The sequence below is a fragment of the Maritimibacter fusiformis genome, from assembly GCF_008086115.1.
GTDB classification, from domain to species: Bacteria; Pseudomonadota; Alphaproteobacteria; order Rhodobacterales; family Rhodobacteraceae; genus Muriiphilus; species Muriiphilus fusiformis.
The window spans coordinates 1-227240 of record NZ_VSIY01000005.1 but is presented as its reverse complement, the minus strand read 5'-3'; the positions used below and the strand labels follow the sequence as shown (position 1 = coordinate 227240).

Sequence of the window (227240 nt, the reverse complement as noted above, 5' to 3'; positions counted from 1 at the left end):
CAATTGGCGGATTAGGCGCTAGGCTTGTCCGTTCGGCAAATTTACCGAACGGTTCTGGACCGGTGTGTCCTCCTTCCGCATATTCGCTAGCCGCGTCGTCGCGCTGGAAAGCGTCATCTTACCGGCGCGCACTTGCTCGGCCAGGTCAGGTCGCTTGTTGGTCAGCGCCTCGGCCATATCAACGGTTTTTCGGGTAACACCAGCGGCTTCGGCTTTACGCTCGGAAGCGCCAGACTTTGCCTTCGGATCGGGCTTAGGCTCCGGGCTGTCTACTATGGTCGCCCCACAATTTGTGGGGTCACCATCAACTGGCTTTCCTTCACCGGCCCACGGTTTGCTGACCTTGTGCTGTGCCTTCGCCGCTTCGGCCCTAGCCCTGTTCGCAGCATCCTGAATGCGCTTCTGTTCTGCCTGCCATGCTTCATCACCCTTGGCGCAGTCGGCCCAGATCATGTATCGCTGTGCGTCGTTCAGGTCGCGGCGCTGGCCGTTCAACGCCCATGCAACCTGCCAAGGGGCGCGGGGCGGTGGTGAGGTGACAAAATGTCGCCCGAACATTGCCACCAGCCCGTAACCCGCGCGCGCGGCGGCGCGACTGGCGAATATGCGGAGGGGCAGACCTAGCGACCAATCCGCCAATTGGCGGAATGATCAGGTCTCAACAGCGGATGCGGCGGTGGACCGGGGCGCGGGGAATGGAAGGAAGGGGCCGGGGTCCAGCAGGCCCACGGAGCGCCGCACAGGCGGCCTGCCACCCGTTTCCGCCCCCGACCACGCAGACAGCCGACACGCCCGCCAGCGGCCCGCGCAGCGCGTCCTTGGGCTTGCCGCTATCCGTGGGGGTCGGGCCGTGCGTTTTCCAGTCGGTTCACCTGCCGCCGGAGGGTCGCGTTCTCGCGCTGCATTTCCTTGAACTCTACCCCCCGCCGAATAATCCTTGCCCAATGTTGGAGCTCGATGGCACGACGGCGGAGCTCTGCACAAAGTTTCTCTTCGTCCGGCGTTCGGAACGGCAGGTTCACGATCGCGTCGACCTGCTCGTCAATCACGGCGACCAGTGCGGCCGCCCACTCTGGCTCGGTTTTGAAATCCATGCGCGTACCTCCCGCCTGATGGATACCAGCGGAAACGGTGGGCACGCAACTCTTGGAGGTCAGGCCTCGTGGCCATGCATTGTGCATAGTCCGTAGAGCCAGCCGATTTGTTTGACCGAAAGGCTCTGCCCGGCTCCGAGCATCCGGATCGCGGTGGCCACAAACGCGGCTTGGTTCGCGGTCAGATCGTCCTGGGCGTGGTCGCGCAGCCACATCGCCTTGGCAAGCAGCGAGTCGGCATCGTGATCGGGCGCGGGCTCCGGCTTGGGCTGGGCGCGGATCTGGACGGGTTCAGGCGCGCATAGGCGGGCGGCGAGATCGTGCAGGGACAGCTCGGCCCGGTCGAGCGTGCGCCGGATCGCTTCGACAGTCGCGAGCACTTCGCTTTCATAGGGCGAGGCAAGGCGCGGGATCAGCTTTGCGATCTTGATGCTGATTTCGGGGGAGAGGTTCAACATTTGCAAACCTCATGGCTCAGCGAACAGTGCGGTCCGTATCGCATCGATGCCCGTGCCGCGCACCTCGTCAGGCACGCGGCGGACATTCCGAAGCCGGATCGTCGTACCGGAGATCGAGCGGACAACCTGCTCGCCGTCGCGCTGGGTCGCGTTGTAGGGCGGGTCATCGGTTAACTGCGCCCTCCAACCGATCGGCCAGCGCTGCTCCGAATACCAGCGACCGGGATGCGATGCCGCGGCGAAGGTGCGCGCGAGCTCGAGCTGTTGCGGGGCGCGGCTGCCGGTGATCAATGGTCCATCTCCTTCGTCAGGGTGTTGGCATCTTTGGGTTAGCGGGGCGGCAGCCCGTTTTGCCCGGAGGCATACCGCCAGATGGCACCCATCAGCTTGCAGTTCGGGTGGTTCGCCTCCACGTTGACGGGTGCCAATTTTGGACCTTCCAAACTCCACAACACGTGGATCAGCGCCGCGATCCCCTCCATGCTGGTCGGGGTCATCTCGATCATCTCCCAGAACGCCGCATTTTCCTGTGCTTCGGCGGCTTTGCTTTCCGGCAGGTCTCAGTTTTCGTTGCCGGGCAAGCCAACGTAGCGGTGCCATTCATCCCGTGCGGCAACCCATTGGCGATACAGTGGGAGTATCGGGTCTTCACCTACATTGCTCAGATCTTCGGGGGTCGATTGGGTCATTGTCGTCATTTGGCGTTCTCCTTTTCTACGCTGTTTCGGTGGGCCGCTTTGCTGTTGGCAATCGCTCGATCCCAGGCGGCGCCAACCCTGTCTCCGCCCGCCGACCAGTGGTCGCTGAAATCTGCGCCGAACTCCGGCTCGCCGGCCGCGCGCTCCGCGATGGTCATGTAGCGCTCGGTCCGGGGCATCGTCGCCATGACCGCGATCGCCTGTTCAACGGTCGCAAGTGTGTCGAACGCCAGCGCCGCCGCCTGCGTGGCTCGGCCCTCGGCCTCTGAGCAGGTCAGTATCGCGACCAGCCGGCCACGCTCCTGCCGCGCCGCCTTGGGAAGGGCAGCTATGGCGCCCGGATCCACCAGCACCGCGCTGTTCACCTCGGCGCTGTCCGACTTCATGGCGGCCAACGCCGCGCAGGCATCGTCGTGGCTTAGGGTGGTGCCCAGCGCGAGCATGAGCGCCTGCTTGGGGCGCGTGACGGCATACTTGGAGCGCATGATCGCCGCGGCCCTGGCCCTAAAGGCGTGGGCGTCGGCGTCATCGCCAGACGCGGCTTGGCTGGCCGGGCGGGTCTTGGTGTTTTGGTTTGTCAAGTCATTTTCTCCTATACAAAGCGTAAGCCGGTATCGGCAAAGATACCTTGGAAGGTCTCCCGCACCTCGTCGTTCATCGCCTTGCGCACGCTGGCCTCGATCGGGACGGTAAGCTTGACCGATGCTGCGCTGCGCCAAAATCTCATTTGGGGTCATCCTCGGTGTCGGTTGCAGGAAGGTCGCCGCCCGCTTCAACAAAGCCGGATAGTTCGGCGAGCGCGTCTGCGATTTCCTTTCGACCGGCATGGACTGCCGCCTCGATTTTCCTGCGCAGCACCAAGTCCCTAGTGATCCGGGCCGGTAGGCCAGAGAGTGTTTCCGCCACCTTGCCGACCACCAGGTCCATCGCTGCGATCGCCTCTTCTTGCGGGATCAACTCGCGCCGCCGCTCGGCCGTGCGCAACTCGATTTCAGCCGCCCGAGCCTCCGAAACTCGGTTCGACGTGGCGGACTTCGAGGACTTCTGCAGAAGGTCTTCGTAATAGGCGACGGTCCCCGAGGTGATGTCCGATATCCGGTACTGGCCTCGCCCCACCTTTTCCACAAATCCAGCCGCGACGAGCTTGTGAACCCACTGCGTGCTTCGGTTCAGCAGCGATGCGGCCTCGCGAATGCCAACCGTTTTTTCGCCAACATTTTCCGATTTTGCGGCAGCGGGCTTTCCCCGCTTCTCTGTCTTCGCTGTGCTCGCCATCAGTAAACTCCACCCGGTTTTTCAAAAATAAAAAAACAGCCACATATCGGGCGGCGGCGGCCCCGCGCCGCAGCGCGGCACGATACGGTCCCTTGGGGGTGGGGGTCGCCCGCACGCCATGCGGGCCGGGCAGGTGCCACTTGCGCTCTCCACGACCCCAGCGCCCGCCAAAACCACAGGCGCTCTTGACGACCTTGCAGCGCCCGTGCGTCGATCCAGACCGAGGTGAGTGCAGGGTGTGCCATCATACCTTGAGAGCCTGTTTCAGCTTTTCGATCGCCGCTATGTGCAAGTTGGGCAGTGCTTCGTCGAATACGTCCCTGGCCTCGTCCTTGACCAACTCCTTCGGGATCGACGGTCCGTACATGACGCGGATGGGGAAGCGAGCCGATCCGGTTCGAACGAAGGCATGAGCATTGAGCCTCGGAACGATGAAGGCCGATTTGAATTTTCGTTGCTTTTTCCCCCACATATCCTTCACCCGAACACCGTAGCTGAACTGCACTGCTCCGAAGTTGCGCAAGCCGCGATGCCGTCCGGTGCCGACGATCTTGAAGGATAGGTTGTCGCGGCTGGGTCCGATGAAGCTGATGGACTTGTTGACCTCTCCCTTCTTGATGCTGGTCTGCTTAACCAACGTATTCTTGATGGCAGTATTGGTCTTTTTGCCTTCTTGATCGAGCGCCCGGCGGTAGGCCGTGATCGCAGTTTTCTCGCCGAAGCGTTTGATCATCTCCTCGTACATGATGCGGTTGCGGTCGAGTTCGCGGACTATCTTCATCCCTGCCATGTCGGTTCCCTCACGCCGCACGGTTGGGGGCGAGGCGCATAAGTATCACCCCACCCCCTCGCGTCGCACATGAAGCGTGCGTGAGGTCCGTTGCGGGCCAAACGTCCGGGAGGACCAATCCCTGAACGTTCATCACGAGGGTCAACCCACCCCCGCAATCTCTTGCGTGCGCCGCCCTATGATCAGCGGCGCAGGTCATGTGGCTTGCTCGCTGTCGGCGAGCAGCACAATTTCAGGATTAGCATCGGGGCGGCGCTGCAGCTCGAGGCCGGCGGCCTCAGCATCCCGAATGAGAAATTCTTCATCGTGTTCGAGGCTCCAAATCTCGTTGTCGATTTCAGAAATCAAATCCGCCGCGGCGCTCGGTTCGATGCCTTCACGGTTCTCGTAATAGTCGCCGAGGCGGCCGAGCAAGATCATTTTGAAGGCCTCGCGGTTGGTCGCCACCAGAAGGCCGAGAAGTATACCCACTGCCGGCCCCGCGTCGGGCGTGTTCGCTCCATGACGCAGCGGCAGAGGAAGTTCAAAATCCGGTTCACCACGCCTGCGTTCCTTTGGGGTTGCGAACCGGTTGACCGGGAGTGCCGTGACGGCGTTGGCGACGGTGGTATCCAGCCATGCATCGACCTCTCTTTCGACGCTGGCGAGGGGAAGCGGGCGGCTCTCGATGGCGTCGCGCTGATCGCGGAGTTCATCAATGCGGGACCGGATTTCGCCAAGGCCACCATGGACGTCGGCGATGGCGCTCCGAGACTTTTTGAGCGACTTGCTCAGGCGTTCCAAGATCATCGGGCATCCCCCTCAGAAGCGAGGCTCAACATTTCGGAACCCCCCGCGTCGCGGCCGCTCATCGGATCCCAGCAGCGAACGGCATTGTCGGACCGGTCGCCGCCAGGCAGCGGGAGGCCGTGCTTCGACGCGTACTTGTGGCAACTCTCGAAGAGTTGGGCGGCCGCGCTCCACGCATCGCTGGCGGCGTCTTGGTGCGTCGTCGCCTCGGCCTTCTCGGCGGCCAACGCGGCGATCATCTTCCGCTTCGCAGCGATGGTGTCCTCGTGGTGTTGCCGAACGTGCGGAGGGACGGTCACGGCCTCAAGACGGCCGATCTCGATCTGAAGTTCGGCGTGCCGCCGAAAAATGTCGCGCGTGAAGTCTGTCGCGGCGCGCAACTCCGAATATTTCGCGTCGCGCAGTCGCTTGAGGTGCGCCAAGCGGTTCTTGCTGTCGAGTTCCATGTCGTCGTCGTCTCCTTTCGATGCTGAAAACATCGGCCGCGTTGATCGCAATTAAAACGCCTAGGTGACTGCGATAGATTTTCCCAGGCTGACTGTCGTGGGCGTCCAGAATGTCGGCGAGCTGGCGCGAGCGCGGCACGGACACGCCCATCTGCAGGATTGCGTGCCAATAACGGCGCGGAGCCGCTGATGGCGGTCCCGGCCGGTCCCGGTCATGGCGCCACCCGGACGCGGCGTACCTGTCGAAGTTTTCGCACATCATCGCCGCCGCGGCATATTTTGGGGCGTCGCGCCAGGCTGGGACCGCGGCCCGCGCTTGCCGCAGATAAGCGTTGCGGCGTGACAGGTTGAGGTCGTCGGTCGCCGCGGGGCGGCCGCGCACATTAAGGCCGAGCGCGGCCGTCAGGTCACCAAGACGATCTTGCTTCACCGCCTCGGTGATCAAGAGCCCGACGGCCCGCTGGACGGGGCAAGGCGCATCCAGCGCCGCTGCGCCAACCTCCCGAAACGCCTCGAGGGTTTTCAGTTTTCCGACTTCCGACAGCCTGGTCATCGCCGCGACGTCGAAGCCGCGCGGGTGAACCCGAACGAGTGCGACCGGTGCCGGTTGCTGTTTTGAGGCTTGGGCCATTCAGCTTGCCCCCAGGCCTCGCAGCCGCGCCCGACACCTGATCGCCGTCTCGATTTCGCTTTGACAGGGCGGCTGGCGTCGCGCCTCGGCGTCGTCCTGCGGGGTGAGCGGGAAACCGGCGTGTCGGGCCTCGCGGGCGGTCACGATGCCCCGGCGGATCATCTCCGCGGTTCGTGCAGGTGTCGCAACACCGGCCAGCGGGCGGCCGTGGGCGGCGTAGAACTCAGTCAGCCCTCTCAGCGCCACCTCCTCGCGGTAACCGGCCCCGTGGGCGTGTGCGGCATCATGGGCGGCTTCGATCAGGACCTTCGCCGGCGGCCAACACAGGCCCGCCCACGACCGTCGCAGGGCGCGCCAAGTGCCTTCGAGGTAGACGTCGAGGGCATCGGCATCGAGGCCGCCGGGCAGCGTGTCGTCCAAATCCCGGACCAGATCGCCGACCTCGGCTCGGATCGCATCGTCGCCGAGGTGATCAGGCACGCGGTACCGGTGCAGCACCCCTTCCGGATTCCAGAGCCAGCCGAAAATTACTGCCTGCCGGGCGTTGGTGGTGATCACGTTCATCGGCCGCCCCCCTGCAGGTCTTCGAAGATGATTGCCGGTGCTTTGCGCGGCCCGTCGATCTCACCGCATTCGTTTGGACCCGCCAAGCCGAGGCGGTTCATGCGTTCGCTGGTTGTCTCAACGCCCCTACGTTCAGTGCGCTCCGGATCAACCCATCGCCTGTCCTTGAGCCAATTGGCTGGAGCAGCCCGAAAACCCCGATCGCGTGAATTATCGGTGCGGCGAATGTAGGCATCGAGACCTTCCATGATCTGCTCGAAGGTCGCCATGCGTCGCGCGCCCCGCCATGCCCTGCAAACGGCTCCCCAAGCTTCCGGGTTCGGGTATTCGTTCCAGAATACCTCCGCTTCGTCGTCCAGAGTGTCGCACCCGGGGCAGAGCTCGCCGGCGAGGTTGGTGGGTGGCCTGCGACTAGGCATCTTCGGAAGATCGGTCTGAGCCGTTAAGACGCTGGCCACCGGTTGCCTGCTGGGGAAAAGGACGACCTCGCTCACCTGCTCCCCCTCCTCAGCCCTTCCATCTCCCCGATCCGGCACGTCCGCGCCCCCCGCATTGCGGGGGGTAGGGGGGGTGTTCTTTACAGGGGTTCTCTCCAAGGGTTCTCTCAAGGGGTTGGTCGGAACCGTGCTTCCGGAAATCACCGGAACCGTGCTTCCGGAAATCACCGGCGCGTTATCGAAACTTTCCCGAACCGTGCTTCCGGAAACTTCGTCCTCGGAAATCCCATCTTCGGCGGGGATAGTTGCGCGATATGTCGTCGCTGGCCGGCCGCTAAATCCGCCCTTCTTGGTCTTCTTCACCGGCGGGACAAGGAGGAACCCGGCGTCCAGAAGGCGGGCAACCGAGGCGGCAGCGCTCTTCTCCGAGCAGCCCACATCCTCGGCGATTGCCACCTGTGATCGGAAGCACTTGAGGTCAGCGTCGAACCATCCAGTCAGCGACATGGCCACACAGAGGTCGAGAGGGCGCAAGGTGCGCCCATCCCCCTTGTCCAGTTTGCGGGCAAGCTCAACCCCGATAGCGGTTTGCAGGCTGCGCAGCCATTCGAAGGTTCGGGCTGCGCGATCGGTCTTTTCGCTCCTCGCCATGCATTATACCTTCCCGCCGATTTCCGCCTCGATCTCCGCGCGGAGTTCGGCAAGGTGCGGGGCGTCAAGGTCGGAGGCCAAGTCTGGCACAAGGGCCAAGAGCCGCCGGTAGGCGTCGGCCAGCGTCGTTGGTCGGGCCGCGAGTATCTGGTCCTCAATCACCAGCAGGGGGTCGACCAGCGTGTCGTCGTCCATGGGCGTCGCCGCCATCGCCTCACACAGGAATCTGCGCGCCCGGTAGAGCGTGCCTATGAGGCTGGGAGGCCGGGCCGCGATCATTCTGTCGAGTCGTTGGTCCGGGATTGTGCGGGAACAATCGTTCATGCTATCTTCCCCATGGCTGAGCTTCTTTTTCACGGGAATTGCGGCCTCTGGACCGTTTGGGGTGGCCGCCCCAGCGGTCCGGCTCGTTTCTGGGCCCATCATTTCGCGGTCTCCTTTTCCTTTTCTGCAATCCAGGCCTCGATATCCTCGGCCCGCCAGCGCGTGACGCCGGGGCTCAGTTTCAACGGCCTCGGAAAGTCGGATCGCTTGAGCATTCGCCAGACCCAGGTGCGGTGGCAGCCGAAGATTTCGCCGATTTCCACGTCCGTCACGAACCGACGCGCCGGCGGGATGTTGATCGCGGGGGGGTGGTTCATTACCGTCATGCCGATGCCCTTTCATCGGCGTCGCTGCGCTCGCCGATCCGATCCATCCGCTCCCGGATCGCGCGGATTACTTCCGAATTTGCACTGGAACAGTTGCGCGCAGCCTCTTGGTCGATGAACCGCTTTACGTCCTCGGGAAAGCGGATGCCGATTTGGATTTTCTTCATCTGGTCCTCCATAGTCACACATTGCGACTATACTCACTTAATGTGAGTATTGTGTCAACGCAAAATAGTCACAGAATGCGAGTGTCGATTCAGAGGAACCGTGATGAAAAGCGAAAAGGCCGAACTCGGGCAGATCGTAATCCGCCCGCCGGAGGGCATGAGAGAGCGGATCAAGCACTCGGCGGCCGCGCACGGGCGGTCGATGAACGCGGAAATCGTGGCCGCTCTTGAGAACCACTTTAGGCAAATGGAACGTCGACAGGCTGGGTGGCGTTGGGTTCCACCGGAGGAGCAAATTCCGGATGCCTACAGGGCTGCGATTAGGGATCAGGCGGAGCGGCGCGGTACATCGTATGGTGAAGAACTGACCGCCGCATTGGTTGGTTACTACATCGATCCGGACTTCGCACGGGACAAGGTTTCACGCGAACGGCTGATGCGCCTAGTCTCGGAGATAGTCGATATTGTCGAATACGATGCAGAGCGCCGCCGGAAAGCTGAAGCAGATGATGGCGACGGCTAGCGTGCGGTTTTGAGATCAACCACGTTCCCGCCGGCGACCTCGCGCCCATCGAGGAAGGCGGCCCACGCGTCCATCATGGCGCGCCGCTGGTCGAGCATGTCGCTTCGCCGATAGGCCCGCTCGACCTCCGAACCAACCACGTGCGCCAGGGCGATTTCCGCCATCGTGTGGTCGATCCCGCGTTCGACAGCCCAGTCACGCGCGGTCGACCGGAGACCATGCGGCACAGCGGCCCGCCCGGTGCGTGCGTCTCGATATCCGGCCTTGTCCTCCGCGATGCCGGCCTTCACATCACGCCTGACCTTGGCCTCGTGGATGCGCCTCATCGCTGCGCCGAGGGCCGCGTCCGAGAGCATGCCGCCTCGTAGGGCCGGAAAAATCAGCGGGTTGTCCGCAAGTCGGGTCAACCCCTCAATGACCGCGATGGCGGGCGCCGAGAGCGGGACGCGGTGCTCGCGGCCAGCCTTCATGCGGTCGGCCGGGATGATCCACAGGCCGCGATGGGCGTCGATCTCGTCCCAGCGCGCGCCGCGCACGTCCCCGGATCGAGCCCACGTCAGCGCAGCGAACTCCAAGGCGCGGCTGGCGTTGCCTTCCCGCTTGCGCAGATCAGCCCACCATCTCGCGGCGTCGGTCTGGGCGAGCGCTGGCCAGTTCTGCGACTTCGCGACCTTCGAGGGCGACGGGAGCAGCTCGGCGAGGGCGCCTTTCCACCGTGCAGGGTTCTCGCCTGACCGGTGGCCGGCGACGGTCGCCCAATCAAACACGCGCTCAAGGCGCTGGCGCACCCGCTTGGCGGTGTCGGTGCGGACGTGCCAGTGCGGCTCAAGGGCGGCGAGCACGTCGCGCATGTCGATGGAATCGACTTGCAGGTTGCCGAGGGTGGCACCGACCAGTCGATCGACCTCGCGGCCCCACGCGGCGCGGTGCTTGTCGCTGCTGAACTCCTTGCCCTTGATCGCCAGGAACCGCTCGACGGCTTCGCGCAGCGTCAGCGAGCGGCGCGCGGCTGCGGCCAGCTCGGCCTTGCGGGCTTCCCGTTCGGCCACCGGGTCACGGCCATCCATGATCTGGGTTTTCATCTCGCGGGCTGCGTTCCGGGCATCGGCGAGCCCAACCCCCGGATAGGGCCCGAGGCCGATCACCCGCCGCTTGCCTGCAATGACGGTGCGCAGGATCCAGCTTTTGGCCCCGCCAGGTGTGATCTGCAGAAGCAGCCCAGAGACGCCCCCGGCGGCGATCCAGACGTTGTTTTCGTGATCGCCGGGGTGTGCAGCACGCTTGACTTCGAGCGCTCCCATCTCTTTCGCTTGCTTCGGCATTGAACGCCCTTTCCCGGCCAACCATCCCGCATACCATAAGAAATGTCATTTTGCGCGACAGGCGGGAACAAGTGGAAACCACATGTTCTCATTAAGCCATTGAAAAAGCGAACAGATCGCAACGTGAGGCATAAGGTAAAGACACCCGTTCCAGCGACCTACGGGCTGCCACTTCCCCAGCTTAAGTTATTGTGTCGCATGAGGATTTTCCTTGTGCTTGCGAAGCTTTCAGAGGGGGTTAGGAGATTTCGGGTTGTTGGCGGTGTCTTGCAGCTTCTCAAACGCGCTATGAGCGCCGCCGGTGATGGCAAGAAGATCGCGCAGCGGCCGAACGGAACCGTGCGCTGCTCCGGGGCGAGACCATGGCGGGAGGCGCGCAATGACCGGCCTCGACCAGTCCCCTATGTGCGACCGAAAGGGATCAATAATCGAGGTGCCCTCTTGCGGCGGAGGGTAATCTATCCTGTCTGGGCCTGAGACCTCGCGACGGTGCGCCGCCGCACCGTGTCATGTAAATTTGTCCTATGCATAGGTGCTTTCTGACTTCCACTCGACGGTGGGAAGCCATCGAATTTGGTGGGAGTTGAAACTAATAAGTATCAGATATATAATACTTTCGTGAGAATTCAAAATCCCCCGCCGCAAGGCGTGCCGGTTCGGGTCCGGCCTCGGGTACCAGGGATTTCCCTGAGAGATGGCGTGACGGAATCCCCGCGGCGACCCTGCGCGCGCGCCTACAGCGCGCCCGCGATATCCGCACCCGCCCCGACCAGCGACGCGCCGGTGCCGATCGAAAGATCGAACAGGGTCAGGAGCTTCTGGGTCTGCACGGTCTCGGAATTCGAGACATAGATGGCATCGCCGGACTGCACGTAGAAGCTTTGCGCGAAAAAGCGCGAGCGCACCTGTTGCATGTCGATCATGTAGACGGTGGGCACGCCACGCGGATCGTTCTCGAACCGGGCCAGGTTGGGAACACCGAGGCGCTTGAGTTTCGCCACCGGCTCGAACCTGAACACGAAGACGCCCTTGGGGTCGGCGCGCATGTCCGACAGCCCGCCGGCACGTCCGAGCGCGTCGAGCAGGGTCATGCGCGCGGTCTCGAACGGGAACACGCCGCCGCGTCCGACCGCGCCGTTGATGGTGAAACTGCGCGGCTCATGCGCCAGCACCACCATGTCGCCGCGCTGCACCAGCGGGTTGTGCGACGGGCTTTCCATCACCTCCATCAGGTTGAGGCTGCCGCGTCGGCCGTCGCGCACCAGGGTGACGCGGGTGTCATAGGCCGGATAACGGCTGCCGCCGGCCGCGGCGATGACCTCGGCCAGACGGGTCGGGCGCAGGGTCAGGGGCAGCGGGCCGGGCCGCCCGGCATCGCCCGCCACGGTCACGATGTTGGAGGCCGATTCGACCACGCCCACCACCGCCTGCGGTTCGATCGCGGACCCCGCCAGCCGCTCGACGATGTCCTGTTCGATGTCGCGCGGCTTGCGCCCGAGCGCGCGAATGGTGCCGACATAGGGCAGCGAGATGGTGCCGTCGGATTCGACCAGCACCTTGGGGAAATCGGCATGTCCCAGCCCGCCGCCGCCGGCGAAGGGGCCGTTGGTGCCGGCCTCGAGGATGCGCACCCCCAGCACGTCGCCGACCGCGATCCGGTTCTGCGGCAGCCCCGCCGAGGCGGGGGCGACGACCGGGCCGAAGCCGCGCTCACCGTCGCTCATCAAGGCCTGCGAGATCGCATCGGTCATGCTGATCAGGACAAAGTCGCCGGTGGCGCTTTCCTCGATGATCTCGCGGGTCAGCGGGCCGTCCGACGGCAGCTTGTTGCAACCGGCAACGAGCGTTGCGACCGCGAGAAAAATTCCCAATACGAATCGGTTCTTGCGGGCTAGGCGCGAAGGCATACGGATATGGCCCTATATGTGGCAGACTTCGGGAAGGACGCTACCAAATATCGCAGGCCGTGTCTAACGTCTTGATGCCAATTCTGTGCGGCGGATCTGTGCGTTACGGCAGGTGTTCGCGGATGATCGCGCCGAACAGCACGGTGATCGACCAGGCCATGAACGCAACGACCCCGATCAGGACCACGTTGAGGAATCGATACGGGTAGATCGCCTTTTCCGGCAGCGACGGCAGGACGAAGGCCGCAAGGTAGCGCTGTTGCCGGTCCGCTTCGAGCCGGGCGGCCTCGAGCGAGGTCATCGACGACACGTAGGCGCGTTGCAGGAACTCGAGATCGACTGCCAGCCCCTCGTAGTTGCTGACCCGCTGGCTGAGGGTTTCGCCGCCGTCGTCGCCGGGGCCGGGAGCACCGCCGGCACCAAGGCGCGCGCGTTGCCGCGCCACCTGTTCCTCCAGCGCCGCGATCTCGCTGTCGAGGAACTTCACCCGCGGCGCCTCGGTGTTGAGAAACTCCAGCAGGGTGGCAAGCTGGGTCTGCTTTTCCGACAACTCGCCTTCCAGCCGGCCAAGAAGCTGCTGCTGCGCTTCGACCGAGCGGGTCGGGTCCACGTCCTGGCCGTCCTCGCGGAACTGGGCCATCTTGGCGCGATGGTCGCGCAGAAGCATCTCGTTGCGGCGCACCTCTTCCTCGGCGCTGCGCACGGTGTCGAGACGCGCGCGTTCCGAGACCTCGTTGATCAGCTCGCCCGACAGCGCCAGCACCTGGCTGGCCAGCAGCTTCGCGTCTTCGGGGGAAAATGCCTGAACTTCGACCGTGATGATCTGCGAGGAATTGTCGAAATACGGATTGATCCGCCATTCCAGATACTTGAGGAATTCCTCCTTGGGCCTGTCGCGGCTGAAACGCGAGAAAAAGTCGATGCCTTCGCGGTCGAACATCTGCCGCAGGTCGATGCGCTGCTCGAGCTTGTCGATCAGGTCGCGCGACGCCAGGAAATCGGTGACCATGTAGCTGTCGACGGTGGTGATCCCGCCCGATGACATCCCCCCCATCAAACCCGACAGGTCGGTCCCACTGGGATCACCCGAGGGCGAGCGCACGGCGAACTTGATCTCGACCGCGTAGCGGTCCGACGCAACAAAGGCGAAATAGAACGCCGACAGGACGATCGGCAGCAGCACCACAAGGAAAAACGACGCCCTGAGCCAATAGCGCGGCTTGGCCTTGGTGCTGGCCGGGCGCTTGGGCAGTTCGATCACCTTCTGGACGACTTGCGGCTTTTCGGCCTTGGTCTCCGTGGTTTCTGGCGTGTCTTTCATGCGGTCCCTTGGGTGCAGGTTGCTGCGATTTTAGCCGATAGGGCAATGAAACGATATGGAAATCGGAATGTTGCGGCCATGCTGCGCCTAGAACAGGTCATTGTAGGCGGCGACGGCGTCGGACACATCGTCGAAATAGGTCAGCACCCCGTTCTCCAGCATGATCCCCGCCTCGCAATATTCCTCGAGCACCTCCATCGAGTGCGACACCATGTAGAGACAGGCCGTCTTCATCCGCTCGTGAAAGGCCGCGCTGGATTTCTCCTGGAAGTTCTTGTCGCCCACCGACATGATTTCGTCGATCAGGTAGATGTCGAAATCCATCGCCAGGCTCAACCCGAAAGCCAGCCGCGCCCCCATGCCCGAGGAGTAGGTCTTGTAGGGTTCATTCAGAAAGCCGCCAAGCTCCGAGAATTCGCGCACGTAATCAACGATATACTCGGTGTTCTGACCATAGATCCGCGACACGAAACGGACGTTCTCGATGCCGCTGAGGTCGCGGTGAAAGCTGCCGCGAAAACCCAGCGGGAAGGAGATCGAGGCATTGCGCCGAATCTCGCCCTCGTCGGGCTGGATGATGCCGGCCAACAGCCTGAGAAACGTCGACTTGCCGGCGCCGTTGCGGCCGACCAGGCCGATGTTCTTCCACGGCACTGTCGTGGTCAGCCCGTTGATGATCGGCTTCACCTCGCCGGTCTTGAGCTTGTAGGACTTGGAAACATCCCTGAGTTCGACGCCACTGCGCAGGTTCGTGTCCCTCATGTTTCGTCCTTCGTCACGATGCGATCGGCGATCATCCCGATCGCCACAGCGGACAACGCGAACAGCCCGAGATAGCTCAGGTCCATGTCGTCGGCACGATACCCCGCGAAGAAGCCGGCGCGAAATGCCTCGATACCATGCACGAGCGGGTTCCAGAGCAGGAATTCCCGGTAGTAGCTCGGCACGACCGACAGCGGGTAGATCACCGCCGACAGGAAAAACGACGCCCCCATGATCACCGCATAGAATTCGGTGATCGACGGGATGACCTGGGTGATGACCGCGATGATCATCCCGATTCCGAGCGCCAGCGCCGCCAGCAGCCCGATGGCGATCAGGATCATGCCGATGTCGGCGGGCGGGCTGGCGTGAAAGAAGAAATACTGGAACGTGAAGACCAGGATCATCACCACGATATGGGTCGAAACCTCGAGCACCGCGCGGGCAAAGACGGTGTCGAGCTGACGCACCAGGGGGTAGTTGAAGAGCGGTCGGTTGGCCTCGAGCGCCGAGCTGATTCGCGTGGAAGATGTGCGAAACATCTGGAATGGAAGCACGCCCGTTGCGAAAAAGATCGCGAAACTGCCACCGGCGGCAGGTTGGGTATTGCGAAAGGCGGTGAACACCACGGTAAGAAAGGCGATCATGATCGCCGGCTCGACCACCGCCCAGAAATAGCCCAGCCGCGAACGGCCATAGCGCACCCGTGCCTCGCGCAGGACCAGCGCGACGATCACGCGCCCGAACGCAACGCTCGCAGAGTAATAGTCCCGAACGGCCTGCGTCATCAGTTCCCGTCTCGCCCGTCCATGTGTCCCGGTCAATGGCGGCGTGACCCTAGGCCGCGTTGGCGACGAATACAATGCCGCGCGTGCGGCGACCGCGGGGCAGGCGGATCGGTGCCGTCAAACGTCTGAACCCGATCTGGAATCGCAATCATTCGCGTCTGGTGCTATGGCATTTGCCCGACAGGGACGCTAAGGATTGTGGCGATTGGTCCGTCCGGCCTGATCGCGCGAAATGTTTATTCAGGCGGGGCGGAATGGTCCCGGCGCAACCAGTTCAGAGGTTGTTTGGTGGCAGAAATTCTGTTCCGTGGCCGCAGTTGCCGGCTGCCCGGTGGGCGCGACGTGGAGGCGTTCGCGCGCCTTCTCAATGATGGAGAATGCGCGGTCGGCTGGATTCCGAGCGATCGCTGGGGGACGGCGCGCTATCTCAATCCCGAACCCGGGATCGCGGGCAAGGCCTATACCTTCGCGGCCGGCGTGGTCGACGATCTGTTCGGGTTCGATCCGCAGGTGTTCGGTATTTCGCCGCGCGAGGCCGGTCAGATGGACCCGCAGCAGCGACTTCTACTCCAGGTTGTCCGGGAGGCGCTGGAGGACGCCGGCCTGCCGCCCTCGGCGGTCTCGGGCACCGATGTCGGGGTCTATGTCGGGGCCTCGGCGCTCGACTATTCGCGGCGGCTGGGCATGGATGCGCGGGTGACCGACGCCTACATGATGACCGGCAACACGCTGTCGCTGGTCTCCAACCGGATCTCGCACGTGTTCGACCTGCGCGGCCCGTCGATGACCATCGACACCGCCTGTTCGTCGTCGCTGGTGGCGCTGAACGAAGCCCTCAAGGCGCTCAATTCCGGCCGCATCGACATGGCCATCGTCGCCGGCTCCAACGTCCTGCTCGACCCGGTGCCGTTCGTCGGGTTCTCGGCGGCGCGGATGCTGTCGCCGAACGGCCTGTGCCAGCCGTTTTCGGCCAGGGCCGACGGCTATGTTCGCGCCGAGGGGGCGGTGGCCTTCGTGCTGCACCGGGTGGATACGCCGCGCGACTACCCGTCCTATGCCAGTCTGGTCGATGTCGAGACCAATGCCGACGGGCGCACCGTGAACGTCGCCCTGCCATCGTCCGAGGGGCAGCGGGTGCTGCTCGACACGCTCTATGCCCGCGCCGAGGTCGATCCAGAATCGCTGGCCTTTGTCGAGGCGCATGGCACCGGCACCTTCGTCGGCGACCCGGTCGAGGCCGAGGCGCTGGGGCGCGCCATCGGCCAGAAACGCAGCGCGCCCTTGCCGATCGGCTCGGTCAAATCGAACATCGGCCACCTGGAGCCGGCGTCCGGCGTCGCGGGCGTGCTCAAGGCGCTTTTGGCGTTTGAAACCGGTGTGTTCCCGGCCTCTCTTCATGCAGATACCCTGAACCCGAACATCCCGTTCGGCGAGCTGAACCTGCGGCTCGCGCAAGAGCCGGTGAAGCTGCCTGAAACCACGGCGCGCGCCCATGCCGGGGTCAGTTCCTTCGGCTTTGGCGGCACCAACGTGCATGCCATCCTGGCCGCACCCCAGGCGCCGGTGCTGCCCGCGCCCGACATGGAGCGCGCGCGCATCCTCGTTACCTCGGCCTTTGCGCGCGAAGCGCTTGACGATCTGGCCGCTGCGCACGAGGTGCGGCTGGCCGATCCCGCGATGGACGATGCCGGGCGGGCCGCCTATCTCGACGCGGCGCGGGGCGCGCGCGATCTCAACCCGGTGCGCCTGGCCGTGGCCGCCGACGATCCCGGGGCGATGCTGACCGCGCTCAAGGACTTCCGCGCCGGGCGCAAGAACCCGGGTTTTGCCAGCGCCGAGACCCACCTGTCCGACGCCCCGCCGGTTTTCACCTTTTCCGGCAACGGCTCGCAGTTTGCCGGGATGAGCCTGGCGGCGCTGGCCTCGGACCCGGTCTATGCCGCGACCTATGCCGAGGTCGACCGGCTGTTCGCGGCGCTGTCCGGTGTGTCGCTGCTGGAACTGGTGCAAGCGGACGATCTGGCCGCCCAGTTGTCGCGGGTCGAAGTGGCCCAGCCGCTGCTGTTCGCCGATCAGGTTGCCAGCGCGACGGCGCTCGAGGCGCGCGGGCTGGTGCCGGCGGCGGCCATCGGCCATTCCGGTGGCGAGGTTGCGGCGGCCTGGTGTGCCGGGGCGCTGGACCTCGAACAGGCGGTGCGCCTGACCTATGAACGGGCCTATTCGCAGATCGCGCTGCACGGACGCGGCACCATGGCAGCGCTTCAGGTCTCCGAGGACGAGGCGCGGGCCGCGCTGGACGAGCTTGGCGAGACCGGCATCGACATCGCGGCGGTCAACTCGCCGCGCTCGATTTCGCTGGTCGGGCCCGCCGACGCGATTGCCGAGTTCATCCCCTGGGCCAAGCGCGCCCGGCGCTGGGCGGCGGTGCGGCTCAAGGTCGAATATCCCTATCACAGCGCGGTGCAGGACGAGATCGAGGCCGATCTGCGCGACCGGCTCTCCTTCCTGTCACCGGGGCCGACGCGGATTCCGTTCATTTCCAGCGTCACCGGGCGCGAAATGCCGGGGGCCACGCTGGGCCTTGAATACTGGTGGTCGAACGTGCGCCAGCCGGTGCGTTTCCTGTCGGCCATCGAGACGGCGCAGGCCGCGGGCTTCATGGCCTTCGTCGAGATCGGGCCGCAACCGGCGCTGGCCTCCTACATCAAGGCAAGCCTTGGCGAGGCCGCCGCCGATTGCTGCATTGCCCACAGTGCTGCGAAATCCGACACCGCCGCGAGCGACCCGATGCGCGCGGCATGGCTGCGGGCCATCGTCGCAGGCTGCCGGGTGGTGGATGCGACCGACCCGGTCGCGGCCCGGCGCGCGGCGCGGGCGCTGCCCAAATACCCGTTCCAGAACACCGAGTATCGCCGCGATCAGACCGCCGACATCCTGCGCTATTTCTCGGCCAATCCCGACTATGCCGCCTCGCTCGGGTCGCAGCATATCGACGGCGACCCGATCTGGACCGTCGACCTTGAGCCGCGCGCGGTGCCGGAACTGGCCCAGCATGTGGTTGGCGATACCGCGGTGGTGCCGGGTGCGGTGTTTCTCGATGCCGCCCTGGGGGCTGCCCAGCGCAGCCTTGGGACAGAGCGGGTCGAACTGCGCGATTTCGACATCACCGCGCCGCTGCCGCTGATCGAGGGCAGCGTGACCGAGATGAAGACCGAGATCGACGTGGCCGCCCGCCGGGTGCGCGTGGCCAGCCGCGCCATGACCGAGGGTGCGGCCTGGCGCGATCACGTCAGCGGCCGGATCGGCAAGCTCGCCTCCGAAGCGCCCGAGGCGGTCGCGCCCGACACGGGCTGCGGCGCGGAAGACCAAAACGGGGCGGCGCTCTATGCCGTAGCCCGGCAGGTCGGGCTGAATTACGGCCCGGCGTTCCAGCGCGTTTCGCATCTGCGCAGCCCCGATGCCGACCATACCGAGGTGGTGCTCAGCCCCAGCCCGTTCGAGGACCGGCCCGAGCTTGGCGCCTTCGCGATCGACCCGATCGCGCTCGACGCCGTGTTTCACGGGCTGATCGCGCGGCTGGTCACGACCGACCACGCCGCCGAGCGTCTGGGGTTCGTGCCGGTGCATGTCGGGCGGATGCGGTTGTTTGCGCAAGGCGCGCGCCTGCGGGCGGGGCGGGTGACGGTGCGCCGGGTCGGCGCGCGTTCGATCCTGGCCGATTTCCAGGTGTTCGACGAGGCGGGCGCGCTGGTCGCGCATCTCGAAGGGGTGCGCTTTCGCGCGGTCCGGCTGGTCAAGCCGGTGGATTTCGGCCATCACGCCTACGTCACGCGGCTGGAACCGGCCACCATGCTGCCCGGCGCGCGCGACCCCGGCCTTGCGGTCGATCCCGAAGAGGCGGTGGCCGACATCCTGGCGCGGGCCGACACGGACGAGGCCGGCGACGAGACATTCCTGCTGGTCGAGGCCATCGCGCAGCGCATCGCCTATGACACCCTGGCTGGGCTTCGCGGCGACGATGGCCAGGTCACCCTGCCGTCCGAGACCGATGCCGAGCGCGCCACCTATGTCACCGCGCTGTGCGAAAACCTGGCGGTGATGGACCTGGCCACGCCGACCGACACCGGCTGGTATCTGGCGGAAAGCTGCGATCTGCCCGAGGCGGAGGAACTGCTCGAGGCGCTGATCACCGACCGGCCCGACCTCGGCGCCGAATACGGGCTGCTGGCGACGCTGCGCCGCCGTCTTGGCGACTGGCTGCGCGACGAAGCGGTCACCTGGGACGCGGGCGAACTTCTGGGCCGCGCCGCGCTCGACAATGTGCGCGAGGGATCGCCCTTTGCCACGCGGCGGGCGGGGCTGTTGAACGGCGCGCTCGTGGCGTTGATCAATGCTTGCGCCGCGCCGCGGGCGCTGCGGGTGGCCGAGCTGACCACCGGGCCGGTGCCGGCGCTGCGCGCGCTGGACGCGGCGCTGCCGGATCGCGCGATGGCGCTCTATCGTATCGTTCCCGCCCGCGATGACGCCGACGCGGGGCTTGGCCCCGCCGATCAGGCCATCGCACGGCCCCTGACCGAGTTGACCGCGAGTGCGGCGGACCTGGAGAAACACGCCGGTTTCGACCTGGTGATCGCCAGCGGCAGTTTCCGCGAGTTCAGCGACGATCCGGACACGCTGGCCGCGCTTGATGCGGCCCTGGCGCCGGGCGGCGCGCTGGTCGTGATGGAGCCCACGCCGTCCAGTTTCCGCGAAATGGTCTGGGGCATCGGCGGGCGCTGGTTCGACCGCTCTGCCGGGCCGGATTTTCCGGTGGGGGCCGAGCGCGGGGCCGACGAACTCGACCGGCTGTTGTCGGACGCCTGGCCGGGCGCGGCCCGGGTGGTGGCGCTGCCCGAGGGCTATGGCGGAGCCGCCGTCGCGGTGGCGTCGACCCGACCGAAAGCCGCCGGGCGACCGGCGCTGACTGAGGTGCCGGAGGGCGGATTTGCCGAGGTTCTGACCGAGGCGGGCTATGCCGCCGATCCGGCCGAGGCGGGCGATCTCGTGGTGTTCGACCCGCCCGAAACGGCGGACGAGCGCCAGCCGGTGATCTGTCATCTGCCGCTGCCGGGCGCGGGCAATGCCACGCGCGCGGTTCGCATGCGGATCGAGGCATTGCGCGACCGTCTTGACGGCTGGGCGGGCGCGGCGCGACCGGTCTGGGTTTTCCTGCCGCGCGGTGCGGCCCATGCCGACGGCGTCGCCGATCCGGTTCAGGCCGCGATCTGGGCCTTCCTGCGCACCGCGCGCAACGAGTACCCGGCACTCGATCTGCGCAGCTTCGACCGGGTTGACGGCTTTGACGAAGCCGAAGCGGCCACGCGCCTGTTGCAGCTTGCCCCGACCCCCGGGGTCGAGACCGAGGCGGTGCTGGGGTCGGACGCGCTGTCGGCCCTGAGGGTGCGCCAGGGATTGGGCACGGTGTCCGGCAACGGGGAACGGCCGGTCTCGGGCGGCACGCGGCTGGTGTCCGATGCCGCCGGCACGCTCGACGATCTGGACTGGCGGCAAGCAAGCCGCGACGCACCGGGGCCGGATGAGGTCGAGGTCGAGATCGCGGCGACGGGTCTCAACTACCGCGACGTGATGTGGGCGCAGGGGCTGCTGCCGGAGGAGGCGCTGGAAACCGGCTTTGCCGGGGCGGTGCTGGGCATCGAATGCGCCGGTCGGGTGGCGCGGGTCGGCGGCAACGTCACCGACCTTGCGCCGGGCGATCCGGTGGTGACCTTCGGTCCGGGCTGTTTTGCCTCGCACATGGTGATGCACCGCGACTGGGTCGGCCGGATGCCCGAGGGCATCGACCTTGCCGCCGCCGCCACCATTCCGGTGGCCTTCTTCACCGCCTATTACGCGATGGTCGATCTGGGCCGGATCGGTGCCGGGGATACCGTGCTGATCCACGGCGGCGCGGGCGGCGTGGGGCTGGCGGCGATCCAGATCGCGCAGGCCGCGGGCGCCCGGGTGATCGCCACCGCCGGCAGCGCCGTGAAGCAGGACACGTTGCACGCGCTGGGGGTCGAGCATGTGCTGTCGTCGCGCAGCCTGGCCTTCGGCGACGAGGTGCGCGCGATCACCGGCGGGGCCGGGGTCGACATGGTGCTGAACTCGCTGGCCGGCGAGGCGATGGAGTTGAGCCTGGGCCTGCTGAAGCCGTTCGGGCGGTTTCTGGAGCTGGGCAAGCAGGATTTCTATGCCAACACCGGCATCGGGCTGCGCCCGCTCAAGGAAAACGTCAGCTATTTCGGCATCGACGTGGACCAGCTTCTGGCGCTCAGGCCCGACCATGCGCGCGGCCTGTTCGCCGAGATGATCGCGAAATTCCGCGACGGCAGCTATCGCCCGCTGCCCTATCGCCTGTTTGGCGCTGGCGAAGTGGTCGAGGCGTTTCGGGTGATGCAGCGCTCGGCCCACCTGGGCAAAATCGTGGTCGCGCCCGAGGCACCTTCGGCCGCGCTCGCCGCCAGCGCCAACCCGGTGTTCCGGCCCGATCCCGAGGGCTGGCAGGTGGTCATCGGCGGGCTGGGCGGGCTGGGGCTGGCCCTGGCCGAATGGCTGGTCGGCGCGGGCGTGCGCCGGGTGGCACTGACCGGACGCAGCGGCAAGCCCGATACCGCCGCCGCCGCGCGCATCGCGCAGATGGTTGCGCAGGGCGCCGAGGTGAGAGCGGTGGCCTGCGACGTGGCCGATGCCACCGCGACCGGCGCGATGCTGGCGGGGCTGCGCAAGGTCGCCCCGATCAAGGGCGTGATCCATTCCGCGATGGTGCTCGATGACAGGCCGATCAAGGAGCTGACCGCCGAGGGGCTGATGCGCACGCTGCCCGCCAAGATCGCCGGGATCGACAACCTCGACGCCGCGACCCGGGCCGACCGGCTGGATCATTTCGTCGGCTTTTCGTCGATCGCCACGCTGATCGGCAACCACGGGCAGGGCGCCTATGTCGCCGCCAACGCCTATGTCGAGGCTGTGATGGCGTCGCGCCGCGCGCAGGGCCTGCCGGGGCTGGCGGTGGGCTGGGGGCCGATCACCGACGCGGGCTATCTGACCCGCGAGGACGACAAGGCGCGGATGATCCGCAAGATCACCGGCAACGCGAGCTTTACCGCCGGGCAGGCGCTGCATGCGCTGGAACGCCTGCTGGCGCGGGCCGGGGCAGGTGAGGATCTGCCGGCGGTGGTCACGATCTCGCCGATGGGCTGGTCGGGGATGCTGGCGGCGCTGCCGCTGCTCAAGGGGCCGACCTATGCCAAGCTGGCCGCCCTTGGCCGCACCTCGGGCGAGGCGGGCGATTTCGAAGACCTGCGCGCCACCCTGATGGCGCTGCCGGTCGACAAGGCCGAGGCCCGGCTGGCGGGGTTCCTGACCACCGAGATCGCGCGCATCCTGCGGGTGCCGGAAAACTCGCTGTCGGCCACCCGCGCGGTGTCCGACTTCGGGATGGATTCGCTGATGGGGGTCGAGCTTGGGCTGGCCGCGCAGCGCGTGCTGGGCGATGACGTGCCGATGATGGCGATCTCGGACGAATTGTCGATCCGCGACATCGCGCGCAAGATCGTCGGCCACCTGCATGGCGGCGACAACGGCGACATGACCCGGGTGGCCGCCAACATGGCCGCCCAGCACCTTGGCGAGAACAGGGCGGGCGAGACTGAGGACGCGCCGCAGGTGGCCGGAGCAAGCTCGTGAGCGGGCCGCACCACCATTCCGGCGAGGCCGCGCGCCAGAAGGCCATAGACCTCATGCGGCGCAAGACCGGGGCTGGGCCGGCGGCGGCACGCGCACCGACACCGGCGGCGCGGCGCAGCCAGCCCGGGTTCGAGGCGCTTGACGACCGCAAGCAGGTCAACGTGATGCGCGTGGTCAGCGAAGCGATGGGCATCGCCAACCCGTTCTTTCGCTCGCACGACGGCCCGGCCAGCGTGGAAACCCGCATCGACGGGCGGGCGGCGGTCAATTTCGCCACCTACGACTATCTCGGGCTGGGGCAGGACGCGCGGGTGCGCAAGGCCGCGCATGACGCCATCGACCGCTTTGGCGTATCGGCAGGCGCCAGCCGCCTGGTGGCCGGAGAGCGTCCGGTTCACGGCGCGCTCGAGGCCGCGCTGGCACGGCACTACGGCACCGAGGACGCCATCGTCTTCGTCAGCGGCCATGCCACCAATGTCTCGACGCTGGGCACCCTGCTGACGGCCAAGGACCTCGTGTTGACCGACAGCCTGATCCACAACTCGATCCTTGTGGGCGCGCAGTTGTCCGGGGCCAGCCGCAGGAGTTTCGCCCATAACGACCTCGACGCGCTGGAGCGGCTTCTGGTCGAGAACGCGCGGCGCTACCGCAACATCCTTGTCGCGGTCGAGGGGCTTTATTCGATGGACGGCGACCTGCCGGACCTGCCGCGCCTTCTGGAGTTGCGCGCCCGGTTCGGGTTCTGGCTGCTGGTCGACGAGGCGCATGCGCTCGGCACCGTGGGTCCGACCGGCGGCGGGCTCGCCGAGCAGTTCGGGGCGGATGCGACCGAGGTCGATATCTGGATGGGCACGCTGTCGAAAACCCTGGGCGCGACCGGCGGCTATGTCGCGGGCTCGGCGGCCCTGATCGACGTCCTCAAGGCCAGCGCGCCGGGCTTCGTCTTTTCGGTCGGGTTGCCGCCGGTTCTGGCCGCGACTGCGCTGAGCGCGCTTGAAATCATGGAGGCCGAGCCCGAGCGTTGCCAGCGCCTTCAGGCCAACGGCGCCCGGTTCCTGGAGCGCGCCCGCGCCGCCGGGCTGGACACCGGCGAAAGCATCGGGGGCGCGGTCGTCCCGGTCCTGATCGGGGATTCGATCAAGGCGGCGAAACTCAGCGAGCGGCTGTTGGCGCGCGGCTACAACGTGTTGCCGATCCTGTTCCCGGCGGTCCCGATGAATGCCGCGCGGTTGCGGTTCTTCATCACCTCCGAGCACAACGCCGCCCAGATCGACGGCGCCGTGGCAGCCACGCGCGACGAGATCGACCAGCTTGACCGCGACGGCTTCGGGATGAAGCTGACACCGGAAATGATGGCGCTGATCAAGGATGCGACCTGAGCCTGTGGCACGCGGATCCGGCATAGGGGCGCGGCGATGAGGCTGCTCGTCGCGGGCGCGGGGTTCTCGGGCGCGGTCGCGGGCCGGGCGCTGGCCGAGCTTGGCCATGACGTTACCATCGTCGATGAGCGCGACCACGTCGCAGGAAACTGCCACACCGCGCGCGATCCCGAGACCGGCGTGATGGTGCATGTCTACGGGCCGCACATCTTTCACACCGACGACAGGCGGGTCTGGGACTATGTCGCGCGGTTCGCCGAGATGATGCCCTACGTCAACCGCGTCAAGGCGGTGGTGGGCGGCGAGGTCTATACGCTGCCGATCAACCTGCACACGATCAACCAGTTCTTGCGCGCCAGCTTTTCCCCGGCCGAGGCGCGCGCCCATGTCGAGGCCCTGGCCCGCGACGACATCGGGACCGCGTCGAATTTCGAGGAGCAGGGCCTCAAGCTGGTGGGCGAAGACCTCTACCGCGCTTTCTTCGAGGGCTACACGCGAAAGCAATGGGGGGTAGAGCCGTCGCGGCTTCCGGCCTCGATCCTCAAGCGTTTGCCGCTGCGCTTCACCTATGACGACAACTATTTCTTTCACCGCCACCAGGGCATCCCGCGCGACGGCTACAGCGCCATGGTGGACGCGATCCTCGATCATCCGCGCATTGCGCTGCAGTTGGGCACACGGGCCGAGGATATGCCCGGCGATTTCGACCATGTGCTCTGGACCGGGCCGCTGGACCGCTATTTCGACCATGCCGAGGGGCGGCTGGCCTACCGGACGTTGCGGTTCGAGCCGATCCGGGCCGAGGGCGACATTCAGGGCACTGCGGTGATGAACTATTGCGACGCCGAGGTGGCGCATACCCGGATCGCGGAGCACAAGTATTTCGCGCCGTGGGAGCAGGCCGAGTTTGCCCGGTCGGTTGCGTTTCGTGAATTCAGCGATGACTGCGGGCCGGGGGACATTCCATTCTATCCGCTGCGGCTGGCCGACGACAAGGCGCTGCTGGCGCGCTATGTCGCGCGGGCGCGGGCGACGAAGGGCGTTACGTTCCTGGGACGGCTGGGCACCTACGCCTATCTCGACATGGACGTGACCATCGGGCGCGCCCTCGACACCGCCGAGGCGCTGCACGCGGCCTGGCAGCAGGGCCAACCGGCGCCGGTTTTCGCGCACGATCCGCTGAACTGATGCGTGCCGGGGCCGATTATCACGTCCTGCAGGAGGGGCTGACGCCGATGCCGGGGCGGCCCGAGGTGCTTTACCTGGCCTCGGGCGGGTTCGACCTGGCGGCGGGCGGGGTGCTGTCGACCGACAGCTATTTCAACAGCTTCTACCTAGGCCCGTGGCGTGAGCATGCCCGGGTCGGGCGGCTCGGGGTGCTGATCGAGGCCGAGGGGCAGGCCGGGGTCAGGGTGATCGGGATCGCCGCGGCGGGCGCACGGCATGTGCTGGGCGAGGGCGCGGCGGGCGGCGTGTTCTGGCTCGACGCGCTTGGAACTGCCGACCTGACCGAAAGGGCTGACATTTGCAGGCTTGTCGTCGAGGTCGAGGCCGCAACCGCCTGCCGGATCGCGCGACTTGCCTATGTCACCGACATCGCCCCGGCCAACGACATCCGCCTGTCGATCGGCATCTGCACCTTCCGGCGCGAAGCCTACCTGGCCGGGACCATGGCTGCCCTGGCCAAGGCGCGCGCCGAAACGCCGGAGATTTGCGCCGTTCGGGTGGTGAACCAGGGGCCGTCCTTCACCGACCCGGCACTTGCCACCCAGATCGAAGCGGTCGGGGCCGAGGTGATCGAACAGGCCAACCTGGGCGGCTGCGGCGGCTTTGCGCGCACGATGTTCGAGGCCGCGATGGCCGACGACCTGGCCACCCATCACCTGTTGATGGACGACGATATCGTGATCGACGCCCGCGTCATCGCCCGCGCCATCCGCTTTGCCGCCTACGCCCGCCACCCCCTGTCCATCGGCGGTCAGATGCTCGACATCTTTGATCCCGTGCGGGTCTATGAGGTGGCCGGGGTGATGGATGCAGGGTGGCGCGGAATGAGCATTGGCAAGGATGTCGACTTGTCGAAAACCGAAGGGCTTGCGCTCTTCGACGCGCCGGGAACGATCCACTACAACGGCTGGTGGTGGTGCATGGTCCCCGCCGCGACGATCCGCGGGATCGGCCTGCCCGCGCCCTATTTCATCCGTGGCGACGATGTCGAATACGGCTGCCGCGCCACTGCCCACGGGGTGCCCACGGTGCCCTTGCCGGGGGTTGCGGTCTGGCATGAAAGTTTCGGCTTCAAGCTTAGCGACTGGCTGACCTATTACGATGTGCGCAACCGGCTGGTGAACGCGGCGCTCTATCCGCAGTTCGCCGCGCCGCTGGATGCGCTCTACCTGCTGGGCGTGTTCTTCAACTACATGCTGCTGCACCGCTACGCCGCCGCGCCGGTGATCGCGATGGCGGTGCGCGACTATCTCGCCGGGCCGGAGGCGCTGGCCGCCACCGACAGCGAGACGCGCCATCATCGGCTGATGGCCGCGATCGCCCGGCTGCCCGCGCCCGAGGTCGTCGAGGACATCGACCCGGCAACCTACCAGCCCGCTGCCAGCAGCGTGTCATTCCTGAAATACGATATCGGTGACACCGTGCGCGGCTTTGCCGCCACCTATGCCCGCATCAGCCTGACCCCGGTGCGGGCGCGTCCGATCCTGTTTCGGATCGGTCCCAATCACCCGGCGCTGGTGGGCGGGCGCGGCTATGCCATGCCGCTCGACATCGGCCACAGCCGCTATGCGGTGTTCAGGCCGTCGCGCCTGCGGCTCTGGGGCAATACGCTCCGGGTGGGCTGGACCATGCTGGGCTATCTGGTGCGCCGCCGCGGCGCGGTCCGGCGTTGGCGCACCGGCTTTGCCGCGCTGACCGACGCCGGGGCATGGCAGAAACAGTTCGCGATCCCGCGCGGGCGCGACCTGGATTAAGGCTTGCGAAAGGCCGCGATGTAGTCGGCGCGCTTGCCGGAGGTGTATTCCTCATACTGCTTGGTGCCGGGCATGTCGGCCCAGCGCCGGCCATAGATCGAGAACGGCCAGGGCACCCGTTTCAGCATCTCTTCGCGGCGCGGGATATCGGCGTTGAGCGCGTCGATGCAGCCCGGCGTGACATCCTCGTAGAGCAGCATTTCAAGCCCGACCTCACCGGCGACGCGGGCCAGGCGGGCCTTGATCTCGGCATGGTCGCCCTCGCCATAGCCCGACTTGATCGAGATGATGCCGCCCGGGCGCGTCACCTTCATCGCGTCGGTCAGAAACCGCTCGGCGCCATAGACGGTGGGCGATTCCACCCCGACCACCAGGTCGAAACTGTCCGGCGCAAAGTTCAGCCCCGGCCCGGCGCTGCGGATCAGCTGCATCCCCGGCTCGCCCTCCAACAGCTTGCGCCCCCGGCGCAGGGCGGCGGCGGAGCGGTCGACCCCGACAACCTCGGCCCCCGGAAACAGCCGCGCCATGTAGAGCATGCCGCCGCCCATGCCGCAGCCCACGTCGAGGATGCGCCTGGGCGCAAGGCCGGTGCCCGCAAGCGCGGTCGCGGCCACAAGGTGATAGGCCATCACGTTGGTCTCTTCGCCCGCCAGTTCCGGCACCGCGACCATGTCATCGGCGAGCGGCATGAAGCCGCCGTTGAAAAAGGTGTTCTTGCGCACCGGCGAGACCAGGTAGACGAATTCGTAGGCGATGAAATCGACCACGCGAAAGGCGAGATCGCCGAGTGCTTTCATCGGCCCCGGGCGGGAGGGTGCGGTCATGGGGTGTTCCTGTCTCGGGGGCTTCGTTGACTCGTCGCGGATCGCGTGCAATCTAGCGCCAAGCCGGGCGGGGCGACACCCAAAACTCCCCGTTCAGAGGTCGAAAACCACAGGCGCCGACCCCGGCGCGGCAACCGAACGCGCGGGTTCAGGTGACAAGCAGCATTCTCATCCTCCAGGGGCCGCCGGGGCCGTTCTCGCGCCAGCTTGGCCGGGCCTTCGAGGCGCGCGGCTGCAAGGTCACGCGGGTCAACTTCTGCCTCGGTGACTGGCTGACATGGCCGGGGCACGGGGCGCGCAACTTTCGCCGCTCCAGGCTGGAATGGGCGGGCTACCTCGAGACGCTGATCGCGCGCGAGGGGATCACCGACATCCTCTATTTTGGCGACCGCAAGCCCTATCACAAGATCGCCGCCGAGGTGGCGGGGCGCATGGGCGTGCGCGCGATCTCGTATGAATTCGGCTATCTCAGGCCCGACTGGATCATCGTCGAGCGCGGCGGCCAGTCGAGCCAGTCGCATTTCCCCGACGATCTCGACACCATCCGCGCCGCCGCCGAAGGGCTGCTCAAGGCCGACCGGACCCTGAAATACCCCTATCCGTTCCGCAACGAGGCCTTTCACGAGGTGTTCTACAATCTCGTAAGCTATTTTCTGTGGTTCACCTTTCCGCGCTACGACGCCGACCGATATTACAACCCGATGCACGACTACCTGTCCTATATCCCGCGCCTGATCGGCGACAAGCGGGCCGAGGCGGCTGCGAAGGCCGAGGTCGAGCGTCTGGCGGGCGGCGGCAAGCGGTTCTTCGTGCTGCCGCTGCAAAAGCAGGAAGACTACCAGATCCGGGCCAATGCGCCCTATGACGGGCTGCATCCCTATATCCGCGAGGTGATCGCCTCGTTCGCCAGCCATGCGCCCGACGACACCGAACTGGTGGTCAAGCTGCATCCGCTGGACAACGGCATCGAGCCGTTCCGCCGCACCGTGCGCCGGGCGGCGCGCGAGGCCGGTGTGGCGGACCGGGTCAGCTATATCGACGGCGGCGACCTGGGCAAGCTGATGCGCGCGACGGCGGGGGTGATCACGCTGAATTCCACGGTCGGCCTGCACGCGCTGCAGGCCCATGCGCCGGTGAAATGCCTCGGGATCGCGGTCTACGACATCGCGGGGTTGACGCACCAGGGGCCGCTCGACCGGTTCTGGACCGAGGCGACGCCGCCCGATCCCAAGGATGTCGAGGCGCTGGTCCGGCTGATGGCCGATGCAATTCACGTCAAGGGCTGCTTTCACACCCGCGAGGGGCGGGTGGCCGGGGCCGCGGCGATTGCCGACAAGGTGCTGGCGGGCACGATCAACAAGGGCGCCTTCGTCGAGCCGCCGCCCCGGCTGGCGCGCGCCCGTGCGATGGGGATCGCGGTTGATTGACCGGGGCGCGCGGCCCTAGGCTGGGTCAAGCGGAGGACGAAGCCATCGCGGACAGATCATTTCAGTCGGTTGCGATCACCGGGGCAGGGGCCGGGCTGGGCCGGGCGCTGGCGCTGGAACTGGCACGCCCCGGTGTGCGGCTGTTTCTCGGCGGGCGCACCGGCGCGCGGCTGGACGAGGTGGCGAGCGCCTGCCGGATACGCGGCGCCGGGGTCGAGACCGCGTTTGTCGATGTGCGCGACGCGGCGGCGGTCAGCGACTGGCTGGCGGCGTGCGACGGGGTGCATCCGCTTGACCTGGTGATCGCCAATGCGGGCGTTCTGACCGGACGCGCGGCCGAGCGGCGTTGCGAGGATGCCTGCGCTGCCGCCGACCTGGTGGCGACCAACCTGGGCGGCGTGGTGGCGACCGCGACGGCGGCGGCCGACCTGATGGTGCCGCGCGGGCGCGGGACGATCGCGCTGGTCTCGTCGCTGGCGGCGTTCTTTCCCCATGCCGACGCGCCGGCCTATTCGGCCAGCAAGGCCGGTGTGACAGCTTTCGCCACGGCGCTGGACGAGGCGGTGGCGGCGGACGGGCTGGTCATCAGCGTCGTGCATCCGGGCCATGTCGAGACCGGCCAGACCGCGCGCCAGAACGGTGCCTTGCCGATGATGGTCTCGCCCGAGGCTGCGGCCCGGCGGATCGTGGCCGGGCTGGCGCGGGGGCGGCGGCGGATCACCTTTCCGCTGCGGCTGCGGCTTCTGATCGGGCTGCACGGCGCTTTGCCCAGGCGGCTGCGCCACGCCATCAACCGGCCATTTCGCTTTCACGTGTCGGACGGCGCCGGCGACCGGTAACAAGCGGCGAGGTGACGCCATGCGGGATCGGCGCTGTCGCGGGTGATTCGGGCCACGATGCGGCGCCTCGTTTCCGGATTGTCGGCAATCTCCCGACCACGGCTGTATTGGTCATGGTAACAATCATCACAAGCGCGTGGTGATAACCATGTTCGGAAATAGTCCCGCCCCTTCGTTGCCGTTCGCGACACAATCGGCGGTTTCCAAAAAGGAAACACCGGGCTGCCGTATGACGGTCGGAGGGGGTGTGAAGTTCGCGTGTCAGGATAGAATTGCGCGCTTTGGGATGGCTCGCGCGGCGGCGAGGACCGCCTCGGGGCGGCAACTGTCGCGGTTTGAGAAACAATAGCGGAGTCACGCCAGGTGAGGTCCGGTCCTGTTCAGGCCGCAAACAGGGTTAACAGGGCCGCGCATGGCCCGACACCGGAAAAATACCTTTGTGATGCCGGGACGGCTCTGTATTTTGAGAGTTGCCCACTGGGGGGCGATGTCTAGTGGCCACGGGGGCGGCCGCTCAAGCCTACGGGATTTCCGTGGGGACGAAGTGCGCCATGTCGTTTTGAACGAATTGGTGCAAGGGCACGTAAGGGTAAGGATCGGGGGGTCCGCACAACTGCGCTGTCTTGTTCGATTCCGTTCCGGGATCGACTTCTCCTCTCATGGACCCGTGGATCGGCTTGGCGCGGCGTTCCGTGGCTGATGTCGCTCTGCCTGGGCAGGAACGAGTGCTGGCGAGGGGAAAACATGCCTGTAACGCATGATGCAGACCGTATTTGCACCGCGACAACCGCGGGACGGTTCGGGGTATTTCACATCAACAGCAACGAGATCGACGTGACCGTGGACCGGCTGATGGCCGGCGGCGTCACCAATGATGCTCCGGTTGCCCTGAGGTTCAGGGTGCGGCGGCGCGGACACGAGCAAGGGAACCTGTGAAATGACGACTTGGACACCGACCGGAAACTACATTCTTGACTGGGATCTCACCGGCGCAGACGGGTCGGCGACCCTGAGCTCCACTGGCAGCGGCCCGGACGTGCTGGTCAGCGTTGCGACGCCGGCCAACGTCGACGGCGACGAATTCACGGTCGTGGGCGGACAGTTGTTCTCAAAGGACGTGGGCAACGAAACCAAGGGCGAAATCTCGTTCGGTCACCCGGTCACCGACGTGAATTTCCAACTGGTCGACGTCGATCAGGGCTGGGACTGGGACGACAAGGTGACGATCCGCGCCTATGATGCGCAGAACAACCTGGTCGACGTGACCTTCACCGATCTGCAAACCGGACAGGTGGTCACCGGCAACTCGATCGAGGGCAACGATGCGCTGAACGACGAGGGCGTGACCGTCTCGATTGCCGGTCCGATCGTCAAGCTGGTGATCGTGCACGACAACGGTTCCGACGAACCGCTGTCCGGCCACATCAAGGTCACCGATCTCGGCTTCAACTGCCCGGACGGGCAGGGCGAAGGCGACGGGATCGTGCAGGGCACCGCCGGCGACGACGTGATCGACATCTACTACACCGGCGATCCGCATGGCGACATGGTCGACAACAACGACGCGATCCTGCCCGGCGAAGCGCCGAACGACGACATCATCCTGGGCTTTGCCGGCGATGACCGGATCGACGCGGGCGAGGGTGACGACGAGGTCTATGCCGGTTCCGGCAACGACACCGTGTTCGGCGGCACCGGCGACGACGAGATCCACGGCGACAGCAACGGCGGCTACGGCGGCGGGACGACCACGGTTCGCGAGAGCCTGAACTGGGACGAGGCCCCCGGGTTTGCCCACAACGCCAATGCCGACGGGTTCACCCAGAACACCGGCAACGTCGAGGTGACCTTCTCGATCGTCCAGGAAACCGGCAAGGCGGCGAGCAAGTTCGAGACCGACGATCAGTATGTCGACGGGATCGAGGACGACGGCCAGCCGGTCGATCAGAATTCGTCGCTGTTCTCGACGCTCAGGGGCGAAGGCAACGAGGGCGACTATACGCTCGACTTCTCGGAGGCGGTGAGCAACGTGTCGTTCCGCGTGAACGACATCGACGGCGACGGCGTGGTGCGCATCTCGGCCTTCGACGAGAACGGCGACCCGATCGAGGTCGAGTTGGACGGCGGCTCTCGGCTGACGCTCCTGGATACCGACGGCGTGCCCGGCGCCGACACCGCCGACAGCAAAGGCGGCTACAAGTCTGACGCCGACCCGCGCTATTCGATGCTGGTCACCATTCCCGGTCCGGTGTCGCAGATCCTGATCGAGCATGACCAGGACGGCAGCAACGGTTCGGGCATCAACATCACCGACGTCTATTTCGACGTGATGGTCGACGCGGGCGCCGGCGAACCCGGCAATGACGTGCTCCACGGTGGCGAAGGCGACGACCTGATCTATGGCGAGGGTGGCAATGATACCATCATCGGCGGCGACGGCTCGGACACGGTCTATGGCGGCGATGGCGATGACGTGATCGACACCTCCGGCTCGACCCCGATGTCGGATTACGGTGCCGATCTGCCGGATCCGTGGCCGGATATCCCCGAGGATTACGACAAGTTCAACGACCGCGATTTCGTCGACGGTGGCGCGGGCAACGACACGATCTCGACCGGCGACGACCAGGACGTGATCTTCGGCGGCGACGGGGACGACACCATCGACGGCGGGCTGGACGACGACACCATCGACGGTGGCGACGGCAACGATGTAATCATCGGCGGCCACGGCTCGGACACGATCTATGGCGGCGCCGGCAATGACGAGATCTGGGGCGGCCTCGGGGCCGGGTCCGATCCGCTCAACATCCAGGACAAGGACGATCCGGTCTACGGCATCGACGATCCGCGCCCGGACAACGGCATCGACATCATCCACGGCGGTGACGGGGACGATGTCATCTATGGCCAGGACGATGCCGACATCCTCTACGGCGACGATGGCAACGACTTCATCGACGGCGGCATCGACAACGACGAGATCTATGGCGGCAAGGGCGACGACATCCTTTACGGCGGCCAGGGCGACGACCTGATCGACGGCGGCGAAGGGGCGGACCGCGCCTTTGGCGGCGACGACCAGGACACCTTCGTCAACGTCGGCCCCGGCGATTACGTCGATGGCAACGAGGGCGGGGTGGATTACGACACGCTCGACCTGCGCGGCTCGGCCCCGACCGATGGCGGGCTCAGGGTCACCTATACCTCGCCCGACAACGAGGACGGCTTTGTCACCTTCTTCGACAAGGATGACAACGAAGTCGGCACGATGGACTTCTACAACATCGAGAATGTCGTGCCCTGCTTTACCCCCGGCACGCGGATCGCGACGCCGAAGGGTGAAAAGCTGGTCGAGGAACTGAAGGCCGGCGACCGGGTGATCACCCGCGACAACGGCATCCAGGAGATCCGCTGGATCGGGGCCAAGCCGATGGACTGGAAAGCGGTCGCCACCAACCCGCACCTCAACCCGGTGCTGATCCGGGCCGGCGCGCTGGGCAACGGGCTGCCGGAACGCGACATGCTGGTCAGCCCGAACCACCGCATCCTGGTGGCCAACGACCGCACCGCGCTCTATTTCGACGAACGCGAAGTGCTGGCCGCGGCCAAGCACCTGGTGGACAACCGCGGTATCGAAGTGGTCGAGCCGGCGGGGGTGACCTACATCCACTTCATGTTCGATCACCACGAGGTGGTGCTGTCGGACGGCGCCTGGACCGAGAGCTTCCAGCCCGGTGACCACTCTCTGAAGGGCATCGGCAATGCTCAGCGGCAGGAGTTGTTCGAGCTGTTCCCGGAGCTTGAGACCCGCGAAGGCATCGAGGACTACGCCGCCGCGCGGCGTATCCTGAAAAAGCACGAAGCCCGGATGCTCGTGGGCGAGTGATGCAGCGTCCCGGCCGGGCGTGAGCGTTCGGCCGGGTCCCGATCGAAAGGGGCCGGCAACCCCTGGCCTGCGCAGGCTGTGGTCGGAGGCGTCTCCCCAGTCGCCCCGTCCATTTCGGATCAGGAGACAATCCCGCGGTTCGCCGCGGGATTGTTCGTGTTTGGTGCGGAATGATCCGCCCTGCGTTCATCTCCATCATCTCGACACCCGGGAAACCATTTGTTGTGACCCTGCGGGGTATCGTCAGGGCACCCGATTCGCGGGCCATCCCGCAACGGGGCGGCCGCGCCGCGCAGAACGCGTCCGTTCCGCCAATTGTGGCACCGGCAAGGCAGGGCGCCGGATTGCGCGGGGTTTCCGGCCTGTGCCTGACACAAATGGCCGGATTCCCGCCATATTCCGAACCTCATCCTTAACTAACGTGACTTCACCTTGCTGATGCCCTCGACATCTCGAAACAGGACCAACAGATGCTGTATTTCCGTTCTCCCGCCGACAGCGCCGATCTGAGAAAACTGCTGGGTGCCGATGTCGCGCCCGGCCCGCGGATCGCGGCCGAGTTTTCGGTGTCGGGCATTTCGCAATCGTCGCTGATCGAAACCACACGCGGGCTGGTGCTGGCGCGCGATCTGCGCATCGGGGATCGGGTGATCACCCGTGACACCGGCGCCCAGAAAGTGCGCTGGGTGGGAAGTTCGATGGTCTGCTATCCCGATGCGGAAGAGGGACAGCCGGACACGCACCGCCCGGTGCGTATCCGTGCCGGCGCGCTTGGCTCCAGCGACACGGCGGGCAACCTCGTGCTCGCGCCGGGCCAGCGGCTGCTGCTGCGGGGCGGAATGAACAGCCTGCTGTTCGCCGCCGACGAAGTGCTGGTGCGGGCCGCCGACCTGACCCACCTCGATGGCATAGACCTGCTGCCGCGCGATGTCGGGCGCTGGACCCACGTGCTGCTCGACCGGCACGAAATGATCCGGGTCAACGGAATCTGGATGGAAAGCTTCGCCCCCGATCTCTGGTCGATCCGCACCGGCCATCCCGATCATTGGGAGGCGATCACCGAAGCCCTGCCGCGTCTGCGGTTCGACGGCGGCCAGGCTGCCTATGTCGAGAACCGGGTTTCGCTGGAAGCGCGCGAGGCGCGGCTACTCGTCGCCTGACGGGCCCGACGCCCGCCAGCGCGCCCAGTCCTCGGGCGTATCCAGATCGGTCAGCGCATGGGCACCGGGCAGCGGCACCAGCCGCACCCGGTCCCGTTCGCGCCTGAGCAGGTCGCGCGCGCCCCGATCTCCATCCAACGCCCGCAACGCCGCGAAATCGCGCGCCGGGAACAACACCGGATGACCGGGCGTGCCGTCGGCGCCGGCACCGCGCAGGATGGTCGCGCCATCGGCCCCGGCGATCAGCGCCGCCAGATCGTCAGGGGTGATTTCGGGCATGTCGGCCAGCAGGATCACCACCCCGGCGGTCTGGTCGGGAAGTGCGCCGACCCCGGCGCGCAGGCTTGCGGCCATGCCGGAAGCCGCGTCACTGACTTCAAGGCAGGTCACGCCCAGCCCGTCGACCGCCCGCCACCGCTCCGGCGCCGCGTCACGCGCGGGCAGGGCGACGAAGACCGGCGCACCGGTCCTGAGTGCCGCCGCCGCGCGCTCGGCCAGCAGGGGGCGCCCGTCGACCGGCTGTAACAGCTTGTCAGCCCCGCGCATCCGGCTCGAGGCCCCGGCGGCAAGGATCAGGATCGCGACGGGATCAGCCATCGGACTTGCATCTGCACGGCGGGTGGGGATTGGGGCGAAACCTCACGCAGCCCACGGAAACGGCTTGATCGTGGCCGGCGCCGAGGTTTTCCATATCTTCAGGGGCCAGACGATCTAGCTGTCGTCGGCGCGTCTGAAGGCGCGTGTCGGATTCGACGCGGGCCGTATTCATGTCCGGCTATTCCTCGGGGATCAGCCCGCGTGGACTGAACCTGAGCACCAGGAGCAGGATCACCCCCATCGTCAAGAGCCGCATATGCGCGGTCGACTCGAGCAGGTGCGCCTTGATGGCCGAGCCATCGGCCATGCCGGAAGTCACGAGGCCCATGAGCCAGTGGCTGATCGGCTCGACCTGGACCCAGAAGAACCAGATCAGGAAGCCGCCCAGCACCGCGCCCCAGTTGTTGCCAGAGCCGCCGACGATCACCATCACCCAGACCAGGAAGGTAAAGCGCAGGGGCTGGTAGGTGCCCGGCGTCAACTGCCCGTCGAGCGTGGTCATCATCGCGCCCGCGATCCCGACCACGGCCGAGCCGAGGATGAAGACCTGCAAGTGCCGGCGGGTGACGTCCTTGCCCATGGCCTCGGCGGCGACCTCGTTGTCGCGGATCGCGCGCATCATCCGGCCCCAGGGGGAATGGAGCGCCGCCTGGCTCATCCAGATCAGGATCAGAAGCACCACGGCAAAGAGGCCGGCATAGCCCAGCTTGACCACCACCGAGGAGCTGGTGACGGGATCGAACCCCCAGGCGTCCATCCGGGCGACGAAACTGGCCGAGTTCTGCAGATCGACCTCGTAGGGCACAGGGCGGGGCAGGCCGACCACGTTCTTGACGCCGCGCGCCAGCCAGTCCTCGTTCTTCATCACCGCGATGATGATCTCGGCGATGCCCAGCGTGGCGATGGCCAGGTAGTCCGAGCGCAGGCCCAGCGCGGTCTTGCCGATCGCCCAGGCCGCGCCTGCCGCCAGCAGACCGCCGACCGGCCAGGCCAGCAGAATCGGCAGGCCCAGCCCGCCGAGATAGCCGGTGCCGGCGGGGTTCACGCTTTCAATCGCGTCGACGGCCGGGTCGAAAATGGCGCGGAAGATGAAGAAGCCCGCGACCAGCAGGACCAGCATGGCAAGACTGCGGGCCATGCCCTTGGCCATGCGCTTCCAGATCTGGACCGCGCCGATCAGCACCAGTGCGGCAAAGATCAGTGCGCCGATGGCGCGCACGCCGCCTGCCGCCCAGGCTTCGCCCACAGGCGGCATCGAGACCAGCACCGGCGCCAGCCCGCCAAGCGCGACGAAGCCCATGATGCCGACGTTGAACAGGCCCGCATAGCCCCACTGCATGTTCACGCCCAGCGACATGATCGCCGAGACTAGCCCCATGTTGAGCAGCACCAGCGCCACGTTCCAGCTTTGCAGAAAGCCCGAGCCGAGGATCAGCGCGCCGACCAGCCCGAACAGGCTGACATTTCTCCAGTTCACGCTCATACCGATTTCCCCTTGAAGAGGCCCGTGGGTTTGAACAGCAGCACAACCACCAGGATCGCGAAGGAGACCGCGAACTTGTAGTCGGTGGACATGAGCTGGACGAGGCCGGAGGGCTCCAAGCTTTCCGGCAGCAGGTATCCCAGCACCTTTTTCCAGGCATATGTGACGGTGACCTCCGAAAACGCGATCACGAAGCCGCCGGCAATGGCGCCCAGCGGGTTGCCCAGCCCGCCGACGATGGCCGAGGCGAAGATCGGCAGCAGAAGCTGGAAGTAGGTGAAGGGCTTGAAGGTCTTGTCGAGGCCGTAGAGCACGCCCGCGATGGTGGCCAATGCGGCCACGATCAGCCACGTATACATCACCACCCGCTCGGGATTGATGCCCGACAGAAGCGCCAGGTCCTCGTTGTCGGAAAAGGCCCGCATCGACTTGCCGGTGCGGGTGCGGTTGAGAAACCAGAACAGCGCGGCGACCACGATCACCGCGGTGACGATGGTGATACCCTGCGAGGTGCGGAAGGCCAGCCCTTCTTCAAGCCCGGTCCAGTCCTTGAAATCGCGGGCCGAGATGATGAAGCGTTCGCCGTCGGCAAAGAACTGTTCGCCCGGACCGACGATGAAGCGCACGACGCCGTTGAGGATGAACATCAGCCCGATCGAGACCATCACGAAGATGATCGGCTTGGCCTTGACCCGGCGGTAGAAGCGATAGACCACGCGGTCGGTCGCCAGCATCATCAGGGCGGTGATGACGATGCCGAACGGCAGCGCCAGAAGGGCGGTGGGCAGCGGCCCGAGGCTCAGCCCCATCGACTGGAACCACCAGGTGATCAGAATCGTCACCATCGCGCCGAAGGCCATGGTGTCGCCATGGGCGAAGTTGGAAAAGCGCAGGATGCCGTAGACCAGCGTGACCCCCAGCGCGCCCAGCGCCAACTGGCTGCCGTAGGCGATGGCCGGGATCAGGACGTAGTTCGACATCGCCACGATTGCGTTGAGAAGCTCCATCAGACAACGGCCTCGCGGGTCGGGAATGTGGGTCGGGCGGGAAGGTCGCGGATCATCGCCTTACCCCCCCAGGAAACTTGCGCGCACTTCGGGATCGGCCAGAAGCTCGCTGCCGGTGCCGGTGTGGGCGTTCTGGCCCTGCACGAGGACAAAGCCCTTGTCGGCGATGGCCAGCGCCTGGCGGGCGTTCTGTTCGACCATCAGCACCGGCAGGCCGGTGCGCGCCACCTCGATGATGCGGTCGAAAAGCTCGTCCATCACGATCGGCGACACGCCCGCGGTCGGCTCGTCCAGCATCAGCACCTTTGGTTTGGTCATCAGGGCACGTCCGACCGCGACCTGCTGGCGCTGGCCGCCGGACAATTCCCCCGCCGCCTGGTCGCGTTTGTCCTTGAGGATCGGGAACAGCTCGAACACCTGCTCCATGGTCCCGGAGATGTCGTCCTTGCGGATGAACGCGCCCATCTCGAGGTTTTCCTCGACCGTCATCGAGGTGAAGATGTTGTTGGTCTGGGGCACGAAGCCCATGCCCTTCTGCACCCGGTCCTGCGGGCTGAGGTCCGAGATATCCTCGCCGTCCAGCCGGACGCTGCCGGAGCGCACGTTGAGCATGCCGAACAGTGCCTTCATCGCGGTCGACTTGCCGGCGCCGTTGGGGCCGACGATCACCGCGATCTCGCCGCGGTCGACCGAAATGGTGCAATCATGCAGGATGTCGGGGCCCTTGCCATAGCCGCCGGTCATCGCTTCGCCGATCAGGAACGGGCCGCCGGGGGCAGGGCGGGCCTTGCCGTGCTGCGGGCCGGGCGTCATCTCGCCCTGGCCCTTGGGGTTCACGATCGAGGCGTCGCGGTTGTAGCCGGGCTGGTCGAAGCGGTTGCTCATGGCGTCGCCTCCAGCTTGTCCTTGTTCTTCAGCCCGGTGCCGAGATAGGCCTCGATCACCTGTTCGTTGGCCTTGATCTCGGCCAGCGTGCCCTGGGCCAAAACCTTGCCTTCGGCCATGCAGATCACCGGGTCGCACAGGCGTTCGATGAAATCCATGTCGTGCTCGATCACCACGAAGGTATAGCCACGCTCCTTGTTCAGCCGGATGATGGCATCGCCGATGGTGTTGAGCAGGGTGCGGTTCACGCCGGCGCCGACCTCGTCGAGAAACACGATCTTGGCGTCGACCATCATGGTGCGACCAAGCTCCAGAAGCTTCTTCTGGCCGCCCGAAACCTGCCCGGCCTTGTGTTCGGCCAGGTGTTCGATGGTCAGGAACTCCAGCACCTCGTCGGCCTTGGCACGCAGCGCGCGCTCTTCTTCCGCGATGCGCTTGCGCCCGAACCAGGTGTCCCACAGCCGTTCGCCCGACTGGCCGCCGGGCACCATCATCAGGTTTTCGCGGCAGGTCATCGAGGCGAATTCATGCGCGATCTGAAAGGTGCGCAGCAATCCCTTGGAAAACAATGTGTGTGGCGGCAGGCCGGTGATATCCTCGCCGTCCATCGTGACCCGGCCGGAGGTTGGTTGAAGAACCCCGGCGATCACATTGAAAAGTGTGGTTTTTCCTGCGCCATTTGGGCCGATCAAGCCGGTGATCGACCCTTTGGCGATCTCCAGCGATGCCCCGTCGACGGCATGAAAGCCGCCAAAATGCTTGTGAACGTCCTCGACGACGATCATCCGCCCCCCTCCCGCGCCCCCATGCGCGCGGCTTGAATTGAAACAGCCCGGGGGTGTTTCCCCGGGCTGCTTCTTTCTGTCAAGTGCGGATCAACGGTAGCCGATGGTGACGAGCTTGCCGTCCTGCATCTCGATCTCGCGATACGAACCGGCGCTTTCGCCCTGACCGATCAGTTCGACCGCCGAGGCGCCGACCAGGTCGACCTCGCCGCCCGAGGCGAGAATCTCGAGCGCCTTGCCCAGCTCGCCCGGGAAGATCTGTTCGCCCGGCGCGTTGGCCACGTCCATGATCTTGTCCTTGTAGACCTGCGGGTCGGTCGATCCGGCGGCCTGCATCGCCAGCATGATCAGCGCCGCCGCGTCATAGCCGTTGTCGGCATAGGTCGAGGTGGCGTCGAACGCGTCGCCGACGACTTCGGCGAACTTCTCAGCGGCCGACGAGCCCGGGGTCTGGCCGAACGAGCCGTCGATGTCGGTGCCGAACTTCTCTTCCAGCGTCGAGCTGATCATGCCATCGGGCAGTTGGAAGGTGTCGAAGGCGCCCGAGTCAAGCGCGGCCTGGATGATGCCGGAGCCGCCCTGGTCGACGTAGCCCGCAACCACGAGCAGATCGCCGCCGGCCGAGGCCAGCGCGCCGACTTCGGCGGAGTAGTCGGCCTTGCCGTCTTCATGCGCCGCGTTGATCGTCACGGTGCCGCCCTGGGCTTCCCAGGCCGCGGCGAAGCTGTCGGCCAGGCCCTTGCCGTAGTCGTTGTTGGTATAGGTCACGGCCACGTTCGAATAGCCGCGCTCCTTGAGCATGTTGGCCATCACTTCGCCCTGACGCGCATCCGACGGGGCGGTGCGGAAGAACAGGCCGTTGTCTTCGACGGTCGACAGCGCCGGCGAGGTCGCCGAGGGCGAAATCAGGACCATGCCGTTGGGCATGGCGACGTTTTGCAGGACCGCACCGGTCGCGCCCGAGCACATCGCGCCGACGATACCCTTGACGCCATCGGCGGTGATCAGACGCTCGGCGCTGGCCGTGGCCGCGCCCGCGTCGATGCAGGTCGAGTCGCCGCGCACCGGGGCGAAGGTGATGCCATCCATCATCTTGCCCGAGTCGTTGACCTCGGCCATCGCGAACTCGGCACCCGCCGCGATCGCGGGGGCGAGGCTGTCGAGCGGGCCGGTGAATCCCAGCAGCACGCCGAGCTTGATTTCTTCGGCCGTGGCCGCGCTGCCCATGAGGGCGGTGGCGGCGGTCGCAAGAAGCAGTTTCTTCATGTCTCTCTCTCCCAGAATGGACAAAATTCCGACGCTCACCCTAGCGCATGATTTGGAAAAGAAAAGGGGGCGCGCGAGGTTACGGTGGCCGGGGCCGTCGTCGGAGATGCCCGCAGGACGGCGCGCCGTTGCGGGATCGGGCGGCATAATTCAGGTCTCTGGCCGGGCGCCGGTCTGGCTGCCGCGTTCGCGGTAGGGGGTGGTTTCGTAATGCGCGCGGTAGCACTTCGAGAAATGCGACGGCGAGGTGAAACCGCAGGCCAGCGCCACGTTGATCACGCTCATGTCGGTCTGCATCAGGAGGTTGCGCGCCTTTTGCAGGCGCAGTTCCATATAGTAACGCTTGGGCGACCGGTTGAGATAGCGGCGGAACAGGCGTTCAAGCTGTCGCGTCGACAGGCCGACATCGGCGGCCAGCCGGGCCGGGCTGACGGGTTCCTCGATGTTCTTTTCCATTGCCTGGATCACTGCCGCCAGTTTCGGATGGCGCACACCGATTCGGGTCGGCACCGACAGGCGCTGGCTGTCGCGGTCGGTGCGGATGGTCGTGTAGATCTGCTGGTCGGCCACCGCGTTGGCAACTTCCGGCCCGTGGTCCTGCGCGATCAGCGCCAGCATCAGGTCGATCGACGAGGTGCCGCCGGCGGTGGTCATCCGGTTGCCGTCGATCACGTAGACCGACCGCGTCAGGTCGACATCCTCGAAGGCTTCGGCGAAACCGTCGTGGTTTTCCCAGTGGATCGTCGCGCGCCGCCCGTCGAGCAGCCCGGCCTCGGCCAGCACATAGGCGCCGGTGCACAGCGCACCCATCGCAACACCGCGCCGGCTTTCACGCCGCAGCCACGAGATCAGCTTTTTCGGCGCGTGTTCCTGCACGTCGATGCCGCCGCAGACCAGCACGATGTCGTCGTGATGCAACTCGCCCAGATCCATGTCGGGGTGAAACTCGATGCCCGCCGAAGCCGTCACCGGGCCGCCATCCTCGCTTGCCGTGGCCCAGCGATAGGCGTCGTGCCCCAACTGCCGGTTGGCCAGCCTGAGCGCGTCGACCGCCCCCGCAAAGCTCAACAGCGTGAAATCCTCGAGCAGCACGAAAACGAACCGGCGTTGCGTGCCGGTTGTCCGCGTCTTTGCCGCCGGGCTGGATGTCATGCCGTTCTCCGCACGCTCTCGGGTGTCGCGGTGACAACAGCAGCTTTGGCGTAGGCACGCAAGACATGGGGCGCGCGGAACTTTGTTTTGCACTTGCGGCGTGAGCGGCCTATACGTCCTTCGTTCAAACGAGACCGCCCCGCGACGGGGGCCGGCGCGACAGGTGCGAAGACCGATCGGAGACAGCGATGAGTGAGTGGAGCAAATCTTCCTGGCGGAACAAACCCAGGGTGCAGATGCCGGACTATACCGACCCGGCGGCGCTGGGCGAGGTCGAGACCCAGCTTGCCAAGTATCCGCCGCTGGTCTTCGCCGGCGAAGCCCGCCGGCTCAAGCGTGAACTGGCGGCGGCGTCGCGTGGCGAGGCATTCCTGCTGCAGGGCGGTGACTGCGCCGAGAGTTTTGCCGAGTTTTCCGCCGACGCGATCCGCGACACCTTCAAGGTGATGCTGCAAATGGCGATGGTGCTGACCTATGGCGCCAAGGTGCCGGTAGTGAAGGTCGGGCGCATGGCCGGCCAGTTCGCCAAGCCGCGGTCGGCCCCGACCGAGACGATCGGCGGCGTCGAACTGCCCAGCTACCGCGGCGACATCATCAACGAACTTGCCTTCACCCCCGAGGCGCGCATTCCTGATCCCAGGAAGATGCTGCAGGCCTATACCCAGGCGGCGGCTTCGCTGAACCTGCTGCGGGCGTTTTCGACCGGCGGCTATGCCGATGTGCACAAGGTGCATTCCTGGACTCTGGGCTTCACCGAACAGGACGAGGCCGAGCGCTACCGCGAGATGGCCGAGCGCATTTCCGACACGCTGTCGTTCATGCGTGCCGCCGGGATCGACGGCAATACCGCGCACACGCTGCAGACGGTGGATTTCTACACCAGCCACGAAAGCCTGCTGCTGGAATACGAAGAGGCGCTGACGCGGATCGATTCGACCACCGGGCAGGTGGTGGCCGGGTCGGGCCACATGCTGTGGATCGGCGACCGCACCCGCCAGCCGGACGGGGCGCATGTGGAATACGCGCGCGGCGTGATCAACCCGATCGGGCTGAAGACCGGGCCGACGACCACGGCGGACGACCTCAAGCGGCTGATGGCCACGCTCAACCCCGAGAACGAGCCGGGGCGGCTGACGCTGATCAACCGGTTCGGCGCGGGCAAGGTCGAGGAGCATCTGCCCAGGCTGATCAAGGCGGTGCGCGAAGAGGGCGCCAACGTGGTCTGGTGCTGCGATCCGATGCACGGCAACACCATCAAGTCGGCGACCGGCTACAAGACCCGGCCGTTCAACCAGGTGCTGACCGAGGTGCAGGAGTTCTTCGCCATCCACCGCGCCGAGGGCACGGTGCCGGGCGGGGTGCATTTCGAGATGACCGGCGCGGACGTGACCGAGTGCACTGGCGGCGTGCAGGCGGTCAGCGACGAGAACCTGTCCGACCGCTACCACACGGCCTGCGACCCGCGGCTCAATGCCTCGCAATCGCTGGAGCTGGCGTTCCTGGTGGCCGAGGAACTGGCAAGCGGGGCGGCGTCGGTTTCTCAGGCTGCTTCGGCCTGACCTCGACCAAATCTCGGACAGCAAAGCCCGGGCCAAGGCCCGGGCTTTTTTTCGGGCTCAGACCCGGTCGGCGTCATGCACGAGGCGCAAAGGCGGGGCTTTGGCGGAAGGAATGGGCGTGGTGGCTGGAAACGGCGAGGCAAAGTGGCGAACCGGACGATAGGCGCGCGCGGCCTTGATCGGGCGGGTTTCGACATCGCGGATGGTGAACCGGTTCGGGCCGCGCCCGATCCGGCCCGACGCCTGTAGGGCGCCGAAAATGCGCGTCGGCGCGTCGTGGCCGTCGCGCAGCGGCATCAGGATCATCCGCGCCATCAGGGGCGCGCGACCAAATCCGCGTTGCGAGGCCAGTGACAGGCGCACCACCGCGGGGGTGTCCATCACCTCGTGCAGGATGCGCTGGACCTCGCGGCGCGCCCCGGGTTCGAACAGGGCACTGACCGGCATGCCGCGCACCTCCATCGCCATCAGATCGTTGAGATGAGCTCCCGCAAGACGCACCCGCGCCAGGCCCGGCGCGATCTTTTCAAGGATGAAGGCCTGTTCCAGCGCATCCGCGATGCCGCGCGGATCGACCTCGGCGCGCGCAGGCATCAGCCGGCCATCGCGCAAGCCCTCCCAATAGGCCTCGACCGGCCCGATCGCGCCGTATGCGGCCCCGCCGCCGGCTTTTCGGATCGACACGATTTTGCCGCCCTTGAAATACTCCATGTTCATCGCACACCCCCCCGAGTGTTGCGCCGGTGTCCCCATTGCCCAGCATTGCCCCGTCTGCTAACGAAAAGACCGGCATCCTTACCGATGTGTTAATCTACCACGGCACGCCCGCCGGTGGGTCACAATCTTAACAAGTGGTTAATCCCGATGACCCTTTCGATGACAGGTTTCGCCTCGCTCAAGGGCCATCACGGGGCCTGGAGCTGGACCTGGGACATGCGCTCGGTCAATGCGCGCGGGCTGGATATCCGGCTGCGCCTGCCGGACTGGATCGACGGGCTGGAGCCGCTGGTGCGCAAGGCGGTCGCGGCCCGGGTGGCGCGAGGGTCGGTGTCGATCACGCTGCGGCTGAGCCGCGAGGACGACGCCGGCGCGGCGCGGCTGAACCCCGAGGCGCTGGAGCGCACGCTGGCGATCCTGTCCGAGATCACCCACGCCGCCGAGGCGCGCGGTCTGATGCTGAACCGGCCCGGCCCGGCCGAGATCGCCGCGATGCGCGGCGTGATGGACAGCGGCGGCGAAGAGACCGACCCGGCCCCGCTGGTCGCAGCTTTGGGCCGCGACCTGCCGCCGCTGCTGGACGCCTTCGACAAGATGCGCCGGCACGAGGGCGCCGCACTGGCCAAGCTGGTCGCGCGCCAGCTTGACGACACCGAAGAACTGGTCGCCGCCGCGCTGGTCGCTGTCGAGGAGCGGCGCGAGGTGCAGGCCGAGACCCTGCGCGCGGCGCTGGCGCGGGTGATGGACAACACCGACGGTGCCGACCCCGACCGGGTGGCGCAGGAACTGGCCATGATCGCGGTGAAATCGGACGTGCGCGAAGAGCTTGACCGCCTGACCTCGCATGTCGCCCAGGCCCGCGCGCTCCTGGCGGGCGATCAGCCGCGGGGCCGCAAGCTCGATTTCCTGATGCAGGAATTCAACCGCGAGGCCAACACCCTGTGCTCCAAGGCGCAATATGCGGAACTGACGCGGATAGGACTGGACCTCAAGGCCCTGATCGACCAGATGCGCGAGCAGGTGCAGAACATCGAATGAGGGCAGCATGAACCGCCGCGGACTCCTGATCATCCTGTCCTCGCCCTCGGGCGCGGGCAAGTCGACCCTGGCGCATCGGCTGATGGACTGGGACAAGACGCTGTCGTTCTCGGTCTCGGCCACCACCCGGCCCCCGCGTGAAGGCGAAGTGGACGGCAAGGATTACCATTTCATCTCGGACACCGAGTTTCGCGCGTTGGTGAACCAAGGTGCGATGCTGGAGCATGCGCATGTGTTCGGCAATTTCTACGGTTCCCCCGAGGCTCCGGTGCGCGAGGCGATCGAGGCCGGGCGCGATGTGCTGTTCGATATCGACTGGCAGGGGGCCGAGCAGATCAAGCATTCGGCGTTGCGTGACCACGTGCTGTCGATCTTCGTGCTGCCGCCCTCGATCGCCGAGTTGCGCCGCAGGCTGGTCAGCCGGGGCAAGGACGACGCCGCGACCATCGCCAAGCGGATGCAGAAAAGCTGGGACGAGATCAGCCATTGGCACGGCTACGACTACGTGCTGGTGAATGACGACCTCGACGCGACCTTCGACAAGCTGACCACAATCGTCAGCGCCGAGCGGTTGCGCCAGGCACAGCAGCCCGACCTTTTCCCATTCATCCGCAGGCTTCAGGCCGAATTCGAGGAGGGCGAGGCATGATCTACGCGCTGGACGGGGTCGCCCCGGAGCTCGATGTCGATTGCTGGGTGGCGCCGGATGCCAATCTGATCGGTCGGGTGGTGCTGGGGGCCGGGGCGTCGGTCTGGTTCGGCGCGACGCTGCGCGGCGACAACGAACCGGTGGTGGTCGGTGCGGGCACGAACCTGCAGGAAAACGTCGTCTGCCATACCGACATGGGCTTCCCCCTGACCATCGGCGAGAATGTCACCGTCGGGCACAAGGCGATGCTGCATGGCTGCACCATCGGCGACGGCAGTCTGATCGGCATGGGGGCGACGGTGCTGAACGGCGCCAAGATCGGCAAGGGCTGCCTGATCGGGGCCGGCGCCCTGGTGACGGAAGGCAAGGTGATCCCCGACGGCGCGCTGGTGATGGGCGCGCCGGGCAAGGTGGTGCGCCAGCTTGACGCCGCCGCCCGGGCCGCGCTTCTGGCCAGCGCCGAAACCTACCGCAACAACGCCCGCCGCTTCAGGGCGGGCCTGAAGCCGGTGACCTAAGCGGCTGTTTCAGAAGGAAAACTGGATCAAGGGCCGAACCGGGTCAGTCGGTGCCGCGATACGGCTCGACATATTGCAGCGCCATGTCCCAGGGGAAGAAGATCCAGGTGTCCTGGCTGACCTCGGTGATATAGGTGTCCACCATCGGTTTGCCCTTGGGCTTGGCATAGACGGTCGCGAAATGCGCCTTGGGCATCAGCGCGCGGACAACCTCGAGCGTCTTGCCTGTGTCGACCAGGTCGTCGACGATCAAGACGCCCTCGCCATCGCCGACCAATGCCATGTCGGGGGACTTGATCACCACCGGTTCGGATTGCTCCTGGTGGTTGTAGCTTTTCACGCTGATCGTATCGACGTGGCGGATATCCAGTTCGCGGCTGACGATCATCGCCGGGGCCATACCGCCGCGGGTGATCGCAACCACGGCCTTCCACGCCCCACCCTCGAGCGGGCCGTGTCCGTCCAGACGCCAGGCGAGCGCGCGCGAATCGCGGTGGATCTGGTCCCAGGAGATGTGAAAGCCCTTTTCGTGCGGAAGCTGGTCGCTCATCCCTCTTTCCTCCCGGTCAGAAGGTCGATGTCGGGCGCGTCCACCGCCTTCATGCCCACCACGTGATACCCGGCGTCGACGTGATGCGTCTCGCCGGTCACGCCGGATCCGAGGTCGGACAACAGATAAAGCGCCGATTTGCCCACGTCGTCGATGGTCACGTTGCGCCTGAGCGGCGAATTCAGCTCGTTCCAGCGCAGGATATAGCGAAAATCGCCGATGCCCGAGGCGGCAAGCGTCTTGATCGGCCCGGCCGAGATCGCGTTGACACGGATGCCCTCGCGCCCGAAATCCTCGGCCAGGTAACGCACGCTGGCCTCCAGTGCGGCCTTGGCCACGCCCATCACGTTGTAATGCGGCATCACCTGTTCGGCGCCATAATAGGTCAGCGTCAGGATCGAGCCGCCATCGGGCATCATCGCCGCCGCGCGCCGCGCCACGGCGGTGAAGGAATAGACCGAGATATCCATGGTCAGCCGGAAATTGTCGCGGCTGGTGTCGGCATAACGCCCGCGCAGTTCCGATTTGTCGGAAAAGCCGATGGCATGGACGATGAAATCGAGTTTGCCCCAGTCTTTTTCAAGCGCCGCGAACAACGCGTCGACCGACGCGTCGTCGGCCACGTCGCAGGGCAGAACGATCCTGGACCCAAGCTGTTCGGCCAGCGGTATCACCCGCTTTCTCACCGCGTCCCCCTGGTAGGAGAACGCCAGTTCCGCGCCCGCGTCGGCGCAGGCCCGCGCGATGCCCCAGGCGATGGATTTGTCGTTTGCAAGGCCCATGATCAGGCCACGCTTGCCGGTCATCAAACCGTTGGACATTCGCTGTTCCCCGTCCCCTCTGCATCGGTTAAGTCGGTTTAGGCTATCGGACACAGCGCTTCAAGCCTGCCAGATCGGCGGAGCCGGCGCGAGGAGAGGCAGATGAGCGACAGAAGCGGGATTTTCGCGGGCGACGACCCGTTCGCGATTGCACGGGGCTGGTTGACCGAGGCGGAAATCTCGGAACCCAATGACCCCAATGCAATGGCGCTGGCCACGGTGGACACAAGCGGTCTGCCCAATGTGCGCATGGTGCTGTTGAAAGAGATCGAGGCGGCGGCCTTCGTGTTCTACACCAACTACGGCTCGGTCAAGGCGGCCGAGATTGACGCGACGGGCAAGGCCGCGCTGGTTCTGCACTGGAAAAGCCTGCGCCGGCAGATCCGGGTGCGGGGGCTGGTCAGCCGCGAGGACGGGCCGCAGGCGGATGCCTATTTCGCCTCGCGTTCGCTGAAAAGCCGGCTGGGCGCCTGGGCCTCGCACCAGAGCCTGCCGCTCACGTCGCGCGGCGCGCTGATGGCCGAGGTGGCCAAGATGACGGCCGAACACGGCCACGCCCCGACGCGACCGCCGTTCTGGGGCGGCTACCGGATCGCGCCGCTGGAGATCGAGTTCTGGGCCGATGGGGCGTTTCGTTTGCACGACCGTTTCCGCTGGTCGCGGGCGGGTGTCGAGGCCGACTGGAGCGTCGCGCGGCTGAGCCCATGATCCGCCCGCATGGCGCAAAGCGTCGCGTGACCTGACCAAAAGAACAGGTCAGCCATTGCTTGCACATTTTCGATTTCTGGCGGAAAAAGATGGCGGGGATGAGACTTTGCGGGTGACCGGATGAACGAAGAACAAGAACCGCAGGAGCGGGAAGTCCTGCGTGGCCATGTCAAATGGTTCGACCCTGCCAAGGGGTTCGGCTTTGTCGTGGTTGAACAGGGCGGGCCGGATATTCTTCTTCATGCCAACGTGTTACGCAATTTCGGGCAAAGCTCGGTGGCCGATGGGTCGCTGATCGAGATCGTCACCCAATCGACCCAGCGCGGGATGCAGGCGGTCGAGGTTCTGTCGATCGAGCCGCCCAGCGGCGATGCCGGCGGCGAGGTGCTGGCCGAGGATGCGGTCGACCTCGATGAGGCCGACCCGCTGGAACCGGCCCGGGTCAAGTGGTTTGACAAGGGCAAGGGGTTCGGCTTCGCCAACGCGTTCGGCAAGGCCGAGGACATTTTCATCCACGTTGAAGTCCTGCGCCGGTCCGGGTTCTCGGATCTTCAGCCGGGCGAGGCCATCGGCGTGCGCGCCATCGACGGCACGCGCGGGCGCATGGCGGTGCTGGTCACCGCCTGGGACGCGGCGCTCGACCGCGATGACGAGGCGTGAGGGGCGCGCTGGCCGCCATCGCCGTGCTGGCCCTGTCCGGGGCGGTATCGGCCGAAACCTGCGCTGACAACCGGCTCGACATTCGTGGCGATTTCGGCGCCGCGCGTTTCACGGTCGAGATTGCTGACGATTTCGCCGAACGCGCCGAGGGGTTGATGAACCGGGCCTCGCTGCCGGCGTCGCAGGGCATGCTGTTCGTCTATGAACAGCCCGGCCAACCGTCGTTCTGGATGAAGAACACGCTGATCCCGCTCGACATGGTATTCATCGATGCCGAGGGCGTGGTCCGGCATGTGCACCCGATGGCGGTGCCCGGCGATCTGACGCCGATCTCCGGCGGCGACGGCGTGCTTGCGGTGCTCGAGGTCCGCGGCGGCGTCGCGGCCTCGATCGGCATCGCCCCGGGGGCCGAGGTGCGCCACCCCGCTTTCGACCCCACCCATGCCGCCTGGCCCTGCACGCCGTAAAGGCGGGGGCCTGTTCGGGCTTTCCATTCGGTCGCGCGCTTTGTATTGAATGCGCGGATCGGGGCGTGGCGCAGTCTGGTAGCGCGGCGGCTTTGGGTGCCGTAGGTCGTGAGTTCGAATCTCGCCGCCCCGACCACACTGACACCAGATACAGACGATGACGCGCTGCCACCCCTAGATATGGTGGGTGATCTGCGAGTTTCTTGCAGAAATCGAACATCGACACGGCCACGAATCCTTGCCTGTTGCATTGCTGCCGCAGGCCACGGGAACGGTTTCGCGCCCGCCGGATCGCGCGCCGGATCATGCGACGGGCGAGCCATTGCGGGGAAACGCCTGAAATACCGTGGCGTTTTCCGACTCGCCGTTTCCGTGTGCTGGAGCGGCCCTGCGAAAGCCCGCCGCGTCAACCCGAAAGAGCCCGAAGAATCGCCAACAATGTCGTTGACCGAGGCGGGTGGACACGTCACTTTGTGCGAGCAAGTCGGCGCGCTACCAGATGTAGTAGTGTCGGCGGGTAGGGAACAAAACGACACACACACCTCACCTTTCTCCCACCAAGGGACAGGGTCATGCGTTGGTCAATTGCTGGCCAGCGTCGGGTGGTCTGTTGCGGTTCGTGGCCCGGGTCGGCTTGCAGGACACTTTGACGGCACAAGCCCGGAACCCGCTGTCAAGACGGGGCCGAGGCACAGGACAGAGGAACGACGGGGCACATGAAAATCGACAGGAAATTCACCGAGGCAGACGCGGACGCATACGCAGGGCTGGACTTCACCACCACCTCGTCAGAGATTCGCAACCCGGACGGAACGGTTGTGTTCAAGCTCGACAATGTCGAGGTGCCCGAGGGCTGGAGCCAGGTCGCCTCGGACGTGATCGCGCAGAAGTACTTCCGCAAGGCCGGTGTTCCGGCGGCATTGAAGCCCGTCAAGGAAAAGGACGTGCCGGAATTCCTGTGGCGCCATGTGCCCGACGAGGCCGCGCTGGCCAAGATGCCGGAAGGCGACCGCACCGGCGGCGAGACCTCGGCCAAGCAGGTGTTCGACCGTCTGGCCGGGGCCTGGACCTATTGGGGCTGGAAGGGCGGCTATTTCACCACCGAGGCCGACGCGCGCGCCTATTTCGACGAAATGCGCTTCATGCTGGCCGCCCAGATGGGCGCGCCGAACTCGCCGCAATGGTTCAACACCGGGCTGCACTGGGCCTACGGCATCGACGGTCCGGGGCAGGGGCATTACTATGTCGACTACCAGTCGGGCGAGCTGACCCGCTCGACCTCGGCCTATGAGCATCCGCAGCCGCATGCCTGCTTTATCCAGTCGGTCGGCGACGACCTGGTCGGCGACGGCGGCATCATGGATCTGTGGGTGCGCGAGGCGCGGCTGTTCAAGTATGGCTCCGGCACCGGCACCAACTTCTCGTCGCTGCGCGCCGAGGGCGAGCGGCTGTCGGGCGGCGGCAAGTCGTCGGGGCTGATGGGCTTTCTCAAGATCGGCGACCGGGCGGCGGGCGCGATCAAGTCGGGCGGCACCACGCGGCGCGCGGCCAAGATGGTGATCGTCGATGCCGACCACCCGGACATCGAGGAATTCATCAACTGGAAGGTCAAGGAAGAGCAGAAGGTCGCCTCGCTCGTGGCCGGCTCGAAGATGCACGAGCGCCAGCTCAACGAGATCTTCGCGGCGATCCGCGCCTGGGACGGGGCCGAGGCGGACGCCTATGATCCGGCGGTCAACCCGACCCTGAAATCCGCGATCCGCGACGCGAAAAAATGCGCGATCCCGGAAACTTACGTCAAGCGCGTGCTGGATTACGCAAAGCAGGGCTACGGCGCGATCGAGTTTCCCACCTATGACACCGATTGGGATTCCGAGGCCTATGCGTCGGTTTCGGGCCAGAACTCCAACAACACCGTGCGCGTGACCGATGCCTTCCTTCAGGCGGTGCACGACGATGCCGACTGGGAGCTGATCCGCCGCACCGATGGCAGCGTCGCCAAGACCGTCAAGGCGCGTGACCTGTGGGAACAGATCGGCCATGCCGCCTGGTCCTGTGCCGATCCGGGCATCCAGTTTCACGACACCATCAACGCCTGGCACACCTGCCCGGAAGATGGCGCGATCCGCGGTTCGAACCCGTGCTCGGAATACATGTTCCTGGACGATACCGCCTGCAACCTGGCGTCGATGAACCTGCTGACCTTCCTCAAGGATGGCCGGTTCGACGCGGAAAGCTACATGCACGCAACGCGGATCTGGACGCTGACGCTGGAAATCTCGGTGATGATGGCGCAGTTCCCGTCGCAGGAGATCGCGCGGCGCAGTTTCGACTTCCGCACGCTGGGGCTGGGCTATGCCAACGTCGGCGGGCTTCTGATGCAGATGGGGCTGGGCTACGACTCGAAAGAGGGCCGGGCGCTGATCGGCGCGTTGACCGCGATCATGACGGGCACGTCCTATGCCACCTCGGCCGAGATGGCGGGCGAGCTGGGCGCCTTCGCGGGCTACAAGCGCAACGCGGACCACATGCTGCGGGTGATCCGCAACCACCGCACCGCGGCCTATGGCGCCACCGAGGGCTATGACGGCCTTGCGGTCAAGCCGGTGGCGCTCGATCACGCGAATTGCCCCGACAACCGCCTGGTCGACCTGGCGATGGCGGCCTGGGACGAGGCGCTGAGCCTCGGCGAGGAATACGGCTATCGCAACGCGCAGGTTTCGGTGATCGCGCCGACCGGCACCATCGGGCTGGTGATGGATTGCGACACCACCGGGATCGAACCCGATTTCGCGCTGGTCAAGTTCAAGAAGCTGGCAGGCGGCGGTTATTTCAAGATCATCAACCGCTCGGTGCCCGCCGCGCTCGACATGCTGGGCTATGGCTCGGCGCAGATCGAGGAAATGATTGCCTACGCGGTCGGTCACGGCACCCTGGGCAACGCGCCGGGGATCAACCACACCACGCTGATCGGCAAGGGCTTTGGCCAGGCCGAGATCGACAAGGTCGAAGCCGCGCTGGCCTCGGCGTTCGACATCCGCTTCGTGTTCAACCAGTGGTCGCTGGGGGCGGAATTCTGCACCGATACGCTGGGCATCCCGGATGACAAGCTGACCGACCCCGGCTTCGACCTGCTGCGGCACCTGGGCTTTTCCAAGGCCGATATCGAGGCGGCGAACCTGCACGCGATCGGCGCGATGACGCTTGAAGGTGCGCCGTATCTCAAGCCCGAGCACCAGTCGGTGTTCGACTGCGCCAACCCCTGCGGCAAGTCCGGCAAGCGGGTGCTGTCGACCGAGAGCCATATTCAGATGATGGCGGCGGCGCAAAGCTTCATCTCCGGCGCGATTTCCAAGACCATCAACATGCCCAACTCGGCCACCATCGAGGATTGCCAGCGCGCCTATGAACTGTCGTGGTCGCTGGGCACCAAGGCCAACGCGCTCTACCGCGACGGCTCCAAGCTGAGCCAGCCGCTGGCGTCCGCGCTGGTCGAGGACGACGAGGAGGCCGAGGAGATCCTGACCAACGGCTCGACCTACGAGAAGGCGGCGGTGCTGGCCGAGAAGGTGATCGAGAAGGTCTACGTCAAGGAAATCGTCCGCTCGCACCGCGAGAAGATGCCGGAACGGCGCAAGGGCTATACCCAGAAGGCGATCATCGGCGGCCACAAGGTCTATCTGCGCACCGGCGAATATGCCGACGGGCAGTTGGGCGAGATCTTCATCGACATGCACAAGGAAGGCGCGGGCTTCCGTGCGATGATGAACAACTTCGCCATCGCGGTGTCGGTCGGTCTGCAATACGGCGTGCCGCTGGAAGAGTTCGTCGACGCCTTCACCTTCACCAAGTTCGAGCCGGCGGGCATGGTTCAGGGCAACGCGGCGATCAAGAACGCGACCTCGATCCTCGACTACATCTTCCGCGAACTGGCGGTCAGCTACCTCGACCGCACCGACCTCGCGCATGTCAAACCCGAGGGTGCGAGCTTTGACAGCCTTGGCAAGGGCGTCGAGGAAGGCGTTGAAAACGTGCAGGAACTGTCGGATACGGCCGCCAACCGGTCGATCGAGGTGCTCAAGCAGATCAGCTCGACCGGCTACCTGCGCAAGCGTCTGCCGCAAGAGCTGGTGGTGCTGCAGGGCGGCGCTAACGGCGCGGCGGCCTTCCATAACGGCGCCGACCCCTCCGAGGCGTTGCAAACACTGGTTCCCGCCGCCGCGATGTCGACCACGCTGGAGGCAAGGGTGTCGGAAACCGCCATCAGCGCGGGCAGCGTCACCATGATGGACGCCCGCACCAAGGCGCGCATGCAGGGCTACGAGGGCGATCCCTGCGGCGATTGCGGCAACTACACGCTGGTGCGCAACGGCACCTGCATGAAATGCAACACCTGCGGTTCGACCTCGGGCTGTTCGTGACGGCACGTGGCGGGGCGGTAATAAGCCCCGCCCGCTCCGGCCCCGGTGTCTGACAAGGGGCCGACACAATGTTTCAGGGGCGGATGCGTTCGCCCCCGGCGCGGATCGGGATACAGGCGAAAAACCAACGGGCGGTAACGAAACGCCCCGATCCGTGAAACTGGGGGCCTTGCGCCCCCGTTTTCTTGTCCGGCGGGGCCGGGATCGTGGCCGATGGGCCGGAAGATGGTTGCATTCCCGGCGAGCGGCGGGTTTGCTGATACGAACCGAAGAAAATGCGACTTTTCTGACAAAAAATCGGCCGTTCGTGCTTGAGGTTCCGAGACAGCTGCACAAATTGGTTCGAACCCAAGAATCCTCTGACCGGGAGTCCAAGTGTCCCTCTTCATTCTTGTTGCACTGCCTTTTCTGGGCGCGTTGCTCCCGGGTCTGATGAACTCTGCCGGCCGCTCGGCGACGGCGGGGGTGACCTTCACGGTGTCGCTGACGGCCTTCGTGGGGCTGTTGACCAACTTGCCGACGATCCTCGAGGGCGAGGTGGTGATGGCGCGGGTGGACTGGATGCCGCTCATGGGGCTCAACTTCACGTTGATGCTGGACGGGCTGGGATTTTTCTTTGCGCTGCTGATCCTCGGCATCGGTCTTTTGATCATCGCCTATGCGCGTCACTACCTTGGCCGCGACGACAACATGGGCCAGTTCTTCACCTACCTGCTGCTGTTCCAGGGCGCGATGGTGGGCATCGTTCTGAGCGACAACATACTGTTATTGATCATCTTCTGGGAGCTCACGTCGCTATCGTCATTCCTGCTGATCGGCTATTGGAAGCACCTGCCCGAAGGGCGGCAGGGCGCACGGATGGCGCTGGCGGTGACGGCGATGGGCGGGCTTGCGATGATCGCGGGCATGCTGATCCTCGGCCAGATCGTGGGCAGCTACGATCTCAGCGAGATCCTGCAGCACCGCGACCTGATCCAGGCCGACCCCCTCTATGTGCCCGCGCTGGTCCTGATCCTGTTGGGATGTTTCACCAAATCCGCGCAGTTCCCGTTTCACTTCTGGCTGCCGCACGCAATGGCTGCGCCGACGCCGGTGTCCGCCTATCTGCACTCAGCTACGATGGTGAAAGCGGGCATCTTCCTGATGGCGCGCATGTGGCCGGTGCTGTCGGGCACGCCGGAGTGGTTCGTGATCGTCACCAGCGCCGGGTTGACCACGATGGTTCTGGGGGCGGTGATCGCGCTGTTCAAGCATGACCTCAAGGCGCTGCTCGCGTTCTCGACCGTCAGCCACCTGGGCCTGATCACCATGCTGCTGGGCACCGGCACGGCCTTTGGCGCGATGGCGGCGGTGTTTCACATCCTGAACCACGCGACCTTCAAGGCGGCGCTGTTCATGTCGGCGGGCATCGTCGACCACGCGGCGCATACCCGCGATATCCGGCGGCTCGGCGGGCTTTCCAGGCTGATGCCGGTGACATTCCTGATTGCCACGCTGGCGGCGCTGTCGATGGCCGGTATTCCGCTGCTCAACGGCTTTTTGTCCAAGGAAATGATGCTGGAGGAGTCGGGCCGCACGGTGCTGTTCGGCACACCCTGGCTGGTGCCTGCGCTGGCGACCTTCGGATCGCTTTTCTCGGCCGCCTACAGCTTTCGCCTGATCGGGCACGTGTTCCTTGGCCCGAAGCGCGATGACTATCCGGCCACGCCGCATGACCCGGGCGCCGGTCTGTGGTTGCCGCCGGCCATCCTCGTGGCGCTGGTGGTTCTGATCGGTGTCGCGCCCTTCGTGGTCGAGCCGTTCGTGAAGCTGGTCACGGCCTCGCTGCTGGGTGCCGCCGGCGTGGTGCCGGAGGCGCATATCAAGATCTGGCACGGGCTGGTGCCCGCGCTGTTTTTGTCGTTGATCGCGGTCTTCGGCGGCCTGATCCTGCTGTCCGTCTTCAAGCCGGCCCTGCGCCTGTGGGACAGCACCCCGCGCCCCGAAGCCAAGGCGATCTACGATGCCATCGTCGCGGCGGCGGAAGGGCTGGCGCGGGCGATCATCCTGCCGCTGCACAACGGCGCCTTCACGCGCTATGCGGCGATCGGCGCGGTCACGATCTTTGCGGCCGGCTACCATGCCTGGATCACCGGTACGCTCGATGCGCCCACGCGCACGATGCAGCCCGCGGGCGCGGTGCCCATCGCCGGTTGGCTGATGCTGCTCGGCGCGACCGCCGGGATGGTCCTGTTGCACCGCAACCGCCTGTTGTCGCTGATCCTGATCGGGATCGTCGGGTTGATGGTGTCGATCGGGTTTGTGTTCTTCAGCGCGCCGGACCTTGCGATGACCCAGTTCACCGTCGAAGTGGTCACCATCATCCTGATGCTGCTGGCGTTGAATTTCCTGCCGAACCGGACCCCGGTGGAAAGCTCGGTGCTGCGCCGGGTGCGCGACGCGGGCATTGCGGTGGCGGGCGGTGTCGCGACCTTTGGCCTGTCCTATCACTTCATGCTGCGCGACGCGGTCAGCACGCCGATTTCCGAGTTCCACCTCGCCAATTCCTACAAGGGCGGCGGCGGGACCAATGTGGTCAACGTGATCCTGGTCGATTTCCGTGGCTTTGATACCTATGGCGAGATCATCGTGCTCGGCATCGCCGCGCTGCTGATCTATGCGTTGACCGAGACGCTCCTGCGCGGGCCGGTGCGCGCACGGCTGCTGAACCGCAAGCCCGACCAGCCGCGCGCGGGCGACACCCATCCGATGATGATGGTGGTGCTGACGCGGGTTCTTCTGCCGATCGTCCTGATGGTGGGCTTTTACATCTTCCTGCGCGGCCACAACGATCCGGGCGGCGGGTTCATCGCCGGTCTGATCGTGTCGATCGCGGTGGTGATGCAATACATGGCCAGCGGCTTCGGCTGGACCTCGGCGCGGTTGCGCTATCCCTACCACGGGGTGATCGGGGCCGGGGTTCTGACCGCGGGGCTGACGGGGATCGGGTCGTGGTTCGTCGGCAAGCCGTTCCTGACCTCGGATTTCACCTATGTCCGCATTCCCCCCTTCAAGGAGTTCGAACTGGCCACCGCGATGCTGTTCGATCTGGGCGTGTTCCTGGCGGTCGTCGGAGCGGTGATGCTGTCGCTCGAGAGCTTCTCGCGCCTTGCGCGGCTGGCCAGCGAAGTGGACGACGATCATCCGATGGATATCGACCCGTCACGCGAAGAGGACGACGCCGACGGTCTGACCTCCACCGCACGGGCGGGGGTGTAGCATGGAACTGCTTGTCGCCTCCGCCATCGGCATCCTGACCGCGGGAGGGCTCTACCTCACGCTGCGCCTGCGGACGTTCCCGGTGATCCTCGGCATCTCGCTGCTGACCTACGCGGTGAATGTGTTTCTGTTCACATCCGGCCGTCTGGCGATCGGTGCCGCGCCCATCCTGCGCGACGGGGTATCGACCTATACCGACCCGCTGCCGCAGGCGCTGGTGCTGACCGCCATCGTGATCTCGTTCGGGATGTCGGCGGTGGTGGTGATGATCGCTCTCGGGGCGTTCCTTGGCGCTGACGACGATCACGTCGACGATTTGCCCGACGCCGAAACCGACAGCGACCAGAAGGGGGACGAGGCATGACCCATTGGATTGTCGCCCCGGTGATCCTGCCCGCGCTAGGCGCGCCCTTCATCGTGCTGGCCGCGCGGTATCACGTCGGCATTCAGCGCGTGCTGTCGGTTGCGGGTGTTCTGGCGCTCATCGCCATTGCGCTCGGGCTGGCGTTGCATACCTCCGATGGCACCGTCATCCTCTACCGGATGGGCGACTGGGCGGCCCCGTTCGGGATCGTGCTTGTCGCCGACCGGTTGTCCACGCTGATGGTGCTTCTGACCTCGGTGCTGTCGCTGTTCGTGCTGCTGTTTGCGATCGGGTCCGGCTGGGACAGTCGCGGACGGCATTTTCACGCGCTGTTCCAGTTCCAGCTCATGGGCCTGATGGGCGCGTTCCTGACCGGCGACCTGTTCAACCTTTTCGTGTTCTTCGAGGTGCTGCTGATCGCGTCCTACGGCCTGATGATCCACGCCGGCGGCAACACGCGTCTCAAGGCCGGTACGCAGTACGTGCTGTTCAACCTGATCGCGTCGACGCTTTTTCTGTTCGCACTCGGCTCGATCTATGCCGAGACCGGCACTCTCAACATGGCCGACCTGGCCAACCGCGCGGCGCTGGTCGATCCGCAGGAGACCGTGGGCATCCGGGTCGCCGCCGTCCTGTTGCTGCTGGTCTTCGCGATCAAGGCGGCGGTGGTGCCGCTGCATTTCTGGCTGCCCTCGAGCTATGCCGAGGCGCCCGCACCGGTGGCGGCGCTGTTCGCGATCATGACCAAGGTCGGGGCCTATGCGATCATCCGCGTCTATACCCTGGTCTTTCCCCCGAACATGGAGGCGACCGCTGGCCTGTATGACCTCTGGCTGCTTCCGGCCGCGCTGATCTCGGTCGCGATCGGAATGATCGGTGTGCTTGCGGCCAAGCGGCTGGACCGTCTGGTGGCCTATTCGATCATCGGCTCCATGGGCATCGTGATGGTGTCGATCGCCCTGTTCACGCCCTCCGGCATCGCGGCGGCGCTTTACTACATCGTGCATTCGACACTGGCGGGGGCGGCCTTGTTTCTGATCTGCGACCTGGTGCTGGTCGGCCGCGGATCCCTGGACCTGAAGCCGCGACCACCCGCCGCCGGCAATGCCGCGACCGCTGCGCTGTTTTTCGTCGGCGCGACGGCCATGGTGGGACTGCCACCGCTGTCCGGTTTCCTGGGCAAATTGCTGGTGCTCGATGCCTCGTTCAACAGCGATCTCGTGGTCTGGATCTGGGCGGTGATACTGGGCTCCGGTCTGGTGTCCATCGTGGGCTTTGCCCGGGCCGGCAGCATCCTGTTCTGGAAGGCACATGCCACGAAGGCGGAAGATGACGGGGTGTTGCTGTCACCTCCCGCAACCCTGTCCTATGTGGCGGTCGGCGGGTTGATCGCGCTCATGGCAGGGCAAACCGTGTTCGCGGGGCAGATCCACGGCTTCGCGACCTCGATGGCAGACCAGTTGTTCGCGCCGCAGCCCTACATCTCGACCGTGGTGGAAACACCCGGCAAACTGAGCGCGCCGGCGAAGGGGGACCACTGACATGGCGCGTGCGTTCAAATGGCTGTTGCCGCATCCGTATCTGTCCATCCTGCTGGCGGTTATCTGGACCGTGCTGCAAAACGAGATATCCGCGGGGATGGTCGTCTTCGGCGTTCTTCTGGGCATCGTCATTCCGCGCATGACGTCGATCTGGTGGCCGGATACGCCCGAAGGCATTCATATTCCCAGGATGATCAGCTACGGCTTCATCGTGATCTGGGACATCATGGTGGCCAACGTTCAGGTCGCGTGGATCGTCCTGACGGTGCCGAACGCAAAACTGAAACCGGCCTGGGTCGTGGTTCCGCTCGACCTGAGACAGCCGGAAGCCATCACCGTGCTGGCCGGCACGATCACCCTGACGCCCGGCACGGTCTCGTCCGACTTCTCGGAATCGGGGCACAGCCTGCTGGTGCATGTCCTGCATACCGATGACCCGGACGGGATCGTGGACGGCATCAAGAACCGCTACGAGCGCCGCCTGAAGGAGATTTTCCGATGACAGCCGCAACCGAACTGATGGATATCGCCCTGAAGATCGCCTTTGCGACACTGGCGCTGGGGCAGTTGCTGTCTATGGTCCGCCTGCTGATCGGACCCAGCCCCGGCGACCGGATTCTGGCGCTGGACACGATGGTGGTCAACGCGCTGGGTCTGGTGATCCTGCTGGGCGTCTACCAGGGCGTGCAGATTTATTTCGAGGTGTCGCTGCTGATCGCGATGCTGGGTTTCGTGTCCACCGTGGCGTTGGCGCGGTTCCTGTTGCGGGGGGACATCATCGAATGACCGGGGAAATCATCGGAACATATGCCATTGCGTTCCTGCTGCTCATCGGGTCGTTCTTCGTGGCGGTCGGGGTGATCGGCCTGTTGAAGTTCAACGATCCGATGATCCGCCTGCATGCGCCGACCAAGGTGGGCACAATGGGAATCGGTGCATTGCTGCTGGCGTCGATGATCCATTCGTTCGTGCTGTCCGAGGGGTCGTTTCACGAAACTCTCATCATGGGGTTTCTTTTCCTGACGGCCCCCATATCGGCGCATTTCATTGCCAAGGTGAATATCCACCTTCGCTCCTGCGATACTCCGCCTTCACCGCCGGGGGACGGGGAATGGGCGACGTTGAACGTGTCGGACGACGACACGCTCAGTGAGCAGCCGGACCCGCGCTAGCGACAGCGCGCGATCCGTCCCGGGGTCTCATCGGCCCGCTGCCGTGCCGGTGGGGTTTCAAGACGAGGTTGGAGCCACCACATGCGCGGTGAACCACCGCCAGACGCGGGTTTGAGGACAGGTTGCCAAATGACGGACAGGAATATGAAAACCAGGGCTTGCAAGGCATCCCGCCTGTCCGTCGCTCCCATGATGGATCGGACCTACCCTGAAAAAATCATTCAAAATCGGCGGTTTGCCGTGGCTCTGAAGCGCTCGTAGCAGTTTCGTAGCACGTTGTCACGCAAGCTGCAGATGTGCTGACCAGCCGACTGGCTGGCATCGTCTTTGGTTGCGCCGAGGGCATTTGATTTCTGTTCGTTGAATCATGGTGCAGGAAAGTCGGGTCAAGGCAAAACTGGGAAATCCGCACGCCGGTGGTGGTGCACCATTTCCCGCAAGGTCGCAGGTTCCAAGACCTCTACCCGGTTACCCCACATGTAAAGATGCCAAGCCATTTCTAAGTGCCCGGAGGCCTCAAATCGAACGATTAGAGAGCCGTCTGGCTCTTCGGTCATCGATTGGTCGGGATGGAAGACAAACTGCCGAGCCGTCGCTGTCGCATCCGGGGAGAAACGCCAAGTAACGGGGCCGTATTCGTCGTCAACGTAATAGGGCCCGAAGGCGCGGGAGGCATATGCGGCGAGATCGAAGTCGAGATCGCGACGGAAGCTCTCTGCTGCGATCTCTGCAGTCTCGATCCGATCGAGGCGGAAGCGGCGCATCGTGCCATCACCGTCCGCGGGGCGCGCCACGAGATAGCGGCGGGTGCCCAGAAGAAGTCCGTGGGGCTCGATGAGCCGTTCCCTCGGCCGGTCGTCCCGTGCACCACGGTAAGAGACCCTGAGCCTCCAAGGCGCGCGCATCGCCTCGGTCAACACGCCGAGCAGACTCGCGTCCGCTACGATGCGAGGCCCCGGGCGTGAAGCGAACCCCTGCGCTTCGAGCAATGCCTCGGCGTCGGCCTCGGTCCGGCGAGCCAGAGAAGATGGCATTGCGGCGAGCAACCGGTCCCGAAGAGCGCAGAGGTGCTTGGCCTCGTCCGGCGCGCCATCGCGCTCGGCGCGCTGGGCCGCCATGTCGAGTGCGGCGAGTTCGCTGTCGCGGAGCCCTTGCGCTTGGAGCCAGCGCGGGTCGGATCGAGGGAGGCGCCAGCGTCGGCGGCGATCCTCGTCGTCCTTCACCTCGACCTGCGGAAAGGCAGCTTCGAAGGCGCGGGCCATGCGCTGCGCCGTGCGGTGGTCGCATCCGAATTCCTCGGTGATCTCCTGCAGGGACACGCCGTCGAAACGTGCGGTGGCCATGTCGGCGAGGCGAAGCAGATCGGCGGCCTTGGTGTAGGACATCGGCAGTTCCGGGTGGGTGACAGATTTTGACATCCTTTTCTGTTTCGATGAACCTGTCAACGAATCGTTGGCTCGCCGCGGGCAGACGGCATTGAAATTCACACGGAGAGTGCCCGAATGCGTGTCGGAGCCGCGAAACGAAAGGATAAAGGCATGAAGTTCCTACACGTGGCGGACCTCCATCTCGACTCGCCACTCAGGACGCAGGCGGCGCGCGACAGCGCCATGGGCGAGGGCCTGCGTGCGGCGTCGCGGCAGGTGCTGGCGCGGCTCGTCGATGTGGCCGTGGCCGAAGGCGTGGATGCCGTGCTCTTCGCTGGGGACACCTTCGACAGCGGCGTTGGCGACGTGGCGAGCCGGGCCGCGCTGGCCGCGGAACTCGCGCGCTTGGCCCGCGCCAGCATTCCGGCCGTGCTGATCCAGGGCAACCACGACGCGCTGCTCGACCTCGACCGCTACGGTCCCGTCTCCGACGCGCTGACGGTGCTAACGCCGGATTCACCCACTTTCCGCGTCGGCGAAGCGTCAGTGCACGGCATGGGCTTCACCGCCGCGCACATGGCCGAAAGCTTGCTGCCGCGCTACCCGCGTCCCGAACCGGGGCGCTGGAATATCGGGCTGATGCACACCTCTCTCGACGGTGCGCCGGGCCACGACCCCTACGCGCCCTGCGCGCTGGTGGACTTGGTCGGCCACGGCTTCGACTACTGGGCGCTCGGCCACATTCACAAGCGCGCGGTGCACGAAGCCGAGGGTAAGCTCGTCGTCATGCCGGGCATCCCCCAGGGCCGCAGCATCCGCGAGACGGAGGGCGGGTCGGCCACGCTGGTGGAGGTCGACTTGGCCGGCGTGCGTGCGCGTGAGGTGCCGCTGGAACTGCTGCGGTTCGCCCGTGTGCCGGTGGACTTCGCGGGCGTCGCGAACCAGGCCGGGCGCGATGCGCGGCTGCGCGCGGCGCTCGAGGCGGTGGCGGAGGGCGATGTGATGATCGCGGCCCGGCTGGAGGCGGCGGGCAGCCCTGCCGAACTGGGCGATCCGCGCATGCTGGAGGCGCAGGCGCGCGAGGCGGCGGAGGCCATGGCGGGCGTCTTCGTCGACCGCGTGAGGCTCCGCCCGGTCGGCCGCGCACCGGACGCGGAGGCGGCCGAGGACATGTCCCCGCTGATGCGGGCCGACGCCGCCACGCCGGGCTTCCGCGACGAGGTGCAGGCGCAAATGGCCGAACTTCGCGCCGCCCTCCCGCCCGAAATCCGCGATGTGCTGGACGACGACCGGCTGGATGAGCTGATCGAAGCGGGCGTGGAGACGATGGAGCTGCGCCTCGGCACAGCGTTCCCAACCTGATGATACTGCATGGTCCGCGGACCGCAGAAGAAGTAGTTGTCGGGAAAGGTCTGAAGCCGAGCAGCCTCTCGCACGGTGAGAGAGCGGCATTGGCCAGGGTCAGGATGGATGAAATAGTGCCCGTCCTTGGATATATGGCTCGTCACTGTCGTCGATGGACGCGTCGCGACCTGGGTCCGGAAGCGGTCCGCGAAGTCTCCCGAGCCGCGGTTTCGATGCTCGGGCTGCAGGAATTCTGGAAACTGCGAGAGCTTCGGCGCCCGGTCATGAACGCGGGAATACGCCGCCGAGAACAGATATCGGCCCAAGTCTGCGGGGATGTGCCCCCGGGTCTCGTGGTGAAGCGTCACGGCGAGCGTGTCGTCCATTAGCCAGTCGCGAAGGTGGTTCGGAAGGAATTCGCCGTTACCTCTCGTGCGCGCTGTCCGAAGCTCGGGCCGGGAGTTTGCCTTTGCGACATCACGCGCGATGTGGCGGACATCGGGTTCTATGGCCTTGTCGCGCGCGATCCGCTCGGCTTGTTCGCGCACGGACTCATGCCAGGCCGACGCGCTGTCTTTGCGACTCAAGCCGCTGCGAAGGCGCCAGAGGTCATCGATGGCTTCGGAAACAGTGACGGGGGCCTGTGGTTCACCGAGCAGCGGAGCATCGATTGCGGGGATCGGAATGTCATTGCGGATCCCGAGCACGATCACGCGATGCCGAGCCTGCGGGACGCCGTGTTGCTCTGCCCGGATCAGGAAATCGCGGCCATCCGCTCTTTCACCGTCGGCAGGCGGCGTCGTTGCAAGAGGCAAGAGGCGATACCCATGTTCGCCGGCGGCTTCGAGGTCATCGAGCACCCGACTGAAGATGCCGCCGCCATCGACCCTTGACGACAGCATTCCCTTGACGTTCTCCATGATGAACACGCTTGGTTCGAGGCGGTTCAGGATCCGCACGTATTCCCGATAGAGATAGTGCCGGTCGTCATCCTCCGGCACGTATCCCTGCTTGCCCTTGTTTCTGGAACGCCCTGCGAGGGAATAGGCTTGGCATGGGGGGCCGCCGATCAGGATCGTATCGCCGTGATGGGTCTCGCGCGCTCTGTCCAACTCGACGGCAAGCTCCTCGAAAACGCCCTCTTGGCCGAGCACCCGTTGTCTCACCTCAGCGTTGGCTTGCTGCCAGTTTGACGGATACAGCTCTGTCCAGTCTGGCAGACCACGGCCTGCATTGAGCGCATCATGATACTCTCGAGGGAAAGTCTCAAAACTGCGAAGGAACGACCGAAGGCGCAACGTCTGAACCGCATGGGGCTCCATCTCGACCGACAAGTGGATGCGCGCTTTCGCCTCGGCTTTCTGACCAGCACGCGAAAAGCCTTCTCCCAGCCCTCCGGGCCCGGCAAAAAGATCGATGATTGCATATTTCTTCGCCAAACCACACCTCCGGACTCGAGGTGTTCTACCAGGTTTGCCGTCGGGAAACAGGTCGAAAATCTACCATCTGGAGCCATATCACTGTCATGACAGACATCGTCGACAAGAAGACGCGCTCGCGGATGATGTCTGGCATCCGCGGCAAGAACACCAAGCCCGAGATGCTTCTCAGGAAGGCGCTCCATGCCGCCGGATATCGCTATCGTGTGAACGTTCGATCATTGCCGGGGTCTCCGGACATAGTTCTTCGCAAGTGGAATGTCGCAGTTCAAGTACATGGATGCTACTGGCATAGACATGCAGGATGCCCCAACGCCACGATGCCTTCCAGCAATGTGGAGTTTTGGAGCGGGAAGTTCTCCGCGAATGTGGCTCGTGACTCTCGTACCCTGGAGGAGCTTCACCAATTGGGCTGGCGAACTGCGATTGTCTGGGAATGCGCTATCGGAAAGCAAGCGGACCAAGCATTGATCGAAGAAGTCATCGATTTCATTCAAAGTGGCAGGCGGCATCGCGAGTTCGGTTGAGAGGCATTCAACGGTGCTCGCCATGGGATGATAGCGCACGCACCTACGCATGGTTATTGCTGCTAATCGGGCTAACCTTCACCGGAAATCGCAAAATTAGCAGATTGCTTCCTGCCGTTCATCACCGGTTTTTCACCGAGCTGCCAGAAAAGTCTGCGTCCGCGTTTTGGTGCCGTCCTGCCGGGGCGTAGGTCCTCCTTGTTGCAATGAGGAGGCCGTGATGCCTGAAGTCGTAGAGAAATACCTGACAACGAAAGAAGTCGCGACGCGGCTTCGTCGTCACCCTCGGACAATCCGGGATTGGATCGTGTACGGGTGTCCGACCGAACGCGGGACCGTACATCTGGAAGCCACGAAACCTGGCAAGAGCTGGCTCGTGCACCCCGATTGGCTGGCGCTCTTCGAGCATCGGATCCGCCCCGTGCGGAGGGCGGATCTCGATCTCGAGTGAGCCCCGAGCCAGACACGGGAGTGAAGACATGACGGTTCAAGATCAAATCCGGGAGTATCTCGGGGCGTCCGGGAGCAGCAAGCGAGCGCTCGCCCTGCAGGCGGGTCTGAACCCGCGGGCTGTGCAGGATATTCTCGAGATCCCCGGAATCCGGTCGGACAGGAAAACTCTCGATGCGCTCGGCGAGGTCATGGGTATCCATTTGCCGACGCCGGCGGGTCAGATGACCTATTCGCGCCTGATGAGCGACCTGTCGTGCCCGACAGGGGATGAGAAATCCGACAGCCGCAACCGTGTGTTCATCTCCCGCCTCAAAGCATTTCTGAAGGCCGCGGGCTGGGTGGCCGAAATCGAAATCGTGGATCGCCGACGCGCGGTCGAGAAATTGTCCAGCTGGTCGGCTGCAACCCTCGACCTGACCGAAAACAGCTTCGGCACCTACAAATCCGACATCCTGGCGGCTATTCACTCTCATGGCGGTCGAAATCGGCCGTCCGGAATTCGGGACGTGACCGGCATCTATCGCGAAATCTACGATGTGCTGTCGGAGTCCGATTGCCCAGATGACCTGAAACTGATCTCGGGGACGTTCTTCCATTTCCTCTACAAGCGGGAAATTTCACCTGGAGAAATCTCCACAGAGGTCCTCCACGAATACTATCTGCACCGTCTCGCGGTTATACGGATCCGGATGTCATCGAGAACGTTCTCGATGCGCTGAGTTCCGGGAACTCCGACGACGAATTCCCGAGCAGCTATGCCGAGTCGGTCGGGAAGACACTGAAGAAGCTGGCGCGGGACTACATCGGTCGAAGCGCCGACGACGTGAACGCCATCGCCGGGCATATCAAGGAACATGCGATCGGCGAGACGGGCATCTCGCGTCGTAACAAGGCCCGGCTGCGGCAGATCATCGGTGACCGCCAGCAAAGGCTGATCGATCTGAGCGACATCCTGACCGACGAGGTCAACTCGATCATCGACAAACGGAAACGGAAATGCCGCGGCAAGACGAGAATGGACCTGCTCGGCCCTGAAGAGGCCCGGGACGTCATGTGCGCCATCGCCAGCGACATTCTCCTGGCGCGGGCACCGCGGCGGGCCAACATCACCGGTATTCGTCTGTCATGGATTTCCTGGGCGGGTGGAACGGCGCGCATCATTGTTCCGAATGTGCAGGTGAAGGGTCGCGACAGCGATGATCCGGATCTGCATATACCGCTCGATGAGCATGCTTCGGCCAGGTTGAAATCGTTCATCGAGAAGGTCCGGCCGAAGGCTCTGCGAGCAGGAGACGACGAAAATCCATTCCTTTTCCCGTCACAGGGAGAAGGGGGCGAGCCAGGGCAACCCTATGCCGGCTTGCTCGAGCGTCTCGTCCGGCACACGAAACGGATCGTGGGCGTCAAGATCAACCCGCATCTCTACCGGCATTTCCTTGGCTGGCTATGGCTCAGGGAAGATCCGGATCGGCTGCCCGATGTCCAGCGTCTGCTCGGTCACAAGCGGCTCGAGACGACGCTCGCGCACTACGCCGAGATCGACGAGGACCTCGCACTCGACAGGTGGAGCAAATACCTCGCCGACCAGAAGTCCCGGCAGCCCGAAAAAACCAAGGAGAAAAGGAAAACAGGATGAAACACCAGTACAACGAGAGCCCGAAGGCGGGTCAATTGCCCAACCATCTTCAGGCTGCCATCAAAGAACACTATTCCTGGGTCGCCAAGGACGCCATTCTGGAAGAATGGGGCAGATACCTCGAGGCTGCAGCACTGGAGCGGCCCGCTGACGGAACCCGACGGAGGGCATTCTGATGTGCACTCGGCGCCATAACGAGGCAGGCTCTGGACCGAGCTCTCCCGAGGAATTCCGCGAGGCCTTCGGCTGGGACCGACCGTGCGTCGATCCTACGCCCGTTCTCCGCTCGGTGCATGGCTTTGCGAAATGGCGCGGCCACGTGGCCTGGCCCATGCCCGCGCCCGACCACACGGAGGTATCCGGCTATCTGGAGGCGCTCTGCGCGCGTCTCGGCGAGCAATACGCGGCTGCCGAGCTCGCCTACATCCAGATCGGCGCCCCTCTCCTCTGGGGCGCTCCAATCGCCGGTATGATCGGAAAGATTCTGCGGCAGAGCCGTTGCACCCCGAAGGTGGCGGCGAAGTCTATCGACGAGCGGGCCCGGAACGCCATCTCGTCCCTACCGCAGGAATGGCAAGGGAAGCTCGTCGCGAAACTGATCAGTGAACCTGGACCGAACTCGGAGAAATGGAGCGCGAACCATGTTCAGTCTGTGGCGCATGCCCTGGCGCGATGGTGTCGCGCGTCGGCCGTTCTCGGTCAAGAGCTGCGGCCAACAGGTACCTCGTTCCACATCTACGCGACCGACCTGAGGGCTGACGGCGTCTCGGATCGGAGCGTGGCCGACTATCTGTCGCGCATCCTCTCCGGCTTCCGCGTCGTAGCGGATCCAAGCTTCCATAGCACGGGATGTGAGCATGTCATCGCGCGGCATGATGCCCTCGCCAAGGTCGCCGGCCGACCGACGAAGACCGGCGCGCAGATCGTCGGCGCATCGACGATTTTCGATCTCGGCGTCGATCTCATGGACGCTGCACGGGAGAATGGCCCTCGCGGTCTGCATGTCGCACGCGACTTCCGCAACGGCCTGCTGTTGTCCTTTGCCGCAGCCCTGCCGCAGCGGGCACGGGCCCTTTCGCACCTCGCCTTCGGCACGACCGTCGTGCTCCTCGAGAAACCCTACGTCCATGTCGTGCTGCCCGGGCGCATGCTGAAAATGCGTGAGGCGAAGAAGCGGTTCGCGGGCTATGACAAGGTCTTGATCAACCCCGTGCTGTGGTCGGCTCTCGACGACTACCAGCGGAGTTTCCGGCCGCTCTTCGATGACGGGCCGGCACTCTTTCCGAGCATGGTCGACATGGGGGCGGCCATCACCTCGCCGCAACTCGGCCGTCTGGTCGGCGATCTGACCTGCAAGCATCTCGGCGTGCGCGTGGGCATCCACCGCGTCCGGGACAACGTCGCAACCGAAGCCTCCGAGGAGATTCAGAGCGGGGGATACCTGGCGCCTGCACTGCTGGGGCACAAGAGCGCCGCCACGACCATGGACAGCTACGATCACGCGCAGGGGATGAGAGCCGCACGCGAGCATGGCGCACACATCGCCGGACTGAGGTCGGCCCCCACGACCTTGCGCCTGTAGTGGCGTGTCGCGGGAAGGTCTGGCCAGCGGGGGCCCGAAAGTGTCGCCTGCGAAGGAGAACCCGAAAGGGACATCGAAAGGACGGCGTGCGTTGCCGGTTCCGTCCGGGCGACCCTGTCACCGGGAACCAGGCATGAAAAATCAGGGATGAACTGATGCACGATTACCCTCCGAGGTCTCCCGAAACGCTTGCTGCCATGGAAAGGACCCGGGCGGCGGGGAAGCAGCTCGAAGCGGACGCGCTCGCAGTGGCCATCTGGCTCGCGGCCCGGACTCCCGGCATTCTCGTCCGCCTCGAGATTCAGCGGCATCACGGCTGCGAAGACCACGAGATCGCGTATGTCGTGCCGCATGTCACGGAGCGGCAGACACGTCGAAAACTGCGGGCGACGGCCGAGAGATCCTTGCAGGCGTTGGGGTGGACGCTGAAGCCGGAGGGGCGAGACGTCTGGTCGATTTCGTTCAGGGTGAAGGGCGCACGCTGTCCGCTCACCAGCGCCTCGCGGCAATCTCGAGGGTGGTAGACGCCATGAACACAGCCTCGGTCGAGGCTACCGAGTGGCCATCGACATGCGGACATGATGATGCTGGCCTCTGACCGGCAGTTGTAGGTTCGCCGCCGCTCACCGCCGCAAAACACCGTGATATCTGCATTTTTCCGGTTCAATTGAAGACGGGTCCTTTTCACCCGCATTCGGTGGAATGTTGCCATTCTCAACATTTTCCATCCCCTGCCGCACCGTGCCGCAACATCCGGACCAAGATTGCGAATTTCACAATTCCACGTTCGGAACCGCTTCAACACAGCGGCGAAGAGAAGGGATGGACGCCGTCATTCCGTTTGCCGCGCTCCTCGTGACGAGAGCGCGGCAGCGGAAACACGGCGCCTCGCGATCGACGAAGTCAACCACGCCGGCGGCAACTCCTCCTGCTGCTACGGAAGCGCCGGCCAATCACCCCGATACGGAAAGGAGATTTCTCGGGGTCTTGACTGCCACGAACGGCGTCGACTTCCACAGGAGCCCCTTATGTTCAACGCCCCCGCCGAATCTGTCATCCAGTGCCGTGATCTTTCCGCACTTATCGCGGCCGCTTTGTTCAACAAGCATGGGTCGGCGATGCTCAACGCCGCCGCACTGCTCGGCGGTCCAGCCGCGCACCGTCGCTGCCTTCGGCTAATGTCGCAAATATCCGAGAGCCGGTCTCTTACGAGGTCGCTCCGGCAGGAGCTGGTCTGGCTGCATCGGCTCGTCTCCCTCGATCTCGTCGGGGAGCCGGAGACCGAGGAAACCGCCCGCTTCGCTATGATCGACCCGCTCGATCCTCGTGTTGAGGAGATCTGCCTCGAGGCCGATCATCTCTACGACCTCCTCGTCGCGATCTCCGATCTGGATCCCGGGTGCGATGTCATCCTGCCCGAGATCTTCGACCTCTCGGCTGCATGAACCGGTCGGCCCGCGAGGGCCGACTGCTTGAAGGCGTGGCAATTCAGCCGCGACCGACTCTTCTGGAGGAAGACATGCAGACCTATTACCAGATGCCCCTCGATGAGCTGTGTTCCCTGCTGATCGGGACGACCCGAGGCTTCATCGAGAACTTCCCGACCAACGAGGTCTCCGTCGACGCGATCGAGCGCGGCACCCTGCGCCGCACCCTGGAGACGATGCGCGCCAGCGCAGGCCTCTCGCGCCACGACGACACGGATATCGACCTTCTGTCGGCCGTTCTGGAACGGGAGCTGTGATCGCATCGGCTACCGTATCACCCTTTTTTGAAACCGTTTGAACGCCATCGAGCTCGATTTCGGCAAGCTTCCGCTTCTTCCATTTCCTCGCCATGGCAAGCTTGGAGAAGGTCTTGGTGAAGCTGACGCTTTCCCCCTGAACGGTCTTGCGGATCTGGGCGCGATAGGAGCATCCGCCATTCGCGCCAGGAATCTCTTGAATGTTGGGTTCGACACTGCGAGATTTGGGGTTGTTCATGCGGCGACCATCTGATCGCGCCTTCGAACCCCCCCTCGGCGGGTTCTTCGTCGGTGCACTGTCATCACGCACTTTTTCATTTTGAGGAGCGGGGAGCGGTGCGGCCACTCGCTTGCCGGGGAACTGGATGATGTTTGCGGTCATGGTTGGACTTCCTTGGTCGATTGTAGACAGAAGGTTGGTCCGAGGTCAGAACCCCGGAAATCGGGACGCTCTGACGGCGCTGGAGGGCCTCTCGACCGCTTGGACGGGTGGCGTCGTGAGTTGCTACGCCGTAGCAACACGGCTCGCGAAACCCGGCAAGATAAGGCATAACCCGCCGGAATGGAGTGGTTTTGAAGCTGAGAAGTTGACGGGTGAGAGATGATTAGTGAAGCAAAATCATATACTTGCGGTTTTTCGCGGCTTTCCGTGGCACCCATGATGGATTGGACCGACCGGCACTGTCGCTATCTGCACCGGTTGATGAGCCGCGAGGCGTTGCTCTATACCGAGATGGTCACGGCGCCGGCGCTGGTGCGGGGGGGTGCCGTGCATCTGCTCGACTTCGCGCCCGAGGAGCACCCGGTGGCGGTGCAACTGGGCGGGTCCGACCCGGCGGAGCTGGCCGAGGCGACGCGGATCTGCGTGGCGCGCGGCTATGACGAGGTCAATCTCAACGTCGGCTGTCCCTCGGACCGGGTGCAATCGGGCACCTTCGGCGCGGTCCTGATGAAATCGCCTGAACTGGTCGCGGACTGCGTGCGCGCGATGATCGAGGCAGCGGGCGGCACCGAGGTCACGGTGAAATGCCGGATCGGGGTGGACGATCAGGAGCCGGAGGCGGTGTTGCCCGCGTTTCTCGACACGATCCGTGCCGCTGGGGTGCGCCGGGTGGCGATCCATGCGCGCAAGGCCTGGCTCAAGGGGCTCAGCCCCAAGGAAAACCGCGAGGTGCCGCCGCTCGACTACCCGTTGGTCTACCGGATGAAGGCGGAGTTTCCCGACCTGCACCTGTCAGTGAACGGCGGTATCGGCTCGCTTGATGAAGCCCGCGCACATCTCGCCGCCGGGATGGACGGGGTGATGGTGGGGCGCGCGGCCTATCACAAGCCCGCCGAGATCCTGATGCGGACCGACAGCGAGATTTTCGGCGTGCCCGACCCAGTGAGCGATCCGCGCGCGGTGGTGCTGGCGATGGAGCCCTATATCGCGGCGCATCTGGCCTCGGGCGGCAAGCTGGCCCAGATCACCCAGCATATGCTGGGGCTGTTCGCGGGGCAACCCGGCGCGCGGCACTGGAAGCGGGTGCTGTCCGAAGGGGCGCACCGGCCCGGCGCGGATTTCCGGCTGCTGGAGGAGGCGCTGAGGGTTCTCGCCTGACGAAGCGCTTCCGGTCAGGCGGGCGACGGCACCCGGCGCAGGGTGATCAACGCCAGGCCCAGCGCGACCCAGGCGCAGATCGCGATCATCGCGATCATCGGCTGGGCGGTCCCATCAAAGAACGGCCCGGCGATCACCACCATCACCCCGCCGACCAGCATCTGCAGCGTGCCGCCCAGAGATGAGGCCAGCCCGGCGATGTCGCCGTGATCGTCGAGCGCGATCACCATCGACGTCGGAATGACCAACCCCATGAAGGCATTGCCGAAAAAGAGACACGCGGTGATCACCGCGAGTCCCGCCAACCCGGCGAAGGCGAAAACCAGCAGCAGGCCGGTGAAGCCGGCGAAGCCGATCGTGCCCCAGAGCATGACCCTTTGCGGTCCGAACCGCGTGCTGAGAGGACCGGCGAGTTGCGAGGCGCCGAAAAACCCCAGCGCGTTCACCGCGAAATAGAGCGAAAAGCCGGTCGGGGTGAGGCCGAACTCCTCGACATAGACGAACGGGGCGAAGCTGATGAAGACAAAGAAACTGGCCATCCCGAAGGCGCCGATGAAGGTCAGGCCAAGAAAGACCGGCGCGCGAAACAGCACCCTGGCCCCGGCCATGAGCGCGCGCAGGTTGACCGGCACGCGCTTGTCGGGGTGCAGCGTCTCGGGCTGGGCCAGCGCCGCCAGCGACAGGCAAAGGAGCGCAGCGCCTGTCAGGACCGCGAACACCGCGCGCCAGCCGCCCAGCGCCACCACGCCCGCGCCGGCGAGCGGTGCCAGCATCGGCGAGACCGAGATCACCAGCATGATCAGCGCCATCAGCCGCGTCGCCTCGGGCCCGGTATACATGTCGCGGATGATCGCGCGCGGCACCACCATCACCGCCGCCCCGCCCAGCCCCTGCACGAAACGCGCGGCGATGAGCGTCTCGATGCTGCCGGCCACGCTGGCCGCGGCCGAGCCGATGGCGAAGATGATCAGCCCGACATAGATCGGCCGCTTGCGCCCGGCCATGTCGGCCCAGGGACCATAGATAAGTTGCGCCACGCCGAAGGCGAGGAAATAGAAGGTGATGGTGTTCTGCACCGCAGTCTCGGGCACCGCGAAATCCGCCGCGATCTGCGGCATCGCGGGCAGGAACATGTCGATCGCGAACGGGCCCACCATCGACAGAAGGGCAAGGATCACGGCAGTTCGCAAGAGCGACGGCGGCATCGGCATATCCGGCTGCTGGTGTTGACCTGGACGCGGCCCTGTTCGCATCGGCCACGCCCGACGCTATAAACCGGGCGCGTGTCCTTGGCTAGTCCGTCTGGTCAAGCGCCGGGGCCTGCGCTATTCGAGGCCGACACGCGCCGGGAGGGCAGGGGCTTGGACATGACGATGCTGATCTGGATGGGCCTGATGCTGGCGGGCATCGGCGCCTTCGCGGGGGTGGTCGCGGGGCTTCTGGGGGTCGGCGGCGGGATCATCCTGGTGCCGGCGTTTTTCTATGCCTTCACCGCGCTCGGGTTCGGGTCAGACCAGCTCATGCAGGTCTGCCTGGCCACGTCGCTGGCCACGATCATCGTGACCTCGGTGCGCTCGGTCCTGTCGCATCATCGCAAGGGGGCGGTCGACTGGGGCATTCTGAAAACCTGGGCGCCGGGAATCGTGATCGGCGCGGCCATCGGTGTGCTGGTGGCGGCCTCGTTGCGCTCGTCGGTGCTGCAGGCGATCTTTGGCGCGCTGGCGCTGCTGGTCGGGCTTTACCTGCTGGTCGGGCGCAGTGACTGGCGGCTGGCCGACGCGATGCCCGGCGGGATCAAGCGCGCGCTCATGTCGCCCGCGGTCGGGTTCCTGTCGGTGCTGATGGGGATCGGCGGCGGCAGTTTCGGGGTGCCGATCATGACGCTGCATTCGGTGCCGATCCACCGCGCGGTGGCCACGGCGGCGGGGTTCGGCGTGATCATCGCTGTGCCCTCGGTGATCGGGTTCCTGATGCTGCCGGTCGAGACCGCGCCGCCCTATACCATCGGCGCGGTCAACCTGCCGGCCTTCGCGGTCGTCATCGCGATGACGCTGATCACTGCGCCGCTGGGGGTAAGGCTGGCGCATGCGCTTGACCCCAAGCCGCTGAAACGGGCGTTTGGCGGGTTTCTCACGCTGGTCGCGCTCAACATGCTGCGCAAGGTGGTTCTGGGTTAGACCGCCTCGAGCGCCAGCTTGTTGATCCGCTCCACCATCGCGCGCAGGCCGTTGGAGCGTTGCGCCGACAGGTGCTCGTGCAGCCCCAGCCGCCCAAGCTCGGCTGCCGCGTCGATTTTCGGCACCTCGTCCACCGGCACGCCGTTGTAGAGCCTGGTCAGCACCGCCACGATGCCGCGCACGATCAGCGCGTCGGAATCACCGCGAAACCGGAAGGTGCCGTTCTCGATCTCGGGCATGAGCCAGACCTGGCTGGCGCAGCCGTCGACCTTGGTCGCGGGCACCTTGAGCGCGTCCTCGAGCGGTGGCATCGCCTTGCCCAGTTCGATCACATGCGCATAGCGGTCTTCCCAATCGTCGAGAAACTCGAAATCCTCGGCAAGTTCTTCAAAGGCTTCGGTGGCCATGGTCCTCTCCGTTTTCGTCCCTGTCACCTAGGGTGAGTGCTCCGAAAGGTCCAGACCCCCGCACGATGCGGGTTTTCAAACTCGCCGCTATGGGCTAGTCAAAGTCAGAACCTTGGGGGAAGATCATGACGGCCCGGATTCTCATCGCACTCAGCCTCGTCCTCGGCTTGTCGGCCTGTTCGGGCGGCTTCAGCCTCAATCCGCTCAACTGGTTCGGGTCGGGTGGACCCGACGAGGTCGCGCTCACGCCCGAGGGCGGGTATCCCGACAGTCGGGATTTCCGCATCCCGGTGCAGCAGGTCACCGCGCTGAGGCTCGAAAAGACCACGGCGGGCGTGATCGTCTATGCCACCGGGTTGCCGCCGCGCGTCGGGTATTGGGATGCCGAACTGGTCGCGGAGAACGATGGCGAGCCGGTCAATGGCGTGATGAGCTACGTGTTCCGTATCTCCGAGCCGCGCTGGCGCCAGCCGGACGGAACGCCCTATGCCCGCACCGTGCATGTCGCCCAGTTCATCTCGAACGCCAAGCTGCGTGACGTGACCACGATCCGCGTGACCGGCGAGACCAACAGCATGACCGGCCGGCGCTGAGGCGCCCCGGTCTCAGACCTCGATCACGCGGACTTTCTGGCCATTCGCGGCCAGGCCGATCTTGCCCTCGCACAGCCGCACCGCGTCGTTTCCGAACACCTCGGCGCGCCAACCCCTGAGCGCGGCGACATTGCGCCGCCCGCCCGCAAGCGCGTCGAGATCCGACGCCGAAGCGATCAGCTTTTGCGCCACCCCGGTCTCTTCGGACCGCGCCTTGAGAAGCACCCGAAGCAGATCGGCCAGCGCCGGGTTCACCTGCAGCTTGTCGTTGCCGTTCTTGGGCACTTCGGGCAGGGCGTCCTCGGGGGTCTCGAGCCCGGCCTTGACGGCGGAAAGGATGCCTTCGGCCACCTCGCCGCGCCGCGCCTCGCGCAGCAGCAGCCGCGAGCGGCCCAGGTCTTTCATGTCGGTGGGCTTGGTCGAGGCCAGTTCAAGCAGCGCCTCGTCCTTCATCACCCGGTTGCGCGGGATGTTGCGCGACTGGGCATAGCCTTCGCGAAACCGCGCGAGTTCCTTGACGATGGCAAGGAAGCGGCCGGAATTGCTGCGCGTCTTGATCCGTTGCCAGGCCTCGCTGGGACGGGTGCGATAGGTCTCGGGATCGGTCAGAACCGCCAGCTCCTCCTCGACCCAGGCGCCGCGCCCGGTGCGTTCCAGCTCGGCCGCCAACACCTCGTAGATCTTGCGCAGATGCGTCACATCGCCCAGCGCGTATTTCTTCTGCGCATCGGTCAGCGGCCGGCGCGACCAGTCGGTAAAGCGCGACGACTTGTCGAGGCTCGCGCGCGCCACCTTGCGCACCAGCGTCTCGTAGCCGACCTGGTCGCCGTGCCCGCAGACCATTGCCGCCACCTGGGTGTCGAACAACGGTTTCGGGATCACGCCCGCGTCGACCGCGAAAATCTCGAGATCCTGGCGCGCGGCGTGGAACACCTTGACCACGCTCTCGTCGCGAAACAGGTCATAGAGCGGGTCGAGCGACAGGGTGTCGGCCATCGGATCGACCAGCACGGCATTCTCGTCGCCGTTGCCGGGATAAGCGAGCTGGATCAGGCAAAGGATGGAGTAATAGGTGCGTTCGCGCAGGAACTCGGTGTCGACTGTGACATAGGGGTGTTCGGCAGCTTCGGCGCAGAACGCGGCCAATGCCTCGGTCGTCGTAATCGTGTTCATATGGTGATCTTCGTTCCGTTGTCCCGCGCTTCGTCCGGCCCCGGTCTACTGGCATTCGCACGGGATGAAAAGTGCCGGGGCGAAAACGGTCGGGATCGGGTCGCCGGGCGAGGTCAGGGCAGGAAAACCGGGCGGCGGTCGTCCTCGGCAAAGCGGCGCAGAACGGCGGGATAAAGCCGGTGCTCCCACGGCAGAATGCGCGCGGCCAGCGCCTCGGGCGTGTCGCCGGGCAGGACCGGCACCCGCGCCTGGCCCAGGATCGGGCCGCCGTCGAGTTCCGCCGTGACCTCGTGCACGGTGCATCCGGCCTCGGTATCGCCCGCCGCGATGGCGCGTGCGTGGGTGTCGAGGCCCGGATATTTCGGCAAGAGCGACGGATGGATGTTCAGCATCCTGCCGGCCCAGCGCGAGGTGAACGCCGGCGTCAGCACGCGCATGAACCCGGCCAGGCACAGGATATCGGGGCGATGCGCCTCGAGTTGTTCGGTCAATGCCGCCTCGAACGCGGCCCGATCCGTGCCAAACGGCCGGTGGTCCACAACGGCCGTCGCGATGCCCAGATCACGCGCCTTGGCCAGGCCGCCCGCCTCGGGGCGGTTCGACACCACCAGCACCGGTCGCGCCGGGTGGTCGCCCGCCATGCTTTCGGCCAAGGCCACCATGTTGGACCCGGACCCGGAAATCAGGATCGCGACGCGTGCGCTCACACGCCGCCCCCGGTGAAGGCGACGCCGCTTCCGGCCGTCACCCGCCCGATGGCGTGGACCGTCTCGCCCTCGGCCCTGAGCAGCCCGGCGATGATGCCCGCGCGCTCCTCGGCCACGGCGATGACCATGCCGATACCGCAGTTGAAGGTCTTGAGCATCTCCTCGGTCTCGATCCCGCCGACCTCCTGCATCCAGCGAAACACCGGCGGCATCTCCCAGCTGTCGAGATCGACCACCGCGCCGTCGACCACGCGCGGCAGGTTCTCGGTCAGACCGCCGCCGGTGATATGCGCCAGCGCATGAACGCCGCCGGCCCGGATCGCCGCCAGCGCCGGTTTCACGTAAAGCCGCGTCGGCGTCAGCAACGCCGCGCCCAGCGTGCCGTCGCCGAACGGGCAGGGGTCGTCCCAGCCCAGGCCCGAAACCTCGACCAGCTTGCGCACCAGGCTGTAGCCATTGGAATGCACCCCGTCGGAGGCCAGACCCAGCAGAATGTCGCCCGGCCCAACCTCGGCAGGCAACGCGCCGCCGCGCTCCATCGCGCCCACGGCGAACCCGGCCAGGTCGAAATCGCCCGCCTTATATATCCCCGGCATCTCGGCGGTCTCGCCGCCGATCAGGGCGCAGCCCGAGTGCAAGCAGCCCTCGGCAATGCCTTCGACGATGCGAGCGGCGCTGTCGGTGTCGAGCTTGCCGGTGGCGAAGTAGTCGAGGAAAAACAGAGGCTCCGCGCCCTGGCACACCAGGTCGTTGACACACATCGCCACCAGGTCGATGCCGATGGTGTCGACATTGCCGGTGTCGATGGCGATCCGCAGCTTGGTGCCGACGCCGTCGGTCGCGGCCACCAGGATGGGATCGTCATATCCCGCCGCCTTGAGGTCGAAAAGCGCTCCGAACCCGCCCAGCTCGGCCATCACGCCGGGCCGCTCGGTGCGCCTGGCCGCGGGCTTGATCCGCTCGACCAGCGCATTGCCCGCGTCGATGTCAACGCCCGCATCGGCGTAGGTGATTCCGGTCTCTTTCGTGCTCATCTCAGCCCCCAAAGCATGTCGGCCCCCGGATAGAGCAAGCTCCGGGCCGAGTCCACGTCTGCCGTGCGGGTGCAGGGCGTCAGAAGTCCATCAAGACCGGGCCGGTGGTGCGCCCGGTATAGGGATCGGTCTTGCCACCCTTCGACGACACCGTCGTGCTGCCATTGAATGCCATCACCGCCAGTGCCACCGCCATCGCCGTCAGGATGACCGCGGCTACAACGCTATTGTCTCCGGCGCTGCTGGAAGGCGGGTAAACCGGCGTGTAGGACTGGGCCACGCCAGGCACCGGCATCGCCAGCGCCGCGGCAAGCGACATCGCCAGAATGGTCTTTTTCGCAATCATGTCTTGTCCCCCGTGTGCCGGCGGCGTCCCCCGTGGCACCCCCGACGAGGTGATAAAACCACCCCGCGCGCATCCGATCAAGCCTGCCGAGACCGCCGGGCCGAACCGGCACCGTGGTTGCTCGCCCCATTGACCCCTCCGACGATCCTGCTAATTCACACCCAGGTGGGCCTGTAGCTCAATTGGTTAGAGCAGGGCGCTCATAACGCCTTGGTTGGGGGTTCGAGTCCCTCCGGGCCTACCAGACTGCATCGCGAGCGCTTCGGCATCACGCCCTGGCTCTATGCGCGGGGCAGAGGCGTCATGCGGGCGCCGCCGCGACGTGGTGCAAGCCTGCGATCCCACCCGCCGCCGACGCCAATCCCCTGTTGGCTTTCCCGCGTCGAATGCCTAAAACCCGGTGACGTATTCCAAAGGGGCAGGCATTTCATGGCGACCAAGGTTTCGCGCATTTTCGTCTGGATCATCATGGGCATGGTCCTTGTCGGTCTGGTCGGGTTCGGCTCGTTCAACTTCGGCGGCTCGGCCACGTCGATCGGCAAGGTCGGCGACACCGAGATCGACGCGAACCGCTATTTCCGCGAGTTGCGCGCCGAGATGCAGGCGTTCGAGGCGCAGTATGGCCAGAACCTGACCTTTGCACAGGCGAAGATGTTCGGGCTGGACCAGGCCGTGCTTGACCGGGTGATTGCCCAGGCAGCCTTCGAGAACGAGACCGGACGGTTGGGCCTGTCGGTCGGTGACGCCGAGATCGCGCGCCAGATCAAGGAGATCGAGGCGTTTCAGGGCGTCGACGGCAAGTTCGACCGCGAAATGTATGATTTCGCCCTGCAGCAATCCGGGCTGACCGTGGCGGAATTCGAGGCCAGCCTGCGTGCCGATGTCGCCCGCACCATCCTGCAGGGCGCGGTGTCCAGCGGGATCGCGGTGCCGGCGGTCTACACCGACACGCTGTTCGCCTGGGCGCGCGAGACGCGCGATTTCACCTGGGCGCGGGTCGATGCCAGCGTGCTCGACACCCCGGTCGGCCTGCCCGACGACGAGACCTTGCAGGCTTTCTACGATGAAAACCCCGAGCTTTTCACCACGCCCGAGATCCGCAAGATCACCTATGCCTGGGCCGCGCCCGAGGACATGATCGACCGCATCGAGGTCTCGGACGAGGAGTTGCGCGCGCTTTATGACCAGCGCATCGAGGAATTCGTGGTTCCCGAACGCCGTCTGGTCGAGCGTCTGGTGTTCGGCTCCGATACCGAGGCGCAGGCGGCGGCGGATCGGCTGGCGGCTGGCGACGCCAGCTTCGAAGACCTTGTGGCCGAACGTGATCTCGACCTGTCCGACATCGACCTGGGCGACGTGACCGAGGACGAACTGGGGGCGGCCGGGCCCGAGGTCTTCGCGCTGAGCGAACCCGGCATCGTCGGCCCGGTCGAAACCAGCCTTGGCCCGGCGCTCATTCGCATGAACGCGATCCTGGCGGCGCGCGAGACCAGTTTCGAAGAGGCAAGCGAAGAGTTGAAGGGCGATTATGCCGCCGACGCCGCGCGCCGGCTGGTCGACGACCTGGTGCCGACGCTGGACGATGACCTCGCCGGCGGCGCCACGATCGAGGATCTGGCCGGCAATCATGGCCTGCGTCTGCAAACGATCGACTGGACGCCCGGCAGCGACGAGGGCATCGCGGCTTATGACAGCTTCCGCGCCGCTGCCGCGGCGGTCACCGAGGACGACTATCCCGAAGTCATTGAACTGTCGGACGGCGGCGTCTTTGCGCTGCGCCTCGACGAGGTCGTGGCGCCCCGTCTGCAACCGCTCGACGAGGTGCGCGATGAGGCCATTGCGGCCTGGCAGGCCGCCGAAACCCGGCGGCAGGTGCTGGCGCGCGCCGAGGCGATGCTGGACGAGATCGAAGGCGGCGAAACCCCGGCCAGCCTCGGGCTGACCGAGGTGATCGAAACCGCGATGAGCCGCGACGCCTTCATCGACGGCACCCCGCCCGCGCTGATGCGGACGGTGTTCGAGATGGCGCCGGACGGCTGGCAGGTGGTGTCGGGCGACGAGGGCGCGTTTCTGGTGCATCTCGACGCGGTCAACGCGCCCGATCAGGAAGCGGCGGAGGCCCGTGCGATCAAGGCGAATTTCAGCCAGCAGATCTCGCAGCAAATGGCGCTCGACCTGCAATCGGCCTTCGCGGCGGAACTGGAAAACCGCGCCGGCATCACGCTGGATCAGGGCGTGATCAACGCCGTCAACGCCAACTTCCCGTGAGGTAGACCGTGGCGCTTACCCCCTCGTTCGAGGAATTCGAAACCGGCTGGGCCAAGGGCCTGAACCAGGTGGTCTATACCAGGCTGGCTGCCGACCTCGACACGCCGGTGTCGCTGATGCTGAAACTGACTGGCGCGCGCAAGGACAGCTTCATCCTGGAAAGCGTCACCGGCGGCGAGGTGCGCGGGCGCTATTCGATCGTCGGGATGAAGCCCGATCTGGTCTGGGATTGCCGCGGCACCGAGAGCCGCATCAACCGGCAGGCGCGGTTCGACCCCGACGCCTTCGAGCCGATGGACGGCGACCCCCTGACCGCCCTGCGCGCCGTTCTGGCCGAAAGCCGCATCGACCTGCCCGCCGACCTGCCACCGGCCTCGGCGGGCCTGTTTGGCTATCTCGGCTACGACATGATCCGGCTGGTCGAGCATCTGCCCAATGTGAACCCCGACCCGCTGGGCCTGCCCGACGCGCTGATGATGCGCCCCTCGGTGGTGGCGGTGCTGGACGGCGTGAAGGGCGAGGTGATCCTGGTGTCGCCCGCCTTCCAGTCCTCGGGCCTGTCGGCGCGCGCCGCCTATGCGCAGTCGGCCGAGCGGGTGATGGATGCGCTGCGCGATCTGGAACGCCAGCCCGCCACCACCCACGACCTGGGCGAGGCCGAAGCGGCCCCGCCGATGGTGTCGAACTTTTCCAAGCCCGACTATCTCGCCGCGGTCGAGAAGGCCAAGGACTATATCCGCGCCGGCGACATCTTTCAGGTGGTGCCCAGCCAGCGCTGGAGCCAGGAGTTCTCCCTGCCACCCTTCGCGCTCTACCGCTCGCTTAGGCGCACCAACCCGTCGCCCTTCATGTTCTATTTCAACTTCGGCGGCTTCCAGGTGGTCGGGGCCAGCCCGGAAATCCTGGTGCGGGTGTTTGGCCGCGAGGTGACGATTCGTCCGATCGCCGGCACCCGCCCACGCGGCGCGACGCCCGAACAGGACCGCGCGATGGAAGACGACCTTTTGTCGGACAAGAAGGAACTGGCCGAACACCTGATGCTGCTCGACCTCGGGCGCAACGATGTCGGGCGGGTGGCCAGGATCGGCACGGTGCGCCCGACCGAGGAATTCATCGTCGAGCGTTACAGCCACGTGATGCACATCGTCTCCAACGTGGTGGGCGAGTTGTCCGAGGAACACGATGCGCTGTCGGCGCTTCTGGCGGGGCTGCCGGCCGGCACGGTGTCGGGTGCGCCCAAGGTGCGGGCGATGGAGATCATCGACGAGCTCGAGCCGGAAAAACGCGGCGTCTACGGCGGCGGCGTTGGCTATTTCGCGGCCAACGGCGACATGGACATGTGCATCGCGTTGCGAACCGCAGTGGTCAAGGACCAGGTGCTCTACATCCAGGCGGGCGGCGGCGTGGTCTACGATTCAGACCCCGAGGCCGAGTTCGAGGAAACCGTCAACAAATCCCGCGCCATCCGCATGGCCGCCGAAACCGCCGGCGTGTTCGCCAAGACCTCGGGGAATTGATCGGGGACGGTTCGGGAGGCCTGGAGCGGGTGAAGGGAATCGAACCCTCGTCTTAAGCTTGGGAAGCTCCTGCTCTACCATTGAGCTACACCCGCCTTGCGAGGCATCAGATACGGATTGGCGCGGGCGGCGTCAAGCGGTTGGAAGGCCTCGGCGTGTCTTAGTCGCGCCCGATGCCCCACTTGCCTTCGTTGGCCTCGATCGCGGCGATGCGTTCGTCCTTCTTGGGGTGCGACATGAACCAGGCGGGCATCGCGCCGCGCGCCGCGGTGAGCGATTCGAGCTTGGAGAACAGCGACTTCTGCGGTCCCGTTCCGATGCCCGCCTTGACCAGCAGCGCGCTGGCATAGGCGTCGGCCTCGTATTCGTCCGAGCGGCTCAGCCGGGCGGCCAGAAGCGAGGTCAGCGCATTGGCCACGGCCACGCCAAACCCCGGCAGAAAGCGCGACAGCACCATCGCCAGCGCCGTGCGCAGCGCGTTCTGGCCGGAAAAGTCGATCATCCGCCGGCGCGAATGGCCCAACGCGACATGGCCCAATTCATGCGCGATGACGCTGGCCAGTTCCTCGGCAGTGACCGCGCCCTGGCGATACTGGTTGTAAAAGCCCCGGGTGATGAAAATGCGCCCGTCGGGTGCGGCCAGCCCGTTGACCGGCTCGACCTCGTAGATGTTCACCCGGATGCGCGCCACGTCGAGCGCCTCGGCCATGCGGTCGGTCAGGCGCTTGAGCGTGGGGTCGGCCAGCTCGGTCGATTTCGCGTCCAACTCGTGGCCCAGCCGCCAGGCGGAAAAGCGATACATCGCCAGTGCATAGAGGATCGCCAGAAGGATCGGGGTGAACTTCAACATGGGCGCAATATGGGGTGCGCAGGCGGTGGGGGGAAGGGGCGATATCCGTGATCAACGGTGGTCCTGTGCCGGGTGTCGCGCCCTTTGCGCCTTGAGGACGGCCCGAATCCACAGGGCCGCCGCCGCGGCGACCGCCAGCGCGGCCAGAAGCCCCATCAGGTCGCCCATCGCCTCGGCCACCGCCGCGACATTGGCGGCAAAGCCATACCCAAGCCCGACGTAGAGCGAGACCCAGATGACCTCGCCCAGCACGTCGGCGATGGTGAACCGCAGCCAGCCCAGCCCGGTGGCCCCGGCGGCGAAGTTCACCCACGGCCCCAGCGGCGCGATCGCCCAGGTCGAGAAGAACACGCCAAGGCCGCCATGCCGGTCGACCAGCGCGCGGGCCCGGTCGAGCACGGCGCGACGGGCGGGCGCGCGTGCCAGGCGTTCGAGCACCGGGGTGCCACCGAAGCGTCCGATCAGGAACCCCGCCTGATCGCCGATCACCGCGCCGGACAAGGCCGCCTGCACCACCGGCAAGAGGTCGAGGTCGGCCGTGGCGACGAAGGCCCCGCCGGTCAGCATCATCAGAGATGTCGGGATCGGCAGCGCCAGGCACGACAGAAACGCCGAGACGAAGATCGCGATGGGTCCGTAATCGGTGATCAGGCTGAAGATGGTTTCGCTCATCTTCCGCCCCCGTCCAGGTCGGGATGGGCGGCGCGCCATGCGGCAATGGCGGCCTCGGCCTCGGCGATCAGGTCGTCGACCGTGACCCCGCGCAGCGCGGCCAGTTCGTCGAGGTTGATCGGCCCGTCGGGCGGCGGCACCGGTGCGTCGAGCGCCTCGATCACCACGCCTCTCGGGACGCGCCAGGAATGCGCGATATAGCCCGGGGTCATCCACGGCTCGATCGCCTGTTCATGGCGGGCCGGGTCGCTCCAGTAGACCCAAAACGCCACCCCGCGCACCGCGAACAGCCCGGCGGCAGTCAGCGCCAGCCCAAGCACCAGCGTGGCGACCGGGGCTGCGGCCCAGAGGCGTTTGACAAAGGCGATCATCGGGCCGGACTTTCCTGCATCAGGGTTTATTCGTTTTGGCGCCGCGGTTCCGCCGCTACCGCCCCAGTTCGCGCATGCCGCGGTCGATCCCCTCCAGCGTCATCGGCACCATGCGGCCCTCGAACAGATCGGCGATCATGCCGATGGATTGGGTGTAGCGCCAGTGGTGTTCCGGCAGCGGGTTGATCCACAGGTTGTCGGGCCACTGGTCGCGGGCGCGGGCAAGCCAGGTGGCCCCGGACTCGGCGTTCCAGTGCTCGTTCGCGCCGCCGGGCATGGCGACCTCGTAAGGGCTCATCGCCGCATCGCCCACGAAGATCGCCTTGTAGTCGGAGCCGTATGTATGCAGCACGTCCCAGGTCGGGGTCTGCTCGCTCCAGCGCCGCCGGTTGTCGCGCCATACGCCTTCGTAGAGGCAATTGTGGAAATAGTAATATTCGAGGTGCTTGAACTCGGCCCGGGCGGCCGAAAACAGCTCTTCGACCACCTTGATATGCGGGTCCATCGAGCCGCCGACATCGAGGAACAGCAGCACTTTGACCGCGTTGCGCCGCTCGGGGCGGGTTTTCACGTCGAGATAGCCGTGCTCGGCGGTGGCGCGGATGGTGCCGTCGAGGTCAAGCTCCTCGTGCGCCCCGTCGCGCGCCCAGTTGCGCAGGCGTTTCAGGGCCACCTTTATGTTGCGGGTGCCAAGCTCGACCGAGTCGTCGAGATTGCGAAACTCGCGCTTGTCCCAGACCTTGACCGCGCGCCGGTGGCGGGATTTGTCCTGCCCGATGCGCACGCCTTCGGGGTTGTAGCCATAGGCGCCGAACGGCGAGGTGCCGGCGGTGCCGATCCATTTCGAGCCGCCCTGGTGGCGCCCTTGCTGTTCCTTCAGCCGCTCGCGCAGTGTCTCCATCAGCTTGTCGAACCCGCCCAGCGCCTCGATCTCGGCCTTTTCGGCGTCGCTCAGGTGCTTTTCGGCCATCTTTTTCAGCCAGTCGACGGGCAGGTCGACCGCCTCCAGCACCTGTTCCAGGCTGATCGCCTCAAGCCCGTCGAAGGCCTGCGCGAAGGCGCGGTCGAACTTGTCGATGTTGCGCTCGTCCTTCACCATCGCGGCGCGGGCGAGGTAGTAGAAACCCTCGACATCATAGGTCACCAGCCCCGCGCGCATCGCCTCGAGAAACGAGAGGAATTCGCGCAAGGACACCGGCACCTTGTTGGCGCGCAGGGTTTCGAAGAACGACAGGAACATGGGCGGGCCTTTGGCTTTGGCCCAGATGTTGCAGATCGGGGCCGGGCGGGCAAGGGCAGGCGGGGTGCCGGGTCAGCCGCGGGTCAGAAACACCGTGATGAACAGCCCGACGATGCCGAAGGCCAGCGCGTAGGATGCTGCGTATTGCGCGATATCCAGCCCCTTGCCGCCGCGCGAGCGTGCGGTGAAACCACCGATCAGGGCGCCGATGACGGCGAAGGCAATGATGACCATCCAGACCCCCTCGGGGGCCTTCCCCCGTCAGATGCGGCCGCCCGGTGCGATCGCCGCGATCTCGATCAGCCGCGCGCCGACCTCGGCCTCAGACCCGAAGCCATAGCGCGCCCAGCCCAGCGAGTCGAGGCGCACAAGCTGCGCCTCGTGGACGCGGCCCAGATGGTCCAGCGCCTCGGCCTTGATCATCATGAGCGTCGACAGAAGCACCGCGTTCTGGGCCTTTGAAACGGTCGCCAAGTGACTGTCGGCAATACGAATTGCGGTTTCGGCATTGCCCAGCGACAGGGCGTGCGCGGCAAGCTGGACGCCCATGTGCGCGGCCTGAAGCGCGGTGCCGGGTGCCGTGCGATAAATCGTCTCGGCCTCACGGAACGAGGCCAGCGCGATGTCGGAATTGACCCCGAGGTTCAGACGCCCCAGCGCGAACAGCGAGAACGCCAGCCGCGTGTCGTGCCAGCCCTGGGCACGGGCGATGGACACCGCGCGCCCGGCCGCCTCGCGCCGCACGGTGGTCGACTCCCGTCCGCCGAGCGCCGTTTCGATCGCCTCTTTCCAGGCCACGGGGGTCGGGGCCACCGGCTGCGGCACGCCGTAGCCGCCGGCGGGGTTGAGCCGCGACAGGATCGCGGGCAGGCGCGCGGCAACATCGGTGCGGGTCATGCCCGAACGCAGTTCCGGCGCGTAGTAGGCGCGCAGCACCAGCATGTCGAAGCCGGTCAGGACGGTGTGGAAATTGTCGTCGTTGAAGACCGAATCCGACAGCCGGTAGAGGTCGTTGACCGGGCCGAGCGCCTGGGCGACCTCTTCGTGCAGGCAATCGCGCATTTCCTGCGGGCTGACATCGCCGGGGATGAAGACGGCCATGCGGGTGCGTTCGCGCAGCCGGGTCCAGTCGGTCTGGGCGGTGCGCCGCGCGGCCTTGTATTCCGCCCAACTCGACACGTTCGGCGCGACGAAGCAGGCCGCCCCCGGCACCGCGCGTTGCAGCGCGCTCTTGGTCACGACCTCGAGCGTGATCGACGCCGGGCCGGTCTCGGTGCGGCGAATGTCGATGCCGGCCTCGATCCTCAGACGCCGGAGCAGCCGGTCGAGATCGGTGCCAAGCGCGGCGGGCGCGCGGCCGGTGACGGCGATGGTCACCGGGCCTTCGAAGCGGCTGAGCACCGGCAGGCTGCGGCCGCTTTCCAACTGGAAGGCGAGGTCGAGGAAATCGCCGGCGATTTCGCCGTTGGGCCGGGTGGGCGCTTCGATCCTGGAGCTGGCGAAGGCCTTCATCGGCGGAAGCTCCGCCGGCAAAGTGACCTGCCGTGACGTCACATCGCGTGCCGTCACTTCCCCTTGCGGCAGGTCTGCTGCACAGCCCGCCAGCCCCAGGATCGCGATCGCCCCCACGATCAACTTGTGTCCCACCATTGAGCGCCCCTTGCCGGAAATTGGTGAACCCTGCCTGCGCGCAAGCGACATCCGGCCAACCGCATTCGGACCGGCAGGGCCGCGATAGCGTGACTTGGCCGACCATTTCTGGAGCAACCGGGGCCGATCCGCACGGATCATCGCGCGGGCGGAAATGTTCGTATTGTCTCCCAAAACAACACGTCCTCGCCGTTCTTGCGCCCCCCCAGGCCAGTTCAGGGGTAGGCGTTATTTCGATTCGACGAAAGCGAATTGGGACTGAATTGCGGCAGAAAACGGGCTGTTTTCGGTTGCGAAACAGTATCGTAGCTAGATGTGGTGACGTATTGGGCGAGCGCCACTAATCGCGGTTATCGAATGTGGCGAGATTGAGGCGTGGTGAGACTATGGCCCCGAACGGTTCGTAACAGGAAGTCGGGCCGCGTTACCGCTCGCGCCGCGCCATGAATGCCAGCCGTTCGAACAGGTGAACGTCCTGTTCGTTCTTGAGCAGCGCGCCGTGCAGTTTCGGCAGCGCCGTGGCCGCGTCGCGCTTGAGGTCTTTGGCGTCCATGTCTTCGGCCAGGAGCAGTTTCAGCCAGTCGAGCACCTCGGAGGTCGAGGGCTTTTTCTTCAGCCCCGCCTGTTCGCGGATCTCGTAGAATTGCGTCAGCGCGGTGGTCAGCAACTGGTCCTTGATGCCGGGGTGGTGCACCTCGACGATGCGCTTGAGGGTCTCGATGTCGGGAAACCGGATGTAGTGGAAAAAGCACCGCCGCAAAAACGCGTCGGGCAATTCCTTTTCGTTGTTCGAGGTGATGATGACGATCGGGCGATGGCGGGCGCGGATGGTTTCGCCGGTCTCGTAGACGTGAAACTCCATCCGGTCGAGTTCCTGCAACAGGTCGTTGGGAAATTCGATATCGGCCTTGTCGACCTCGTCGATCAGCAAGACCACGCGCCGGTCGGCCTCGAACGCCTGCCAGAGCTTGCCGCGCTTGATGTAGTTGGCCACGTCATGCACGCGCTCGTCGCCCAGCTGGCTGTCGCGCAGCCGGCTGACGGCATCGTATTCATAAAGCCCCTGCTGGGCGCGGGTGGTCGACTTGATGTGCCATTCGATGATCGGCGTATTCAGCGCGGCGGCGACCTGGCGGGCCAGTTCGGTCTTGCCGGTGCCGGGTTCGCCCTTGACCAGCAGCGGACGCTCCAGCGTCACCGCGGCGTTCACCGCGACCTTCAGATCGTCGGTGGCGACGTAGCTTTCGGTGCCGTCGAAACGCGATGCCATGTCCGGCCTCCCATGTTGGTTCGCACTTGGGTAATCAGCGCGCGGGCGGAAGGCAAGGGGCAGGGGCGGCGCGCAATCGGCGGCACAGGAATGGGCGAAACCACGGTTATCGTGAGATCATTTTCCTGGCGCCGGAACGACCTGCCGCCTGCGCGCGAATGCCGCCCTTTCGCTGCGCTTTGCCTAGTGACAACCCGCTATCAGTGGTCTAAAGGAGCGCGCAGGAGGATACCGGATGGCTGAGAGCGCCACTGACATTTCGGCCGCCGGCGAGCACAAGGAGCCAGGGATGAAAGCAGAGGTCTTCCTCCCCGAGGACTACACCCCAGCCGAGGATGAACCGTTCATGAACGCGCGCCAGTTGGAATATTTTCGGCGCAAGCTTCTGAAGTGGAAGTCTGAATTGCTCGGTGACAGCAAGAACACCATCGAGGAGCTTCAGAAAGCCACCCGCAACATCCCCGACATCGCCGACCGCGCCAGCGAGGAAACCGACCGGGCGCTGGAACTGCGCACCCGTGACCGCCAGCGCAAGCTGGTGGCCAAGATCGACAGCGCGCTGCGCCGGATCGAAGTTGGCGAATACGGCTATTGCGAGGAGACCGGCGAACCGATCTCTCTCAAGCGGCTGGACGCGCGCCCGATCGCGACCCTCAGCCTCGAGGCGCAGGAGCGCCACGAGCGCCGCGAGAAGGTTCACCGCGACGACTGAGCCGCGTTTGAAACGAACGCTCACGCCGATGTGAGGCGCCGGGGTGGTGACGCCCCGGCGTTTTTCGTCTTGGATCGGGCAAAGGGGAAGGCCAATGCTGGACGGACAGAAGATCACCGTGCTCGGCGGTGGGCTGGGTGGATTTACGGCAGCCACCGCCCTGGCGCAGCGCGGCGCCGAGGTCACTGTGCTGGAGCAGGCGGGCCGGATCGCCGAGGTCGGCGCCGGCATCCAGCTCAGCCCGAATGGCGTTGCGGTGCTGGACGCGCTGGGGCTGGGCGGCGAGGCGCGCAACCGCGCGATGCGCAATCGCGCGGTGCGGCTGGTCGACGGCATCACCGGGCGCGACGTGATCCGCATGGACGTGGGCTATCTGCGTCCGGCCCAGACGTTCCTTCTGTTCCATCGCGCCGATCTGATCGACATCCTGCACCAGGCGGCCGTGGCGGCGGGGGTCAAGGTCGAAACCTGCGCCCGGGTAACTCGCGTCGACATCGGCCAGGCCGGCGCCTTTGTCGAGGTCGAAGGGCAGGGGTTGCGCGAAGCGCCGTTCCTGGTCGGGGCCGATGGATTGCATTCAAAAGTCCGCGATGCGATCGAGGGCAGCCCGACAGAGGCCCGCGCGCCGTTCTTCACCGGCATGGTGGCCTGGCGCGCGCTGGTGCCGGGCGATGGCACCGAAGCGGCCGAGGCGGTCGTGCGGATGGGACCAAAGCGGCACATGGTCAGCTATCCGCTGCGCGGGGGCAGCCTGATCAACCTGGTCGCGGTCGAAGAGCGGACCGAGTGGGCCGAGGAAGGCTGGTTCAATCGCGACGATCCCGACAACCTGCGCCGTGCCTTCGCCGGTTTCGGCTCCGAGGCGCAGAGCCTTCTGTCGCAGGCCGACAAGGTGCATGTCTGGGGCTTGTTCAGGCATCCGGTCGCGCGAACCTGGCATCGCGGTCCCGCCGCGATCCTGGGCGATGCCGCGCATCCGACGCTGCCGTTCCTGGCGCAGGGCGCGGTGATGGCGCTGGAAGATGCCTGGGTGCTGGCCGAGTGCCTCGACGACAAGGGGATGACGGATGGTCCGGCACTCTACCAGGCCCGCCGCCAGCTTCGGGTCGAACGGGTGATCGAGGCGGCCAACAACAACGCGCGCAACTATCACCTCAAGAATCCGCTGGCCAAGGCGCTGGGGTTCGGCGCGCTGCGGCTGGCCGGCGCGGTGCGGCCCGAGTTCGTGCTGGGGCAATACGACTGGATCTATGACCACGACGTGACCAAGGGCTGAGCGGCGGCGGGTCCGGTCAGGTCTTGCGGCAGGCGATCAACAGGTCGGTCGGCGGGTCGCGCACCAGTTCGGCGGCAAAACTGCCAAGCAGGTGCGGCGCCAACGAAAAGCGCGTGTTGGCGCCGATCGCCACAAGATCCGGGCGCAGGCTGGCCATTTGATCGGCCATGACCTGGTGCAGCCCGCCGGTGACCAGCGCGATCCGGTCCGCTGCCAGGCCCGGGCCGCCCTGATGAAGCCAGGCGTCGCGGGCCGCCTCGGCCTCGGCGATCAGGGCGCGCGACATCGGGCCGCCGGGTTTTTCGCCGGTCAGGCCGGCATAGGGCAGGTGGATCGCGTGAAAGGCGTGAATCTCCGCGGAGGGCGCCAGGGCGCGCGCCGCCCGGCAGGCGGCGGTGCAGGCGGGCGAAAAGCTGACCGGGGCAAGCACGGTTTCATAGTCATGCCCCGCCGGGTTGCGCACCAGCAGAACCGGCGCGCGCAGTAGGCGCACCACCCGTTCCATCGTCGTTTCGCGCAACCGGTCGAGGAAGGCGCGCGGCCGGTGCAGCCCCAGCACCACCAGGTCGGCGCCACGTTCGACGGCCGTTTCGGGAATGGCTTGCAGCGGATCGCCGATGCAGACCTCATGGCTGAGCGCGACGCCGTCGCTATCGAGTGCGGAGAGGAAGCGTGCCAGTTGCGTTCCGGCGTCTTCGCGCCAGCGCACCGCCAGTTCGCCGGGCAGGTCGTGGTCGATCACGTGCAGCACATGGCAGGTCGCACCGTGATCGCGGGCCAGCCGGATGGCGCGGCGCACCGCCCTGTCAGAGCGTTCGGAAAGATCGCTGGCGACAAGAATGGACTGCATTTCCGTCTCCGTCATGGCCAGGCATCATATGTGCGCCGAAGGTGCCAGCGGCAAGGTGACCCAATGCCGCCCTTGCCGATAGGCGCACCGGTTGCTATTGCCCATCGCACCCGATGATTTCGCTCGGGTATCGGAGGCGGCCCGGTGGTGACAGCACGGCTCGAGATTTTGTCGATCACCCGCCGCTTCGGCGGGCGGCCGGTGGTGGACGACCTGTCGCTCGAAGTGATGCCGGGCCAGGTGACCTGCCTGCTGGGGCCGTCGGGTTGCGGCAAGTCGACGGCGCTGCGCATCATCGCGGGGGTGGACCGGGCCGACGAGGGCGAGATCCGGATCGACGGCACACCCGTGGCGGGGCCGGGGCTGTTCGTGCCGCCGGAACGGCGCGGCACCGGGCTGATGTTCCAGGATTTCGCGCTGTTCCCGCATCTGAGCGTGGCCGACAACATCGCCTTCGGCCTGAGCGGCACGCGCACCGAAAAGCGGCTGCGGGTGCGCGAGCTTCTGGACAAGGTCGGTCTGGTCAGGTTTCTGGGCGCCTTTCCGCATGAATTGTCCGGCGGCGAACAACAACGCGTCGCACTGGCGCGTGCGCTGGCGCCGCGCCCCAAGATCATGCTGATGGACGAGCCGTTTTCCGGCCTCGACAACCGCCTGCGCGACGGCATCCGCGACGAAACGCTCTCGATCCTCAAGGACGAGGGCGCGGCGGTTCTGCTGGTGACACATGAGCCGGAAGAGGCGATGCGCATGGCCGACGAGATCGCGCTGATGCGGCGCGGCCGGATCGTGCAGCGCGGCGCGCCCTACAACGTCTACAACGCCCCGGTCGACCGCGAGGCGGCGGCGTTCTTTTCCGACGTGAACGTGATACGGGGCCGGGTCGAGGGGGCGCTGACCGACACGCCCTTCGGCCAGTTTCTTGCGCCGGGGCAGGCCGATGGCACCGAGGTCGACATCGTGATCCGTCCGCAGCACGTCAAGATCGACTTCGACCGGGGCGGGCAGGGGCCGGCCCCCAGCCCCGAACACGGCGTCTGGGCGCGCGGCATCGTCGAGCGGGCGCGTTTCATCGGCAAGGACAGCCTGGTCGAGTTCCGGATGGAATTTGACGGCTCGCAGATGCGCGCCAACGTGCCGTCGGTGTTTCTGCCCAAACCGGGCACGCCGCTCTGGATCGCGATCCGGCGCGACCGTTGTTTCGTCTTTCCGGTGACCGACCGATCACCCGCGCGCAGGCGCGCCGGCTGATCCGCGAGCGGACCGCGCGCCGCCCGGCGGCATTTTCTTGCGCCCCGCGACCCTTTGGGGCTTTGAACTTGGCGCCGGAATCAATACATACGGGGCACGAAACGAACGGGGCGCGGCGCGCGCCCCGGCAAGGGAGACGCTTCATGCTCAACAATATCGGCCTTCCCGGCCTTCTTCTGATCGCTGTCGTGGTGCTGGTGCTGTTCGGCCGTGGCAAGGTCTCGTCCCTGATGGGCGAGGTCGGCAAGGGCATCACCGCGTTCAAGAAAGGCGTCGACGACGGCTCGAAGGAAATCGAGGATTCCGCCGCCGACACCGCCAAGGACGTGACGCCCAAGGGTGAAAAGGACAAGGCCTGAGCGCCCTCTGACGCCACGGCAGGAGAGGCGGTCGCATGTTCGACATCGGCTTTAGTGAGCTTTTGCTCATCGGCATCGTCGCGTTGATCGTGATCGGTCCGAAAGAGTTGCCCAGCCTGTTCCATACGCTGGGCCGCCTGACCGCACGCGCGCGCCAGTTGGGGCGCGAGTTCACCCGCGCGATGAACGATGCCGCCAAGGAAAGCGGCGTCGACGACATCGCGAAAGGCTTGAAGAACGTCACCTCGCCGAAGAACATGGGGCTCGATGGCCTCAGCAAGGCCGCCGACCGGTTCGAGAACTGGGACCCCGGGATGAAGGGCAAGCCGCCCGAACGGCCCAAGCCGAAACCTGAAGAAGACCCCGAAAAGGCGGCGGAACGTGCGGCGGACGTTGCGAAAATCCGCGAGGCGACCGAAAAGGCGGGCCGCGCCCGACTGAACCGCGAGGCGGCGGCCAAGGTCGCGGCGGCGGATGTCAAACCCAAGGGCGCGGCGGGCGACCCGGTCGCCAAACCGACCGAGACCGCAAAGCCGGCGGAGAAGCCGCAAGCCGAGGCGGAACCGGCCCCGAAGCCCGCCGCAAAGAAACCTGCGGCCAAGAAGCCCGCGGCCAAGCCGAAAGCCGCCGCGAAATCCGCTGCCAAGCCGGAAACCGGCACGGCCACGGCGAAGAAACCGGCCAAGAAGCCCGCGAAGAAACCCGCCGCCCGGTCCACGAAAGCCGCCCCTGAATGACCAAATCCGACGAGATCGAAGACAGTTCCGCCCCGCTGATCGAGCATCTGGCGGAATTGCGAAACCGGCTGATCTGGTCGGTGCTGGCCTTCGTCGTGTCCATGGTGATCGTGTTCACCTTCGCGGGACACGTGCTCGATTTCCTGCTCATGCCGATCGAAAAGACCATGCGGTCTCTGGGCAACCCCAACCCGGTGATGCAATACACCGCGCCGCAGGAGTATTTCTTTACCCTGATCCGCATCTCGATGGTCGGCGGCTTTGCCCTGGCCTTCCCGATGATCGGCTACCAGATGTGGCGTTTCGTGGCGCCGGGGCTCTACAAGAACGAAAAGAACGCCTTTCTGCCGTTTCTGATCTCGTCTCCGGTGCTGTTCCTGCTCGGGGCGGCCTTCGCGCATTATGTCGTGGTGCCGCTGGCGATGATGTTTTTCCTGGGCTTCGCCGATCTGCCCTCGCTGCTGGCCGCCGTCGCCACCGGCTCCGAGACGCCGGTGAGCGATTCCGGCATCGACATCGTGTTCCAGGGCAAGGTCAACGAATCCCTCGACATCACGCTCAAGATGATCATCGCGTTCGGGCTGTGCTTCCAGCTTCCGGTGCTTCTGACCCTGATGGGCAAGGCCGGGTTGGCCTCGGCGGTCGGCCTGCGCAAGACCCGCAAATACGCCATGGTCGGCATCCTGACCGTGGCCGCGCTGGTGACGCCGCCGGATGTGACCACGCAGGTGATCCTGTTCGTGGTGGTCTACGGGCTGTATGAAATCTCGATCTTCCTGGTCGCCCGGGTCGAAAAGACCCGCGAGGCCAATCTGCGCGCCCAGGGCCTGTGGTTCGAGGACGACGAGGACGAGGACGAGGCCGCCGACGACGCGGCGATGGCCGAATTCGACGAGTCCGAGGATGAAGGCACCGGTGCCAGCGGGGCCGACGAAGACCCCGGCGCGGTGAACAAGGACTGATGGACGAAGCCACGCTCACCCGTATCGCCGAGGCGCTGGAGCGGATCAGCCCGGCCCCGACCCGGACACCGGATTTCGCCGCCGCCGAGGCCTTCGTCTGGCACGTCGACCCGGATCGCCTTGTCCCGGTGCCCGAGGTCTCGCGGGTCGATCTGTCGCTGCTCATCGGGATCAACCGGGCGCGCGACATCCTGACCGAGAACACCCGCCAGTTCGCCCGTGGCCTGCCGGCCAACAACGCCCTGCTCTGGGGCGCGCGGGGTATGGGAAAATCCTCGCTTATCAAGGCGGTGCACGCGGCGGTGAATGCGGAAGGCCATGACCTCAAGATCGTCGAGCTGCAGCGCGAAGACCTGCCTTCGGTCGGCCGCCTCCTGAACCACCTGCGCGAAGCACCGCACCGGTTCGTGCTGTTCTGCGACGACCTGTCGTTCAGCCATGACGACCAGCACTACAAGTCGCTCAAGGCTGTGCTCGATGGCGGCATCGAAGGGCGGCCCGACAACGTGGTGTTCTACGCCACCTCGAACCGCCGCCACCTGATGCCCCGCGACATGATCGAGAACGAGCGCGGCTCGGCGATCAGCCCGTCCGAGGCGACCGAGGAAAAGGTGTCGCTGTCGGACCGTTTCGGCCTCTGGCTGGGCTTTCATCCCTGTTCGCAGGACGACTACCTGGCGATGATCCGCGGCTATTGCGACGCCCACGGGGTCGAGATCGACGACGCCACCCTGCGCGCCGAGGCGATCGAATGGCAGGCAACGCGCGGGGCCCGCTCGGGCCGGGTGGCGTGGCAGTATTTCACCGATCTGGCCGGTCGCCGGGGCGTGGCGCTTGCCCGCTGAGGCGCGGGAGGCTTTCTTGCGAAACGGGCGGGATTGGCGCTAGACTGCGCGCGGGTTGCATTTCTCTTTTCCGGGGCCGACCCCGAGGGGGACGACGATGGACACGGCGCTGCGCCAGGCCCTGCGGGGCTACACCTCCAAGGACAACCGGCTGGCCTGGCTCAGCCTCGGGGCCAACCTCGCGGCCTATTTCGGGGCCACGGCGCTGGCGATCTGGGCTGTCAGCGCCGGGCAATGGCTGATCGCGGTGCCGGCGGTGGTGCTCCTGGCCTTCGCCGGTGTGCGGCTCTACGTGCTGCAACACGACCTGGGCCACCTGTCGCTGTTCGAAACCCGGCGCCAGAACGAGATCTGGGGCTACTTGGTGTCGCCCTTCACGATGGCCGCCTATCCGCAGATGCGCTACAACCACAACCAGCACCACGCCTATGTCGGCGACCTCGAGGCGCGCGAGACCACCGAGATCTGCACCATGACGCTGGCCGAATGGCAGCGTGCGGGTTTCTGGAAGCGGCTCTACTACCGGCTTTACCGAAGCCCCTGGGTGCTGATCCCGGTGGGATCGTTCTACACCTATTTCGTCGCCTACCGCTGGCCCAAGAACGCGGCCAAGGTCGGGATCTGGTCGATCCTCGCCCATAACGCGGCGATCCTAGCCTGGTTTGGCCTGATCTACGCCCTGTCGGGTTGGACGGGGGTGGCGACGCTGGCGGTCGCGATCTGGCTGGGCGGCTGCCTCGGCGTGTTCCTCGTCTACCTGCAGCACAATTTCGAAGGCACCTGGTGGGACCGGCGGCCCGACCTCGACCCGCAGCGCGCCGCGATCCAGGGGGGGTCATGCCTCGATTTCGGCTGGCTGTTCGACGAGGCCGTGGCCAACATCACCAAGCACGACATCCACCACCTGGTCGCCGCGATCCCTTCCTATCGGCTGCGCGCCGCGCACCGGGAACTGGAAAAAACCCACTACTTGCGCCGCATCGGCTTTGGCGAGGCGCTCCATGCCTTTACCCTCAAGCTCTGGGATGAAGAGGCCGAGAACCTGGTGCCGTTCCCGAAGTCACCGGTGCCCAGCCCGGCTGCGACCCCGGCCCAATAGCATCCGCCTTCATCTTGGCGAAATACTCCGGGAGGGGTCCGGGGAGGGCCGGCCCTCCCCGTTCTGTCGCCCGCGCACGCCCCGCGCGGGCGAAGCCGCTATGCCAGCACGCCATCCGCGGTGATCCGCGACATCCCGCCCAGGTAGGGGTGCAGAACCTCCGGCAGCGTCACCGATCCGTCCTCTTCCTGCCCGTTCTCGAGCACCGCGATCAGGCAGCGCCCGACCGCCACCCCGGAGCCGTTCAGCGTGTGCACGAACTCGGGCTTTGCCCCCGGCTCGGGCCGGAAGCGCGCGTTCATCCGCCGGGCCTGGAAATCGCCCGTGGTCGAGACCGACGAGATCTCGCGGTAGGTCTGCTGCCCCGGCAGCCACACCTCGATATCATGGGTGCGCCGCGCCCCGAAACCGAGGTCGCCGGTGCACAGGATCACCGTGCGGTAAGGCAGGCCGAGGCGCTCGAGGATGTCCTCGGCGCGGCGGGTCATCGCGGCGTGTTCGGCCTCTGACTCCTCGGGCCGGGTGATCGACACCATCTCGACCTTTTCGAACTGGTGCTGGCGCAGCATGCCCGCCGTGTCCTTGCCCGCGCTGCCGGCCTCCGAGCGGAAACACTGGGTGTGGGCGACGTAGCGGCGCGGCAGGCTGTCCGCTTCGACCACCTCGCCGTTGACGAAATTGGTCAGCGTCACCTCGGCGGTGGGGATCAGCCACCAGCCTTCTTCGGTCTTGTAGCTGTCGGCGGCGAACTTGGGCAACTGGTTGGTGCCATACATCATTTCCTCGCGCACCAGCACCGGGGTGATGGCCTCGCACAGCCCGTTCTCATCCACATGCACGTCAAGCATGAACTGCGCCAGCGCCCGGTGCAGCCGCGCCATCGCTCCGGTCAGAACCACGAAGCGCGAGCCCGAGAGCTTGGCAGCGGTCTCGAAATCGAGGCCGCGCGCCGCGCCGAGCTGGTAGTGCTCTTTCGGCGAAAAGGCGAAGGCCCTGGGCGTGCCCCAGCGGCGCAGCTCGACGTTGTCGTCCTCGCTGTCGCCATCGGGCACGTCATCGGCCACCAGGTTGGGCAGACCCATCAGAAGGTCGGCAAGGGCGGCGTCCCTGGCCTTGGCCTCCTCGTTCAGCCGGGCGATCTCGGCCTTTTTCTCGGCCACGAGGGCGCGCAACCGCTCAAACTCGGCCTCGTCGCCGCGTGCCTTGGCAGCCCCCACCTCCTTGGCGGCGCGGTTGGCCTCGGCCTGCTCGGTCTCGGCGGTCTGGATCGCGGCGCGACGCGCCTCGTCAAGCGCCAGAACCTCGCCCGACACCCCCGCAAGCCCCCGCCGCGCCATGTGGGCGTCAAAGGCCCCGGGGTTGTCGCGGATCGTCCTGATATCGTGCATGGCGCTGGTCCTCGGCTGGAATTCGGGCCGAGATATGCCGTAAACGGCGGCGCGGGGAAAGGCGGAAATGGCCGGGCCGGGGTCAGTCGCGGTGCTGGGGCGGGACGTAGGCGGCGGGGTCTGATTGCCAGAGGTGCCATTCGTCCTCGAAGTCGCCCCAGTCCAGTTCGGTGTCGGGCCAATGGGAGGGGCGGGGGATGGTGTCGGGCAAGATCACCGTGCCGTCACCGAACATTGAAGAGATCTGTTCGGTCGAGATCTTCACATCTGTCAGGTCGATGTCACTCAGGGCCGCCCCCGCTGTGCTCCCAAAATTCAAAACAGTCGATTGATCCAAGTGCGCCCTGCGGAGATCTGCCCCGTCCATACGCGCTCCGCTGAGATCTGCCCCATCCATCCGGGCACCGCCGAGAAATGCCCCCTCCAACCTTATGCCATTGAGCCTTGCCCCCTCCATCCGCGCGTTGCTGAGATATGCCCCATCCAACCGCGCGCCGATGAGTTCTGCCCTCTCTATCCGCGCGATGCTGAGATCTGCCCCCTCCAACCATGTGTTGCTGAGAAATGCCCCCTCCAATCGCGCTTCGTGAAGGCCCGCTCCTTGCAAATGCGCCGCGTGAAGGTTTGCCCTTTCAATCCGCGCTTCGCGGAGGTCTGCCCCCTCCATTCGGACGCCTACGAAATTTACGCCAGAAAAGTCCAGATTCGAGAGGTCGGCACCTTGCAGGCTGGTCCCGCGCAGGTCGGGCCGGTAACCCTCTTTGCGCTGGCGGGTATCGGCCTTTTCCTGCTCAATCTGACGCGCAGACCGGCGTCCGATAACGGTGAGCGCTGCCTGAATGTCGGTGCCTGTGCAGAGCTTTCGAGCCCATTGAAACGCCTTGCTTTCAAAAAAGAATCTGCCGAACCTCTCGGCACGTGCTGCCTCGCGCGCGCGGCGTTCCTCGTCGGTGGCGTCGTCGGGCAGCGGCTTCCAATCCGGCTCTGGGAAATCCTCGGCGTCTGTGGCCTTGGCGTTCTCCCGCACATAGGCGGTCAGGATTTCCATGATCTGGACGTGGTAGTCCAGATTATCCCGCGCGATACGTTCCAGCGCGTAGATGCCGCCGATGCGGACTTCGAGGTTGGGTTCGGTGACTTCCTCGAAGATCGGCTGAGAATAGTCAGGTTCACCGGCCTCGTCCGGCGCATAGGCAAGTGCACCCGTTTTCCGGCGGCGCTGTCGCTGCACTGTCCGCGTCGCCCCTAGGTTCTCCACCGCCTTGTTGATCCGGTCGGTGATCAGCCCCTGTTCTTGCGCGGTGGTCTGTCGTTCGATGGTGAAGATGCGGATATAGGCCGCGAGGGCGGCGAGGATGCCGCCCAGCACGCCGATGAAACCGACTATGGCGAGATAGTGGACGCGAAGGGCGAGCGGCTCGGTGTTGTCCGGCAGATCGGTCCACATCACCGCGATCTGGATCAGCGAGGCGATGAACAGGATTGCGAAAAGCGGGATCAGAACCCAGCCGGCGATGCCAAGCCCCCGCATCCACGGCTTTTGTTCTGGCGGTATCGGTTTTGCCTCGCCGGGTTTTATCTGCCCGAGGAAGAACAGGAGCACGAGAAGCGCCAGCGCAACTAACCCCAGCGTCTGAAACACGCCCGAGGATGTCACCTCGTTCAACCAGCCGGCAATTTCGTCCATCCCCACCCCCCGATTTCCCGCATCAAACACTCCGCCCGGTTGCTTGCCAACCCCAAGCCCCCCATATAGGGTGCGCGCCAGCCCTAGGGGGGCCGTGGCTCCGTCTGACACAAGGAATTCCATATGTTCGTTTCGCCAGCTTTCGCGCAGGCCGCAGGGGCCCCCGCGGGGAGCCTTCTGAACTCGATGCTGATCCCGATGGTTCTGGTGTTCGGGATCATGTATTTCTTCCTCATCCGCCCGCAGCAGAAAAAGGCGAAAGAGGATCAGAAGATGCGCGACTCGCTCCGGCGGGGCGATCAGGTCGTCACCCAGGGCGGCATTCTGGGCAAGGTCGCCAAGGTCAAGGACGATGGCGAGGTCGAAGTCGAGATCGCCGATGGCGTCAAGGTCCGCATGACCCGCGCCGCGATCCTTCAGGTGGTCTCCAAGACCGAACCCGCCGAGGGCTGAGGCCCGCCGACACAACCAACGGGGCCGCCCGCGATGCTCAATTTCCCTACCTGGAGGCGTCTGGTCGTGATCGGGCTGGTGGTGCTCGGTCTCGGCTATGCGCTGCCGAACCTGTTCTACCCACGGGTCGAACTGCACAACGACGCGGTCGCCGCGATCGAGGCCTCGGGCTCGACCGCCGAGCGTGAGGCGGACCGCTCCGCCTGGCCCGACTGGTTGCCGTCTAGCCTGGTCAACCTCGGGCTCGATCTGCGCGGCGGCGCGCATCTTCTGGCCGAAGTCAGGGTCGAGGATGTCTATGCCGCGCGGATGGACGCGCTCTGGCCCGACGTGCGCGACGCGCTGCGCGATGAGCGTGACACGGTCGGCGCGATCCGCCGCCAGAACGCGCCCGAGGGCGAGTTGCGGGTGTCGATCGAGAATGCCGACGGCATGGCGCGGGCACTCGAGGTGGTGCGCGAACTGGCCCAGCCGGTCGCTACCCTGACCGGGGTGGGGTCGAAGAACATCGAGGTCGCCGGGCAGGACCGCACCATCATCGTAACCCTGTCGGAGGCCGAAAGAACCGCCACCGACGACCGCACCATCCAGCAATCGCTGGAGATCATCCGCCGCCGGGTCGACGAGGTCGGCACCCGCGAGCCCACGATCCAGCGCCAGGGCGAACGCCGCATCCTGATTCAGGTGCCGGGGCTGGGGTCGGCGGAGGAGTTGAAGGCACTGATCGGCACCACCGCGCAACTGACCTTCAACCCGGTGATCAGCCGCACCTCCGACGGCAACGTCAGCCCGGGTCCGCGCAACGTGGTCTATCCGTCTCTGGACGAGGACGGCATCTTCTACGTCCTCGAACAGACCCCGGTGGTGACCGGCGAAGACTTGGTCGACGCCCAGCCCACCTTCGACCAGAACGGCCGCCCGGCGGTCAGTTTCCGGTTCGACCCGGCCGGGGCGCGCAAGTTCGGCGACTACACCGCCGAAAACGTCGGCAGCCCCTTTGCCATCGTGCTGGATGGCGAGGTGATCTCGGCCCCGCGCATCAACGAGCATATCCCGGGCGGCTCGGGCATCATCACCGGCAATTTCACGGTCGAGGAATCGACCAACCTGGCCGTTCTTCTGCGCGCCGGCGCCCTGCCGGCCGAGATGACCTTCCTCGAGGAACGCACCATCGGGCCGCAGCTTGGGCAGGATTCGATCGACGCCGGCAAGATCGCCTCGATCGTCGCCTTTATCGGCGTGCTGTTGTTCATGGGTCTTGTCTATGGCTGGTTCGGGTTGTTGGCGAATGTCGCGCTCATCCTGAACGTCGGCATGATCTTCGGGCTTCTGTCGGCCATCGGCGCGACGCTGACATTGCCGGGGATCGCGGGGATCGTGCTGACCATCGGCATGGCGGTCGACGCCAACGTGCTGGTGTTCGAGCGTATCCGCGAAGAGTTGCGCGCCGGCAGGGGGCCGGCCCGCGCCATTGACCTCGGCTATGAAAAGGCCCTGTCCGCGATCATCGACGCCAACCTGACCACCTTCATCACCGCGGTGATCCTGTTCATCATGGGCTCGGGTCCGGTCAAGGGCTTTGCCGTTACCCTGGCGCTCGGGATCATCACCTCGGTCTTCGCCGCGATCTACGTCACGCGGCTGATGATCGTGATCTGGTTCGAACGCCGCCGCCCCAAGACACTCGTAGTCTAGAAAGGCCGACCCGATGCGCCTGAAACTCGTTCCCGACAACACCTCGTGGGATTTCTTCGGCCGCCTGCCGATCACCGTGGGCCTGTCCAGCATGCTGGTCGTGGCCTCGATCATCGCGTTTTTCGCGATGGGCCTCAATTTCGGCATCGACTTTCGCGGCGGCACCACGATCCGCACCGAAAGCTCGGTCGCGGTCGACGTGGGCGAATACCGCGATGCCATCGCACCGCTCGGGCTGGGCGATGTGTCGATCACCGAGGTCTTCGACCCCAATTTCGGACCCGATCAGAACGTGGCCATGGTGCGTATCGAGGCCCAGAGCGACACCGAAAGCGTGACGCCCGAGACCATCGCCGCGGTCGAAGGGGCGCTCCAGCAGATCGACCCCGGCATCACCTTCCCCTCGGTCGAAAGCGTCGGGCCCAAGGTCTCGGGTGAACTGGTGATGACGGCCATCTACTCGGTGCTCGCCGCGCTCTTCGCCGTGCTGGTCTATATCTGGCTGCGTTTCGAATGGCAGTTCTCGGTCGGCGCGGTGGTGTCGCTGGTGCATGACGTGATGATCACCATCGGCGTCTTTGCGGTGTTCCAGATCAAGTTCGACCTCGCGATCATCGCGGCCCTTCTGACCATCGTGGGTTATTCGTTGAACGACACCGTGATCGTCTATGACCGGGTGCGCGAGAACCTGCGCCGCTACAAAGTGATGAGCCTCAAGGACGTGCTGAACCTGTCGATCAACGAAACCATGAGCCGCACGGTGATGACCTCGTCGACCACGCTGGTGGCACTGATCGCGCTGCTGGTCCTGGGCGGCGACGTGATCCGGGGCTTTGTCTTCGCGATGATCTTCGGCATCGTGATCGGCACCTATTCCTCGGTGTTCATCGCCTCGGCGCTGCTGCTGCGACTTGGCGTCAAGCGCGACTGGTCCAAGCCCGACGGCGAGGCGGGAACCCAATTCGCGGATGTCGATGCCTGACGCGCTGGCCGGGGCGCTCGCCACCCCCGGCCTTGTCTGGTTGATCGCGGCGGCCCTGATCGCGGGGCTGGTGCGCGGCTTTGCCGGGTTCGGCTCGGCGATGGTGTTCATGCCGGTGGCCGCACAGGTCTTGCCGCCGGTCTCGACGCTGGCCGTTCTGCTGGTCATGGAATTCATCGGGCCACTGCCGCACCTGCCGCGCGCGCTGAGGGTGGCGCACCGGGGCGACATCCTGCGGCTGTTGGCCGGGATGGTGGTGGCCTTGCCGCTGGGGCTGTGGCTGCTGGTCTCGTTGCCGGTCGAACTGTTTCGCTACGGCGTCTCGGCGGTTTCGCTGGTGATGCTGGTCGCGCTGGCGGCGGGCTTGCGCTATCGCGGCACGCTGCGGCGCTGGATGGTCTATGCCACGGGGGCGTTGGGCGGGTTTCTCGGCGGCACGACTGGCCTGTCGGGGCCGCCGGTGATCCTGCTCTACATGGCCAGCCCGCACCCGGCGCCGACGATCCGGGCCAACCTCCTGCTTTATCTTGGCGGTGTCGTAGGCGTGACCCTGGCAATGCTTGGCATGTCCGGGCGGCTCGAGGCGCTGGCGGTGGTTCTGGGCTTGATGCTGGCAGTTCCGTTCCTCGGCGCCAACCTGATCGGCGGATGGCTGTTCGACCCAGACCGCGAGCGCACCTATCGCACCGTCGCCTATATCGTGATCGCGGTTTCCGCCCTGTCGGGTCTGCCGCTGTTCGACTGATCCCTTCCATCGCGCGCTTTCCTTCGCCGTCGTTTGCCGCTAGCAAGGCGCCATGCAACTGACCGAGATCACATATTCGGACGCACGGCCGGTCGACGGTTACGGCCCCGGATTTTTCCGGGTCGCGGGCCAGGTGATCGAGGGCGCGATGCTGATCACCGCCAACGCGGCGCGAAGCTGGGGCGGGATCGAAGATTCCGCCACCCTGATCGCGCTGGCCGGGGAGGTCGACGTCCTGATCCTTGGCACCGGGGCCGAGACCGCGCTGCCGCCAAAACCCTTGCGCGAGGCGCTGGAAGAAGCCGGTATCGGCGTCGAGCCGATGGCGAGCCCCGCCGCCTGCCGCACCTACAACGTCCTGCTGGCCGAGGGCCGTCGCGTGGCGCTGGCCGCGCTGCCGGTCTGAACGGCATGGAACTGACGGTCGAGGGCCTGAGCGTGGCGCGCGGCGGGATGCCGGTGCTGGAGGGGCTGACCTTCACGCTCACGACCGGGAACATCCTGATCCTGCGCGGCCCCAACGGCTCGGGCAAGACCACGCTGCTGCGCACGCTGGCGGGGTTGCAGCCGCCGCTGGCGGGCAGGATCGGCCTGCCGCCCGAGGCGATCGCCTACGGCGCCCATGCCGACGGGTTGAAGGCGACGCTGAGCGTGGCGGAGAACCTGACCTTCTGGGCGCGGGTCTATGGCACCACCGACATCGAACCGGCGCTTGCGCAGTTCAACCTCAAGGGGCTTCGCAACCGCGCCGCCCACAGCCTGTCCGCGGGGCAGAAACGCCGGTTGGGGCTGGCGCGGCTATTGGTGACGGGGCGGCGGTTCTGGCTGCTGGACGAGCCCACGGTATCGCTGGATCAGGCCTCGGTCGGGCTGTTCGCGGATGCGGTGCGAAGCCATGTGGCGGGCGGCGGGGCCGCGCTGATCGCCACCCATATCGACCTGGGGCTTGCCGCCGAAACCCTCGACGTCGCCCCGTTTCGCGCCGATCCCGACCGCCCGACGCGCACGCCGACGGCTTTTGACGAGGCATTCACATGATCGCGCTTCTGGTCCGCGATCTGAGGCTGGCGGTGCGCGCCGGGGGCGGCTTCGGCCTTGGCCTTGCGTTCTTCCTGATCGTCACCGTGCTGGTGCCCTTCGCGGTCGGCCCCGAAGGCGAAACACTGGCCCGCATCGCGCCCGGCATCCTCTGGGTCGGGGCGTTACTCGCCTGCCTGTTGTCGCTCGACCGGATTTTCCAGCTCGATTTCGAAGACGGCTCGCTCGACCTTCTGGCGACCGCGCCGCTTCCGATGGAGGGCGCGGTGGTGGTCAAGGCGCTGGCGCATTGGCTGACCACGGGGCTGCCGCTGACGCTGGCCGCGCCGGTCTTTGGCATCCTGATGAACATGCAGGCGCCGGGGCATTGGTGGATCTTCGTAACCCTCCTGATCGGCACGCCCGCACTCAGCATGATCGGGGCGTTCGGCGCGGCGCTGACCGTGGGGCTGAAACGCGGCGGGCTTCTGCTGAGCCTGCTGGTCCTGCCGCTCTATGTGCCGACGTTGATTTTCGGGGCCGAGGCGGCGACGCGCGGCGGGGCCGGCATGGCGGTGACGACGCCGATCCTGATGCTGGCGGGGATCACCGCCGGGGTGGTTGCCTTTCTGCCGTTTGCGGCGGCTGCGGCAATACGCATCAACATACGCTGATTTGACCCCGGCACCCTTGCCGAAACAGGCCGGCGTGCATAGACAATCGGCATGACCAAGATGGAACGCACCAAGCAATCGCGCGACGCCTGGAACTGGCTCTGGGAATGGGCCAATCCGGTGAAGTTCATGCACCTGACCGGCAAGGCGCTGCCCTGGGTGGTGGGGCTGACGCTGGTGACGCTGATTCCCGGCCTGATCTGGGGGTTCTTCTTCACCCCCGAGGCGGACAAGTTCGGCTCGTCGGTCAAGATCATCTACGTGCATGTGCCCTCGGCGATGATGGCGATCAACGCCTGGGCGATGATGCTGGTGGCCTCGCTGATCTGGCTGGTGCGCCGTCACCACGTGGGCGCGCTGGCGGCCAAGGCGGCAGCACCGGTGGGCGTGGTTTTCACCGTGATCGCGCTCTTGACCGGCGCGATCTGGGGGCAGCCGATGTGGGGCACCTGGTGGGCCTGGGACCCGCGCCTGACCTCGTTCCTGATCCTGTTTCTGTTCTATCTCGGCTACATGGCGCTCTGGGCGGCGATCGACGATCCCGACACGGCGGCCGATCTGACCTCGGTGCTGGCGATCGTCGGGTCGGTGTTTGCCGTGCTCAGCCGCTATGCGGTGAACTTCTGGAACCAGGGGTTGCACCAGGGCGCATCGCTGTCGCTCGATGCCGAGGAGAACGTCGCAGACGTATACTGGCAGCCGTTGGTGTTGACGCTGGTCGGGATCGTGGCGCTGTTCGTGGCGCTGGTGTTCATCCGCACCCGCACCCAGTTGCGCCGCCGCCGGCTGCATGCGCTGGAGCTTCGTGAAAGGATGGCCGATGCCTGACCTGGGAAAATACGCCGAGGCGGTCCTGTCCGCCTGGGGAATTTCGATCTTTCTGGTGCTGGCACTGGTGGGGCTGAGCTGGCGCCAGTCGGTGGTGGCACGCAGGCAACTGGAGGCCGCCGAGGCGCGGGCCGCCAAGAGGGGCAAGTCTGATGACGCTTAGACCGATGGTGGTTCTGCCACCCCTGATCTTCGCAGCCCTCGCGGTGCTGTTCTATTGGGGCATGGGGCGCGACGACCCCAACGCGCTGCCCTCGACCCGCGAGGGCGGGCCGGTGCCCGGCCTGACCCTGACCGCGTTCGACGGCGCCACCCCCTTCACCCGCGACGACCTGGCCTCGGGCGAGGTGGTGCTGGTGAACTTCTGGGCCAGCTGGTGCGGGCCGTGCCGGGCCGAGCACCCGCAACTCGTCGCGATGGCCGAGGAAGGCATCCCGATCTACGGCATCAACTACAAGGACGAGCCGGCCAAGGCGCGCAATTTCCTTGACGAGCTGGGCGACCCCTATGACCGCCTGGCCGCCGATCCGAACGGCCGCACCGGGCTTGACTGGGGGCTTTACGGCGTGCCCGAGACCTTCGTGATCGCAGGCGACGGCACCGTGATCAAGCGGTTCGCCGGCCCGATCACCGAGGGCATTCTCGAGGCCATCATCCGCCCCGCCATCGCCAAGGCCGAAGCGCACCAATAAAGGGAGCGCCTGCGGCGCGCTCTATTCTTTTATTTGAGTATTTTGGCCAAGATGAAACCCGTGTCGGCGGGGACGGGGGCTATTTCAGGTATTTCCCGGCTTCCTTGCGGGCAAAGGCCTTCATCCGCGGGCCGTGTTCGCCAAGGAAGGCGCGCACCCGGTCGGGGTCATGCTTGGACAGGTCGCGCAGCCACCATGCCACCGCCTTCTGGATGAACCATTCGCGGTCGTCGACATAGTGCGCGGCCCAGCCCAGCACCCGTTCACGCACCGCGATGTCGCCAGGCTTGGGGTTGTTCAGCCGCGCCCAGGGCAGGGTGATCACCAAGGCCGCGCGCCGGGTCCAGAGGTGCGGCGAGGTGGTCCAGGGCTCGACCTCGTCCACCCGGGTCGGGTTCGCCATGAGGCGTCGGTGACCCGCCATGCAGGCGTGATCGGCGATGGCCCAGCCGTCGAAATCGGGCACCCAGGACTTGATCAGCGACCAGACGGCATCGTCCGGCCTGATCCGCGCCTGGGTGAGAAGCTTGGTCGCCGCGATCCGGGCCTCGTGGATGTCGGTTTGCCAGAGCGCGTCGGCCAGAGCCACGCGCCCCCCGATATCGAGCGTCTGGCGCCAGCCCTTCGTCAGATCGTTGACCACCGACATCGGCACGCCGAGGTAGTCGCGCTCGACCTTCATGTAGGCCGCGACGCCCGCTGCACGGGTCGGGTCGGCCTCGGCGCGCAGGGCGTTCAGCGCCGCCTCGGGGGTCATTCGACGGTCACGGATTTCGCCAGGTTGCGGGGCTGATCGACATCCGTGCCCTTGGCGATGGCGGTGTGGTAGGCGAGCAATTGCGCCGGCACCGCGTAGAGGATCGGCTGCAGGATCTCCGGCGCGTCGGGCATGGCGATCGAGGTCCAGACATCATTGCCGACCTCGGCAATGGCGCGGTTGTCGGCGATCAAGAGCACCTTGCCGCCGCGCGCCATGACCTCCTGCATGTTCGAAACGGTCTTGTCGAACAGCCGGTCATGCGGGGCCAGCACCACCACCGGCGTGTCGCGGTCGACCAGCGCGATGGGGCCGTGCTTGAGCTCTCCGGACGGGTAGCCTTCGGCGTGGATATAGCTGATTTCCTTGAGTTTCAGCGCGCCCTCGAGGGCCAGTGGGAACATCTGCCCGCGCCCCAGGAACAGCACGTCGCGGGCTTTGGCCAGTTGGGCTGCGACGGCATGGATCGCCGCATCGGCGCTGAGCGCGTGACTGACCAGGCCGGGCAGGCTGCGCAGGTCGGCGATGGTCGCGGCGATTTCCTCGCCGGACATGGTGCCACGATCCTCGGCCGCCCTCAGCGTCATGGTGAGGAAGGTGGTGAGCATGCAGGTGAACGCCTTGGTCGAGGCGACCGAGACCTCGACCCCGGCATGGATCGGCACCGCGATGTCGCTTTCGCGCGCGATCGAGCTTTCGGGAGAATTGACCAGGCTCACGACCTTGGCCGCCTTGCCCTTGGCATAGCGCAGCGCGGCCAGCGTGTCGGCGGTTTCGCCGGACTGGCTGACGAAGATCGCCAGCGTCCCGGGCGGCAGGATCGGGTCGCGGTAGCGAAACTCGCTGGCGATATCGACTTCCGCCGGCAGGCCGGCGATGCGTTCGAACCAGTATTTCGCCACCAGCGCGGCGTAATAGGCGGTGCCGCAGGCGACGATGCTGACGCGGTTGACTTGCGCAAAGTCGACGCCGGGCAGGCCCATGTCGACGCGGGCGTGATCCGGTGCGACATGGGCCTCGATCACGTTGCCGATGACCGTGGGCTGTTCGGCGATTTCCTTCATCATGAAATGGCGATGCCCGGCCTTTTCGATCCGCGCCGCGTCCAGCCGGACTTGTCGCATTTCGCGGTTGGCGTGTTTGTTGGACGCATCGTAGATGGTGGCCCCGGCGCGGGTGATGACGGCCCAATCGCCTTCCTCGAGATAGGTGATCCGGTCGGTGAGCGGTGCCAGCGCGATGGCGTCCGAGCCGACATACATCTCGCCGTCGCCATGCCCGATGGCCAGCGGGCTGCCCTTGCGCGCGGCGATCATCAGGTCGCGCTCGCCGTCGAACAGAAACAGCAGCGCGAATGCGCCTTCGAGCCGGGCGAGGGTGGCGCGCACCGCCTGTTCCGGTGTCTTGCCCTCGGCCATCTGCGACTGGACCAGCATCGCGACGGTTTCGGTGTCGGTGTCGGATTCGAATCCGAAGCCCTTTTCGGCAAGGTCCGCGCGCAGGGACTGGAAGTTCTCGATGATGCCGTTATGCACCACCGCCACCGGCCCGGCCCGGTGCGGATGGGCGTTGGCGGTGTTGGGGGCGCCGTGGGTGGCCCAGCGGGTGTGGCCGATGCCGGAATGGCCTGGCAGGGGGTCGTGCACCAGCATGTCGGACAGGTTCACCAGCTTGCCCACGGCACGACGCCGGTCGAGGTGGCCGGCGGCGTTCACCGTGGCGATGCCCGCGCTGTCGTAACCGCGGTATTCGAGCCGTTTCAGGCCCTCGACTATGGTCGGCGAAACCTCGTGGTTGCCCAGAACCCCAACGATGCCGCACATGGGTTCAAATCCTTCCTGCCTTCGGATGCGTTTCTTGCACTTTTTCAACCTATCACGTCTAAGATGTGGGTTTTGTGCTCATTCTCTTTAACTTTGCCAACATCTTGGGCCAAAGACCATCCTTGTTCGTCTGCTGTGCCCGCCCGATAGCCATCGCGCCATCGGGCACGTCGCGGGTGATCACCGTGCCGGTGGCGGTCATGGCGTCGTCGCCGATGCGCACGGGGGCGACCAGCATGGTGTCCGACCCGATGAAGCTGCGCGCGCCGATATGGGTGTGGTGCTTGGACACGCCGTCGTAGTTGCAGGTGACCGTGCCGGCACCGATATTCGCCTCTTCGCCGACATAGGCATTGCCGATATAGGTCAGGTGGTTGACCTTGGCGCCGGCGGCGATCTGGGCCTGTTTGATCTCAACGAAATTGCCGACCTTGGCACCCTCGGCCAGTTCCGCGCCGGGCCGCAGCCGGGCGAAGGGGCCGACCACCGCGTCTCGGCTGACATGGCAGCCCTCGAGATGCGAAAAGGCGCGGATGCGCGCGCCGGTTTCGACGGTCACGCCGGGGCCGAAGACCACGTTGGGCTCCACCACCGCGTCACGACCGACCCATGTGTCATGCGCGAAAAACACCGTGTCGGGGGCCACCAGCGTGACGCCGTTGTCCAGCGCCTCGGCGCGTTTGCCGGCCTGGAATCGCGCCTCGGCCCCGGCCAGTTCGGCACGGGTATTGATGCCCAGCGTCTCGGCCTCGTCGCAGGTGATCGCGACGCACGACAGGCCGCGCGCATTGGCGATCGCAACGATGTCAGTGAGGTAGTATTCGCCCGATGCGTTGTCGTTGCCGACGTTCTCGATCAGGTCGAACAAGAGCCCGGCATCGGCGGCGACGACGCCGGAATTGCACAGCGTGATGTCCCGCTCGGCCGGGTTGGCATCCTTGAACTCGACGATCCGCAGGAGCCGGTCGCCGTCGAGCACCAGCCGCCCGTAACGACCCGGATTTTCGGCCACGAAACCCAGCACGACAACATCCGCCCCCGCATCGCGCGCCGCCAGCATCCGGCCGAGCGTGTCGCCCGAGATAAATGGCGTGTCGCCATAGAGCACCACCGCGTCGCCATCGAAGCCGGTCAGACTGTCGCGCGCGGCAGCGACCGCGTCCGCGGTTCCGGCCTGGTTTTCCTGCACCGCAATGGCGATGCTGTCGTCGAGGTCGCGCGCGGCGCGTTTCACAGCCTCGGCCCCGTGCCCGACCACCAGCACGGTGCGCTCCGGCTCCAGCGCCGCGCCCGAAGCCAGCGCATGGGCAAAGAGCGGCACACCGCCCAGTTCGTGCATGACCTTGGGCAGGTCCGATTGCATCCGGGTTCCCTGACCCGCCGCGAGAACGATGAGGGCTGTTGGCATGTTTCGCCTTTTTTCGTCGTGTCGCCCCCCGTTTTACCCGTGACCGGTCAGGCTGCAAGGCAATTGGTGGCCGGGTCGGAAATGGGCGGGAAAGCCCGAAGCTCGGCAGATCGGTTGACGCCGCCCGCGCGCCGCAGCAGGCTCGCCTCATGAAAACGCGTTTCACCGGATCGTTCACCCAGCAGGAGCCGCTGCCCGAGGCGGCGATCGAGGCTGCCGTGCGGGTGATGCGGACGGGCCGCCTGCATCGCTACAACACCGTGTCGGGTGAGGTGGCCGAGGCGGCGCTGCTCGAGCGTGAATTTGCCGACTGGATCGGTGCGAAATACTGCCTTTCGGTCGCCTCGGGCGGCTATGCGCTGGCCACGGCGCTGCGTGCCCTGGGGGTGGGGCCGGGCAACAGGGTGCTGACCAACGCCTTCACGCTGGCCCCGGTCCCCGGCGCGATTGCCAGCGTCGGCGCGGTGCCGGTGTTCGTCGGCGTGACCGAGGGGCTGGTGATCGACCTCGACGACCTCGCGGCCAAGTCCGGTCAGGCCGATGTGCTGATGCTGAGCCACATGCGCGGCCATATCTGTGACATGGACCGTCTGATGGCGATCTGTGACGGGGCCGGTATCCGGGTGATCGAGGATTGCGCGCACACGATGGGCGCGCGCTGGAACGGGGTGATGTCGGGGCGGCACGGGGCGATCGGCTGTTATTCGACGCAGACCTACAAGCACCTCAACTCGGGCGAGGGCGGGCTGCTTGTCAGCGACGATGCCGAGGCGATGGCGCGCGCGGTGATGCTGTCGGGCAGCTACATGTTCCACGACCGCCACCTTGCCGCGCCGGGGCCGGAGGCGTTTGCGGCGGTGACCTATGACACCCCCAACATTTCGGGCCGTATGGACAACCTGCGCGCGGCGATCCTGCGGGTGGAACTGGCCAGTTTGCCCGACAAATGCGCGCGCTGGAACGAACGCTACCGCACGGTCGAGGCGGGGCTGGCCGGGGTGCCGGGGCTGACGCTGATCGACCGGCCCGAGGCCGAGGACTACGTGATGTCGTCCTTCCAGTTCCTGCTGCTCGACTGGCCCGGCGAGGACGTGGCCGAGGTGGTGGCGCGTTGCGCGGCGCGCGGGGTCGAGTTGAAATGGTTCGGAGCACCCGAGCCGCAGGGCTTCACCTCGCGCTATCACTTCTGGCGCTACGCCGGGCCCAAACCGATGCCGGCCACCGACAGGGTGCTGGCGGGGCTTCTGGACATGCGCCTGCCCCTGACCTTCACGCTCGAGGATTGCGCGCTGATTGCGACGATCATCCGCGACGAGGTTACGGAGGTGAGGGCGCGACAACCCGGTCAGGAAACAGTCTGGTGAACACCTGCCGGTGAAATAAGGCCAAATCGACAAAAATCCGTCGCAGTTCGCAGCGATACCCGGTCCCGTGACCAAAGCCGGGGGGCAACGGGAACGGGAAACCAATAGCGAGTGCTGCCATGACCTTGAACAATGAACGCCTGCGCCGGTGCGCTGTCCGGTCCGCGGGTGAATCCAACGTGTCCAATCGGATGCGCAGGCGATGGCGCACGTTCCGGCACGACGAATCCGGCGCGACCACGGTCGAGTTCGTCGTCGTGGCGGCGATGGTGGTCGGGCTCGCGGTCGCCGTCACCGCCGCAATCGCGACCGGGGCGCAGACCGGGGCGGATCGTATCGCCAAGTGCATGGAGATCCAGGGCAAGCTGATCCAGAAGGACATCAGCTATGAAAAGCAATTGAAACGCATGCAGAAACGCTGCGCCAAGATCTGAGGCGCGGCGCCCTCGGACGCCGCGCCCTCACCGGTCTCAGCCCTTCTCGGCCGCCGCCACGTGTTCCTTCACCGCGATGAAGCTGTCGGGCGTGACCGAGATCGTGTCGATCCCGGCCTCGACCAGAAAGCGCGCGAAGGCGGGGTTGTTGGACGGCGCCTGACCGCACAGCCCGACATGGCTGCCCGACTTGTGCGCCTTTTCGATCACCGTCGCGATCATCCATTTCACAGCGTCGTTGGATTCGTCGAACAACTCCGCCAGCGCGCCCGAATCACGGTCGACCCCCAGCGTCAACTGCGTCAGGTCGTTTGACCCGATCGAGAAACCGTCGAAGCGGTCAGCGAATTGTTCGGCCAGGATCACGTTGGCCGGAATCTCGCACATCACGTAGATTTCCAGCCCGTTCTCGCCGCGCACCAGCCCGTGTCTGGCGGAAACCTCCAGCACCCGGTCGGCCTCATCCAGCGAGCGGCAGAAGGGGATCATGATGACGACGTTTTCGAACCCCATCTCCTCGCGCAGCTTCTGGATCGCCTTGCATTCCAGCGCATAGCCCGGCTCGTAGCTCTCCGAGTAGTAGCGCGAGGCGCCGCGGAACCCGATCATCGGGTTTTCTTCCTTCGGCTCGAACTGCTTGCCGCCCACCAGGTCGGCATATTCGTTGGTCTTGAAGTCCGACATGCGCACGATGACCTTGTTGGGCCAGGCCAGGGCGGCGATCCGGCTCAGCCCGCGCGCCAGCGTGTCGATGAAGAATTGCGCCTTGTCCTCGTAGCCCTTGGTGAGGTCTTCGATGAAGGCGCGGTCTTTCTTCTTTTCGACCTGATCGAAATGGATCAGCGCCAGGGGGTGCGCGATGATCGCGTTGTTGATCACGAACTCCATCCGCGCCAGCCCCACGCCGTCGATCGGCAGCCGCCACCAGCGCGCCGCGGTGGACGGGTTCGCGAGGTTGAGCATGATCTTGGTGCGCGTCTCGGGCACTTTCGCGAGGTCCAGATCCTCGACCTCGTATTCCGCGAACCCCTCGTAGATCAGCCCCTCGTCGCCCTCGGAGCAATCGACGGTCACATCCTGCATGTCATGCAGCACATGCGTGGCGGTGCCGGTGCCGACAATCGCGGGCACGCCAAGCTCGCGGCTGACGATGGCGGCGTGCGAGGTGCGCCCGCCGGCGTCGGTGATGATCGCCTTGGCGCGTTTCATGATCGGCACCCAGTCCGGGTCGGTCTGGGTGGTGACGAGGACGGCGCCATCGACGAACTTGTCGATGTCCTTCACGTCCTCGATCAGGCAGATCGTGCCGGTCGCCACCGCAGACCCGACCGACAGGCCCTCAAGCAGCACCTTGCCGTGGCCGGTGACGGAAAAGCGGCGCATCGCGCCCACCTCGGCGCGCGACTGCACGGTTTCGGGGCGGGCCTGCACGATGTAGATGCCGCCATCCACCCCGTCGCGCGCCCATTCCATGTCCATCGGGCACTTGTAATGCTCCTCGATGGTCTTGGCATAGCGCGCCAGTTCGACGATTTCCGGGTCCGACAGCACGAGGGCCTCTTTTTCGGCCTTCGAGGTCGGCACGTTCTTGGTGTCGCCGCCCTCGAGCCCGGCGTAGATCATCTTTTTTTCTTTCGCGCCCAGCTTCTTCTCGATGATCGGGGTCAGTTTCTCGTTGTCGAGAAAGGGCTTGAACACCTGGTATTCATCCGGCGTCACCGCGCCTTGCACCACGTTCTCGCCCAGCCCCCAGGCGGCGTTGATCAGGACCGCGTTGGGAAAGCCGGTTTCGGTGTCGATCGAGAACATCACGCCGGAGCCGCCGATGTCCGAGCGCACCATCAGTTGCACGCCGATCGACAGCGCCACGTCGAGGTGATCGAACCCCTGCACGTTGCGGTAGCTGATCGCCCGGTCGGTGAACAGCGAGGCAAAGCATTTGCGGCAGGTTTCGAGCAGCGCCTTTTCGCCCACCACGTTGAGGTAGGTTTCCTGCTGGCCCGCGAAGGACGCATCCGGCAGGTCCTCGGCGGTGGCCGACGAGCGCACGGCGACCGAGGCAAGTTCATGCCCGGTGCGTTTGCCAAGCTCGTGATAGGCCGCGACGATGGCCTGTGCGGTGTCCTCGGGAAACTCGCCGGCGATGATCGCCGCGCGCACCTTCTTGCCGGCGTCAGCCAGGGTGATCTTGCCGGCATCGAGCGCGGCCATGGTGTCCTTGATCACATGGTGCAGATCGTTCGCGGTGATGAAGGCGCGAAAGGCATCCGCGGTGGTGGCGTACCCGGGCGGCACCTTGATGCCCAGCGGTTCAAGTTGCGACACCATTTCGCCAAGGGACGAGTTCTTGCCGCCGACAAGGGCGACGTCTTCGCGCCGCAGGTCCTCGAACCAGATCAGTTGGCGAATCGAGTCAGTGGTCTTGGTCATGGCAATCGTCCTTTCTCGGAGGTTGCCATACGACTAGCGGTTCGCCGCGCCGGGCGCGTTGATCAAGGTCAATGGTCGCGCTAACGGGCGGCGGTTCGTGCCAGCGCTGCCTCGGCCCGCCGCAGCGCCTGGCGAAAGCGCGGCGCGCGCTTGCGGGCCACCACGTTGCGGCACAGGGCGGCGATCAGCGCGGGGCGATCCGCCGCCTCGAGCCGGTCGAGTAGCCCGCGCAGGTAGGGCTGCAGATCGCGCCGGGCGCGCAGCGCGCGCGCCAGTGCGAGCCGGTCGAGCCTGCCGACCATCGCTGTCGTGACGATCTTTGCCAATGCACCGCTGGCCTCGAGGTTGTCGGCCAGCCGTGCGCCGTGATGGCGGGCGCGGATCACCTCGGCGCCAGCGAGATGGAACAGCGCCGCGTGCATCGCGTCCTCGGCAATCGCCGGGTCGTGGATCAAAAAGGCGCGTGCGGCAGCCTCGGTCATGTCGGGGGCGTAGCCATAGCGCGAGGTGAAATCGAGCCGTCGGCTGCCGGCAAAGCGCCGGTCCCACCCGGCAAGCGCGGGGGTCAGCGTGGCTTGCGGTGCTGTCAACACCAGAGTGGCGCCGGGGGCCGCGACCGAAAAAGCGGCGGCGGCGTAGCCGCAAGGCCCGGCGCCGTGGACCACCACGCGGTCAAACTCGTCGAAAAAGCCGTCGTCCGCCAGCCGGTCGAAATAACGATAGACCTCGGGATCGCGAAACCAGCTTTGGCGGCGCGCGACCAGGACGAGGCGTGACCAGTCCCGATCCGGGCAAAGCGTCCAGCCCAGCGGGGACTGGCCTGGGCGGGCGCGAATCGTCGCCGCCTCCTCGAAGGTGACCAGAAGCTCGGGGCCTGCATCGGTGAACAGCGCCAGGTGATCCGCCCCCAGCGGGTCGTAATAGCCGCGACGCTCGGCGATGTCCTCCAGCGCCGCGTCCCAGTCGGCGTCGGTCTCAGCCCCGGCAAGTGCGGTGACATCATCACTCACGTCGCGCATGTAACCCCCCGGTTTGCGCTGGTCGGTGTGTCGGGCAGCCGCATGCGCCGCGTGACGATGGCCAGACCGACAGACACTAGGTAGGGCAGGCGGCCCCGGTCGCGCAAGACTGCACGGGATCAACAGTCTGTCGCACGCGCTGGTCAGGCCGGCGGGCGGGTGTGGGGCATGATGAGGCGGGCTTCTTCTGGGCCGAGCATCCGGGCCGGGGGCGACATCAGCAGGCGGCCGAACAGGGCGCGGTTCGGTTCCTCCTGCATCAACTCGGCAAACCGCGCCCGGCGCCAGTCCACCGCCTCCGCGTGCAGCCGGGCCAGCGTTGCGTCGGCCATCAGCCGCGCCCGGTGCGGCGCGGTCACGGGATCGGTGGCGCGGATCGTCGTATCCTCGACCTGGCACCAGTTGCGCTCGGTCCAGTAGTCCAGCCCCAGCCGTTCGCCCCCATGCACAGCACGCCCCCGGTCGCGTTTGACGACATAGCTTTCCATCGCCCCCAGCGCGTAGTGATTGACCTGCGCCAGCCGATAGTTGGTCCGCCCGAACGGCGAAAAGATGCCCTGCCGTTGATACCGGGGCGGCAGTTCGCGGCCCTCGCCATCGAACCAGCGCATCCCCTCGACCTTGCCCGCCACCGGGCTTCGCGGGCGGTGGATGCCGAGTTTTCGGTAGGCGCCGGTGTTGCGATAGAGCGTCTTGAACATGAAGGCGCGCCACGGCCAGACCATCACCTCGGGGGCGGCACGGGTGAAGCTTTCGGTGATCGGGCGATCCTCGAAGCTGGTGCCGCCGCAATTGCCGAACAGCCGCCAGGTGAGCGTGATCGCATCCGCCTCGGGCAGGGCGGCGGTCAGCGCGGCCAGGCTGTGGTCGCCCGCGTGGATGTTCACGAACTCGTCGATGTCGAGCGTCATCAGCCAGTCGGCGCCGCTGACCAGCGGATGCCGGTCGGCCAGCTTCATCGCCGCGAACTGCACGCCGCCGTCATGCGGGCCGGGGTTCGGGACATGCACGATCTCGCCCATCGCCGCGAGGCGGTCGAGCATCGCGTCGGTGCCGTCGTCGCAATCGTTGGACAGGATCAGGAAATCGGTGAAGCCGATGCCCTTGTGATGCGCCAGCCATTCGATCACGAACGCGCCTTCGTTGCGAACCGTCAGAACGGCGGTGGCGCGCATCCTACCAATCCCGGCGGAAGGTCACGACCTTCTTGTCGGAACGGCGCGGAAAGAAGGTCAGCCCGGCGGCGGAAAACGCGTCGAACACCGCCTGAACGCCCGCCTTGCCGATCCATTGCGGGTGCAGCTCGACCACCGCAAGGCGCAGGTGCGTGAGGTCGGCGGCGGGCAGCAGATCGGCCTCGGCCCCCTCGATGTCGCACACCAGCACGCTGGGCTTGAGCTTGCGGATCACGGTGTTGACGTTCATCACCTCGACCTCGTGCTCGCGCAGAACCGGGCTGGCTTCGCCGGTCGGCTCGGCGATCAGCGACGAGGCCGAGAATTGTTTGCGCTCATAGAACGTCACCTTGCCCTTGCGCTTGCCCAGGACCGCGTTGGTCACCTCGATCCGGTCGGCCACACCATTGGCCTGATGCACCCGGCGGATATAGGGGATGAGGGTCGGGTTGGCCTCGAAGGCATGCACCCGTTTCGCCTTGCAGCTTTTCGCCATCAGCGTCGACATGAAGCCGATCCCGGCCCCCAGTTCCAACGCCACGTCGTCCTCCTTGACCAGCGCGCGCACCGCGCCCGCCTCGCGCAACTCGTAGTCGTTGGACCGCAACAGCTTGCGGGTGCGCGGTGCAAGAAAGCCCGGATCGTCGGGAAACAGCAGCCCGCGCGAACGGATATGGCCCAAAGCCTCGGGCCCGTGTTTGGGCGGATCATGGGCGGGTGTCGCGGCGGCATCGGGCATCGCGTGCCTCCTTTCGGCTCAGTTTTCCATGTCGAGCGCCAGCGCGAAGGCGACACGCTCCAGCTCGGTCAGGTCGGTGGCAAGCGCCTGTGTGTAAAGCTCTTCGAATTCGGGCACCCCGTGCAGTTCCCGCAGTTTGTCCCGGTGCCAGGAAACGCCGGCGTCGTGCAGGCGGGCGACCTCGGCATCGGCCATCAGGCGCGCCAGTTCGGCCCTGACCCGCGGGATGTTGCGCTTGATGGTGATGTCGCGGTTGCCGCTCCAATCCATCCGGACCCAGTAGTTCAGACCGATCGACCGGTCGACGTGCAGGGCGCGACCGCGCTGGCGCTTGATCAGGAAGCTTTCGGCCGAACGCAGCGCGTAGTGGTTGAGTTGCAGAAGGTCATAGCCGATGGTCTTGAGGTCCGAGCGCCAGCCTTTTTCGTGATAGGCCTCAGACATCGGCAGGCCCGAGCCGTTGACCCAGCGCACCTTGGGCGCGTGCTCATCACGCAGCTTGTTGGGGCGATGGCACGACAGCTTTTCATAGGCGCCGGTGTTCTTCGTCATCGTCTTGAAGCCCCAGGCGGTATGCGGCTTGGGGCAATACTTCGGCGCGGCCATGTCGAACTGGTCGATCACCAGGTCGTCGGCAAATCGGGTGACGCCGTTGTGGCCGAACAGCCGCCAGGTCATCGCCACGTTGGTCGCATCCGGCACGCGCTCGAAAAAATCGTCCAGCCTGCCGTTGCCGCAGCGGACGTTGATGAACTCGTCCACGTCGATGTGGATCACCCAGTCGGCGTTCTGGATCAGGGGTTCCTTGAGCGACTTGTTCAGCGCGTGCTGCTGCGGCGAGTTGCCTTTCCAGTCGTCGTTGTCGCGATGCTGGACGATCCCCAGCGCCTGCAAGCGGTCGAGCAGCGCATCGGTGCCGTCCGAGCAGCCGTTGGTGTAGATCAGGAAATTGTCGACCCCGATCATCCGGTGGTAGGCGATCCACTCGAGGATATAGGGCGCCTCGTCCTTCATGCAGCCGACGATGACATTGCCGGAGCGGCCTTCGGGCAGCGTGCGCACGGGCACCTCGGTGAAGGCGGCGGCCAGTTCCTCCTCGTTGACATGGCCAAGCCGGTTGTGGGGTGCGAAGCGTCCGCCGTGCAGGTGGTGAAAGTTCTCCTTGGCGCGGTCCGACAGGATCGCCTCGGCGCTTGGCGTCAGGACGGCATGGCCGTTGCTGCGCGCCGGTTTCGCGGTCGGGGTAGGAGCGGCCTCGTCAGGGGCCTCCTTGGCCGCGCGGGTCGCGGCCTCGATCCGGGGCAGAAAGGCGGCGGCATATTGCGTGGCGCGAAAGCCGCCGCCGGGCAGGGGTTCCTGCCAATTTTTCAGCGCCCTGTCGCGTTTCAGGGTGGCCGGCCCGAGCGACGGATGCGCCTTGGTGAGCCTCCGGTTTTCCGCCTCGAAGCGTTTGGACAGGTCCGACAGGCGGCCCGGGCGGATCGGGTCGCCCGGCACCGCGACCTCGCTCATCAGCCGTTTCCACAACGGGCGCGGGATCACCCGGCTCTTTGCCAGCAGTTTGGTGAAGATCTCGTTCAAGGCGCGCTGGCGGGCCAGGGTCTCATCCGACGGCGCGGCGGGCATGGCGGCTGGTTCGGCCTTGCCGATGGATGCGTCCAGCCCCAGCATTTCGCGCAGTTCGTCGACCACCCCGGCGCCGTGGAACACCTCGGGCCGATAGGGGCGCAGCACCACCTTGTCCGCCCCGAACACATCGCCCCAAAGTCGCGTCAGCGCGGCATAGTCCAGCCAGTGCGGCATCGCCTGGATCTCGGGCATGTCGTTCAGGGCAGGGGCGACGCGGTCCCAGTCGGCCAGTGCTGCCTTCCGCCAGTCCGGGGACGCCGCCGCCTCGATCTCGCGCGACAAGGGTGCGGTTCTGCCGTTTTCCAGCGCATCGGCATAGTGGCGCAGCATCACCCGCGCCTGTTCGTCGAGATGGGCGAGGATGGTGATGTCGTCCGAGATCGGGCTCAGCAACGTCCTGAGCCGCACCAGTTCGGCCCGGTTCGGCAGGGTCGCAAGCTGGCTGGCCGACAGCAGCAGCACCGACGGCATCTCGCGCGCCACCTCTGCCGCCAGGTCCTGCGCCACCATCCGCCTGAGCCGCTCTTGCGCCGGCGGGGCCGCGAAACCGCGCGCGGCGCGCAGCGGGTCGACATGGCCGGGGTCCGACACCGCCATGTAAAGCCGGGTGTGATTCTTGCGCCCGAGCGCGCCGGAATAGAGCACGCCTTGCTGCGACAGCCGCCCGCGCTTGTCGTTCAGTACTGCCTGCAGCGCCTCGGCCCCGCAATGGGGCAGGCCGATATGCACGACGATCCGCATCAGGCGGGCGTGCCTTCGGGGCGCTCTTCGTTTCGGTTCGCCGTTCCCCACCACGGCAGGTCGATGCCGAGATAGGTCGCGATCTTCTTCGGCGCTTCGGGGTCCTCGATGTCATACTCCAAGAAATCGGACGCTCCCGCAAAGACGTGGCGGCAAAAGGTGGTGTGTCCCTCGATCCAGCGCTCCAGCTCGCCCGGCTTGTAGCCGAAGCCCTCGGGCAGACCGGGAACGGCCTTCATCGGCAAGCGCCGTGTGCCCAGATTTGACCAGCGGCGCATCGAATCGGCGTGTTTCACCGGGTCGCGGTGCGACAGGAGGAACCTGACGCCCGGATGGCGCGCGCGGATCGCGGACAGCAGTGCCCAATCGGTCTGCGGCCACATGTTCTTGCCGTCGCGCACGATCGAGATCTCGGTGAAGGCGTTGAATTCGTCGAAATGATAGAGTGGGTCGCCGCAGTCGTAATAGCCCTGGTACATCAGCTTGCCGACAAAACCGCGCATCTTCTCGCTTTGGCTTGGGCGGATCTTCCAGTCGGCCACGCGCATCCCGGCATGTTCCAGCGCCTCGCTGAGCGTGGTGGTGCCGGACTTGGGCAGGCCCAGGTTGATCACTTTAAGATCATCAGGTATCGGCATGAAATATCACGATATAAGGTCCATCAATTCAAGCTCGGCGGGGCTTTCGCGCGGGGCGGACAGCAGGCGTTCGCGCAGCGTGGCATAGGACGGGTCGGTGATCAGCCGGTCGCGGGTCGCGCGATGCGCCGCCACCGCCTCGTCATGCAGCGCGGCCAGCGTCTTGTCGGCCAACAGCCGCTTCATCTCGGCCTTGAGCCGGGGCAGGTAACGCTGGATCGTGCGGTCCTCGAACCCGTCATCGTTGCGCTCGCGCCAATAGGTGTCGTCAAAGGCACGGTTTTCGCGGTTCACATCGCCGCGGTCGTTTTTGACCAGGTAGCTGTCGAGCGAGCGCAGCGCGTAGTGGTTCAGCGTGGCGAAGTCGCGCGCGCCCTTGGCCGGAAACTTGCGGATGCGGCGTTTGTTGGCGGCGGTGCGGAACTTCCACGGCACCGGACGCCCGCTTCCATCGGTCCAGGTCGGTCGGTCCTTCTTGGCCAGCCCGTCGCGCATGAAGGGGCGGTGGGCGCCGTAATACTTCACCGGAAAATCTTGACGGATCAGTGTCTTGACCTCCTGCGCGGTTTCGGCGCACCAGATGTCGGGATTGTGCGAGCGGGTGAATTGCTCGATCACCGGCCGGTCCTCGAACCGCTCGATCCCGGCATTGGCGAAGAACTGGAACGTGACAGAGATAGCCTGCGGATCGCCACAGGCCCCGATCAGATCGGGGATCGTGCCGCGGCCCGTATGGATGTTCAGAAACTCGTCGACATCCGCGATCCAGATCCAGTCGGCCCCGCTCACCACCGCATGCCGTTTGGCGTCTTTCAGCGCCTCCATCTGGTAGTTGCGCCCCTGGGCGGGGTTGGGCAGGTGCGTGACCGTGCCCAGGTCGGCCAGCCGGTCCAGACTCCGGTCGGTGCCATCGGTGCAATCGTTTGAATAGAATAGAAAATCGGTGACGCCGATGACGCGGTTGAAGGCGATCCACTCGACCAGGAACGGACCTTCGTTCTTCACGCAGGTGACAGCCGTTATGCGCATCGGTGCGCCCCTGCCACAAAGGATCGAAGTGAGGTCATGTCACCGCCTGCCTGGTTCCGCCCGGATATCATCGGTCTGACGCCGAATTCTGTGGATAGTATGAACCGATCCGGGGGAATCCGTCAATGTTTCCGGCGCATTCGAGGCTTATGACCGCCCCAGTGTAGCCGTCAGCGCCCCCATCGTCACCAAAACCCCGCCGCCCAACCGGTTCAGCCAGGTCAGGACGGCCGGTTTGCGGATGCGGCGGCGCAGGCGGTCGGCGAGCAGCGCATAGGCCAGCGCATTGAGCGTGCCGAGTGTGACGAAGGTCGCGATCAGCAACGTGAATTGCGGCGCCAGGGCGGCTTCGGGCCGGATGAACTGCGGCACGAAAGCCACGAAAAAGGCGATGCTTTTGGGATTGGTGGCGGTCACGATCGCGGCGTGCGTGAAGATCTGGCGCACCGGCTTGGGGTCGGGGTCGGACAGGTCGATCTGGGCCGGCCCGGCCCGGAGCAGCTTGATCCCGAGATAGATCAGGTATCCCGCGCCGATCCATTTCAGGACCGAAAACAGCGTGGCAGACGCCATCACCAGCGCCCCGAGCCCCAGAAGGCTCGCCGTGATCGCCACCAGGTCACCCAGCGCCACGCCCAGCGCCATCCCGACCGCGACCCTGCGGCCCTGGGTCAGCGCATAGGACAGCACCAGCAGGATCGTCGGCCCCGGGATGATCAGCACCACCATTGTCGCCGCGACATAGGCCAGCCAAAGCTCGATCTGCATGGGTCTCTCCGTTTTGCCGCGATCAGGGCAGAGCCGGCGGAAAAGGTCAATCGCCCCGCATCAGGCGGCGCGCCACCAGCGGCGACAGCATGATGACGATCACGATCCTGAGCAGGTGATGGGTGACGACAAAGCCCAGATCGGCCCCGGCGATGATGGCGACCACCACCATTTCGCCCTGGCCACCCGGCAGGAACGACAGCAGCACGTCAAGCTGATGCGCCGGGCTGAGATACACCGCCGCCCACACGAACAGCCCCGAAACCGCCAGCGCGATCACCGCATAGACCAGCCCGGCGCCGACGAAATCGCGCAACTCCCGCCCGGTGATGCCGGCATATTTCGCGCCCACCCCCAGCCCGATGAAGAACTGCGCCGCCCAGATCATCTCGGCGGGCGGGCGCTGGTCGATCACTCCGGCCAGCGACAGCGCCGCCGTCAGGATCATCGGCCCGAGGATCGAGGCGCCGAACAGGCGCACCCGGGCCGCCGCCCACCAGCCGACCAGCCCGGCCACGATCATCAGCGCGATCTGGCCAAGCGGCACATCGACTGCGGACACGCCCGGTGCGGCGGTCAGGTCGATGCCATAGGCCCAGGCGATCAGGAAGGGCGCGACGAACACGATCACCAGGATACGGGTCGCGTGGATCAGCGACAGGGCGCGCGGATCGCCGCCCGCCTCTTCGCCGAACAGCAACATATCCTGAAGCCCGCCCGGCATCGCCGCATAGAACGCGGTCGGCGCGTCCAGCCCGGCCACCCGTCTGAGGTAGGGGTATCCCGCCGCGCCCACGGCGGCGACGAAGGGCGGGATCAGGATCAGGGTCGGCAGATACTCGACAAGCGCCGCCAGCGTCTCCTGCGTGATGCTGGCCCCGATCGCCACGCCCAGGATGGTGCGCATCACCGTGCCGATCACGCCCACCCCCTGCATCGGCAGGCCGATCAGCGCCGCCACCAGGCATCCGGTCATCGGCCCCAGCAAAAGCGGCAGAGGCAGGCCCGCAATCCAGAATGCCGCCGTGCCCAGGCAGGCGGCGGCAACTGCGATCAGACGTGGCTTGGTCACGGGCCCCATGCCTCCGCGATGCCCCGAGCCGCGCAAAAAGGCAAGCGGGGCTTGACCTTGCCGGGGTGCTCATGGCCCAAATGCAAAAGCGGAGGACCATTCATGCAGGCTATCCCGGGCTCTATCGAGGCGGTCGAGACGCTTTTGTCGGACCAGAACTACGTCACCGGCCGCGCGCTGGCGACGGTGGCCTTCCTCGCGCTGAAACTCGGCCGGCCGCTGTTTCTGGAAGGCGAGGCGGGCGTCGGCAAGACCGAGATCGCCAAGGCACTGGCCGCGGGGCTGGACCGGCGCCTGATCCGGCTGCAATGCTACGAGGGGCTGGATGCGGCCTCGGCGGTCTATGAATGGAACTTCCCGGCGCAGATGGTGGCGATCCGAACCGCCGAAGTGACCGAGGGCACGGACCGCGAGACGTTGACCGACGAGTTGTTCTCGGACCGTTTCCTGATTCGCCGCCCGCTGCTCGAGGCGATGTCACCGCAGCCGGGCGGGCCGCCGGTGCTGCTGATCGACGAGCTTGACCGCACCGATGAGCCGTTCGAGGCCTTCCTGTTGGAGGCGCTGTCGGATTTCCAGGTCACGATCCCCGAACTTGGCACGATCCGCGCGCCTGAGCCGCCGATCGTGATCCTGACCTCGAACCGCACCCGCGAGGTGCATGACGCCCTGAAACGGCGCTGCCTCTACCACTGGGTCGACTACCCCGATTTCGACCGCGAGATGCAGATCCTTGCCGCCCGCGCCCCCGAGGCCTCGCAGACCCTGTCGCGCGAGATCGTCGCCTTCGTGCAGCGCCTGCGCACCGAGGACCTGTTCAAGAAACCGGGCGTGGCCGAAACCATCGACTGGGCCAAGTGCCTGCTCGCGCTCGACGTGATCGCGCTCAGCCCCGAGGTGATCGCCGACACCATCGGCGCGATCCTGAAATACCAGGACGACATTCAGCGCCTTGCCGGCTCCGAGGCGGCGCGCCTGCTCGATGACAGCCGCAAGGCGCTGGCAGAGCGGCCATGAGCCTGCCCGACCTCGACCTGCCCGAAAACCCGCGCCTGACCGCGAACCTCACCCATTTCGCCCGCGCCCTGCGCGCCGCAGGGTTGAAGGCCGGGCCGGGCAAGGTGATCGACGCGGCCCGCGCAGTCGCCGCCACCGGGTTTACCGAGCGCGCCGATTTCTACTGGACGCTGCACGCGGTTTTTGTCTCGCGCCCCGAGGAGCGGCGGGTGTTTCACCAGGTGTTTCGCCTGTTCTGGCGCGATCCGCGCTATGTCGAGCAGATGATGGCGATGATGCTGCCGGCGCTGCGCGGGGTGCAGGAGGAACGCGCCGCGGATGCGGGTGCCAAACGCGCCGCCGAGGCCCTGCTCGACGGTGTCGCGCGCGACCTGCCGGAGCTTGGCGAGGACGGCGGCGAGACCGAGATCGAGGTCGACGCCACCCTGACCATGTCGCGCGAGGAACGGCTGCGCCGCCTCGATTTCGAGCAGATGTCGCTGGCCGAGATCGCCGAGGCCAAGCGGATGCTGGCCCGGTTGACCCTGCCGGTCAAACCGCTCGCCAGCCGTCGCACGATCATGGCCCGGCATGGCAAACTGCCCGACTGGCGCGGCACCATGCGCGCCGCGATGCGCCAGGGCGGCGAGATTCGCGACCTGGCCACCCGCAACCGCCGCACGCGCTGGCCGAACCTGGTGGTGCTGTGCGACATATCCGGCTCGATGTCGGCCTACAGCCGGATGGTGCTGCATTTCCTGCACAGTATTGCCAACCAGAAGGGGGCGGGCTGGGCAAGGGTGCACGGCTTCACCTTCGGAACACGGCTGACCAACATCACCCGGCATCTGGCCACCCGCGACGTCGACGCGGCGCTGGCCGCCGCCGGGGCCGAGGCGCAGGATTGGGAGGGCGGCACAAGGATCGGGGCCTGCCTGCACGCCTTCAACCGCGACTGGTCGCGCCGGGTCATGGGGCAGGGAGCGGTGGTTCTGGTGATCACCGACGGCCTGGATCGTGACGACGCAGGCGTGCTGGGGCGCGAGATGGAACGCCTGCACCTGTCGTCGCGGCATCTGATCTGGTTGAACCCGCTGTTGCGCTGGGAAGGCTTCGCGCCCCGGGCCGCCGGTATCCGCGCGATGCTGCCGCATGTGGATGCGCTGCGCGCCGGGCACAATATCGCGGCGCTGGAAGACCTGGCGCGGGCGATCGCGCGCCCAGACGACCCCGGCGACAAGGCGCGGCTGATGGCGCTGGTCTGAGGCAGAGCCGGGGGCGCTGCCCCCGAACGCGCGGTTTGCAGGCAAACCGCACGACCCCCGGAGTACGTGTGCCAAGATGAAAGGGCGGCTTGCGGAGCGCGCGCGGCGGTGCCACCATTTCGGGAGGGAGGATCAGATGGCAGAGGCATTCGACGACATTCCCGCACTGGCGCTTGCGTGGCACCGGGACGGGCGCGGCGCGGTTCTGGCAACGGTGGTCGAGACCTGGGGGTCGGCACCGCGTCCGGTGGGCAGCCAGTTGGTGGTTTCGGGCGCGGGCGAGATCGAGGGCTCGGTTTCCGGCGGCTGCGTCGAGGGGGCGGTGGTTCTGGAGGCGCAGGAGGCGTTGGCGGCGGGCGGTTCGCGGCTTTTGACCTTTGGAGTGTCCGATGACAGCGCCTTTGCCGTCGGGCTGGCCTGCGGCGGCACAATCCGGGTGCTGGTCGAGCCGGTCGGCGCCGAGATGCCCGAGGCGATGCTGGCCGACCTGGTCGCGGCGCGTGCCGCGCGCCGGCCGGTGGCCTACGTGGTCAACCTTGCCGCATGGGAGCGGCGGCTGGCCGGGGTCGCGGAGTTCCCGGACCGGTTTCGCGCCGACCGCTCGGGGGTCGAGGATGATGGTGAAACCTTCGTCGCGGTGCACAACCCGCCGCTTCGCATGGTGGTGGTCGGGGCGGTGCATATCGCCCAGTCGCTGGTGCCGATGGCGCGGATGGCGGGATATGACCCCCTGATCATCGACCCGCGCGGCGCCTTTGCCGCCGAACACCGCTTTCCCGGCGAGGATATCCGCGAGGATTATCCCGACGATGTCCTGCCCGATTTTGGCCTCGATGCACGCACCGCCGTGGTCACGCTGAGCCACGACCCCAAGATCGACGACCCCGCGATCGAGGCGGCGCTGGCCTCGGACGTGTTCTACCTGGGCTGTCTCGGCTCGACCCGCACCCATGCAAAACGCCTGGAGCGGCTGGCCGGGCGCGGCTGTTCCGAGGCGCAGCTGGCGCGCATTCACGCCCCGGTCGGGCTGAACATCGGCGCGAAATCTCCCGCCGAGATCGCCGTGGCGGTTCTGGCCGAGATCACCCGCGTTCTGAGGCAGGGCTGATGGAGTTCGGGCCGGTCCCCATAGCGAAAGCCGAGGGCGCGGTGCTGGCGCATTCGGTGAAGGTGCCGGGCGGGCGCCTCAAAAAGGGGATCGTGCTGGGGGTCGAGGATATCGAGGCGCTGGCGGCGGCGGGGCTGGCCGAGGTCACCGTGGCGCGGCTGGGCCCGGACGATGTCGGCGAAAACGAGGCGGCGCGGATCATCGCCGAGGCGCTGGTGCCCGACCCCGGGGCGGTGGGCCTGCGCATCGCGCCTGCCCACACCGGGCGGGTCAACATCCATGCCGACAGGGTCGGGCTGGCGCGGCTCGACCCCTCGCGGCTGATGGCGGTCAATGCCACCGACGAGATGATCACGCTGGCCACCGTCCAGCCCTGGCAGCGGATGGAGGCGGGGCAGATGCTGGCCACCGTCAAGATCATCCCCTACGGGCTGGCGCGCGCCTCGATCGAGGCGGCGGCGGAGGCCGGACGCGGCGCGATCTCGCTCGCCCCGGTGGTGGTGGCGGCGGCGGAACTCATTGTCACCAGCCACGAGGCCGGGTCGAGCGAAGAGACCGGCAAGGGCACCCGCGCCATCGAGGCGCGGCTGGCCGCGCTGGGGATGCAGCTGACGGACGTGACCACGGTGCCGCACGAAACCGACGCGCTGGCCCGCGCGCTGGCGGCGGCGGCAGCGCCGATGGTCTTGGTGCTGACCGCCTCGGCCACGTCGGACCCGCGCGATGTCGGCCCCGAGGCGCTGCGCCGGGCCGGCGGGCAGGTGGTGCGATTCGGCCTGCCGGTCGACCCGGGCAACCTGCTGTTTCACGGCACCATGGCGGATGGACGCCCCATGATCGGGTTGCCGGGTTGTGCCCGGTCGCCCGCGCTCAACGGTGCCGACTGGGTGCTGGAGCGGCTGGCCGCCGGGCTGGCCGTCGGGCCGGAGGATACAGCGCGCATGGGCGTCGGCGGGCTTCTCAAGGAGATGCCGGGCCGCCGGCAACCGCGCGAAAGCCGGCGCTGACCCCCGACAAAATCGCGCCTCACCAAGGCGTTGGCGGAGAATCCTGCAAATCGGGTGTTCTCAAGTCGTGATTTCGGTGCTTAACTGACCGAAAAGAAAAATCCAGGGAGGACCACATGACCAAGGTCACCATGAGTGTGAATGGCACCGAACGCTCCGGCGAGGTGGAGGGGCGCACGCTGTTGTCGGCCTTCCTGCGCGACACGCTCGGCCTGACCGGCACGCATGTCGGCTGCGACACCGGCCAATGCGGGGCCTGCACCGTCCATGTCGACGGCAAATCGGTCAAGAGCTGCAACATGTTCGCGCTCGAGGCGGACGGCGCCAGCGTCACCACCATCGAAGGGATGGCGAATGACGATGGCTCGCTCGGCGTCATCCAGCAGGCGTTTCAGGATCATCACGGATTGCAGTGCGGGTTTTGCACCCCCGGCATGGTGATGGCCGCCGCCGCGCTGCTGAAAGAGAATCCCAAGCCCTCCGAGGCCGAGGTGCGTGCCTGGCTGTCAGGCAATCTGTGCCGCTGCACAGGGTATCACAACATAGTTAAAGCGATCCTGGCGGCCTCGGGTCAGGATGTATCCAAGGAGTTTGCAGCATGATTCGTTCCACATTTCTCGCGCTTGGTCTGAGTGCCCTTGCCCTGCCGGCGATGGCAGAAGGCTGGTCGATCACCCATCTCGAGACCATGACCTCCAGCGGCGCCTGCATGGAGCAGGGCCGCAGCGTGATCAACCGCTACATGTTCGCCCACGGCGGCGGCTCGACAGGGGCCGATACCTGGTCGCTCTACGGCTATGACCTTGAGCCCGGGTTGCAGGACGTGGTGATCATGTGCCCCTCGTCGGGCGGTCAGGTATTCGCGATCCTCGTGGTTCAGAGCGAATCCGACAGCGATGACCGGGGTTGGGCGGCCCAGACCCTCGTCGACTACTGGAACGAATACTAAGGCTGCACCAGCCGGGCACGCCCCGGCGCGAACCATGTCCCCGGCCCGCCGCAGAAGTGGGCCGGGGGCCCGCAACCAGGGAGGATCAAGACATGCCCGCAGATGGAAGCATCGGCGCGCCCGACAAGCGGCGTGAGGATGTTCGGTTCCTGACCGGCAAGGGCCGGTATACCGACGACATCAACGTGAACGGTCAGCTTTACGTGCATTTCCTGCGCTCGCCGGTGGCGCATGGGCGGCTGAACGGGGTCGACACCGAGGCGGCGCGCGCGATGCCGGGGGTCGTGCGGGTGTTCACCGGGGACGATTTTGCCGATGTCGGCGGGTTGCCCTGTGGCTGGCAGGTCACCGACAGGCACGGCGACCCGATGCAGGAACCGGCCCATCCGGTGCTGGCGCGCGGCAAGGTGCGCCATGTCGGCGATCCGATTGCTGCCGTGGTGGCCGAGACGCTGAACCAGGCGCGCGACGCCGCCGAGACGATCGAAGTCGATATCGAGGAACTGCCGGCGGTCATCGACATGAAGGCGGCGCTGGCCGACGATGCGCCGAAAGTGCATGACGACCTCAAGAACAACCTCTGTTTCGACTGGGGATTCGTCGAGGAAAACAAGGCCGCTGTCGAAGAGGCGTTCCAGAAGGCGGCGCATGTCACCACGCTCGAGCTTGTGAACCAGCGCCTTGTCGCCAACCCGATGGAGCCACGCGTGGCCATCGGCGACTATGCCGCACACAGCGACGAGAGCACGCTTTACACCACCAGCCAGAACCCGCATGTGATCCGGCTTTTGATGGGCGCCTTCGTGCTGGGCATTCCCGAACACAAGCTTCGGGTGATCTCGCCCGACGTGGGCGGCGGCTTCGGCTCGAAGATCTTCCACTATGCCGAGGAAGCCTTCTGCACCTTTGCCGCGAAACAGCTTCGCCGGCCGGTGAAATGGACCTCGTCCCGCTCCGAGGCGTTCATCACCGATTGCCACGGGCGCGATCACGTCACGACGATCCAGTTGGCGCTCGATGCCGAAAACAACTTCACCGCGCTGCGCACCGATACGCATGCCAACATGGGCGCGTATCTCTCGACCTTCGCGCCGTCGGTTCCGACCTGGCTGCACGGCGTCTTGATGGCGGGGAACTACAAGACCCCGCTGATCTACGTGAACGTCAAGGCGGTGTTCACCAACACGGTGCCGGTCGATGCCTATCGCGGCGCCGGGCGGCCCGAGGCGACCTATCAGCTTGAGCGGGTGATCGACAAGGCGGCGCGGGAACTGGGCGTCGATCCGATCGCGCTGAGGCGGCAGAACTTCATCACCCAGTTTCCCTATGCCACCCCGGTGGCGGTGGAATACGACACCGGCGACTATGTTGCGACGATGGACAAGCTCGAGGAAATCGCGGATCTCTCGGGCTTCGAAAAGCGGCTGGCGGAGTCGAAAGCGCGCGGCAAGCTGCGCGGGCTGGGCGTCAACTGCTATATCGAGGCCTGCGGCATCGCGCCGTCGAACCTCGTCGGCCAGCTTGGCGCGCGCGCGGGGCTTTATGAAAGTGCCACGGTGCGCGTGAACGCAACCGGCGGGCTGGTGGTGATGACCGGCAGCCACAGCCACGGGCAGGGGCATGAGACCGCATTTCCGCAAGTGGTCGCCGGGATGATCGGCATCGACCCCTCGATGGTCGAGATCGTGCACGGCGACACCGCCAACACCCCGATGGGCATGGGCACCTATGGCTCGCGTTCGCTGGCGGTGGGTGGCAGCGCGATGGTGCGCGCGACCGAGAAGATCATCGCCAAGGCGAAAAAGATCGCGGCGCATCTTCTGGAGGCGTCTGACGGCGATATCGAGCTCAAGGATGGCCAGTTCACCGTCGCGGGCACCGACAAGTCGGTGGCCTGGGGCGACGTGACGCTGGCGGCCTATGTGCCGCACAACTACCCGCTCGAGGATCTCGAACCGGGGCTCGAGGAAACCGCGTTCTATGACCCGGCGAACTTCACCTACCCGGCGGGGGCCTATGCCTGCGAGGTCGAGGTCGACCCGGAAACCGGCAAGGTCACCATCGAACGCTTCTCGGCGGCAGATGATTTCGGCAACATCATCAACCCGATGATCGTCGACGGGCAGGTGCATGGCGGCATCGGCCAGGGCATCGGCCAGGCGCTGCTGGAAGGCGCGGTCTATGACGAGAACGGCCAGCTTCTGAACGGCAGCTACATGGACTACACCATGCCGCGCGCCGACGATGTGCCGTTCTACGCGGTCGACCATTCCTGCCAGACCCCCTGCACCCACAACCCCCTGGGGGTGAAGGGCTGCGGCGAGGCGGGCGCCATCGGGTCGCCGCCCTCGGTGGTAAACGCGGTGGTCGATGCGCTGGTGCGCGCGGGCCATGATATCACCCATATCGACATGCCGCTGACGCCCTCGCGCGTCTGGTCGGCGATGCAGGGCTGAGGAGGACGGACGATGTATGCATTCGAGTTTGAACGGCCCAGGACCCTGGATGAGGCCGTGGCGGCGCTGGCCGATGACGACGCGCAGGCGCTGGCCGGCGGGCAGACGCTGATCCCGACCTTGCGGCAGAGGCTGGCGATGCCGGGCAAGCTGGTGTCGCTGACTGCCATCGACGCGCTGCGGGGCCTGTCGGCCTCGGGTGGGGTCTTGACCATCGGTGCGGCCACCACCCATGCGGAAGTAGCGCAGCAGACGGATTACCCGGCGCTGGCGAAGCTGGCCGGCGGTATCGGCGATCCGCATGTGCGCAACCGGGGCACGATCGGCGGCTCGATCGCCAACAACGACCCCTCCGCCTGCTATCCGGCGGGCGTGCTGGGATCGGGGGCCACCGTTGTCACCAACCGACGCGAGATCGCGGCGGATGACTATTTCACCGGGCTGTTCGAGACCGCGCTGGACGAGGGCGAGATCATCACGGCGGTGAATTTCCCGATCCCCGACAAGGCCGCCTATGCCAAGTTCGATCAACCCGCGTCGCGGTTCGCGCTGGTGGGCGTGTTCGTGTCCAAGGGCAAGGATGGCGTGCGCGTGGCGGTCACCGGGGCCTCGGAGGGCGGGGTGTTCCGGTGGGCTGAAGCCGAGGCGGCGCTGGCCTCCGATTTCTCGGCGGGCGCGCTGGAGGGGTTGTCGGTCGATCCCGAAGGCATGATCGGCGACATCCACGGCGGGCCGGACTACCGCGCGCATCTGATCGGCGTGATGACCCGCCGCGCGGTCGCCGCCGCGGGCTGATATCCGGCCCGACCGCGTCCCGCGCGGGCGAATGCTTTGGACCGGCGACAAGCCGCCGCCCGCCATCGCCCGCGCGCACGTGATTGGAACTTTGGCCGGTCCCATGTGTTAACTCCTGCGAATGCCCCGCACCTGCGGGCCAATGAAGGAGTTTGCCATGCTGACCAATGCCCTCAAATCCACCTCTGCGCTGGCGCTTTGCGCTGCGATGATGGCACCGCCTGCGGTCGGCCAGAGCTCGCAAGGCGAGGCTGGGGCAGAGCTTGAGATCTGCGGCATCATGGGACCGTTCCCCTGCAAACTCGAAGACGGGACGGTGATCGAGGATGCCGCCGAACTGGCCCGCGAGAAACTTACCGGCGACAGCGAGGACGCGCCTGCCGCGGACGCCCCGCCGGAGGATACCCCGCCCGCCGCCGAACCGGCCCCGGACGACAGCGCCGATGAGGAGCCGGCGGCGGAAGACGACAAGTCGCTGCTTGACAGCGTGATCGAGGAGGCGGGCGAGGCGGTCGAAGACCTCATGGGCACCGCCCCGGAAGAAGATCAACCCGCCGACGCGGAGCCGCAACCCGACGAGGCGGCCCCTGAGGATGCACCGGAGGCGCAAGAGGAGCCGGCAGACGAGCCGGTTATCGAGGACGCACCGGAAGCCGAGGAAACGCCTGCGGATGAACCGGTCGCCGAGGAAACACCCGCGGATGAACCTGTCGCCGAGGAAGAACCGGCCGCAGAAGAAGAAGAGCCCGCCGAAGACCAACCCGCCGCCGACGAACAGCCGGCAGCGGACGGCGCGACCGAAGACGGTCGCGACGGCGCCGCCACTGCGCCGCAGCCGCGCCCGGAGGCGGCCCAGACGACCCCGGAAGAGATGCCCGAAGCCGCCGCCGCCGCGGCCGAGGCCGAGGCCGAAGGCGACCCCGACGCGGGGATGGAAGGCGATGCCGACGTGACCGTGGAAGAAGTCACCGAGGAGGAAGCGCGCTCGTCCAGCGAGGAATTCGACACCGCGGTCGGCGCCGAGAACCGCACGCCCGAGGCGCGTAGCGGCATGTCCGATTTCGAACGCGCGCTGCTGATCGGGCTGGGCGCGGTCGCGGTCGGCACGATCCTGTATAACGGCGCCAAGATCGTCTCGAACTCCGGCGACCGCATCGTCGTGCGTCGCCCCGACGGGACGCTCGAGGTTCTCAAGAACGACGACGAGATCCTGCGCCGCCCCGGTTCGGAAGTGGTGACGCGCACCTTCGACGATGGTTCGGTGCGCACCGTGGTGACCCAGCCCGACGGCACCCGGATCATCACCATCCGCGCAGCCAATGGCACCGCGCTGAAGCGCACCCGGGTGTTGCCGGACGGCAGCCGCTATGTGCTGTTCGACGACACCCAGCCGAGCGAACCCGTCGACCGGGTCGTGATCGACGACCGGCAGCCGCCGGCGCGCGAGACCCTGTCGGCGAACGATGAAGATGCGCTGCGCGCGGCGCTGATCGCCTCGATGAACGCCGAAACCGGACGCCGCTTCTCGCTGCGCCAGATCCGGCAATACGCCGAGGTGCGCGATCTCGCCCCGATGATCGAGGTCGACGCGATCACCTTCGACACCGGCTCGGCGGTGATCAAGCCGTCGCAGGCCGAACAGCTTGCCGGCCTTGGCATCGCGATCCGCGAGGTGATCGAGGAAGTGCCCGGCGCGGTGTTCCTGGTCGAGGGTCATACCGACGCGGTCGGGGATGCGAGCTACAACCTCGCGCTGTCGGACCGGCGGGCCGAGAGCGTGGCGCTGGCGCTGACCGAGTATTTCGACGTGCCGCCGGAAAACCTGATCACCCAGGGCTACGGCGAGAGCGAGTTGAAGATCCGCACCAACGAGGCCGAGCGGCGCAACCGCCGCGCCACCGTGCGCAACATCACGCCGCTCCTGCGCTGAGCCGGCCCGGACCGGGCCCCACAAACGACAAAGCCCCCGCAGCAGCGGGGGCTTTTCGCATTCCGGTCGATCGGCGGCCTATTTGTTCAGCGGACCGATCATCATGATCATCTGGCGGCCTTCCATCTTGGGCATGTTCTCGACCTTGCCCAATTCCTTGACATCCTCGGCCACCCGTTCCAGCAGTCCGCGCCCGATGTTCTGGTGCGCCATCTCGCGCCCCCGGAACCTCAGCGTCACCTTCACCTTGTCGCCCTTCTCGAGGAACCTGACGACATTGCGCATCTTGACCTCGTAGTCATGGGTGTCGGTGCCGGGGCGGAACTTGACCTCCTTGATGTCGATGGTCTTCTGGTTCTTGCGCGCCTCGGCCTCACGCTTTTGCGTCTCGTATTTGAACTTGCCGAAATCCATGATCTTGCAGACCGGCGGATTGGCGTTGGGTGAAATCTCGACCAGGTCGAGCCCGGCCTCGACGGCCAGTTCGATGCCGCGCTCGGGCGTGACAACGCCAAGGTTTTCGCCGTCCGCGCCGATCAACCGAACTTCGGGGGCGCGAATACGTTCGTTGACCTTGGGTCCGGTGTCGCGCGTCGGCGGGGCGTTGTGGGGTCTGCGGGCTATGGTTGTGTTCCTTCTGCGGTTTCAGAGTGTTTGGCGCCGAAAGGTAGTCTGACGACCCGCCGCTTTCAACCCGGTTTATGCTGGTCGGACCCGAGTTTGGCGGCGTTCGGGCCGGTCTGGGGCGTTGCGCGGGCCATTGGGCGGGGCTAATCTGGGGCAGAGACGGGGGGAATGCGATGAGACGGCTTTTTTCGGTTGATTTGGCGGTGTTCGCGCTGGCCGCAGGGCTGGCGTTGACGGCGTCGGGCGCGGCGGTTGCGCTGGGTGGCGACGGCAAGGGCGAGGCGGGCGACGCCACCGGCATCCTGCGCCAATCGCCCGATGAACCGGCTCCCGGCGCCGGCCCGCGGCTGGGCGGCGGCAAGAAGCCGGTCGATGAGGCCCCCGCGGATACACCGTCCGATACGCCCGAAGATGCGCCCGCACCCCCCGGGCCGGACGAGATCGCGCCAGACCCCGTGCCGCCCGCCGATGAGCCGCAACCCGCCGACCCGGAGGTCAGCCCGCTGGTCTTGGCCTGCGATTCCGCGGCGGCGCATCCGCGCGACCCGGGCCGGCCGGCCACCGTGATCGGGGTCGAGACCGCCGACATGAACATCGCCCGCGCCATCGCCGCCTGCGAGGCGGCGCGCGAAGCCTATCCCGATCATGCCCGCACCGCCTATCAACTGGGCCGCGGCTATCATGCCGGCAACCGGCCGCGCGAGGCCGAAGCGGCCTATTTCGCGGCGCTGGCAGCGGATTACGAAAGCGCCGGGCTGGCTGTTGGGTTTCTGTACCAGGACGACAATGCGCTGAACCGCGACGCCGCCGATGCCTTTCCGTTCTTCCGGCGCGCGGCAGAAGCCGGGATGGCGGATGCCGAGTTCGAGATGGGATGGGCCTATGAAAACGGGCTTGGCACCGGGCAGGACTATGCCCAGGCGGCCTATTGGTATCAGCGCGCGGCGGATCAGGGCGACAAGCTGGCGATGAACAACCTCGGCTGGCTTTATCATGAAGGCCACGGCGTTGCGCGTGATCCGGCGCGCGCGGTCGAGCTTTACCGCCCCGGGGCCGAGGCCGGTATTCCCATCGCACAATACAACCTCGGCTGGGCGCTGGCCAATGGCGTTGGTATCGCCCAGGACCAGGCCGAAGCCGCGAGATGGTATCGCCGGGCGGCGGACAATGGCGAGACCTTCGCGATGCTCAATCTCGGCTACATGTATCTCTATGGCGAAGGGGTGGACCGCGATCCGGCCGAGGCGCTGTCGCTGTTCCATCGTGCAGATGATGACGGCAGCATCGCGGCCAAGAGCTATATCGGCGAAGTCTATGAATTCGCGACGGAGTATTACCACGCCGAGACCGCTGCCTGGTATTATGTGCGGGCCCTCAAGGGCGGCGACGACTGGCCGACGACCCGCGCCGCCGACGACTGGGACCGCGACGTGGCGCGCGCGCTGCAACGCATCCTGCGCGACAACGGCTTCTACACCGGGGCGATCGACGGGGTGATGGGTCCGGGCTCGGTCGCGGCGATGAAACGGGTGCTGCCGCCGAGCGCGGAATAGGCCGTCGGGGCCGCCTGCGCGTCAGTCCACGAAGGCCTTTTCCACCACGTATTCGGCGGGGTCCGAGTTCGCGCCTTCGCGCAGCCCGTAGCCTTCAAGCACCTCTTTCATGTCGATGTTGAACGCCAGCGAGCCACAGACCATGCCGCGATCGGTTTCCGGGTCGAGCCGGTCGATGCCGAGCCCGAGGTCGGTGAACACCTTGCCCGAGGTCAGGTTGGTGGTGATCCGGCCCTTGTTGGCAAAGTCGTCGCGGGTGGTGGTCGGATAATACTTCAGCTTGTCACCGATGAACTCGCCGATCAGCGGATCTTCGGGCAGGCTCTCGACCAGTTGCCGGCCATACTCCAGCTCGGCCGCATCGCGGCAGCAATGCATCATGATCACTTCGTCATAACGCTCGTAGGTGTCGGGGTCGCGCATCAGGCTGGCGAAGGGGGCGATGCCGGTTCCGGTGGCGAAGAACCACAGCCGCTTGCCCGGCAGCAGCGCATCCAGCACCAGGGTGCCCACGGGCTTGGGACGCAGGATGATCTGGTCGCCCGCCTTGATGTGCTGCAGTTTCGAGGTCAGGGGGCCGTCGGGCACCTTGATCGAGTAGAACTCGAGCTCTTCGTCCCAGCTGGGCGAGGCGATCGAATAGGCGCGCAGCAGCGGTTTGCCATTGTCGCCCATCAGCCCGATCATCACGAACTCGCCCGAGCGGAACCGCAGGCTTTTCGGCCGGGTCACGCGAAAGCGGAACAGGCGGTCGGTGTAATGCTCGACCTCGGTCACGGTCTGGGCGTCGGGAAGCGTCGGGGCGGGCCTGATGGTCTGGGCTTCAGTCACTGGTCTCACATCGTTTTGCTAGCGGCGGGGCAAGGCGTGCCCGACCTTTCGGACCGCTATATAGGGTTTGGTCCGCGTCAGTCTACCCGCGCAGCCGCGACTGATGGTCATAGGTGCAGCGCGGCGGGTCGGCAGGGTCGACAACCCGCGCGTCCGGGGGTGGGTTCTGGCTTTTCCCGGTGGAATCCTCTTGAGGTTTCGGGGAAACTGGAACAATGTCCCGAAAAATTGCCCGTGGGGTTGGGTCGAATGGGATATTGTTCTCTTGCGGGCGCCCCGCGGCAAGGTTCAGAAGGAGGCGGCGGGATGGCATTGCGGATCGACCAGATGGACCGGAAAATCCTGGCCGAGTTGCAACAGGATGCCAGCCAGTCGCTCGACCTGATCGCCACCAAGGTGGGGTCGTCGAAAACCCCGGTCTGGAACCGGATTCGCAAGCTGCGCGAGGCCGGCGTGATCGGGCCGCAGACGGTGATCGTGGATGCCGAAAAGCTGGGCTTCGACGCCTGTTTCTTCGTGCTGATCCGCACCTCGGAACACGATGCCGACTGGCAGACGAAGTTCCTGCACGCCCTTCGCGCGCGCCCCGAGGTGATGGAGGCGCATCGCCTGGCCGGCGAGATCGACTATATCCTAAAGGTCCGGGTCGCCAATGCGCGCGCCTATGACGCCTTCTACCAAGCGCTGATTTCCGAGGTGAAGATCTTCAACGTGACCGCGCTGTTGTCGATGGAAGAGATCAAGCACACCACGCATCTGCCGCTGTAACGGCCCCTCAGCCGCAGGCGACCGGATAGACCAGCGGCATCGGGCCGCTGTTGCCGGTGACGGACCCGGCGCAGGTGACCTGTCCGACGCCATTGGCCCAGTAAAGCTGCGGGTCCTGCGGCACCATCCCCTGCCAGTAATTGTCGCCCGTGGCACGGCGCGCGCCCGGCGATTTCTCGCGCGACACCTCGAAATGCAGATGGGCATAGGACGACAGCACGCCGGTTTCGCCCAGCGTGCCGATCTGCTGGCCCTGGACTACGCGCGCCCCGGCCTCGACCTGGCGGACATCGAGGTGCTTGTAGTGTGTGAACACCCGCCGACCGTTGGCGTCCGGCCCGTGGTCGATGACGATCCGGTTGCCATACATCGGCTCGAAATAGGACAGATAGACGGTGCCGGCCGCTGCCGCGATCACCGGGCTGCCGGGCGGGTCGGCAACGTCGATGCCGTAATGGCCCTGGCCATCCTCGGTTTTCGGGGTCATGAACTGCTGCGCGATCGAGGGGGCGTTTGCGGGCATCGCCACCGGGATCTTGTCACGCATATGGAACATGTAGGGCGCGGAATGGCCGTAGCTCGAGCGGTCGCCGCAGGCGCCAAGCGCCGCCAGAGCACACAGTGCCAGCAAACCCTTCGCCATCGCCCTTTCCATTGATCCGCCGCAAGTCTAGCGCAAAAGGGCCGTTTTTTCTAGAGAGGGCGGATTTTCAGCCGGGCGATGCGGTTGTCGACGCGCCGCTGCACCTCGAAGCGGAAGCCGTGGAAGGAAAACACCTGTCCCTCGTTCGGGATCATCTGGGCTTCGTGGATCACCAGCCCGGCGACCGTGTTGGCCTCGTCATCCGGCAGCGACCAGTCGGTGGCCCGGTTGAGGTCGCGGATCGTCATCGCACCGTCCACGGTATAGGAGCCGTCGGAGAGCTTCTTCAATTCCTGCTCGAGCCCGAGGGCGTCGAACTCGTCGGTGATCTCGCCCACGATCTCTTCGAGGATGTCCTCGAGCGTGATCAGCCCCTGCAGCGCGCCGTATTCGTCCACAACCAGCGCGAAATGGGTGTGGCGCTTGAGGAAGTTGCGCATCTGGTCGTCGAGCGTGGTGGTCTCGGGGACGAAATAGGGCTCCATCGCCACGTCCATGATGTTGAAATTGCCGAAGTTCTCGGCGTGGCCCGCATCACGGGCCGGGGCGCCCGCGGCATACATCGCGCGGCTGAGGTCCTTGGCGTGGATCACGCCCACGATGTTCTCGGGCTCGCCGCGGAACACCGGCAGCCGGGTGTGGGGCGAGGCCAGCGCCTGTTCCAGCACTTCGGTCACGTCCTTGTCGGCGTCGATCATCTCGATCTGGCGGCGGTGCAACATGATCTCCTCGACCGTGCGCTCGCCCAGGTCGAGCGCGCCCAGCAGGCGGTCGCGGTCTTCCTTTTCCACCGCGCCTTCGCTGTGGCCCAGAGAAATCGCCCCGGCGATTTCCTCGCGCACCGCGAGGATCTGCGAATGCGGATCGGTCTCGATCCCGAACAGGCGCAACACCAGCCGGGTAAAGGCGCGCACCGCCGAGACGATCGGGGAAAACACCAGGATGACCAGCTTGATCGGCCCCGAGACCAGCGCGGCGGCGGCCTCGGGCCGGGTGATCGCGTAGGTCTTGGGCAGCACCTCTGCAAAGACCAGCACGAGAAGCGTCATCACCAGCGTGGCCAGCGCAACGCCGCTTTCGCCAAAGAGGCGCGTGAACAGCGCCGTGGCCAGCGAGGCGGCGAGGATGTTGACCAGGTTGTTGCCCAGGAGCACCGAGCCGATCAGGCGTTCGTTGTCATCGGTGATCGACAGCGCCCGGCCCGCGCCCTTGTCGCCCCTGTCGGCGCGCACCCGCAACTTGCCGCGCGAGGCTGCGGTCAGGGCGGTCTCGGAGCCCGAGAAGAAGCCCGAGAACACGAGAAGGAGGAGGATTGCGCCGCTGGTGATCCAGAAGGTGCCGTCGAAGATGGTGCCGGTTTCGGCGGGGGTCATTTCAGTGTCTTTCGCGTGGTGTCGGTTATGTATGCGATCGGTCGGGGCGCGTTTCAAGGGCGGGGGCGGATATGCGAAGGTGCGCCTGCGGCGCGCATCCTGTCTCGGGCCCGGCCTTCGGCCCGCCCCTCGGGCGCCTCTGGCGGGAGTGTATCGGCCAAGATGAAGCGCTCAGTAGGTGGCTGCGGCCAGCAGGGCAAGCGCATGGGCGGTGGCGGCGGCGCGGACCTCGGCGCGGCCGCGTGCCCCGAAGTCGACGGTTTCGGTTCGCGTGCCGGCTCTGGTGGCGAGGCCGAAGCAGACCCGGCCTTCGGGTTTGTGCTCGGAGCCGCCGGGGCCGGCGATGCCGGTGACCGAGACCGCGATATCGACCGGCGCGCGGGCCAGAAGCCCTGCCGCCATTTCCGCCGCGACCTGTTCGGAGACCGCGCCTTGGGCGTCGAGCGTCGCGGGATCGACCCCGAGCAGGGCGATCTTGGCGGCGTTGGAATAGGTCACCAGGCCGCGTTCGAACACGTCCGACGAGCCGGCGACATCGGTAAGGGCGGCTGCGACCATGCCGCCGGTGCAGCTTTCGGCGGTGGCAATGGTCAGCCCCCGGGCGCGGCAGCGGGTCAGCAGGGCGGCGGCGTCGGTCATGGCATCAGGAACAGATGCGCCGCGGCGGCCAGCGCCACCACGCCGATGGCAGCAAAAAGCCCCGCGATCAGGTCGTCGAGCATCACGCCCAGCGCGCCGCCCTTGCGGTCGGCCCAGCCGACCGGGCCGGGTTTCCAGATGTCGAACAGGCGAAACAGCACAAAGCCCGCGATCCAGCCCGGATAGAGCGCCATGATCTCGGCCCCCATCATCGCCGCCCCGATCGAGACCGGCAGGATCGCGAGCCCCTGGCCGGCCACTTCGTCGATGACGATCTCGGAGGGGTCCTTGTCGGTCCGGCCCGAGATCAGCCCGGCGGTGGCCCACCATCCGCCGAAAAAGGCCGCGACGAGGAAGGCCGCAACCAGCCACGGTCCGCCCAACTGGTGCAGCGACCACAGGATCGGCAGGGCCGCCAGCGAGCCCCAGGTGCCCGGCGCGGGCCTTAGGTGGCCGACGTAGAGGAAGGTGGCGATGATCTGTTTCATGCGGTGGATGTCATGCTTTCACGAGGGTTGCGAGTGCGAGGGCCGCGATGCCTTCCTGGCGGCCGGTGAACCCGAGGCGCTCGGAGGTGGTGGCCTTGACGCTTATGCGGTCGGGGTCGATGCCGGTGATGCGGGCCAGTTCGGCGCGCATGGCGCCGGCGTGGGGGCCGATCTTTGGTTGTTCGCAGATCAGGGTGACGTCGACATTGGCGATGGCATAGCCACGCGAGCGCGCCAGCTCGGCGGCGTGGCGCAGGAAGATGTCGCTGGCCGCGCCCTTCCACCGGGGGTCCGAGGGCGGGAAATGCTGGCCGATATCGCCCTCGGCCAATGCGCCGTAGATCGCATCGGTCAGCGCGTGCATTCCGACATCGGCGTCGGAATGGCCTTTGAGCGCGCGGTCATGCGGCACCGGAACGCCGCACAGGATCACCCGGTCGCCCGGCTCGAAAGCATGCACGTCAAAGCCCTGCCCGGTGCGGATATCCATGGTCTTTCCCATCAGCGCCTCGGCCCGGGCGAAATCCTCGGGGCCGGTGATCTTGAGGTTGCGTTCCTCGCCTTCGACGATGGCCACGTCAAGGCCCGCCGCGCGGGCGATCGCGACATCGTCCGCGGCGGGTCCGCCCTTGTGGCCGCGGTGGGCGGCGAAGATCGCGGCGAAGCGAAAGCCCTGCGGCGTCTGGGCGCGAAACAGCCCGGCGCGGTCCCGGGTGCCGGTCACGCGGTCGCCGGCACCGGTCCAGAGCGCATCGGTGACGGCAAGCGCCGGGGCGGCGCCGGCGCTGTGGGCGAGGCCGGCGATCACCCGGTCGATCAGCGCGGCCGAGACCAGCGGGCGGGCGACGTCATGGATCAGCACAAGGTCGGGCGGGTCGTCGGCCAGTGCCTCGAGCCCGGCGCGCACGCTGGCGTCACGGGTTGCCCCGCCGGTGGCGATGATCACCTCGGGAAAGCCCGCGGCCTGGCCCAGGTCGTCGGGGTGCAGCACGAGGACAACACGGCCGATGGCCGGGTGCGAAGAGAGCGCCGCGACCGTCCAGTCTGCGACGCGGGCACCCTTGAGCCTGCGCCATTGTTTGGGCAGGTCTCCGCCCGCTCTTGTGCCACGCCCGGCGGCGACGATGATGGCCGCGATGTCCATGCGCCCCTGTTACGCATTGCCTGAAAGAAGGACAATGGGGATTGGCGAGCGGGCAAAACTGATGAAATATTGTGCATTGGTGAAAAACCATGCATACCGACCGCCGCAGGCGTGGAGGGGTCGCGCGGGGGAGGCTATGGTGGCCGCAGTTAGCACAAGGACAGCATGGGAATGAACGCTTGCCGCTGATGCTTGGCGATATCCGGATCGACCCGCCCGTGGCGCTCGCCCCGATGGCCGGGATCAGTGATCTGCCGTTTCGCAGCCTGGTGCAGAGTTTCGGCGCAGGGCTGGTGGTCAGCGAAATGGTGGCGAGCCAGGAGATGGTGCAGGCCAAGCCCGGGGTGCGCGAGCGCGCCGAACTGGGCTTCGGCATCGAAGGCACCGCTGTGCAACTGGCCGGTCGCGACCCGTGGTGGATGGGCGAGGCGGCGCGGATGGTCGCGGCGAATGGTGCGCGGATCATCGACATCAACATGGGGTGTCCGGCCAAGAAGGTTGTCGGCGGGCTGTCGGGCTCGGCCCTGATGCGCGACCCGGACCATGCGCTCGGGCTGATCGAAGCGGTGGTGGCGGCGGTCGACGTGCCGGTGACGCTGAAGACCCGGCTGGGCTGGGACATCGACATGCTGAACGCGCCCGAGATCGCGCGCCGGGCCGAGGCCGCCGGGGTCGCGATGGTGACCATTCATGGCCGCACCCGGTGCCAGTTCTACAAGGGCCGGGCCGACTGGCGGGCGATCCGGGCGGTGAAACAGGCGGTGTCGATCCCGGTGATCGCCAACGGCGACATTTGCGGGGTGGGCGACGCGCGCACCGCGCTGGCGCAGTCGGGCGCGGACGGGGTGATGATCGGGCGCGCTGCCGGTGGGCGGCCCTGGCTACTCGCCGAGGTTGCGGCGGCCCTCTGGGGCGGGCCCGACCCGGTTGTGCCCGAGGGCGCGGCGCTGGTCGACATGGTGGCGGGGCATTACGAGGCGTCGCTGTCCTTTTATGGCGCCGACCTCGGCAAGCGGGTGATCCGCAAGCATCTGGGCTGGTACATGGACGCTGCCGGCACGCCCCCGGGACTGCGCCGCGAAGTGCTGTCGGGGCGCGACCCCGGGGCGGTGCTGGCGCGTCTGCCCGAGGCGCTGACCCCGCGCGCGGAGGCGGCGTGATGGAGGACGCGGCCCTTTGGGCGTCCTTGCCGGTGCCGGCGCTGGTGATCGACGGACAGGAACGGATCGCGGCAGTCAATGCGGCGGGCGAGGCATTCATGAATGCCTCGGCCAGGTCGCTGATCGGGCAGCCCTTGGCGGGCAGGCTGAACAGCGATGCCGACCTTGGCGGCACCGTGGCGCGGGTTCGCCGCGATGGCGGGCCGGTCTTCATCAACCGCGTTGCCACCGGCGCCGGGCAGGGCGCGCGGGCCGAGTGCGATCTGCGCCTCGCCCCGGTCGCGGGCGGCGATGGCGCGGTCCTGATGCTGATCGAGCCGCGCCACCTGGCCGACCGGCTGGGCGAGGGGCAGGGGCCGCGCGTCGCGGCGCGCTCGGCGATCGGCATGGCCGAGATGCTGGCGCACGAGATCAAGAACCCGCTGGCCGGGATCACCGGGGCGGCGCAACTGCTGGCGATGACCCTGTCCGGCGACGACCGCGAGTTGACCGACCTGATCGTCGCCGAAAGCCGTCGGATCGTGGCGCTGCTTGACCAGGTCGAGGAGTTTGGCAACCTGCGCCCGCCCGACCGGCGGGTGGTGAACGTGCACGACATCCTTGACCGGGCGCGCAAGTCTGCCGAGGTCGGGTTCGCCGCCGGGATGCGGATCGTCGAGGACTACGACCCCTCGCTGCCGCCGACCTGGGTGGATGCCGACCAGATGATCCAGGTGTTCTCGAACCTGATCCGCAATGCCACCGAGGCGGCGCGCGGCGCGGGCGGCACCATTTGGCTGCGCTCCTTCTACGATCATGCGCTCAGGGTAAGGCGCGCCGATGGCACCGGCACCGGCCTGCCGCTTCAGGTCGAGGTGATCGACGACGGCCCCGGCATCGCGCCCGAGATCGCGGCGCAGGTCTTCGAGCCGTTCGTTTCGGGGCGCGAGAACGGCACCGGGCTGGGGCTGGCGCTGGTGTCCAAGATCGTCTCCGACCACGACGGCTGGATCGCGGTCGAGAGCGAACCGGGCCGCACACGCTTTCGCATATCGCTGCCGCTGGCGCCCGGCGACAAGGAGTTGATCTGATGGATGGCACCGTTCTGGTCGCCGACGACGACCGCACGATCCGCACCGTTCTGACCCAGGCGCTGACCCGCGCCGGCTGCCGGGTGCATGCGACCGGCTCGCTGGTGACCTTGAAACGCTGGGTCGAGGAGGGGCGCGGCGACCTCGTGATTTCGGACGTGGTGATGCCCGATGGCAACGGGCTGGATGCACTGCCCGAGATCGCGGCGATGCGGCCCGGCCTGCCGGTGATCGTGATCTCGGCCCAGAACACCATCATGACCGCGATCCAGGCGACCGAGCGCGAGGCGTTCGATTACCTGCCCAAGCCGTTCGACCTGCCCGACCTGATGCATCGCGCCGCGGTGGCGCTGGACCGGCCCCGGCGCGTGCCGGACCGCGCCCCCGCGCCTGCCGACGCAAGCGCCGATCTGCCGCTGGTCGGGCGCAGTCCCGCGATGCAGGCGCTTTATCGCCTTGTCGCGCAGGTTATGAACGCCGACATGCCGGTCCTGATCACTGGCGAGAGCGGCACCGGCAAGAGCCTGATCGCGCGCGCCATCCACGATTTCTCGGACCGGCGCGAGCGGGTTTTCACGGTCGCGACGGCGGATGACCTTGCCCCGGCCGAGGGCGCGGCACGCCTGCTGGCGCGGGCCGGGCAGGGCACGCTGGTGCTGGACGGGATCGGCGATCTCGACACCGGGGCGCAGGCCCGCCTGACAAGAATGCTCGACGGGCTGAACGGGACCGGTCCACGGGTGATCGCCACAGCACCACCTGATCTCGCCCGCCGGGTGGGGCCGGAGGGGTTCCGCGACGATCTGTTCTACCGGCTGAGCGGCGTCGTCATCCCGGTGCCGGCGCTGCGCGAACGGCTCGAGGATATTCCGCTTCTGGCCGAGCATTTCCTGGCCCGCGCCACCCGCGACAGGATGCCGGCGCGGGTTCTGTCGCCGGAGGCGGCCGATTGCCTCTGCGCCTATCCCTGGCCGGGCAACCTGCGTCAGCTCGAACACATCATGCAGCGCCTCGTGCTCACCGGGTCCGAGCCGGCCATCGGCAAGGTCGAGGTGGAAACCGCACTGGGGGCCCCCGGGGGCGGTGCGCCGGTGGCCGCGGTGGCGGACGAGACGCTGTCGGCCTCGGTCGCGCACCACCTTGCGCGCTATTTCGCGCTGCACGGCGGGTCGCTGCCCCCGCCCGGCCTCTATCAGCGCATTCTGCATGAGGTCGAGGTGCCATTGATCGAGATCGCGCTGGATGCGACCGGGGGCAACCAGTTGCGCGCCGCGGAATTGCTCGGTCTCAACCGAAATACCCTGCGCAAGAAGATCACCGAACGGGAAATCGAGGTGACACGACGAAGGAAGTTGATGTAAACCGGCCACAGAGCGTGGCATAAGGGTGTCAGTGGCAGACCTTTTGCCCGATTCCCATTTCCCGTCGCGCGGCACGGGAAAGCATGAGGCCCGGCGTGACCCGAAACGGCGCAACCCAGACCCGCAAGACGCCCTGGACATGGGACAGGATCGCCCGCCTGCGCAAGCTGCGCCGGGTGCAGGCGGTGGCGACCATCGGGCTGGTCATTCTCGGCCCGGCGCTGGCGGTTCTGACCTATCTCGTGCTCGGCCCGCTGGATCAGGGGGCGCAATCGGCGACGCTGCGGATCGTGCTGCTGGCCGACTTCGTCTATGTGCTGGTGGTGGCGGCACTGGTCCTGTCGGGCATCGTGCGCATGATCGCGGCGCGGCGGGCGAAATCGGCCGGCTCGCGCCTGCACCTGCGGCTGACCGGGGCGTTTGCCTTCCTCGCGCTGCTGCCCACCGTTCTGGTCGCGGTGTTCGCGGTCCTCACGGTCAACGTCGGGTTGGAGGGCTGGTTTTCCGAACGTGTCAGCCGGGTGGTGCGCAATTCGCTGGACGCCGCCCAGGCCTATGAGAGCGAGCACCGCGACGGGCTGGTGCAGGATGCCGAGGCGCTGGCACGGTTTCTTGACCAGGCCAAACTGGCCAACCCGCTTATGCCGGACGCGCAGTTGCGCCAGGCGCTGGCGCAGGGCCAGAGCCAGATCCAGCGCGGGCTGCGCGAAGCCTATATCATCAACAGCGCCGGAGACCTGCGGTTGCGCGGCGACCGGTCGTATCTTTTCGATTTCGAACACCCCGCGCCCGAGGCTGTCGACCAGGCGATGGCCGGTGAAACCGTGGTGGTGGAAGACTGGGATATCAACGAGTTTCGGGCGATCGTTCATCTGACGGCTTATCCCGACCACCTGCTTTATGTGTCGCGCGATGTCGATGGCGACGTGCTCGACCTGCTCGACGAGACGCAGGAAACGGTGCGCTTCTATCAACAGCTCGAAAACCAGCGCGGCCAGGTGCTGTTCGAGTTCGGGCTGATCTATCTCGGCTTTGCCGCGATCCTCGTGCTGGCGGCGACCTGGCTGGGGATGTGGTTCGCCGAACGGCTGTCGGCCCCGGTCGGGCGGCTGGCGCAGGCGGCCGAGCGGGTCGGGGCGGGCGATCTGGACGTGCGCGTGCAGGAAGAGGAAGGCGACGACGAGATCGCCACCCTGGGCCGGTTGTTCAACCGCATGACGCATCAGCTTCGCGGCCAGCGTGCGCGGCTTCTGGAAAACACCGAGCAGATCGAGCGGCGGCGGCGGCTGTTCGACAACGTGCTGAGTTCGGTCACCGCCGGGGTGATCGGGCTGGATTCCGCCGGGCGCGTCGACTTCATGAACCGCGCCGCGCGCCAGATGCTGGGGATCGACAGCGAGGGGCCGCAGCACGCCGACCTGACGCTGGTGGTGCCCGAGTTCGGCCCGCTGCTGGACCGGCTGCGCGCCGAGGGCAGCGAACGGGTGCAGGAGGAACTGGGCCTTGCGCGCGTCGGGCGGCAGGAGCGGCTTCTGGTGCGCATGGCGCGGCGGATTTCCGACGAAGGCGCGCTCGAGGGCTATGTGGTGGCGTTCGACGATGTGACCGATCTGGTGTCGGCCCAGCGCATGGCGGCCTGGGGCGACGTTGCGCGCCGCATCGCGCATGAGATCAAGAACCCGCTGACGCCGATCCAGCTGTCGGCCGAGCGCATCAAGCGCAAGTTCAGCCGCAAGCTGGACGAGCCGGATGCCGACGATCTGGAAAACCTGACCGGCGTGATCATCCGCCAGACCGAAGATCTGCGCCGGATCGTCGACGAGTTCTCGAAATTCGCCCGGATGCCCGAACCCGAGAAAAAGCCCGCCGACCTCGCCCAACTGGTGCGCGACGCGGTGACGCTGCAAAAGGCCGGGCAGGTCGACGTGACGATCGAGACCGACCTTGACCCCGGTGCGATGCCGGCGCAGCTTGACGAGACGATGATCGGCCAGGCGCTCACCAACCTGATCAAGAACGCCGGGGAAGCGATTGAAAGTCTGCGGGAAAAAGGTCTCGTGCCGGACGGGCACAGGCCGACGATCCGGGTCGGTCTGACGCGCGAGGACAATGAGGGCGTGATCCGCATTTCCGACAACGGCATCGGCCTGCCGGAAGACCGTTCGCGGCTGTTCGAGCCCTACGTGACCACCCGCGACAAGGGCACCGGGCTGGGCCTGCCCATCGTCAAGAAGATCATCGAGGAACACGGCGGCAGCCTGACCTTGCAGGACGCCGAACCGTTCGGCGGCACCGACCGGCCGGGGGCAATGGCCGTGGTGCGCCTGCCGGTCAGCCCGGCGGTGGCCGAACAGGATGCCGCAGAGTAACGAGGGAACGTGAGATGGCAGATATTCTGATTGTCGACGACGAACGCGATATCCGCGAACTGATCTCGGATATCCTTGAGGACGAGGGTTATACCACGCGCCTCGCCGGCACCTCGGACGCGGCGGTGGCCGAGGTGCGCAAGGAATTGCCGGCGCTGATGATCCTGGACATCTGGTTGAAGGATTCCGCGATGGACGGGATCGACATCCTCAAGATGGTCAAACGCGAGCATCCGGAAGTGCCGGTGGTGATCATCTCGGGCCATGGCAATATCGAGATCGCGGTGGCCGCGATCAAGCAGGGCGCCTACGATTTCATCGAAAAGCCCTTCAACATCGACCAGTTGCTGGTGGTGATCCGCCGGGCGATGGAAACCTCGCGCCTGCGCCGCGAGAACGTCGAACTCAAGCGCCGCGATAGCGTGCCGACCGACCTGATCGGGGCCTCTGCCGCGTTCCGAACGCTGAAATCCAACCTCGAGAAGGTGATGCGCTCGAACGGGCGGGTGCTTTTGACCGGGCCGGCGGGGTCGGGCAAGGAACTGGCGGCGCGGATCGTTCACGCGGGATCGGAACGCGCCCGCGCGCCCTTTGTCAGCGTCAACTCGGCCTCGATCGAGCCCGACCGGATGGAAGAGGTTCTGTTCGGTCGCGAAAGCCCGGAACGCGGGGTCGAAAAGGGGCTTCTGGAAGAGGCCAACGGCGGTGTGCTCTATTTCGACGAGGTCGCCGACATGCCGCTCGGCACCCAGTCCAAGATCCTGCGGGTGCTGGTCGAACAGCGCTTTGCCCGCGTCGGCGGGATCGACAAGGTGAACGTCGATATCCGCGTGATCTCGTCCACCACCCGCGATCTGCAGGCCGAGATCGCGGCACAGCGCTTTCGCGAGGAATTGTATCACCGGCTGAACGTGGTGCCGATTTCGGTGCCGCCCTTGTCGGAGCGGCGCGAGGACATCCCGCGCCTGGCCGAGCATTTCATCGCCACCTTCAACAAGACCCAGGGCCTGCCGCTGCGCGAACTGGCCGAGGATGCCAAGGCGATGCTGCAATCGATGCCCTGGCCCGGCAACGTGCGCCAGTTGAAAAACGTGATCGAGCGGGTGTTGATCCTGGGCGATGGCACCGGCCCGATCGAGGCGCGCGAACTGCCCGAAACCGAGGTCGGGGGCGAGGCCGAGGCCGGTGGCGTGGTGCTGCCGGCGGCGCTTGCGACCCTGCCGCTGCGCGAAGCCCGCGAGGCGTTCGAGCGGGAATACCTCCTGACCCAGATCAATCGGTTTGGCGGCAACATATCCCGCACCGCGAATTTCGTTGGCATGGAACGCTCGGCGCTGCATCGCAAGCTGAAGTCGCTGGGCGTTGTGACCGGCACCAAGTCGGGCGCCCGTGTGGCCTATGTCGCCGAAGGTGACGAAGCAGAGTGAGGGGCGCATTTCGCGCCCGGCTGAACAACCTGTCGTCCAAGGTGTCGCCATGTCCTCTACCGCGCCAACCCTGCACCTCGTTTGCGGCAAGGCCGCCGCAGGCAAGTCCACCCTGGCGGGCGAACTCGGACAAGGGGCGGGTGTCGTCGTCATCGCCGAAGATGCCTGGCTTGCGGCGCTTTTCGGTGACCAAATGGCCTCGCTGGCGGACTACGTGCGATGCGCCAACCGGCTGCGCGAGATCATGGAGCCGCATGTCGTGGCGTTGCTCGGGGCCGGCGTGTCGGTGGTTCTGGATTTTCCCGCCAACACCGTCGACACCCGCCGCTGGATGCGGCGCATCATCGACACATCGAAGGCGGCGCACGTCTTGCACTACCTCGATGTCCCCGACGGGGTTTGCAGGGCGCGGGTGCAGGCGCGCAATGCGCAGGGCGATCACCCGTTCACCCTCTCGAACGCGCAATTCGATTAGCTTCTCAGGCATTTCGAGGCCCCGACAGACGACGAAGGCTTTCACATCGTGCGGCATGAATACCGACCCGGCGCACCGGACGGAAACCCACCGCCGCGTTGACCTTTTGCCTGCCCTCTGCCAATCCTTCCCCTGGACAGTCGGGAGACCCCAATGAAGGTCGTCATCTGCGGCGCGGGCCAGGTTGGCTGGCAGATCGCGCGCCACCTTTCCGGTGAAAACAACGATGTGACCGTGGTCGACAACAACCCCGACCTGGTGGCGCGGGCGACCGATACGCTCGACGTGCAGGGGGTGACGGGCTTTGCCTCCTACCCGGACGTGCTGGAGCGCGCGGGCGCGCGCGACGCCGACATGGTGATCGCCGCCACCTATTCCGACGAGGTCAACATGGTCACCTGCCAGGTGGCGCATTCGATCTTTTCGGTGCCGCGCAAGATCGCCCGGCTGCGCGCGCAGAGCTATCTCAACGCGATCTACGCCGATCTCTACCGGCAGGAACACCTGCCCATCGACGTGGTGATCAGCCCCGAACGCGAAGTGGCCGAAGCGGCGCTGAGGCGGCTGTCGGTCCCGGCGGCGTTCGATGCCGAGACCTTCCTGGGCGGGCGGGCGACGCTCCTGGGCATCGCGCTCGACGAGGATTGCCCGGTGGTGAACACGCCGCTCCGGCAGTTGACCGACCTGTTTTCCACCCTCAAGGCGATTGTCGTGGGGGTCCGGCGCGACAACTCGCTGTTCGCGCCCGAAAGCGCCGATCAGTTGTTCGTGGGCGACCAGGTCTATGTCTTTGCCGAAACCGGCGATGTGAACCGGACGCTCGAGATCTTCGGCAAGTCGGTCAAGCGACAGGACCGCGTGGTGATCCTGGGCGGCGGCAATGTCGGGCTGTCGGTGGCCCAGGCGCTGGAGACGCGCACGACACGGGTGCGCGCCAAGGTGATCGAGCTGAACCGCTCGATCGCCGAACGCGCCGCCGACGCGCTGGAGCGCACCGTGGTGCTGCACGGCAACGGCATGGACATGGAGCTGCTCAAAGAGGCCGGCATTCACCGCGCCGACGCGATCCTGGCGGTCACCGACGACGACAAGGTCAACATGCTGGCCGCCGTGCGCGCCAAGGCGGCGGGCTGTCCGATGGCGATCTGCCTTGTCAACGACCCGTCGCTGGTGCCGCTGATGGAGCCGCTGGGGGTCGACGCCTATATCAACCCGCGCGCCACCACGGTCAGTTCGATCCTGCGCCATATCCGGCACGGGCGGGTGCGCGGCGTCTATTCGGTGGGCGATGCCGAGGCCGAGGTGATCGAGGCGCAGGTGCTGTCGACCTCGCCGATCTCCGGGCGTGCGGTGCGCGACATCGAGTTTCCCGAGGGCGTGTTGATCGGGGCGGTGATGAAGGGCGAAACCGTGGTCAAACCCGAAGGGTCGACGATGATCGACGAGGGCGACGTGGTGGTGATCTTCGCCATGGCCGCCGATGTGCCCGAGGTCGAGCGCCTGCTTCAGGTCTCGATCGACTTTTTCTGACCCGATGCGCAACCAGATCGCCAAACTTCCGCTGCTCGTGATCCTGATCGCGTCGGGCGGCATCGCCATGTTCCTGCCGGCCGCCCATGCCAGCGTCACCGACGCGCCGGATATTGCGGCGGTGTTCTTCACCTTCGGCGGGCTGTCGCTGGCGCTGGCGCTGTTCATCGGCATCGCCATGGCCGGGCAGGAGCGGCGCGAGCATCCGCGCCGCCACCTGGGCGCGCTGCTGGCGCTGTTCGTGCTGATGCCCCTGCAATTCGCGCTGCCGTTTCACGATGCGGTGCGCAACACCACCTTCCTGAATGCCTATGTCGAGATGGTGTCCAGCCTGACCACCACCGGCGCGACGCTGTTTGACGATCCCGGCAGGCTGGCCCCGTCGCTGCACCTGTGGCGGGCCACCGTGGGCTGGCTGGGCGGGCTGTTCGTCTGGGTCGGGGCGATCGCGGTGCTGGCCCCAATGGCACTCGGCGGTTTCGAGGTCGGGCGGCGTCGGTCGCAGGACCTCACGCGCGCCTCGGCCTATCGCCAGATCAGCGAGGTGGCCGACCTGTCCTATCGGGTGCGGGTCTATGGCGCGGCGTTGCTGCCGATCTATGGCGGGTTGACGCTGGCGCTGTGGCTGCTCTTGATCGTGGCCGGCGAGATGCCGATGAATGCGCTGGTCTATGCGATGTCGACCCTGTCGACCTCGGGCATTTCGCCCGGCCACAACGGGTTGGCCGCCAGCAGCGCCGGATACGGCGGCGAGGCGGTGATCGCGGTTTTCCTGGTTTTCGCGATCTCGCGGCTGACCTTCACCCGCGACGGGCAGGGGCGCGACCTTGCCGGGCTGAGTCGCGACCCCGAGATCCGTATCGCCACGGCCCTTGTGCTTCTGGTGCCCGCGATCCTGTTCGCCCGCCATTTCCTTGGCGCCTACGAGGTCGAAGGCACGGCGATGCGGCTCACCGAGGGCCTGGCCTCGCTCTGGGGATCGGTGTTCACGGTCCTGTCGTTCCTGACCACCACCGGTTTCGTGTCGGCGGCCTGGGAGACCAGCCGCGACTGGTCGGGGTTGCAGACGCCGGGGCTGGTGCTGATGGGGCTGGCGCTGATCGGCGGCGGGGTGGCGACCACGGCGGGGGGCACCAAGCTGCTGCGCGTCTATGCGCTCTACAAACACGGTGTGCGCGAACTGGAACGGCTGGTGCACCCGCATTCGGTCGGCGGATCGGGTGGCGAGGCGCGTCACCTGCGCCGCCGGGGCGCCTATATGGCGTGGCTGTTCTTCATGCTGATGGCGGTTTCTGTGGCGCTGGCGATGGCGGCGTTCTCGCTGACCGGCGAGGATTTCGAGGAGGCGACCGTGCTGACCATCGCGGCGCTGACCACCACCGGGCCGCTGGCCGAGGTGGCGGCGGCAGAGCCGATCCGTTATGCGCTCCTGTCGACGCCGGCCAAGCTGGTGCTGACCGTGGCGATGATCGTCGGGCGCCTCGAAAGCCTGGCCATCGTGGCGCTGTTCAGCCCGGATTTGTGGCGGCGCTGAGGTCGGTTGCGGGTCGGACCGGGCAAAAATCAGGGGTAGAATCTTTCAGTCAGCCGTTACATACTGACCGCGTTAGGCAATTCTGCCGGAGAGCGGCAGCACGATAAAACAAGGGCAAGAAGCGATGGCTGGCGACAAGCAGAACCTACAGGACGCATTCCTGAATCACGTCCGCAAGGCCAAGGTTCCGGTGACCATCTTCCTGATCAACGGGGTCAAGCTGCAGGGCGTGATTTCGTGGTTCGACAACTTCTGCGTTCTGCTCAAGCGCGACGGGCAGAGCCAGCTTGTCTACAAGCACGCGATCTCGACGATCATGCCGTCGCAGCCGATCAACCTCTACGACGGCGACGATAGCTGATCCGGCGACCGGTCCGATCAGGGCGCCGGGTGGCGCCTTGGGGCGTGCTTTGGTGACGGCCTATCGCGACGCTCCGAAATCCGAGCCTGGACCATGACAACAGAACCGACCTCACGCGAAGCCAAGCCCACCCGCGCCTGGGTGATCCACCCCGAACTGACCGCCGAACGCGACCGCAGGCCATCGGGGCCGGCGCTCGAGGAAGCCGTGTCGCTGGCCGGGGCGTTGCCGGGGCTGGAGGTCCTGGGGGCCGAGGTGGTGCGGCTGGCCAAGCCGCATCCGGGGCACCTGTTCGGCACCGGCAAAATCGAAGAATTGCGCGCCCGGCTCGAGGCCGAGGAGGTCGAGCTTGTGCTGATCGACGGCCCGGTGTCGCCGGTGCAGCAGCGCAACCTGGAAAAGGCCTGGGAGGTCAAGATCCTCGACCGCACCGGGCTGATCCTCGAGATCTTCTCGGACCGCGCGGCGACGCGCGAGGGGGTGTTGCAGGTCGAAATGGCGGCGCTCAGCTATCAGCGCACCCGGTTGGTGCGCGCCTGGACCCACCTTGAACGTCAGCGCGGTGGGCTTGGCTTCGTCGGCGGCCCCGGCGAGACCCAGATCGAGGCCGACCGGCGCGCGATCGACGATCAGCTTGTCCGCCTGCGCAAGCAGCTGTCCAAGGTGGTCAAGACCCGCGAATTGCACCGTGCCGCCCGCGCCAAGGTGCCGTTTCCGGTGGTCGCGCTGGTCGGCTACACCAACGCCGGAAAATCGACGCTGTTCAACCGCATGACCGGGGCCGAGGTGATGGCCAAGGACATGCTGTTCGCCACGCTCGACCCGACCATGCGCGCGCTCGACCTGCCCTCGGGGCGGCGGGTGATCCTGTCCGATACGGTCGGTTTCATCTCGGACCTGCCGACGCAACTGGTCGCGGCCTTCCGCGCCACGCTGGAAGAGGTGCTGGGGGCCGATCTGATCCTGCACGTGCGCGACATCGCGGCCGACGAGACCGAGGCGCAGGCCGCCGATGTCGCGGCCATTCTCGAAGAACTTGGCGTCGATCCCGACGTCCCCCGGATCGAGGTCTGGAACAAGCTCGACCTGCTCACTCCCGACGCCCGCGCGGCGCGCGAGACCGAGGCGGCGCGCGGACCTGACGTGGTGGCAATCTCGGCCATCACCGGCGACGGCATCGCGGCGCTGCTTGACGAGATCGAGGCCCGGCTGGGCGAGGTGACAGAGCGCACGGCCCTGCACCTCGATTTCGCCGAAGGGCGCAAACGCGCCTGGCTGCATGACGCCCATGTCGTGGCCGACGAGGCCGAGGACGATACCGGCTGGCAGATCACGGTCGACTGGACCGCGCGCCAGCAGGCGGAATACGAAAAGCAGGCCGGCTGAGCTACTCCATCGGCACGAGCCGCGTCACCCCGACCGCCGCCGCCCGCGCCAGCGCCGGGTCGAGCGACATCGGGATGTATTCGCCACGCCGCCACAACTCGCCCAGATCGTCGTAGTGGCGGCTGAGGAAATGCCCCGACTGGCCGGTCGAGGTGACGAACAGCGACGAATCCGGGTCCGAGAAATCGTAGACGCCGCGATAGCCGGCGCCGTGCACGTTCAAAAACGGGTCGGGATCGATGCCGCTGGTGCGGCCGCGATTGAGCGTGTTGTCACCGCCCGAAGTGGATTGCCGTATGTTCACGAACCATTTGAGGAACGGCAAATCGCCCAGAACCTGGTGGTCATGGGTGGCCTGATGCGCGTCGCCCCAGCGCAGCGCCTCCTGTTCGCCGCCGTATTTCTCGCCGATCCAGATCAGCGCCTCGTCAAGGGCCGCGCGGGCAATGTCCGTGCATGTCTCCTCGGGCGCGGACTGGACCACGTCGCACCAGACGCCCGCGCCCCCGATGTCGCGAAACACCCGCTCGATGAACACCGGCTCGACATGGGTGAAGGCCCCCGCCAATGGCCCCAGTTCGTCACGGATCAGCCGGTCTTGCAGCGCGCGCATCCAGGCCATGTAGATCAGCGGCTCCGGCATATGCTCGTTCATCTCGCCGTTCCAGTCGGCCAGCAGCGACAGGGCGCGCTGGCGGGCGCGCTCGGGTGTTCCGTCCGGGGCAGGATCGCCAGTGAACCACAGGTCGGCGCCGACCAGCGGCAACAGGTTGCGCGCAGTGATCGACACGGTGTCGAGTTGGGCTTCGATAAAGCTTTCGCGGGTGTGCACGGCGCGGCCCTGCATCAGCTTTTGCCAGCGCTGGATGCGCTGGGTATCGCCCCAGTCAAAGCTGACGTGCAGCGGAAAGGGCCGGTCCAGCAGCTTGTTGTTGGTGTTGCCGACGATGCCGCCCGAGGGGTCGATGAAGGCCGGGTTGGCGGCATAGGCATCAAACCCCAGCCAGCGGTTCTGCGTCTCCCACCCCGGCGCGGGCAGGCGGCCCAGCGTCATGTGGTCGGCGGCCCGGCGCGGCATCGCCCCGAAGGTCTTGAGCGCGATGCCGTCGCGGTCGGCCATGGTCACGTTCTGCGACGGCGCCACGAACCCGCGCCCGGCCTCGACCCCCTCGGCCACGGATTTGGCACGCATCAGTTTCATCCCGGCCGACATCGAGGTGTCCTCGGCGGTCAGAAGCGTCCAGCCGATCGCGGTGACGTGGCCCGGCGGCGTGATCGCGGCCAGCCCGTAGTGTTTGCCGGGCAGGACCGGGCCGTTGTCGGTCCACTGCCGGTTGATCGTCACCGGCTGGGCGTCCTTGACGCGGATGATCGTCGGGCTGGTGCGCATCGGGGCATAGCCGTCGGGCGTCAGCACCTCGGCGGGGTTGTCGGGGTTGAGTTTTTCGATGAACACATCCTGATCGTCGAGATAGGACGAGGTCAGCCCCCAGCCGAACTCGGCGCTGCGCCCGACCAGCACCACCGGCATGCCGGGTATGGTGGCACCGATCACCCCGCCCGACGACAGCTCGAGCCGGGCCAGATACCAGATCGTCGGTGCCGAAAACCCCAGATGCGGATCGTTGGCCAAAAGGGTGCCGCCGGCGGCCGAACGCGATGGCGCGGCGGCCCAGGCGTTCGAGGCGCCGGCCATGTCGAACGTCGCCACCGGCGACAGCGGGTCAGGCGTAGGCAGCGGCGCGTTCAGGGCGAAATCGGTGGGCGCGACCCCCTCGAACAGCGAGGCATAGTCGGGCAGGGCGGCCAACCCCGACCCGGGTGCGTCGGGCATGATGTCGCGCAGACGCTCTTCGGGCAGGGCCAGTGCGACGCGGGCGCGCAGCACTTCCTCTTGCAGGTGGCCGGCAAGTTGCACGCCCATCAGCTTCATCACCGCAAGACTGTCGGCGGGCACCCAGGGGGCCAGATCGTTGGAAAACAGGAAGAGTTCCGGCGCGCCGCGCCCCAGGGCTTCGCTGTTGACCCGGTCCAGCCAGGCGTTGACGCCGCGCGCATAGGCCTCGAGCGCCGCCATGGTCTCGGCATCCTGAACCGCCACCGCGTCCTGCGCGAGGCGGTAGAGGTCGAGCCGGCGCATCAACTCGTCGATCGGCAGGGTACGTTCCCCGAACATCTCGGACATGCGCCCCTGCACCGTGCGCCGAAGCATGACCATCTGCCACAGCCGGTCCTGGGCATGGGCATAGCCAAGGCCGAAGAACACGTCCGCGTCGGTCCCGCCAAACACATGCGGCACGTTGGCATGGTCGCGCACGATCTCGAGCGGGGCCGAGATGCCGCGCGCCGGGCGGGTCACGTCATAGTCGGGGATCGAGCGCTGCGCGAAGTAATACACCGCCCCCAGCGCCAGAACGAACAGCACCATCACCGCGGTTACGATCCGCGCGAGCCAGCGAAAGAGTGATGCCATGTGTCCCCGCCGTTTGTTGACCTCAGCCTGTCCCCCGTCAATAAGGGCAGGCATCAGACAGTGCAATCGACGGAGGTCGGGTCATGGCGAAATGCGCGTTCCTGGGACTTGGGGTGATGGGCTATCCGATGGCCGGCCACCTGGCGGCCAGAGGGCACGAGGTGACGGTCTACAACCGCACCGGGGCCAAGGCCGACGCCTGGGTGGCCGAACATGGCGGACAGGCCGCGCCGACCCCGCGCGAGGCCGCCGCGGGCGCCGATTTCGTGATGGCTTGCGTCGGCAACGACGACGACCTGCGCGCGGTCTGCCTTGGCGATGACGGTGCCTTTGCCGGCATGTCGCGGGGCGCGGTGTTCGTCGATCACACCACGGTGTCGGCGCAGGTCACGCGCGAACTGGCCGGCTTGGCCGGGAAAAACGGCGTGAGTTTCGTCGATGCGCCGGTTTCAGGCGGGCAGGCGGGGGCCGAGAACGGCGTGCTGTCGGTGATGTGCGGCGGTGACGAGGCCGCGTTCGACGCCGCCGCGCCGATGATGGCGGCCTATGGCAAGACCGTGAAGCGGCTGGGCGAGACCGGTGCCGGGCAGTTGACCAAGATGGTCAACCAGATCTGCATCGCCGGGCTGGTCCAGGGTCTGTCCGAAGGGTTGGCGTTTGCCGAGAAGGCCGGGCTGGACGGGCGCGCGGTGGTCGAGGTGATTTCGGGCGGCGCGGCCGGAAGCTGGCAGATGGTCAACCGGCACGAGACCATGCTGGCGGACGAGTTCGAACACGGCTTTGCCGTCGACTGGATGCGCAAGGATCTGGGCATCTGTCTGGCAACGGCGAACGAGAACGGCGCGGCGCTGCCGGTCACGGCGCTGGTCGATCAGTTCTACAAGGACGTGCAGAACATGGGCGGCGGTCGCTGGGACACCTCGGCGCTGATTCGTCGTCTCAGGGAGTAGGGCGATGCGCCGCTTCGCCTTTGCTCTCGTGGTTCTTCTAGGGACCGCCGGGCCCGCGGCGGCCGAGGAGTTCGCGCTGGTCCACGGCAACTGGTGCGGATATCAAAAGAGGCTCGGCCCGGGCGGGGCCGATTTGCCGCCGATTGATACGCTCGACGCGATCTGTATGCGCCACGACCTATGTTACGCCTCGCGTGGGGTGAACGACTGCGGTTGCGACCTCGCGATGATGCGCGAGATCAGTGGGCTGAATTGGGCCTCGGGGCGTTCGTCGCGGCTGGCGCGGGCTGTGTTCTACGCGATCGCGGCCTTGCCCTGCACCGATCGGGTCGGCCAGTTGCGCAAGATCGAGATGGCGTTGTCCAGCGATATGTGATCCGATCCCGCCGTCGATCCGAACCACCAAACCCCGAACCCTCGACCACGACAGGAGCACACATGCCCGCACCCAGACGTTTTCTCGCAGCCCTTCCGTTGCTCCTCATCGCCAGTGCCGCCGCCGCCCATACCGACGCAGAGGCGGGCGGCTTCGTGTCGGGTCTGTCGCATCCCGTGAATGGCTGGGACCATGTCGTCGCGATGGTCGCGGTCGGGCTTTGGGGCGCGTTTCTCGGCGCGCCGGCGATCTGGCTGTTGCCGGTGGTGTTTCCGCTGGTAATGGCGCTGGGGGGCGCGGCAGGGGTTCTTGGCCTGCCGCTGCCGATGATCGAGACCGGGATCGCGCTGTCGGGCGTGGTGCTGGGGCTGCTCATCGCCTTCGCGGTGCGCGCGCCCTTGTGGGTCGCGGCAGTGATCGTCGGCGTCTTCGCGGTGTTTCACGGCCATGCCCACGGCACCGAACTGCCCGAAGCGGCCAACCCGCTGGTTTACGGCGTCGGTTTCGTCATCGCCACCGGCATCCTGCACATCATCGGTATCGGCTTTGGCTTTCTTGCCGGATCGCGGCCCGGACGGATCGCGGTGCGCACGCTTGGCGTGGCGATCGCGGCGGCGGGCGGGGCGTTTCTGTTCGGACTGGCCTGATGCGGCGTGCGGCCCTGGCGCTGGCCGCGGGGGCGGTCCCCACGGCGGCCTGGGCGCATGCCTTCTCCACCGGCAAGGATGCCTACGGCGCCTTTCTGGAGGGGGCCGGGGTGATCCTGGCCGCGCCGGGGTTGATCCTGCCGGTGGCCGCGCTCGGGATCGCGCTGGCCCTGTGGCGCAGCGAGGGGCTGCTCGCGGCCTGGCTGCCGTTTCTGGCTGGCGGGATGGCTGGGGTCGCGCTGGCGCCGTTTGCCGGGTCCTGGGCGGGGCTGGCGGTGATCGGGACGGGGCTGGTCGTGGCGGTCATCGCCGCGCTGGTGCCCCCGGCGCGGATCGGACCGGCGATGCCGGGGCTTGCAGGCTTGACCGGCGGGGCGGTGGCGCTGGCCGCGCTCGAAGGTCACGGCTGGGGCGAGGTGGCGCTGGCCACCCGTGTCGGAATCCTGTTCGCCGCCAATATCGCGCTGGCCACTGTCGCGGGCGCGGCGCGCGTCAGCCTCGAGCGGATCGTCCATCCGGCAACACGCATCGCCTGGCGGATCGCCGCGTCCTGGGTCGCGGCGATCCTCGTGCTGTCGCTGGCTTTCCTGATGCGCGCACCCGGAGCCTGAGCGTCAGGGGATGATGCGGGTGTATTTCATGCCTTCCAGCGTCGCGCCGATGATCAGCCCGGCCTGACCGAACACGATCGCGACCACCGGGTTGACCGTGGTGATGGTGTCGGCCGTGAAGCGGTCGCCCTCGGTGCTGACGGCGTATTTCACATCCGCGCCCGCGACCCAGCCCGAGGAGCGGCGGAAATCGGCCAGCGCCTCGTCGGTCATGAAGAACAGCACATGCGCGAACTGCTGCGCGCCGGCCTGAATGCCGAAGCTGGCCTTGGCCTGCGAATAGTAATCCACCGTTACGCCGTTGACCAAGAGCGCCCCGCGCCCGTAGGAGCCGCCCAGGCCAAACCCGGCCTCGGTCACCAGCGGCATCACCAGCAACCCCGAGGCCTTTTCCGCCAGCCGCCGGCTGTCGGGCACCTCGCGGTACATCTGGTTGATCGTGGCCTGCACCCGCGCGTCGATGGTCGTCGCACCGGCGCCGCCGAGCCCGTTGGCGCAGCCCGCGAGCACAAGCCCGCTGCCGCCAAGCCCAAGAATGAAATTACGTCTGGAAGTTTTGCCCATACCGGCCCATGCCTTTCTGTCGCCTCACCACCGGATCTGTCGTCCGGATTCCGCACCCAGAATAGGCCAATCCCCGCCGCCTGTCACGCGCAGGGTGAGGGTGGGCGAATTTTCGCCTTTGCCCTTACGTCACGCGCGCGCCGGAGCACGCGCGCGCCGGAGTCGGCGCCGTGAGTGTTTTTGCCAAGATGAAGACACGGGCGGTTTGTCCGTCGCCGCCCCGTCAGCCGTTCAGCCGTTCAGCGCGCGCGCAAGGCGCGGGGCGAAATAGGTCAGGATGCCGTCGCAGCCGGCGCGTTTGAAGGCCATCAGGCTTTCGACCATGACCTTGTCTCCGTCGAGCCAGCCGTTCTCTGCCGCCGCCATCAGCATCGCGTATTCGCCCGACACCTGGTAGGCGAAGGTGGGCGCGCCGAAGCGGTCCTTTACCCTGCGGCAGATGTCGAGATAGGGCATGCCGGGCTTGACCATCACCATGTCGGCGCCCTCCATCAGGTCACGCTCGACCAGCCGCAGCGCCTCGTCGGAATTGGCCGGGTCCATCTGATAGGTGTTCTTGTCGCCCTTGAGCGCGCCGGATGCCCCGACCGCGTCGCGAAACGGGCCATAGAAGGCCGAGGCGTATTTGGCGGCATAGGACATGATCGAGACGTTCTGGTGACCGGCGGCTTCCAGCGCGGTGCGGATCGCGCCGATGCGGCCGTCCATCATGTCGCTCGGTCCCAGGATGTCGGCCCCGGCCTCGGCCTGGGCCAGTGCCATCTTGACCAGCGCCTCGACGGTCGCGTCATTGACGATCTCGCCATCCACGACAAAGCCGTCATGGCCGTTGATGTTGTAGGGGTCGAGCGCGATGTCGGTCATCACCGCGATGCCGGGGGCGGCGTCCTTGATGGCGCGGATGGCGCGGTTGGACAGGTTGTCCGGGTCCCAGGCGCCGGCGCAATCCTCGGTCTTTTCGCCCTGGTCGATGTAGGGAAACAGGCAGATCGCCGGGATGCCGAGGTCTTGTGCCTCGCGCGCCGCCTTCGCCACCCGGTCGACGGTCAGGCGCTGCACGCCGGGCATCGAGGAGATGTCGTGGCTGGCATCCTTGCCCTCCATCACGAACACCGGCCAGATCAGATCATCCACCGACAGCGCGGTTTCGCGCACCAGCGCGCGCAGCGCCGGGCTGCGGCGGTTGCGGCGCAGGCGGGCGGCGGGAAAGGGGGCGACTGTGGGCATGGGCATCTCCTCATGGGGCTCGCCATCCTTTGCCACGGCGCTGCGCGCATCTCAAGGGTGCGGCTTTCCGGGCTGGCGTTCAGGGGGCACCGGCGTTAAAGCTGGCGCAAACACGGGGCTAAAGGGACAGGCGCGGCAGTGGATTGGTATTCGGCCGTTTTCGAGCTGATCGACATGCGATCCTTTTCGAACCTCTGGTTCTGGATCGCATTGGCCGTGGTATGGTCGACCACCTCGCACTGGATCGTCGGGGTGCCCTACGACATGGTGCAGCGCGCCGAGCGTCATGGCGGCGAGGCCGAGGTCGACCTCGAGGACATGGTGCGGATCAACTGCAACCGCCTTCTCTATATCGCGGGCACCGCCGGGCTGTGGCTGATCGGGCTGGGGTCGGCGTTCCTGACTTCGCTGGCGATCCTGGGGTTTCTGTACCGGATCGAGTTCGCCCAGGCGGTGTTCCTGCTGGCCCTGCCGATGTCTCTGGTGGGGTTTCTGTCGATCAACACCGCCCGGGTGATCCGCGACCGGGGGCTGGCGGGCGAGGCGCTGCGCAAGCGGATGCTGCGCCACCGGGTCCACACCCAGATTGTCGGCATGATCGCGATTTTCGTCACCGCGCTGTGGGGAATGTATCAGAACCTGATGATCGGGGCGCTCGGCGGTTGACACCGGCGATGGGGCCGCTACCTGTCCGGCCATGACCGACCGCTCCCGCCAGATCACGCTTTCGGGCGCCCCCGAGGGCTTTGACGCGCTGCTCGTCGCGCGCGAACTGGAGAAATCCGGCGGCCCGGTCGTGCATGTCGCGCGTGACGCGGGCCGGATGGCGGCGATGCAGGCGGCGCTGGAGTTTTTCGCGCCGGACGTGCCGCGCATCGGGTTTCCGGCCTGGGATTGCCTGCCGTTCGACCGGGTGTCGCCCAATGCCGACGTGTCGGCGGCGCGCATGGCGACGCTGGCGGGGCTGGCGCAGGGGATGCCGGACCGCTTCATCCTGTTGACCACGCTCAACGCCGCGACCCAGCGGGTGCCGGCGCGCGCGGTGCTGCGCGAGGCCAGTTTCACCGCCCGGGTCGGCTCGCGCCTCGATATCGACGCGCTCAGGGCGTTCCTGGTGCGCATGGGGTTTTCCCAATCGCCGACCGTGATGGAGCCGGGCGATTTCGCGGTGCGTGGTGGCATCATCGACATCTATCCGCCGGGCGAGTTGGGCCCTGTGCGGCTGGATCTGTTCGGCGACGTTCTGGACGGCGCGCGCCGGTTCGACCCCGTCACACAGCGCACCACCGAGAACCTGAGCGTGATCGAGCTTGCCCCGGTTTCCGAGGTCATCCTCGACGAGGCCGCGATCACCCGGTTTAGGCAGAACTACCGCATCGAGTTCGGCGCAACCTCGGACGATCCGCTCTATGAAGCGATCAGCGCGGGGCGCAAGCATCAGGGCGTCGAACACTGGCTGCCATTCTTTCACGACCGGCTGGAGACCCTGTTCGACTACCTGCCCGAAGCCAGCGTCATGCTCGACGACCAGTTCACCCCGGCGCGGCTCAGCCGGTGGGAGGGGATCGCGGATCAGTATGACACGCGGCGCGAGGCGATGAATGCCAAGACCCGGATGGACACGGTCTACAAGCCGTGCCCGCCGGGGCTGCTCTATCTCGATGATGCTGCCTGGGGCGAGGCCGTGGGCGGGCACCGGGTGATCGGGTTTTCCGCGCTGCCGCAGCCGACCGGGCCGGGCGTGCTGGATGGCGGCGGGCGCATCGGGCGCAATTTCGCGCCCGAACGACAGCAGGAAAAGATCAACCTGTTCAGCGCACTGGCCGATCATGTTCGGGCAAAGCGTGAGGCCGGGCCGGTGGTCGTCGCCTCCTATTCCGAGGGTGCGCGCGAACGCCTGCAAGGGCTTCTGGCGGACGAGGGGCTGACCGCCACCGCGCCGATTGCAGACTACCGCGACGTGCCGGACAAGCATGGCGGCGTCTATCTGGCGGTCTGGCCGCTGGAGCACGGCTTCGAGGGGGCCGGGCTGACGGTGATCTCGGAGCAGGACGTGCTGGGCGACCGCCTGATCCGCGCGCCAAGGCGCAAGCGGCGGGCCGAGAACTTCCTGACCGAGACGCAAAGCCTCAGCGCGGGCGATCTGGTGGTGCATGTCGACCACGGCGTCGGGCGCTATACCGGGCTTGAGACCATCACCGCCGCCGGTGCGCCGCATGAATGCCTGGCGCTGGAATACGCCGGCGGCGACCGGTTGTTCTTGCCGGTCGAGAACATCGAGCTTCTGTCGCGGTTCGGGCATGAACAGGGGCTGCTGGACAAACTGGGCGGCGGCGCGTGGCAGGCCAAGAAGGCCCGGCTCAAGGCGCGTATCCGCGAGGTTGCGGACAAGCTGATCCGGCTGGCCGCCGAACGCGCGCTGCGCCACGCCCCGGTGCTGGAAGCGCCGCATCACGCCTGGGAGGAGTTTTCCGCGCGTTTCCCCTATGCCGAGACCGAGGACCAGTTGGCGGCGATCTCGGACGTGATCGAGGATATCGCGAGCGGCCAGCCGATGGACCGGCTGATCTGCGGCGACGTGGGGTTCGGCAAGACCGAGGTGGCGATGCGCGCCGCCTTCGTCGCGGCGATGTCGGGCCACCAGGTGGCGGTGATCGCGCCGACCACGCTGCTGGCACGTCAGCACTACAAGAGCTTTTCCGAGCGCTTTCGCGGCTTCCCCATCCAGGTCGGGCAGTTGTCGCGTTTCGTCGGGCAACGCGAGAGCGAGTTGACGCGCGAGGGCATGAAGCGCGGCACGGTGGATATCGTGATCGGCACCCACGCGCTGCTGGCGAAAGGCGTGCGGTTTCAGAACCTTGGCCTTTTGATCATCGACGAGGAACAGCGCTTCGGCGTCGCCCACAAGGAGCGGCTGAAGGAACTGCGCTCGGACGTGCATGTGCTGACGCTGACCGCCACGCCGATCCCGCGCACGCTGCAGATGTCGCTTTCGGGGGTGCGTGACCTCAGTATCATCGGCACGCCGCCGGTCGACCGGCTGTCGATCCGCACCTATGTCAGCGAGTTCGACAGCGTGACCATCCGCGAGGCGCTGCTGCGCGAGCATTACCGGGGCGGCCAGTCGTTCTTCGTGGTGCCGCGCATCAAGGACCTGCCCGAGATCGAGGAATTTCTGGCCGATCACGTCCCCGAGGTCAGTTTCGTCGTCGCCCACGGCCAGATGGCGGCGGGCGAGTTGGACCGGCGGATGAATGCCTTTTACGACGGCAAGTATGACGTGCTCTTGGCCACCACCATCGTGGAATCCGGCCTCGATATCCCGACGGCGAATACCATGATCGTCTACCGCGCCGACATGTTCGGGCTGGCGCAGCTATACCAGATCCGGGGCCGCGTGGGCCGCGCCAAGACCCGCGCCTATGCCTACATGACCACCAAGCCCCGTGTGCCACTGACCCCTGGGGCGGAAAAGCGGCTGAAGGTGCTGGGATCGCTCGATTCGCTCGGCGCGGGGTTCATGCTGGCCAGCCAGGATCTGGACATTCGCGGCGCGGGCAACCTGCTTGGCGAGGAACAATCCGGCCAGATGCGCGAAGTCGGCTATGAGCTTTACCAGCAGATGCTGGAAGAGGCGATCGCCAAGATCAAGGCGGGCGAGCTTGAGGGGCTGACAGAGGCCGATGAACAATGGGCGCCGCAGATCAACCTGGGCGTGCCGGTTCTGATCCCGGACACCTTCGTGCCCGACCTCGACGTGCGGCTGGGGCTCTACCGCAGGCTCAGCTCGCTCTCGACCAAGGTCGAGCTGGAGGGCTTTGCCGCCGAGTTGATCGACCGCTTCGGCAAGCTGCCAAAGGAAGTGAACACGCTTCTTCTGATCGTGCGCATCAAGGCGATGTGCAAACGTGCCGGTATCGCGCGGCTGGATGGCGGGCCGAAGGGCGCGACGATCCAGTTTCACAACGACAAGTTCGCCAATCCCGCCGGGCTGGTCGAATACCTCAATTCCCAGAGCGGTCTGGCCAAGGTCAAGGACAACAAGATCGTGATCCGGCGCGACTGGTCCAAGGACAGCGACAAGATCAAGGGCGCCTTCGCTATCGCCCGCGATCTGGCCGAGAAAGCGGGAACGGTGACTCGACGGGCCTGAGCGAAAAATGGGATGACTGCCCGGTGGTTGTCGGTCAAGGTTGATCCGAAGCCTTGGGTAGCCAGATTGGAGGTCGACATGTCATCGAGCCTGAAACGCGTGTTCCCACTTGCCAGGACGCTTATGCGCGGTGTCGTTGTGGTTGGTCTTTTCGCCTCGGCCCCGGCGCTGGCGCAGGACGACGTGGTGCCGCCCGAACCGAACATGGTCTGCGGCCCGGACGTGTCGGCGGGGCAGTTCAAGCTCGATGAAATCGGCCCCCGGATCGCCGGCACATGGTCCGCCGAGGCGCCCGGCCTTGGTTTTACCGCCGGGGTTCACGCTTTTACCGCGAATATCACCTTCGAGCGTGGGCGCATCTACATTCTGGCCAACGGCACCAAGATCGAACTCAGGCCGGTCTATGGCACCCGCAAGGAGTTGCGCTACGACCCGATCCGACAGCAAGCGCTGCCCGAGGCGGCCCATGCCGTGAAGGTCTCGCTGGAGGATATCGGGCTGGTCACGGATTGCGAGATCGGCCTCGCGCCGCAATTCACCTGGACCTATGGCATCGGCGCGCGCAGTTCGGGCGGGGTCTACAGCTTTCTCGACAGCCACACCGCCATCGGCACGATGTGGAACAGTGCCCAGGGCGCGCGCGAGGTCTATCTGTCGCGGTAGGTGCTGTCCTGCGCCCGGTCCCGGCCCCGGTCGGTCCAGACCAGCGCGAAGGCGACCGCGGAACAGATCGCGACGCCCAGCATCAGGGGTTTCGGGCTGCCGTCGAAGGCCAGCCCGACCGGCACCGCGATCGCCACCGCGAGGATCGAACTGAACGCGCCGATCACCGCGCTGGCGGTGCCCGCGATATGGCCCAGCGGCTCCATCGCCAATGCGGTGACGTTGCCGAATGTCAGCCCGTTCATGAAGAACAGCGTCACCGACCAGGCGATGAAGATCCACAACTGCGTGTGCTGCGACAACCCGTCGAAAACCCCCGCCGCCCACAGCGCCCAGACCGCGCCCGCGATCAGCAACTGGCTGCCAAAGGCGGCGCTGGCCAGGGGGCGCATCCCAAGCCGCATCACCAGGCGCGCGTTGATCACGCCTGATGTGCCTGACACCAGCGCGACGCCGGCGAAATAGAGCGCAAAGCGGTCGCCCGCGCCCAGCGCCTCGACATAGACCTCCTGCGCCGAACTGATGTAGGCCATGAGTTGCCCGAACCCGAGCGTCATCACCACGAGGTAGCGCATCGCCACGGCGGAGCGCAGCACTTCGGCTACCGCCTCCCAGATCCTGCCGGGCCGGAAGACGCGGCGATGTTCATCCGCCAGTGTTTCGGGCTGGCGCAGCAAGAACCATGTCAGCACCGTCAGTCCGAGCGCCACATAGGCGCCGAACAACCCGTGCCACCCGGCCAGCGCGATGATCTGCTGCCCGATCAGCGGCGCGATCGCCGGGACGATGACGAAAAAGGTGAAGATCAGCGAGCCGACCCGCGCCTGCGCCCGGCCCGAGAACAGGTCGCGCGTCACCGACTGGCTGACCACGCGTCCCGCCGCCGCGCCAAGGCCTTGCAGGAACCGCGCCGCCAGCAGCGCCTCGAGCGAGTTCGCCACGATCCCCGCGATGGCGCCCAGAACGAACAGCCCGACGCCAAGGCTCAGCGCGGCGCGACGGCCATAGCTGTCGGAGAACGGGCCGATGAACAATTGGCCAAAGCCGGTGCCCAGCACGAAGGCCGAGATCACCAGTTGCGCCCGGCTGACCTCGTCAGGCACGAATTCGGCGGCGATGTCGGGCAGGGCGGGCATGATCGAATCGATCGAGAACGCCATCAGCGACATCAGGGCGGCCAGCAATATGACCAGTTCGGCAAAGGCCGGCGGGCGGCTTGGGGAAAAGAGGCGGCGCATGGGAAATCCTTGTCTGCGCCTGTCATGCCCGAAGCGGTGGGGATTGGCCAGCGCCTGAGCGCGAGATCAGGTGGCGGGGTCGACCTGCGCCGCGATCTCGTCGATCACCTTCAGCCACAGCTCGACCGGCTGCGCCCCCGGCACCACGTGCCGGCCCGCGACCACGAAGGTCGGCACCGCATTCACGCCCTTTTGCCGCGCATCCTCGGCACGCGCGCGGATATCCTCGGCATCCGCGCCGGTGACCAGCAGCCGCGCGACCACCGCGCGGTCCATTTCGCAAGCCTCGGCGATATCCGCCAGCACCTCGCGGTCGCCGATGTCGCGGCCTTCGGTGAAATAGGCCCGAAACAGCGCCGAAACCACCGGGGTCTGGCGCCCCTCGATGCCGGCCCAGTGGATCAGCCGGTGCGCGTCCAGCGTGCTGGGCGTGCGCGCCATGCGTTCGAGGTCAATGCTGAGACCAGAGGCCTCGGCGGCCTCCAGCACCGGCAGATAGGCCTTCACCGCGCCCTCCTGCCCGCCGAACTTTGCTTCGAGATAGGCGCGCCGGTCCATCCCCTCGGGCGGCATGTCGGGGTTCAGCATGAACGGGTGCCATTCGATCCGGAACGGGTGATCGGGCCGCTGTTCCAGCGCCTGAAACAGCCGCGCCTTGCCGATGTAGCACCACGGGCAGATCGGATCGGAAAAGATGAAAAGATCAACCATGGGCCATGCCTAGCCGGGAAATCCGCCCGGGGAAAGGGGCGGGCGCGACACATTCGGGTGACGCGGCCGGGTGACGCGGGCGCTTCACCCGGCGCGAAGACCCGGCACCGCGATCTCGCCCGCCTCGACCCGGTCGCGCAGCACCCGGCGCAAGAGCTTGTTGTTGGCTCCGCGCGGCAGGGCGTCGACGGCGACGAACAGGCGGGGGCATTTGTAATGGGCCAGACGGGTGTGGGCGTGGGCGGACAGGTCCACCTGTTCGGTGGGGGCTGCCTCGGGCACGTAGAAACAGGCGATCACGCTGGCGCTGTCGCTGACCTTGAGGGTCAGGCAGGCGGCCTCGTGGACGCCCGGATGCGCCGCCATCGCCGCCTCCACCTCGACCGGCGAGACGCGATAGCCACCGGCGTTCATCATGTCGTCCTCGCGCCCCAGATAGGTGATGGCGCCGTCCTTGGCCATGCTCACGCTGTCGCCGGTCACGAACCAGCCATCGCGAAAGCGTGCGCGGGTCTCATCCTCGGCCCCGAGATAGCCCAGCATCAGCCCCGGATCGTCCGCCGCGACCGCCAGCACGCCGGGGGTGGCGCGCCGAACCGGGCCATCCGCGCCCAGAACCGCGATCCGCCGCCCGGGTTGCGCGCGGCCCAGCGTGCCGGTGGGCGCCGGGCGGTCCGGTGCGCCCGAGACGAAGGTCGAGCATTCCGACATCCCGAACGCCTCGTAGATCGCGGTGCCGGTCGCCCCCTGCCACGCGTCGCGGATGCTCTCGGCCAGTTTCTCGCCCGCGCTCAGGCCGTGGCGCAGCGTCGGCAGCGGCGGCAGGTCGTGGCGCAGCATCTGGCGATAGACGCCGGGGGCCGCGGCGAAAATGGTCGCGTTGTGCGCCGCCATCAGCCCCGGCAGATCGGCAACCCTGGTGTCCGCGGCGGGGATCAGGGCGGTCGCGCCCCGGCTCCACGGGTCCATCAAGCCGGTGCCCAGCGTATAGGTCCAGTTGAAGGCGCCCGCGTGCATCAGCCGGTCGTCGGGCCGCAGCCCATACCAGCCATCCCACATCATCCGCCGCGCCCAGATCGCGCGGTGGGCATGAACCACGGCGCGCGGCGTGCCCGAGGTGCCGGAGGTGAAGACCGCATAGGCCGGGCGGTCGGGATCGCCCATCACCGGCGCGGCCGGGGCATGGCCCGCGAGGTCGTGCAACTCGGCCTCGGTGATCACCGGGGCGGGCAGGGGCGCTGGCAGGGCGATGCCCGGCCCGGCCACGATCAGGGCGGGGTCGAGCATCCCGGCCATCGGCGTGATCTCGGCCCCGGTCAGTTGTGACGAGGTCGGCACCGGCACCAGCCCGGCGGCGATGGCGCCAAGAAAGGCCAGCGGAAACTCGACACTGTTGCCAAGCCGCAAGAGCACCCGCGAGCCCGGCGCGAGGCCAAGTGCCTGAAACCCGCCCGCGATGCCGAGCACGGCACGCGACAGCCGGGCATGGCTCCAGTCATCGGACCGCGTCGGGCCGACCACCGACAGCGCCAGCTTGTCGGGATGCGCAGCACCGTCGGCCAGCACGTATTGCGCCAGGTTGAAGGCGGCGGGTGGCGGGGCAAGGCGGGGGCCGGGGGCGTCGATGGACAACATATCCGCAGGTATGGCATGCCTGCCGGGCGTTGCAAGCGGCCCCTGTTGCGGCTTATAGACTCTCATGGACCACGATCCCAATACCCAGCCCAGCCTGATCCGGCTGGCCCGCGAAAGCGGATTGCCGGCGGCGGACCCGCAGCCGCTCGATCTTGGCGCGCGGGTCCGGGCGCTGCGCAAATCGCGCGGCTGGACATTGGATCAGGCCGCCCGACAGGCCGGGCTGGCACGCTCGACGCTCTCGAAGATCGAGAACGGGCAGATGTCGCCGACCTATGACGCGCTGAAAAAACTGGCCACCGGGCTGGAAATCTCGGTGCCGCAACTGTTCACCCCGCCGCAGGAGGCGCGCGTCTCGGGGCGGATGACGGTGACCAAGTCCGGCGAAGGCCAGGCGCATCCGACCGCGACCTATGAGCACGAGCTTCTGGCGGGTGCCCTGACCAAGAAGGCGATGCTGCCTTACCGCGCCCGGGTTCGCGCGCGGTCGTTCGACGAGTTCGACGGCTGGGTGCGCCATGACGGCGAGGAATTCCTCTATGTGCTGACCGGCGCGATCCGCCTGATCACCGAGTTTTACGAGCCGGTCGAGATGCGGCGTGGCGACAGCGCCTATTACGACGCCTCGATGGGCCACAACGTGATCTCGGTGTCGGACGAGGATGCGACGATCCTCTGGGTGACGTCGCTCTGAGGTCGATACGAGTCGGGGGCGTGATGACAGCCCGCGCCCGCGATGTTAACCAGCACAAGTGCAGAACGAGGGCGCGTGATGTTTGTTGTGCTGAAAACCTCCTGGCCCCTGCTTCTGGGTATCATGCTCCTGATGGTCGGAAACGGCATCCAGGGCACCCTTCTGGGCCTGCGTGGGGCGCTCGAAGGGTTTACGACCTTCGAGATGTCGGTGGTCATGTCGGCCTATTTCGTGGGCTTTCTCGGCGGCTCGCGCGCCGCGCCGGAACTGATCCGGCGGGTCGGCCACGTGCGGGTCTTCGCCGCGCTCGGCAGTCTGATCTCGGCGGTGCTGGTGCTCTATCCGGTGGCAACCGATCCGATATCCTGGACGGTGCTGCGGGTGGTGATCGGGTTCTGTTTCTCCGGCGTCTACGTCACCGCCGAAAGCTGGCTGAACAACGCCGCCACCAACGAAACCCGCGGGCAGTCGCTGTCGCTCTATATCCTGGTGCAGATGATCGGCATCATCGCGGCGCAGGGGCTGGTGTTGCTGGCCGATCCGGGCGGCTTCATCCTGTTCATCCTGCCCTCGGTGCTGGTTTCGATCGCGTTTGCGCCGATTCTTCTGTCGATCAACCCGACACCGGCCTTCGAGACCACCAAGCGCATGACGCTGGTGCAGTTGTTTCACAAATCTCCCCTCGGACTGGTCGGCGTGGCGCTGATCGGGGCGGTGTTCTCGGCCCAGTTCGGCATGGCGGCGGTGTTCGGCACCCAGGCGGGGCTAAGCGTGCCGCAACTGTCGCTGTTCATCTCGATGTTCTATGTCGGCGGGCTGGTGCTGCAATACCCGATCGGCTGGCTGTCCGACCGGATGGACCGGCGCCGGCTGATCAATTTCACCGCCGGGCTGGCGGCGCTGGCCGCCCTGGGGCCGGTGGTGCTGCCCGGCCTCTACCCGGCGCTGCTGGTCTCGGCGTTCCTGGTCGGCGGCATGACCAACCCGCTCTATGCGTTGCTGCTTGCGCATACCAACGACTTTCTCGAGGTCGAGGAAATGGCGGCCGCGTCGTCGGGGTTGATGTTCGTGAACGGCTTCGGCGCGATCGCCGGGCCAATCGTGACCGGCTGGGCGCTGGGGGTGTTCGGACCTTCGGGCTTTTTCCTGTATCTGTGCATGATCCTCGTCGTGCTGTTGGCCTACGGGATGTATCGCTCGACCCGGCGGCCGTCGCCCACTGTCGACGAGACCGTGACCTATGCGCCGGTCCTGCAATCCTCGTCGCCCGTGGCCGTCGACATGGCCCAGGAGCTTTACGTTGAAGCGGTCGAAGAGGCAGCCGAGGAGGCGGCGGACGATGACCCCGACCGCGCCGACAGTGAAGACGAAGACGCGGCAAATCCGCAACGGACCGCGCAGCACGAATAATATCGCTTGATGGGCTATTGCACTTTTGCAACCTTGGACCTGCCCGACCCATAGTGAGGCAGAAGGAGGGCGATATGACAACACCGCAAGAGGTGCTTGCATTCTGGATCGACGAGGTGGGGCCGGAGGGCTGGTACAAGTCCGACCCGGCGCTGGACGACGAGATCCGGTCGAGGTTCCTGGACACGTGGCAGAAGGCCAAGGCCGGCGGTCTGACCAGCTGGATGTCGAACGCGCCGGATGTGCTGGCCTATGTGATCCTGACCGACCAGTTCCCACGCAACATGTTTCGCGGCGAGGGCATGGCGTTCTCAACCGACAAGGCGGCGTTGGCGGCTGCGAAATGCGCCATCGACAAGGGTTGGGACATGCGCATCGACGAGCCGCAGCGGCAGTTCTTCTATCTGCCGCTCATGCACTCGGAAAGCCAGATGGATCAGGACCGCTGCGTGCGCCTGATGCTGACGCGGATGCCCAAGGGCGGTCGCAGCAAACTGCTGCATGCCAAGGCACACCGCGAGGTGATCCGGCGATTCGGGCGTTTCCCCTATCGCAACGCGGCGCTGTCGCGCACCGACACGTCACCGGAACAGGCGTTTCACAAGGCCGGCGGCTACGGCGCGCTTGTGCGGGAATTGCAGGCCTGATCCGTCAGGGCGACACGCCAGCGACGTGACCGTCGATCACCAGCATGTTCAGCGGAACCGGCGCAAGCCTGTAGTCGCCGGCCAGGATGCGGTCGATCAGACCGGGGTCGGATGCGAATACGTAACTCGTGAAGTCGTCCTCGGAGCGAAGGAACGCGGTGCCGGCATGGGCGGTCGCTTCCACCGCCCCGTTGAACAGCGTGAAATACAGAACCTCATCGCCTGGGCTGAGCGGCATGAAATCGGCCACCACCGCGACACAACCCGGCGCCCCGCCCGGAGTGGTCTCGCCACAGCGCTCGGTCAGTATCTCGAGCAGGTAGTGGGTCATGTTCCGGTCGCCGTCAAACAACCCCTCCGGCAGGACGGCACCCTCGGGGCGCACCGCCAGAAGGTTGCGCAATCCTTCTATCTGCCGGGGCATCGCCTCGCCCTCGAGGCTGCGCAGGTATTCGTGACGCGACCCGGCGGCGTCGAACAGGGCGAGGTGGCGCGCAAGGTCGGGGTCGCTTTCGTCGCGCAACCTGTCCAGGGCCCGGGCTCCGGCGCGGCCCCAGTCATGCCCCAACGTCCACAGGTCCAGCCCCGCCGCGTCGATCTCGCCCGCCTGGTAGCGGGCCAGTTGCGCATTTGCGCTGATCCGCTCGGCATTCAGGAGCGGGCTGAGCCATAGGGCGGCGGTGGCAATCAGCATCAGCGCCAGCCAGACATTGGCCTGCCGGATATGGCCCTGCCAGCCTTTGCCACGCAGCACCGACACGCCGTAGGCCAGCCCATAGGCCAGCGTCACCGCCGCCGCCGTGGCCGCTGCCAACCGGGGCGGGGTCCAGCCATACTGGTTCACCCGCACCATCACCGCCCAGGCCGCCATCGCCCCCAGCACCGGCAGGATCAGGGCAGTGAGGCGCGCCGACCAGACCAGCACCGCCGCGCGGGCCGCCCGGGTGTCGTCGCGGTCCAGCGTCACGGTGATCAGGGTCGCCGCCGCGATCGCCATCGCCATCAAGGTGGCCGCCGCCGAGATGCCGCCGAACAAACGTGACAACCCGTTGATCGGTGCGGCGATCAGGAACACCACGCTGACCGCCAGCACGACCGGCAACAGAAGGCGCATCAGGCGCAACACCAGGTCAGGCCGGATCAGCCCGCGAAGCTCGAAGCTGACCGCCATCGACAGGCCCAGTGCCACCCCGGTCACGCCCCAGGGGACGCCGTCGATGTCGATCAGCCGCTCGATCAGGTCGATCCCGACCAGCCCGAGCACCTGGTCCGACAACAGGATCACGCCCCAGACCACGCCGGTAAAGGCCCAGGCCACGAGGTAGCGGACGACGGTTTCCCAGGCGTAGGTGAACAACGCGGGAAAATCGCGCCAGCCTTCGTCCGGGCGGGCGGCGGCAATCAGGAACGGCAGGGGCAGGGCGACCAGCAGGCTGTAGGCGGCCAGCCCATGCCCGGCGGACAGGAAATCCTCGGCATCGGCAAAGCGAAAACTGGCCCAGGTCACGAGGCCAGAGGACAGCGCCGCGACCGCCCCCGAGGCGATGACCGCGCGCCCCAGCTCGACCGGGCCGATGGCCGCCAGCAACAGCGCGAAGAAGCCGCCGACCAGGCTGGCCAGCGTCAGAACCAGCCGGGTGTTGTCGCTGCGGTCGGGCAACTCGACCAGCAGCACGTAAAGCGTCACGCCCGCCGCCGCCCCGACCAGCGCCAGCGTCACCCGCCGTGAGACATCGCCAGCGTCCTGTGAATGTGCCATGATCGCATTGCCCCGCCACCTGATGCCCCAACCTAGGGGGCGTCGGGCGGCCCGGCAAGCGGCGCGGAGATGCCCGGGTTGCGTGCAGATCAAGGCGGTCGTCACGCAGCACGGTTGAAGCGGAAAAAAGAATGGTTTAAGGCTCAACTACTTTTTCATGGAGGCTTGAATGGCCGAAAAGACCTTTGACGTAATCGTTGTCGGCGCGGGGCCCGGCGGCTATGTGGCGGCGATCCGCGCAGCGCAGCTTGGCCAGAAGGTCGCGATCGTCGAGCGTGAAAACCTCGGCGGCATCTGCCTCAACTGGGGCTGCATCCCGACCAAGGCGCTGCTCAGGTCGGCCGAGGTCTTTCACCTGATGGAGCGGGCCAAGGATTTCGGACTCAAGGCCGACAAGATCGGCTTCGATCTGGACGCCGTGGTCAAGCGTTCGCGCGATGTGGCCGGGCAGTTGTCGGGCGGCATCGGCCACCTGATGAAGAAGAACAAGATCACCGTGGTGATGGGCGAGGCGACGTTGCCGGCCAAGGGCAAGGTCTCGGTCAAGACCGACAAGGGCACCGAAGAGCTTGCGGCGAAGGACATCGTCCTGGCCACCGGCGCGCGGGCGCGCGAATTGCCGGGGCTCGAGGCCGACGGCGATCTGGTCTGGACCTATCGCCACGCGCTGAAGCCACCACGGATGCCCAAGAAGCTTCTGGTCATCGGCTCGGGTGCCATCGGCATCGAGTTTGCCAGCTTTTTCAACACGCTGGGCGCCGACACGACGGTGGTCGAGGTGCTGGACCGGGTGTTGCCGGTCGAGGATGCCGAGATTTCCGCCTTCGCGAAAAAGCAGTTCGTCAAACAGGGCATGACGATCATGGAGAAATCCACGGTCAAGAAACTCGACCGCGCCAAGGGCAAGGTGACGGCGCATATCGAATCGGGCGGCAAGACCGAGAAACTCGACTTCGACACGGTAATCTCGGCGGTCGGCATCGTCGGCAACGTCGAGGGGCTGGGGCTCGAGGCGCTTGGCGTCAAACTCGACCGCAGCCATGTCGTGACCGACGAATACTGCCGCACGGGCGTCGACGGGCTCTATGCCATCGGCGACATCGCCGCCCCGCCCTGGCTTGCCCACAAGGCCAGCCACGAGGGCGTGATGGTGGCCGAATTGATCGCGGGGCAGAAGCCGCACCCGGTCAAGCCCGAATCAATCGCCGGCTGCACCTATTGCCAGCCGCAGATCGCCAGCGTCGGCTATACCGAGGCCAAGGCGAAAGAGCTTGGCTATGACATCAAGGTCGGGCGCTTCCCGTTCATCGGCAACGGCAAGGCCATCGCGCTTGGCGAGGCCGAGGGCATGGTGAAAACCGTGTTCGACGCCAAGACCGGCGAGCTTCTGGGCGCGCATATGGTCGGGGCCGAGGTCACGGAACTGATCCAGGGCTACATCGTCGGGCGCACGCTCGAGACCACCGAGGAAGAGCTGATGAACACGGTGTTCCCGCACCCGACCCTGTCGGAAATGATGCACGAAAGTGTCCTCGACGCCTATGGGCGGGTGATTCACATGTGACCGCTGCCATGCGGAAATGACAAAGGAAAACCCCGCGACCGGATGTGGCCGCGGGGTTTTTTCTTGCCCGATGGGGGAGATGTCAGGCGCGAACGATGCTGCCACCGGCCATCTGCCAGTGACCCAGCCCGCCGATGTTGTGCACCTCGTCAAAGCCCATCTGCCGGAACACCTGCGCCGCCATCGACGAACGCGCACCTGAGGCGCAGTAGATCGCCACCGGCTTGGAGGTGTCGAGGTCGGGATGAAAGTCGGGCGAGCGTGGATCGGCCTGCATGCGGATCACCGCCAGCGGGATATGCACCGCGCCTTCGGCCTTGCCGGTCATCGACAATTCGTTGTGGTCGCGCACGTCGACCACGGTGATCGCGCCGTCCTTGGCCAGCTCGACGGCCTCTTGCGGCGATAGTTTCGAAGCGGTGGCCTGACGGCCCATCATGAAGTTCAGCATCTGTCTTCCTTGTGGTGTGTTCTGGTCGAACGGGCGCGGGCCTGCGGCCACACCCTTTTGGCGTTGCGGAGATAATATTCAAGAATTGGAATATTTCAAGATCGGATCGCCCGCCCACGTTCACGAAATTGCGACCGGGGGCGGGCAGGGGCCATTCGTCCCGGACTATTCCACGATGATGGTCCGGCGCGCGATGATCGTGGCGGGCGTGCCCATCATGACATAGCGCAGCTCGTAAGTGCCCGGCACGGCCGGCATCTGCAACACGGCTGGCGAGCCGTCGCTTGCATAGGCGTAATCCGTGTATCTGCTGGGCTTTTCGTCAGGCTGGGCGATGGACAGGTAATCGCGCGGATAGCCGGGACCGTCCCAGGTGACCTCGACGCTGCTGCCGGCTGCGGCACTGGCGGGGGCGTCGAGGCTGGCGGTCACCACAATCACGTCGATCATCGTGGTGCCGATGATCCGTTGGGGCGTGCCGTGCTGCACATAGCGCAATTCGTAGGCACCCGGTTCGGCCGGCGCCGACAGCTTGAGGGGATTACCTCCGCGGACGTATTCGTAGGTCGCGTAGCGGTTCACATCCTCATCGGGGCCGGCGACCGAGATGAAGTCCCTGTCGCCCCCGGGCCCGTCCCACGTCACCTCGAACGTGCTGCCCACCGGAATGCTGGCGGGCACGTCGAGCGTGGCGCTGACCGGCGTGACCTCCAGCGTGGCCATTGCGATCACCGTGTCCGGGCTTCCGTCCTGCACATAGCGCAGCACGTAGCGGCCGGGCGTGGTTGGCACATCCAGAACGGCAGGGTTGCCGCTGCGGGCGTATTCAAAGCTCACGTGGCGGTTCGGAGCCGCGTCCGGGTCGGCGATGGTGATGTAGTCGCGATCTCCGCCCGGCCCGGTCCAGTCGACCCGCAGCTTGCTGCCCGCGGGCGCGCTGCCGGGTGCGTCGAGCGATGCGGTGACCTCGGTCACTTCCAGCGTGGCCGTGGCAAGCACCGTGTCCGGGCTGCCATCCTGCACATAGCGCACCTCGTAGCGGCCCGGCGTGGTCGGCACCTTCAACTGGGCCGGGTTGCCGCTGCGGGCGTATTCAAAGCTCACGTGGCGGTTCGGGGCCGCATCCGGGTCGGCAATCGTGATGTAGTCGCGATCTCCACCCGGCCCGGTCCAGTCGATCCGCAGGTTGCTGCCCGCGGGCGCGCTGTCGGGTGCGACCAGCGTGGCGGTGACCTCGGTCACTTCCAGTGTCGCCGTGGCGATCACAGTGTCGGGGCTTCCGTTCAGCACGTAACGCACCTCGTATCGGCCCGGCGTGGTCGGCACCTTCAGCTTGGCCGGGTTGCCGCTGCGGGTGTATTCAAAGCTCATGTGGCGGTTCGGGGCCGCATCAGGGTCGGCAATCGTGATGTAGTCGCGCTCACCGCCCGGCCCGGTCCAGTCGACCGTGATGATGGCGCCCGCTGCGATGCTTGTCGGGGCCGACAGCGTGGCATCCACCGCCTCGATGCGGATCGCCTGACGGACCAGCACCTTGTCGGGGCTGCCATTGGCGACGTAGCGCAGTTCGTAATCGCCCGGCGCGGTCGGCATCTGCACTTTCGCCGGGTTGCCGCTGGCCGTGTAGGCGTAGGCGACATAGCGGTTTGCATCCGCATCCGGCTCGGCGATGGCGACATAGTCGCGGGCATTGTCGGGCCCGTCCCAGCCGATCGCGAGCGTGCTGCCAGCGGGAGCTGTGGCCGGAGCGTCGAGAGTCGCGCCGACCTCGGTGACACGGATCGCGCGGCGGGCCAGCACCACGTCGGGTGAGGAGTTTGCGATGTAGCGCAGTTCGTATTCCCCCGGCTCGAGCGGGGCCGCAAAGCGCGCCGGGTTGCCGTTGCCGGTGTAGGCATAGGCGAGATATCGGTTGGCAGCGGCATCCGGGTCGGCCACCGCGACATAGTCACGGTCGTAATCCGGCCCGTCCCAGGTCACGCTGATGGTGCTGCCGGCCGCGATGGTCTCGACCGCGTCGAGCGTGGCGGTGACCGGCGTCAACGTGATCGGCACCCGTGCCAGCACGGTGCGGTCCTGCCCCAGCACATAGCGGATCTCGTAACCGCCCGCGCCCATCGGCAGTGTCAGCTTCAGCGGGCTTCCTTCGCGGGTGTAGGTATAGGCGTCATATTTGTTGTCGGGGGCATCCACCGCCGCGATCGAGATATAGTCGTTCTTGCCGTCCGGTCCTTCCCAGCTGATCTTGATCGTCGCGCCTTCCGGCGCGGTCTCGGGCGCGGTGACGGAGATCGAGGTCTCCACGACATCGAACAGCGCGCGCGCGGCGACATGGCGCGAGGCACCCAGCACATAGCGAAGCTCGTAGGTGCCCGGCATGGCCGGCATGACGATCGGGGCCGGGTCGCCGGCGCTGGTGTAGGCATAGGTTTCGTATTTGCCCGCCTCGTCCTCGGGGCGCGCGATGGTGAGGTAATCGCCTTCGTAATCCGGCCCGGTCCATCCGGCGCGGGCCTCGGTGCCGATCACGGCGCCGTCGGGCGGGGTCAGGGTGATGTCGAGCGGCGTGACCTCGATCTGACGCCGCGCCAGCACCTTGGGCGGGCTGGAATTGAGGACATAGCGGATTTCGAAGATGCCGTCCTCAGGCGGCATCCGCACCATAACAACCCCGTCCTCGGTGTCGCGGGTATAGCCGTAGTGGTAATATTCGCCGTCATGCATGTCGAGGTTGGACGACGAGAGGTAGTCGCCTTCTCCGTCCGGCCCGCTCCAGCGCACCGGCACCAGCGATCCGGCGGGCGCCGAGGCGGGGGCGTCGAGGGTGGCGTCGGGCACCATTTCGGGCAGGGCGATGGTCACGACCTTGCCGCCGGTCTCGTCGCCGGTGACGGTGAACATCGCCTCGCCGACCGCTTCGTCGGCAATGCGCAACACTTCGGCAAGGCCCGAACCCGGCAGCAGGTCGAGCGACGGGCTGGCGTCCTGACCGTTCTTGATCAGCGCGCCGTCGGACTGTGTGCCGATGTTCCAGATCAGCCCGGAGGCAATCACCGGACCACCGTCGCCATCGGTGGCCTGGAAGGTCACCGCGACCGGTGCGGCCGGTTCGGGTTCGGCCACCACGGCCAGGGCCTCGGCCAGTTCGGCGGCGTTGGCGGCGGTGCGAAACTGCCCGCCGGTTTCCTCGGCCAGGCATTGCAGCTGCGCCAGCGCCGCGGGGTCAGCGACGTCAAAGCCGATCACGTGGGCGGTGAAGTTGACGCCGGTCTCTTCGAGCATCCGGCCAACCGCGCAGGGATCGCGCTCGCAGGTCTCGATTCCGTCCGAGACGAGGATCACCGTCGCGACCTCTTCGGAGAAGCGCAGCGCCTCGGCGGCCTGGATCACCGCATCCGACAGCGGCGTCTTGCCCTTGGGGTTGATCGCGTTGACCGCCGCCGCGATGGCGGCCCGGTCGGTGCCCGGTTCGATCAGCAGTTCGATGTCCGAACAATCGCCCTTGCGCCGGTGGCCATAGCTCATCAGACCCAGTTCCTGATCCGCGGGCAGGGTGCCCAGAAGCTCGCCGATCACCTCGCGCGCGATCACGATCTTGTTCACACCGTCGATCTGGCCCCACATCGAACCCGATCCGTCGAGCACCAGGATCGCGCGGGGCGAATCCTGTGCGGTGGCTGCGGTGGTGGGAAGGATCAGAGAAACAAGGGCGATGAGCAGAATGCGCAGCATTGGAAGCCTCGGAATACAGGTGAACAACGCGCGCATACTAACCGGTTTTTCGCAAATCCAAAGCGTTGCGCGGCCCGGGCGAAAGTTCGCGTTTCGTTCCCATTTTCCGATTGGCGGCGCTGGCGCGATGGCGTATCAACGTGAGGTCATCGGAGGTGGCGATGCCGGAACAGAAGTTCATCGAAGTCCGCGGCGCGCGGGAGCATAATCTGAAATCGGTCGACGTGGACATTCCGCGCGACCGGCTGGTGGTGATCACCGGTCTGTCGGGGTCGGGGAAATCCTCGCTGGCCTTCGACACGATCTATGCCGAGGGGCAGCGGCGCTATGTCGAAAGCCTGTCGGCCTATGCCCGCCAGTTCCTCGACATGATGCAGAAGCCGGACGTGGATCATATCTCGGGGCTCAGCCCCGCGATTTCCATCGAGCAGAAGACCACGTCCAAGAACCCGCGCTCCACGGTCGGCACGGTCACCGAGATCTACGACTACATGCGCCTGTTGTTCGCGCGTGCCGGCACGCCCTATTCGCCGGCCACCGGCGTGCCCATCGAGGCTCAACAGGTGCAGGACATGGTCGACCGGGTGATGGCGATGGAGGAGGGCACGCGCGCCTATCTGCTGGCCCCGATCATCCGCGACCGCAAGGGCGAATACCGCAAGGAATTCGCCGAACTGCGCAAACAGGGCTTTCAGCGCGTCAAGGTCGACGGCGGGTTTTACGAGCTGGAAGACCCGCCCAAGCTGGAAAAGAACTTCCGCCACGACATCGACGTGGTGGTCGACAGGATCGTGGTGCGCGAGGGGCTTGAGACGCGGCTGGCCGACAGTTTCCGCACCGCGCTGGACCTCGCCGATGGCATCGCGGTGCTCGAGACCGCGCCCAGACCCGAGGACGGCGAGCCGGAGCGCTTCACCTTTTCCGAGAATTTCGCCTGTCCGGTGTCGGGTTTCACCATCCCCGAGATCGAGCCCAGGCTGTTTTCCTTCAACGCGCCCTTCGGGGCCTGTCCCGATTGCGACGGGCTGGGGGTGGAGCTGTTCTTTGACGAGCGCCTGGTGGTGCCCGATGTGACGCTCAAGGTCTATGACGGCGCGCTGGCGCCCTGGCGCAAGGGCAAGTCGCCCTACTTCCTGCAAACCATCGAGTCGATCGCCAAGCACTACGAGTTCGACCGCAACACGCCGTGGAAAGACCTGCCGGAGCATGTGCAGCAGGTGTTCCTGCGCGGATCGGGCACCGAGGAAATCCGCTTTCGCTTTGACGAGGGCGGGCGGGTCTACGAGGTGACGCGACCCTTCGAAGGCGTGATCCCCAACATGGAGCGGCGCTACCGCGAGACCGATTCGAACTGGATTCGCGAGGAATTCGAGCGCTACCAGAACAACCGGCCCTGCGGCACCTGCCACGGCTACCGGCTTCGGCCCGAGGCGCTGGCGGTGAAGATCGCCGGGCTGCATGTCGGACAGGTGGTGCAGATGTCGATCCGCGAGGCGCATGACTGGTGCCGCACCGTGCCCGAGCATCTGAGCGACCAGAAAAACGAGATCGCCCGCGCCATCCTCAAGGAGATCCGCGAACGCCTCGGCTTTCTGAACAACGTGGGGCTGGAATACCTGACCCTCAGCCGCAACGCCGGCACCCTGTCGGGCGGCGAAAGCCAGCGCATCCGGCTGGCCAGCCAGATCGGGTCGGGGCTGACCGGGGTGCTCTACGTTCTGGACGAACCCTCGATCGGGCTGCACCAGCGTGACAACGGCAGGTTGCTCGACACGCTCAAGAACCTGCGCGACCAGGGCAATACGGTGATCGTGGTCGAACATGACGAAGAGGCGATCCGCGAGGCCGACTATGTCTTTGACATCGGTCCCGGCGCGGGTGTGCACGGCGGGCGGATCGTGTCGCACGGCACGCCGGACGAGATTGCCGCCGACCCGGCCTCGCTGACCGGGCAATACCTGTCGGGTCAGCGCGAGATTCCGGTGCCCGCCACGCGGCGGTCCGGCAACGGCAAGTCGGTCGAAGTGCGCAAGGCCACCGGCAACAACCTCAAGGAGGTCACCGCCGAGTTTCCGTTGGGCAAGTTCGTCTGCGTCACCGGCGTATCCGGCGGCGGCAAGTCGACCCTGACCATCGAGACCCTGTTCAAGACCGCCTCGATGGCCCTGAACGGCGCGCGCCAGACCCCTGCGCCGTGCGAGACGGTGCGCGGGCTCGAGCATCTCGACAAGGTGATCGACATCGACCAGCGCCCGATCGGCCGCACGCCGCGCTCCAACCCCGCCACCTACACCGGTGCCTTCACCCCGATCCGCGACTGGTTCGCGGGTCTGCCGGAATCCAAGGCCCGCGGCTACAAGCCGGGGCGGTTTTCCTTCAACGTCAAGGGCGGGCGCTGCGAGGCCTGCCAGGGCGACGGCGTCATCAAGATCGAGATGCATTTCCTGCCCGATGTCTATGTCGAATGCGAGACCTGCCGGGGTCAGCGCTATAACCGCGAAACGCTGGAAATCCGCTTCAAAGGCAAGTCGATAGCCGACGTTCTTGATATGACGGTCGAAGATGCGCAGACGTTTTTCCAGGCGGTGCCGTCGATCCGTGAAAAGATGGATGCGCTGATGCGGGTGGGGCTGGGCTATATCAAGGTGGGCCAGCAGGCGACGACGCTGTCGGGCGGTGAGGCGCAGCGCGTCAAGCTGTCGAAGGAATTGTCCAAACGCGCCACCGGGCGGACGCTCTATATTCTCGACGAGCCGACCACGGGCCTGCATTTCGAGGATGTGAAGAAACTTCTTGAAGTGCTGCATGAACTTGTCGACGCAGGCAATTCGGTGGTGGTGATCGAGCACAATCTCGACGTGATCAAGACCGCCGACTGGATCATCGACATCGGCCCCGAGGGCGGCGATGGCGGCGGGCGGATCGTGGCCACCGGCACCCCCGAAGACGTGGCGGCGGTCGAGACCAGCCACACCGGGCGCTACCTCAAACATATGCTCGACCCCCGGCGCGCGGCGGCGGAATGACCCGCCCGGTCCTGGGCGTTCTGGCGGTGGTGGTCGAGGGCACGCGGGTGCTGCTGGTGCAGCGCGGCAAGGAACCCGACAAGGGGCTTTGGGGCTATCCCGGCGGGCATGTCGAGAACGGCGAGACGCTGGAAGAGGCGGCGCTGCGGGAGTTGGATGAGGAAACCGGGATCGTTGCGCGCGCGGACGGCCAGTTGGCGACCTTCGACTTGATCCGGCGCGACGAGGCGGGCGCGGTCACGCGCCACTATGTGCTGGTCGCGGTGCGCTGCCGCCATGTCTCGGGCGACCCCGTGGCCGCCGACGATGCCGCCGACGCGCGCTGGGTCGCAACCGCGGACGTGTTCGCCCATCGCCTGCCGATGAGCGCCAATGTCGACACGCTGCTCGCGCGCGCCCTTGACCATGATGGCAAAGCCGGATCACGATAGGCGGGGATCAGCCGCTTCACGGAGGCCAGACATGCGAAAACGCCCGACCATCGGACTTGCCCTGGGGTCCGGGGGTGCGCGGGGGTGGTGCCATATCGGGGTGATCCGGGGGCTTGAGGAAATCGGCGTGCGCCCGGACGTGGTGGCCGGCACCTCGATGGGCGCGCTGGTGGGTGCGGCCTATGCCGGCGGCAGGCTCGACGCGCTTGAAGACTGGGTGAAAAACCTGACGCCGCCGGGATTTCTCAAACTGATGGATGTCTCGCTGCGCTCGGGTGGGCTGGTCGAGGCGCGCCAGATCGAGGTGATGCTGAAGGATATCGGACTGCCCGACCAGATCGAGGAACTGAAGCGTCCCTTCACCGCCGTCGCCACCGACATGCAGACCGGGCGGGAAATCTGGCTGGACCGGGGGCCGACCTATCCGGCGGTGCGCGGCTCGGTCGGAATACCGGGGGTGATGAGCCCACTGAAATACGAGGGACGATGGCTGCTGGATGGCGGGCTGACCAACCCGGTGCCGGTGTCGCCCTTGCGCGCGATGGGGGCCGAGGTTCTGATCGCGGTCAACCCGAATGCCAAGGCCCGCGGCCGGATCTGGCGCCCGAAAGAGCCCAAGCCGCGCAGCGACAACTGGATCACCTCGGTGATGCCGGACGGGCTGCGCGAGACCCTCGGGATCGGCTCGGAGTCCGACCCGCCAGAGGCCAAACCGGGCTATTTCGATGTTCTGAGCGCCGCCATAGACGTGATGACCGAAACCATCGCCCGCGCCCGCATGGCGGGCGAGCCGCCGGATGTTCTGCTCAATGCAGGCTTTACCGATCTGACGGTGCTGGAGCTTTACCGCGGCGCCGAGGCGATCGCAGAAGGCAAGCGTATCGTCAAGGCGCAGGCGGACCGGATTCGCGAGATCTGCGAAGTCTGAACCGCGATCCGGGGACTGGGACGCTGCCCCCGGACCGCATGCCCTGATCGCCCCGGCCAGGTGGCCGGGGCACGGGACCTCAGCCGTCGAAATCGACTTCCTGGGTCAGCCGCAGCGCCTCGGGGCGCAGGTGCGACAGGTCCATCAGGTCGATATTGTCGGGCGTGAAGCTGCCCCAGCCGGCGACCAGGTCGGACGGCTCGACCTCGGCCGAGACCGGGTATTCGTGGTTGGCCGCCGCATAGATCGCCTGTGCCGCGGGCGAGGTCAGGTATTCCATGAAGGCCAGCGCCTCGTCGGGGTTGGGCGCATGCGCGGTCATCGCCACGCCCGAGATGTTCACATGCGTGCCGCCGCCTTCGAACGTCGGGAACACGATGCGCACGCTTTCGGCCCAGGCGCGCTGTTCCTCGTCCTCGAGCATCTTGCCCATGTAATAGGTGTTGCCCAGCGCGATATCGCATTCCCCGGCCCAGACCGACTTGATCTGCGCCCGGTCATTGCCCTGCGGCTTCTTGGCCAGGTTGGCCTTCACGCCGGCCAGCCAATCGCGGGTGAATTCCTCGTCGTGATGCGCCAGCATCGCCGCAGTCAGGGTGGTGTTGTAGGCATGCGTCCCCGGGCGGGTGCAGATGCGGCCCTTCCATTTGGGGTCGGCGAGGTCTTCGTAGGTGGTGACTTCCCCATCCGCGACGCGCTCGTTGGAGGCGTAGACGATGCGCGCGCGCGAGGTCAGGCCGAACCAGTGATTGTCGGGATCGCGGAACTCGGCCGGCACGTTGGCCTCGAGCACGTCGCTCTCGACCGGCTGGGTGACGCCGGCGGCGACGGCATCGGCCAGGTGCTGCACGTCCGCGGTCAGGATGACATCGGCGGGCGTGCGCTTGCCCTCGGCCAGCAGACGCTCGGTCAGGCCCTGGTTCAGAAAGGCGATATTGACCGCGATGCCGGTTTCTTCGGTGAAGGCATCGACCAGCGGCTGGATCAGCTCGGGCTGGCGGTAGGAATAGACGTTCACATCGGCCAGCGCGGGCAGGGCGGTGGATGCTGCCAGCAGAACGGCGAGCGGGAAGGTCTTGGTCATGATGACTCCTGTTCGGTTGCGTGAGGCGTTTTAAATCTGAGTGTTTTACTCAGGTCAAGCCCCATGATGCGGCAACTTCTTTCGAATCCGTCGATTTCAGACATTTGCCAAGCGCCCCCGGTCCTGTAAGTTGCCCGAAATGCAGATGGTTCAGGCGGGCAGGCGGGCAGGGGCAGCATGGGCGCAACAATTCTCGGGTTCTGCCGATTCTCGTTCTTCGGGCCGAGCGATACCAAGATCGACTATTCCGACCGCGACGAGGCTCACCGCACGCTCTATGCGCCCGAGCGTATGGAGACACGCTTTGAGTTATTCGAGAACCTGATGCTGCCCGGCGTCGCGGCCCAGACCGACAAGGATTTCCGCCTGGTCGTGGTGACCTCGTCGACCATGCCTGCACCTTACCGCGCAAGGCTGGCAGACGTCGTCGCGGGCATTCCCCAGATCGAACTGGTGGTGTCCGAGGAAACCCGGCTGGCGCATGTGCTGCGCCCCTACGTGTCGGACCCGGAGGTTGCGGGGCAGGGGTTGTTGCAGTTTCGCTGCGACGACGACGATGGCATGTCGCGCCACTACATCGCGCGGCTGCGCCGCTGGCTTCCGGCGCTGCGCGACCGGATGATCGTGACCTTCCCGCGCGGGCTGATGCTCTATCGTGACGGCAAGGGGCCGCAACTGCACCCGATGTATCGCAACCTGACCGGGGCGGGCTATGCCCATTACACCGCCGGACCCACGACGAAAAACGTGTTCGGCTATTCCCATATCAACTCGGGACGGCGCTTTCCCTTCATTTCGGACCCCGGGTTTTCGTCCTACATCCAGTCCTTCACCGCGACCTCCGACACCGCGTTTCGGGCCGAGCGCAAGATCCGCCAGTTCCAGAAGGCCACCGGCATCGAGACCGGGCCAAGGGCCGCGAAATTCGTCGAAGAAGCCCTGGCGGACGATTTCAATTACCTGTCCGAAGACGGGCTGAAGCAGCTTTTGTTGCGCGCCGAAGGGGCGTCCGTCGGGGCCTGACCGCGCCTAGCCCGCGCGTTCCGCCGCCTTCTCGGCCTCCCAAAGCGCATCCATTTCGGCCAGGTCGGAGTCCTCTGGCCGCTTGCCCATCGCCGCCAGCCGCCGCTCGATCCCCTCGAAACGGCGGGTGAACTTGGCGTTGGCACGGCGCAGGGCCGCCTCGGGGTCGACATCGAGATGGCGCGCGACATTGGCCAGCACGAACAACAGATCGCCGATTTCCTCGCTCAGCGCCTCGGGAGAGAGCCGATCGCGCGCCTCGACCACCTCGCGCGCCTCCTCGGCCACCTTGTCGAGCACCTGGCCCACGTCCGGCCAGTCGAACCCGACCCGTGCGGCGCGCTTTTGCAGCTTCACCGCGCGCATCAGCGCGGGCAACCCCACCGCGACGCCGTCAAGCACGCCGTCCTGCAGCTTGTCGGCACGCTCGGCCGCCTTGATCGTCTCCCAATCCGCGACCTGCTGATCGGCAGACTTTTCGCGGGATTCGTCGCCGAACACGTGCGGATGGCGGGCGACCATCTTGTCGGACATGGTGTCGGCCACCTCGTCGAAGGTGAACAGCCCCGCCTCCTCGGCCATCTGTGCGTGAAAGACCGACTGGAACAGAAGATCGCCCAATTCGCCCTTCAGCTCGTCCCAGGCCTCGCGCTCGATCGCGTCGGCGACCTCGTAGGCCTCCTCGATCGTGTAGGGCGCGATGGTGGCGAAGGTCTGTTCAACATCCCAGGGGCAGCCGGTTTCGGGATCGCGCAGGCGACGCATGATCTCGACCAGGCGCGGCATCCCGCCGTTGGGGTCGTGCACCGGGTCATTGGGAGTATTCGCCATTGCACTCGCCTTTGGTTTGGGAAACTCTCACCGGGATAGAAAAACCGCGCGAAAGTCACAACCCCATGCCCGTCATCAACCGCATCGCCGATTACGCCGCCGACATGAAGACCTGGCGGCGCTGGCTGCACGCCCACCCGGAACTCAAGCTCGATTGCCATGAAACGGCGGCCTTCGTCGCCGCGCGCCTGCGCGAATTCGGGGTGGACGAGGTGCACGAGGGCATCGCGACCAGCGGCATCGTCGCGATCATCGAGGGGCAGGGCGAGGGGCCGACCATCGGGCTGCGCGCCGACATGGACGCGCTGCCGATGGACGAGACCACGGGGCTGGAGCATGCTTCGACTGTGCCGGGGCGGATGCACGCCTGCGGCCATGACGGCCACACCACGATGCTGCTGGGTGCGGCGCGCTACCTGGCCGAGACGCGGCGATTTTCGGGCCGGGTCGCGCTGATCTTCCAGCCCGCCGAAGAGGATATGGGCGGTGCGCGCATCATGGTCGAGGAAGGCATCATGGACCGGTTCGGGATTTCCGAGGTCTATGCGCTGCACAACGGCCCTGACCGCGATCCGGGCGCGTTTTTCACCCAGACCGGCCCGATCATGGCCGCGGTCGACACCTTTCGCATCCAGATCAAGGGCAAGGGCGGGCATGGCGCCTATCCGCACGATACCGTCGATCCGGTGGTGGCCGCGGTGGGAATTGCCCAGACGATCCAGACCATTGTCAGCCGCAACCACGACGCGCGCCGCGACCTGGTGGTTTCGGTCACGCAGATCCACACCGGCAGCGCCGACAACGTGATTCCCGACACCGCGTTCGTCGGCGGCACCGTGCGCACCTTCGAGCCCGAGGTGCGCGACATGGTCGAGCGGCGCATGGCCGAGATCGTGGCCGGGCAGGCGGCAAGCTACGGGGTCGAGGCAGTGCTCGACTACGATCGCGGCTACCCGGCGACGGTGAACCACCCGGCCCAGGTCGAAAAGGCCGCCCGCGTCGCGCGCGAGGTGGCGGGCGAGGCGAACGTGACCACCGAGCAGGGGCGCGAGATGGGGGCCGAGGATTTCTCGTACATGCTCGAGGCCCGGCCCGGCGCCTACCTGTTCATCGGCCAGGGCGAAAGCGCCGGGCTGCACCACCCCGACTACGATTTCAACGACGACATCGCCCCGGTCGGGGCGAGTTTCTTTGCCCGGCTGGTCGAGACCAACCAGCCGCTGTAGGCACGGCTTTTCCGAAAGCTCCTGGCCTTTGAAGGAGAACACATGGCGCTCGAAGACGCGAAAACCCAGGTCGACACCGCGATCACGCGAAAGGGGCTGAAAGGCCCGAGTTTCGAGAACACCTTTGGCGGCGTCGCCAGCTTTCTGCGTCGGACCCTGACCAAGGATCTGACGGATGCCGATATCGCGGTCACCGGCGTGCCGTTCGACCAGTCGGTGACCAACCGCCCCGGCACACGCCTCGGCCCGCGCGCGATCCGCGAAGCCTCGGCGCTGCAAAGCCCCGATGCGCCCTATGGCTGGGGCTATGATGTGATGAGCGACTTTGCCATCGCGGACTACGGCGATCTGGCTTTTGATTATGCCGATGTGGCGGCGTTTCCGGCAGTGCTGGAGGCGCATATCGCGGGCATCCTCGCGCAGGATTGCGCGGCTGTGACGCTGGGGGGCGATCATTCGATCACGCTGCCGATCCTGCGCGCTCACGTGGCGAAACACGGACCCCTTGGCCTGATCCAGTTCGACGCCCACACCGACAGCTGGCCCGACGACGACCCGGCCAGGATCGACCACGGCACCTTTGTCTACAAGGCGGTCAAGGAGGGGTTGATCGACCCGGCGCGTTCGATCCAGATCGGCATCCGCACCACCAACGACGACCCCTTGGGCATCGCCATTATCGACGCGCCCGAGGTGCACCGGCTTGGCCCCGACCTGGTGGCGGCCCGCATCAAGGAGGTTGTCGGCACCGGACCAGCTTACCTGACCTTCGACATCGACGCGCTCGACCCGGCCTTTGCCCCCGGCACCGGCACGCCGGTCTGGGGCGGGCTGACCTCGGCGCAGGCCGCGGCAATCCTGCGCGGCATCGCCGGCGTCAACCTGGTGGGCGGCGACGTGGTCGAAGTGTCGCCGCCGTTCGACACCTCGGGGGCCACGGCCATCGCCGGGGCGCATGTGGCGGTCGAGATCCTGTGCCTGTGGGGCTGGACGCGGCGCTGACGCGTCTACTCACACCTCAGCCAATCGGACACGAACCCGTCGCGGATCACGTAGATGCCGTAGTCATGCGCCATCAACATCAGCCGTTCGCGCGCCGTCTCGCCCTCGCCGCTGCATTCGGCATCGTAGAGCGTGGCGTTCATGTCGCGCACCTCGACCGGATCGGTCAGGGTGCAGGTGTTCTCGACCCCGATCAGCTTGTCGCCCTGAACCGCGACCGCGCCGCCGTCCATGCCCAACGAGGTGCAATCCCAGCTTGCCGCGAAGTCGTAGTTGGGCCTGAACATCCCGTCATAGGGCGTGGCGCTGGCCGTGGCGGGCAGGGCACAGGTCAGGGCAAGAGCAATGATTCGGCGCATGGGATTGATCCTCGTGGGCGTTTTCGGTGTATCGGAAGTATAGGGATGCCGAGGAAAGGGCCAAGATGCTTGCAAAAATCCTGATCATTCTCGTGGTTCTGTTCGTCCTGGCGCAGGCCTATATCCGCCTCGCGCCGCTTCCTGCCGACCGCCTGAGCGACAAGCCCGGCCCGATGCAGCCCGGCACCCACAAGCTTGCCGGCGGGGTAAAGGTGGTGCGCCCGCTGGCCGAATTGCCACCCGATGCCCTGGGTCGGCTCATCACCATCGCCGAGGCGACACCGCGCACCCGGCGGATTGGCACAGGCGCCGACCCGGCCGTGTTCGTCACGCGCACCCGGTTCTGGGGGTTTCCCGATATCAACGTAATCTGGACCGAGGGCGACACCCTGCACATCCACGCGCATCTGGTGATCGGCGGCTCAGATCTCGGCGTCAACGCCGCCCGTGTCACCGGCTGGCTGGAGCAACTCGGGGACGGCGCTTGAGATGCATGAACGCCCGGTGTCGCGCCAGATCGGGACGTTGAGGCTCATCTCGCAGCGCGCGATGAACGCGCGTCCGTCGACGAACAGGCAGATTTCCTGGTTCAGGTCCACCCGGCCGCCGGTGCTGTCGGTGCAATAGCAGTCGATCACCTTGCCGCCGGGGCCGATGACATCGGCCAGCACCGGCGTGGCAAGACAGGTCAGGATCAACAGCAGTCCACGCATGGGGCCAGTATACACCCTCTGCGGGACTTGACCAAATCCCGGCGATGGGCGACGAGACTGCATGGTTCCTTTGGACAAACTCAACGCGATCACCGAACGCTTTCAGTATCTGGAAGCGAAGATGGCGCAGGGGCTATCGGGCGACGAGATCGCGCGAATTGGCCGTGAATATGCCGCGCTCAAACCCGTGGTCGACGAGATCGAGAGCTACCGCGACCTGATCCGCGACCTGGACGAGGCCGAGGCGATGCTGGACGACCCCGAGATGCGCGCGCTGGCCGAAGACGAGGTGTCGCGGCTGCGCGCCCGACTGCCCGAGGCGGAACGGGCGATGCGGCTGGTTCTTCTGCCCAAGGACGAGGCCGATGCGCGCCCGGCGATCATGGAAATCCGCCCCGGCACCGGCGGCGAGGAGGCGGCGCTCTTCGCGGGCGATCTCTTGCGCATGTATCAACGCTACTCCGAGGCACGCGGCTGGAGCTTCGAGATCGTCGAAGAGCAGTTGACCGAGCTTGGCGGGGTCAAGGAACTGGTCGCCCATATCAAGGGCGAGAACGTCTTTGCCCGGCTGAAATACGAAAGCGGCGTCCACCGTGTGCAGCGTGTGCCAGAGACCGAATCGGGCGGGCGCATCCATACCTCGGCGGCAACCGTCGCGGTGCTGCCCGAGGCCGAGGACGTCGATATCCAGATCGACCCCGGCGACATCCGCATCGACACGATGCGCGCCTCAGGTGCCGGGGGGCAGCACGTCAACACCACCGATTCCGCGGTGCGGATCACGCATTTGCCGTCGGGCATCGTGGTGACCAGCTCCGAGAAAAGCCAGCACCGAAATCGCGAGATCGCGATGCAGGTGCTCAAGACCCGGCTTTACGATCTCGAACGCCAGCGCGCCCATGACGAACGCGCCGCCAGCCGCAAAAGCCAGGTCGGATCGGGCGACAGGTCCGAGCGCATCCGAACCTACAACTTTCCGCAGGGCCGCCTGACCGATCACCGGATCGGGCTGACGCTCTACAAGCTCGACCAGGTCATGACGGGCGATCTGGACGACATCGTCGATGCGCTGACCGAACACGACCAGGCGCAGATGCTGGCGGAGATCGAGGCGTGACCATCGCCACGGCACTGGCGCGGGCCACCGAGCGGCTGGAGGCGGCGGGGATCGTGGCGGCCGGGCACGATGCACGCATCCTTCTGGCCGAGGCGCTGCGGGTGGAGCGGATGCGGCTGGCGCTGGAGCCCGAGCGCAACCTGTCGGGGGCGGAACAGGCGATGTTCGACGTGCTCGTCGCCCGCCGCCTGGCCCGCGAACCGGTGTCGCGTATCGTCGGGCGGCGGCTGTTCTGGGATCGGATGTTCACCATCACCGCCGATGTGCTCGACCCGCGCCCCGAGACCGAGGTCCTGATCACCACGGCGCTGGAGGGGGCTGCGCCCGAGCGGTTCCTCGATCTCGGCACCGGGTCGGGCATCATCGCCGTGTCGCTGCTGGCCGAATGGCCCGGGGCCAGTGCCGTCGCGACTGATCTGTCGCCCTCGGCTCTCAAGGTGGCGCGGGCCAACGCCGAGGCGCATGGCGTCGCCGACCGGCTGACGCTGCTCGAAAGCGACTGGTTCGCGGCGGTCGACGGGCGGTTCGACCTTATCGTGTCGAACCCGCCCTATATCGCGGCCAAGGAACTGGCGCTCTTGGCGCCCGAAGTGCGCGACCACGATCCGGCGATGGCGCTGACCCCGGGCGGCGACGGCTTTTCCGCCTACCACGCGATCACCGAGGGCGCGGCCGAGCACCTGACACCGGGCGGACGGCTGATCGTCGAGATCGGCGCGCGGCAGGGCAACAAGGTCGCGGCGATCTTCAAACGCGCCGGGTTTGAGCGGGTGCGGGTGCGCCAGGACTTCGACCGGCGCGACCGCGTCGTTTCTGGGATTCGGCCCTGACACGCCCTTGCGCGCCCGGAAAGGCAGAAAGTCGCCGCTTTGGCGCGGATTTTGCACCACGCCTGCGCAGAAAATGGCAGAATCGCGCGAATTTGGCTTGTCACCCGCCCGGCTGCGTGGTTAGTCAGGGCAGCGACAGAGTGCAGTCTCTGATTGCCTGTCGCACCAAGCCATAAAGACGGACCGTTACAATCAGATCGCGCAGAGCGCGCGCCGGTCCGTAGAAGCCAGAAGCAAGGCTGGAACCAAAAGCTTATGAGATCACCCAAATCACGTTCGCGCGGCAAGTCGAACCGTGGTCGTTCGCCGGCCAACAACGTCAACCGGGTCTTCGACTCGTCCGGTCCGGAGGGCAAAGTGCGCGGCACGCCGCAGCAGATCATCGACAAGTATCTGCAGCTCTCGCGCGATGCGACGCTCGGCAACGACCGCGTGGCGGCCGAGAACTTCATGCAGCATGCCGAACACTACGTTCGGCTTCTGGCCGAGGCGCAGCGCGACGCCGACGAAAAGCGCCTGCAGTCCGAACAGCAGAACCGCGACCGCCAGCAACAGCAGCAAAAGCAGCGCGACTCTCAGGAACAGCCCGACGCACCGCGCGAGGACAAGCGCGCCAATGACGCGGCAGGCGATGACAGCCGGTCCGCCCAGGACACATCAGGCAGTGCCGACGTTGTCGGCGACGCGCCCGAGAACGCCGACAGCGGCCTTGTCGAGACCCCCGAGATGAAGCCGAAGAAAACCCGCCGCCCGCGCAAGCCCAAGGCCACGCCCGAGGACGCGCCGCAGGATGCCACTAGCGAAGCCGGCGAGTAATCCGCGGAATCCCCGCTGTGAAAATGAAAAGGCCGCCCCGAACGGGCGGCCTTTGTCGTTGCGGATCTGGCGAGATGCTCAGGCCGCTTTCGACTTGAGGTATTCCAGCACGGTCTCCGGCGAGCTTTCGCCATAGGGGTCTTCTGGGTGGTTGTCGCAGCGCCCCGGCTCTTCGAACCAGGCCTCGATCACGCCGTCGTCGATCACCGCCGCATAGCGCCAGGAGCGCGGGCCGAACCCGAGGTTGGCCTTGTCGACCAGCATCCCCACGCGCCGGGTGAACTCGCCCGAACCGTCCGGGATCACCTTGACGTTTTCGAGGTTCTGCCCCTGCGCCCATTTGTTCATCACGAAGCTGTCGTTGACCGACATGCAGTAGATCTCGTCGATGCCGAGCTTGCGAAACGCGTCGGCGTTCTTCTCGAACCCCGGAAGCTGGTAGGTCGAGCAGGTCGGCGTAAACGCGCCCGGCAGCGAGAACAGCACCACGCGCTTGCCCTTGAAATAGTCGTCGCTGGTCATGTCCTGCCAGCGATACGGGTTGTCGCCGCCGATGCTTTCATCGCGGACACGGGTCTTGAAGGTCACTTCGGGGACGCGGACACCTACATGCATGGAATACCCCCTTTTGGTGGTTCTGGTTAACGTCGCCGGGCAGCCCCGGCACATGAGGTCGTTTAGAACAATTCCAGACAGGACACAATGCCACAGAACCCGGCTGCGCGGCATGCAGCAGGTGCAAGGCGGCGCGGCCCGAATGGCGATGACAGGCCTGTCGGAAAAGGATAATACAGGCGCCAACGGAGGATATCCATGCGCGATCTCAAATTGCCCGACCAGCGCCATCCCGAAAAGGCGCACCGCCCCGACAACGCACAGCCGAATAAGCCGTCCTGGATTCGCGTCAAGGCGCCGGGCGGCAAGGGGTATAACGACACGCACAAGATCCTGCGCGACAACAAGCTGTCGACGGTCTGCGAAGAGGCCGGCTGCCCCAACGTGGGCGAATGCTGGAGCGCGGGCCACGCCACCATGATGATCATGGGCGAGATCTGCACCCGTGGCTGCACCTTCTGCAACGTCGCCACCGGCCGGCCAAACGCGCTCGACGCGTTCGAGCCCGGGCGGGTGGCGGACGCGGTGAAGAAACTGGGACTGAAACACGTGGTGATCACTTCGGTCGACCGTGACGACCTCGAGGACGGCGGGGCCGAGCATTTCGCCATGACCATCCGCGCCATCCGCCGGCACGCGCCCGACACCACGATCGAGATCCTGACGCCGGATTTCCTGAAATGCACCGATGACGCGCTGGAAGTGGTGGTCGCGGCCCGGCCCGATGTGTTCAACCACAACCTCGAAACCGTGCCCGGCCTCTATCCGTCGGTGCGCCCCGGCGCGCGTTATTTCCACTCGCTGCGCCTGTTGCAGCGGGTCAAGGAGATCGACCCGGCGATGTTCACCAAGTCGGGCATCATGGTCGGGCTGGGCGAGGACCGGCAGGGCGTCATGCAGGTGATGGACGACATGCGCGCGGCGGATGTCGATTTCCTGACCATCGGCCAATATCTGCAGCCCACGCCCAAACACCACGCCGTCGACCGCTTCGTGACACCTGAGGAGTTCAAGGCCTACGAGGGCGCGGCCTACGGCAAGGGCTTTCTGATGGTTTCGGCCACGCCGCTGACGCGTTCGTCCTACCACGCCGGCGACGATTTCGCCCGACTCAGGCAGGCGCGGCTGGACAAGCTGGGGCATGGCACCTGAGCCGCCAATCGCCCGCTTGACGCCGCGACATTTCGCCGCAACACTCTCCCCTCGCGCGAAACATCACCGCAAGGAGAGACATGACCGACGCAACCCAGATTGCGCCTTCGCCGCCGCCCAAGATCGGACGCGTGGGCTTTGACGATATTGCCGCCGCGCTCAGGGCCGGATGGCGTGACTTCACCCGCGCGCCGGCCTTCGGGCTGTTCTTCGCGACCTTCTTTGTGGCCGGCGGCATCGTGATCTACCTGCAACTCGGCTTCATCGACCAAAGCTACTGGATCATCCCGGCGGCCCTCGGGTTTCCGCTGCTGGCGCCGTTCCTGGCGGTCGGGCTCTACGAGGTCAGCCGGCGTATCGAGATGGGCGAGGCGCTGGACTGGGGCGGGGTGCTGGGGGTGATCCTGCGCCAGAAGGACCGGCAGTTTCCGTCGATGGCGGTGGTCATCATCATGATCTTCCTGTTCTGGCTGTTCATCGCGCACATGATCTTTGCCCTGTTCCTCGGGTTGATGCCGATGACCAACATCCTGTCGAACTGGCAGGACACGATCCTGACGCCGAACGGGCTGACGATGCTGGCGGTCGGATCGGTGGTCGGGGCGATCCTGGCCTTCCTGCTGTTCGCGCTGACCGTCGCCAGCCTGCCGCTGCTGTTGGATCGCGAGCTGGATTTCATCACCGCGATGATCGCCTCGTTCCAACTGGTGCTTGCCAACCCGGTGCCGATGGTCACCTGGGGCCTTATCATCGCGGTTCTGATGCTGGGCGCGCTGCTGCCCTTCTTCATGGGGTTGTTCATTGTCCTGCCGGTGCTGGGGCACGCGACCTGGCATCTCTACCGCCGCAGCATGAGTTTCGAGGACTGAGCGACGGCTGTGAAACGAAAAAGGCCGCCCGAGGGGCGGCCTTGTCGTCTGCTCGCCCGGTGGCGATCAGGCGTTCGGCTTGGAGGCCGGTGCGGGCTGCTGGGGGCGGGGCTGTTGCCCCTGGCCAGTCGGGACCGGCTTTTTCGAGGTCGAGTTCAGCGGATCTTCCTGACGCTGCACCGAACCTTCGAAATGGGCGCCGCTTTCGATCGCGATGGTCTTGTGGACGATGTCGCCCTCGACCCGTGCCGACGAGGTCAGGCGCACCTTGAGGCCACGCAGGCGGCCGATGATGCGGCCGTTGACCACCACGTCGTCGGCGACGATCTCGCCCTTGACGGTAGCGGATTCACCGACCGTCAGCATGTGGGCGCGGATGTCCCCTTCGACGGTGCCTTCAATGACGATGTCACCCGTCGACTTCAGGTTGCCCTTGAGCACGAGGTCGGCGGACAGGGTCGATGCCGGCGGCTTGGGCTTCGTCGCCCCTGAGGACGGGGCGGGAACGGAATTGGACATGGAGGGTTTCGGCGCCTCTGCTGCGGGGTTCGTGTCGCGGTCACCGGCTTGTTTCGGCCCCGGTTCGTTGATCCTGCTTTTAGAAAACATTTCTTGCTGCCTTGATATATGTCATTGGGTTCGTGGGGTTTCCGTTCACCCGCACCTCATAGTGCAGGTGAGGCCCGGTGGACCTGCCGGAATTCCCCATATCACCAATCCGATCCCCGCGCGAGACCCTTTGCCCCACTTTGACTTTAATGGCTGAAAGGTGCCCATAGCGGGTTTCGATCCCGAACTCGTGCTGGATCTTGATCAGCCGGCCATAGCCCGACAACCAGCCGGCGTGGGTGACCACCCCGTCGGCGGTCGAATAGATCGGGGTGCCGACCGGCCCTGCCATGTCGGTGCCCGCGTGCAGCCGCCCCCAGCGGGTGCCAAAGCCCGAGGTATAGCGGAACGAACTTTTCACCGGCATCCCGAAGGGCAGCTTCTCGGCGGCGATCCGGTACAGGTTCATCCGGTCGAGCTCGCCCAGGATCTCGTTGGCGCGCAGCGTGTCGGGGTCGGTCTCGGCACCCTTGGTCGACAGGACCAGCGGCATCAGCGGCCCGCCCTGGCCGGAATAGCCGCGCCGCACGGTGTCGAGCAGGCTTTCCGATGACAGCCCGACCGCGTCGAACATCTGGTCGAGCGGCTCCAGCGACACCGCCACAGCGTCCTCGAGTTGGCGGAAGATCTGGTCGTTGCGCTCATCCCGCAGGCGTTGGTCGAACACGAGGTTTTCCGCAAAATCCCTGGTTTCCGCCGCTGCCGTCAGCGCTTGATCGCGCTCGGTCGCGGTCTCGTCGAGCGCGGCCAGAAGGAAGGCGACGGTCTTGCCCAGGTCGGCAGGGCGGGTGGAGGAGCCGTCGCCGCTCTCGCCGCCGGCCTCGGCGAGCATGGTCTCGACCACGCCGCGGGCCTCGTCGCGTTCCTTCATGGTGCGCCGCAGCGTCGCCTGGATCACGTCGATGCCGGTCTCAAGCTCCTTGCGGCGATCCTCGGACGACAGCAGTTCCGACTGCATTTCCGAGATCTGCGCCAGCGCGAGGTTGAAGCGTTCCTGTGCGGCCACCGCCTCGGCGGCCCGCGCGTCGCGTTCGTCGGCCAGCACCTGCAAGCGGTGTTCGTAAAGCTGCTGTTCGCGCATCGCTCGGTCGCGCACGTTGCCGGACCCGATCGAGTCCATCAAGAGCACCGCGGTGGCGATGATCGCCCAGGAAATGAACGCGGCACTTCCGAGCCAGCCGACCAGTTGGGTCACCGGGCTGAGAATGATGAAGCGCGTTCCGTCCTCGGAGCGGAGAAACAGCCGCTGTTCCGGAAAGCGGCGTTCTAGCTTGTGATTAAGCTGGTAAGCGAGTTTTCGTACCAAAACGTTGTCCCGATGTCCCATCCCGTCGCACACGCGCTCCCCAGCACCGCGCACGTTCAAGGGTGATTAACCGCTGCCTGTTCTCAAGGCAATGTTTTTGGCCGGATTTCTCCGGGCCGGAATGCCGCAGGCGGCGAGTTTCCGCCGATCCGCCCCGGCCCGCATCCACCCGGACGCAGGGCCGGGGCGGCCCTCCGTCCCGGTGTTTTCAACGACAAATATGCGGACAATCGGCATGCATTGCCCGAATTGTTGCCGGTTTTGCCGTCACAACGCCCGCACCGCGTCTAGCACCTCTTCGGCGTGGCCGGCGACTTTGACCTTCTCCCAGACCCGCGCGATGCGCCCCTCGGCGTCGATCAGAACGGTGGTGCGCTGGATTCCCATGAAGGTCTTGCCATACATCTTCTTTTCCGCCCAGACGCCGTAGGTTTCGCACACCTCGCCCTCGGCATCCGACAGGATCGGCATTCCAAGGTCTTGTTTCGAAACGAAGTTTTCCTGCTTCTTCACACTGTCCTTGGAAATCCCCAGGACCGTCGCACCGGCGGACTCGAATTCGGGCAGCAGGGCGGTGAAATCGCGCGCTTCGGTGGTGCAGCCGGGGGTGTTGGCCTTGGGATAGAAGAACAGGACCACCGGACCAGCGCGCAGGTCCGACAGGGTGACGCTGCCGCCGCCATCGCGGGGCAGGGTGAAATCCGGCGCTTTGGTGCCGAGTTGGAGGGCGGCGTCAGTCATTGCTTCACTTCCATTTTGCGATCCCGTAAACGCATGTTTCTATGGGTCCATCCTGCGAATGTGAACCCACCTCGAAGCACCGGATCGATGACCGAGACCACCCCGACCGAAACACAGCTGCCGTCGCGCCCCGAAACCGGCATGACCCGGCGGCCGCGCATTCGCCGGCTGCACTGGCATCTCGGGGTGTGGACGCTGGTGTTGATCCTGTTCACCTCGGTGTTTCTCGTGCTGGCCTCGATGTCGCTGACCGGCCGGGTGATCGCCTTGCCCGACTGGGTTGCGGTCAAGGTGCTTGAGCGGATGAACGCCGCGGTCGACCGGGGCAGCTTCTCGCTCAGGCAGGTGCAGTTCGGTGTCACCCCGCGCGGTCGGCCGCAACTGCGCCTGATCGACGTGGGCATCAAGGATGCCACCGGGCTGGACCTCGCGCAATTGAACCGGGTCGAGGGCGGCTTTCGCCTGATCCCGGCGTTGCGCGGCGAAATGCAGCCGACCGTGGTCAATTTGCGCGGTGCGCAGATGACGCTGAGGCGGTTCTCGGACGGGTCTTTGGCGCTCAGTCTCGGCCAGGAGAGCGGCATGACCGGCGATCTGGCGACGGTGCTGGATGCCATCGACCAGGTGTTCATCGACGGGCTGCTCGCGGGGTCCGAACGGGTCGAGGCATCGAACCTGACGATCACGCTGGAAGATGCGCGCTCGGGGCGGCTTTGGCAGGTCACCGACGGACGCATGATCGTCACCCAGACCGACAAGCTGGTCGAAATGGTGGTGAATTTCGATGTCTTCAACCAGACCGAAGAACTGGCATCGACCGAATTCTCGATCCGCTCGGCCAAGGCCGGGTCGGAGGCGTCGATCTCGGCCCGGTTCGAAAACGCCGCAGCGCCCGATATCGCGGCGCAATCGCCGGCGCTGGCCTTCCTGTCGGTGATCGACGCGCCGATCGCCGGCGCGTTGCGCACCGCGATCTCGGATGAGGGCGATATCTCCGAACTGGTCGGCACGCTCGAGATCGGCGAGGGCGCGTTGTCGCCGGGGGCGGGGGCCCAACCCGCGGTGTTCGACGGCGCCAAGGTCTATATCGACTACGACCCGGCCAGCCAGCGGATCGACTTTCTCGGGGCGTCCGTCGCCTCCGAGGTCGGCACCGCCGATGCGCAGGGCCATGTCTACCTGTCGGATTTCCGCGGCGGCTGGCCCGGCAGCATGATCGGCCAGGTCGAACTCAACCAGGCACGCCTGAACCCGCCGGGCATGTTTGCCGCGCCGCTGGTCATCGAACGGGGAATGGCCGATGTGAGGCTTCGGCTCGACCCGTTCCGCATCGACATCGGCCAGGCGGTGGCCTTTCGCGGCGACTCGAAATTCGAGACGTCGGGGACGGTGGAGGCGACGGGCGAGGGGTGGCGCATCGCGCTGGACAGCGAGGTGGACCATGCCAGCCGCGCCGATGTGCTGGCGTTGTGGCCGCTGGAGGAAAGCCCCTATACCCGCAGTTGGGTCGCCGAAAACGTGCTGGCGGGCGAGGTGTTCGACGCACGGATCGCCTGGCGAAAGGAGCCGACCGAGGAGATCGCGATGAACGGGGTCTACACCGTGCGCGACGCGGTGGTGCGCCCGCTCGAAAGCCTGCCGGATGTCGAGATCGAACTGGGCTATCTGGTGCAGGAACCCCGCGGCATGACCGCGGTGGTCGAGGCCGGGACCATGCAGGCCCCCGACGGGCGCGTCATGGATGTGTCGGGCTCGAGCTTCCTGTCGCTGGTCGAGACCGGAGACAGCGGCTACGACGTGCTCAACCTCGAGATGGCCGGCCCGATCCGGGGGGCGTTGTCGATCCTGGCGCTGGAACCCTTCACGATCTTCGAAGGCACCGACTACGGACCCGATGTGGCGCGCGGCCGGGCGCGGATCGGCGGGCGCGTGACCTTCCCCTGGAACCAGGATTCGCTGGACGAGATCGACCCGGGCTATGCGATCACCGGCGAACTGACCGATGTGCGCAGCGACATGCTGATCCCCGACAAGCTGATCCTGGCCGACCGGCTCGAGCTTGTGGCCAGCAACGAGGCGATCGAGATCACCGGCCCGGTGTCGATTGGACAGGCCGAGGCCTCGGGCACATGGACCTTGCCGCTGGCCGAAAGCGATGGCGCCGGCAGCATCGCCGGCACGGTGGCCATCAATCCGCGCTCGCTGGCCGAGTTCGGGATCGGCCTGTCGGACGGGATGATCGCGGGCGAGGGGCGCGGCCAGTTCGAAATCGACTTTTCCGACTCCGATCCGCGCCTGACGCTGCGCTCGGACCTGGCCGGCCTGGCGCTGGCGGTGCCGGAGCTCGGCTGGTCGAAGACGCCGCCGCGCACCGGATCGCTCGAGGTCGAGGCGACGTTGGGCGAGCGCACCGTGGTCGAGGTGCTCAAGCTCAGCGCGCCCGGGCTCGACGCCAGCGGACGGATCACGACCGCCGAGGGTGGCGGCATCGGCGAGGCGCGGTTCGAACGGGTGCGGGTCGGCAACTGGCTCAACGCGCCGATCGTGCTTGAAGGGCGCGGCGATGCCCCCTTCGCGATCCGCATGACCGGCGGCACGATCGACCTGCGCGAGGCCGATTTCGGCGGCGGCGGGGGCGGTGGCGCGCCCGGCCCGCGCCAACCGCTGATCATCCAGGGGCTTGACCGGATGATCGTCTCCGAGGGCATCCAGTTGCTCGGGGTCAACGCCGATCTCGACCTGTCGGACGGAATGCGCGGCACCTTCACCGGCCAGGTCGAGGGCGGTGCGGCCCTGCGCGGCAGCGTCGCCCCCACCGCAGAGGGGCTGGCGTTCCGCATCCTGTCGGCGGACGCGGGCGGCGTGTTGCGCGGGGCCGGGGTGTTCGACACTGCCCGCGGCGGCAACCTGGAACTGGTGCTTGCCCCGGTCGCTGGCGAGGGCACCTATGAGGGCGAGTTCACCATCACCGACACCCGCATCGTCGAGGCCCCGACCATGGCGACGCTGCTCTCGGCGGTCTCGGTGGTCGGCCTGCTCGACCAGTTGAGCGGCGAGGGCATCGGTTTTTCCACGGTCGACGGACGCTTTCGCCTGACCCCGGAGGCGGTCACGCTCTACCGCGCCTCGGCGGTGGGTGTGTCGATGGGGATCTCGCTCGACGGCTATTACGACCTCGTGAACGAGCGCATCGACATGCAGGGCGTGTTGTCGCCGTTCTATTTCGTCAACGCGCTCGGGCGCCTGTTCTCGCCGCGCGACGGCGAAGGGCTGATCGGCTTCAACTTCACGCTGAAGGGGCCCTACGACGGCCCGGACGTGACACTGAACCCGTTGTCGATCCTGACCCCCGGGGCCTTTCGCGAGATCTTCCGCCGCCCGCCGCCGAAGGTGCCCGAAGAATGAGCGATGACCTGCCCGAAGGCGCCCGGCTGTCGGATTACGATTTCGACCTGCCCGACGAGTTGATCGCCACCCGCCCGGCGCGACCGCGCTCGTCGGCGCGGCTTCTGGTGGCGACGCCGGGGCGGACCGCCGACCGGATCGTCACCGATCTGCCCGAAATCCTGTCCCCCGGTGACCGGCTGGTCCTGAACGACACCCGCGTGATTCCCGCCCGCCTGCGCGGCAAGAGGCACCGGGGCGAGGCTGTCGCGGGCATCGAGGTCACACTGCTCGAGCCTGCGCCCGAGGGCCGTTGGCGCGCGCTGATCAAACCGCTGCGCAAAGTCGCCGAGGGCGAGCGCATCGTGTTCTCCGACCGCCTGTCCGCGACCCTGATCGGGCGGGATGACGGCCAGGCGCTGATCGCCTTCAACCTGACCGGCGCCGATTTCGATGCGGCACTGGCAGAGGCCGGGCAGATGCCGCTGCCGCCCTATATCGAGGCCAAGCGCCGCGCCGATGAGCGTGACCGCGTCGATTACCAGACGATCTGGGCCGAGACGCCGGGGGCGGTGGCCGCCCCGACCGCCTCGCTCCATTTCGATGCGGACCTGCTGGCGGCGCTCAGGGCGCGCGGCGTGACCATGACCCACGTGACCTTGCATGTCGGTGCCGGCACCTTCCTGCCGGTCAAGACCGACGATCTGTCGGGCCACAAGATGCACGCCGAATGGGGCGAGGTCACCCAGACTGCCGCCGACGAGATCAACGCGACCAAGGCCGCCGGGCACCGGGTCATCCCGGTCGGCACCACCGCGCTGCGCCTGATCGAAAGCGCGGCCACCGGGCGGGGCCGGATCGCGCCGTGGCGCGGCCCGACCGACATCTTCATCCGGCCCGGTTTCACCTTTCAGATCGCCGATGCGCTGATGACGAATTTTCACCTGCCCAAGTCGACCCTGATGATGCTGGTGTCTGCGCTGATGGGGCTGGAGCGGATGCGCGCTGTCTATGCCCATGCCATCGAACAGCGCTACCGGTTCTTCAGCTACGGCGACGCTTCGCTGCTGTTGCCCAAGGGCGACTGAGCGACCAGTTGGGGGTCTTCGTTCCCGACGGATCGGGCGGGCCGGGGGCACCCGGCGTGGCGCGTCAGCCCCGCCGCGCGTTGGCAACCACCATCAACTCGCCCACGTTTTCGCGGGTGATATAGCCGATCATCCGGTCGCCCTCGCTCAGGATCGCGACCGCGGCGGTGCCGGGCTGCATCCGGGCCAGCACGGTGTCGAGCCCCTCCATCAGGCTGGCGCGGGGCACCTCGTGCAGCATGATATCGGCCACCCGGCGCGGGCGTTCGGGCGCGGCCAGCGCCTTGAACAGGGCGTCGCGTGTCAGGAACCCCTCGAACCGGCCGCTGCCGGGGTCGATCACCGGGAACTCGTGCTGGGTGGTGCGGATCAGCGCCGCCGAGGCGGTGTCCAGCCCGTCGTCGGGGGCCAGTGCGTCGAAACTGGTGATCATCGCATCGCGGGCCATCATCCGGCGCGCGACCTCGCGCATCTGCTCGTCCGAGCTTTCCGACCCGGCGGCGATGAAGATGAAAAACGCGATCAGCAGAAGCATCGGGTTGCCGTAGATCAGGCCGAACAGGCCCATGCCGAAGGCCAGCACCTGCCCGGCGGTCGCCGCGATCCGGGTGGCGCGCACCCGGTCGGTGGTCAGCGAAAGTAGCGCGCGCAACACCCGGCCGCCATCCATCGGGAAGGCGGGCAGCAGGTTGAAGATCGCAAGGATCAGGTTCAGGATCGCGATCTGCGAGGGCAGGGTGGCCAGCGAGATCTCGGTCAGGGGCGTCGCCGCGGCCTCGAGGCCGAAGATCAGCGCCAGGACTGCGAAGATCACCACGTTCACCGCAGGGCCGGCCAGCGCCACCAGGATTTCCTCGGAGGGCTTTTCCGGCATCCGCTCAAGCCGCGCCAACCCGCCGATCGGCAGAAGGGTCACGTCCGGGGTGCGGATGCCAAAGCGCCGCGCCACCAGCGCGTGACCGAATTCATGCGCGACCACGCAGGCGAACAGGATCAGGATGTAAAGGACATAAAGCGCCGCGCCCGCGACCCCGCCGGCGAAATAGCCGGAAACGCCGATCCAGGCGATCAGCAGGAAAAAGGTCGCGTGAACCCTGAGTTCGCTGCCGAACAGACGTCCGATTGGAAATGACCAGGCCATGACGCCCCCGCGTTTGAGACGCGCCCGACGCGGCGCGCCTTCTTCAGATGTGGTCGGGCGCAGGCTGTCTCAAGCCCCGCGACAAAGGGCCGGGGGGCGGCTCAGAATGGGATCTCGTCGTCGAATCCGCCGCCGCCGGCCGGGGCCGGGCCGCGATCGCCACCGCCACCACCGTATCCGCCGCCGCCGTAGTCGTCACCACTGCCGCCGCCGCCAAAATCGTCGCCGCCACCGCCACCGCTGCGCCCGTCAAGCATCGTCAGCTCGCTGCGATAGGGCCGCAATGCGACCTCGGTGGTATAGCGGTCCTGCCCCGATTGGTCCTGCCACTTGCGGGTTTCGAGCTGACCCTCGATGTAGACTTTCGAGCCTTTGCGCAGATATTGCTCGGCCACGCGGACCAGCGGTTCGGAGTAGATCGAGACCCGGTGCCATTCGGTGCGTTCGCGCCGTTCGCCGGTGTTGCGGTCTTTCCACGTCTCCGACGTTGCCAGCCTGAGGTTGCAGACCTTGCCGCCTGAGGGGAAATTGCGCACTTCCGGGTCGGCGCCCAGGTTGCCGATGAGAATGACCTTGTTGACCGACCCAGCCATGACGAAGCTCCCGAATCCGTTGAAATCGTTTCCATGCTTACAACACCCGATCACGGTGAAGGAAAGGTTAAATTCCCGCGCGCGGGTCTGCATTTCCCGTGCGCGCACCCGCCTCTGGAAGCGTCGCGCGAATTGCGCTAGACTGTCCCGGTCGACTTGGCGGGACGAATGGGCCGCGACGGAACCGGGGGAATGTGATGCGACAGGCGATGCTGCTCTCAACGGCACTGATGCTGGCTGGCGCCCTGCCCGGATCGGCCGAAACGCTGTTTTCGTCCTCCGGCGGCGCGGGCTTTGCGGCGGCACTCAAGGTTCTGGACGGACGCGCGGCGGATCAATACCGCGGATCGGTGCGCCTGACGCCGACCTATGCGCCCGAAGCCGGGGGCGCGATCCCGCCGTTCACCGGGTCTTACCGGGGCCAGTACCTCGAGCCCGCACGGGCCGCTGCGCGCAAGCACGGCATCCCCGAGAACCTGTTCTTGCGCCTCGTGCAGCAGGAATCGGGTTGGAACCCGTCGGCGGTCAGCCACAAGGGTGCGCTCGGGCTTGCGCAGCTCATGCCCGACACGGCGGCGCGGCTGGGGGTGGACGCGACCGATCCGCTCGACAACCTCGACGGCGGCGCACGCTATCTCAGGCAGCAATACGACCGGTTCAAATCCTGGCGACTGGCGCTTGCCGCCTATAACGCCGGGCCGGAAGCGGTGGCGAAACACGAGGGCGTGCCGCCCTATGCCGAGACCCAGGGCTATGTCGTGGCGATCCTCGGAAGCTGAGGTACCCCGGGGGTAAGCCCCTGTTTCCAATAATTTTTCTGACTGAGACCCGAGGCGCCGGGTTTTTGCCGAGTGTGCGCGATGCGCCCCCGCTCAGCTGCCGCGGCGGAAGGCCGAGGGCGTGCGGCCGGTGTGCTGGGTGAACGCGCGGGTGAAATAGGCCGGCGAGGCGAAGCCCAACGCGCGGGCGATATCCTTCACCGGCATATGGGTTTCGGTCAGCAGGCGGCGGGCTTCGTAATGCACCCGGTCTGCCAGGATCGCGCTGGCCGGACGGCCGCAGGCCTTGTTGCAGACCCGGCTGAGATGGGTCGGCGTCACGCCCAGCGTCTTGGCATAGTCGCGCACCGTCTTGGGCGAGTGGAAATCCTGCTCGACCAGCGAGGTGAAGGCGGCGGCGAGACGCACCGAGGCATCCTCGCGCGGTTCTTCCACTTCATGGCCGCGCATCTGGCGCTCGATCCACACCGACAGCAGGCCGGCATGCGAAAGGAGCGCGCGGTCGGACGCGGTGGCGCCGTTTTCAAGCTCGGTCTGGATCGCGTCGATCAGGCGGTTGAGCTCGATATGCTGCTCGGCATCGGTGAGGCGCAGGTGCACCGGATCGTCGGGCAGCGACAACTGCTCCTCGACCCCGGCGGGAAACACCACGATCATGCCGTGCACCGTCGAATTCATCTCGAACCCGTGCATGGTGCCGGCGGGGATGAACACCGCGTTATGCGCGGTATAGCCCGAAGTGCGGCCGTTCATCGTGATTCGGCCCTGGCCACGGGTGAACCACAACAGCACCGGCGCGCCGTAACTGCGCATCGCTTCGGTCCGCCAGCGCCCGCCTTTCGCCAGTCGCGCAAGAGGAAGGACACGGAATGGAGAAACGAGCGATTTTTGTTGTTGCATGGCGCGGCAGCTGTCCCTGAAAGTCGTTTGCGTCTAGGCGCACGACTTCGTGATTAGCCGATTTCGACCATTCTGTCGCCCCCGGTTATCCACAAGCTGCGGGCTTTCCTGTGGATAACGCGAATCGGATGGCAACTGTCGCAGAAGTGTCACGCCTCGCTGGCAGCGGAGCGGGGCAGACATGGCCATGCGCAGGAATTCGCAAGGGTCGGGGAGGGGCTTTGGCCGGGGTCGAGCATGCGGTTGGTGCACATGCAGCAAGCCGCCGTAACCATTGAGATTTCTACGGAATCCGGCTCTCTCGCCTTGGCGTCATCGGCCTTGGACGTGGTCGATTCCGGTGCCAACTGCAGTCACGCGGCGCGAAATCTGCCGCCGGCGAGCGCGTATCGCCGGCGGCGACGGATTGGGGTGGTGGTTTGATTCGGTCAATTCGCCGGTTTTCGCAATCGCCGGTTCGGGCGGATTCAGCCCGCGTCCGGCCCCTGCGGCAGCCGGGTCCAACCGCCCATCCGGGCGCGAAACCAGGTGCGCTGACGCTTGGCGTATTGCCGCGACGCGACAATCGCGCGCGCGCGGGCTTCGGCCAGGGAGATCTCGCCTTTGACATGCGCCACGAGCTCCTGCGCGCCGATCGCCTTGGCCGAGGGCAGGGTGTCCGACCAGCCGTCGAGGTTGGCGCGCGCCTCGTCCAGCGCCCCGGCGGCCAGCATCGCGTCGAACCGCCGTTCGATCCGGGCAATCAGCCAGTCGCGCGGCGCGTCCAGCACCAGCCTTGTCGCCCGATCCGGCGCGAGCAGCGGCGGCGGCGTGTCGTCCTGCCAGTCCGCCAACCCACGCCCGGTGGTGCGCATCACCTCCCAGGCGCGCTGCACCCGCATCGGGTTTTGCGTGTCGATCCGGGCCAGGGTGGCCGGGTCGAGATCGGCCAGAAGCGCCTCGGCGCCGTGCGCGGCCACGCGGGCGTCGGCCTCGGCGCGCAGATCGGGCGGGGTCGGGGGAATATCCGCCAGCCCCTCGGTCAAGGCGCTGAAATAGAGCCCTGTGCCGCCGACGATGATCGGGCGCTGCGGCCCGTCGAGGATCGGGGCAAGCTCGCGCAGCCATTGGCCCACGGAATACGGCATATCCCCCGGCACATGGCCGTAGAGCAGATGCGGCGCGACCGCTACTTCGTCGGGCGAGGGGCGCGCGGTCAGGATGCGCCAGTTGGAAAACACCTGGAGCGCATCGGCGTTCACGATCACCCCGCCGTGGCGCTGCGCGATGCGAAGCGCCAGCGCCGACTTGCCCGAGGCGGTCGGCCCGGCGATCAGCACCGGTCGGTCGGCGGGAAAGGTCTCGGTCGCCAGGTCCAAGGCGCGTTCCTTCGTGCAATTGTGCCGTCCGGGCATTCGCGCATTGAACCGCCCCGGCTTTTCCGACATTTTGCCGCCAGCGAACCACGACCGGCACAACAGGGCAAGACGATGAACGACACCGAGACCGGGGCGGCGCACCCGCAACCGAAATACAAGCGCGTGATGCTGAAAATCTCGGGCGAGGCGCTGATGGGCGACCAGGGCTATGGTCTCAATCCGCCGACGGTTCAGCGCATCGCCAACGAAGTCAAATCGGTGCACGACATGGGCGTCGAGATCTGCATGGTGATCGGCGGCGGCAACATCTTTCGCGGCCTGCAGGGCTCGGCCCAGGGGATGGAGCGCACCACTGCGGACTACATGGGGATGCTGGCCACCGTGATGAACGCGCTGGCGATGCAGTCGGCGCTGGAGGATCTGGGCGTCTTCACCCGCGTGGTCAGCGCCATTCCGATGGACCAGGTTTGCGAGCCCTACATTCGCCGCCGCGCCGTCCGGCACCTTGAAAAGGGCCGGGTCGTGATCTTCGCCGCCGGCACCGGCAACCCCTATTTCACCACCGACACGGCGGCGACCCTGCGCGCCAACGAGATGACCTGCGAGGCGATTTTCAAGGGCACCAAGGTTGACGGCGTCTATGACAAGGACCCCAACAAGTTCCCCGATGCCAAGCGCTACGACCATGTGAGCTATGACGAGGCGCTGGCGAAACGCCTCGGCGTGATGGACGCCTCGGCGATCGCGCTGGCGCGCGACAACAAGATGCCGATCATCGTCTTCAGCCTGGATGAGCCGGGCGGCTTTCGCGGCATCCTCGCGGGCGAGGGCACCTATACCACGGTTTCGGGCTGAACCGGCGCGGGTGGCTTCAGCCGGGGCCGGATCACGGATTTGACCGCGCCGGGGCACCGGCGTCTATACATCGGCGCGCAACTGGCTGTATACCCGGCCCGGAACGCGTGCCGCAACGAGAAGGGCAAACCCATGGCTGACGAGTTTGAGATTGATCTCGACGACCTTGAACGACGCATGAAGGGGGCGCTGGACGCGCTCAAACAGGAATTCGCGAGCCTGCGCACCGGCCGGGCCTCGGCGACGATGGTCGAGCCGATCCAGGTCGACGCCTACGGTGCGATGACGCCGATCAACCAGGTCGGCACGGTGAACGTGCCGGAGCCGCGCATGGTCACCATCAACGTCTGGGACCGGAGCCTCGTGCAGAAGGTGGAAAAGGCGATCATGGAATCGGGTCTGGGGATCAACCCGCAGACCAACGGCACAATCATCATGCTGCCGATCCCCGAGTTGAACGAGGAACGCCGGCGCGAGTTGACCAAGGTCGCGGCGCAATACGCCGAGAGCGCCCGTGTGGCGGTGCGCAACGTGCGCCATCACGGCATGGATGCGCTGAAAAAGGCCAAGGACGGCATGAGCGAGGACGACCAGAAGTTCTGGCATGACGAGATTCAGGGGCTGACCGACAAACACGTCGGCCACATCGACCGGATGCTGGAGAACAAGCAGGAAGAGATCATGCAGGTCTGATCCTGTCTGGTGCCCGGAACGGAGAGCATATGACCCCCCCTGAAGGCCCCGACACCACCGCCGTCGCCGCTGCGCGTGCCGACGGCGCCCATGCGGGGCCGCGCCATGTGGCGGTGATCATGGACGGCAACGGCCGCTGGGCACAAAGCCGGGGGCGGCCGCGGCTGTTCGGTCATCACGCAGGCGCGCGCAGGGTCCGCGAGATTGTCGAGGCCTGCCCCGAGCTTGGGGTCAAGTATCTTACAATCTTCGCCTTTTCGACCGAGAACTGGAAGCGCACCCAGTCCGAGGTGGCCGGGCTGATGAGCCTGTTTCGCCGCTACATTACGAAAGAGGCGCGTACCCTTGTCGAGAACGGCATCCGGGTGCGCTTCATCGGCGACCGGCTCCGGCTCGACCGCAAGCTGCAGGAGCTGATGGACGAGCTCGAGGCGGTGACCGCGGGCAACGACCTGGTGCATCTGACGGTCGCGCTGAACTACGGCGGGCGCGACGAGGTGGCCCGCGCCACCAGGCGGCTGGCGCAGGACGTGGCGGCGGGCCGGCTCGACCCCGAAACGGTGAACGAGGAAACCCTGCCGCGCTATCTCGACACCCATGTGCTGCCCGACCCCGATCTGGTGATCCGCACCTCCGGCGAGGCGCGGATTTCCAATTTCCTGCTGTGGCAGTCGGCCTATTCGGAATACGAGTTCGTCGACACGCTCTGGCCTGATTTCAGTGCCGAGATCTTCGCCGGGATCATCAAGGGTTTTTGCGGGCGCGAGCGCCGGTTCGGCGCGGTCAGGGAACAAACGAATGTCTGAGACCTCGGCAAAATGGGGCGACCTCGGCCCGCGTGTGATCTCGGCCATCGTGCTCTTGGCCGTCGGCGGCGGTGCGGTATGGCTGGGCGGTGTGGTGTTTCTCTATGTCGCCGCCATCGCCGCCGGGCTGATCGGCTGGGAAATCGCGCGGATATGCAATCTCGGCGGCGGGCTGATGCCGGTTGCGACCGGCTTTGTCACGGGCACCGCGATCCTGTTTTCCGGCTATGCCCCCGACTGGGTGCTGATCGTGCTTCTGGTCGGCGTGCCGGTGGTGGCCGCCGCCGCCATAGCGCCCGGCGGCGACCGGCTGCGGATGTTCAACTACCTTGCCTGGATCATGGTCGCGACCTGGGGGCTGATCGATCTGCGCGGCCTGGGCCTGGTGCCGGTGATCTGGCTGGCGGCCCTGGTGGTGGCGTGTGACGTTGCGGGCTATTTCGTCGGGCGCACCGTTGGCGGGCCGAAGTTCTGGCCCCGCATCAGCCCGAAAAAGACCTGGTCGGGCACCGCCGGCGGCTGGGTCGCGGCGGGGCTGGTGGGGGCGATATTCGCGCCCTATCTCGGAACCGGGGTGATCTGGCTGTCGGTGCTGGTCGCCTTTGCCTCGCAGATGGGCGACATCGCGGCCAGTGCGCTGAAACGCTCCAAGGGCGTCAAGGATTTCTCGGCGCTGATCCCCGGCCACGGCGGCGTGTTCGACCGGTTCGACGCGCTGATGGGGGCGGCCCTGGTGGTGACGCTGGCCCGGCTTCTCGGCCTGATCGGGGGCTAGGATGACACGTCGCATCTCGATCTTCGGGGCGACCGGGTCCATCGGCACGTCCACCATCGACCTGATTGCCCGCGATCCCGGCGCCTTCGACGTGGTGGCGCTGACCGGCGGCGGCAACGTGGCGCTGCTGGCTGAGCAGGCGAAGGCGCTCAACGCCGATATCGCCGTCACCGCACACGAGAGCCACCTTGCCGACCTGCGCGCGGCGCTGGCTGGAACCGGCATCGAGGCCGCGGCGGGCACCATCGCAATCGAAGAGGCCGCGCGCCGACCCGCCGATTGGGTGATGTCCGCCATCGTCGGGGCCGCCGGGCTGGCCCCGGGGCTGGCCGCGCTTGAGACCGGCGCGACGCTGGCGCTGGCCAACAAGGAAAGCCTCGTCACCGCCGGGCCGCTAGTATTGGCGACCGCGAAGCAGCACGGCGCGCGGCTTCTGCCGGTCGACAGCGAGCATTCGGCGGTGTTCCAGGCGCTGACGGGCGAGGATATCGCGGCGGTCGAACGGGTCATCATCACCGCCTCGGGCGGGGCATTTCGCGACTGGCCGCTGGAGCGACTTGCAAACGCCACGCTGGCCGAGGCGTCGTGCCACCCGAACTGGGACATGGGTCAGCGCATCACCATCGATTCCGCCTCGATGTTCAACAAGGCGCTGGAATTGATAGAGACGCGCGAGTTTTTCGGCGTGGACCCGGACAAGATCGAGGTGCTGGTGCACCCGCAATCGCTGGTGCATGCGCTGGTTGGCTTTCACGACGGCGCGCTGATGGCGCATGTCGGCCCCGCCGATATGCGCCACGCCATCGGCTATGCGCTGAACTGGCCCGCGCGCCGCGCGCTGCCGGTCGAACGGCTGGATCTGGCGCGGATCGGCCAGTTGGAGTTTCGCGCCCCGGACGAGGCGCGCTATCCGGCGCTGGCGCTGGCGCGCGCGGTGATGGATGAGGGCGGTCTGTCTGGAGCGGTGTTCAACGCCGCCAAGGAAGAAGCGCTCGACGCCTTCATCGAGGGGCGGATCGGCTTCATGGCCATGGCGGGCGTGGTCGAGGCGGTTCTGGACCGGATGTCGGGCGACCGAAGCCTCATCCACGCCGCAATCACACTTGATAACGTGCGCGCGGCCGACCAGATGTCACGTCTGGCCGCACGCGAGATCATCACGACCGGGCTTTGAACCCGGCAAGGAGGCAGATTTGGACCTGGCAGGGCTGATCCCGTCGTTCGGCAACCTCGCGCTGACCATCGTCGCGTTCATCGTGGCGCTGAGCATCATCGTCTTCATTCACGAGATGGGGCACTACCTGGTCGGACGCTGGTCCGGCATCAAGGCGGACGTGTTCTCGATCGGCATGGGGCCGGTGCTGGCCAGCCGGATGGACCGGCACGGCACCCGCTGGCAGATCGCGGCCTTTCCGGTCGGCGGCTACGTGCGCTTTCACGGCGATGCCAACGCCGCCTCGGGGTCCGCCGACGAGGATGCATTGAAGGACATGAGCGAGGCCGAACGCCGCTCGACCCTGCACGGCGCCCCGCTCTGGGCGCGCGCGGCGACGGTGGTGGCGGGGCCGGTGTCGAATTTCGTCCTGTCGGCGGTGATCTTTGCCGGTATGGCGATGTGGGCCGGCGTCGCCACCGACCCGCTGACCGTGGCCGACCTCAAGCCGGTGCCGGGTATCGCGGGTACGCTGGAGCCGGGCGACGAGATCCTGGCCATCGCGGGGCAGGAGACCCCGAAACTCGAAGACTTCGCGGGCTATGTCGACAGCCTGCCGGACGAAAGCCCGCTGGACTGGACGGTGCGCCGCGACAGCACCGAGGTGACGCTGAGCGCACTCCATCCCTATCCACCGTTCGTCGATGCCGTGTCGCCGCAATCGGCGGCCGAGGATGCCGGGCTGAAGCTGGGCGATCTGATCGAGACCGTGGACGGTCAGCCCATCGCCACCTTCGAGGATCTGCGCCGCATCGTGACCGAGGGCGACGGAGCCGAAATGACCCTTGGCATCAACCGGGCAGGCGACAGGATCGAGGTCGCCTTGACGCCGCGCCGGGTCGATCTGCCGCTTGACGACGGCGGGTTCGAAACCCGCTGGCTGATCGGCATCTCGGGCGGTCTGATCTTCGAACCCGCGACCCGGATGCCGGGCGTGGGCGAAGGCATCAAGGCCGGCGTGGGGCAGGTGGTCTATATCATCAACGCCTCGATCTCGGGGCTCTACCACATGGTCACCGGCGCGATTTCCTCGTGCAACCTGCGCGGCCCGATCGGCATCGCCGAAGTCTCGGGCTCGGCGGCCTCACAAGGCACGGCCAGTTTCATCTGGTTCATCGCGGTGCTGTCGACGGCGGTGGGGCTTCTGAACCTGTTTCCGATCCCGGTGCTCGATGGCGGTCATCTGATGTTCCATCTTTTCGAAGCGATCGCCGGGCGCCCGCCCAGCCCGCGCGCCTTGTCGATCCTGACCACGTTCGGGCTGATGGTGGTGCTGGCGATCATGGCGCTCGGGATCACCAACGATCTGTTCTGTCCATAGCCGGACCCGTGGCGGGGGCATGCCCCGAAAATGCCGCATTTCCGTAAATTTGCCGCCAGAATCGCGCGTCATGGTTGGCCGGAATACGCAGGCAAAACGGGGCTCGGCTCGTCATGGACACGATTCAACATTCCTATCGCGGCATTTCGCTTCTGATGAACCTGAACTGGGACCGGCTGCTCTATGTCGCGACCATCGCCTTCGCGCTTTGCGCAGGGGCCTGGCTGGGCACTCTCCTGGGCTGATCGCGCGCGCCCCACGGGGCACTGCGCGGGCCGATCGGGCAGGCGGGGCCGCCACCGATTGAAACCACTATGGGCGCGGGGCCACAGGTCTCGCGCCTTCGTCGTCTGACGCTTTGACAAGACACCGCTTTCCCGGTATCGACACAAGGGACTGGGATGTCTGAGCGGATGATAACAATATGACGTATAACGAGCGGCGCAACTCGGCTGGACACAGGCTGCAAACTTCCTTCACGAAATCGGCGGCAACGGCGGTTTTTCTTGGCGTATCAAGCCTTTCGATTGGCCTTCCAACGGTGGCAACGGCGCAGAGCTACGCCTTCAGTTCGGTGCAGATCGAGGGGCTGAACCGGATCGAGGCCGCGACGGTGATGTCGTACCTGGGATTCGCACGCGGCGAAACGGTGTCGAGCGGGGCCCTGAACGACGCCTACCAGCGACTCAACGGCAGCGGATTGTTCCAGAGCGTCGAACTTGTTCCACGTGGATCGACGCTGGTGGTCAAGGTCACCGAATTCGCCACCATCAACCGCATCAACGTCGAGGGCAACAAGCGGCTCAAGGATGACGAACTGCTCGAGCTCATCACCTCGCGCCCGCGCTACGTGTTCGATCCGGCCAAGGCCGAGCGTGACGCACAGCTGATCGCCGAGGCCTACCAGGCCGAGGGCCGGCTGGCCGCGACCGTGACGCCGCGGATCATCCGCCGGCCGCAGAACCGCGTCGATCTGGTGTTCGAGGTGGTAGAAGGCAAGAACACCGAGGTCGAGCGCATCAGCTTCACCGGCAACCGGGCCTATTCCGACGCCCGCCTTCGCCGGGTGATCCAGAGCAAGCAGGCCGGCCTGTTGCGCTTCATCATCTCAGCCGACACCTTCGACCCGGACCGTGTCGAATTCGACAAACAGCTTCTGCGCGACTTCTACATGTCGCGCGGCTATGTCGATTTTCAGGTGGTCGCGACCGCGTCCGAGGTCTCGGGCCAGCAGGATGCCTATTTCGTCACCTACGAGGTGCGCGAGGGCCAGCAGTTCAAATACGGCCAGATCACCACGGTGTCCGAGGTCGAGGGGATCGATGCGGCGGCTTTCGACAGGCTGCCGGTGGTGCGCACCGGCTCGACCTACGATCCCGCGACGATCGAACGGTCGATCGCCCGGATGGAAAACGAAGCCGCCAAGATGGGCTATGGCTTTGTCCGCGTCGATCCGCGCATCACCCGCAACGAGCGCGACGGCACGCTGGACATCGAGTTCGCGATCATCCGCGGCCCGCGTGTGGTGGTCGAACGGATCGACATCGAAGGCAACGCCACCACGCTTGACCGGGTGGTGCGCAGCCAGTTCACCGTGGTCGAGGGCGACCCGTTCAATCCGCGCGCCATCCGCGCCGCGGCCGAACGCATCCGCGCGCTTGGCTATTTCTCGGATGTCGAGGTGCAGGCGCGCGAAGGCTCCTCGCCCGACAGCGTCGTGGTCGATGTCGACGTGGAAGAGCAGGGCACCGGCAGTTTCTCGATCGGCGCGACCTACAGCACGGCCACGGGGCTGGGGTTCAACCTGTCGTTCACTGAAACCAACTTCCTCGGGCGCGGCCAGTATCTGCGGCTGGAATACGCGGGTTCGCTGAGCTTCGACAACCAGAACTACATCTTCTCCTTCGCCGAACCGAACTTGTTCGGCCGCGACCTGCGGCTGGGCGTTGACGCCTTTTATGGCAGCACCGCCCAGGTGGGCTCGGCGCTCTACAGCACCACGAAGGTGAGTGGCGAGCTGTCGCTCGAGTTCCCGCTGAGCGAACTGAGCCGGCTGCGGGTGCGCGGCGGCGGCAACGGCGCGAACATCTTCGGGTATACCGGCACCTCCGCGGTGGTGGCGGCAGAAGCCGCGCGCGGCTGGCAGATCGGCGCCCAGGCCGGCCTGACCTATACCTTCGACACCCGGCGCAACAACCTGCAAAGCCCGACGAATTTCTATGCCCGCTTTGCGGCGGACGCCGGCGGGTTCGGGACGGACAACCAGTTCATCAAGGCAACCGCACTGGCCAACGTCACCTCGATGGTGATGAATGACGAGGTCGAGTTGAGCGCCACGGTCGAAGGCGGCGCGATCTACAGCTTTGGCGCCGGCGCCCGGATCACCGACCGTTTCTTCCTCGGTCCCAACCAGTTCTACGGTTTCGGATACAACGGCGTCGGGCCGCGCGACACCGGGGTTGCCTCCAACGACGCGCTTGGCGGCAACTACTTCGCGCTCGGCAAGATCGAGGCCAAGTTCCCGCTGGGCCTGCCCGAGGAATACGGCATCAAGGGCGGCCTGTTCGCGCATGGCGGCACGGTCTTCGGGCTGGACAACCCGGGCGGCGTGGATGACGGCATCTACTGGCGCGCGACGGTCGGGGCGGCGATCTACTGGCAAACGCCGGTCGGGCCGATCCGCTTCTCCTATGCCTACCCGGTGTTGAGCGAGGCCTACGACCAGGAACAGCGCTTCGGCATCGGCTTCGAAACCGGTTTCTGATCCGACCTGCAATGGGTTCAACGCTTTCCTTCTTGCTGCGGCTGGCCCTGGTGCTGGCCGCACTTGCCACACCCGCACAGGCACAGCAACTGGGCGAGGTGGTCTCGCCGATCTTGACACTCGACCGCGAGGCGCTGTTTTCCGGCACGCTCTATGGCAAGCGGGTCAACGCCGAACTTGAGGCGGCTTCCAATCTGCTTGCCGCCGAGACCCGCCGGATCGAGGCCGAACTCGAAGCCGAGGAACGCGCCTTGACCGAGCAGCGCGCCACCCTTCCGGCGGCAGAGTTCCGGGCGCTGGCGGATGCCTTCGACGACAAGGTCCAGGCACTTCGCGAGGAGCGTGAGCGCACCCAGGATGCGGCGGTGCGCCAGATCGAGGCCGCGCAGGCGGACTTTTTCAACCGTATCGGCCCGATCCTCGGGCAGTTGGTGCGCGAACGCGGCGCGGTCATGATTCTCGACCGGCGCGCAATCCTGCTGACTGCGGCGGATGTCGATATCACCCGCGCCGCGATCGCGCGAATCGATGCCGAACTGGGGGACGGCGATGGCAATCTGCCCGGCGACGATCCGGCGCCGGTGCCCGCGGTGCCCGGTGCGCCGGTCGACACCATCCCCGCGCCCGATGCGCCGCTCGACACCGGCACCGAGCCTGACGCCGACGAGGGCAGCGGCACAACACCCGGGACGGAAGTCGCGCCGGACGGCGAGTAATCCGTTGTTTCGGCCGTGTGGGCTTGTTAGATCGTCCCGACATACAGATGAATCGCGACACCATTTCGAGACGCGCAAGGCATTCCGGTCTGCCCGGGTCACGAGTTCGGGTTGCGTTTCGAGATGAATTCGAACCACTATCGGCTCAGCCGCATGCGCCCTTGGGGCGCACGACCGCAGAAGGACGATTTCATGAGTGACGTTCCGTTGACGGCCGACCTCGCGCTGATCAAGCGCTGTATCCCGCACCGCTATCCGTTCCTGTTCATCGACCGGGTCGAGGATATCGTGCCGGGGAAAAGCGCCGTCGGGGTCAAGAACGTCACCGTCAACGAGCCGCATTTCCAGGGCCATTTTCCGGACGCGCCGATCATGCCCGGCGTGACCATCGTCGAGGCGATGGCACAGACCTCGGGCGTCATGGTGGCCCTCAGCCTCGACCTGATCGACAAGGGCGTGCTGGTCTATTTCATGGGGCTCGACAAGGTCAAGTTCCGCCGCAAGGTGGTGCCGGGCGACATCCTCAGGATGGAGGTCACGACCTTGCGCGGTGGTCAGAAGATCTGGAAATTCGCGGGCAAGGGCACGGTCAACGGCGAGGTCGCCTGCCAGGCCGAGTTCTCCGCGATGATCGACCTGGGCGGCAAGGGCTGAGGGCGGCGCGGACGGGCGCGGCCCCGGATCAGGTCCGGGGCCTCAGGTGACGACGAGCCTCAGCGTGGCGACCAGATCCAGCCGCCGCCGAACACCCGGCTGCCTTCGGATGCGTAGAACACGCAGGCCTGGCCCGGGCTTACACCCTCTTCGGGCGACAGCAATTCCACCTCGGCCTCGGTCTCGGACACCGGGCGCAGGATCGCCTCGCGCGGCGGCCGGGTCGAGCGGACCTTGACCGCCAGCGGCCATTCGGCCCGCGAGGTCAGCGGCGCATCGCCCAGCCAGTTGATCTCGCGCACCGGCACGATCCTGGTTGCCAGCATCTCTTTCGGGCCGACGATGACCTGCCGCGCCTCGACATCGAGGCGCACGACATAAAGCGGCTCGTCCAGCCCGCCGATCCCCAGCCCGCGGCGCTGGCCGATGGTATAGTGGATCACCCCGTGATGCGCCCCCAGCACCCGGCCATCGGCATGGACGATCTCGCCCGGCTCGGCAGCACCCGGACGCAGCTTCTCGATCACCCCGGCATAGTTTCCATCGGGCACGAAACAGATGTCCTGGCTGTCGGGCTTGTCGGCCACCATCAGCCCGTAGCGCCGCGCAAGCGCCCGGGTTTCGTCCTTGGTCTTGAGGTGGCCGAGCGGGAAGCGCAGGAAATCAAGTTGTTCGCGTGTCGTCGAGAACAGGAAATAGCTCTGATCGCGGGCCGGATCGGCGGCGCGGTGCAATTCGGCCCCGTGGGTGCCAGCGAATCGCTGGATGTAGTGCCCGGTTGCCATGCAATCGGCATCGAGGTCGCGGGCCGTGGCCAGCAGATCCTTGAACTTCACCCGCTCGTTGCAGCGGATGCAGGGCACCGGCGTTGCCCCGGCCAGGTAGCTGTCGGCAAACTCCTCGATCACCGCCTCGCGAAAGATGTTCTCGTAATCCAGCACGTAATGGGCAAAACCCATGTCCTCGGCGACCCGGCGGGCATCGTGAATGTCGATGCCGGCACAGCATGCGCCCTTCTTGGCCAGCGCCGCGCCATGGTCGTAAAGCTGCAACGTGACGCCGACCACGTCATAGCCTTCGTCCTTCAACATCGCCGCCACGACCGACGAATCGACCCCGCCGGACATCGCGACGACCACGCGGGTTTCGGCCGGTGACTTGGGAAAGCCCAGCGAATTCAAGCGGGTATTGGTATCTGTCATCACAGTCATAGGGGTTCGCGCTCCAAGGGCCGCAATATAGGAAAATTCGACATAACAACAAGGGCGGGCTTCACCACTCCTTAAGGCACAGCCGTCAATCTGCCCCGACAGACCACGAGGGGCTGCCGATGTATCTGAAAAAAGTCGATGGACCGCGCATGGTGCGCCTTCCCGACGGAACGACGATGACCCGTGCCGACCTGCCCGCACCGGACACCCGCCGCTGGGTGGCCAGCCGCAAGGCCGCGGTGGTGCGCGCGGTGATCTATGGCCTGTTGCCCGAGGGCGAGGCGCTCGAGATCTACGGGTTGTCGGAAGATGAATTCAACGAATGGAAAACTGCCGTCCTGCGCCACGGAGAAGCCGCCCTGAAGGCCACCGCGCTGCAAAAATATAGACAACCCTAGGATGAATTCGCTAAAAGTTCCGCACTGGTAACGTGCCGTTAACCATTTCATTCCAAGGTCGGTGCCAAAGGAACGGATACTAGCGGAGATTACCTGATGCGCATTCTTCTCGTCGAGGACGATCCGACCACCTCCCGGTCGATCGAACTGATGCTCACCCACGCCAATCTGAACGTCTATTCCACGGACCTCGGCGAAGAAGGCATCGACCTGGCCAAGCTCTATGACAACGACCTGATCCTGCTCGACCTCAACCTGCCGGACATGGACGGGCTCGACGTGCTGCGCCAGTTGCGAAGCTCGCGGATCGACACGCCGATCCTGATCCTGACCGGGTCGGACGACACCGAGATGAAGCTCCGCGGGTTCGGGTTCGGTGCCGACGACTACATGACCAAGCCGTTCCACCGCGACGAACTGGTGGCGCGCATCCACGCCATCATCCGCCGCTCCAAGGGGCATTCGCAGTCGATCATTCATACGGGCAAGATCGCGGTCAATCTCGATGCCAAAAGCGTCGAGTCCGGCGGGCAGACGGTGCATCTGACCGGCAAGGAGTACCAGATGCTCGAGCTGCTCAGCCTGCGCAAGGGCACCACCCTGACCAAGGAGATGTTCCTCAACCATCTCTACGGCGGCATGGATGAACCCGAACTCAAGATCATCGACGTGTTCATCTGCAAGCTGCGCAAGAAGCTGGCCCAGGCCACCGGCGGCGAAACCTATATCGAAACCGTCTGGGGCCGCGGCTATGTGCTGCGCGACCCGGAACCGGAGATGCTGGACAGCCCGATCGCGCTTGGCGCCTGATCCCGACCGAGATGTCCCCCGGCCCCGGTGTCTGCGCAAGCGGCGCCGGGGCATTGGGTGTCGTCTTCGGGCTGGACGAGCCTTGCGTCGCCGCCCTATCAAGAAGGGCACAGACAGGGGGCGCGCGTGGCCGAAACCGGGTTGGAACATGTCGATGTGAACGCGCTGGACCGGGCGCAGGCCAGGGCCGAGCTGGCCCGGTTGACGGCGTTGATCGCCCGCGCGAACCGCGCCTACCACGCCGAGGACGCGCCCGAAATCAGCGATGCCGAGTACGACGCGGCGAAACGGCGCAATGCGGCGATCGAGGCGCGCTTTCCCGACCTCAAGCGCGACGACAGCCCGTCCGAGCAGGTCGGCGCCGCCCCCGCCGAGGGCTTTTCCGAGGTCCGCCACCGCGTGCGGATGCTGTCGCTGAAGAACGCCTTCGACGACGACGAACTGGCCGAATTCGACGCCGGCGTGCGCTCGTTTCTCGGCCTCTCCGCTGATGCGCCGCTGGCCTATATCGCCGAGCCGAAGATCGACGGGCTGTCGCTCAGCCTGCGCTATGAAGGCGGCACGCTGGTCGAGGCCGCCACCCGGGGCGACGGCACGGTCGGGGAAAACGTCACCGCCAACGCCCGCAGCATCAAGGACATCCCGCAGCAGATCGACGGCGCGCCCGACGTGCTGGAGGTGCGCGGCGAGGTCTACATGAGCCATGCCGATTTCGCGGCGCTGAACGAACGCCAGTCCGCGAACGGCGGCAAGACCTTCGCCAACCCGCGCAACGCCGCCGCCGGCTCTCTGCGCCAGATCGACCCCGCTGTCACCGCGGCGCGGCCTTTGCGATTCTTCGCCTATGCCTGGGGCGAGGTGTCGGCGCCGTTGGCCGAAACCCAATCCGGCGCGCTTGACCGGCTCGAACGCCTCGGGTTCGCCACCAACCCGCTGACCCGCGTCTGCACCGATCTCGACGCGATGCGCGCGCATTATGCCGAGATCGAGGCGCAGCGCGCCACCTTGCCCTATGACATCGACGGCGTGGTCTTCAAGGTCGACGACCTGGCGCTGCAGGCGCGGCTGGGGTTCCGCTCGACCACGCCCCGCTGGGCCATCGCGCGCAAATTCCCCGCCGAGCTCGCCTGGACCCGGCTCCAGGCGATCGACATCCAGGTCGGGCGCACCGGCGCGCTCAGCCCCGTGGCGCGTCTTGCGCCGGTGACGGTCGGCGGCGTCGTGGTTTCGAACGCGACGTTGCACAACGAGGACTACATCGCCGGGCGTTCGTCATCGGGTGAGGAGATTCGCGGCGGCAAGGACATCCGCATCGGCGACTGGGTGCAGGTCTACCGCGCCGGCGACGTGATCCCCAAGGTGGCCGATGTCGACCTGTCCAAGCGCCCCGACGATGCGGTGCCGTATGTCTTTCCCACCACCTGCCCGGACTGCGGGTCGGAGGCTGTGCGCGAAGAGGGCGACGCGGTGCGCCGCTGCACCGGCGGCATGGCCTGCCCGGCGCAAGCGGTTGAGAAACTGAAACATTTCGTCAGCCGCGGCGCCTTCGACATCGACGGGCTGGGGGCCAAGCAGGTCGAGATGTTCTACCACGACGAGACCCTGCCGATCCGCGAACCGGCGGATATCTTCACGCTGGCCGCGCGCGACGCCGAAAACCTCGCAAAGCTGAAGAACCGCGACGGCTGGGGCGAGAAATCCGCGACCAACCTGTTCGCGGCCATCGAGGCGCGGCGCACGATCCCGCTCAACCGGGTCATTTTCGCACTTGGCATCCGCCATGTCGGAGAGAACGCGGCCAACCTGCTGGCCCGCCACTTCGGCACGTGGGAGGCCTTCGAGACGGCGTTGACCGGGGCCGAGGTCGGGCAGGGCGCGGCCTGGGACGAGTTGATGAACGTCGACGGGGTCGGCAAGACCATGGCGACATCGCTGGTCACGGCCTTTCACCAGCCCGCCGAGCGCGCGTCGATCGACCGGCTTGTGGCCCAGTTGGAGATCGAGCCGGTCACCGCACCCGCCACCGAAGGCAGCCCGGTCGCGGGCAAGACGCTGGTGTTCACCGGCACGCTGGAAAAGATGACCCGCGCCGAGGCCAAGGCGCGGGCCGAGGCGTTGGGGGCCAAGGTGGCAGGCTCGGTCAGCGCCAAGACCGACCTTCTGATCGCGGGGCCGGGGGCAGGGTCGAAGTTGAAGAAGGCGGCCGATCTGGGGGTCGAGGCCATCGACGAGGATGCTTGGCTGGCCCTGATCGGCGCGACATGAGCGGGCGTCCGGAAATCCTGTTTCCGCTGTTCGCGGGGCTGGAGACATTGGGCGGCGTGGGCGAAAAGACCGCCAAGGCGTTCGCCGCGCTGGATATCGCCACGCCGCGCGACCTGTTGTTTTCACTGCCATATTCCGGCATCGACCGGCGATTTCGCGCCTCGGTGCAGGAGGTGGTGCCGCCCGCCACGGTGACAGTCGAGGTCGAGGTTGGCCGCCACATGGCCCCGCGCACCAAGTCCGCGCCCTACCGCGTCGAGGTGCGTGACGCGCTGACCACGTTCCAGCTCGTGTTCTTTCACGCCAACGGGCCGTGGCTCGACAAGCAGTTGCCGACCGGGCAGCGCCGGGTGGTTTCGGGCAGGGTCGAACTGTTCGACGGCATCGCCCAGATGGTGCATCCAGACTACATCCTGCGCCCCGGTCAGGCCGACCAGATCCCGGAGTTCGAGCCGGTCTATCACCTGACCGCCGGGATCACGCAAAAGCTGATGCTGCGGGCGGTGGGCGAGGTTCTGACGCGGGTCACACCGCTGGTCGAGTGGATCGACCCGGCGCTGAAAGAGCGTGAGCGTTGGCCGGACTGGCAGGACGCGGTCAGCGCCGCGCATGCACCCGAGGGGCCGGACGATCTGTCGCCGCAGGCCCCGGCGCGTCGGCGGCTGGCCTATGACGAGTTTTTTGCCCACCAGTTGACGCTGGCACTGGCGCGCGCCCGGGTCAGGCGCGGCAAGGGGCGGGTCAGCCAGGGCACCGGCGCGGTGCAGGAGCGGGTGCTGGCGGCCTTGCCCTATGCGTTGACCGGCGCGCAGACGCGCGCGATCGCCGAGATCGCCGCCGACATGGCCGCGGGGCTGCGGATGAACCGGCTGCTGCAGGGCGATGTCGGGTCGGGCAAGACGCTGGTGGCCTTCATGGCGCTGGTGATCGCGGTCGAGGCGGGCGGGCAGGGCGTGATGATGGCACCGACCGAGATCCTCGCCCGCCAGCACATGGCCAGCCTCAAACCTCTGGCCGAGGCGGGCGGCGTGGTGGTCGAGCTTCTTACCGGGCGCGACAAGGGTGCCGAGCGGCAGGCCAAGCTGGCCGCGTTGGCGCGTGGCGATATCCAGGTTCTGGTCGGCACCCACGCGGTGTTCCAGGACGATGTGATCTATCACGACCTGCGCGTTGCGGTGGTCGATGAACAGCATCGCTTCGGGGTCGGCGAGCGGATGCGGCTGGGCGCCAAGGGCACCGTCACCGACGTGCTGGTGATGACCGCGACACCGATCCCGCGCTCGCTGGCGCTGGCGCAATACGGTGACATGGATGTGAGCGTGCTTGACGAGAAACCACCGGGGCGCAAGCCGATCAAGACCGCCACGGTCTCGGATGCGCGCATCGGCGAAGTCATCGACCATCTGCGCCGGGCGATCGCCGAGGGGCGGCAGGCCTATTGGGTCTGCCCGCTGGTCGAGGAAAGCGAGGTTCTGGAACTGACGGCCGCCGAGGAACGCTTCAAGCACCTGCGCGCAGCACTTGGCGAGGGCAACGTGGGGCTGGTGCACGGCCAGATGCCCCCCGGCGAGCGTGATACGGCAATGGCGGCGTTTCAGGCCGGCGAGACCAAGGTTCTGGTGGCCACGACGGTGATCGAGGTCGGGGTGGACGTGCCCAACGCCTCGATCATGGTGATCGAGCGGGCCGAGCATTTCGGGCTGGCGCAACTGCACCAGCTTCGCGGCCGGGTCGGGCGCGGTGAGGCGCAATCGACCTGCCTGCTGGTCTACCAGACGCCGCTGACCGAGGGGGGCGAGCGGCGTTTGCGTATCCTGCGCGAGACCGAGGACGGCTTTCGCATCGCCGAGGAGGATCTGGCGATGCGCGGCGCCGGCGACCTGATCGGCACGGCGCAATCGGGGCTGCCCCGCTTCATGGTGGGCGATCTCGAGACTCAGGCGGCCCTGATGGCCGTGGCGCAGACCGACGCGCGCAACCTGCTGCGCGAAGACCCCGACCTGTCATCGGCACGGGGAGAGGCGGCGCGGGTGCTGCTGTGGCTGATGCGCCAGGACGAAGCGATCCGTTTGATTTCAGTGGGTTAACGCGTCGGGAACAAAAAGTTCACTTTTGTTCTCAAAAAGTTCTTTACAGATGGTTAACGAATATGAGAACAAAGGGGCAACCAAGAACACAGCCGGAACGTCCGGTGCGAGAGCAGGAGCCCCAGACATGCTGACCGATATCAAACAGGTTCTCAGCCGGTCCACCGCGACCATCTGGCAGGACATCGTCGGCGCCACGTCGCTGGTCGTGGTTCTGCTTGCCGCGCTGCATCTGCCCGGGGCGTTCTGACCCAGAGATTCTGCCTGCGGATACACACGGTTCCTTGCATCCTGTCCCCACGGTCGGCCTTGCCCGACCCCGATGCCGGCGGTGCCCAACCGCCCCTGTCCCTCCTGGCCACCTGTCCCGGCCGGGCTCTGGAACCGACAGACCGCACAACTGCCGCCGCCTCTTCGGAGTGCGGCGGCTTTTTTTTCTGCAAGGGCTTGGGGGTCAGTCGGCGGCGCCGGTGATCTCGTCGAACGCGGCCAGGGTCGCGTCCCAGGCCAGTAGGATCGAGGCATGGCGGTTCTTGTAGTCCTGCGCCGGGCGCAGCACTTCAAGCCCCTCGAAGGGTTCGGGCGGCGTCGGCCCGTCCGACTTCAGCATCGCCTCCAGCGCATCGCGTGCCGCCTGGATGGTGGCGCGATCCTGTCCGATCACGTGGCGCCCAAGCACCGAGGCCGAGGATTGCCCCAGCGCACAGGCCTTCACGTTCTGGGCGAACTCCGCGATCCGCCCGTCGCGCACCACGAGGTCGACGGTCACCGTCGAGCCGCACAGGGGCGAGCGTTTCTTGACGCTGGCCATCGGCGCGTCGAGCTTGCCGGAATGCGGGATATCGGCGGCCAGGGCGAGGATGCGCCTGGAATAGAGCTGGACGAGATCGGTATCGCTCATGGCGTATCCCCGTGGCTTGGTCGCGGCGCTTTCCCTTGCGGGCGCTCAGGTCTAGATAGAACGCGCGCCTGCAAATGGAAAGGGATCGCCATGAACTTCGACGCCGCACAACTTCGTTACAACGAGGCAGGCCTGGTGCCGGTGGTGGCGCAGGATCATCGCTCGGGCGAGGTTCTGATGCTGGCCTGGATGAACCGGGGTGCGGTCGAGCGCACGCTGGCCTCGGGCCGGGTGACCTATTGGAGCCGCTCGCGCCAGGCCTACTGGGTGAAGGGCGAGACTTCGGGCCATGTGCAAAAGCTGGTGGAGCTGCGGGTCGACTGCGACGCCGACGCGCTGCTGGTGCTGGTCGAGCAGGAGGGACCGGCCTGCCACACCAACCGGCGGTCGTGTTTCTATTCGGCGGTGCAGGGTGGCGAGGTGGTCGAGATCATGGCGCCGATGGCGTGAACGGCCCATGATCTGAATGGCCCAGGGGCCGTGCCTGCTGCGCGACTATTTTTGCGAGGGTCTATTCCAGCTCAGCGCCTGAGCGGTTTCATTCTGCAGGATCTGAGCAGGATCTTGTAGAGGTTGTTTTCGCGGTTGTTGAAGCGGAATTCGGTTTCCTTGAGGAAGGTCGGAAAGCTGGTTCTGCGCAGTCCGTTGAACTTGGCGTGGCGGCGTTTTGCGTAGCTCCTGAAGCTTTCGATGCCGTTGATGTGGACGCCGTTCTCGGAGAAGATCGCGCGGTCGCGGTT

Annotated in this window: 215 protein-coding genes, 3 tRNA genes and 2 pseudogenes; 125 read left to right on the top strand and 95 right to left on the bottom strand. The window is 66.3% G+C overall.

What is annotated here, in order from left to right; genetic code table 11:
• Positions 1 to 18: 18 nt before the first annotated feature.
• The 17 genes from FVF75_RS08695 to FVF75_RS08630 all read right to left on the bottom strand — a co-directional run bounded on the left by FVF75_RS08695 (position 19) and on the right by FVF75_RS08630 (position 8650).
• Positions 19 to 495 (bottom strand): hypothetical protein, encoded by a 477-nt coding sequence (locus FVF75_RS08695; RefSeq protein WP_222861210.1) that lies wholly within the window; start codon positions 493 to 495, stop codon positions 19 to 21.
• 335 nt (positions 496 to 830) lie between these two features.
• Positions 831 to 1094, bottom strand: a complete 264-nt coding sequence (locus tag FVF75_RS08690) for a hypothetical protein (RefSeq protein ID WP_148377580.1) — start codon at positions 1092 to 1094, stop codon at positions 831 to 833.
• Positions 1095 to 1153: 59 nt separating this feature from the next.
• Positions 1154 to 1552, bottom strand: a complete 399-nt coding sequence (locus FVF75_RS08685) for a hypothetical protein (protein ID WP_148377579.1) — start codon at positions 1550 to 1552, stop codon at positions 1154 to 1156.
• A gap of 9 nt (positions 1553 to 1561) precedes the next feature.
• Positions 1562 to 1843: a hypothetical protein gene (locus FVF75_RS08680; protein ID WP_148377578.1), complete on the bottom strand. Its 282-nt coding sequence runs from the start codon at positions 1841 to 1843 to the stop codon at positions 1562 to 1564.
• Positions 1844 to 1881: 38 nt separating this feature from the next.
• Positions 1882 to 2058 (bottom strand): hypothetical protein, encoded by a 177-nt coding sequence (locus FVF75_RS17540; protein ID WP_187393023.1) that lies wholly within the window; start codon positions 2056 to 2058, stop codon positions 1882 to 1884.
• A gap of 54 nt (positions 2059 to 2112) precedes the next feature.
• Entirely contained in the window at positions 2113 to 2250 is a 138-nt protein-coding gene (locus FVF75_RS17535; protein WP_187393022.1) for a hypothetical protein, read from the bottom strand.
• Entirely contained in the window at positions 2247 to 2831 is a 585-nt protein-coding gene (locus FVF75_RS08675) for a hypothetical protein (protein ID WP_148377577.1), read from the bottom strand. The genes FVF75_RS17535 and FVF75_RS08675 overlap by 4 nt, the downstream gene beginning before the upstream one ends.
• A gap of 11 nt (positions 2832 to 2842) precedes the next feature.
• Positions 2843 to 2977: a hypothetical protein gene (locus FVF75_RS17840; protein ID WP_281289590.1), complete on the bottom strand. Its 135-nt coding sequence runs from the start codon at positions 2975 to 2977 to the stop codon at positions 2843 to 2845.
• Positions 2974 to 3525 (bottom strand): hypothetical protein, encoded by a 552-nt coding sequence (locus FVF75_RS08670; protein ID WP_148377576.1) that lies wholly within the window; start codon positions 3523 to 3525, stop codon positions 2974 to 2976. Before FVF75_RS08670 ends, FVF75_RS17840 begins: the two co-directional genes overlap by 4 nt.
• Before the next feature lie 244 nt (positions 3526 to 3769).
• Positions 3770 to 4315, bottom strand: coding sequence for a hypothetical protein (locus tag FVF75_RS08665; protein WP_148377575.1), 546 nt, complete (start codon positions 4313 to 4315; stop codon positions 3770 to 3772).
• A 195-nt stretch (positions 4316 to 4510) separates the two neighbouring features.
• Positions 4511 to 5104, bottom strand: coding sequence for a hypothetical protein (locus FVF75_RS08660; RefSeq protein ID WP_148377574.1), 594 nt, complete (start codon positions 5102 to 5104; stop codon positions 4511 to 4513).
• A complete protein-coding gene (locus FVF75_RS08655) occupies positions 5101 to 5550 on the bottom strand; it encodes a hypothetical protein (protein WP_148377573.1) in 450 nt (149 codons plus the stop codon). Before FVF75_RS08655 ends, FVF75_RS08660 begins: the two co-directional genes overlap by 4 nt.
• 631 nt (positions 5551 to 6181) lie before the next feature.
• Complete coding sequence (locus FVF75_RS08650; RefSeq protein WP_148377572.1) at positions 6182 to 6745, bottom strand: globin family protein; 564 nt, start codon at positions 6743 to 6745, stop codon at positions 6182 to 6184.
• Positions 6742 to 7833, bottom strand: a complete 1092-nt coding sequence (locus FVF75_RS17720) for a hypothetical protein (RefSeq protein WP_246138041.1) — start codon at positions 7831 to 7833, stop codon at positions 6742 to 6744. Before FVF75_RS17720 ends, FVF75_RS08650 begins: the two co-directional genes overlap by 4 nt.
• 3 nt (positions 7834 to 7836) lie before the next feature.
• Positions 7837 to 8157 carry a hypothetical protein gene (locus tag FVF75_RS08640; protein WP_148377571.1) on the bottom strand — a complete coding sequence of 107 codons (321 nt, stop codon included), beginning with the start codon at positions 8155 to 8157 and terminating at the stop codon, positions 7837 to 7839.
• A gap of 98 nt (positions 8158 to 8255) precedes the next feature.
• A complete protein-coding gene (locus FVF75_RS08635; protein WP_222861209.1) occupies positions 8256 to 8474 on the bottom strand; it encodes a helix-turn-helix transcriptional regulator in 219 nt (72 codons plus the stop codon).
• Positions 8475 to 8479: 5 nt separating this feature from the next.
• Complete coding sequence (locus FVF75_RS08630) at positions 8480 to 8650, bottom strand: hypothetical protein (RefSeq protein WP_246138040.1); 171 nt, start codon at positions 8648 to 8650, stop codon at positions 8480 to 8482.
• Between the two features lie 103 nt (positions 8651 to 8753).
• On the opposite strand from FVF75_RS08630, the gene FVF75_RS08625 reads away from it, so the two are divergent.
• The gene (locus FVF75_RS08625; RefSeq protein ID WP_148377568.1) at positions 8754 to 9173 is read left to right on the top strand and encodes an Arc family DNA-binding protein; all 420 of its coding nucleotides are present in this window, start codon (positions 8754 to 8756) and stop codon (positions 9171 to 9173) included.
• On the opposite strand, the gene FVF75_RS08620 is transcribed toward FVF75_RS08625, so the two are convergent.
• From FVF75_RS08620 to FVF75_RS08600, 5 genes are all read right to left on the bottom strand, one after another.
• The gene (locus FVF75_RS08620) at positions 9170 to 10495 is read right to left on the bottom strand and encodes a tyrosine-type recombinase/integrase (protein WP_148377567.1); all 1326 of its coding nucleotides are present in this window, start codon (positions 10493 to 10495) and stop codon (positions 9170 to 9172) included. The genes FVF75_RS08625 and FVF75_RS08620 overlap by 4 nt on opposite strands.
• A gap of 734 nt (positions 10496 to 11229) precedes the next feature.
• On the bottom strand, positions 11230 to 12366 hold the full coding sequence (locus FVF75_RS08615; RefSeq protein WP_166127035.1) for a polysaccharide biosynthesis/export family protein: 1137 nt from the start codon (positions 12364 to 12366) through the stop codon (positions 11230 to 11232).
• A gap of 139 nt (positions 12367 to 12505) precedes the next feature.
• Positions 12506 to 13723, bottom strand: a complete 1218-nt coding sequence (locus tag FVF75_RS08610; RefSeq protein WP_148377565.1) for a KpsE/RkpR family capsule polysaccharide export protein — start codon at positions 13721 to 13723, stop codon at positions 12506 to 12508.
• A gap of 87 nt (positions 13724 to 13810) precedes the next feature.
• The gene (locus tag FVF75_RS08605) at positions 13811 to 14485 is read right to left on the bottom strand and encodes an ABC transporter ATP-binding protein (protein WP_148377564.1); all 675 of its coding nucleotides are present in this window, start codon (positions 14483 to 14485) and stop codon (positions 13811 to 13813) included.
• Positions 14482 to 15273: an ABC transporter permease gene (locus tag FVF75_RS08600; protein WP_148377563.1), complete on the bottom strand. Its 792-nt coding sequence runs from the start codon at positions 15271 to 15273 to the stop codon at positions 14482 to 14484. The genes FVF75_RS08605 and FVF75_RS08600 overlap by 4 nt, the downstream gene beginning before the upstream one ends.
• 288 nt (positions 15274 to 15561) lie before the next feature.
• Between FVF75_RS08600 and FVF75_RS08595 the strand changes: the two genes are divergently transcribed.
• From FVF75_RS08595 to FVF75_RS08580, 4 genes are read left to right on the top strand one after another with little or no spacing between them, the layout of a single operon-like run.
• Positions 15562 to 22998 carry a type I polyketide synthase gene (locus FVF75_RS08595; RefSeq protein ID WP_148377562.1) on the top strand — a complete coding sequence of 2479 codons (7437 nt, stop codon included), beginning with the start codon at positions 15562 to 15564 and terminating at the stop codon, positions 22996 to 22998.
• Complete coding sequence (locus FVF75_RS08590) at positions 22995 to 24377, top strand: aminotransferase class I/II-fold pyridoxal phosphate-dependent enzyme (protein ID WP_246138039.1); 1383 nt, start codon at positions 22995 to 22997, stop codon at positions 24375 to 24377. The genes FVF75_RS08595 and FVF75_RS08590 overlap by 4 nt, the downstream gene beginning before the upstream one ends.
• A 36-nt stretch (positions 24378 to 24413) precedes the next feature.
• Entirely contained in the window at positions 24414 to 25565 is a 1152-nt protein-coding gene (locus tag FVF75_RS08585; protein ID WP_148377561.1) for a UDP-galactopyranose/dTDP-fucopyranose mutase family protein, read from the top strand.
• Positions 25565 to 27358: a glycosyltransferase family 2 protein gene (locus FVF75_RS08580; RefSeq protein WP_148377560.1), complete on the top strand. Its 1794-nt coding sequence runs from the start codon at positions 25565 to 25567 to the stop codon at positions 27356 to 27358. Before FVF75_RS08585 ends, FVF75_RS08580 begins: the two co-directional genes overlap by 1 nt.
• Here FVF75_RS08580 and FVF75_RS08575 read toward each other — a convergent pair.
• A complete protein-coding gene (locus FVF75_RS08575; RefSeq protein WP_148377559.1) occupies positions 27355 to 28182 on the bottom strand; it encodes a class I SAM-dependent methyltransferase in 828 nt (275 codons plus the stop codon). The genes FVF75_RS08580 and FVF75_RS08575 overlap by 4 nt on opposite strands.
• A gap of 152 nt (positions 28183 to 28334) precedes the next feature.
• Between FVF75_RS08575 and FVF75_RS08570 the strand changes: the two genes are divergently transcribed.
• The 5 genes from FVF75_RS08570 to FVF75_RS08550 all read left to right on the top strand — a co-directional run bounded on the left by FVF75_RS08570 (position 28335) and on the right by FVF75_RS08550 (position 35497).
• Entirely contained in the window at positions 28335 to 29609 is a 1275-nt protein-coding gene (locus FVF75_RS08570; protein ID WP_148377558.1) for a capsule biosynthesis protein, read from the top strand.
• Entirely contained in the window at positions 29606 to 30448 is an 843-nt protein-coding gene (locus tag FVF75_RS08565) for an SDR family NAD(P)-dependent oxidoreductase (protein ID WP_148377557.1), read from the top strand. The genes FVF75_RS08570 and FVF75_RS08565 overlap by 4 nt, the downstream gene beginning before the upstream one ends.
• A gap of 744 nt (positions 30449 to 31192) precedes the next feature.
• Complete coding sequence (locus tag FVF75_RS08560) at positions 31193 to 31384, top strand: hypothetical protein (protein ID WP_148377556.1); 192 nt, start codon at positions 31193 to 31195, stop codon at positions 31382 to 31384.
• Between the two features lies 1 nt (position 31385).
• On the top strand, positions 31386 to 34337 hold the full coding sequence (locus tag FVF75_RS08555; RefSeq protein WP_148377555.1) for a Hint domain-containing protein: 2952 nt from the start codon (positions 31386 to 31388) through the stop codon (positions 34335 to 34337).
• A gap of 470 nt (positions 34338 to 34807) precedes the next feature.
• The gene (locus tag FVF75_RS08550) at positions 34808 to 35497 is read left to right on the top strand and encodes a Hint domain-containing protein (RefSeq protein WP_148377554.1); all 690 of its coding nucleotides are present in this window, start codon (positions 34808 to 34810) and stop codon (positions 35495 to 35497) included.
• On the opposite strand, the gene FVF75_RS08545 is transcribed toward FVF75_RS08550, so the two are convergent.
• The 7 genes from FVF75_RS08545 to FVF75_RS08515 all read right to left on the bottom strand — a co-directional run bounded on the left by FVF75_RS08545 (position 35483) and on the right by FVF75_RS08515 (position 42672).
• Entirely contained in the window at positions 35483 to 36094 is a 612-nt protein-coding gene (locus FVF75_RS08545; RefSeq protein WP_148377553.1) for a nucleotidyltransferase family protein, read from the bottom strand. The genes FVF75_RS08550 and FVF75_RS08545 overlap by 15 nt on opposite strands.
• Positions 36095 to 36272: 178 nt before the next feature.
• Positions 36273 to 37577: a branched-chain amino acid ABC transporter permease gene (locus FVF75_RS08540; protein ID WP_148377552.1), complete on the bottom strand. Its 1305-nt coding sequence runs from the start codon at positions 37575 to 37577 to the stop codon at positions 36273 to 36275.
• The gene (locus FVF75_RS08535; RefSeq protein ID WP_148377551.1) at positions 37574 to 38584 is read right to left on the bottom strand and encodes a branched-chain amino acid ABC transporter permease; all 1011 of its coding nucleotides are present in this window, start codon (positions 38582 to 38584) and stop codon (positions 37574 to 37576) included. The genes FVF75_RS08540 and FVF75_RS08535 overlap by 4 nt, the downstream gene beginning before the upstream one ends.
• A 60-nt stretch (positions 38585 to 38644) precedes the next feature.
• Positions 38645 to 39469 carry an ABC transporter ATP-binding protein gene (locus FVF75_RS08530; protein WP_148377550.1) on the bottom strand — a complete coding sequence of 275 codons (825 nt, stop codon included), beginning with the start codon at positions 39467 to 39469 and terminating at the stop codon, positions 38645 to 38647.
• Positions 39466 to 40254, bottom strand: coding sequence for an ABC transporter ATP-binding protein (locus tag FVF75_RS08525; protein ID WP_148377549.1), 789 nt, complete (start codon positions 40252 to 40254; stop codon positions 39466 to 39468). The genes FVF75_RS08530 and FVF75_RS08525 overlap by 4 nt, the downstream gene beginning before the upstream one ends.
• Before the next feature lie 90 nt (positions 40255 to 40344).
• A complete protein-coding gene (locus tag FVF75_RS08520) occupies positions 40345 to 41520 on the bottom strand; it encodes an ABC transporter substrate-binding protein (RefSeq protein ID WP_148377548.1) in 1176 nt (391 codons plus the stop codon).
• A gap of 150 nt (positions 41521 to 41670) precedes the next feature.
• Positions 41671 to 42672, bottom strand: coding sequence for a GlxA family transcriptional regulator (locus FVF75_RS08515; protein ID WP_148377547.1), 1002 nt, complete (start codon positions 42670 to 42672; stop codon positions 41671 to 41673).
• Positions 42673 to 42860: 188 nt separating this feature from the next.
• Here FVF75_RS08515 and FVF75_RS08510 point away from each other — a divergent pair, with 188 nt between their 5' ends.
• Positions 42861 to 44231: a class II 3-deoxy-7-phosphoheptulonate synthase gene (locus FVF75_RS08510; RefSeq protein WP_148377546.1), complete on the top strand. Its 1371-nt coding sequence runs from the start codon at positions 42861 to 42863 to the stop codon at positions 44229 to 44231.
• A 57-nt stretch (positions 44232 to 44288) separates the two neighbouring features.
• Here FVF75_RS08510 and FVF75_RS08505 read toward each other — a convergent pair whose 3' ends face one another.
• Positions 44289 to 44948, bottom strand: a complete 660-nt coding sequence (locus tag FVF75_RS08505) for a PAS domain-containing protein (protein ID WP_187393021.1) — start codon at positions 44946 to 44948, stop codon at positions 44289 to 44291.
• Between the two features lie 147 nt (positions 44949 to 45095).
• On the opposite strand from FVF75_RS08505, the gene FVF75_RS08500 reads away from it, so the two are divergent.
• The 3 genes from FVF75_RS08500 to FVF75_RS08490 are packed head-to-tail and all read left to right on the top strand — an operon-like array spanning position 45096 to position 47153.
• Positions 45096 to 45986: a YicC/YloC family endoribonuclease gene (locus FVF75_RS08500; RefSeq protein ID WP_148377544.1), complete on the top strand. Its 891-nt coding sequence runs from the start codon at positions 45096 to 45098 to the stop codon at positions 45984 to 45986.
• Between the two features lie 7 nt (positions 45987 to 45993).
• Complete coding sequence (gene gmk / locus FVF75_RS08495) at positions 45994 to 46635, top strand: guanylate kinase (protein ID WP_148377543.1); 642 nt, start codon at positions 45994 to 45996, stop codon at positions 46633 to 46635.
• The gene (locus FVF75_RS08490) at positions 46632 to 47153 is read left to right on the top strand and encodes a gamma carbonic anhydrase family protein (RefSeq protein ID WP_148377542.1); all 522 of its coding nucleotides are present in this window, start codon (positions 46632 to 46634) and stop codon (positions 47151 to 47153) included. Before gmk ends, FVF75_RS08490 begins: the two co-directional genes overlap by 4 nt.
• A gap of 43 nt (positions 47154 to 47196) precedes the next feature.
• Here FVF75_RS08490 and gpt read toward each other — a convergent pair whose 3' ends face one another.
• Positions 47197 to 47703, bottom strand: coding sequence for a xanthine phosphoribosyltransferase (gene gpt, locus FVF75_RS08485; protein ID WP_148377541.1), 507 nt, complete (start codon positions 47701 to 47703; stop codon positions 47197 to 47199).
• Complete coding sequence (fabI, locus tag FVF75_RS08480; protein ID WP_148377540.1) at positions 47700 to 48524, bottom strand: enoyl-ACP reductase FabI; 825 nt, start codon at positions 48522 to 48524, stop codon at positions 47700 to 47702. The genes gpt and fabI overlap by 4 nt, the downstream gene beginning before the upstream one ends.
• A gap of 102 nt (positions 48525 to 48626) precedes the next feature.
• On the opposite strand from fabI, the gene pdxH reads away from it, so the two are divergent.
• The 11 genes from pdxH to FVF75_RS08425 all read left to right on the top strand — a co-directional run bounded on the left by pdxH (position 48627) and on the right by FVF75_RS08425 (position 61115).
• The gene (gene pdxH, locus FVF75_RS08475) at positions 48627 to 49232 is read left to right on the top strand and encodes a pyridoxamine 5'-phosphate oxidase (RefSeq protein WP_148377539.1); all 606 of its coding nucleotides are present in this window, start codon (positions 48627 to 48629) and stop codon (positions 49230 to 49232) included.
• A 120-nt stretch (positions 49233 to 49352) separates the two neighbouring features.
• A complete protein-coding gene (locus tag FVF75_RS08470) occupies positions 49353 to 49892 on the top strand; it encodes a cold-shock protein (RefSeq protein ID WP_148377538.1) in 540 nt (179 codons plus the stop codon).
• A complete protein-coding gene (locus FVF75_RS08465; protein ID WP_246138038.1) occupies positions 49889 to 50359 on the top strand; it encodes a DUF192 domain-containing protein in 471 nt (156 codons plus the stop codon). The genes FVF75_RS08470 and FVF75_RS08465 overlap by 4 nt, the downstream gene beginning before the upstream one ends.
• Positions 50360 to 50418: 59 nt before the next feature.
• Positions 50419 to 50495, top strand: a tRNA-Pro gene (locus FVF75_RS08460).
• 580 nt (positions 50496 to 51075) lie between these two features.
• Positions 51076 to 54780, top strand: a complete 3705-nt coding sequence (locus FVF75_RS08455) for a vitamin B12-dependent ribonucleotide reductase (protein ID WP_148377537.1) — start codon at positions 51076 to 51078, stop codon at positions 54778 to 54780.
• Between the two features lie 375 nt (positions 54781 to 55155).
• Positions 55156 to 58038, top strand: a complete 2883-nt coding sequence (locus tag FVF75_RS08450) for a monovalent cation/H+ antiporter subunit A (protein ID WP_148377536.1) — start codon at positions 55156 to 55158, stop codon at positions 58036 to 58038.
• A gap of 1 nt (position 58039) precedes the next feature.
• A complete protein-coding gene (locus FVF75_RS08445; protein ID WP_148377535.1) occupies positions 58040 to 58402 on the top strand; it encodes a Na+/H+ antiporter subunit C in 363 nt (120 codons plus the stop codon).
• Positions 58399 to 59943: a monovalent cation/H+ antiporter subunit D gene (locus tag FVF75_RS08440; protein ID WP_148377534.1), complete on the top strand. Its 1545-nt coding sequence runs from the start codon at positions 58399 to 58401 to the stop codon at positions 59941 to 59943. The genes FVF75_RS08445 and FVF75_RS08440 overlap by 4 nt, the downstream gene beginning before the upstream one ends.
• 1 nt (position 59944) lies before the next feature.
• Entirely contained in the window at positions 59945 to 60445 is a 501-nt protein-coding gene (locus tag FVF75_RS08435) for a Na+/H+ antiporter subunit E (protein ID WP_148377533.1), read from the top strand.
• The gene (locus FVF75_RS08430; protein ID WP_148377532.1) at positions 60442 to 60729 is read left to right on the top strand and encodes a K+/H+ antiporter subunit F; all 288 of its coding nucleotides are present in this window, start codon (positions 60442 to 60444) and stop codon (positions 60727 to 60729) included. The genes FVF75_RS08435 and FVF75_RS08430 overlap by 4 nt, the downstream gene beginning before the upstream one ends.
• Positions 60726 to 61115, top strand: a complete 390-nt coding sequence (locus FVF75_RS08425) for a cation:proton antiporter (protein ID WP_148377531.1) — start codon at positions 60726 to 60728, stop codon at positions 61113 to 61115. Before FVF75_RS08430 ends, FVF75_RS08425 begins: the two co-directional genes overlap by 4 nt.
• 386 nt (positions 61116 to 61501) lie before the next feature.
• Here FVF75_RS08425 and FVF75_RS08420 read toward each other — a convergent pair whose 3' ends face one another.
• A complete protein-coding gene (locus FVF75_RS08420; RefSeq protein ID WP_148377530.1) occupies positions 61502 to 62500 on the bottom strand; it encodes a helix-turn-helix transcriptional regulator in 999 nt (332 codons plus the stop codon).
• Positions 62501 to 62653: 153 nt separating this feature from the next.
• On the opposite strand from FVF75_RS08420, the gene FVF75_RS17835 reads away from it, so the two are divergent.
• Positions 62654 to 63844, top strand: a complete 1191-nt coding sequence (locus FVF75_RS17835; protein ID WP_187393020.1) for a metallophosphoesterase family protein — start codon at positions 62654 to 62656, stop codon at positions 63842 to 63844.
• A gap of 38 nt (positions 63845 to 63882) precedes the next feature.
• Here FVF75_RS17835 and FVF75_RS08410 read toward each other — a convergent pair.
• A pseudogene (locus FVF75_RS08410) lies at positions 63883 to 65148 on the bottom strand (DNA cytosine methyltransferase); the annotation flags it as partial.
• A 203-nt stretch (positions 65149 to 65351) separates the two neighbouring features.
• Between FVF75_RS08410 and FVF75_RS08405 the strand changes: the two are divergent.
• The 11 genes from FVF75_RS08405 (at position 65352) to dusA (ending at position 72807) form a co-directional block, all read left to right on the top strand.
• A complete protein-coding gene (locus tag FVF75_RS08405) occupies positions 65352 to 65792 on the top strand; it encodes a very short patch repair endonuclease (protein ID WP_148377528.1) in 441 nt (146 codons plus the stop codon).
• Between the two features lie 220 nt (positions 65793 to 66012).
• On the top strand, positions 66013 to 66243 hold the full coding sequence (locus FVF75_RS08400) for a helix-turn-helix domain-containing protein (RefSeq protein ID WP_148377527.1): 231 nt from the start codon (positions 66013 to 66015) through the stop codon (positions 66241 to 66243).
• Between the two features lie 28 nt (positions 66244 to 66271).
• Entirely contained in the window at positions 66272 to 66964 is a 693-nt protein-coding gene (locus FVF75_RS08395; protein ID WP_148377526.1) for a hypothetical protein, read from the top strand.
• 104 nt (positions 66965 to 67068) lie between these two features.
• The gene (locus tag FVF75_RS08390) at positions 67069 to 67881 is read left to right on the top strand and encodes a site-specific integrase (protein ID WP_148377525.1); all 813 of its coding nucleotides are present in this window, start codon (positions 67069 to 67071) and stop codon (positions 67879 to 67881) included.
• Positions 67878 to 68057 (top strand): hypothetical protein, encoded by a 180-nt coding sequence (locus FVF75_RS08385; RefSeq protein WP_148377524.1) that lies wholly within the window; start codon positions 67878 to 67880, stop codon positions 68055 to 68057. Before FVF75_RS08390 ends, FVF75_RS08385 begins: the two co-directional genes overlap by 4 nt.
• Positions 68058 to 68212: 155 nt before the next feature.
• Positions 68213 to 69463, top strand: a complete 1251-nt coding sequence (locus tag FVF75_RS08380) for a site-specific integrase (protein WP_148377523.1) — start codon at positions 68213 to 68215, stop codon at positions 69461 to 69463.
• Between the two features lie 197 nt (positions 69464 to 69660).
• On the top strand, positions 69661 to 69987 hold the full coding sequence (locus tag FVF75_RS08375) for a hypothetical protein (protein WP_222861208.1): 327 nt from the start codon (positions 69661 to 69663) through the stop codon (positions 69985 to 69987).
• Positions 69988 to 70491: 504 nt separating this feature from the next.
• Positions 70492 to 70908: a hypothetical protein gene (locus FVF75_RS08370; protein ID WP_148377521.1), complete on the top strand. Its 417-nt coding sequence runs from the start codon at positions 70492 to 70494 to the stop codon at positions 70906 to 70908.
• Between the two features lie 74 nt (positions 70909 to 70982).
• Positions 70983 to 71207 (top strand): hypothetical protein, encoded by a 225-nt coding sequence (locus tag FVF75_RS17530; RefSeq protein ID WP_187393019.1) that lies wholly within the window; start codon positions 70983 to 70985, stop codon positions 71205 to 71207.
• A gap of 37 nt (positions 71208 to 71244) precedes the next feature.
• Entirely contained in the window at positions 71245 to 71460 is a 216-nt protein-coding gene (locus FVF75_RS17525) for a hypothetical protein (protein ID WP_187393018.1), read from the top strand.
• A 348-nt stretch (positions 71461 to 71808) separates the two neighbouring features.
• Positions 71809 to 72807: a tRNA dihydrouridine(20/20a) synthase DusA gene (gene dusA / locus FVF75_RS08360; RefSeq protein ID WP_148377520.1), complete on the top strand. Its 999-nt coding sequence runs from the start codon at positions 71809 to 71811 to the stop codon at positions 72805 to 72807.
• Between the two features lie 14 nt (positions 72808 to 72821).
• Here the strand turns inward: dusA and FVF75_RS08355 are convergent, their stop codons facing one another.
• Positions 72822 to 74012, bottom strand: coding sequence for a multidrug effflux MFS transporter (locus tag FVF75_RS08355; RefSeq protein WP_148377519.1), 1191 nt, complete (start codon positions 74010 to 74012; stop codon positions 72822 to 72824).
• Positions 74013 to 74174: 162 nt separating this feature from the next.
• Here FVF75_RS08355 and FVF75_RS08350 point away from each other — a divergent pair, with 162 nt between their 5' ends.
• Entirely contained in the window at positions 74175 to 74984 is an 810-nt protein-coding gene (locus tag FVF75_RS08350; protein ID WP_148377518.1) for a sulfite exporter TauE/SafE family protein, read from the top strand.
• Here the strand turns inward: FVF75_RS08350 and FVF75_RS08345 are convergent.
• Positions 74981 to 75391, bottom strand: coding sequence for a SufE family protein (locus FVF75_RS08345; protein WP_148377517.1), 411 nt, complete (start codon positions 75389 to 75391; stop codon positions 74981 to 74983). The two genes, FVF75_RS08350 and FVF75_RS08345, sit on opposite strands and share 4 nt — an antisense overlap.
• 125 nt (positions 75392 to 75516) lie before the next feature.
• Here FVF75_RS08345 and FVF75_RS08340 point away from each other — a divergent pair, with 125 nt between their 5' ends.
• On the top strand, positions 75517 to 75984 hold the full coding sequence (locus tag FVF75_RS08340) for a hypothetical protein (protein ID WP_148377516.1): 468 nt from the start codon (positions 75517 to 75519) through the stop codon (positions 75982 to 75984).
• A 12-nt stretch (positions 75985 to 75996) separates the two neighbouring features.
• On the opposite strand, the gene rnd is transcribed toward FVF75_RS08340, so the two are convergent.
• From rnd to FVF75_RS08320, 4 genes are all read right to left on the bottom strand, one after another.
• A complete protein-coding gene (gene rnd, locus FVF75_RS08335; protein WP_148377515.1) occupies positions 75997 to 77157 on the bottom strand; it encodes a ribonuclease D in 1161 nt (386 codons plus the stop codon).
• A 113-nt stretch (positions 77158 to 77270) separates the two neighbouring features.
• Positions 77271 to 77864 (bottom strand): phosphoribosylglycinamide formyltransferase, encoded by a 594-nt coding sequence (gene purN, locus FVF75_RS08330; RefSeq protein WP_148377514.1) that lies wholly within the window; start codon positions 77862 to 77864, stop codon positions 77271 to 77273.
• A complete protein-coding gene (gene purM, locus FVF75_RS08325; protein ID WP_148377513.1) occupies positions 77861 to 78898 on the bottom strand; it encodes a phosphoribosylformylglycinamidine cyclo-ligase in 1038 nt (345 codons plus the stop codon). Before purM ends, purN begins: the two co-directional genes overlap by 4 nt.
• Positions 78899 to 78977: 79 nt before the next feature.
• A complete protein-coding gene (locus tag FVF75_RS08320) occupies positions 78978 to 79244 on the bottom strand; it encodes a hypothetical protein (protein ID WP_148377512.1) in 267 nt (88 codons plus the stop codon).
• Between the two features lie 167 nt (positions 79245 to 79411).
• Between FVF75_RS08320 and FVF75_RS08315 the strand changes: the two genes are divergently transcribed.
• The 3 genes from FVF75_RS08315 (at position 79412) to trpE (ending at position 83029) form a co-directional block, all read left to right on the top strand.
• Positions 79412 to 79488 (top strand) — tRNA-Ile (locus tag FVF75_RS08315).
• Positions 79489 to 79673: 185 nt separating this feature from the next.
• On the top strand, positions 79674 to 81512 hold the full coding sequence (locus tag FVF75_RS08310; protein WP_187393017.1) for a peptidyl-prolyl cis-trans isomerase: 1839 nt from the start codon (positions 79674 to 79676) through the stop codon (positions 81510 to 81512).
• An 8-nt stretch (positions 81513 to 81520) separates the two neighbouring features.
• Positions 81521 to 83029, top strand: a complete 1509-nt coding sequence (gene trpE / locus FVF75_RS08305) for an anthranilate synthase component I (protein WP_148377510.1) — start codon at positions 81521 to 81523, stop codon at positions 83027 to 83029.
• Positions 83030 to 83050: 21 nt separating this feature from the next.
• Here the strand turns inward: trpE and FVF75_RS08300 are convergent.
• The 8 genes from FVF75_RS08300 to FVF75_RS08270 form a co-directional block, all read right to left on the bottom strand.
• Positions 83051 to 83124 (bottom strand) — tRNA-Gly (locus FVF75_RS08300).
• A 65-nt stretch (positions 83125 to 83189) separates the two neighbouring features.
• Positions 83190 to 83879 (bottom strand): M48 family metallopeptidase, encoded by a 690-nt coding sequence (locus FVF75_RS08295; RefSeq protein ID WP_148377509.1) that lies wholly within the window; start codon positions 83877 to 83879, stop codon positions 83190 to 83192.
• Positions 83880 to 83930: 51 nt separating this feature from the next.
• A complete protein-coding gene (locus FVF75_RS08290) occupies positions 83931 to 84551 on the bottom strand; it encodes a DedA family protein (protein ID WP_187393016.1) in 621 nt (206 codons plus the stop codon).
• Positions 84548 to 84922 carry a hypothetical protein gene (locus FVF75_RS08285; RefSeq protein WP_148377507.1) on the bottom strand — a complete coding sequence of 125 codons (375 nt, stop codon included), beginning with the start codon at positions 84920 to 84922 and terminating at the stop codon, positions 84548 to 84550. Before FVF75_RS08285 ends, FVF75_RS08290 begins: the two co-directional genes overlap by 4 nt.
• A gap of 55 nt (positions 84923 to 84977) precedes the next feature.
• The gene (locus FVF75_RS08280; protein WP_148377506.1) at positions 84978 to 86162 is read right to left on the bottom strand and encodes a vWA domain-containing protein; all 1185 of its coding nucleotides are present in this window, start codon (positions 86160 to 86162) and stop codon (positions 84978 to 84980) included.
• Positions 86163 to 86234: 72 nt separating this feature from the next.
• Positions 86235 to 86396 carry a hypothetical protein gene (locus tag FVF75_RS17520; RefSeq protein WP_166127127.1) on the bottom strand — a complete coding sequence of 54 codons (162 nt, stop codon included), beginning with the start codon at positions 86394 to 86396 and terminating at the stop codon, positions 86235 to 86237.
• A gap of 27 nt (positions 86397 to 86423) precedes the next feature.
• Complete coding sequence (locus tag FVF75_RS08275) at positions 86424 to 87812, bottom strand: DUF2927 domain-containing protein (RefSeq protein WP_148377505.1); 1389 nt, start codon at positions 87810 to 87812, stop codon at positions 86424 to 86426.
• A gap of 424 nt (positions 87813 to 88236) precedes the next feature.
• Positions 88237 to 89082 carry an AAA family ATPase gene (locus FVF75_RS08270; RefSeq protein ID WP_148377504.1) on the bottom strand — a complete coding sequence of 282 codons (846 nt, stop codon included), beginning with the start codon at positions 89080 to 89082 and terminating at the stop codon, positions 88237 to 88239.
• A gap of 289 nt (positions 89083 to 89371) precedes the next feature.
• Between FVF75_RS08270 and dksA the strand changes: the two genes are divergently transcribed.
• Positions 89372 to 89794 carry an RNA polymerase-binding protein DksA gene (gene dksA, locus FVF75_RS08265; RefSeq protein ID WP_148377503.1) on the top strand — a complete coding sequence of 141 codons (423 nt, stop codon included), beginning with the start codon at positions 89372 to 89374 and terminating at the stop codon, positions 89792 to 89794.
• A gap of 94 nt (positions 89795 to 89888) precedes the next feature.
• Positions 89889 to 91070, top strand: a complete 1182-nt coding sequence (locus FVF75_RS08260; RefSeq protein WP_148377502.1) for an FAD-dependent monooxygenase — start codon at positions 89889 to 89891, stop codon at positions 91068 to 91070.
• 16 nt (positions 91071 to 91086) lie between these two features.
• Here the strand turns inward: FVF75_RS08260 and FVF75_RS08255 are convergent, their stop codons facing one another.
• Complete coding sequence (locus tag FVF75_RS08255; RefSeq protein ID WP_187393015.1) at positions 91087 to 91920, bottom strand: universal stress protein; 834 nt, start codon at positions 91918 to 91920, stop codon at positions 91087 to 91089.
• 144 nt (positions 91921 to 92064) lie between these two features.
• Here FVF75_RS08255 and FVF75_RS08250 point away from each other — a divergent pair, with 144 nt between their 5' ends.
• From FVF75_RS08250 to FVF75_RS08225, 6 genes are all read left to right on the top strand, one after another.
• Positions 92065 to 93171, top strand: coding sequence for an ABC transporter ATP-binding protein (locus FVF75_RS08250; protein WP_148377500.1), 1107 nt, complete (start codon positions 92065 to 92067; stop codon positions 93169 to 93171).
• A 143-nt stretch (positions 93172 to 93314) separates the two neighbouring features.
• Positions 93315 to 93530 carry a twin-arginine translocase TatA/TatE family subunit gene (locus FVF75_RS08245; RefSeq protein ID WP_148377499.1) on the top strand — a complete coding sequence of 72 codons (216 nt, stop codon included), beginning with the start codon at positions 93315 to 93317 and terminating at the stop codon, positions 93528 to 93530.
• A 35-nt stretch (positions 93531 to 93565) separates the two neighbouring features.
• Complete coding sequence (gene tatB, locus FVF75_RS08240; protein ID WP_148377498.1) at positions 93566 to 94267, top strand: Sec-independent protein translocase protein TatB; 702 nt, start codon at positions 93566 to 93568, stop codon at positions 94265 to 94267.
• Positions 94264 to 95229, top strand: coding sequence for a twin-arginine translocase subunit TatC (gene tatC, locus FVF75_RS08235; protein ID WP_148377497.1), 966 nt, complete (start codon positions 94264 to 94266; stop codon positions 95227 to 95229). Before tatB ends, tatC begins: the two co-directional genes overlap by 4 nt.
• Positions 95229 to 96074 (top strand): ATP-binding protein, encoded by an 846-nt coding sequence (locus tag FVF75_RS08230; protein ID WP_148377496.1) that lies wholly within the window; start codon positions 95229 to 95231, stop codon positions 96072 to 96074. Before tatC ends, FVF75_RS08230 begins: the two co-directional genes overlap by 1 nt.
• 97 nt (positions 96075 to 96171) lie before the next feature.
• Positions 96172 to 97173: a fatty acid desaturase gene (locus FVF75_RS08225; RefSeq protein ID WP_148377495.1), complete on the top strand. Its 1002-nt coding sequence runs from the start codon at positions 96172 to 96174 to the stop codon at positions 97171 to 97173.
• A 98-nt stretch (positions 97174 to 97271) separates the two neighbouring features.
• On the opposite strand, the gene serS is transcribed toward FVF75_RS08225, so the two are convergent.
• Both serS and FVF75_RS08215 read right to left on the bottom strand, forming a co-directional pair.
• Positions 97272 to 98561, bottom strand: a complete 1290-nt coding sequence (gene serS / locus FVF75_RS08220) for a serine--tRNA ligase (RefSeq protein WP_148377494.1) — start codon at positions 98559 to 98561, stop codon at positions 97272 to 97274.
• Between the two features lie 82 nt (positions 98562 to 98643).
• Positions 98644 to 100248: a pentapeptide repeat-containing protein gene (locus FVF75_RS08215; protein ID WP_187393014.1), complete on the bottom strand. Its 1605-nt coding sequence runs from the start codon at positions 100246 to 100248 to the stop codon at positions 98644 to 98646.
• A gap of 123 nt (positions 100249 to 100371) precedes the next feature.
• Between FVF75_RS08215 and yajC the strand changes: the two genes are divergently transcribed.
• Genes yajC through FVF75_RS08165 form a run of 10 tightly spaced genes read left to right on the top strand, consistent with a single transcriptional unit; the run spans position 100372 to position 107334 of the window.
• Positions 100372 to 100701 (top strand): preprotein translocase subunit YajC, encoded by a 330-nt coding sequence (gene yajC / locus FVF75_RS08210; RefSeq protein ID WP_148377492.1) that lies wholly within the window; start codon positions 100372 to 100374, stop codon positions 100699 to 100701.
• A 33-nt stretch (positions 100702 to 100734) separates the two neighbouring features.
• Positions 100735 to 102396 carry a protein translocase subunit SecD gene (gene secD, locus FVF75_RS08205; RefSeq protein ID WP_148377491.1) on the top strand — a complete coding sequence of 554 codons (1662 nt, stop codon included), beginning with the start codon at positions 100735 to 100737 and terminating at the stop codon, positions 102394 to 102396.
• Positions 102397 to 102409: 13 nt separating this feature from the next.
• Entirely contained in the window at positions 102410 to 103378 is a 969-nt protein-coding gene (gene secF / locus FVF75_RS08200) for a protein translocase subunit SecF (RefSeq protein ID WP_148377490.1), read from the top strand.
• A complete protein-coding gene (locus FVF75_RS08195) occupies positions 103365 to 104123 on the top strand; it encodes a sulfite exporter TauE/SafE family protein (RefSeq protein ID WP_342779800.1) in 759 nt (252 codons plus the stop codon). Before secF ends, FVF75_RS08195 begins: the two co-directional genes overlap by 14 nt.
• Before the next feature lie 52 nt (positions 104124 to 104175).
• The gene (locus tag FVF75_RS08190; RefSeq protein WP_148377489.1) at positions 104176 to 104529 is read left to right on the top strand and encodes an Mth938-like domain-containing protein; all 354 of its coding nucleotides are present in this window, start codon (positions 104176 to 104178) and stop codon (positions 104527 to 104529) included.
• Positions 104530 to 104534: 5 nt separating this feature from the next.
• Positions 104535 to 105161, top strand: a complete 627-nt coding sequence (gene ccmA / locus FVF75_RS08185) for a heme ABC exporter ATP-binding protein CcmA (protein ID WP_148377488.1) — start codon at positions 104535 to 104537, stop codon at positions 105159 to 105161.
• Entirely contained in the window at positions 105158 to 105814 is a 657-nt protein-coding gene (gene ccmB, locus FVF75_RS08180) for a heme exporter protein CcmB (RefSeq protein WP_148377487.1), read from the top strand. Before ccmA ends, ccmB begins: the two co-directional genes overlap by 4 nt.
• A 51-nt stretch (positions 105815 to 105865) precedes the next feature.
• Complete coding sequence (gene ccmC / locus FVF75_RS08175; protein WP_425463228.1) at positions 105866 to 106642, top strand: heme ABC transporter permease CcmC; 777 nt, start codon at positions 105866 to 105868, stop codon at positions 106640 to 106642.
• Positions 106635 to 106805, top strand: a complete 171-nt coding sequence (ccmD, locus tag FVF75_RS08170) for a heme exporter protein CcmD (protein ID WP_148377486.1) — start codon at positions 106635 to 106637, stop codon at positions 106803 to 106805. Before ccmC ends, ccmD begins: the two co-directional genes overlap by 8 nt.
• Positions 106795 to 107334 (top strand): DsbE family thiol:disulfide interchange protein, encoded by a 540-nt coding sequence (locus tag FVF75_RS08165; RefSeq protein WP_425463227.1) that lies wholly within the window; start codon positions 106795 to 106797, stop codon positions 107332 to 107334. The genes ccmD and FVF75_RS08165 overlap by 11 nt, the downstream gene beginning before the upstream one ends.
• 79 nt (positions 107335 to 107413) lie before the next feature.
• Here the strand turns inward: FVF75_RS08165 and FVF75_RS08160 are convergent, their stop codons facing one another.
• Genes FVF75_RS08160 through glmU form a run of 3 tightly spaced genes read right to left on the bottom strand, consistent with a single transcriptional unit; the run spans position 107414 to position 111322 of the window.
• Positions 107414 to 108091: a DNA alkylation repair protein gene (locus tag FVF75_RS08160; protein WP_148377484.1), complete on the bottom strand. Its 678-nt coding sequence runs from the start codon at positions 108089 to 108091 to the stop codon at positions 107414 to 107416.
• Complete coding sequence (gene glmS / locus FVF75_RS08155) at positions 108088 to 109914, bottom strand: glutamine--fructose-6-phosphate transaminase (isomerizing) (RefSeq protein WP_148377483.1); 1827 nt, start codon at positions 109912 to 109914, stop codon at positions 108088 to 108090. Before glmS ends, FVF75_RS08160 begins: the two co-directional genes overlap by 4 nt.
• A 58-nt stretch (positions 109915 to 109972) precedes the next feature.
• Positions 109973 to 111322, bottom strand: coding sequence for a bifunctional UDP-N-acetylglucosamine diphosphorylase/glucosamine-1-phosphate N-acetyltransferase GlmU (gene glmU, locus FVF75_RS08150; RefSeq protein WP_148377482.1), 1350 nt, complete (start codon positions 111320 to 111322; stop codon positions 109973 to 109975).
• 149 nt (positions 111323 to 111471) lie between these two features.
• Between glmU and FVF75_RS08145 the strand changes: the two genes are divergently transcribed.
• Together FVF75_RS08145 and FVF75_RS08140 are read left to right on the top strand one after the other, a co-directional pair.
• Positions 111472 to 112686, top strand: a complete 1215-nt coding sequence (locus FVF75_RS08145; RefSeq protein WP_148377481.1) for a DegT/DnrJ/EryC1/StrS family aminotransferase — start codon at positions 111472 to 111474, stop codon at positions 112684 to 112686.
• A gap of 191 nt (positions 112687 to 112877) precedes the next feature.
• The gene (locus FVF75_RS08140; protein ID WP_148377480.1) at positions 112878 to 113120 is read left to right on the top strand and encodes a TadE/TadG family type IV pilus assembly protein; all 243 of its coding nucleotides are present in this window, start codon (positions 112878 to 112880) and stop codon (positions 113118 to 113120) included.
• Between the two features lie 36 nt (positions 113121 to 113156).
• Here the strand turns inward: FVF75_RS08140 and ppsA are convergent, their stop codons facing one another.
• The 9 genes from ppsA to FVF75_RS08095 form a co-directional block, all read right to left on the bottom strand.
• Positions 113157 to 115550 (bottom strand): phosphoenolpyruvate synthase, encoded by a 2394-nt coding sequence (gene ppsA / locus FVF75_RS08135; protein WP_148377479.1) that lies wholly within the window; start codon positions 115548 to 115550, stop codon positions 113157 to 113159.
• Positions 115551 to 115630: 80 nt separating this feature from the next.
• Positions 115631 to 116569 carry a phosphoadenosine phosphosulfate reductase gene (locus FVF75_RS08130; RefSeq protein ID WP_246138036.1) on the bottom strand — a complete coding sequence of 313 codons (939 nt, stop codon included), beginning with the start codon at positions 116567 to 116569 and terminating at the stop codon, positions 115631 to 115633.
• 143 nt (positions 116570 to 116712) lie between these two features.
• The gene (locus FVF75_RS08125) at positions 116713 to 117744 is read right to left on the bottom strand and encodes a glycosyltransferase family 2 protein (RefSeq protein WP_148377478.1); all 1032 of its coding nucleotides are present in this window, start codon (positions 117742 to 117744) and stop codon (positions 116713 to 116715) included.
• Position 117745: 1 nt separating this feature from the next.
• Positions 117746 to 118483: an FkbM family methyltransferase gene (locus FVF75_RS08120; RefSeq protein WP_148377477.1), complete on the bottom strand. Its 738-nt coding sequence runs from the start codon at positions 118481 to 118483 to the stop codon at positions 117746 to 117748.
• Between the two features lie 18 nt (positions 118484 to 118501).
• Complete coding sequence (locus FVF75_RS08115) at positions 118502 to 120853, bottom strand: glycosyltransferase family 2 protein (RefSeq protein ID WP_148377476.1); 2352 nt, start codon at positions 120851 to 120853, stop codon at positions 118502 to 118504.
• On the bottom strand, positions 120853 to 121491 hold the full coding sequence (locus FVF75_RS08110) for a sulfotransferase (protein ID WP_148377475.1): 639 nt from the start codon (positions 121489 to 121491) through the stop codon (positions 120853 to 120855). The genes FVF75_RS08115 and FVF75_RS08110 overlap by 1 nt, the downstream gene beginning before the upstream one ends.
• Positions 121492 to 121497: 6 nt before the next feature.
• Positions 121498 to 122520, bottom strand: coding sequence for a glycosyltransferase family 2 protein (locus tag FVF75_RS08105; RefSeq protein ID WP_148377474.1), 1023 nt, complete (start codon positions 122518 to 122520; stop codon positions 121498 to 121500).
• A gap of 147 nt (positions 122521 to 122667) precedes the next feature.
• Positions 122668 to 123288 (bottom strand): LysE family translocator, encoded by a 621-nt coding sequence (locus FVF75_RS08100; RefSeq protein WP_148377473.1) that lies wholly within the window; start codon positions 123286 to 123288, stop codon positions 122668 to 122670.
• A gap of 46 nt (positions 123289 to 123334) precedes the next feature.
• Positions 123335 to 124369 carry an AbrB family transcriptional regulator gene (locus FVF75_RS08095; RefSeq protein WP_148377472.1) on the bottom strand — a complete coding sequence of 345 codons (1035 nt, stop codon included), beginning with the start codon at positions 124367 to 124369 and terminating at the stop codon, positions 123335 to 123337.
• Positions 124370 to 124462: 93 nt separating this feature from the next.
• Between FVF75_RS08095 and FVF75_RS08090 the strand changes: the two genes are divergently transcribed.
• From FVF75_RS08090 to FVF75_RS08050, 9 genes are all read left to right on the top strand, one after another.
• Complete coding sequence (locus FVF75_RS08090) at positions 124463 to 125377, top strand: AAA family ATPase (RefSeq protein ID WP_148377471.1); 915 nt, start codon at positions 124463 to 124465, stop codon at positions 125375 to 125377.
• On the top strand, positions 125374 to 126621 hold the full coding sequence (locus FVF75_RS08085; protein ID WP_425463226.1) for a vWA domain-containing protein: 1248 nt from the start codon (positions 125374 to 125376) through the stop codon (positions 126619 to 126621). The genes FVF75_RS08090 and FVF75_RS08085 overlap by 4 nt, the downstream gene beginning before the upstream one ends.
• A gap of 136 nt (positions 126622 to 126757) precedes the next feature.
• Positions 126758 to 127729: an XdhC family protein gene (locus FVF75_RS08080; RefSeq protein ID WP_148377470.1), complete on the top strand. Its 972-nt coding sequence runs from the start codon at positions 126758 to 126760 to the stop codon at positions 127727 to 127729.
• The gene (locus FVF75_RS08075; RefSeq protein WP_148377469.1) at positions 127729 to 128736 is read left to right on the top strand and encodes a molybdopterin-binding protein; all 1008 of its coding nucleotides are present in this window, start codon (positions 127729 to 127731) and stop codon (positions 128734 to 128736) included. The genes FVF75_RS08080 and FVF75_RS08075 overlap by 1 nt, the downstream gene beginning before the upstream one ends.
• Positions 128737 to 128852: 116 nt before the next feature.
• Positions 128853 to 129338 carry a (2Fe-2S)-binding protein gene (locus FVF75_RS08070; protein ID WP_148377468.1) on the top strand — a complete coding sequence of 162 codons (486 nt, stop codon included), beginning with the start codon at positions 128853 to 128855 and terminating at the stop codon, positions 129336 to 129338.
• Complete coding sequence (locus FVF75_RS08065) at positions 129335 to 129685, top strand: hypothetical protein (protein ID WP_148377467.1); 351 nt, start codon at positions 129335 to 129337, stop codon at positions 129683 to 129685. Before FVF75_RS08070 ends, FVF75_RS08065 begins: the two co-directional genes overlap by 4 nt.
• Before the next feature lie 92 nt (positions 129686 to 129777).
• Positions 129778 to 132141, top strand: a complete 2364-nt coding sequence (locus FVF75_RS08060; RefSeq protein WP_148377466.1) for a xanthine dehydrogenase family protein molybdopterin-binding subunit — start codon at positions 129778 to 129780, stop codon at positions 132139 to 132141.
• Between the two features lie 12 nt (positions 132142 to 132153).
• Positions 132154 to 132936, top strand: a complete 783-nt coding sequence (locus FVF75_RS08055) for an FAD binding domain-containing protein (protein ID WP_148377465.1) — start codon at positions 132154 to 132156, stop codon at positions 132934 to 132936.
• 157 nt (positions 132937 to 133093) lie between these two features.
• Positions 133094 to 134866, top strand: a complete 1773-nt coding sequence (locus FVF75_RS08050; RefSeq protein ID WP_148377464.1) for an OmpA family protein — start codon at positions 133094 to 133096, stop codon at positions 134864 to 134866.
• Between the two features lie 78 nt (positions 134867 to 134944).
• On the opposite strand, the gene infC is transcribed toward FVF75_RS08050, so the two are convergent.
• Positions 134945 to 135490: a translation initiation factor IF-3 gene (infC, locus tag FVF75_RS08045; RefSeq protein ID WP_148377463.1), complete on the bottom strand. Its 546-nt coding sequence runs from the start codon at positions 135488 to 135490 to the stop codon at positions 134945 to 134947.
• A 176-nt stretch (positions 135491 to 135666) separates the two neighbouring features.
• On the opposite strand from infC, the gene FVF75_RS08040 reads away from it, so the two are divergent.
• The gene (locus FVF75_RS08040; protein ID WP_187393013.1) at positions 135667 to 137046 is read left to right on the top strand and encodes an SEL1-like repeat protein; all 1380 of its coding nucleotides are present in this window, start codon (positions 135667 to 135669) and stop codon (positions 137044 to 137046) included.
• Between the two features lie 21 nt (positions 137047 to 137067).
• On the opposite strand, the gene FVF75_RS08035 is transcribed toward FVF75_RS08040, so the two are convergent.
• Positions 137068 to 137877 (bottom strand): ferredoxin--NADP reductase, encoded by an 810-nt coding sequence (locus tag FVF75_RS08035; protein WP_281289588.1) that lies wholly within the window; start codon positions 137875 to 137877, stop codon positions 137068 to 137070.
• 306 nt (positions 137878 to 138183) lie between these two features.
• On the opposite strand from FVF75_RS08035, the gene FVF75_RS08030 reads away from it, so the two are divergent.
• Positions 138184 to 138645, top strand: a complete 462-nt coding sequence (locus FVF75_RS08030; protein WP_148377461.1) for an Lrp/AsnC family transcriptional regulator — start codon at positions 138184 to 138186, stop codon at positions 138643 to 138645.
• Between the two features lie 7 nt (positions 138646 to 138652).
• Here the strand turns inward: FVF75_RS08030 and FVF75_RS08025 are convergent, their stop codons facing one another.
• From FVF75_RS08025 to FVF75_RS08005, 5 genes are all read right to left on the bottom strand, one after another.
• A complete protein-coding gene (locus FVF75_RS08025) occupies positions 138653 to 139288 on the bottom strand; it encodes a M23 family metallopeptidase (RefSeq protein ID WP_187393011.1) in 636 nt (211 codons plus the stop codon).
• A 50-nt stretch (positions 139289 to 139338) separates the two neighbouring features.
• Entirely contained in the window at positions 139339 to 140661 is a 1323-nt protein-coding gene (locus FVF75_RS08020) for an HlyC/CorC family transporter (protein WP_148377459.1), read from the bottom strand.
• A gap of 171 nt (positions 140662 to 140832) precedes the next feature.
• Entirely contained in the window at positions 140833 to 141300 is a 468-nt protein-coding gene (locus FVF75_RS08015; protein WP_148377458.1) for a CinA family protein, read from the bottom strand.
• Positions 141297 to 141788 (bottom strand): phosphatidylglycerophosphatase A family protein, encoded by a 492-nt coding sequence (locus FVF75_RS08010; protein ID WP_148377457.1) that lies wholly within the window; start codon positions 141786 to 141788, stop codon positions 141297 to 141299. The genes FVF75_RS08015 and FVF75_RS08010 overlap by 4 nt, the downstream gene beginning before the upstream one ends.
• A gap of 10 nt (positions 141789 to 141798) precedes the next feature.
• A complete protein-coding gene (locus FVF75_RS08005) occupies positions 141799 to 142932 on the bottom strand; it encodes a bifunctional 2-C-methyl-D-erythritol 4-phosphate cytidylyltransferase/2-C-methyl-D-erythritol 2,4-cyclodiphosphate synthase (protein WP_148377456.1) in 1134 nt (377 codons plus the stop codon).
• A 188-nt stretch (positions 142933 to 143120) separates the two neighbouring features.
• Here FVF75_RS08005 and dusB point away from each other — a divergent pair, with 188 nt between their 5' ends.
• The 10 genes from dusB to hflX all read left to right on the top strand — a co-directional run bounded on the left by dusB (position 143121) and on the right by hflX (position 155605).
• The gene (gene dusB, locus FVF75_RS08000; protein WP_148377455.1) at positions 143121 to 144092 is read left to right on the top strand and encodes a tRNA dihydrouridine synthase DusB; all 972 of its coding nucleotides are present in this window, start codon (positions 143121 to 143123) and stop codon (positions 144090 to 144092) included.
• Entirely contained in the window at positions 144092 to 145162 is a 1071-nt protein-coding gene (locus FVF75_RS07995) for a two-component system sensor histidine kinase NtrB (protein ID WP_148377454.1), read from the top strand. Before dusB ends, FVF75_RS07995 begins: the two co-directional genes overlap by 1 nt.
• Positions 145162 to 146523, top strand: coding sequence for a response regulator (locus FVF75_RS07990; RefSeq protein ID WP_148377453.1), 1362 nt, complete (start codon positions 145162 to 145164; stop codon positions 146521 to 146523). Before FVF75_RS07995 ends, FVF75_RS07990 begins: the two co-directional genes overlap by 1 nt.
• A 95-nt stretch (positions 146524 to 146618) precedes the next feature.
• Positions 146619 to 148892: a sensor histidine kinase NtrY-like gene (locus FVF75_RS07985; protein WP_246138034.1), complete on the top strand. Its 2274-nt coding sequence runs from the start codon at positions 146619 to 146621 to the stop codon at positions 148890 to 148892.
• 14 nt (positions 148893 to 148906) lie between these two features.
• Complete coding sequence (gene ntrX / locus FVF75_RS07980) at positions 148907 to 150319, top strand: nitrogen assimilation response regulator NtrX (RefSeq protein ID WP_148377451.1); 1413 nt, start codon at positions 148907 to 148909, stop codon at positions 150317 to 150319.
• Positions 150291 to 150794 (top strand): P-loop nucleotide/nucleoside kinase family protein, encoded by a 504-nt coding sequence (locus FVF75_RS07975; protein ID WP_342779799.1) that lies wholly within the window; start codon positions 150291 to 150293, stop codon positions 150792 to 150794. Before ntrX ends, FVF75_RS07975 begins: the two co-directional genes overlap by 29 nt.
• Positions 150795 to 150947: 153 nt before the next feature.
• Positions 150948 to 152324 carry a Trk system potassium transporter TrkA gene (gene trkA, locus FVF75_RS07970; RefSeq protein ID WP_148377450.1) on the top strand — a complete coding sequence of 459 codons (1377 nt, stop codon included), beginning with the start codon at positions 150948 to 150950 and terminating at the stop codon, positions 152322 to 152324.
• 4 nt (positions 152325 to 152328) lie between these two features.
• On the top strand, positions 152329 to 153858 hold the full coding sequence (locus FVF75_RS07965; RefSeq protein ID WP_148377449.1) for a TrkH family potassium uptake protein: 1530 nt from the start codon (positions 152329 to 152331) through the stop codon (positions 153856 to 153858).
• A gap of 124 nt (positions 153859 to 153982) precedes the next feature.
• Entirely contained in the window at positions 153983 to 154219 is a 237-nt protein-coding gene (hfq, locus tag FVF75_RS07960; protein ID WP_148377448.1) for an RNA chaperone Hfq, read from the top strand.
• Between the two features lie 93 nt (positions 154220 to 154312).
• Complete coding sequence (gene hflX, locus FVF75_RS07955) at positions 154313 to 155605, top strand: GTPase HflX (RefSeq protein WP_148377447.1); 1293 nt, start codon at positions 154313 to 154315, stop codon at positions 155603 to 155605.
• A 1-nt stretch (position 155606) separates the two neighbouring features.
• Here hflX and FVF75_RS07950 read toward each other — a convergent pair whose 3' ends face one another.
• Entirely contained in the window at positions 155607 to 158078 is a 2472-nt protein-coding gene (locus tag FVF75_RS07950) for a penicillin acylase family protein (RefSeq protein WP_148377446.1), read from the bottom strand.
• Positions 158079 to 158161: 83 nt separating this feature from the next.
• Between FVF75_RS07950 and FVF75_RS07945 the strand changes: the two genes are divergently transcribed.
• From FVF75_RS07945 to FVF75_RS07930, 4 genes are all read left to right on the top strand, one after another.
• A complete protein-coding gene (locus tag FVF75_RS07945; protein WP_148377445.1) occupies positions 158162 to 159028 on the top strand; it encodes an NAD(P)-dependent oxidoreductase in 867 nt (288 codons plus the stop codon).
• 4 nt (positions 159029 to 159032) lie between these two features.
• The gene (locus tag FVF75_RS07940) at positions 159033 to 159404 is read left to right on the top strand and encodes a phospholipase A2 family protein (RefSeq protein WP_148377444.1); all 372 of its coding nucleotides are present in this window, start codon (positions 159033 to 159035) and stop codon (positions 159402 to 159404) included.
• Positions 159405 to 159466: 62 nt separating this feature from the next.
• A complete protein-coding gene (locus tag FVF75_RS07935) occupies positions 159467 to 160051 on the top strand; it encodes a HupE/UreJ family protein (RefSeq protein ID WP_148377443.1) in 585 nt (194 codons plus the stop codon).
• On the top strand, positions 160051 to 160662 hold the full coding sequence (locus FVF75_RS07930) for a hypothetical protein (RefSeq protein WP_148377442.1): 612 nt from the start codon (positions 160051 to 160053) through the stop codon (positions 160660 to 160662). The genes FVF75_RS07935 and FVF75_RS07930 overlap by 1 nt, the downstream gene beginning before the upstream one ends.
• A 3-nt stretch (positions 160663 to 160665) precedes the next feature.
• Here the strand turns inward: FVF75_RS07930 and FVF75_RS07925 are convergent, their stop codons facing one another.
• Positions 160666 to 161226, bottom strand: a complete 561-nt coding sequence (locus FVF75_RS07925) for a lipid-binding SYLF domain-containing protein (RefSeq protein ID WP_148377441.1) — start codon at positions 161224 to 161226, stop codon at positions 160666 to 160668.
• A 231-nt stretch (positions 161227 to 161457) separates the two neighbouring features.
• Positions 161458 to 162453 carry a porphobilinogen synthase gene (hemB, locus tag FVF75_RS07920; RefSeq protein WP_425463225.1) on the bottom strand — a complete coding sequence of 332 codons (996 nt, stop codon included), beginning with the start codon at positions 162451 to 162453 and terminating at the stop codon, positions 161458 to 161460.
• Between the two features lie 138 nt (positions 162454 to 162591).
• On the opposite strand from hemB, the gene FVF75_RS07915 reads away from it, so the two are divergent.
• From FVF75_RS07915 to FVF75_RS07905, 3 genes are all read left to right on the top strand, one after another.
• The gene (locus FVF75_RS07915; protein ID WP_148377439.1) at positions 162592 to 163119 is read left to right on the top strand and encodes a component of SufBCD complex; all 528 of its coding nucleotides are present in this window, start codon (positions 162592 to 162594) and stop codon (positions 163117 to 163119) included.
• 31 nt (positions 163120 to 163150) lie between these two features.
• On the top strand, positions 163151 to 166606 hold the full coding sequence (gene mfd, locus FVF75_RS07910; RefSeq protein ID WP_148377438.1) for a transcription-repair coupling factor: 3456 nt from the start codon (positions 163151 to 163153) through the stop codon (positions 166604 to 166606).
• A gap of 138 nt (positions 166607 to 166744) precedes the next feature.
• Positions 166745 to 167269, top strand: coding sequence for a hypothetical protein (locus tag FVF75_RS07905; protein WP_187393010.1), 525 nt, complete (start codon positions 166745 to 166747; stop codon positions 167267 to 167269).
• Here the strand turns inward: FVF75_RS07905 and FVF75_RS07900 are convergent.
• From FVF75_RS07900 to FVF75_RS07890, 3 genes are all read right to left on the bottom strand, one after another.
• Positions 167254 to 168507: a multidrug effflux MFS transporter gene (locus FVF75_RS07900; RefSeq protein ID WP_148377436.1), complete on the bottom strand. Its 1254-nt coding sequence runs from the start codon at positions 168505 to 168507 to the stop codon at positions 167254 to 167256. The two genes, FVF75_RS07905 and FVF75_RS07900, sit on opposite strands and share 16 nt — an antisense overlap.
• A gap of 66 nt (positions 168508 to 168573) precedes the next feature.
• Positions 168574 to 169218 carry a DsbA family oxidoreductase gene (locus tag FVF75_RS07895; protein ID WP_148377435.1) on the bottom strand — a complete coding sequence of 215 codons (645 nt, stop codon included), beginning with the start codon at positions 169216 to 169218 and terminating at the stop codon, positions 168574 to 168576.
• An 84-nt stretch (positions 169219 to 169302) separates the two neighbouring features.
• Positions 169303 to 170853: a class I adenylate-forming enzyme family protein gene (locus tag FVF75_RS07890; RefSeq protein ID WP_148377434.1), complete on the bottom strand. Its 1551-nt coding sequence runs from the start codon at positions 170851 to 170853 to the stop codon at positions 169303 to 169305.
• A 64-nt stretch (positions 170854 to 170917) separates the two neighbouring features.
• Between FVF75_RS07890 and FVF75_RS07885 the strand changes: the two genes are divergently transcribed.
• The 3 genes from FVF75_RS07885 to FVF75_RS07875 all read left to right on the top strand — a co-directional run bounded on the left by FVF75_RS07885 (position 170918) and on the right by FVF75_RS07875 (position 173604).
• Positions 170918 to 171547: a helix-turn-helix domain-containing protein gene (locus FVF75_RS07885; RefSeq protein ID WP_148377433.1), complete on the top strand. Its 630-nt coding sequence runs from the start codon at positions 170918 to 170920 to the stop codon at positions 171545 to 171547.
• A 78-nt stretch (positions 171548 to 171625) separates the two neighbouring features.
• Positions 171626 to 172957, top strand: a complete 1332-nt coding sequence (locus FVF75_RS07880; RefSeq protein ID WP_148377432.1) for an MFS transporter — start codon at positions 171626 to 171628, stop codon at positions 172955 to 172957.
• Between the two features lie 74 nt (positions 172958 to 173031).
• Positions 173032 to 173604, top strand: a complete 573-nt coding sequence (locus tag FVF75_RS07875; protein ID WP_148377431.1) for a DUF924 family protein — start codon at positions 173032 to 173034, stop codon at positions 173602 to 173604.
• A gap of 4 nt (positions 173605 to 173608) precedes the next feature.
• Here FVF75_RS07875 and FVF75_RS07870 read toward each other — a convergent pair whose 3' ends face one another.
• Positions 173609 to 175363, bottom strand: a complete 1755-nt coding sequence (locus FVF75_RS07870) for a DUF4153 domain-containing protein (protein ID WP_148377430.1) — start codon at positions 175361 to 175363, stop codon at positions 173609 to 173611.
• 169 nt (positions 175364 to 175532) lie between these two features.
• On the opposite strand from FVF75_RS07870, the gene lpdA reads away from it, so the two are divergent.
• The gene (lpdA, locus tag FVF75_RS07865) at positions 175533 to 176927 is read left to right on the top strand and encodes a dihydrolipoyl dehydrogenase (protein ID WP_148377429.1); all 1395 of its coding nucleotides are present in this window, start codon (positions 175533 to 175535) and stop codon (positions 176925 to 176927) included.
• An 82-nt stretch (positions 176928 to 177009) separates the two neighbouring features.
• On the opposite strand, the gene FVF75_RS07860 is transcribed toward lpdA, so the two are convergent.
• Together FVF75_RS07860 and FVF75_RS07855 are read right to left on the bottom strand one after the other, a co-directional pair.
• Entirely contained in the window at positions 177010 to 177378 is a 369-nt protein-coding gene (locus FVF75_RS07860; protein WP_246138033.1) for a rhodanese-like domain-containing protein, read from the bottom strand.
• A 165-nt stretch (positions 177379 to 177543) separates the two neighbouring features.
• A complete protein-coding gene (locus tag FVF75_RS07855) occupies positions 177544 to 181110 on the bottom strand; it encodes a VWA domain-containing protein (protein ID WP_187393009.1) in 3567 nt (1188 codons plus the stop codon).
• Positions 181111 to 181271: 161 nt separating this feature from the next.
• On the opposite strand from FVF75_RS07855, the gene uvrA reads away from it, so the two are divergent.
• Genes uvrA through FVF75_RS07840 form a run of 3 tightly spaced genes read left to right on the top strand, consistent with a single transcriptional unit; the run spans position 181272 to position 185495 of the window.
• A complete protein-coding gene (uvrA, locus tag FVF75_RS07850; protein WP_148377427.1) occupies positions 181272 to 184136 on the top strand; it encodes an excinuclease ABC subunit UvrA in 2865 nt (954 codons plus the stop codon).
• Positions 184133 to 184567: an NUDIX hydrolase gene (locus FVF75_RS07845; protein ID WP_148377426.1), complete on the top strand. Its 435-nt coding sequence runs from the start codon at positions 184133 to 184135 to the stop codon at positions 184565 to 184567. Before uvrA ends, FVF75_RS07845 begins: the two co-directional genes overlap by 4 nt.
• Before the next feature lie 31 nt (positions 184568 to 184598).
• Positions 184599 to 185495 carry a patatin-like phospholipase family protein gene (locus FVF75_RS07840; protein ID WP_148377425.1) on the top strand — a complete coding sequence of 299 codons (897 nt, stop codon included), beginning with the start codon at positions 184599 to 184601 and terminating at the stop codon, positions 185493 to 185495.
• Between the two features lie 79 nt (positions 185496 to 185574).
• Here the strand turns inward: FVF75_RS07840 and FVF75_RS07835 are convergent, their stop codons facing one another.
• Positions 185575 to 186582: a Fe(3+) ABC transporter substrate-binding protein gene (locus FVF75_RS07835; RefSeq protein WP_425463229.1), complete on the bottom strand. Its 1008-nt coding sequence runs from the start codon at positions 186580 to 186582 to the stop codon at positions 185575 to 185577.
• Between the two features lie 174 nt (positions 186583 to 186756).
• Between FVF75_RS07835 and FVF75_RS07830 the strand changes: the two genes are divergently transcribed.
• Complete coding sequence (locus FVF75_RS07830) at positions 186757 to 187602, top strand: glycosyltransferase (RefSeq protein WP_148377423.1); 846 nt, start codon at positions 186757 to 186759, stop codon at positions 187600 to 187602.
• A 6-nt stretch (positions 187603 to 187608) separates the two neighbouring features.
• Here FVF75_RS07830 and mazG read toward each other — a convergent pair whose 3' ends face one another.
• The gene (mazG, locus tag FVF75_RS07825) at positions 187609 to 188433 is read right to left on the bottom strand and encodes a nucleoside triphosphate pyrophosphohydrolase (RefSeq protein ID WP_148377422.1); all 825 of its coding nucleotides are present in this window, start codon (positions 188431 to 188433) and stop codon (positions 187609 to 187611) included.
• A 65-nt stretch (positions 188434 to 188498) separates the two neighbouring features.
• Here mazG and FVF75_RS07820 point away from each other — a divergent pair, with 65 nt between their 5' ends.
• Together FVF75_RS07820 and speB are read left to right on the top strand one after the other, a co-directional pair.
• The gene (locus FVF75_RS07820) at positions 188499 to 189659 is read left to right on the top strand and encodes a M20 aminoacylase family protein (protein WP_148377421.1); all 1161 of its coding nucleotides are present in this window, start codon (positions 188499 to 188501) and stop codon (positions 189657 to 189659) included.
• Positions 189660 to 189701: 42 nt separating this feature from the next.
• Entirely contained in the window at positions 189702 to 190661 is a 960-nt protein-coding gene (gene speB / locus FVF75_RS07815; protein ID WP_148377420.1) for an agmatinase, read from the top strand.
• A 5-nt stretch (positions 190662 to 190666) separates the two neighbouring features.
• Here the strand turns inward: speB and FVF75_RS07810 are convergent, their stop codons facing one another.
• Positions 190667 to 191020: a hypothetical protein gene (locus tag FVF75_RS07810; protein WP_148377419.1), complete on the bottom strand. Its 354-nt coding sequence runs from the start codon at positions 191018 to 191020 to the stop codon at positions 190667 to 190669.
• A gap of 65 nt (positions 191021 to 191085) precedes the next feature.
• On the opposite strand from FVF75_RS07810, the gene FVF75_RS07805 reads away from it, so the two are divergent.
• Complete coding sequence (locus tag FVF75_RS07805; protein ID WP_148377418.1) at positions 191086 to 191508, top strand: DUF1499 domain-containing protein; 423 nt, start codon at positions 191086 to 191088, stop codon at positions 191506 to 191508.
• On the opposite strand, the gene FVF75_RS07800 is transcribed toward FVF75_RS07805, so the two are convergent.
• Positions 191443 to 191733, bottom strand: coding sequence for a hypothetical protein (locus FVF75_RS07800; RefSeq protein WP_148377417.1), 291 nt, complete (start codon positions 191731 to 191733; stop codon positions 191443 to 191445). The two genes, FVF75_RS07805 and FVF75_RS07800, sit on opposite strands and share 66 nt — an antisense overlap.
• Positions 191734 to 191794: 61 nt before the next feature.
• Here FVF75_RS07800 and prfA point away from each other — a divergent pair, with 61 nt between their 5' ends.
• The 3 genes from prfA to FVF75_RS07785 all read left to right on the top strand — a co-directional run bounded on the left by prfA (position 191795) and on the right by FVF75_RS07785 (position 194496).
• Positions 191795 to 192850 (top strand): peptide chain release factor 1, encoded by a 1056-nt coding sequence (gene prfA, locus FVF75_RS07795; RefSeq protein WP_148377416.1) that lies wholly within the window; start codon positions 191795 to 191797, stop codon positions 192848 to 192850.
• Positions 192847 to 193680 (top strand): peptide chain release factor N(5)-glutamine methyltransferase, encoded by an 834-nt coding sequence (gene prmC / locus FVF75_RS07790; protein WP_148377415.1) that lies wholly within the window; start codon positions 192847 to 192849, stop codon positions 193678 to 193680. Before prfA ends, prmC begins: the two co-directional genes overlap by 4 nt.
• Positions 193681 to 193935: 255 nt before the next feature.
• Positions 193936 to 194496, top strand: a complete 561-nt coding sequence (locus FVF75_RS07785; RefSeq protein ID WP_148377414.1) for a DUF4167 domain-containing protein — start codon at positions 193936 to 193938, stop codon at positions 194494 to 194496.
• A 78-nt stretch (positions 194497 to 194574) separates the two neighbouring features.
• On the opposite strand, the gene FVF75_RS07780 is transcribed toward FVF75_RS07785, so the two are convergent.
• Positions 194575 to 195111 (bottom strand): peroxiredoxin, encoded by a 537-nt coding sequence (locus FVF75_RS07780; RefSeq protein WP_148377413.1) that lies wholly within the window; start codon positions 195109 to 195111, stop codon positions 194575 to 194577.
• 198 nt (positions 195112 to 195309) lie between these two features.
• Here FVF75_RS07780 and lipA point away from each other — a divergent pair, with 198 nt between their 5' ends.
• Together lipA and FVF75_RS07770 are read left to right on the top strand one after the other, a co-directional pair.
• Positions 195310 to 196263, top strand: coding sequence for a lipoyl synthase (gene lipA, locus FVF75_RS07775; protein WP_148377412.1), 954 nt, complete (start codon positions 195310 to 195312; stop codon positions 196261 to 196263).
• Between the two features lie 80 nt (positions 196264 to 196343).
• The gene (locus FVF75_RS07770) at positions 196344 to 197132 is read left to right on the top strand and encodes a DUF2189 domain-containing protein (protein WP_148377411.1); all 789 of its coding nucleotides are present in this window, start codon (positions 196344 to 196346) and stop codon (positions 197130 to 197132) included.
• A gap of 66 nt (positions 197133 to 197198) precedes the next feature.
• On the opposite strand, the gene FVF75_RS07765 is transcribed toward FVF75_RS07770, so the two are convergent.
• The 3 genes from FVF75_RS07765 to bcp all read right to left on the bottom strand — a co-directional run bounded on the left by FVF75_RS07765 (position 197199) and on the right by bcp (position 199788).
• Positions 197199 to 197741, bottom strand: coding sequence for a bactofilin family protein (locus tag FVF75_RS07765; RefSeq protein WP_148377410.1), 543 nt, complete (start codon positions 197739 to 197741; stop codon positions 197199 to 197201).
• On the bottom strand, positions 197731 to 199047 hold the full coding sequence (locus FVF75_RS07760) for a M23 family metallopeptidase (RefSeq protein WP_246138032.1): 1317 nt from the start codon (positions 199045 to 199047) through the stop codon (positions 197731 to 197733). The genes FVF75_RS07765 and FVF75_RS07760 overlap by 11 nt, the downstream gene beginning before the upstream one ends.
• A 267-nt stretch (positions 199048 to 199314) precedes the next feature.
• Entirely contained in the window at positions 199315 to 199788 is a 474-nt protein-coding gene (gene bcp, locus FVF75_RS07755; protein ID WP_148377408.1) for a thioredoxin-dependent thiol peroxidase, read from the bottom strand.
• Positions 199789 to 199875: 87 nt separating this feature from the next.
• Here bcp and FVF75_RS07750 point away from each other — a divergent pair, with 87 nt between their 5' ends.
• Both FVF75_RS07750 and queA read left to right on the top strand, forming a co-directional pair.
• Positions 199876 to 203193 (top strand): AsmA-like C-terminal region-containing protein, encoded by a 3318-nt coding sequence (locus tag FVF75_RS07750; RefSeq protein ID WP_148377407.1) that lies wholly within the window; start codon positions 199876 to 199878, stop codon positions 203191 to 203193.
• Positions 203190 to 204260 carry a tRNA preQ1(34) S-adenosylmethionine ribosyltransferase-isomerase QueA gene (queA, locus tag FVF75_RS07745; protein ID WP_148377406.1) on the top strand — a complete coding sequence of 357 codons (1071 nt, stop codon included), beginning with the start codon at positions 203190 to 203192 and terminating at the stop codon, positions 204258 to 204260. Before FVF75_RS07750 ends, queA begins: the two co-directional genes overlap by 4 nt.
• A 64-nt stretch (positions 204261 to 204324) precedes the next feature.
• Here the strand turns inward: queA and FVF75_RS07740 are convergent, their stop codons facing one another.
• The gene (locus FVF75_RS07740) at positions 204325 to 205401 is read right to left on the bottom strand and encodes a site-2 protease family protein (RefSeq protein ID WP_148377405.1); all 1077 of its coding nucleotides are present in this window, start codon (positions 205399 to 205401) and stop codon (positions 204325 to 204327) included.
• A 101-nt stretch (positions 205402 to 205502) separates the two neighbouring features.
• Positions 205503 to 205994 carry a single-stranded DNA-binding protein gene (gene ssb, locus FVF75_RS07735; protein WP_148377620.1) on the bottom strand — a complete coding sequence of 164 codons (492 nt, stop codon included), beginning with the start codon at positions 205992 to 205994 and terminating at the stop codon, positions 205503 to 205505.
• Positions 205995 to 206191: 197 nt separating this feature from the next.
• Between ssb and FVF75_RS07730 the strand changes: the two genes are divergently transcribed.
• Positions 206192 to 206773, top strand: a complete 582-nt coding sequence (locus tag FVF75_RS07730; RefSeq protein ID WP_148377404.1) for a lytic transglycosylase domain-containing protein — start codon at positions 206192 to 206194, stop codon at positions 206771 to 206773.
• Positions 206774 to 206866: 93 nt separating this feature from the next.
• On the opposite strand, the gene FVF75_RS07725 is transcribed toward FVF75_RS07730, so the two are convergent.
• Positions 206867 to 207586, bottom strand: coding sequence for a helix-turn-helix transcriptional regulator (locus FVF75_RS07725; protein WP_246138031.1), 720 nt, complete (start codon positions 207584 to 207586; stop codon positions 206867 to 206869).
• Positions 207587 to 208140: 554 nt separating this feature from the next.
• A complete protein-coding gene (gene miaA, locus FVF75_RS07720; protein ID WP_425463224.1) occupies positions 208141 to 209031 on the bottom strand; it encodes a tRNA (adenosine(37)-N6)-dimethylallyltransferase MiaA in 891 nt (296 codons plus the stop codon).
• A 111-nt stretch (positions 209032 to 209142) separates the two neighbouring features.
• Between miaA and pyrH the strand changes: the two genes are divergently transcribed.
• The 10 genes from pyrH to fabZ all read left to right on the top strand — a co-directional run bounded on the left by pyrH (position 209143) and on the right by fabZ (position 218828).
• Positions 209143 to 209886: a UMP kinase gene (gene pyrH / locus FVF75_RS07715; RefSeq protein ID WP_148377401.1), complete on the top strand. Its 744-nt coding sequence runs from the start codon at positions 209143 to 209145 to the stop codon at positions 209884 to 209886.
• Between the two features lie 132 nt (positions 209887 to 210018).
• Positions 210019 to 210579: a ribosome recycling factor gene (frr, locus tag FVF75_RS07710; RefSeq protein ID WP_148377400.1), complete on the top strand. Its 561-nt coding sequence runs from the start codon at positions 210019 to 210021 to the stop codon at positions 210577 to 210579.
• 29 nt (positions 210580 to 210608) lie between these two features.
• Positions 210609 to 211385 (top strand): polyprenyl diphosphate synthase, encoded by a 777-nt coding sequence (gene uppS, locus FVF75_RS07705; RefSeq protein WP_148377399.1) that lies wholly within the window; start codon positions 210609 to 210611, stop codon positions 211383 to 211385.
• On the top strand, positions 211378 to 212160 hold the full coding sequence (locus FVF75_RS07700; RefSeq protein ID WP_148377398.1) for a phosphatidate cytidylyltransferase: 783 nt from the start codon (positions 211378 to 211380) through the stop codon (positions 212158 to 212160). Before uppS ends, FVF75_RS07700 begins: the two co-directional genes overlap by 8 nt.
• Position 212161: 1 nt before the next feature.
• Positions 212162 to 213334, top strand: a complete 1173-nt coding sequence (gene dxr / locus FVF75_RS07695) for a 1-deoxy-D-xylulose-5-phosphate reductoisomerase (protein ID WP_148377397.1) — start codon at positions 212162 to 212164, stop codon at positions 213332 to 213334.
• 19 nt (positions 213335 to 213353) lie between these two features.
• The gene (gene rseP, locus FVF75_RS07690) at positions 213354 to 214694 is read left to right on the top strand and encodes an RIP metalloprotease RseP (RefSeq protein WP_148377396.1); all 1341 of its coding nucleotides are present in this window, start codon (positions 213354 to 213356) and stop codon (positions 214692 to 214694) included.
• Between the two features lie 113 nt (positions 214695 to 214807).
• Positions 214808 to 214939: a hypothetical protein gene (locus tag FVF75_RS17830; RefSeq protein ID WP_281289585.1), complete on the top strand. Its 132-nt coding sequence runs from the start codon at positions 214808 to 214810 to the stop codon at positions 214937 to 214939.
• A 296-nt stretch (positions 214940 to 215235) separates the two neighbouring features.
• Positions 215236 to 217458, top strand: coding sequence for an outer membrane protein assembly factor BamA (gene bamA / locus FVF75_RS07685; protein WP_246138030.1), 2223 nt, complete (start codon positions 215236 to 215238; stop codon positions 217456 to 217458).
• Between the two features lie 32 nt (positions 217459 to 217490).
• Complete coding sequence (locus tag FVF75_RS07680) at positions 217491 to 218174, top strand: OmpH/Skp family outer membrane protein (RefSeq protein ID WP_246138029.1); 684 nt, start codon at positions 217491 to 217493, stop codon at positions 218172 to 218174.
• A gap of 192 nt (positions 218175 to 218366) precedes the next feature.
• On the top strand, positions 218367 to 218828 hold the full coding sequence (gene fabZ / locus FVF75_RS07675; RefSeq protein WP_148377393.1) for a 3-hydroxyacyl-ACP dehydratase FabZ: 462 nt from the start codon (positions 218367 to 218369) through the stop codon (positions 218826 to 218828).
• A gap of 59 nt (positions 218829 to 218887) precedes the next feature.
• Here fabZ and mnmA read toward each other — a convergent pair whose 3' ends face one another.
• On the bottom strand, positions 218888 to 220033 hold the full coding sequence (gene mnmA, locus FVF75_RS07670; protein WP_148377619.1) for a tRNA 2-thiouridine(34) synthase MnmA: 1146 nt from the start codon (positions 220031 to 220033) through the stop codon (positions 218888 to 218890).
• 125 nt (positions 220034 to 220158) lie between these two features.
• Here mnmA and sciP point away from each other — a divergent pair, with 125 nt between their 5' ends.
• From sciP to FVF75_RS17825, 5 genes are all read left to right on the top strand, one after another.
• A complete protein-coding gene (sciP, locus tag FVF75_RS07665) occupies positions 220159 to 220437 on the top strand; it encodes a CtrA inhibitor SciP (RefSeq protein ID WP_148377392.1) in 279 nt (92 codons plus the stop codon).
• Positions 220438 to 220533: 96 nt separating this feature from the next.
• Entirely contained in the window at positions 220534 to 221247 is a 714-nt protein-coding gene (gene ctrA / locus FVF75_RS07660; RefSeq protein ID WP_148377391.1) for a response regulator transcription factor CtrA, read from the top strand.
• A 126-nt stretch (positions 221248 to 221373) separates the two neighbouring features.
• Complete coding sequence (ligA, locus tag FVF75_RS07655) at positions 221374 to 223512, top strand: NAD-dependent DNA ligase LigA (RefSeq protein ID WP_187393008.1); 2139 nt, start codon at positions 221374 to 221376, stop codon at positions 223510 to 223512.
• On the top strand, positions 223509 to 225599 hold the full coding sequence (recG, locus tag FVF75_RS07650) for an ATP-dependent DNA helicase RecG (RefSeq protein WP_148377390.1): 2091 nt from the start codon (positions 223509 to 223511) through the stop codon (positions 225597 to 225599). The genes ligA and recG overlap by 4 nt, the downstream gene beginning before the upstream one ends.
• A 127-nt stretch (positions 225600 to 225726) precedes the next feature.
• The gene (locus FVF75_RS17825; protein WP_281289584.1) at positions 225727 to 225849 is read left to right on the top strand and encodes a hypothetical protein; all 123 of its coding nucleotides are present in this window, start codon (positions 225727 to 225729) and stop codon (positions 225847 to 225849) included.
• Positions 225850 to 226053: 204 nt separating this feature from the next.
• Here the strand turns inward: FVF75_RS17825 and FVF75_RS07645 are convergent, their stop codons facing one another.
• Complete coding sequence (locus tag FVF75_RS07645) at positions 226054 to 226500, bottom strand: iron-sulfur cluster assembly scaffold protein (RefSeq protein WP_148377389.1); 447 nt, start codon at positions 226498 to 226500, stop codon at positions 226054 to 226056.
• 90 nt (positions 226501 to 226590) lie between these two features.
• Between FVF75_RS07645 and hisI the strand changes: the two genes are divergently transcribed.
• Positions 226591 to 226950, top strand: a complete 360-nt coding sequence (gene hisI, locus FVF75_RS07640) for a phosphoribosyl-AMP cyclohydrolase (protein ID WP_148377388.1) — start codon at positions 226591 to 226593, stop codon at positions 226948 to 226950.
• A gap of 71 nt (positions 226951 to 227021) precedes the next feature.
• On the opposite strand, the pseudogene FVF75_RS17515 reads toward hisI, so the two are convergent.
• Positions 227022 to 227240: pseudogene (locus tag FVF75_RS17515) on the bottom strand (IS1595 family transposase); the annotation flags it as partial.

Coding starts and splice junctions, on each gene's coding strand:
- FVF75_RS08690 (WP_148377580.1), bottom strand. CDS start 1,094: ATGGATTTCAAAACCGAGCCAGAGTGGGCGGCCGCACTGGTCGCCGTG.
- FVF75_RS08685 (WP_148377579.1), bottom strand. CDS start 1,552: ATGTTGAACCTCTCCCCCGAAATCAGCATCAAGATCGCAAAGCTGATC.
- FVF75_RS17540 (WP_187393023.1), bottom strand. CDS start 2,058: ATGATCGAGATGACCCCGACCAGCATGGAGGGGATCGCGGCGCTGATC.
- FVF75_RS17535 (WP_187393022.1), bottom strand. CDS start 2,250: ATGACGACAATGACCCAATCGACCCCCGAAGATCTGAGCAATGTAGGT.
- FVF75_RS17840 (WP_281289590.1), bottom strand. CDS start 2,977: ATGAGATTTTGGCGCAGCGCAGCATCGGTCAAGCTTACCGTCCCGATC.
- FVF75_RS08670 (WP_148377576.1), bottom strand. CDS start 3,525: ATGGCGAGCACAGCGAAGACAGAGAAGCGGGGAAAGCCCGCTGCCGCA.
- FVF75_RS08665 (WP_148377575.1), bottom strand. CDS start 4,315: ATGGCAGGGATGAAGATAGTCCGCGAACTCGACCGCAACCGCATCATG.
- FVF75_RS08660 (WP_148377574.1), bottom strand. CDS start 5,104: ATGATCTTGGAACGCCTGAGCAAGTCGCTCAAAAAGTCTCGGAGCGCC.
- FVF75_RS08655 (WP_148377573.1), bottom strand. CDS start 5,550: ATGGAACTCGACAGCAAGAACCGCTTGGCGCACCTCAAGCGACTGCGC.
- FVF75_RS08650 (WP_148377572.1), bottom strand. CDS start 6,745: ATGAACGTGATCACCACCAACGCCCGGCAGGCAGTAATTTTCGGCTGG.
- FVF75_RS17720 (WP_246138041.1), bottom strand. CDS start 7,833: ATGGCGAGGAGCGAAAAGACCGATCGCGCAGCCCGAACCTTCGAATGG.
- FVF75_RS08640 (WP_148377571.1), bottom strand. CDS start 8,157: ATGAACGATTGTTCCCGCACAATCCCGGACCAACGACTCGACAGAATG.
- FVF75_RS08635 (WP_222861209.1), bottom strand. CDS start 8,474: ATGAACCACCCCCCCGCGATCAACATCCCGCCGGCGCGTCGGTTCGTG.
- FVF75_RS08630 (WP_246138040.1), bottom strand. CDS start 8,650: ATGAAGAAAATCCAAATCGGCATCCGCTTTCCCGAGGACGTAAAGCGG.
- FVF75_RS08625 (WP_148377568.1), top strand. CDS start 8,754: ATGAAAAGCGAAAAGGCCGAACTCGGGCAGATCGTAATCCGCCCGCCG.
- FVF75_RS08620 (WP_148377567.1), bottom strand. CDS start 10,495: ATGCCGAAGCAAGCGAAAGAGATGGGAGCGCTCGAAGTCAAGCGTGCT.
- FVF75_RS08610 (WP_148377565.1), bottom strand. CDS start 13,723: ATGAAAGACACGCCAGAAACCACGGAGACCAAGGCCGAAAAGCCGCAA.
- FVF75_RS08605 (WP_148377564.1), bottom strand. CDS start 14,485: ATGAGGGACACGAACCTGCGCAGTGGCGTCGAACTCAGGGATGTTTCC.
- FVF75_RS08600 (WP_148377563.1), bottom strand. CDS start 15,273: ATGACGCAGGCCGTTCGGGACTATTACTCTGCGAGCGTTGCGTTCGGG.
- FVF75_RS08585 (WP_148377561.1), top strand. CDS start 24,414: ATGAGGCTGCTCGTCGCGGGCGCGGGGTTCTCGGGCGCGGTCGCGGGC.
- FVF75_RS08580 (WP_148377560.1), top strand. CDS start 25,565: ATGCGTGCCGGGGCCGATTATCACGTCCTGCAGGAGGGGCTGACGCCG.
- FVF75_RS08575 (WP_148377559.1), bottom strand. CDS start 28,182: ATGACCGCACCCTCCCGCCCGGGGCCGATGAAAGCACTCGGCGATCTC.
- FVF75_RS08560 (WP_148377556.1), top strand. CDS start 31,193: ATGCCTGTAACGCATGATGCAGACCGTATTTGCACCGCGACAACCGCG.
- FVF75_RS08555 (WP_148377555.1), top strand. CDS start 31,386: ATGACGACTTGGACACCGACCGGAAACTACATTCTTGACTGGGATCTC.
- FVF75_RS08550 (WP_148377554.1), top strand. CDS start 34,808: ATGCTGTATTTCCGTTCTCCCGCCGACAGCGCCGATCTGAGAAAACTG.
- FVF75_RS08545 (WP_148377553.1), bottom strand. CDS start 36,094: ATGGCTGATCCCGTCGCGATCCTGATCCTTGCCGCCGGGGCCTCGAGC.
- FVF75_RS08540 (WP_148377552.1), bottom strand. CDS start 37,577: ATGAGCGTGAACTGGAGAAATGTCAGCCTGTTCGGGCTGGTCGGCGCG.
- FVF75_RS08535 (WP_148377551.1), bottom strand. CDS start 38,584: ATGGAGCTTCTCAACGCAATCGTGGCGATGTCGAACTACGTCCTGATC.
- FVF75_RS08530 (WP_148377550.1), bottom strand. CDS start 39,469: ATGAGCAACCGCTTCGACCAGCCCGGCTACAACCGCGACGCCTCGATC.
- FVF75_RS08525 (WP_148377549.1), bottom strand. CDS start 40,254: ATGATCGTCGTCGAGGACGTTCACAAGCATTTTGGCGGCTTTCATGCC.
- FVF75_RS08520 (WP_148377548.1), bottom strand. CDS start 41,520: ATGAAGAAACTGCTTCTTGCGACCGCCGCCACCGCCCTCATGGGCAGC.
- FVF75_RS08515 (WP_148377547.1), bottom strand. CDS start 42,672: ATGACATCCAGCCCGGCGGCAAAGACGCGGACAACCGGCACGCAACGC.
- FVF75_RS08510 (WP_148377546.1), top strand. CDS start 42,861: ATGAGTGAGTGGAGCAAATCTTCCTGGCGGAACAAACCCAGGGTGCAG.
- FVF75_RS08505 (WP_187393021.1), bottom strand. CDS start 44,948: ATGAACATGGAGTATTTCAAGGGCGGCAAAATCGTGTCGATCCGAAAA.
- FVF75_RS08500 (WP_148377544.1), top strand. CDS start 45,096: ATGACCCTTTCGATGACAGGTTTCGCCTCGCTCAAGGGCCATCACGGG.
- gmk (WP_148377543.1), top strand. CDS start 45,994: ATGAACCGCCGCGGACTCCTGATCATCCTGTCCTCGCCCTCGGGCGCG.
- FVF75_RS08490 (WP_148377542.1), top strand. CDS start 46,632: ATGATCTACGCGCTGGACGGGGTCGCCCCGGAGCTCGATGTCGATTGC.
- gpt (WP_148377541.1), bottom strand. CDS start 47,703: ATGAGCGACCAGCTTCCGCACGAAAAGGGCTTTCACATCTCCTGGGAC.
- fabI (WP_148377540.1), bottom strand. CDS start 48,524: ATGTCCAACGGTTTGATGACCGGCAAGCGTGGCCTGATCATGGGCCTT.
- pdxH (WP_148377539.1), top strand. CDS start 48,627: ATGAGCGACAGAAGCGGGATTTTCGCGGGCGACGACCCGTTCGCGATT.
- FVF75_RS08470 (WP_148377538.1), top strand. CDS start 49,353: ATGAACGAAGAACAAGAACCGCAGGAGCGGGAAGTCCTGCGTGGCCAT.
- FVF75_RS08455 (WP_148377537.1), top strand. CDS start 51,076: ATGAAAATCGACAGGAAATTCACCGAGGCAGACGCGGACGCATACGCA.
- FVF75_RS08445 (WP_148377535.1), top strand. CDS start 58,040: ATGGAACTGCTTGTCGCCTCCGCCATCGGCATCCTGACCGCGGGAGGG.
- FVF75_RS08440 (WP_148377534.1), top strand. CDS start 58,399: ATGACCCATTGGATTGTCGCCCCGGTGATCCTGCCCGCGCTAGGCGCG.
- FVF75_RS08435 (WP_148377533.1), top strand. CDS start 59,945: ATGGCGCGTGCGTTCAAATGGCTGTTGCCGCATCCGTATCTGTCCATC.
- FVF75_RS08430 (WP_148377532.1), top strand. CDS start 60,442: ATGACAGCCGCAACCGAACTGATGGATATCGCCCTGAAGATCGCCTTT.
- FVF75_RS08425 (WP_148377531.1), top strand. CDS start 60,726: ATGACCGGGGAAATCATCGGAACATATGCCATTGCGTTCCTGCTGCTC.
- FVF75_RS08420 (WP_148377530.1), bottom strand. CDS start 62,500: ATGTCCTACACCAAGGCCGCCGATCTGCTTCGCCTCGCCGACATGGCC.
- FVF75_RS17835 (WP_187393020.1), top strand. CDS start 62,654: ATGAAGTTCCTACACGTGGCGGACCTCCATCTCGACTCGCCACTCAGG.
- FVF75_RS08405 (WP_148377528.1), top strand. CDS start 65,352: ATGACAGACATCGTCGACAAGAAGACGCGCTCGCGGATGATGTCTGGC.
- FVF75_RS08400 (WP_148377527.1), top strand. CDS start 66,013: ATGCCTGAAGTCGTAGAGAAATACCTGACAACGAAAGAAGTCGCGACG.
- FVF75_RS08395 (WP_148377526.1), top strand. CDS start 66,272: ATGACGGTTCAAGATCAAATCCGGGAGTATCTCGGGGCGTCCGGGAGC.
- FVF75_RS08385 (WP_148377524.1), top strand. CDS start 67,878: ATGAAACACCAGTACAACGAGAGCCCGAAGGCGGGTCAATTGCCCAAC.
- FVF75_RS08380 (WP_148377523.1), top strand. CDS start 68,213: ATGCCCGCGCCCGACCACACGGAGGTATCCGGCTATCTGGAGGCGCTC.
- FVF75_RS08375 (WP_222861208.1), top strand. CDS start 69,661: ATGGAAAGGACCCGGGCGGCGGGGAAGCAGCTCGAAGCGGACGCGCTC.
- FVF75_RS08370 (WP_148377521.1), top strand. CDS start 70,492: ATGTTCAACGCCCCCGCCGAATCTGTCATCCAGTGCCGTGATCTTTCC.
- FVF75_RS17530 (WP_187393019.1), top strand. CDS start 70,983: ATGCAGACCTATTACCAGATGCCCCTCGATGAGCTGTGTTCCCTGCTG.
- dusA (WP_148377520.1), top strand. CDS start 71,809: ATGATTAGTGAAGCAAAATCATATACTTGCGGTTTTTCGCGGCTTTCC.
- FVF75_RS08355 (WP_148377519.1), bottom strand. CDS start 74,012: ATGCCGCCGTCGCTCTTGCGAACTGCCGTGATCCTTGCCCTTCTGTCG.
- FVF75_RS08350 (WP_148377518.1), top strand. CDS start 74,175: ATGACGATGCTGATCTGGATGGGCCTGATGCTGGCGGGCATCGGCGCC.
- FVF75_RS08345 (WP_148377517.1), bottom strand. CDS start 75,391: ATGGCCACCGAAGCCTTTGAAGAACTTGCCGAGGATTTCGAGTTTCTC.
- FVF75_RS08340 (WP_148377516.1), top strand. CDS start 75,517: ATGACGGCCCGGATTCTCATCGCACTCAGCCTCGTCCTCGGCTTGTCG.
- rnd (WP_148377515.1), bottom strand. CDS start 77,157: ATGAACACGATTACGACGACCGAGGCATTGGCCGCGTTCTGCGCCGAA.
- purM (WP_148377513.1), bottom strand. CDS start 78,898: ATGAGCACGAAAGAGACCGGAATCACCTACGCCGATGCGGGCGTTGAC.
- FVF75_RS08320 (WP_148377512.1), bottom strand. CDS start 79,244: ATGATTGCGAAAAAGACCATTCTGGCGATGTCGCTTGCCGCGGCGCTG.
- FVF75_RS08310 (WP_187393017.1), top strand. CDS start 79,674: ATGGCGACCAAGGTTTCGCGCATTTTCGTCTGGATCATCATGGGCATG.
- FVF75_RS08295 (WP_148377509.1), bottom strand. CDS start 83,879: ATGTTGAAGTTCACCCCGATCCTTCTGGCGATCCTCTATGCACTGGCG.
- FVF75_RS08290 (WP_187393016.1), bottom strand. CDS start 84,551: ATGAGCGAAACCATCTTCAGCCTGATCACCGATTACGGACCCATCGCG.
- FVF75_RS08285 (WP_148377507.1), bottom strand. CDS start 84,922: ATGATCGCCTTTGTCAAACGCCTCTGGGCCGCAGCCCCGGTCGCCACG.
- FVF75_RS08280 (WP_148377506.1), bottom strand. CDS start 86,162: ATGTTCCTGTCGTTCTTCGAAACCCTGCGCGCCAACAAGGTGCCGGTG.
- FVF75_RS17520 (WP_166127127.1), bottom strand. CDS start 86,396: ATGGTCATCATTGCCTTCGCCGTCATCGGCGCCCTGATCGGTGGTTTC.
- FVF75_RS08275 (WP_148377505.1), bottom strand. CDS start 87,812: ATGGTGGGACACAAGTTGATCGTGGGGGCGATCGCGATCCTGGGGCTG.
- FVF75_RS08270 (WP_148377504.1), bottom strand. CDS start 89,082: ATGGCATCGCGTTTCGACGGCACCGAAAGCTACGTCGCCACCGACGAT.
- dksA (WP_148377503.1), top strand. CDS start 89,372: ATGAAAGCAGAGGTCTTCCTCCCCGAGGACTACACCCCAGCCGAGGAT.
- FVF75_RS08260 (WP_148377502.1), top strand. CDS start 89,889: ATGCTGGACGGACAGAAGATCACCGTGCTCGGCGGTGGGCTGGGTGGA.
- FVF75_RS08255 (WP_187393015.1), bottom strand. CDS start 91,920: ATGCAGTCCATTCTTGTCGCCAGCGATCTTTCCGAACGCTCTGACAGG.
- FVF75_RS08245 (WP_148377499.1), top strand. CDS start 93,315: ATGCTCAACAATATCGGCCTTCCCGGCCTTCTTCTGATCGCTGTCGTG.
- tatB (WP_148377498.1), top strand. CDS start 93,566: ATGTTCGACATCGGCTTTAGTGAGCTTTTGCTCATCGGCATCGTCGCG.
- tatC (WP_148377497.1), top strand. CDS start 94,264: ATGACCAAATCCGACGAGATCGAAGACAGTTCCGCCCCGCTGATCGAG.
- FVF75_RS08230 (WP_148377496.1), top strand. CDS start 95,229: ATGGACGAAGCCACGCTCACCCGTATCGCCGAGGCGCTGGAGCGGATC.
- FVF75_RS08225 (WP_148377495.1), top strand. CDS start 96,172: ATGGACACGGCGCTGCGCCAGGCCCTGCGGGGCTACACCTCCAAGGAC.
- serS (WP_148377494.1), bottom strand. CDS start 98,561: ATGCACGATATCAGGACGATCCGCGACAACCCCGGGGCCTTTGACGCC.
- FVF75_RS08215 (WP_187393014.1), bottom strand. CDS start 100,248: ATGGACGAAATTGCCGGCTGGTTGAACGAGGTGACATCCTCGGGCGTG.
- yajC (WP_148377492.1), top strand. CDS start 100,372: ATGTTCGTTTCGCCAGCTTTCGCGCAGGCCGCAGGGGCCCCCGCGGGG.
- secD (WP_148377491.1), top strand. CDS start 100,735: ATGCTCAATTTCCCTACCTGGAGGCGTCTGGTCGTGATCGGGCTGGTG.
- secF (WP_148377490.1), top strand. CDS start 102,410: ATGCGCCTGAAACTCGTTCCCGACAACACCTCGTGGGATTTCTTCGGC.
- FVF75_RS08195 (WP_342779800.1), top strand. CDS start 103,365: ATGTCGATGCCTGACGCGCTGGCCGGGGCGCTCGCCACCCCCGGCCTT.
- FVF75_RS08190 (WP_148377489.1), top strand. CDS start 104,176: ATGCAACTGACCGAGATCACATATTCGGACGCACGGCCGGTCGACGGT.
- ccmA (WP_148377488.1), top strand. CDS start 104,535: ATGGAACTGACGGTCGAGGGCCTGAGCGTGGCGCGCGGCGGGATGCCG.
- ccmB (WP_148377487.1), top strand. CDS start 105,158: ATGATCGCGCTTCTGGTCCGCGATCTGAGGCTGGCGGTGCGCGCCGGG.
- ccmC (WP_425463228.1), top strand. CDS start 105,866: ATGACCAAGATGGAACGCACCAAGCAATCGCGCGACGCCTGGAACTGG.
- ccmD (WP_148377486.1), top strand. CDS start 106,635: ATGCCTGACCTGGGAAAATACGCCGAGGCGGTCCTGTCCGCCTGGGGA.
- FVF75_RS08165 (WP_425463227.1), top strand. CDS start 106,795: ATGACGCTTAGACCGATGGTGGTTCTGCCACCCCTGATCTTCGCAGCC.
- FVF75_RS08160 (WP_148377484.1), bottom strand. CDS start 108,091: ATGACCCCCGAGGCGGCGCTGAACGCCCTGCGCGCCGAGGCCGACCCG.
- glmS (WP_148377483.1), bottom strand. CDS start 109,914: ATGTGCGGCATCGTTGGGGTTCTGGGCAACCACGAGGTTTCGCCGACC.
- glmU (WP_148377482.1), bottom strand. CDS start 111,322: ATGCCAACAGCCCTCATCGTTCTCGCGGCGGGTCAGGGAACCCGGATG.
- FVF75_RS08145 (WP_148377481.1), top strand. CDS start 111,472: ATGAAAACGCGTTTCACCGGATCGTTCACCCAGCAGGAGCCGCTGCCC.
- FVF75_RS08140 (WP_148377480.1), top strand. CDS start 112,878: ATGCGCAGGCGATGGCGCACGTTCCGGCACGACGAATCCGGCGCGACC.
- ppsA (WP_148377479.1), bottom strand. CDS start 115,550: ATGACCAAGACCACTGACTCGATTCGCCAACTGATCTGGTTCGAGGAC.
- FVF75_RS08130 (WP_246138036.1), bottom strand. CDS start 116,569: ATGCGCGACGTGAGTGATGATGTCACCGCACTTGCCGGGGCTGAGACC.
- FVF75_RS08125 (WP_148377478.1), bottom strand. CDS start 117,744: ATGCGCGCCACCGCCGTTCTGACGGTTCGCAACGAAGGCGCGTTCGTG.
- FVF75_RS08120 (WP_148377477.1), bottom strand. CDS start 118,483: ATGCCCGATGCCGCCGCGACACCCGCCCATGATCCGCCCAAACACGGG.
- FVF75_RS08115 (WP_148377476.1), bottom strand. CDS start 120,853: ATGCGGATCGTCGTGCATATCGGCCTGCCCCATTGCGGGGCCGAGGCG.
- FVF75_RS08110 (WP_148377475.1), bottom strand. CDS start 121,491: ATGCCGATACCTGATGATCTTAAAGTGATCAACCTGGGCCTGCCCAAG.
- FVF75_RS08105 (WP_148377474.1), bottom strand. CDS start 122,520: ATGCGCATAACGGCTGTCACCTGCGTGAAGAACGAAGGTCCGTTCCTG.
- FVF75_RS08100 (WP_148377473.1), bottom strand. CDS start 123,288: ATGCAGATCGAGCTTTGGCTGGCCTATGTCGCGGCGACAATGGTGGTG.
- FVF75_RS08095 (WP_148377472.1), bottom strand. CDS start 124,369: ATGGGGCCCGTGACCAAGCCACGTCTGATCGCAGTTGCCGCCGCCTGC.
- FVF75_RS08090 (WP_148377471.1), top strand. CDS start 124,463: ATGCAGGCTATCCCGGGCTCTATCGAGGCGGTCGAGACGCTTTTGTCG.
- FVF75_RS08085 (WP_425463226.1), top strand. CDS start 125,374: ATGAGCCTGCCCGACCTCGACCTGCCCGAAAACCCGCGCCTGACCGCG.
- FVF75_RS08080 (WP_148377470.1), top strand. CDS start 126,758: ATGGCAGAGGCATTCGACGACATTCCCGCACTGGCGCTTGCGTGGCAC.
- FVF75_RS08075 (WP_148377469.1), top strand. CDS start 127,729: ATGGAGTTCGGGCCGGTCCCCATAGCGAAAGCCGAGGGCGCGGTGCTG.
- FVF75_RS08070 (WP_148377468.1), top strand. CDS start 128,853: ATGACCAAGGTCACCATGAGTGTGAATGGCACCGAACGCTCCGGCGAG.
- FVF75_RS08065 (WP_148377467.1), top strand. CDS start 129,335: ATGATTCGTTCCACATTTCTCGCGCTTGGTCTGAGTGCCCTTGCCCTG.
- FVF75_RS08060 (WP_148377466.1), top strand. CDS start 129,778: ATGCCCGCAGATGGAAGCATCGGCGCGCCCGACAAGCGGCGTGAGGAT.
- FVF75_RS08055 (WP_148377465.1), top strand. CDS start 132,154: ATGTATGCATTCGAGTTTGAACGGCCCAGGACCCTGGATGAGGCCGTG.
- FVF75_RS08050 (WP_148377464.1), top strand. CDS start 133,094: ATGCTGACCAATGCCCTCAAATCCACCTCTGCGCTGGCGCTTTGCGCT.
- FVF75_RS08040 (WP_187393013.1), top strand. CDS start 135,667: ATGAGACGGCTTTTTTCGGTTGATTTGGCGGTGTTCGCGCTGGCCGCA.
- FVF75_RS08030 (WP_148377461.1), top strand. CDS start 138,184: ATGGCATTGCGGATCGACCAGATGGACCGGAAAATCCTGGCCGAGTTG.
- FVF75_RS08025 (WP_187393011.1), bottom strand. CDS start 139,288: ATGGCGAAGGGTTTGCTGGCACTGTGTGCTCTGGCGGCGCTTGGCGCC.
- FVF75_RS08020 (WP_148377459.1), bottom strand. CDS start 140,661: ATGACCCCCGCCGAAACCGGCACCATCTTCGACGGCACCTTCTGGATC.
- FVF75_RS08015 (WP_148377458.1), bottom strand. CDS start 141,300: ATGACCGACGCCGCCGCCCTGCTGACCCGCTGCCGCGCCCGGGGGCTG.
- FVF75_RS08010 (WP_148377457.1), bottom strand. CDS start 141,788: ATGAAACAGATCATCGCCACCTTCCTCTACGTCGGCCACCTAAGGCCC.
- FVF75_RS08005 (WP_148377456.1), bottom strand. CDS start 142,932: ATGGACATCGCGGCCATCATCGTCGCCGCCGGGCGTGGCACAAGAGCG.
- dusB (WP_148377455.1), top strand. CDS start 143,121: ATGCTTGGCGATATCCGGATCGACCCGCCCGTGGCGCTCGCCCCGATG.
- FVF75_RS07995 (WP_148377454.1), top strand. CDS start 144,092: ATGGAGGACGCGGCCCTTTGGGCGTCCTTGCCGGTGCCGGCGCTGGTG.
- FVF75_RS07990 (WP_148377453.1), top strand. CDS start 145,162: ATGGATGGCACCGTTCTGGTCGCCGACGACGACCGCACGATCCGCACC.
- ntrX (WP_148377451.1), top strand. CDS start 148,907: ATGGCAGATATTCTGATTGTCGACGACGAACGCGATATCCGCGAACTG.
- FVF75_RS07975 (WP_342779799.1), top strand. CDS start 150,291: ATGTCGCCGAAGGTGACGAAGCAGAGTGAGGGGCGCATTTCGCGCCCG.
- trkA (WP_148377450.1), top strand. CDS start 150,948: ATGAAGGTCGTCATCTGCGGCGCGGGCCAGGTTGGCTGGCAGATCGCG.
- FVF75_RS07965 (WP_148377449.1), top strand. CDS start 152,329: ATGCGCAACCAGATCGCCAAACTTCCGCTGCTCGTGATCCTGATCGCG.
- hfq (WP_148377448.1), top strand. CDS start 153,983: ATGGCTGGCGACAAGCAGAACCTACAGGACGCATTCCTGAATCACGTC.
- hflX (WP_148377447.1), top strand. CDS start 154,313: ATGACAACAGAACCGACCTCACGCGAAGCCAAGCCCACCCGCGCCTGG.
- FVF75_RS07950 (WP_148377446.1), bottom strand. CDS start 158,078: ATGGCATCACTCTTTCGCTGGCTCGCGCGGATCGTAACCGCGGTGATG.
- FVF75_RS07945 (WP_148377445.1), top strand. CDS start 158,162: ATGGCGAAATGCGCGTTCCTGGGACTTGGGGTGATGGGCTATCCGATG.
- FVF75_RS07940 (WP_148377444.1), top strand. CDS start 159,033: ATGCGCCGCTTCGCCTTTGCTCTCGTGGTTCTTCTAGGGACCGCCGGG.
- FVF75_RS07935 (WP_148377443.1), top strand. CDS start 159,467: ATGCCCGCACCCAGACGTTTTCTCGCAGCCCTTCCGTTGCTCCTCATC.
- FVF75_RS07930 (WP_148377442.1), top strand. CDS start 160,051: ATGCGGCGTGCGGCCCTGGCGCTGGCCGCGGGGGCGGTCCCCACGGCG.
- FVF75_RS07925 (WP_148377441.1), bottom strand. CDS start 161,226: ATGGGCAAAACTTCCAGACGTAATTTCATTCTTGGGCTTGGCGGCAGC.
- hemB (WP_425463225.1), bottom strand. CDS start 162,453: ATGCCCACAGTCGCCCCCTTTCCCGCCGCCCGCCTGCGCCGCAACCGC.
- mfd (WP_148377438.1), top strand. CDS start 163,151: ATGACCGACCGCTCCCGCCAGATCACGCTTTCGGGCGCCCCCGAGGGC.
- FVF75_RS07900 (WP_148377436.1), bottom strand. CDS start 168,507: ATGCGCCGCCTCTTTTCCCCAAGCCGCCCGCCGGCCTTTGCCGAACTG.
- FVF75_RS07895 (WP_148377435.1), bottom strand. CDS start 169,218: ATGGTTGATCTTTTCATCTTTTCCGATCCGATCTGCCCGTGGTGCTAC.
- FVF75_RS07890 (WP_148377434.1), bottom strand. CDS start 170,853: ATGTTGTCCATCGACGCCCCCGGCCCCCGCCTTGCCCCGCCACCCGCC.
- FVF75_RS07885 (WP_148377433.1), top strand. CDS start 170,918: ATGGACCACGATCCCAATACCCAGCCCAGCCTGATCCGGCTGGCCCGC.
- FVF75_RS07880 (WP_148377432.1), top strand. CDS start 171,626: ATGTTTGTTGTGCTGAAAACCTCCTGGCCCCTGCTTCTGGGTATCATG.
- FVF75_RS07875 (WP_148377431.1), top strand. CDS start 173,032: ATGACAACACCGCAAGAGGTGCTTGCATTCTGGATCGACGAGGTGGGG.
- FVF75_RS07870 (WP_148377430.1), bottom strand. CDS start 175,363: ATGGCACATTCACAGGACGCTGGCGATGTCTCACGGCGGGTGACGCTG.
- lpdA (WP_148377429.1), top strand. CDS start 175,533: ATGGCCGAAAAGACCTTTGACGTAATCGTTGTCGGCGCGGGGCCCGGC.
- FVF75_RS07860 (WP_246138033.1), bottom strand. CDS start 177,378: ATGCTGAACTTCATGATGGGCCGTCAGGCCACCGCTTCGAAACTATCG.
- FVF75_RS07855 (WP_187393009.1), bottom strand. CDS start 181,110: ATGCTGCGCATTCTGCTCATCGCCCTTGTTTCTCTGATCCTTCCCACC.
- uvrA (WP_148377427.1), top strand. CDS start 181,272: ATGCCGGAACAGAAGTTCATCGAAGTCCGCGGCGCGCGGGAGCATAAT.
- FVF75_RS07845 (WP_148377426.1), top strand. CDS start 184,133: ATGACCCGCCCGGTCCTGGGCGTTCTGGCGGTGGTGGTCGAGGGCACG.
- FVF75_RS07840 (WP_148377425.1), top strand. CDS start 184,599: ATGCGAAAACGCCCGACCATCGGACTTGCCCTGGGGTCCGGGGGTGCG.
- FVF75_RS07830 (WP_148377423.1), top strand. CDS start 186,757: ATGGGCGCAACAATTCTCGGGTTCTGCCGATTCTCGTTCTTCGGGCCG.
- mazG (WP_148377422.1), bottom strand. CDS start 188,433: ATGGCGAATACTCCCAATGACCCGGTGCACGACCCCAACGGCGGGATG.
- FVF75_RS07820 (WP_148377421.1), top strand. CDS start 188,499: ATGCCCGTCATCAACCGCATCGCCGATTACGCCGCCGACATGAAGACC.
- speB (WP_148377420.1), top strand. CDS start 189,702: ATGGCGCTCGAAGACGCGAAAACCCAGGTCGACACCGCGATCACGCGA.
- FVF75_RS07810 (WP_148377419.1), bottom strand. CDS start 191,020: ATGCGCCGAATCATTGCTCTTGCCCTGACCTGTGCCCTGCCCGCCACG.
- FVF75_RS07805 (WP_148377418.1), top strand. CDS start 191,086: ATGCTTGCAAAAATCCTGATCATTCTCGTGGTTCTGTTCGTCCTGGCG.
- FVF75_RS07800 (WP_148377417.1), bottom strand. CDS start 191,733: ATGCGTGGACTGCTGTTGATCCTGACCTGTCTTGCCACGCCGGTGCTG.
- prfA (WP_148377416.1), top strand. CDS start 191,795: ATGGTTCCTTTGGACAAACTCAACGCGATCACCGAACGCTTTCAGTAT.
- FVF75_RS07785 (WP_148377414.1), top strand. CDS start 193,936: ATGAGATCACCCAAATCACGTTCGCGCGGCAAGTCGAACCGTGGTCGT.
- FVF75_RS07780 (WP_148377413.1), bottom strand. CDS start 195,111: ATGCATGTAGGTGTCCGCGTCCCCGAAGTGACCTTCAAGACCCGTGTC.
- lipA (WP_148377412.1), top strand. CDS start 195,310: ATGCGCGATCTCAAATTGCCCGACCAGCGCCATCCCGAAAAGGCGCAC.
- FVF75_RS07770 (WP_148377411.1), top strand. CDS start 196,344: ATGACCGACGCAACCCAGATTGCGCCTTCGCCGCCGCCCAAGATCGGA.
- FVF75_RS07765 (WP_148377410.1), bottom strand. CDS start 197,741: ATGTTTTCTAAAAGCAGGATCAACGAACCGGGGCCGAAACAAGCCGGT.
- bcp (WP_148377408.1), bottom strand. CDS start 199,788: ATGACTGACGCCGCCCTCCAACTCGGCACCAAAGCGCCGGATTTCACC.
- FVF75_RS07750 (WP_148377407.1), top strand. CDS start 199,876: ATGACCGAGACCACCCCGACCGAAACACAGCTGCCGTCGCGCCCCGAA.
- queA (WP_148377406.1), top strand. CDS start 203,190: ATGAGCGATGACCTGCCCGAAGGCGCCCGGCTGTCGGATTACGATTTC.
- FVF75_RS07740 (WP_148377405.1), bottom strand. CDS start 205,401: ATGGCCTGGTCATTTCCAATCGGACGTCTGTTCGGCAGCGAACTCAGG.
- ssb (WP_148377620.1), bottom strand. CDS start 205,994: ATGGCTGGGTCGGTCAACAAGGTCATTCTCATCGGCAACCTGGGCGCC.
- FVF75_RS07730 (WP_148377404.1), top strand. CDS start 206,192: ATGCGACAGGCGATGCTGCTCTCAACGGCACTGATGCTGGCTGGCGCC.
- FVF75_RS07725 (WP_246138031.1), bottom strand. CDS start 207,586: ATGCGCAGTTACGGCGCGCCGGTGCTGTTGTGGTTCACCCGTGGCCAG.
- pyrH (WP_148377401.1), top strand. CDS start 209,143: ATGAACGACACCGAGACCGGGGCGGCGCACCCGCAACCGAAATACAAG.
- frr (WP_148377400.1), top strand. CDS start 210,019: ATGGCTGACGAGTTTGAGATTGATCTCGACGACCTTGAACGACGCATG.
- uppS (WP_148377399.1), top strand. CDS start 210,609: ATGACCCCCCCTGAAGGCCCCGACACCACCGCCGTCGCCGCTGCGCGT.
- FVF75_RS07700 (WP_148377398.1), top strand. CDS start 211,378: ATGTCTGAGACCTCGGCAAAATGGGGCGACCTCGGCCCGCGTGTGATC.
- dxr (WP_148377397.1), top strand. CDS start 212,162: ATGACACGTCGCATCTCGATCTTCGGGGCGACCGGGTCCATCGGCACG.
- FVF75_RS17830 (WP_281289585.1), top strand. CDS start 214,808: ATGGACACGATTCAACATTCCTATCGCGGCATTTCGCTTCTGATGAAC.
- fabZ (WP_148377393.1), top strand. CDS start 218,367: ATGAGTGACGTTCCGTTGACGGCCGACCTCGCGCTGATCAAGCGCTGT.
- sciP (WP_148377392.1), top strand. CDS start 220,159: ATGTATCTGAAAAAAGTCGATGGACCGCGCATGGTGCGCCTTCCCGAC.
- ctrA (WP_148377391.1), top strand. CDS start 220,534: ATGCGCATTCTTCTCGTCGAGGACGATCCGACCACCTCCCGGTCGATC.
- recG (WP_148377390.1), top strand. CDS start 223,509: ATGAGCGGGCGTCCGGAAATCCTGTTTCCGCTGTTCGCGGGGCTGGAG.
- FVF75_RS17825 (WP_281289584.1), top strand. CDS start 225,727: ATGCTGACCGATATCAAACAGGTTCTCAGCCGGTCCACCGCGACCATC.
- FVF75_RS07645 (WP_148377389.1), bottom strand. CDS start 226,500: ATGAGCGATACCGATCTCGTCCAGCTCTATTCCAGGCGCATCCTCGCC.
- hisI (WP_148377388.1), top strand. CDS start 226,591: ATGAACTTCGACGCCGCACAACTTCGTTACAACGAGGCAGGCCTGGTG.